This is a genomic window from Flavobacterium yafengii, assembly GCF_030010375.1.
In the GTDB taxonomy this organism is placed as follows: domain Bacteria; phylum Bacteroidota; class Bacteroidia; order Flavobacteriales; family Flavobacteriaceae; genus Flavobacterium; species Flavobacterium yafengii.
This window is the reverse complement of sequence record NZ_JASCRY010000003.1, coordinates 1-230,686: the sequence shown is the minus strand read 5'-3', so window position 1 is coordinate 230,686 and position 230,686 is coordinate 1. Positions and strand designations below refer to the sequence as shown.

The 230,686-nt window shown below is 33.2% G+C and carries 201 protein-coding genes, 3 tRNA genes and 2 pseudogenes (1 of these 206 cut by a window edge); 79 read left to right on the top strand and 127 right to left on the bottom strand.

The annotated features are described in order from the left end of the window. The 11 genes from QLS97_RS11365 to QLS97_RS11315 all read left to right on the top strand — a co-directional run. Positions 1-291: the end of a hypothetical protein gene (locus QLS97_RS11365; RefSeq protein WP_282716774.1), read on the top strand. The gene continues 321 nt to the left of window position 1, outside the view; the window shows 291 of its 612 coding nt (coding positions 322-612); its start codon lies off the left edge, out of view; its stop codon occupies positions 289-291. Further along, positions 288-923, top strand: a complete 636-nt coding sequence (locus QLS97_RS11360; RefSeq protein ID WP_282716773.1) for a TerB family tellurite resistance protein — start codon at positions 288-290, stop codon at positions 921-923. The genes QLS97_RS11365 and QLS97_RS11360 overlap by 4 nt, the downstream gene beginning before the upstream one ends. A gap of 12 nt (positions 924-935) precedes the next feature. Then, positions 936-2,132 (top strand): conjugative transposon protein TraJ, encoded by a 1,197-nt coding sequence (gene traJ, locus QLS97_RS11355; protein ID WP_345956947.1) that lies wholly within the window; start codon positions 936-938, stop codon positions 2,130-2,132. Positions 2,133-2,150: 18 nt separating this feature from the next. After that, positions 2,151-2,771 carry a conjugative transposon protein TraK gene (traK, locus tag QLS97_RS11350; RefSeq protein ID WP_282716771.1) on the top strand — a complete coding sequence of 207 codons (621 nt, stop codon included), beginning with the start codon at positions 2,151-2,153 and terminating at the stop codon, positions 2,769-2,771. A gap of 14 nt (positions 2,772-2,785) precedes the next feature. Beyond that, positions 2,786-3,199: a hypothetical protein gene (locus QLS97_RS11345; protein WP_282716769.1), complete on the top strand. Its 414-nt coding sequence runs from the start codon at positions 2,786-2,788 to the stop codon at positions 3,197-3,199. Between the two features lie 88 nt (positions 3,200-3,287). Then, on the top strand, positions 3,288-4,592 hold the full coding sequence (gene traM / locus QLS97_RS11340; protein WP_282716768.1) for a conjugative transposon protein TraM: 1,305 nt from the start codon (positions 3,288-3,290) through the stop codon (positions 4,590-4,592). A gap of 19 nt (positions 4,593-4,611) precedes the next feature. After that, positions 4,612-5,451, top strand: a complete 840-nt coding sequence (gene traN / locus QLS97_RS11335; RefSeq protein WP_282716766.1) for a conjugative transposon protein TraN — start codon at positions 4,612-4,614, stop codon at positions 5,449-5,451. A 30-nt stretch (positions 5,452-5,481) separates the two neighbouring features. Next, positions 5,482-6,282 (top strand): hypothetical protein, encoded by an 801-nt coding sequence (locus QLS97_RS11330; protein WP_282716764.1) that lies wholly within the window; start codon positions 5,482-5,484, stop codon positions 6,280-6,282. Positions 6,283-6,288: 6 nt separating this feature from the next. Continuing rightward, positions 6,289-6,606, top strand: coding sequence for a hypothetical protein (locus tag QLS97_RS11325; protein WP_282716762.1), 318 nt, complete (start codon positions 6,289-6,291; stop codon positions 6,604-6,606). 7 nt (positions 6,607-6,613) lie between these two features. Further along, positions 6,614-7,051: a hypothetical protein gene (locus QLS97_RS11320; RefSeq protein WP_282716761.1), complete on the top strand. Its 438-nt coding sequence runs from the start codon at positions 6,614-6,616 to the stop codon at positions 7,049-7,051. 65 nt (positions 7,052-7,116) lie between these two features. Continuing rightward, the gene (locus tag QLS97_RS11315) at positions 7,117-7,407 is read left to right on the top strand and encodes a MerR family transcriptional regulator (protein WP_282716759.1); all 291 of its coding nucleotides are present in this window, start codon (positions 7,117-7,119) and stop codon (positions 7,405-7,407) included. Positions 7,408-7,561: 154 nt separating this feature from the next. On the opposite strand, the gene QLS97_RS11310 is transcribed toward QLS97_RS11315, so the two are convergent. The 14 genes from QLS97_RS11310 to QLS97_RS11245 all read right to left on the bottom strand — a co-directional run bounded on the left by QLS97_RS11310 (position 7,562) and on the right by QLS97_RS11245 (position 22,264). Continuing rightward, positions 7,562-8,782 (bottom strand): site-specific integrase, encoded by a 1,221-nt coding sequence (locus QLS97_RS11310; protein WP_282716757.1) that lies wholly within the window; start codon positions 8,780-8,782, stop codon positions 7,562-7,564. A 261-nt stretch (positions 8,783-9,043) separates the two neighbouring features. Further along, positions 9,044-9,131: transfer RNA gene (locus QLS97_RS11305), tRNA-Ser, on the bottom strand. A 167-nt stretch (positions 9,132-9,298) separates the two neighbouring features. Then, positions 9,299-10,432: a 3,4-dihydroxy-2-butanone-4-phosphate synthase gene (gene ribB / locus QLS97_RS11300; RefSeq protein WP_282716755.1), complete on the bottom strand. Its 1,134-nt coding sequence runs from the start codon at positions 10,430-10,432 to the stop codon at positions 9,299-9,301. An 8-nt stretch (positions 10,433-10,440) separates the two neighbouring features. Continuing rightward, positions 10,441-11,874, bottom strand: coding sequence for an LptF/LptG family permease (locus QLS97_RS11295; protein WP_282716753.1), 1,434 nt, complete (start codon positions 11,872-11,874; stop codon positions 10,441-10,443). A gap of 8 nt (positions 11,875-11,882) precedes the next feature. Continuing rightward, complete coding sequence (lolA1, locus tag QLS97_RS11290) at positions 11,883-12,572, bottom strand: outer membrane lipoprotein periplasmic chaperone LolA1 (RefSeq protein ID WP_282716751.1); 690 nt, start codon at positions 12,570-12,572, stop codon at positions 11,883-11,885. A gap of 4 nt (positions 12,573-12,576) precedes the next feature. Beyond that, positions 12,577-15,024 (bottom strand): DNA translocase FtsK, encoded by a 2,448-nt coding sequence (locus QLS97_RS11285; protein WP_282716750.1) that lies wholly within the window; start codon positions 15,022-15,024, stop codon positions 12,577-12,579. Between the two features lie 18 nt (positions 15,025-15,042). Further along, positions 15,043-15,417: a diacylglycerol kinase family protein gene (locus tag QLS97_RS11280; RefSeq protein WP_282716749.1), complete on the bottom strand. Its 375-nt coding sequence runs from the start codon at positions 15,415-15,417 to the stop codon at positions 15,043-15,045. 10 nt (positions 15,418-15,427) lie between these two features. Continuing rightward, a complete protein-coding gene (gene tpx / locus QLS97_RS11275) occupies positions 15,428-15,925 on the bottom strand; it encodes a thiol peroxidase (RefSeq protein WP_099715179.1) in 498 nt (165 codons plus the stop codon). 177 nt (positions 15,926-16,102) lie between these two features. Next, a complete protein-coding gene (locus QLS97_RS11270; protein ID WP_091172168.1) occupies positions 16,103-16,360 on the bottom strand; it encodes a DUF6952 family protein in 258 nt (85 codons plus the stop codon). A gap of 94 nt (positions 16,361-16,454) precedes the next feature. Further along, positions 16,455-16,763, bottom strand: a complete 309-nt coding sequence (locus tag QLS97_RS11265; RefSeq protein ID WP_091172170.1) for a thioredoxin family protein — start codon at positions 16,761-16,763, stop codon at positions 16,455-16,457. A gap of 83 nt (positions 16,764-16,846) precedes the next feature. Further along, positions 16,847-17,485 (bottom strand): peroxiredoxin, encoded by a 639-nt coding sequence (locus tag QLS97_RS11260; RefSeq protein ID WP_282716747.1) that lies wholly within the window; start codon positions 17,483-17,485, stop codon positions 16,847-16,849. Between the two features lie 141 nt (positions 17,486-17,626). Continuing rightward, positions 17,627-19,237: a glycoside hydrolase family 3 protein gene (locus tag QLS97_RS11255; RefSeq protein WP_282716745.1), complete on the bottom strand. Its 1,611-nt coding sequence runs from the start codon at positions 19,235-19,237 to the stop codon at positions 17,627-17,629. Positions 19,238-19,435: 198 nt separating this feature from the next. Then, the gene (locus tag QLS97_RS11250; RefSeq protein ID WP_282716744.1) at positions 19,436-20,704 is read right to left on the bottom strand and encodes an AmpG family muropeptide MFS transporter; all 1,269 of its coding nucleotides are present in this window, start codon (positions 20,702-20,704) and stop codon (positions 19,436-19,438) included. A gap of 27 nt (positions 20,705-20,731) precedes the next feature. Next, positions 20,732-22,264: a glycoside hydrolase family 10-like protein gene (locus QLS97_RS11245; RefSeq protein ID WP_282716743.1), complete on the bottom strand. Its 1,533-nt coding sequence runs from the start codon at positions 22,262-22,264 to the stop codon at positions 20,732-20,734. A 248-nt stretch (positions 22,265-22,512) separates the two neighbouring features. On the opposite strand from QLS97_RS11245, the gene QLS97_RS11240 reads away from it, so the two are divergent. After that, positions 22,513-25,428: an FAD-binding and (Fe-S)-binding domain-containing protein gene (locus QLS97_RS11240; protein WP_282716742.1), complete on the top strand. Its 2,916-nt coding sequence runs from the start codon at positions 22,513-22,515 to the stop codon at positions 25,426-25,428. Positions 25,429-25,702: 274 nt separating this feature from the next. Beyond that, positions 25,703-27,634 carry an amino acid permease gene (locus QLS97_RS11235; RefSeq protein WP_282716741.1) on the top strand — a complete coding sequence of 644 codons (1,932 nt, stop codon included), beginning with the start codon at positions 25,703-25,705 and terminating at the stop codon, positions 27,632-27,634. 217 nt (positions 27,635-27,851) lie between these two features. Here QLS97_RS11235 and QLS97_RS11230 read toward each other — a convergent pair whose 3' ends face one another. The 20 genes from QLS97_RS11230 to QLS97_RS11135 form a co-directional block, all read right to left on the bottom strand. Beyond that, positions 27,852-28,703: an EamA family transporter gene (locus tag QLS97_RS11230; protein WP_282716740.1), complete on the bottom strand. Its 852-nt coding sequence runs from the start codon at positions 28,701-28,703 to the stop codon at positions 27,852-27,854. 458 nt (positions 28,704-29,161) lie between these two features. Further along, complete coding sequence (locus QLS97_RS11225) at positions 29,162-29,896, bottom strand: hypothetical protein (protein WP_282716739.1); 735 nt, start codon at positions 29,894-29,896, stop codon at positions 29,162-29,164. Position 29,897: 1 nt separating this feature from the next. Next, entirely contained in the window at positions 29,898-31,061 is a 1,164-nt protein-coding gene (locus QLS97_RS11220) for a hypothetical protein (protein WP_282716738.1), read from the bottom strand. A gap of 49 nt (positions 31,062-31,110) precedes the next feature. Continuing rightward, a complete protein-coding gene (locus tag QLS97_RS11215) occupies positions 31,111-31,914 on the bottom strand; it encodes a hypothetical protein (protein ID WP_282716737.1) in 804 nt (267 codons plus the stop codon). A 509-nt stretch (positions 31,915-32,423) separates the two neighbouring features. After that, positions 32,424-33,611 (bottom strand): HEPN-associated N-terminal domain-containing protein, encoded by a 1,188-nt coding sequence (locus QLS97_RS11210; protein WP_282716736.1) that lies wholly within the window; start codon positions 33,609-33,611, stop codon positions 32,424-32,426. 4 nt (positions 33,612-33,615) lie between these two features. Next, positions 33,616-34,527, bottom strand: a complete 912-nt coding sequence (locus QLS97_RS11205) for a hypothetical protein (RefSeq protein WP_282716735.1) — start codon at positions 34,525-34,527, stop codon at positions 33,616-33,618. Between the two features lie 26 nt (positions 34,528-34,553). Then, positions 34,554-35,012 (bottom strand): hypothetical protein, encoded by a 459-nt coding sequence (locus tag QLS97_RS11200; protein WP_282716734.1) that lies wholly within the window; start codon positions 35,010-35,012, stop codon positions 34,554-34,556. A 7-nt stretch (positions 35,013-35,019) separates the two neighbouring features. Then, entirely contained in the window at positions 35,020-37,098 is a 2,079-nt protein-coding gene (locus QLS97_RS11195; protein ID WP_282716733.1) for a hypothetical protein, read from the bottom strand. 84 nt (positions 37,099-37,182) lie between these two features. Then, positions 37,183-39,084, bottom strand: coding sequence for a hypothetical protein (locus tag QLS97_RS11190; RefSeq protein ID WP_282716732.1), 1,902 nt, complete (start codon positions 39,082-39,084; stop codon positions 37,183-37,185). Further along, positions 39,081-39,998, bottom strand: a complete 918-nt coding sequence (locus QLS97_RS11185) for a hypothetical protein (protein WP_282716730.1) — start codon at positions 39,996-39,998, stop codon at positions 39,081-39,083. The genes QLS97_RS11190 and QLS97_RS11185 overlap by 4 nt, the downstream gene beginning before the upstream one ends. Before the next feature lie 37 nt (positions 39,999-40,035). Beyond that, positions 40,036-44,679 carry an anti-phage protein ProA gene (gene proA, locus QLS97_RS11180; RefSeq protein ID WP_282716729.1) on the bottom strand — a complete coding sequence of 1,548 codons (4,644 nt, stop codon included), beginning with the start codon at positions 44,677-44,679 and terminating at the stop codon, positions 40,036-40,038. Positions 44,680-44,764: 85 nt separating this feature from the next. Further along, positions 44,765-45,634, bottom strand: a complete 870-nt coding sequence (locus tag QLS97_RS11175) for a hypothetical protein (protein WP_282716728.1) — start codon at positions 45,632-45,634, stop codon at positions 44,765-44,767. Positions 45,635-45,903: 269 nt separating this feature from the next. Then, positions 45,904-46,908 carry a nucleotidyl transferase AbiEii/AbiGii toxin family protein gene (locus QLS97_RS11170; RefSeq protein WP_282716727.1) on the bottom strand — a complete coding sequence of 335 codons (1,005 nt, stop codon included), beginning with the start codon at positions 46,906-46,908 and terminating at the stop codon, positions 45,904-45,906. Further along, on the bottom strand, positions 46,905-47,630 hold the full coding sequence (locus QLS97_RS11165) for a type IV toxin-antitoxin system AbiEi family antitoxin domain-containing protein (RefSeq protein WP_282716726.1): 726 nt from the start codon (positions 47,628-47,630) through the stop codon (positions 46,905-46,907). The genes QLS97_RS11170 and QLS97_RS11165 overlap by 4 nt, the downstream gene beginning before the upstream one ends. 151 nt (positions 47,631-47,781) lie before the next feature. Next, positions 47,782-48,558, bottom strand: a complete 777-nt coding sequence (locus tag QLS97_RS11160) for an HNH endonuclease (RefSeq protein ID WP_282716725.1) — start codon at positions 48,556-48,558, stop codon at positions 47,782-47,784. Positions 48,559-48,614: 56 nt separating this feature from the next. Continuing rightward, positions 48,615-48,920 (bottom strand): hypothetical protein, encoded by a 306-nt coding sequence (locus tag QLS97_RS11155; protein ID WP_282716723.1) that lies wholly within the window; start codon positions 48,918-48,920, stop codon positions 48,615-48,617. Positions 48,921-48,929: 9 nt separating this feature from the next. Continuing rightward, entirely contained in the window at positions 48,930-51,308 is a 2,379-nt protein-coding gene (locus QLS97_RS11150) for a PHP domain-containing protein (RefSeq protein WP_282716721.1), read from the bottom strand. A gap of 18 nt (positions 51,309-51,326) precedes the next feature. Then, entirely contained in the window at positions 51,327-51,992 is a 666-nt protein-coding gene (locus QLS97_RS11145) for a hypothetical protein (RefSeq protein WP_282716719.1), read from the bottom strand. A gap of 1,062 nt (positions 51,993-53,054) precedes the next feature. After that, on the bottom strand, positions 53,055-53,312 hold the full coding sequence (locus tag QLS97_RS11140; RefSeq protein WP_282716717.1) for a hypothetical protein: 258 nt from the start codon (positions 53,310-53,312) through the stop codon (positions 53,055-53,057). A gap of 146 nt (positions 53,313-53,458) precedes the next feature. Continuing rightward, the gene (locus QLS97_RS11135) at positions 53,459-53,863 is read right to left on the bottom strand and encodes an XRE family transcriptional regulator (protein WP_282716716.1); all 405 of its coding nucleotides are present in this window, start codon (positions 53,861-53,863) and stop codon (positions 53,459-53,461) included. 180 nt (positions 53,864-54,043) lie between these two features. Between QLS97_RS11135 and QLS97_RS11130 the strand changes: the two genes are divergently transcribed. The 5 genes from QLS97_RS11130 (at position 54,044) to QLS97_RS11110 (ending at position 58,496) form a co-directional block, all read left to right on the top strand. Further along, complete coding sequence (locus QLS97_RS11130; protein WP_282716715.1) at positions 54,044-54,604, top strand: hypothetical protein; 561 nt, start codon at positions 54,044-54,046, stop codon at positions 54,602-54,604. A 35-nt stretch (positions 54,605-54,639) separates the two neighbouring features. Further along, a complete protein-coding gene (locus QLS97_RS11125) occupies positions 54,640-56,259 on the top strand; it encodes a hypothetical protein (RefSeq protein ID WP_282716714.1) in 1,620 nt (539 codons plus the stop codon). Between the two features lie 32 nt (positions 56,260-56,291). Then, positions 56,292-56,648, top strand: a complete 357-nt coding sequence (locus QLS97_RS11120) for a hypothetical protein (RefSeq protein ID WP_282716713.1) — start codon at positions 56,292-56,294, stop codon at positions 56,646-56,648. Between the two features lie 130 nt (positions 56,649-56,778). After that, positions 56,779-56,955, top strand: a complete 177-nt coding sequence (locus QLS97_RS11115) for a hypothetical protein (RefSeq protein ID WP_282716712.1) — start codon at positions 56,779-56,781, stop codon at positions 56,953-56,955. Beyond that, complete coding sequence (locus tag QLS97_RS11110) at positions 56,952-58,496, top strand: recombinase family protein (RefSeq protein WP_282716711.1); 1,545 nt, start codon at positions 56,952-56,954, stop codon at positions 58,494-58,496. The genes QLS97_RS11115 and QLS97_RS11110 overlap by 4 nt, the downstream gene beginning before the upstream one ends. On the opposite strand, the gene QLS97_RS11105 is transcribed toward QLS97_RS11110, so the two are convergent. Continuing rightward, a tRNA-Arg gene (locus QLS97_RS11105) sits at positions 58,462-58,535 on the bottom strand. The two genes, QLS97_RS11110 and QLS97_RS11105, sit on opposite strands and share 35 nt — an antisense overlap. Positions 58,536-58,605: 70 nt before the next feature. Between QLS97_RS11105 and QLS97_RS11100 the strand changes: the two genes are divergently transcribed. Then, positions 58,606-59,118, top strand: coding sequence for an adenine phosphoribosyltransferase (locus QLS97_RS11100; RefSeq protein WP_282716710.1), 513 nt, complete (start codon positions 58,606-58,608; stop codon positions 59,116-59,118). Here the strand turns inward: QLS97_RS11100 and QLS97_RS11095 are convergent. The 4 genes from QLS97_RS11095 to QLS97_RS11080 form a co-directional block, all read right to left on the bottom strand. Next, positions 59,115-59,255: an SsrA-binding protein gene (locus QLS97_RS11095; RefSeq protein WP_091256335.1), complete on the bottom strand. Its 141-nt coding sequence runs from the start codon at positions 59,253-59,255 to the stop codon at positions 59,115-59,117. The two genes, QLS97_RS11100 and QLS97_RS11095, sit on opposite strands and share 4 nt — an antisense overlap. A gap of 75 nt (positions 59,256-59,330) precedes the next feature. Continuing rightward, positions 59,331-61,214: a M56 family metallopeptidase gene (locus QLS97_RS11090; protein WP_282716709.1), complete on the bottom strand. Its 1,884-nt coding sequence runs from the start codon at positions 61,212-61,214 to the stop codon at positions 59,331-59,333. Between the two features lie 23 nt (positions 61,215-61,237). Next, the gene (locus QLS97_RS11085) at positions 61,238-61,606 is read right to left on the bottom strand and encodes a BlaI/MecI/CopY family transcriptional regulator (RefSeq protein WP_282716707.1); all 369 of its coding nucleotides are present in this window, start codon (positions 61,604-61,606) and stop codon (positions 61,238-61,240) included. A 145-nt stretch (positions 61,607-61,751) separates the two neighbouring features. Continuing rightward, complete coding sequence (locus QLS97_RS11080) at positions 61,752-62,969, bottom strand: MDR family MFS transporter (RefSeq protein WP_282716706.1); 1,218 nt, start codon at positions 62,967-62,969, stop codon at positions 61,752-61,754. A gap of 95 nt (positions 62,970-63,064) precedes the next feature. Between QLS97_RS11080 and QLS97_RS11075 the strand changes: the two genes are divergently transcribed. The 5 genes from QLS97_RS11075 to QLS97_RS11055 all read left to right on the top strand — a co-directional run bounded on the left by QLS97_RS11075 (position 63,065) and on the right by QLS97_RS11055 (position 66,702). Then, the gene (locus QLS97_RS11075) at positions 63,065-63,667 is read left to right on the top strand and encodes a DUF1684 domain-containing protein (protein ID WP_282716705.1); all 603 of its coding nucleotides are present in this window, start codon (positions 63,065-63,067) and stop codon (positions 63,665-63,667) included. Next, positions 63,667-64,323 carry a TatD family hydrolase gene (locus QLS97_RS11070; RefSeq protein ID WP_282716704.1) on the top strand — a complete coding sequence of 219 codons (657 nt, stop codon included), beginning with the start codon at positions 63,667-63,669 and terminating at the stop codon, positions 64,321-64,323. Before QLS97_RS11075 ends, QLS97_RS11070 begins: the two co-directional genes overlap by 1 nt. 25 nt (positions 64,324-64,348) lie before the next feature. Then, on the top strand, positions 64,349-65,062 hold the full coding sequence (locus QLS97_RS11065; RefSeq protein WP_282716702.1) for a tRNA threonylcarbamoyladenosine dehydratase: 714 nt from the start codon (positions 64,349-64,351) through the stop codon (positions 65,060-65,062). Positions 65,063-65,129: 67 nt separating this feature from the next. Next, positions 65,130-65,804 (top strand): HAD family hydrolase, encoded by a 675-nt coding sequence (locus QLS97_RS11060; protein WP_282716700.1) that lies wholly within the window; start codon positions 65,130-65,132, stop codon positions 65,802-65,804. Between the two features lie 52 nt (positions 65,805-65,856). Next, complete coding sequence (locus QLS97_RS11055; RefSeq protein WP_282716698.1) at positions 65,857-66,702, top strand: DUF2911 domain-containing protein; 846 nt, start codon at positions 65,857-65,859, stop codon at positions 66,700-66,702. A 305-nt stretch (positions 66,703-67,007) separates the two neighbouring features. Here the strand turns inward: QLS97_RS11055 and QLS97_RS11050 are convergent, their stop codons facing one another. The 12 genes from QLS97_RS11050 to QLS97_RS10995 form a co-directional block, all read right to left on the bottom strand. Continuing rightward, on the bottom strand, positions 67,008-68,732 hold the full coding sequence (locus QLS97_RS11050; RefSeq protein WP_282716697.1) for a sodium:solute symporter family protein: 1,725 nt from the start codon (positions 68,730-68,732) through the stop codon (positions 67,008-67,010). Between the two features lie 122 nt (positions 68,733-68,854). Further along, positions 68,855-71,386: a PIG-L family deacetylase gene (locus QLS97_RS11045; RefSeq protein WP_282716695.1), complete on the bottom strand. Its 2,532-nt coding sequence runs from the start codon at positions 71,384-71,386 to the stop codon at positions 68,855-68,857. Positions 71,387-71,525: 139 nt separating this feature from the next. Then, complete coding sequence (locus QLS97_RS11040; protein WP_282716694.1) at positions 71,526-72,080, bottom strand: hypothetical protein; 555 nt, start codon at positions 72,078-72,080, stop codon at positions 71,526-71,528. Positions 72,081-72,257: 177 nt separating this feature from the next. Further along, the gene (locus tag QLS97_RS11035) at positions 72,258-72,761 is read right to left on the bottom strand and encodes a hypothetical protein (protein WP_282716692.1); all 504 of its coding nucleotides are present in this window, start codon (positions 72,759-72,761) and stop codon (positions 72,258-72,260) included. Positions 72,762-72,939: 178 nt separating this feature from the next. Further along, positions 72,940-73,257: a hypothetical protein gene (locus tag QLS97_RS11030; RefSeq protein WP_099715266.1), complete on the bottom strand. Its 318-nt coding sequence runs from the start codon at positions 73,255-73,257 to the stop codon at positions 72,940-72,942. 193 nt (positions 73,258-73,450) lie between these two features. Beyond that, a complete protein-coding gene (locus tag QLS97_RS11025; RefSeq protein ID WP_282716690.1) occupies positions 73,451-75,271 on the bottom strand; it encodes a hypothetical protein in 1,821 nt (606 codons plus the stop codon). Positions 75,272-75,384: 113 nt separating this feature from the next. After that, complete coding sequence (locus QLS97_RS11020; RefSeq protein ID WP_282716689.1) at positions 75,385-76,584, bottom strand: AI-2E family transporter; 1,200 nt, start codon at positions 76,582-76,584, stop codon at positions 75,385-75,387. 189 nt (positions 76,585-76,773) lie between these two features. Further along, positions 76,774-77,304, bottom strand: a complete 531-nt coding sequence (locus tag QLS97_RS11015; RefSeq protein ID WP_282717219.1) for a mechanosensitive ion channel domain-containing protein — start codon at positions 77,302-77,304, stop codon at positions 76,774-76,776. A gap of 13 nt (positions 77,305-77,317) precedes the next feature. Beyond that, positions 77,318-77,902, bottom strand: coding sequence for a Maf-like protein (locus QLS97_RS11010; RefSeq protein ID WP_282716688.1), 585 nt, complete (start codon positions 77,900-77,902; stop codon positions 77,318-77,320). After that, positions 77,895-78,818, bottom strand: coding sequence for a geranylgeranylglycerol-phosphate geranylgeranyltransferase (locus QLS97_RS11005; RefSeq protein WP_282716687.1), 924 nt, complete (start codon positions 78,816-78,818; stop codon positions 77,895-77,897). The genes QLS97_RS11010 and QLS97_RS11005 overlap by 8 nt, the downstream gene beginning before the upstream one ends. 41 nt (positions 78,819-78,859) lie before the next feature. After that, complete coding sequence (locus tag QLS97_RS11000; protein WP_131916118.1) at positions 78,860-79,387, bottom strand: KdsC family phosphatase; 528 nt, start codon at positions 79,385-79,387, stop codon at positions 78,860-78,862. Beyond that, positions 79,371-80,144 carry a Rossmann-like and DUF2520 domain-containing protein gene (locus QLS97_RS10995; protein ID WP_282716686.1) on the bottom strand — a complete coding sequence of 258 codons (774 nt, stop codon included), beginning with the start codon at positions 80,142-80,144 and terminating at the stop codon, positions 79,371-79,373. The genes QLS97_RS11000 and QLS97_RS10995 overlap by 17 nt, the downstream gene beginning before the upstream one ends. Before the next feature lie 200 nt (positions 80,145-80,344). On the opposite strand from QLS97_RS10995, the gene QLS97_RS10990 reads away from it, so the two are divergent. After that, positions 80,345-83,551, top strand: coding sequence for a cytochrome c biogenesis protein (locus QLS97_RS10990; protein ID WP_282716684.1), 3,207 nt, complete (start codon positions 80,345-80,347; stop codon positions 83,549-83,551). Positions 83,552-83,604: 53 nt separating this feature from the next. Here QLS97_RS10990 and QLS97_RS10985 read toward each other — a convergent pair whose 3' ends face one another. Further along, positions 83,605-84,345, bottom strand: coding sequence for a helix-turn-helix domain-containing protein (locus tag QLS97_RS10985; RefSeq protein WP_282716682.1), 741 nt, complete (start codon positions 84,343-84,345; stop codon positions 83,605-83,607). A 729-nt stretch (positions 84,346-85,074) separates the two neighbouring features. On the opposite strand from QLS97_RS10985, the gene QLS97_RS10980 reads away from it, so the two are divergent. From QLS97_RS10980 to QLS97_RS10970, 3 genes are all read left to right on the top strand, one after another. Continuing rightward, positions 85,075-85,545, top strand: coding sequence for a T9SS type A sorting domain-containing protein (locus tag QLS97_RS10980; RefSeq protein WP_282716680.1), 471 nt, complete (start codon positions 85,075-85,077; stop codon positions 85,543-85,545). 437 nt (positions 85,546-85,982) lie between these two features. Continuing rightward, positions 85,983-87,911, top strand: coding sequence for a hypothetical protein (locus QLS97_RS10975; protein ID WP_282716678.1), 1,929 nt, complete (start codon positions 85,983-85,985; stop codon positions 87,909-87,911). A gap of 19 nt (positions 87,912-87,930) precedes the next feature. Next, a complete protein-coding gene (locus QLS97_RS10970; protein ID WP_282716676.1) occupies positions 87,931-90,384 on the top strand; it encodes an Ig-like domain-containing protein in 2,454 nt (817 codons plus the stop codon). A 94-nt stretch (positions 90,385-90,478) separates the two neighbouring features. On the opposite strand, the gene QLS97_RS10965 is transcribed toward QLS97_RS10970, so the two are convergent. Together QLS97_RS10965 and QLS97_RS10960 are read right to left on the bottom strand one after the other, a co-directional pair. Then, positions 90,479-91,264, bottom strand: coding sequence for an anti-sigma factor (locus QLS97_RS10965; RefSeq protein WP_282716674.1), 786 nt, complete (start codon positions 91,262-91,264; stop codon positions 90,479-90,481). Next, positions 91,264-91,794, bottom strand: a complete 531-nt coding sequence (locus tag QLS97_RS10960) for an RNA polymerase sigma factor (RefSeq protein WP_282716673.1) — start codon at positions 91,792-91,794, stop codon at positions 91,264-91,266. The genes QLS97_RS10965 and QLS97_RS10960 overlap by 1 nt, the downstream gene beginning before the upstream one ends. A 230-nt stretch (positions 91,795-92,024) precedes the next feature. On the opposite strand from QLS97_RS10960, the gene QLS97_RS10955 reads away from it, so the two are divergent. From QLS97_RS10955 to QLS97_RS10935, 5 genes are all read left to right on the top strand, one after another. After that, positions 92,025-92,678 carry a DUF4331 family protein gene (locus tag QLS97_RS10955; RefSeq protein WP_282716672.1) on the top strand — a complete coding sequence of 218 codons (654 nt, stop codon included), beginning with the start codon at positions 92,025-92,027 and terminating at the stop codon, positions 92,676-92,678. Positions 92,679-92,751: 73 nt separating this feature from the next. Continuing rightward, entirely contained in the window at positions 92,752-93,306 is a 555-nt protein-coding gene (locus tag QLS97_RS10950; RefSeq protein WP_282716671.1) for a DUF4331 family protein, read from the top strand. Between the two features lie 125 nt (positions 93,307-93,431). Beyond that, on the top strand, positions 93,432-94,727 hold the full coding sequence (locus QLS97_RS10945) for a tetratricopeptide repeat protein (protein WP_282716669.1): 1,296 nt from the start codon (positions 93,432-93,434) through the stop codon (positions 94,725-94,727). Between the two features lie 3 nt (positions 94,728-94,730). Beyond that, positions 94,731-96,944, top strand: coding sequence for a TonB-dependent receptor (locus QLS97_RS10940; RefSeq protein ID WP_282716668.1), 2,214 nt, complete (start codon positions 94,731-94,733; stop codon positions 96,942-96,944). A gap of 230 nt (positions 96,945-97,174) precedes the next feature. Further along, complete coding sequence (locus QLS97_RS10935; RefSeq protein WP_428831789.1) at positions 97,175-97,675, top strand: glutathione peroxidase; 501 nt, start codon at positions 97,175-97,177, stop codon at positions 97,673-97,675. A gap of 185 nt (positions 97,676-97,860) precedes the next feature. Here the strand turns inward: QLS97_RS10935 and QLS97_RS10930 are convergent, their stop codons facing one another. Next, positions 97,861-98,811, bottom strand: coding sequence for a tRNA dihydrouridine synthase (locus tag QLS97_RS10930; RefSeq protein WP_282716666.1), 951 nt, complete (start codon positions 98,809-98,811; stop codon positions 97,861-97,863). A 108-nt stretch (positions 98,812-98,919) separates the two neighbouring features. Further along, on the bottom strand, positions 98,920-99,417 hold the full coding sequence (locus QLS97_RS10925; protein WP_282716664.1) for a GNAT family N-acetyltransferase: 498 nt from the start codon (positions 99,415-99,417) through the stop codon (positions 98,920-98,922). A gap of 94 nt (positions 99,418-99,511) precedes the next feature. On the opposite strand from QLS97_RS10925, the gene menD reads away from it, so the two are divergent. Together menD and QLS97_RS10915 are read left to right on the top strand one after the other, a co-directional pair. After that, positions 99,512-101,185 (top strand): 2-succinyl-5-enolpyruvyl-6-hydroxy-3-cyclohexene-1-carboxylic-acid synthase, encoded by a 1,674-nt coding sequence (gene menD / locus QLS97_RS10920; protein WP_282716662.1) that lies wholly within the window; start codon positions 99,512-99,514, stop codon positions 101,183-101,185. 88 nt (positions 101,186-101,273) lie between these two features. Further along, positions 101,274-101,615, top strand: coding sequence for a DUF2853 family protein (locus QLS97_RS10915; protein WP_282716660.1), 342 nt, complete (start codon positions 101,274-101,276; stop codon positions 101,613-101,615). A gap of 79 nt (positions 101,616-101,694) precedes the next feature. Here QLS97_RS10915 and QLS97_RS10910 read toward each other — a convergent pair whose 3' ends face one another. Then, positions 101,695-103,047 carry a M28 family metallopeptidase gene (locus tag QLS97_RS10910; RefSeq protein WP_282716658.1) on the bottom strand — a complete coding sequence of 451 codons (1,353 nt, stop codon included), beginning with the start codon at positions 103,045-103,047 and terminating at the stop codon, positions 101,695-101,697. A 365-nt stretch (positions 103,048-103,412) separates the two neighbouring features. Between QLS97_RS10910 and QLS97_RS10905 the strand changes: the two genes are divergently transcribed. The 8 genes from QLS97_RS10905 (at position 103,413) to QLS97_RS10870 (ending at position 112,245) form a co-directional block, all read left to right on the top strand. After that, positions 103,413-104,267, top strand: a complete 855-nt coding sequence (locus QLS97_RS10905) for a CvfB family protein (RefSeq protein WP_121365211.1) — start codon at positions 103,413-103,415, stop codon at positions 104,265-104,267. A gap of 730 nt (positions 104,268-104,997) precedes the next feature. After that, complete coding sequence (locus tag QLS97_RS10900; RefSeq protein ID WP_091170323.1) at positions 104,998-105,828, top strand: 1,4-dihydroxy-2-naphthoyl-CoA synthase; 831 nt, start codon at positions 104,998-105,000, stop codon at positions 105,826-105,828. 82 nt (positions 105,829-105,910) lie between these two features. Then, complete coding sequence (locus tag QLS97_RS10895; RefSeq protein ID WP_282716653.1) at positions 105,911-106,432, top strand: PH domain-containing protein; 522 nt, start codon at positions 105,911-105,913, stop codon at positions 106,430-106,432. Continuing rightward, positions 106,432-107,946: a PH domain-containing protein gene (locus tag QLS97_RS10890; protein ID WP_282716652.1), complete on the top strand. Its 1,515-nt coding sequence runs from the start codon at positions 106,432-106,434 to the stop codon at positions 107,944-107,946. Before QLS97_RS10895 ends, QLS97_RS10890 begins: the two co-directional genes overlap by 1 nt. 85 nt (positions 107,947-108,031) lie before the next feature. Then, positions 108,032-108,982 (top strand): 1,4-dihydroxy-2-naphthoate octaprenyltransferase, encoded by a 951-nt coding sequence (gene menA, locus QLS97_RS10885; protein ID WP_282716651.1) that lies wholly within the window; start codon positions 108,032-108,034, stop codon positions 108,980-108,982. A gap of 79 nt (positions 108,983-109,061) precedes the next feature. Further along, the gene (locus QLS97_RS10880; protein WP_099715295.1) at positions 109,062-109,739 is read left to right on the top strand and encodes a metal-dependent hydrolase; all 678 of its coding nucleotides are present in this window, start codon (positions 109,062-109,064) and stop codon (positions 109,737-109,739) included. Between the two features lie 190 nt (positions 109,740-109,929). Beyond that, positions 109,930-111,138, top strand: coding sequence for a tetratricopeptide repeat protein (locus tag QLS97_RS10875; RefSeq protein WP_282716650.1), 1,209 nt, complete (start codon positions 109,930-109,932; stop codon positions 111,136-111,138). 60 nt (positions 111,139-111,198) lie between these two features. Then, positions 111,199-112,245, top strand: coding sequence for an o-succinylbenzoate synthase (locus QLS97_RS10870; protein ID WP_282716649.1), 1,047 nt, complete (start codon positions 111,199-111,201; stop codon positions 112,243-112,245). 1 nt (position 112,246) lies between these two features. On the opposite strand, the gene QLS97_RS10865 is transcribed toward QLS97_RS10870, so the two are convergent. The 38 genes and pseudogenes from QLS97_RS10865 to QLS97_RS10680 all read right to left on the bottom strand — a co-directional run bounded on the left by QLS97_RS10865 (position 112,247) and on the right by QLS97_RS10680 (position 151,675). After that, entirely contained in the window at positions 112,247-113,335 is a 1,089-nt protein-coding gene (locus QLS97_RS10865; protein ID WP_282716648.1) for an AI-2E family transporter, read from the bottom strand. 111 nt (positions 113,336-113,446) lie between these two features. Beyond that, entirely contained in the window at positions 113,447-113,893 is a 447-nt protein-coding gene (locus tag QLS97_RS10860) for a DUF1572 family protein (protein WP_282716647.1), read from the bottom strand. Further along, positions 113,883-114,362: a nuclear transport factor 2 family protein gene (locus QLS97_RS10855; RefSeq protein WP_282716646.1), complete on the bottom strand. Its 480-nt coding sequence runs from the start codon at positions 114,360-114,362 to the stop codon at positions 113,883-113,885. The genes QLS97_RS10860 and QLS97_RS10855 overlap by 11 nt, the downstream gene beginning before the upstream one ends. Positions 114,363-114,603: 241 nt before the next feature. Continuing rightward, complete coding sequence (locus QLS97_RS10850; protein ID WP_282716645.1) at positions 114,604-116,637, bottom strand: OmpA family protein; 2,034 nt, start codon at positions 116,635-116,637, stop codon at positions 114,604-114,606. 4 nt (positions 116,638-116,641) lie between these two features. Next, positions 116,642-118,333, bottom strand: a complete 1,692-nt coding sequence (locus QLS97_RS10845; protein ID WP_282716644.1) for an Ig-like domain-containing protein — start codon at positions 118,331-118,333, stop codon at positions 116,642-116,644. A 387-nt stretch (positions 118,334-118,720) separates the two neighbouring features. Continuing rightward, on the bottom strand, positions 118,721-119,854 hold the full coding sequence (locus QLS97_RS10840; RefSeq protein ID WP_282716643.1) for a coiled-coil domain-containing protein: 1,134 nt from the start codon (positions 119,852-119,854) through the stop codon (positions 118,721-118,723). 177 nt (positions 119,855-120,031) lie between these two features. Further along, positions 120,032-120,370 carry a hypothetical protein gene (locus QLS97_RS10835; RefSeq protein ID WP_282716642.1) on the bottom strand — a complete coding sequence of 113 codons (339 nt, stop codon included), beginning with the start codon at positions 120,368-120,370 and terminating at the stop codon, positions 120,032-120,034. 1 nt (position 120,371) lies between these two features. Next, positions 120,372-120,719 carry a hypothetical protein gene (locus tag QLS97_RS10830; RefSeq protein WP_282716641.1) on the bottom strand — a complete coding sequence of 116 codons (348 nt, stop codon included), beginning with the start codon at positions 120,717-120,719 and terminating at the stop codon, positions 120,372-120,374. Between the two features lie 53 nt (positions 120,720-120,772). Continuing rightward, the gene (locus tag QLS97_RS10825; protein WP_282716640.1) at positions 120,773-121,051 is read right to left on the bottom strand and encodes a YtxH domain-containing protein; all 279 of its coding nucleotides are present in this window, start codon (positions 121,049-121,051) and stop codon (positions 120,773-120,775) included. Between the two features lie 31 nt (positions 121,052-121,082). Next, positions 121,083-121,235 (bottom strand): lmo0937 family membrane protein, encoded by a 153-nt coding sequence (locus tag QLS97_RS10820; RefSeq protein WP_282716638.1) that lies wholly within the window; start codon positions 121,233-121,235, stop codon positions 121,083-121,085. 64 nt (positions 121,236-121,299) lie between these two features. Beyond that, positions 121,300-121,452, bottom strand: coding sequence for a lmo0937 family membrane protein (locus tag QLS97_RS10815; RefSeq protein WP_282716637.1), 153 nt, complete (start codon positions 121,450-121,452; stop codon positions 121,300-121,302). 130 nt (positions 121,453-121,582) lie between these two features. Continuing rightward, on the bottom strand, positions 121,583-122,218 hold the full coding sequence (locus tag QLS97_RS10810; protein ID WP_282716635.1) for a porin family protein: 636 nt from the start codon (positions 122,216-122,218) through the stop codon (positions 121,583-121,585). A gap of 142 nt (positions 122,219-122,360) precedes the next feature. After that, the gene (locus tag QLS97_RS10805) at positions 122,361-122,822 is read right to left on the bottom strand and encodes a sll1863 family stress response protein (protein ID WP_282716633.1); all 462 of its coding nucleotides are present in this window, start codon (positions 122,820-122,822) and stop codon (positions 122,361-122,363) included. 176 nt (positions 122,823-122,998) lie between these two features. After that, positions 122,999-123,184 carry a CsbD family protein gene (locus QLS97_RS10800; RefSeq protein ID WP_282716631.1) on the bottom strand — a complete coding sequence of 62 codons (186 nt, stop codon included), beginning with the start codon at positions 123,182-123,184 and terminating at the stop codon, positions 122,999-123,001. 199 nt (positions 123,185-123,383) lie between these two features. Next, the gene (locus QLS97_RS10795) at positions 123,384-123,599 is read right to left on the bottom strand and encodes a hypothetical protein (RefSeq protein ID WP_282716629.1); all 216 of its coding nucleotides are present in this window, start codon (positions 123,597-123,599) and stop codon (positions 123,384-123,386) included. A gap of 166 nt (positions 123,600-123,765) precedes the next feature. Then, positions 123,766-124,530, bottom strand: a complete 765-nt coding sequence (locus tag QLS97_RS10790) for a DUF4382 domain-containing protein (RefSeq protein WP_282716627.1) — start codon at positions 124,528-124,530, stop codon at positions 123,766-123,768. 199 nt (positions 124,531-124,729) lie between these two features. Beyond that, the gene (locus QLS97_RS10785) at positions 124,730-125,614 is read right to left on the bottom strand and encodes an MlaD family protein (protein WP_282716625.1); all 885 of its coding nucleotides are present in this window, start codon (positions 125,612-125,614) and stop codon (positions 124,730-124,732) included. A 17-nt stretch (positions 125,615-125,631) separates the two neighbouring features. Beyond that, positions 125,632-126,408, bottom strand: a complete 777-nt coding sequence (locus tag QLS97_RS10780; RefSeq protein ID WP_282716623.1) for an ABC transporter ATP-binding protein — start codon at positions 126,406-126,408, stop codon at positions 125,632-125,634. Position 126,409: 1 nt separating this feature from the next. Beyond that, entirely contained in the window at positions 126,410-127,168 is a 759-nt protein-coding gene (locus QLS97_RS10775; protein WP_282717217.1) for an MlaE family ABC transporter permease, read from the bottom strand. A 69-nt stretch (positions 127,169-127,237) separates the two neighbouring features. Then, positions 127,238-127,726 carry a PA2169 family four-helix-bundle protein gene (locus tag QLS97_RS10770; RefSeq protein ID WP_282716621.1) on the bottom strand — a complete coding sequence of 163 codons (489 nt, stop codon included), beginning with the start codon at positions 127,724-127,726 and terminating at the stop codon, positions 127,238-127,240. Between the two features lie 166 nt (positions 127,727-127,892). Further along, positions 127,893-128,114, bottom strand: coding sequence for a YidH family protein (locus QLS97_RS10765; protein WP_282716619.1), 222 nt, complete (start codon positions 128,112-128,114; stop codon positions 127,893-127,895). A 43-nt stretch (positions 128,115-128,157) separates the two neighbouring features. Further along, positions 128,158-128,541 (bottom strand): hypothetical protein, encoded by a 384-nt coding sequence (locus QLS97_RS10760; protein WP_282716617.1) that lies wholly within the window; start codon positions 128,539-128,541, stop codon positions 128,158-128,160. A gap of 384 nt (positions 128,542-128,925) precedes the next feature. Further along, positions 128,926-129,399, bottom strand: coding sequence for a Dps family protein (locus QLS97_RS10755; RefSeq protein ID WP_282716616.1), 474 nt, complete (start codon positions 129,397-129,399; stop codon positions 128,926-128,928). A gap of 245 nt (positions 129,400-129,644) precedes the next feature. Next, positions 129,645-130,706: a class I fructose-bisphosphate aldolase gene (locus QLS97_RS10750; RefSeq protein WP_282716615.1), complete on the bottom strand. Its 1,062-nt coding sequence runs from the start codon at positions 130,704-130,706 to the stop codon at positions 129,645-129,647. A 57-nt stretch (positions 130,707-130,763) separates the two neighbouring features. Further along, positions 130,764-131,852, bottom strand: coding sequence for an alkene reductase (locus QLS97_RS10745; RefSeq protein WP_282716613.1), 1,089 nt, complete (start codon positions 131,850-131,852; stop codon positions 130,764-130,766). 362 nt (positions 131,853-132,214) lie between these two features. Then, positions 132,215-132,550, bottom strand: coding sequence for a DUF892 family protein (locus QLS97_RS10740; RefSeq protein WP_282716612.1), 336 nt, complete (start codon positions 132,548-132,550; stop codon positions 132,215-132,217). Positions 132,551-132,882: 332 nt separating this feature from the next. Continuing rightward, complete coding sequence (locus QLS97_RS10735) at positions 132,883-133,077, bottom strand: hypothetical protein (RefSeq protein ID WP_131994329.1); 195 nt, start codon at positions 133,075-133,077, stop codon at positions 132,883-132,885. A gap of 294 nt (positions 133,078-133,371) precedes the next feature. Then, positions 133,372-137,535 (bottom strand): chemotaxis protein CheB, encoded by a 4,164-nt coding sequence (locus QLS97_RS10730; protein ID WP_282716611.1) that lies wholly within the window; start codon positions 137,533-137,535, stop codon positions 133,372-133,374. A 296-nt stretch (positions 137,536-137,831) separates the two neighbouring features. Then, complete coding sequence (locus QLS97_RS10725; RefSeq protein ID WP_282716610.1) at positions 137,832-140,273, bottom strand: response regulator; 2,442 nt, start codon at positions 140,271-140,273, stop codon at positions 137,832-137,834. Between the two features lie 117 nt (positions 140,274-140,390). After that, positions 140,391-144,167: a response regulator gene (locus QLS97_RS10720; RefSeq protein ID WP_282716608.1), complete on the bottom strand. Its 3,777-nt coding sequence runs from the start codon at positions 144,165-144,167 to the stop codon at positions 140,391-140,393. A gap of 26 nt (positions 144,168-144,193) precedes the next feature. Further along, complete coding sequence (locus QLS97_RS10715) at positions 144,194-144,766, bottom strand: chemotaxis protein CheB (RefSeq protein WP_282716606.1); 573 nt, start codon at positions 144,764-144,766, stop codon at positions 144,194-144,196. 2 nt (positions 144,767-144,768) lie between these two features. Beyond that, positions 144,769-145,593, bottom strand: a complete 825-nt coding sequence (locus tag QLS97_RS10710; RefSeq protein ID WP_282716605.1) for a CheR family methyltransferase — start codon at positions 145,591-145,593, stop codon at positions 144,769-144,771. A gap of 98 nt (positions 145,594-145,691) precedes the next feature. Continuing rightward, on the bottom strand, positions 145,692-146,126 hold the full coding sequence (locus QLS97_RS10705) for a response regulator (RefSeq protein WP_282716603.1): 435 nt from the start codon (positions 146,124-146,126) through the stop codon (positions 145,692-145,694). Beyond that, positions 146,126-148,945 (bottom strand): annotated as a pseudogene (locus QLS97_RS10700) (hybrid sensor histidine kinase/response regulator); the annotation flags it as partial. The gene QLS97_RS10705 and the pseudogene QLS97_RS10700, both read right to left, overlap by 1 nt. Positions 148,946-148,999: 54 nt before the next feature. Beyond that, a complete protein-coding gene (locus QLS97_RS10695; RefSeq protein WP_282717215.1) occupies positions 149,000-149,551 on the bottom strand; it encodes a helix-turn-helix domain-containing protein in 552 nt (183 codons plus the stop codon). Positions 149,552-150,088: 537 nt separating this feature from the next. After that, on the bottom strand, positions 150,089-150,565 hold the full coding sequence (locus tag QLS97_RS10690; protein ID WP_282716601.1) for a hypothetical protein: 477 nt from the start codon (positions 150,563-150,565) through the stop codon (positions 150,089-150,091). A gap of 2 nt (positions 150,566-150,567) precedes the next feature. Next, positions 150,568-151,245, bottom strand: coding sequence for a peptidoglycan DD-metalloendopeptidase family protein (locus tag QLS97_RS10685; protein WP_282716599.1), 678 nt, complete (start codon positions 151,243-151,245; stop codon positions 150,568-150,570). Positions 151,246-151,417: 172 nt separating this feature from the next. Then, complete coding sequence (locus tag QLS97_RS10680) at positions 151,418-151,675, bottom strand: hypothetical protein (RefSeq protein WP_282716597.1); 258 nt, start codon at positions 151,673-151,675, stop codon at positions 151,418-151,420. Positions 151,676-152,391: 716 nt separating this feature from the next. On the opposite strand from QLS97_RS10680, the gene QLS97_RS10675 reads away from it, so the two are divergent. Continuing rightward, entirely contained in the window at positions 152,392-152,895 is a 504-nt protein-coding gene (locus tag QLS97_RS10675) for a CAP domain-containing protein (protein ID WP_282716595.1), read from the top strand. Between the two features lie 71 nt (positions 152,896-152,966). Here QLS97_RS10675 and QLS97_RS10670 read toward each other — a convergent pair whose 3' ends face one another. From QLS97_RS10670 to QLS97_RS10645, 6 genes are all read right to left on the bottom strand, one after another. After that, positions 152,967-155,375, bottom strand: coding sequence for an alpha-ketoacid dehydrogenase subunit alpha/beta (locus QLS97_RS10670; protein WP_282716592.1), 2,409 nt, complete (start codon positions 155,373-155,375; stop codon positions 152,967-152,969). A 186-nt stretch (positions 155,376-155,561) separates the two neighbouring features. Next, positions 155,562-158,309 carry a gluzincin family metallopeptidase gene (locus QLS97_RS10665; protein ID WP_282717214.1) on the bottom strand — a complete coding sequence of 916 codons (2,748 nt, stop codon included), beginning with the start codon at positions 158,307-158,309 and terminating at the stop codon, positions 155,562-155,564. 192 nt (positions 158,310-158,501) lie between these two features. Beyond that, positions 158,502-159,230 (bottom strand): LOG family protein, encoded by a 729-nt coding sequence (locus QLS97_RS10660; RefSeq protein ID WP_282716590.1) that lies wholly within the window; start codon positions 159,228-159,230, stop codon positions 158,502-158,504. A 128-nt stretch (positions 159,231-159,358) separates the two neighbouring features. Then, positions 159,359-162,190 carry an excinuclease ABC subunit UvrA gene (uvrA, locus tag QLS97_RS10655; RefSeq protein WP_282716588.1) on the bottom strand — a complete coding sequence of 944 codons (2,832 nt, stop codon included), beginning with the start codon at positions 162,188-162,190 and terminating at the stop codon, positions 159,359-159,361. Positions 162,191-162,324: 134 nt separating this feature from the next. After that, the gene (locus QLS97_RS10650; protein ID WP_282716586.1) at positions 162,325-162,579 is read right to left on the bottom strand and encodes a hypothetical protein; all 255 of its coding nucleotides are present in this window, start codon (positions 162,577-162,579) and stop codon (positions 162,325-162,327) included. Between the two features lie 64 nt (positions 162,580-162,643). After that, on the bottom strand, positions 162,644-162,859 hold the full coding sequence (locus QLS97_RS10645; RefSeq protein WP_282716584.1) for a hypothetical protein: 216 nt from the start codon (positions 162,857-162,859) through the stop codon (positions 162,644-162,646). A 114-nt stretch (positions 162,860-162,973) separates the two neighbouring features. On the opposite strand from QLS97_RS10645, the gene QLS97_RS10640 reads away from it, so the two are divergent. Then, a complete protein-coding gene (locus QLS97_RS10640) occupies positions 162,974-163,900 on the top strand; it encodes a WYL domain-containing protein (protein WP_282716583.1) in 927 nt (308 codons plus the stop codon). A 211-nt stretch (positions 163,901-164,111) separates the two neighbouring features. Here QLS97_RS10640 and QLS97_RS10635 read toward each other — a convergent pair whose 3' ends face one another. The 11 genes from QLS97_RS10635 to QLS97_RS10585 all read right to left on the bottom strand — a co-directional run bounded on the left by QLS97_RS10635 (position 164,112) and on the right by QLS97_RS10585 (position 174,786). Then, positions 164,112-164,858, bottom strand: a complete 747-nt coding sequence (locus QLS97_RS10635; RefSeq protein ID WP_282716582.1) for a hypothetical protein — start codon at positions 164,856-164,858, stop codon at positions 164,112-164,114. Next, positions 164,840-165,286 (bottom strand): hypothetical protein, encoded by a 447-nt coding sequence (locus QLS97_RS10630; RefSeq protein WP_132066588.1) that lies wholly within the window; start codon positions 165,284-165,286, stop codon positions 164,840-164,842. Before QLS97_RS10630 ends, QLS97_RS10635 begins: the two co-directional genes overlap by 19 nt. After that, positions 165,286-166,002, bottom strand: coding sequence for a P-loop NTPase family protein (locus QLS97_RS10625; RefSeq protein ID WP_282716581.1), 717 nt, complete (start codon positions 166,000-166,002; stop codon positions 165,286-165,288). Before QLS97_RS10625 ends, QLS97_RS10630 begins: the two co-directional genes overlap by 1 nt. 137 nt (positions 166,003-166,139) lie before the next feature. Further along, positions 166,140-166,538 (bottom strand): hypothetical protein, encoded by a 399-nt coding sequence (locus QLS97_RS10620; RefSeq protein WP_282716579.1) that lies wholly within the window; start codon positions 166,536-166,538, stop codon positions 166,140-166,142. A 59-nt stretch (positions 166,539-166,597) separates the two neighbouring features. After that, on the bottom strand, positions 166,598-167,041 hold the full coding sequence (locus QLS97_RS10615) for a hypothetical protein (protein WP_282716578.1): 444 nt from the start codon (positions 167,039-167,041) through the stop codon (positions 166,598-166,600). Between the two features lie 196 nt (positions 167,042-167,237). Continuing rightward, positions 167,238-168,191: a Fic family protein gene (locus QLS97_RS10610; RefSeq protein ID WP_282716577.1), complete on the bottom strand. Its 954-nt coding sequence runs from the start codon at positions 168,189-168,191 to the stop codon at positions 167,238-167,240. A 59-nt stretch (positions 168,192-168,250) separates the two neighbouring features. Then, positions 168,251-170,035 (bottom strand): chloride channel protein, encoded by a 1,785-nt coding sequence (locus tag QLS97_RS10605; protein ID WP_282716576.1) that lies wholly within the window; start codon positions 170,033-170,035, stop codon positions 168,251-168,253. A gap of 43 nt (positions 170,036-170,078) precedes the next feature. Next, entirely contained in the window at positions 170,079-170,747 is a 669-nt protein-coding gene (locus QLS97_RS10600; RefSeq protein ID WP_282716575.1) for a DNA alkylation repair protein, read from the bottom strand. 70 nt (positions 170,748-170,817) lie between these two features. Then, positions 170,818-172,503: a gamma-glutamyltransferase gene (ggt, locus tag QLS97_RS10595; RefSeq protein ID WP_282716573.1), complete on the bottom strand. Its 1,686-nt coding sequence runs from the start codon at positions 172,501-172,503 to the stop codon at positions 170,818-170,820. Positions 172,504-172,519: 16 nt separating this feature from the next. Next, the gene (gene ggt, locus QLS97_RS10590; protein ID WP_282716572.1) at positions 172,520-174,205 is read right to left on the bottom strand and encodes a gamma-glutamyltransferase; all 1,686 of its coding nucleotides are present in this window, start codon (positions 174,203-174,205) and stop codon (positions 172,520-172,522) included. Then, a complete protein-coding gene (locus tag QLS97_RS10585) occupies positions 174,202-174,786 on the bottom strand; it encodes an acyl carrier protein phosphodiesterase (RefSeq protein WP_282716570.1) in 585 nt (194 codons plus the stop codon). Before QLS97_RS10585 ends, ggt (QLS97_RS10590) begins: the two co-directional genes overlap by 4 nt. A gap of 119 nt (positions 174,787-174,905) precedes the next feature. Here QLS97_RS10585 and glmM point away from each other — a divergent pair, with 119 nt between their 5' ends. Next, positions 174,906-176,294: a phosphoglucosamine mutase gene (glmM, locus tag QLS97_RS10580; RefSeq protein ID WP_282716569.1), complete on the top strand. Its 1,389-nt coding sequence runs from the start codon at positions 174,906-174,908 to the stop codon at positions 176,292-176,294. Positions 176,295-176,375: 81 nt separating this feature from the next. Here glmM and QLS97_RS10575 read toward each other — a convergent pair whose 3' ends face one another. From QLS97_RS10575 to QLS97_RS10565, 3 genes are read right to left on the bottom strand one after another with little or no spacing between them, the layout of a single operon-like run. Further along, positions 176,376-178,907 carry a TonB-dependent receptor plug domain-containing protein gene (locus tag QLS97_RS10575; RefSeq protein WP_282716567.1) on the bottom strand — a complete coding sequence of 844 codons (2,532 nt, stop codon included), beginning with the start codon at positions 178,905-178,907 and terminating at the stop codon, positions 176,376-176,378. Continuing rightward, entirely contained in the window at positions 178,894-179,808 is a 915-nt protein-coding gene (locus QLS97_RS10570; protein ID WP_282716565.1) for a FecR family protein, read from the bottom strand. Before QLS97_RS10570 ends, QLS97_RS10575 begins: the two co-directional genes overlap by 14 nt. Before the next feature lie 59 nt (positions 179,809-179,867). Next, positions 179,868-180,383: an RNA polymerase sigma factor gene (locus QLS97_RS10565; protein WP_282716563.1), complete on the bottom strand. Its 516-nt coding sequence runs from the start codon at positions 180,381-180,383 to the stop codon at positions 179,868-179,870. Positions 180,384-180,641: 258 nt separating this feature from the next. Between QLS97_RS10565 and QLS97_RS10560 the strand changes: the two genes are divergently transcribed. The 3 genes from QLS97_RS10560 to QLS97_RS10550 all read left to right on the top strand — a co-directional run bounded on the left by QLS97_RS10560 (position 180,642) and on the right by QLS97_RS10550 (position 183,165). Beyond that, a complete protein-coding gene (locus QLS97_RS10560) occupies positions 180,642-181,685 on the top strand; it encodes a hypothetical protein (protein WP_282716561.1) in 1,044 nt (347 codons plus the stop codon). Between the two features lie 88 nt (positions 181,686-181,773). Next, positions 181,774-182,550 (top strand): membrane metalloprotease, encoded by a 777-nt coding sequence (locus QLS97_RS10555; protein ID WP_282716559.1) that lies wholly within the window; start codon positions 181,774-181,776, stop codon positions 182,548-182,550. Positions 182,551-182,583: 33 nt separating this feature from the next. After that, positions 182,584-183,165: a porin family protein gene (locus tag QLS97_RS10550; protein WP_282716557.1), complete on the top strand. Its 582-nt coding sequence runs from the start codon at positions 182,584-182,586 to the stop codon at positions 183,163-183,165. Positions 183,166-183,254: 89 nt separating this feature from the next. Here the strand turns inward: QLS97_RS10550 and QLS97_RS10545 are convergent, their stop codons facing one another. Next, positions 183,255-184,151, bottom strand: coding sequence for a hypothetical protein (locus tag QLS97_RS10545; protein ID WP_282716555.1), 897 nt, complete (start codon positions 184,149-184,151; stop codon positions 183,255-183,257). Positions 184,152-184,161: 10 nt separating this feature from the next. Beyond that, entirely contained in the window at positions 184,162-184,581 is a 420-nt protein-coding gene (locus QLS97_RS10540) for a DM13 domain-containing protein (RefSeq protein WP_282716553.1), read from the bottom strand. A 174-nt stretch (positions 184,582-184,755) separates the two neighbouring features. Between QLS97_RS10540 and QLS97_RS10535 the strand changes: the two genes are divergently transcribed. Next, complete coding sequence (locus QLS97_RS10535; RefSeq protein ID WP_282716551.1) at positions 184,756-186,243, top strand: aminotransferase class V-fold PLP-dependent enzyme; 1,488 nt, start codon at positions 184,756-184,758, stop codon at positions 186,241-186,243. An 80-nt stretch (positions 186,244-186,323) separates the two neighbouring features. On the opposite strand, the gene QLS97_RS10530 is transcribed toward QLS97_RS10535, so the two are convergent. Then, positions 186,324-187,193 carry a lysophospholipid acyltransferase family protein gene (locus QLS97_RS10530; protein WP_282716549.1) on the bottom strand — a complete coding sequence of 290 codons (870 nt, stop codon included), beginning with the start codon at positions 187,191-187,193 and terminating at the stop codon, positions 186,324-186,326. A 115-nt stretch (positions 187,194-187,308) separates the two neighbouring features. Here QLS97_RS10530 and QLS97_RS10525 point away from each other — a divergent pair, with 115 nt between their 5' ends. Both QLS97_RS10525 and QLS97_RS10520 read left to right on the top strand, forming a co-directional pair. After that, on the top strand, positions 187,309-187,947 hold the full coding sequence (locus tag QLS97_RS10525; RefSeq protein WP_282716547.1) for a rhomboid family intramembrane serine protease: 639 nt from the start codon (positions 187,309-187,311) through the stop codon (positions 187,945-187,947). Positions 187,948-187,997: 50 nt separating this feature from the next. Then, entirely contained in the window at positions 187,998-188,687 is a 690-nt protein-coding gene (locus tag QLS97_RS10520; RefSeq protein WP_282716546.1) for an SIMPL domain-containing protein, read from the top strand. 142 nt (positions 188,688-188,829) lie between these two features. On the opposite strand, the gene QLS97_RS10515 is transcribed toward QLS97_RS10520, so the two are convergent. From QLS97_RS10515 to QLS97_RS10495, 5 genes and pseudogenes are all read right to left on the bottom strand, one after another. Continuing rightward, positions 188,830-188,910, bottom strand: a tRNA-Tyr gene (locus QLS97_RS10515). A 175-nt stretch (positions 188,911-189,085) separates the two neighbouring features. Next, positions 189,086-189,472 (bottom strand): annotated as a pseudogene (locus tag QLS97_RS10510) (TlpA family protein disulfide reductase); the annotation flags it as partial. A gap of 18 nt (positions 189,473-189,490) precedes the next feature. Further along, on the bottom strand, positions 189,491-190,258 hold the full coding sequence (locus QLS97_RS10505; protein WP_282716545.1) for a DUF4369 domain-containing protein: 768 nt from the start codon (positions 190,256-190,258) through the stop codon (positions 189,491-189,493). Positions 190,259-190,562: 304 nt separating this feature from the next. Then, positions 190,563-191,003: a KTSC domain-containing protein gene (locus QLS97_RS10500; protein WP_196851061.1), complete on the bottom strand. Its 441-nt coding sequence runs from the start codon at positions 191,001-191,003 to the stop codon at positions 190,563-190,565. A 175-nt stretch (positions 191,004-191,178) separates the two neighbouring features. After that, positions 191,179-191,424 carry a hypothetical protein gene (locus QLS97_RS10495; RefSeq protein ID WP_035672083.1) on the bottom strand — a complete coding sequence of 82 codons (246 nt, stop codon included), beginning with the start codon at positions 191,422-191,424 and terminating at the stop codon, positions 191,179-191,181. 91 nt (positions 191,425-191,515) lie between these two features. Between QLS97_RS10495 and QLS97_RS10490 the strand changes: the two genes are divergently transcribed. Beyond that, a complete protein-coding gene (locus QLS97_RS10490; protein ID WP_282716533.1) occupies positions 191,516-192,061 on the top strand; it encodes a hypothetical protein in 546 nt (181 codons plus the stop codon). Between the two features lie 32 nt (positions 192,062-192,093). Here the strand turns inward: QLS97_RS10490 and QLS97_RS10485 are convergent, their stop codons facing one another. Further along, complete coding sequence (locus tag QLS97_RS10485; RefSeq protein ID WP_282716531.1) at positions 192,094-192,501, bottom strand: response regulator; 408 nt, start codon at positions 192,499-192,501, stop codon at positions 192,094-192,096. Beyond that, entirely contained in the window at positions 192,498-195,338 is a 2,841-nt protein-coding gene (locus tag QLS97_RS10480; protein ID WP_282716529.1) for a PAS domain S-box protein, read from the bottom strand. The genes QLS97_RS10485 and QLS97_RS10480 overlap by 4 nt, the downstream gene beginning before the upstream one ends. A 362-nt stretch (positions 195,339-195,700) precedes the next feature. On the opposite strand from QLS97_RS10480, the gene QLS97_RS10475 reads away from it, so the two are divergent. The 6 genes from QLS97_RS10475 to QLS97_RS10450 all read left to right on the top strand — a co-directional run bounded on the left by QLS97_RS10475 (position 195,701) and on the right by QLS97_RS10450 (position 199,995). Further along, complete coding sequence (locus QLS97_RS10475) at positions 195,701-195,853, top strand: hypothetical protein (RefSeq protein ID WP_282716528.1); 153 nt, start codon at positions 195,701-195,703, stop codon at positions 195,851-195,853. A 2-nt stretch (positions 195,854-195,855) separates the two neighbouring features. Beyond that, complete coding sequence (locus QLS97_RS10470) at positions 195,856-196,086, top strand: hypothetical protein (RefSeq protein ID WP_282716526.1); 231 nt, start codon at positions 195,856-195,858, stop codon at positions 196,084-196,086. A gap of 29 nt (positions 196,087-196,115) precedes the next feature. Then, complete coding sequence (locus QLS97_RS10465) at positions 196,116-196,499, top strand: YchJ family protein (RefSeq protein ID WP_282716525.1); 384 nt, start codon at positions 196,116-196,118, stop codon at positions 196,497-196,499. A 107-nt stretch (positions 196,500-196,606) separates the two neighbouring features. Further along, positions 196,607-197,725, top strand: a complete 1,119-nt coding sequence (locus tag QLS97_RS10460; RefSeq protein WP_282716523.1) for a vWA domain-containing protein — start codon at positions 196,607-196,609, stop codon at positions 197,723-197,725. A gap of 41 nt (positions 197,726-197,766) precedes the next feature. Next, positions 197,767-199,230 carry an AAA family ATPase gene (locus QLS97_RS10455; RefSeq protein ID WP_282717213.1) on the top strand — a complete coding sequence of 488 codons (1,464 nt, stop codon included), beginning with the start codon at positions 197,767-197,769 and terminating at the stop codon, positions 199,228-199,230. Between the two features lie 171 nt (positions 199,231-199,401). After that, the gene (locus QLS97_RS10450; RefSeq protein WP_282716521.1) at positions 199,402-199,995 is read left to right on the top strand and encodes a 2OG-Fe(II) oxygenase; all 594 of its coding nucleotides are present in this window, start codon (positions 199,402-199,404) and stop codon (positions 199,993-199,995) included. A gap of 3 nt (positions 199,996-199,998) precedes the next feature. Here QLS97_RS10450 and QLS97_RS10445 read toward each other — a convergent pair whose 3' ends face one another. Beyond that, on the bottom strand, positions 199,999-200,559 hold the full coding sequence (locus QLS97_RS10445; protein ID WP_282716520.1) for a 2'-5' RNA ligase family protein: 561 nt from the start codon (positions 200,557-200,559) through the stop codon (positions 199,999-200,001). A 134-nt stretch (positions 200,560-200,693) separates the two neighbouring features. Continuing rightward, complete coding sequence (locus QLS97_RS10440; protein ID WP_282716518.1) at positions 200,694-201,836, bottom strand: saccharopine dehydrogenase family protein; 1,143 nt, start codon at positions 201,834-201,836, stop codon at positions 200,694-200,696. A 768-nt stretch (positions 201,837-202,604) separates the two neighbouring features. Here QLS97_RS10440 and QLS97_RS10435 point away from each other — a divergent pair. From QLS97_RS10435 to QLS97_RS10335, 20 genes are all read left to right on the top strand, one after another. Continuing rightward, positions 202,605-203,969: an MFS transporter gene (locus QLS97_RS10435; RefSeq protein ID WP_282716516.1), complete on the top strand. Its 1,365-nt coding sequence runs from the start codon at positions 202,605-202,607 to the stop codon at positions 203,967-203,969. 60 nt (positions 203,970-204,029) lie between these two features. Then, on the top strand, positions 204,030-205,340 hold the full coding sequence (locus tag QLS97_RS10430) for a DcaP family trimeric outer membrane transporter (protein ID WP_282716515.1): 1,311 nt from the start codon (positions 204,030-204,032) through the stop codon (positions 205,338-205,340). A 62-nt stretch (positions 205,341-205,402) separates the two neighbouring features. Next, the gene (locus QLS97_RS10425; protein WP_282716513.1) at positions 205,403-206,788 is read left to right on the top strand and encodes an MFS transporter; all 1,386 of its coding nucleotides are present in this window, start codon (positions 205,403-205,405) and stop codon (positions 206,786-206,788) included. A gap of 116 nt (positions 206,789-206,904) precedes the next feature. Continuing rightward, positions 206,905-207,783, top strand: coding sequence for an AraC family transcriptional regulator (locus QLS97_RS10420; RefSeq protein WP_282716512.1), 879 nt, complete (start codon positions 206,905-206,907; stop codon positions 207,781-207,783). 351 nt (positions 207,784-208,134) lie between these two features. Then, entirely contained in the window at positions 208,135-209,256 is a 1,122-nt protein-coding gene (locus QLS97_RS10415; RefSeq protein WP_282716510.1) for a muconate/chloromuconate family cycloisomerase, read from the top strand. A gap of 11 nt (positions 209,257-209,267) precedes the next feature. Then, positions 209,268-209,543: a muconolactone Delta-isomerase gene (catC, locus tag QLS97_RS10410; RefSeq protein WP_282716509.1), complete on the top strand. Its 276-nt coding sequence runs from the start codon at positions 209,268-209,270 to the stop codon at positions 209,541-209,543. A 68-nt stretch (positions 209,544-209,611) separates the two neighbouring features. Continuing rightward, positions 209,612-210,538: a catechol 1,2-dioxygenase gene (catA, locus tag QLS97_RS10405; protein ID WP_282716507.1), complete on the top strand. Its 927-nt coding sequence runs from the start codon at positions 209,612-209,614 to the stop codon at positions 210,536-210,538. A gap of 164 nt (positions 210,539-210,702) precedes the next feature. Beyond that, positions 210,703-212,052 carry a Rieske 2Fe-2S domain-containing protein gene (locus QLS97_RS10400; RefSeq protein ID WP_282716506.1) on the top strand — a complete coding sequence of 450 codons (1,350 nt, stop codon included), beginning with the start codon at positions 210,703-210,705 and terminating at the stop codon, positions 212,050-212,052. Position 212,053: 1 nt separating this feature from the next. Next, on the top strand, positions 212,054-212,539 hold the full coding sequence (gene benB / locus QLS97_RS10395) for a benzoate 1,2-dioxygenase small subunit (RefSeq protein ID WP_091168616.1): 486 nt from the start codon (positions 212,054-212,056) through the stop codon (positions 212,537-212,539). 10 nt (positions 212,540-212,549) lie between these two features. Further along, positions 212,550-213,569, top strand: a complete 1,020-nt coding sequence (gene benC, locus QLS97_RS10390) for a benzoate 1,2-dioxygenase electron transfer component BenC (RefSeq protein WP_282716504.1) — start codon at positions 212,550-212,552, stop codon at positions 213,567-213,569. Positions 213,570-213,585: 16 nt separating this feature from the next. Beyond that, entirely contained in the window at positions 213,586-214,374 is a 789-nt protein-coding gene (gene benD / locus QLS97_RS10385) for a benzoate diol dehydrogenase BenD (RefSeq protein WP_282716502.1), read from the top strand. A 15-nt stretch (positions 214,375-214,389) separates the two neighbouring features. After that, the gene (gene pcaD, locus QLS97_RS10380) at positions 214,390-215,169 is read left to right on the top strand and encodes a 3-oxoadipate enol-lactonase (protein WP_282716501.1); all 780 of its coding nucleotides are present in this window, start codon (positions 214,390-214,392) and stop codon (positions 215,167-215,169) included. Between the two features lie 3 nt (positions 215,170-215,172). Beyond that, positions 215,173-216,519, top strand: a complete 1,347-nt coding sequence (locus QLS97_RS10375; protein ID WP_282716499.1) for a 3-oxoacid CoA-transferase — start codon at positions 215,173-215,175, stop codon at positions 216,517-216,519. A gap of 63 nt (positions 216,520-216,582) precedes the next feature. Further along, complete coding sequence (locus tag QLS97_RS10370) at positions 216,583-217,101, top strand: FUSC family protein (RefSeq protein WP_282716498.1); 519 nt, start codon at positions 216,583-216,585, stop codon at positions 217,099-217,101. A gap of 16 nt (positions 217,102-217,117) precedes the next feature. Then, positions 217,118-218,326 (top strand): 3-oxoadipyl-CoA thiolase, encoded by a 1,209-nt coding sequence (gene pcaF, locus QLS97_RS10365; RefSeq protein ID WP_282716496.1) that lies wholly within the window; start codon positions 217,118-217,120, stop codon positions 218,324-218,326. 35 nt (positions 218,327-218,361) lie between these two features. Then, complete coding sequence (locus QLS97_RS10360; protein WP_282716494.1) at positions 218,362-218,901, top strand: TetR/AcrR family transcriptional regulator; 540 nt, start codon at positions 218,362-218,364, stop codon at positions 218,899-218,901. 1,735 nt (positions 218,902-220,636) lie between these two features. Next, positions 220,637-222,946, top strand: coding sequence for a PAS domain S-box protein (locus tag QLS97_RS10350; protein ID WP_282716492.1), 2,310 nt, complete (start codon positions 220,637-220,639; stop codon positions 222,944-222,946). Between the two features lie 86 nt (positions 222,947-223,032). Then, the gene (locus QLS97_RS10345; RefSeq protein ID WP_282716491.1) at positions 223,033-224,010 is read left to right on the top strand and encodes a response regulator; all 978 of its coding nucleotides are present in this window, start codon (positions 223,033-223,035) and stop codon (positions 224,008-224,010) included. A gap of 1,040 nt (positions 224,011-225,050) precedes the next feature. Further along, positions 225,051-228,986, top strand: coding sequence for an ice-binding family protein (locus QLS97_RS10340; protein WP_282716489.1), 3,936 nt, complete (start codon positions 225,051-225,053; stop codon positions 228,984-228,986). A gap of 52 nt (positions 228,987-229,038) precedes the next feature. Then, a partial coding sequence (locus tag QLS97_RS10335) for a hypothetical protein (RefSeq protein WP_282716488.1) occupies positions 229,039-230,686 on the top strand: 1,648 nt, incomplete at its 3' end.

Here is a 230,686-nt window from a genome sequence, read left to right as displayed (position 1 = left end):
TTTCACGGTGACGAAGTGGCGTATATTAAGAGAGTAATGAACCGGTTGATTAAAAATGGTGATACTACTTTAGACGAACTGATTGTCGTTTTAACGCAAGGGAACCTGGAAATGAAAGACGACGAGCGCATAAACAAAATTGATTTCCTGTATCAAAATATGCTGGAAAGCTATATTTTTTGCGAGAGCTTCAGCGATCAAACCAGAATGATGTCTTTGTCTAGGAGTACTAATTTTAAGGATGTAAAAACCAGCCGTGTGTTGCAGGGCGTAAAAAATAATGTACCATGAAAAGACACCTGATTTTAATCATTATGATGATGGGATTAGTATTCCCATACAGCGTTTCTGCTCAATCCCAGGAAATGCAACAGTTGATTTTGAATATCGAAAAGTTGGCTCAGTTCAAACAGATACTTACCGATATGAAAAAAGGATATCAAATTCTTAATGGAGGCTATAATACCGTTAAAGATTTATCTCAAGGAAACTTCAGTCTTCATAAAACATTTCTTGATGCGCTGATGCAGGTGAGTCCAACGGTTCGAAAATACAAGAGAGTTGGTGCTATTATTCAATATCAACTGCTTTTGGTAAAAGAGTACAAGGCCGCCTTAAACCGATTCAGGAACAGTGGAAATTTCAATACAGATGAAATCGCTTACCTCGAAAAGGTGTATTCCAAGCTGTTCAAAGAGAGCCTCAGAAATCTGGATGAGTTGACCTCAGTCGTTTCTGCTAATACATTGCGAATGTCTGATGATGAAAGACTTACCGCCATTGACAAGGTCTATGGTGATATGCAAGATAAGCTCTCGTTTCTGCGAAGCTTTAATAACAATACCTCCATATTGGCAATCCAGCGAACAAAAGAGCGCAATGATGTAGAGGCAATGCGCAGCATCTACAAAGTAAATAACTAAATACATAATAACATGATAAAGAGGAGCAAGGCTGCATTATTTGCAGCCGCGGGGATGGTGTTGCCTATCGCCAGCCATGCACAGGGTCTGGCAGATGACATGAACAGTTTGCATAGCGTACTGGATCAATTATACGATGAGATGATGCCATTGTGCAGCAACCTGATGGGAGTTGGTCAGGGAATCGCCGGATTTGGAGCCATCTGGTATATCGCTTCCAGAGTTTGGAGGCATATTGCCAGCGCTGAACCAATCGATTTCTATCCGCTTTTCCGTCCATTTGTGATTGGATTCTGTATTATGATTTTCCCTTCGGTACTGGATATGATCAATGGTGTGATGAAACCTACTGTTACAGCAACCGCCTCGATGGTAGATGGTTCAAACAAGGCTATTGTACTACTGCTGCAACAAAAGGAAGAAGCGATTAAAGAGACCGATCCATGGAAAATGTATGTCGGAACAGCTGGAAGCGGCGACCGAGACAAATGGTACAAATACACGCATGAAGGTGCAGACCCATCTGACGAAGGGATTATGGAAGGAATAGGGAATGATGTCAAGTTTGCGATGTCAAAGGCGTCATTCAATTTTCGTAATTCAGTCAAGGAATGGATGAGTGAAGTATTGATGGTTCTTTTTGAAGCGGCCGCACTCTGTATTGATACGCTTCGGACTTTTCAACTAGTAGTACTTTCTATTTTGGGGCCGCTGGTTTTTGGTATATCCGTTTTTGATGGTTTTCAGCATACAATTACGGTGTGGCTGGCACGCTATATTAATATTTATCTATGGCTTCCGGTAGCCAATATTTTTGGCAGTATCATAGGAAAGATACAAGAAAAGATGCTACGACTTGATATCGGGCAGGTCAATGATTATGGGGACACTTTTTTTAGTAAAACAGATATGGCGTATCTGGTGTTTATGATTATAGGAATCGTTGGGTATTTTACTGTTCCTTCAGTCGCTAATTATATTGTCCACGCAGGCGGAGGTGGGGCTTTAGGTCAAAAAGTGACCAGTATCTTCAGTAATTCTACGAATTCGGCTGTTAATACTGCATCTGCTGGTGCAGGAATGGTCGTGGATGCTATGGGCAATGCTGCAGGGCGTACGTCTCAAAGCATGTCTGGATCCAGCAGTGCATCTCCTTACTTCAAAGACAAGGAGAGTTACATGAGCAATAAATTAAAAGGCAATTCTTAACCGCTAAAAAACCGCATTATGTTTAGCAAAATGAAAAATATTGATACCGCCTTTCGGCATGTTCGCGGCTTTACTATGCTGGTGGTTGGCGGGAGTATTATAATGAGCTGTTTTGCCCTTTATAAGAGTTTCAGTCTGGTATCACAAATGCAAAATAAGGTCTATATACTGGCTAATGGGAAAGCATTAGAAGCGTATGCTTCGGACAGAAAAGACAATATACCAGTTGAGGCAAGGGATCATGTGATGACCTTTCATAAGTTATTCTTTACCCTTGATCCAGATGATAAAGTAATAAGAACCAATGTTACCAAGGCACTTTACCTCGCAGACGACAGTGCAAAACGGATTTATGATGATTTGAAAGAGAACGGGTATTATTCCGGTATAATTTCAGGAAATATCAGTCAGACCATACAAGTGGACAGTGTTACTGTTGACATCAATAAATATCCGTACCATTTTCGATGTTATGCCACTCAAAATATTATCAGAACTACCAGTATTGCATACCGTAGCCTCATAACAGAAGGAAATCTTCGGAATGTTTCGCGAAGTGACAATAACCCGCACGGCTTTTTAGTAGAGCGATGGAGTACTATCGAGAATCGGGATTTGAGTACCGAAAATAGAAAATAATAAATCTACTGATTATGCTATTCTCATTTAAAAGAAACAATGAAAAAGTCTCCGATAAAACGGATTGCTTTAAGGGAAATCTGTTGCAGCAATTTGATGAAGCCAATCTTCGGCTACAATATAAGTGCGCGCACTGGCTGGAACGCAAAACAGCACATTTATCACGTAAAAGTTGGATTGTGATTCTGATCTGTTTTATTGTCTTTACGAGCGGTTGCAGTATTTATGTGATGATAGGCAGTTTTTCCGAAACAACAGCCAGTGTTATACCTATTACACCGTTTGCAAAATCAATAAATACTATGCGAACCGGTGATGAAAGGGACAAGATAAAAGTGTCAATCAGTAAAGCTGAATTTGAAAAAACTGTTCGCTTTCGTAAGTATATGGACAGTTTGGGTCGCAGCCCGACTGGAAAAAAATTGTAGGACAGTATCATGCAATATCGTCCTGGATTATTGGACAGTCTTACAATAGTAGAAAATTATTATCACTCACAATTTAAAAATTAAGATCATGGAAGAAAGAATGAAATCACTAAAAATGCTAAGACAGCGAAAGATACTTTTGGTAATGCCGCTATTGGTGCTGCCCTTTATCACTATTATGTTTTGGGCATTGGGCGGAGGAAAAATGAATGCTGCTAATGGGGCGTTAGTTGAAAAAGAAGGATTTAATATAAAGCTTCCGGATGCGAACCTGAAGGAAAGTATTGCGTTGGATAAAATGAATTACTATGAACAAGCAGCACTTGACTCTACTAAACTAGAGGAACTAATAAAAAAGGATCCAAACTATCTCAGCCAGTCTTTTCAAGGAGATTCAACAGAAACTGCCAATGACACTTCTTATAATCAGAGCAGTTCTAGAAAAGGCAGTAATGGCTTAAATACTTCTATGTATCGTGATCCCAACGAAGAAAAGTTTCATGAAAAGCTTGAAGCGCTTCAAAGAGCTATCAATAAGCCAATTGCGTCTCCAGCACAAAGCCCCGATTTTAATAACTACGCAAAGGGAAGTACTACCGAGGTACATTCAGAGGATGTTAACAAGTTGGAAGAAATGATGCAGTCTATGAATGGTCGGAGCGATGTGCAGGATCCTGAATTGAAGCAGCTCAGCGGGATGCTCGAAAGCATACTGGATATTCAGCATCCCGACAGGGTACAGGAAAAACTGAGAAAGGTTTCCGAAGCGCAGCGAGGACAGGTGTTTACCATCACTACTAAAACAAAGGAAGATATTATTTCTTCGTTGCAAATTACGCCAACAAATCCTGTTGATAGGCAGTCCAAAGGCAATGCCTTTTATTACTTAGAAGATCCAGCAAGTGCAGACTATAATCAAAATGCAGTAGCTGCTGTGATCCATGAAACACAGACTATTGTAAATGGGTCGACAGTAAAACTGAGGCTTGTCCATGCTGTTTTTATTAATGGGGTCAAGATTCCGAAGAATAATTTCTTGTTTGGAATAGCATCCTTAAAGGGAGAAAGACTCATTATGAAGATCAATAGCATCCGATATGACAACTCCTTATTTCCGGTTGACCTATCTGTTTATGATTTAGACGGGCTCAGTGGAATTTATATTCCGGGAGCAATTAACCGGGATGTTGCCAAAGCATCTGCAGACCGCTCCATGCAGACGCTCGGCGTCGCAACTCTTGATGATTCTTGGGGAGCACAAGCAGCCGGGGTAGGTATTGAGGCGGCTAAAACGCTGCTCAGTAAAAAAGTGAAGCTTGTTAAAGTGGTTGTAAAGGCGGGCTATCAGGTGTTACTTCATGATGAAAAGCAAAAACAAAAGGATTCCAATTAAAAACTAAAAATTATTAACTATGAAAAACTTCAATGTATTGGCTATGGTGTATTTACTCTTTACGATAGGCGCATTTGCGCAAACAAGTAAAAATCACCTAACGAAAATTGAACCGGATTCGTTGGCGATTGGGTATTCAAAAACAACAAATATTGTATTCCCATATGCCATTAAAAGTGTAGATCGGGGCAGTCAGGATGTACTTGTCCAGAAAGCGAAAGGACTAGAAAATATATTGCAGATTAAGGCTGCACAACAAGGGTTCATTCAAACGAACCTTACGGTGGTTACTGCCGATGGCAAACTGTATTCCTTTGTTCTCAATTATGATGAGCAATCACCACAATTGAATCTCTCCTTGAATGAGACAAAACAGGGAGGACAGGAAATTTATTTTTCATCCGAAAACAGGAACGAGCAGGAGGTAGAGCAATATTCCAAATTAGCTTTTTATGATAAGGGAAAGATACGAGGTGAAAAGGAAAACAAGTATGATATCAAATTTCAACTAAATGGAATTTTTATTCAAAATGATGTGATGTATTACAGGATATTGGTCGCAAACCACTCGAAAATAAATTATGATGTTGACCAGCTCCGCTTTTTTATTCGGGATAATAAAAAAGTAAAGCGAACCGCTTCACAGGAAATCGAAATTACGCCAATCTATATTCTTAATAATGTAGCTACAGTTGATGATGAATCAGAAAATACATTCGTGTTTGCCCTACCAAAATTTACGATTCCTGAGAAGAAATACCTTGCTATACAGCTCATGGAAAAGAATGGTGGAAGACATGTGGAATTGCAGGTGAAGAACAAAAAGCTTGTAAAGGTTACTGTATTACCCAAACTATAATTAATTATTAATCATTTAAATTAAATAGTCATGAACGATAAAAATTTTGAATACCTGCGCGATCAGGTAAAGTACAACGGTTTCGGTGAAGGATTAGAAAGTGAATTAAAGGAAAAAATGCAAAAGCAAACTCCTAGTTTCACATTGAACTACAACGCTCAATACGGTAAAGATAATGCGGTAGCAACTTTGAATTTTAAAAAATCGGATCAGAGCGATATGTATTTTTTTAATTCTTATAAGGTGGATTTGCATAAAGATAATTCTAAGGTATCATTGGAGCAGACCTTTTATATCAATAAAGGTAGCAATATTACCATGAAGGAAGCCTATAACCTTATGGAGGGAAGAGCAGTAAATAAGGATTTGACCAATAAAGAAGGTCAGGTTTATAATTCGTGGGTACAAATGGATTTTAAAGAAGCGGATAACAATGGAAATTTTAAGTTAAACCAATACCATCAGAATTATGGTTACGATCTGGAAGTGGCACTTTCTAAACATCCAATCAAGGAATTGGAAAATGCTAAATACAAAGAAGATTTGATGGATTCCATGAAAAAAGGAAACCTGCAATCTGCTACATTCTTAAAAGATGGAAATGAGGTGAAGCATTATATTGAAGCTAATCCCCAATTCAAAACAATCAATGTGTATGATGGCAATATGAAACGTATTGACAATCGTCAGACTAAAGATGAAAAAATATCTGAAGGACAAAGTCAGTCAATGAAACAGGATAAAAGACAAAGTCAAAGTGTTGATGACGATGGACCGGCAGTCCCCCAAGAAGCAAAAAAGAGAAAAAAAAAGCAGTCTAATTCAATTTAGGTTCTGATGGAAATATTAAAACCCTTATCCGATTTCTTTAAAGCAATAGAAAATGATTACCGTATTAGTATTACGCATATTGGTATTTATGTTGCACTATTGCAGTTTAGAGTGGATAAGGGTTTTGTTAATCCTATACAAGCGTATAGGTATGAGATTATGGATATAGCCAAAATTTCTTCCCCTAAAACATACTACAAATGTATGCGAGAATTAAACGAGTACGGTTATATCAAGTATGAGTCAACTCGTAAGAGAAATCAGGGGAGTACTATTTATTTTCCTTATTCTCTATCTGATTTAGAAGTTAAATTTCCAAAGTAATAATGCTATGAAAAAGTTAACAAATGAAGAACTTCCCGATGCAGTAGAAGCGTTATTTGGGAAGATGGAATGTATCGAGATATTGTTAAAAGAAAAGAATCACCTCTACAGCCGTAATGATAGGTCTAAAAACTATTTAGTAATAGAAAAATGTAGTTCAAGCTTCAATAAAAGTGATTTGGCACAATTCTTCTACCTTCTCATGGATGAGGCTGTTTTATTTTTTGATACTAAAAGTGAAAATTGCAATAGAAGTAAAATGCAGCAGTTTATTGAAGAAAACTTTACTTATAGTGGAGATGTGGGATTACAAGTTAGTATAGATACAATTAGCAAGCAATTCTCCGAATCCAAGGGATTTACCTATAGAGAAAAGCAGCTAAAATTTCTAGATAAAGTTATTTGTATTTTCCAAAACCGAAGGAAAAAACTAGCCTGTAGATAGTGCTTTTTTACTTCTATTATTCCAAAATAGATATTCAATCTTCATTCATTCTAAAAATTTGTCTCATGTCTAAACAAGGAAAAGAAAATAAATTTTCTTATATAGCGGCAATTAAGCAATTGTTGGATCCCTTATATACCCGATTAGAAAAAATAGATTGTAAGATTAGAGGTGAGAATGTAAAAAACTCACCGCGATATTACAGGAATGAGGATTTAAAGAAGCTATTTGGACTGTCGAATAATACCATCATTAAATACCGTCAGACCGGTATACTACCTTACACCAAACTTGGTGATATTTATTTATATGAGGCTACTAAAATTGAAAAAATACTCATCGAAAATGGACAATAAACAAGGAACTCTGAACCTGTTTCAGTTTAAAAACCAGTAAGCGCTTCTCTATTTATGATGAATGATTCAAAATTTAATAAACACAAAAAGGATTCCAATTGGAATCCTTTTTGTGTTTATTAAATTTTACTTAAGATTATGTGTGAATAGCTGATCAGCTATATTTTTGCTTTAGCTTTGACATATCCTCCATCACATTTACATCTAATACTTTTGCATAATGTTGCGTCTGCTTAATATTGGTATGGCCCATCATAGATGAAACATTTTCTATCCTTACGCCGTTTCCTAAAGTTACGGTGGTAGCAAATGTATGTCTGGCCACGTACCACGTAAGGTTTTTATCTATTCCACACAAATCAGCGATTTCCTTAAGATAAGCATTCATTTTTTGATTGGATATTTGAGGAATCAATCCAATTTGTAGATTTTTATATTTATTAATTATTTTCATAGTTGGAGGTAGGATAGGAACGTTTGCCCTAATTGCTGTTTTAGCCCTGTTAGTCATAATCCAAAAAGCATCATTGCTATCTTGGAATATATTAGTTGAGGTAAGATTTGAGGCGTCTACAGGTGCATATCCCGTATAGCAACTAAAAAGAAAAACATCCTTAACTCGCTCCAGGCGTTCAAATGAAAATTTCTTGTTTTCAATGCGATCTAATTCGTTTTGGGTAAGAAATACAGCATCCTTGATATTCAACTTGCCATCGTAAAGATCAAAAGGATTTTTATCGATCAATCCCATTCTGATACAATAATTACAGGATGTCTTATACATTCTCATATACTTTACCATCGAGTTGTTTTTGATACCAATTTTCCCTTTAAAATCACTTTCATATTTAAGATAAGATTCGAGATTATATATAAAGGCACTGGAAATCTCATTTGTTGGGAGATCTTCGATGCGGTATTGCTGTTTCATGAATTTTACAAGCAATTCTTTAGATCGTTCATATTTTTGGAATGAAGCTTTAGAACGTTCACCTGCATTTACTTTTTTTTCAAAGTACGTATTATGCTTTTCCAAGATTTCTACGATGCTTACTCCTTTGGTTTGAATTTTAGTTTTACCGTTAAACTCATTTTTAACCAATAACAATGAAATATCGGAGCTAACCTTAGCCATTTCATTAAATTTCTTTTCGATATTCAGTTGAAATAAGTCCAAACTATGTTTTAGTACTTTTTCTTTTTCAAGTTTAAGTACATTTCTTAGGTTTTTGGTAAACTGCCATCTTTCTTTTAAGATTGATTTACCGGTGGCCATTGTAATAGATTGTTGATTGTACGAGATACGTGCAAAAATTGGAGATTCTCCCTTCTTGTTAGCTTTTCCAGCTTTGAGATAAAAAATTACTTTTAACATAACTTCTTGTTTTTAAATTAATAATCAAATTGATTTAAAAACTTTGAGAGTTGCTAGTGTTGGTGGGGAATTCCCGGGGAATTCTTCCGATTTAGTGACCCTATTTTCTTTAAAAAGGCAGAAAACAAAATAGGGTCACCAATAGGGTCACTGTTCTTTGATGTTATATGTGTTTTTTGACACATTATAAAAAATGAAAAAGCCTTTAAATACTACTATTTAAAGGCTTTTGACTTTTAAAGTTTCTTTTGAAACCTTATGTGGCGGAGAAAGAGGGATTCGAACCCCCGGACCTGTTACAGTCAACAGTTTTCAAGACTGCCGCATTCGACCGCTCTGCCATTTCTCCAGCATGTCGCTTTCATTATCTGATTGCGAGTGCAAATATAAGAACCTTTTTTGGTTATGCAAATCTATTTTTAGAAAAAAAGCATCTATTTTTAGGACTAATTTTTAAAGGTTTCATTTTCTTTACTTTAGATGAAACTTATTTTTATAAAATAGTAATGAATAGTTTTAATACTTTACATATTCGGTTATTTCTAACCCGTATCCAATCATTCCTACTCGTTTTGTTCCCTCAGTATTGGATACTAATCTGATTTTTGAGATGTCAATATCATGTAATATTTGTGCTCCAATACCAAAATCTTTACTATCGATGATGATTTTTGGTGCTTTCATTACACCCTCACTTTGCAATAATTTGAGTTCAGCGATGCGATTCAATAAGTTTACGGATTGCATGTCCTGATTGATGAAAATAACAGCACCTTTTCCTTCCTCATTAATCACTTGGAACATATCATCTAATTGTTGATCCGCGTTATTGGTCAATGTGCCTAACAAATCATTATTCACCTGTGACGAATTGATTCTGGTTAAAATTGATTCTCCCAAATTCCAAGTTCCTTTGGTCAAAGCGATATGTATTTGTTTATTAGTTGTCTGTTGGTATGCTCTTAGTCTAAAAGTACCAAAACGGGTCTCAATGTTAAAATCGTCTTTTTTAACAATCAAACTATCATGTTGCATTCGATAGGCCACTAAAGCTTCAATGGAAACTAATTTCAAATCGAATTTTTTAGCTACTTCCACTAATTGTGGTAAACGGGCCATAGAACCATCCTCGTTCATAATTTCTACAATCACACCTGCTGATTTAAATCCAGCTAATCTTGCGAAATCTATAGCGGCTTCTGTATGCCCGGTTCTTCTTAATACACCACCTTGTTTTGCAATAAGAGGGAATATGTGTCCTGGACGTGCTAAATCATGCGGTTTAGTTTTAGAATCAACCAACGATAAAATTGTTTTTGCTCTATCTCCAGCTGATATTCCTGTAGTTACTCCATTACCTCTTAAATCTACCGAAACCGTAAAAGCGGTTTCCATAGGATCTGTATTATTAGTTACCATTACATGTAATCCCAATTCTTTGCACCGACTTTCTGTCAGTGGAGCACAAATCAATCCTCTACCGTGTGTAGCCATGAAATTAATCATTTCAGGTGTCACTTTTTCGGCCGCAGCCAAAAAATCTCCTTCATTTTCGCGGTCCTCATCGTCAACAACAATGATTATTTTTCCTTGGCGAATATCTTCTATCGCTTCTTCAATTGTGTTGAGTTGTATGTTATTTGTAACCATTTGTGTTGTTAATTTTGTGATGGTAGTATTTTTTTAATTATTTTTTGGAATGGAGCTAAAACAACATCCATGTTTATTAATCCGATGTCGTTTGTGGCTCTGTATGTTAATAAAACAGCTAATGGAGTCAGGATAAAAGAGGATAACCAAGCTCCCATAAAAGGAGTCATTCCGTTTTCCTGTGCAATTCTTTTTCCAAAAGTATTTATAAAGTGAAATGTAATAAAGATTAAAATTGCAAAAACAATTGGAAGTCCTAGACCACCTTTTCTGATGATTGCTCCCAATGGTGCTCCAATGAAAAACATTAGAAAACAAGCAAATACAATTACAAATTTATCGTAAAAAGCCAATAAATGTTTATTGATATTTTTTTGTTTATTGTCTAGTTCTGCTTTAGTGGTATCGATGGAGTAGGTTGTGCTGGCAAGATTACTGACCGCTATTTTTAAAATATCCGATTTTTGTTCTAAAGTATACAATGACAAAATATCTTTAGGAAGCGGTTTTCTTTTTGGTGCTTTCTCCAGTTTTTTATTTAAAGGAATACCAACTCGCATGTTGCTATTTTCAGAAAATGAAATAATGTCATTTTTTATGTTCTTGTTTAATGAATCCAATGTATATTTTAATTCATTAACAGTCAGCATTGTGTTCGTATTTGCCACACTTTCATCGGTTACATCGGTCTTGTTTAATTCAGATAAATCGATGTTGATGATGTGTTTTTTAAAGGAGCTTTTGGCAAAAGGCATTTTATTGCGATCTTCATATTTTTTTGGAACAATATCCTCGTAGTAATACCCGTCGTTTAGCACTAATTGTAAAATACTGGATTGTTCACTGCTGATTAACTCCCCATCTTTTGCTTTAATAACGGTTTTACTTCCGTCACCAATTCTAGATTTTTTGTGAATTGTTACACCAGTAAGAATGTTACCCTGTTCACCTGATTTCTTATTCACCTTAATATTGTAAAAACCCACATCGTTAAACTGACCTTCGGCTATTGCTAATGCCGGTTTTACCTGTGCAATATTTTTCCTGAAATTGATGAATTTGTATTCCGCATAAGGAATCACATTATTCGAAAAGAAAAAGGCAACAATACTTAATAAAACGATGAATACTGTCAAACTTCTCATGGCTCTTTGCAACGAAATCCCAGAAGATTTCATCGCTGCGAATTCATAATTCTCAGCTAAATTACCAAAGGTCATTATGGAAGCCAATAGTATAGAAAGAGGCAATACCAATGGTACAATTCGAGGCATGGAAAATGCCAGGAATTTAATAATCATTAATAAATCTAAATCTTTACCAGCCAATTCAGAGATGAATAACCAGACTGTTTGAAGTATAAAAATGAAAAATAGGATTACAAATACCGTAGTAAATGTAGTCAAGAATGTTTTTAATAAGTATTTGTCAAGAATTTTCACCGAATAGATTAATCTAATTTGTTGATGTAGTAATTTGGATATTTACTTTCCGCAAATGTAAATTGATTTTTTGACAAAGGTTGGTTGGTTTTGAAAGAATTAACCGTTAATGTTGTTTTTGTACCTTTTTTACCCACTTCTATTAAGTTATAAATGTGTTTTGTTTGGATATCAATCCCTAGTAATACTTCTTTTCTCTGATCTTTAGAATTGGTAGGAACTAATTTTATATACTGAATTTTTCGACCTTTTACGTTCTGTAAAATATCCATATTGTATTTGTAACCCGTATTGAAAAAAGTTAACATTTTTGAAGGTGTAATCGCATTATCGTCTTTTTCATTGACTTTAGAAATCGTAATTTCCTCATCTTCCGGAACAATAGTATATGTTTTTTTACCATCAAAAATTTTAGTCACCCCCATGAAATTCAATACATATTGATTTCCTTTCATAGTTACATTTCCTTTACTGTCCTGATTTATATTTTCTTTAGCATTATTCAAAGAATACTTGAAATCGATTACGATTGTATTGTAGCTTTTTACTTTAGCGGTAACTTGATCTAAAAGATCTTTTGCTTTTTTGTCTTGAGCTTGTATTGAGAAACTAAAAAATAATAATGCTGCAATTAAAAGAAATTTTTTGCCCATACTTTCTGAATTGTTTTTTTTAGATTCTTGAATTTTTGATTTCATGGTATTATTTGTTTTGTTCATTGTTGAAAAATTGATCAAGAGAACTCATGTCCAGAATGTTTACACTACGTGCTTTACTTCCTTCAAAAGGGCCTACAATCCCTGCAGCTTCGAGTTGATCAATCAATCGACCTGCTCTGTTGTAGCCTAATTTTAGTTTTCTTTGTAACAATGAAGCGGAGCCTTGTTGTGCATTTACAATTATTTCGGCAGCTTCTCTAAACAAAGTATCTCTATCGGAGATATCCATATCAAGATTAATGCCACTTTCCTCCCCAACGAACTCAGGAAGTAAATAAGCTGTTGCATATGCTTTTTGTGAACCAATAAAATCAGTAATTTTCTCCACTTCGGGAGTGTCGATAAAGGCACATTGTACCCGTACCACATCATTCCCGTTAGTGTAAAGCATATCACCACGTCCTATCAATTGATCTGCACCCTGAGTATCCAGAATGGTTCTTGAATCAATTTTTGAGGTAACTCTAAAAGCTATTCTCGCTGGGAAATTGGCTTTTATCAAACCTGTAATTACATTCACAGATGGTCTCTGTGTGGCGATAATTAAGTGAATTCCGATGGCTCGCGCCAGTTGTGCTAAACGAGCGATAGGAACTTCGACTTCTTTACCGGCAGTCATAATCAAATCTGCAAACTCATCCACTACAAGAACGATGTATGGTAAAAATCGGTGACCGTTTTCAGGATTCAGTTTTCGAGCTTTAAATTTATCGTTGTATTCTTTGATGTTACGCACCATGGCATCTTTCAATAAAGAATAACGGTTGTCCATTTCCACACAAAGGGAATTCAACGTATTGACCACTTTTGCATTATCCGTAATAATGGCGTCATCCATATCCGGAAGTTTCGCTAAATAATGTCTTTCAATTTTATTAAAAAGGGTCAGCTCTACTTTTTTAGGATCGACCAAAACAAACTTAACTTCGGCTGGATGTTTTTTGTACAAAAGAGAAGTCAGAACGGCATTCAATCCTACCGATTTTCCTTGTCCGGTAGCTCCCGCCATCAATAAGTGAGGCATTTTGGCTAAATCCACGACAAATGTTTCGTTCGAAATTGTTTTTCCAAGAGCGATTGGTAATTCCATTTCGGCTTCCTGAAATTTGGCAGAGCCAATAACACTTTTCATAGAAACCATCGTTGGATTCTTGTTAGGAACCTCGATTCCTATGGTTCCTTTTCCAGGAATAGGAGCAATGATACGAATTCCTAATGCCGAAAGTGATAACGCGATATCATCCTCTAAACTCTTGATTTTTGAAATACGAATTCCCGCTTCCGGTACAATTTCATATAACGTAACTGATGGTCCAACGGTCGCTTTTATCTGTGCAATTTCTATTTTGTAATTGCGAAGCGTATCGACAATTCTGTTTTTATTTTCTTCTAATTCTTCCTGATTGATGGTAATTCCTCCAGTCGAATATTCCTTTAGTAAATCAATCGTAGGGAATTTGTAATTGGATAAATCCAAAGTTGGATCAAATAATCCAAAATCAGCAACCAATCGAGAGGCAAGATTTTCTTCAATAATATCTTCTTCCGGAGCCGTTTCTATTACAAAAGAATCGTCAGCATTCGAAATAACTTCAGGAGCTGCCACTGGCGTAACTTGCATGGCAAGCGGTTTTACAACCGGATCTCTATTAATATCAGATGAATTGCTGATGGTAGGTTTCAACGCTTCTTTGTTAATCTCGAATTGCGATCCATTCGTTTTTAAATGAATATCATCCAGTTCGTCTTCAACAACAGCAAATTCTTCCAGATTATAACCACTTTTTCCATTATTTAATGGATTCGTGATGGGAACTGCTTTTATTTCTTTTTTGGTAGCATCAAAAAAAGACTGAATACTTTCTGGCGAAAGCTTGATTTTAAAAATTATGTAGATGATAAGTCCAAATAACAAGATCAATAATGTCCCTGTTTTCCCGATGTAATCCTGCAGGAATAAATTCAATTCATATCCAATAGTTCCTCCTAATTCAGGTGCTGAAGTGGCAAAAAATCCAAATAAAACCGATAAGATGATAATCACGAATAAATCCCAAAACCAAATATTCTTTAGCTTTCCTAAAGCAATACCAAGAATCATGTATATTCCAGTTAGGAAAAATAAACGCACAAATATAAATGCGGCAATTCCAAAACCTTTATAAACAAGTAAATCAGCTAAAAATGCGCCAAATTTCCCCAACCAATTGTGAACTATTTCGGCTCGATTCGTTAATTCTCCAACAGCGCTTTGATCTTGTTGACCGTATATGAAAAAGGAAATAAACGCAAATAATAAAGCTATTGAAAATAATACCAAAAGAGACCCAAAAACAATTTTGTGTTGTTTGGTGATTCTTAATGGATTATTCCCCTCAGCTTTAGTGTCGTTTTTTTTATCTAAAGGTGCTGTTTTTTTTATTTTTGCCATTCTTTATGCTACTATTATCTAAAGTAATATTGGGATATATATGATTAAACCGATTGCTATTGCTGTTAATGCAGCAAAAAATACTGCTCCTGCGGCAATATCTTTGATGAACCCAATTCTTTCATGATAATTAGGATGAATAAAATCAGCTACTTTTTCAATTGCTGTATTTAAACCTTCGATACTCATGACCAAACCAATGGCTAAAGTTTGAAAAAGCCATTCTGTTTTAGAGATGCCAAAATAAAACCCGGCAATGGTAATCAATATTCCTATTGAAAATTGTACCATAATACTGTGTTCTGTGGTAATCAATTTTACGGCACCCTTAAAAGCATAAGTGACGCTTTTTAATCTTCCGGTAAAGAAAGTATTATCTTTTTGAAATTCCATTCGGATGCTGTTAAAGTACCGCTAATGCAGCTTCGTAGTTTGGTTCATCAGCAATTTCAGCAACTTGTTCCGTATGTGTAATTGTTCCGTTTTCATCAACAACAATAATAACTCTTGAATGTAATCCAGCCAAAGGTCCGTCAGTAATTTCCAAACCATTTGTTTTACCAAAACTTCCTTCTGAAAAATCAGATAAGTTAACTACATTTTCAAGTCCTTCCGCACCACAAAAACGTTTTTGAGCAAATGGCAAATCTCTTGAAATACATAAAACAGTAGTATTCTCTAAAGTACTTGCACTTTCATTAAATCTTCTAACTGATGCTGCACAAGTTCCAGTATCAACACTTGGAAAAATATTTAGAACTAATTTTTTTCCAGCAAAGTCAGCTAGTGAAGTGTATGAAAGATCAGTTTTAACTAATTTAAAATCAGCGATTTTTGTTCCTACTTTTGGTAATTCCCCTGAAGTCTGTACTGGATTTCCCCCTAATGTTATTGAAGCCATAGTGTTTGTTTTTTAATGAGGTTCAAAAGTATGAAAATTATTTAAGAATTTGTCCTCAAATGTCGTGATAAGTTTACCATTTGGGTTCAAATTATCAACCGTAAGATTCCAATGTGTTGAATAAAAAAACGCACTCGTTGAGGAGTGCGTTTTAGAAATATTGAATTAAAAATTCCTTTATTTGTCGATAGAACCCAGAACACGTTTCATGAAAGTGTTTAAAGCTTCTTTTTTATCAGTTCCGGTTTTTACCAGTTTGTTAACTTCCAAAGCGCCGTACATATTAGAAATTAATTCCCCTATAACATCTAATTCTTCATCTTTCAATGACGAAATTTCAGTCATTGCTTCCAGAACTTCGATTGTTTCTATGATGTAATCTTCATCATTTTCTTCTATAAACTGCGTTAAATGCTTAATTACGGGTAATTTCATTTTTTTTGTTGTTTATTGGGTTATTCGTTGATATGTTTATTTGAAAAGGGAATCGTTAATTTTAAACGATTAACCGAATTAACGAATAACCAAATTAAACGATTTCGTTCACTAATTCAATTAACACTTCTTGTTTATTGGTTTGTGTTTCATTTACCAATTTACCATTTACAAAAGTGGCAAAAGTTGGTAAATTACTCACATTAGCTAATTTTCTAGATTCAGGAAAATTTTCAGCATCAACAAGAGCAAAAGTGATTGTTTCGTTTTCTGAAGCTAATTTTTTGAATTTGGGCTTCATAATTCGGCAATTTCCGCACCATGATGCCGAAAATTGAACGACTACTTTTTCGTCTTTTGCAATTAAATCCTGTAACGTATCTTCGGTTAATTCGATTAACATAGTTTTATTTTTTTGAGGTTCTAAGCTACTAAGTATCTAAGTTTTAATCCTTAGAACCTTAGTAGCTTAGTCTCTTTGATTTATTAGTTTAAACTTAAGTATTCAGCAGTACTTTTTCTGTCAGCACTCATAGCTTCTTTTCCAGCTTCCCAGTTTGCAGGACAAACTTCTCCTTTTTCTTGAATGTGTGTATAAGCATCAACCATACGTAAATATTCATTTACATTACGACCTAATGGCATATCGTTTACACTTTCGTGGAAAATTTTTCCAGTTTCATCTATAAGGTAAGTTGCTCTGTAAGTAACATTAGAACCTTCAATAATTATAGAATCAGTATCTTCACTGTAGCTAGTTGATTCAACATCAAGGATTCCTAAAATATTAGATAAGTTTCTGTTTGTGTCAGCAAGAATTGGGTACGTAACACCTTCAATTCCACCATTATTTTTTGCAGTATTTAACCAAGCAAAATGTACTTCGTTAGTATCACAAGAAGCACCTATAACAATTGTATTTCTTTTTTCGAATTCTGGTAAAGCTGCTTGAAAAGCATGCAATTCAGTTGGGCAAACGAATGTAAAATCTTTTGGGTACCAAAACAAAAGTACTTTTTTGTTGTTATTTACAGCTTCTTCGAAAATGTTGATTTTTAAATTATCACCCATTTCAGAGATAGCGTCTACTGCAATACTTGGAAATTTTTTACCTACTAATGACATTTTATTTACTTTTTTAGTTATTTTTTTGATGGTGCAAAAGTAGTTATACTAAAAGTAAATTGAAATAGTATTTGATTATAAATGTTTATTTCAAAATAGGGAATTGCTATACTATGATTTTTAAACGATTTAAACTATTAATTACAAGTAGTTAACCTCTACAGGCAGAGTTCCTTCGCATTTTGTGTTTTCCAAAAGTTGCTCTGCAGCGGCTTCTTGAAATTCTGGAAAATCTTGATAGATTTCTATAATTCCCAATGCATGCTCCAGATTAGGAATAACTTGTAGGGCATACGGATTTCCAAAAACATACAAAACACATTTTTTGATGGTCAATAAGTTGCCTAAAAAGTGAAGTACGGAGTTTTTAATATCAAAATTATTTAAAGGTTTTGCCTTTGGAACAAATAAAGAAATGACTAGCGTGTCAAATCTATTTAATTTTTTTTCTAATTCATTCAGAACGGATTCACCTCCAGTTTCATAACTAAATTCTGGTGATGGCAATGCATTAGTCAAGCTTTTAAAAAACACATTATCAGTGTTTTTGTAAATACTGATTTTGGCTAGATCTTCTCTATTTTTAGCATCAAAAACAGTAATGGTATTGTGAGTGTCTTTTATTTTTGTAATGCAGTTTTGAGCAATTTTCAGGTTTAATTTGGAAGTAGTTTCAAAATTAAAATGGTTTGTTGAAGTATCTGACAGACTAAGGTTTCCGTCAAGAATTCCTGCTTTTTGTTTGCATTTCCAGATGCGTTGAAAACTGGCTTCAATTCGCTCCGGAGTTGCATTTTTTAGGATTTCCTGAATTCCTTCTGGAACATTTTCGGCGAAACATAAGACATCATTTCCAGCATTGAAAGCTTCCCATTCCAGTTGTCCTTTTTTGTCGTACAATTTAGAAACGCTGTGCATGTTCAACGCATCCGAAATTACTAATCCATCATAGCCTAATTGCTTGCGCAAAAGTGTTTCGATCACGGATTTTGATAACGTTGCCGAAGTATCTTTTCCTTCGTTTAAAGCGGGAACGGCCAAATGACCAATCATAATTGAATCGACATTATTCTCGATTCCTTTTATAAATGGAACTAGTTCATTGGCTAGTAATTCTTCCAATGTTTCTTTTAAAACCGGTAATCCTAAATGTGAATCAACATTGGTATTTCCGTGTCCGGGAAAATGTTTGAGGCATCCTAAAATCCCGACATCATTCATTCCTCTGAGATATTCCAGAGCAAAATCAGCTACTTTCTCTTTGTTTTGACCAAAAGAACGGTACCCAATTACCGGATTATTCGGGTTGTTATTGATGTCCGCCAATGGCGCTAAATTATAATGAATCCCAACCGATTTTAAGTCTAGACCTATTTGTTTCCCTACTTCGTAAACCAAATGTTTTTCACTTTCCGGCAAAGCGCCAAGTGTTATGGCATATGGATATTGAGGTGTTTTTTCGACGCGCATGGCTAATCCCCATTCGGCATCAATACTCATTAATAATGGAGTTGTAGCACAATTTTGGTACCTGACGATGAGTTCCTTTAAACGCTGAAAGCTATCATCATTTAAAACTACTTTTTTCTTGGTTTCATAATTGGTTGCTGCGCTGGCTCTACTGTGAAAAAAAGTCAATCCGCCTATGTTGTACTCTTTGATTAATCGTTCGGTAGCCTGAATGTTTTCTTCAGTATCATTGATAAAAACGGCTGGGAAGAAAAATTGTCCTATTTTTTGTTCTAATGTCATTAGTTAGAATTTTATGCTTTTATGGTACGCAGATAAAACGGATTCGCTATCACGAAAACGCGGATAAAAACGGATTTTTTAAAACTGTTTTTATTGGTTTAACGAAAGTACTTTTTGTATTTGTTTAAATTTTAATCTTTAAGTATCTGTTTTTATCCGTGTCTTTACGAAGTAAATCCGTGTTGTCCTGCTATTACATCATTCGGTTTTCTTTCCAAAATCGGCTGGAAAAATCAAAAAGCGAGATAAAATTAATCCTGGAATGGTTGCCAAAAACACCCAAATAAAGAAATTTCCATACCCCAGATATTCTTGGATATAACCACTCAACATTCCTGGAAGCATCATTCCTAAAGCCATAAATCCGGTTGCGATAGAGTAGTGGGACGTTTTAGATTCCCCATCGGCAACATAAATTAAATACATCATGAAAGCGGCAAAACCAAAACCATAACCAAATTGTTCCGCGATTACCGTCGCATAAATATAGAAAACGGAGCCAGGGTGAAAATGAGATAATAAAATGAATCCTATTATGGGCAAGTGCATCGCTAAAATCATGGGTAACATCCATTTTCCTAATCCATCTCTAGAAATGACAATCCCGCCCAAAATCCCGCCAACAGTAAGTGAAATTACTCCAAAAGTTCCATAAATCACACCAACATCTTGTGTGGTTAAACCCATACCGCCTGCAGTTATTGGGTCGATTAAAAAAGGAGTCAGCATTTTTAATAGTTGTGATTCCCCTAATCTGAATAACAGAATGAAAGCCAAAACTAAACCAATTTGTTTCTTTTGAAAAAAAGTAGCGAAAACGGCTCCGAAACTCTTACTTGGAACGGATTCTGTTTTTGTTTCTATGATTTTTGGTTCCATTTTTGGAGTCGAAAAATAATTATAAATTGTAATTACAGTCATAATTATTCCTACAACTACCATCGTATACGACCAAGCTTTTTGTTTATCGCCATATTCTTGTTCCAAATAACCGGCAATAACCACGATTAATCCGTTTCCGGTAAGCATGGAAAGTCTGTAAAAAGTACTTCTGATTCCAAGGAAAAAGGATTGTTGGTCTTTTTCTAAAGCCAACATATAAAATCCATCACTCGCCACGTCATTAGAAGCCGATGCAAATGCGGCAACCCAAAAAACAGCTAAACTGATAACGAAAAAATTACTCAAAGGAATCGTTAAACCCACAATCAAAAAAGCTAGTGAAATGAGCAATTGCATACTTAAGAACCACTTTCTCTTAGTAGAATAAAGATCAATAAACGGACTCCATAACGGTTTAATTACCCAAGGTAAATACAGTAAACTGGTATAAATCCCAATATCCTCATTGTTGATTCCGAGGTTTTTATACATGATTACTGATACCGAAATAATGATGGCATAAGGCAATCCGGAAGTAAAGTTTAAAACGGGAATCCAATACCAAGGGCTATTGTCTGTTTTCATTTTTAGCGTATTAGATTCGATTAAATTTTATAGCGTAAAGTTTACTAAAGTTGGGTCACTTTCATTACCATAAAAATCAATGAATGTAATGGCGCAGGTTGTATTTTTGTCTAATTTATACGTTGGAATTACAACTTCAACCGTATCAATATTGTCTTTAAATGCTATTTTATCAATAATTTGACTTGGATCGTTGACGTCAATTTTTGAATTGAATTTTGCGCCATAGATCATAACATAACGCACTTTGCTATATAAAGGATAAGTAACATTAAATCTTGATGAAATAGGGTTTGTCAAAATATTATTCGCAGTGGGTACGATAGCCATTTTTTTTATGGAATTTGGTACCACAGTAGGAAGAGCCGGATATTTGTATTGGTTTTCTGTTAGTAATTTAGTCACACTTTGATTTTTGTTCAAAAATGATTTAGCACTAAAAAAAGCATTTCCCTGAATGTTTTTGTAGGATCTTGTAATGTCTATTTGATTCGGAATTTCATTTGGATTATTCCATCTTTTATCAGAATCCGTATTGATTTTATACGTTCCGTTTCCAATGTAGACTGCGGTATTTGTTGAATTTTCAGACCACCAACGCAATAGTTTTGAATAGGAAGCTTTAGGATGATCCATGCTCCAGTACAATTGCGGAACAAGGTAATCAATCCATTTGTTTTGCATCCAAGCTAACGGATCAGCGAATAAATCATCATAATTAGTTTGCCCAGCCTCTGTTTCTGAACCTTTTGGATCCACAGATTTATTTCTCCAAACCCCAAACGGGCTGATACCAAATTGTACCCACGGTTTGATGTTTTTAATAGAAACTGAAACATCTTTCACAAAAGTATTCACATTCGAACGTCTCCAATCGGCTATACTCATTCCGTTTCCATATTTTTTGAAAGAATCCGTATCGTTAAATACTTCTCCTTTTATTCTGTACGGATAAAAATAGTCATCAAAATGTATGGCATCAATGTCATAATTTTGAACCACTTCTTCGACAACGGTCAATAAATGTTTTTGAACTTCGGGTAATGCGGGATTGTAATAATATTTCCCCCCGTATTTAATCATCCATTCTGGATACTTAAAATAGTCATGTTCCGGACTTAAAAGTGCTGTATTGTAATCCATTGTAGCACGATATGGATTTAACCAGGCATGAAACTCAAATCCACGGGCATGAGTCTCAGCAATCATCCAAGCTAGTGTATCAAAATAAGGTTTTGGAGCTTGTCCTTCTTTCCCGGTCAAAAAACGAGACCAAGGCGCTAATTTTGTGGGATAAAAAGCATCACCAACACTTCGAATCTGAACAATTACGGCATTATAATTTAGTTTTTTATAGGTGTCTAAAATCTCAATATAATCCGCTTTTTGTTTGGCAACATTATCGGTACTGGTTTTTGGCCAGTCGATATTTACCACGGTAGCAATCCAAACGGCTCTAAATTCATTTTTTGGATTTGTTGCCAATGCTTGTGCGTTACCATTCCAAAAAGAAAATAAAAGTAATGCAATAAGCAAAAGGGTGTGCTTGTAATTTTTCATTAGAGTCTTGTTTATAAAGTATTCAAAAATAGTTTTTTTAGTGAAATTTACCAGTTAAAATGGTTTTAAAATTTGACTTATTTTAGCAGCGCAATTTCTTTGCCAATTTTTTCTAAATCCGTTTGAATGCACTTTCTGACAAACAATAATAAGGATTTGAATATTTTCAATTTTTCTTATTTGATTTTTCAACTTATAATAAGGTATATATTTATATTTGTGAAAATAATAGTAATTTACTCCACTAAATGTCAATCACGCCACAATTACAACAATTATCTCAATCATTAGAAGGAACACTTTTATATGATGATCTCTATAAAACATTGTATGCCACAGATGCTTCCGCGTATCGAATTATGCCAGTTGCTGTAGCGATTCCAAAATCAGAGGAAGATATAGTCAAAATTATTCGCTTTGCAGCAAAAAATAAGATTTCAATCACGCCCAGAACTGCCGGAACTTCCTTAGCTGGTCAAACAGTAGGGAATGGAATAATTGTGGATGTTTCGAAACATTTTACTAAGATTGTCGCTTTTGATTCCATAAAAAAAACGATTACAGTACAGCCGGGAGTAATTCGGGATGAACTGAATTTATATTTAAAAGAACACGGATTGTTTTTTGGTCCCAATACTTCGACCTCAAATCGATGTATGATAGGAGGAATGGTAGGTAATAATTCATCGGGAACTACATCGATACGTTATGGCGTAACCCGAGATAAAATAGTGGAAATTAAAGCGGTTTTGAGTGATGGAAGTTCAGCAGTATTTCAAGAAATGACTTCGGCTGAATTCATTGAAAAAACAAAAGGAAACACGCTCGAAAATTCTATTTATAAGACCATTTATGAGGAACTTTCGAATACAGAAAACCAAAAAGAGATTATAAAGGAATTTCCAAAACCTGAAATCCATAGACGAAATACGGGTTATGCAATTGATTTATTATTAAAATCAGAACTTTTTGGAGGAACAGAAAATACTATAAATCTAGGGAAATTACTTTGCGGAAGCGAAGGAACGCTGGCTTTTACCACGGAAATTACGCTGAAAGTGGACGATTTGCCTCCAATAAATAATGTTATGGTGGTGGCTCATTTTCATACCATTCAGGAAAGTTTAGAAGCTGTAGTTACTGCGATGAAGCATCATTTGTATACCTGTGAAATGATGGATGACACCATTCTGAATTGTACTAAAACCAATAGAGAACAAGCCAAAAACAGATTTTTTATTCAAGGTGAACCAAAAGCGGTTATTATGCTCGAAGTGGCGTCGCATCATAGTATGGAAGATGCCGAATCACAAGCCAACGCTTTGATTGCAGATTTGGAAAGAAATAATTTCGGATATGCTTTACCAAAAATTTATGGAGCTGATATTGATAAAATAAATGAGTTGAGAAAAGCGGGACTTGGGCTTTTAGGAAGTATTGTAGGCGATGATAAAGCAGCTGATTCTATTGAAGATACCGCTGTTGAGTTGAGTGATTTGCCGAATTATATTGCCGAGTTCTCCGCCATGATGGAACGTCATGGGCAGAGCGCCATTTATTATGCACATGCCGGAGCCGGAGAAATTCACTTGCGACCGGTTTTAAATTTGAAAACAAAAGAAGGGCTGCATCAATTTAGAAATATTGCTACCGAAGTGGCTATTTTGGTCAAAAAATATAGAGGTTCGCTGAGCGGGGAACATGGAGATGGAATAGTGCGTGGCGAGTTTTTGCCTTTTATGATAGGAGATCAGAATTATGAATTGTTGAAAAGAATCAAACACGCTTTTGATCCCAACACCATTCTGAACGTGGGAAAAATTGTAAACGCTTTCAAAATGGATGAAAACCTGAGGGTGGAAGCGGGGAGAGTGGAACCGGAAATACAAACGATTCAGGATTTTTCAGATAGTATGGGGATTTTGCGTGCCGCAGAGAAATGCAACGGTTCGGGCGATTGCAGAAAATTACCTTCGGCCGGTGGGACTTTGTGTCCAAGTTACCGCGCTACCCGAAATGAACAAGATACGACTCGTGCCAGAGCTAATGCGCTGAGAGAATATCTGACGCATTCAGAAAAAGACAATAAGTTCGATCATGAAGAATTATATAAGGTATTTGAATTGTGTGTGAGCTGTAAAGCCTGCGCCAGCGAATGTCCTAGTAATGTGGATGTCGCTGCATTGAAATCAGAGTTTTTGTACCACTATCAAAAAGCAAATGGATTTTCATGGCGAAATAAAGTATTTGCTTTCAATGCGAAACTGAATGGACTAGGAAGTATAACTCCAAGGTTTACGAATTTTATGGTGAACTTGCCTTTGGTGAAAAAAAGTATGGGAATTGCTCCAAAAAGAGAAGTGCCACTTTTGGCTCCAAAGACGTTTCGAAAATGGTACGAGAAAAATTGGAATCAGGATCCAAGTGATTCTTTTGTAAACGGAAAAGTATGTTTGTTTTGTGATGAATTTACTAATTTCTATGATGTTTCAGTTGGAATTGATGCGTACGAGTTATTGACAACATTAGGATATGAAGTAATTCTGGTGGATCATGAAGAAAGTGGAAGAGCTTTTATTTCTAAAGGTTTTCTCGAAGAAGCAAAAGCAATTGCAAATATAAATGTAGCCATTTTTGCGAATTATATTACTGCAGATTGTCCGTTGATAGGAATCGAACCTTCGGCAATACTGACATTTAGAGACGAATATATTCGATTGGCTGACGATACAGAAAGTGCCAAAAAATTAGCCAAAAACGTATTTACGATTGAGGAGTTTTTCAAAAATGAGATTACTTTGGGTAAAATTCATTCAGAGCAATTTTCTGAGGAGGAAAAAACAATAAAAATTCACGGACATTGCCACCAAAAGTCATTGAGTACCATTGAAGCGACTTTTGCGATGTTGAATGTATCTAAAAATAGTTCGGTTACGATTTATAATTCGGGATGTTGCGGTATGGCAGGTTCTTTTGGATATGAAAAAGAACATTATGAAATCAGTATGCAAATGGGAGAAGATACGTTATTTCCTAAAATTAGAGCAACTGATGCGACGGTAGCTATTGCTGCAGCAGGAACCAGTTGTCGCCACCAGATTTTTGACGGAACGAGTAGAAAGGCGTTGCATCCGGTGACAATTTTAAGAAGTTGTTTGAAATAATCAGCAAACCAGAATGCGTTTTCAAGGAAACAGAAAATCTTTTTTCTATTTCAATGGATTTTCTTTTTTAAGGTTTAAATTGTTTTATTTGACTTTTTTAATCTAAAAATAAATCATTTTAAACATTTTGAAAAATAATAAAAAAAAATAGTTGGAGAAACGGCATTAGTTCAATTTGTTTTATACTTTTGATTTTTGAAGATTATTTGCATAATATCTAACATAAAAACATATAATTTACAGTATATTAATTTTTAATGATAAAATTTACAATATGGCGTTAAAAGGTTTATTCAGAAAAAAGACAGTACAAGATATTTTAAAACAAGTTGAGAAAAATAATAGTGATGGACATAATGCTTTAGGTAAACATTTGACTGCACGAGATTTGACCGCTTTTGGAATCGCTGCAATTGTAGGAGCAGGTATTTTTAGTACCATTGGAAAAGCAAGTGCCGATGGAGGTCCTGCAGTTATCTTTTTATTCTTATTCACTGCTATCGCGTGTAGTTTTGCTGCTTTTGCTTATGCTGAATTTGCCTCAATGGTTCCCGTTTCCGGAAGTGCTTATACGTATTCGTATGTTGCTTTTGGTGAAATTATAGCCTGGATTATTGGTTGGGCCTTGATTATGGAATATTCTGTGGGTAATATAACGGTCGCTATATCGTGGAGTGATTATTTTACAAGTTTACTCGAAAGTGGAGGTCTTCATTTACCACAATGGGTTCAAATGGATTTTTTATCCGCCTCCAGAGGATTCGATGATGCTACTGCACTGATGCAAGGTGGAAAAGAATATGCGAACTTAAGTCCTGCTTTGCAAGATGCTTATACCGCTTGGACGACTTCACCAGTTATTGGTTCATTTCATTTTGTAGCAGATCTTCCTGCATTATTGATTATCGTTTTAATCACAGCATTGATTTATCGAGGGATGAAAGAGTCCCGAAATGCGAGTAATATCATGGTGGTTGTAAAATTATGTATTGTCCTTTTGGTCATTGCAGTAGGGGTATTTTATGTAGATACCGCTAATTGGGATCCATTTGCACCAAACGGAGTAACAGGAGTTTTAAAAGGAGTATCCGCAGTGTTTTTTGCTTATATTGGGTTTGATGCTATTTCAACAACAGCTGAAGAGTGTAAAGATCCGCAACGTGATTTGCCAAGAGGAATGATGTGGGCTATTATTATATGTACCATTTTATATATTGCTATAGCATTGGTATTAACAGGAATGGTGCGTTATGATCTATTGAATGTAGGTGATCCATTAGCTTTTGTATTTGAAAAATTAGACCTGAAATGGATGTCAGGAATTATAGCTGTAAGTGCAGTAGTGGCTATGGCTAGTGTTTTATTGGTTTTCCAAATGGGACAGCCTCGTATCTGGATGAGTATGAGTCGTGATGGATTGTTGCCAAAACGTTTCTCAAAAGTACACCCAAAATATAAAACTCCTTCTTATGCGACAATTGTTACTGGTTTTGTAGTAGCGGTTCCAGCTTTGTTTTTGAACCTAACATTGGTTACGGACTTGTGTAGTATTGGGACTTTATTCGCATTTGTATTGGTTTGTGCTGGTGTTTTAGTTTTACAAAACAGAACGGATATTCCTCGTGGAAAATTTAAAACCCCATACGTGAATTCAAAATTTATTATGCCAGTTTTACTTCTTATTGGATTGGTATTTGCTTTTGGATACAACAAGAAAGCGACTATGGATTTTATTACCAATGAAACTCAAATCAACAATTCTGCGGATATTATCACATCGTTAAACAAAGAAGAAACCCAAAAAGTATACGACTATTTAGTACGTATCGATGCTAAAAACAGTACAGATGAAACTCCAGATTTAGAACTTTTATTAAGTCAATACCAACAAGATGATGCGAAATATACTTCAGTAATTGCTGGTTTGCCAATTGCGGATACTGTTAAATATGAAAGTGGCTTTGGCTTGTTTAAACATAAAATTCCAATGTGGATTTTTCTAATTGTTTTGGCTGGATTGATGGTTTGGTCTTACAAAGAAAATTTATCTTTAATCCCATTATTAGGTTTGATTTGTTGTTTGTATATGATGGCGGAACTTAGTGTTTGGAACTGGATTTATTTTGGGGTTTGGCTTTTAATTGGTTTAGTAATCTATTTTAGCTTTAGCCGTAAAAACAGTAAGTTGAATAGTATAGAAATTTAAAAAAAAATAAACACTTTATATAAAAACCGTCTCGTTAAAACTGGACGGTTTTTTTGTGCTCTTTAGTCAAGCGCTTAAAAAGGTATTAAAAACAAAAATCATTAAAGTCAATAAACAGACTGTTTTTTCAGCTGTTTGATAAGTTTATAATGGCGTAAGAGAAGAAATATTTAATGAATGAGATTACAGTTTATCAGTAAGCTTGTAAATCTTATTTTCAGTGTTGTGAAAGCACGATTAAGACAATCGCTATTAAAGCTAAAAACAACCCTACAAGATTCATGTTACTCAGTTTTTCTTTAAAGATTAAAATGCCTACAAGACTGCCAATGATAATCACTCCCATATTCATACCCGCAAAAACGGTTGAGGGACTTTTTGAAAATTCCTGATGTGCTTTAAGGTAGAAAAGTATATTTCCAAAGTTGAAAATACCGACTAAACCCCCAAAAAGAATATTACGGATATTTAAAGTTACTTTTTTAAAAATTATTTCATAAGCAACCACAGTTATCATGATAGTCATCGCTATTCCCAAGATGACAAATAATGAAGTGGTGTAAGGGAGACTGGTATATGTGGCAATTTGTTTGAAGAGAATGTCTATCACTCCAAAGCCAATCAAAACTACAGCTGGATAACCCCATTTATTTTTAGTGTTTTCGGTGTTTTTAGTAAGAATAAGCAACAGTGCCGGTATTGCCAATACGAAAGCCAAAATTTTCAGGATATTGAATTCTTCTTTGAATAGTAGCCAAGCCGCAAGAATAGGAATAAATAGGGAGAGTCTTTGGGCAGCGTCGGTTTTTACAATTCCCATGTGTTTAATGGATGCCGCCAAAAAAAGAAAAATGGAAGGCAATAAAATACCAATGGTTATATAGAGCCACCAAGGTGCTGTAGTATCAACGGTGTTTAAATCTGGGATGAATGACAGGTAGCAAAGTATACATGCAAACACATAATTCCAAGTGACTATTTGAGTGTGGCTGATGGTATATTTACGTGCGACTTTAAATATCACGCCCACGGTTACACTGCAAATAATACTTAAGATTAGAAATAACATAGATTTATATATTTATGCTGTAAAATTACTATTTATATGTTTGGATTGCATATCCATCCTCTGAAAAGGAATCATATTTGTTTTTTGATTTACTTTTTTTTAAATTGGCAGTACTAACTGGAGTAAGAGTACTGGGTTATAAACATAAAAAAAACCCCAACTTTTGTTGGGGTTTTGTGACCCTGACGGGACAATTTTCGAACCTTTTTTTAAAAGATTTGAAGCTTTTGAGTATGCAATCATTTGTGTAATAAAGCCAATGAAAAAGTTAAGTTTACTCTTAACGGCATATTCACTTTAACTTAGTATATCCAGGTAGTCAATATCACTAGAATTTGCAGTGATTCTAAAGTACAAGATACAATTTGAATTCCAGTTGCAAAGCACAAAAAATTAAAAAAATTATAAAAATCATAAAAAAAATCCTGCTGTTGATATGAGCAGGATATTTTGATTTATTATTTTAGTTTTTTAAAGTATGTTAAATAACTGTCATAATTCTTAATTTCTACTTCGTTTATTGACATACTAAAAGTAGATTTTGGATATAAAAGTGTGTCATTATTATAACGGCGAGGATTATATAAAAACTCAAACTTAGCTATATCTAACTTGTTTTCTAGTACAAACTCTTTTTCAAAGAGCTGTAATGGTAATTTAGCTCCTTTGTTTGAAAAATAGACTGTTACTGTGTCAGCATAGGATACATCTTTTTTATTTAGAATAATGTATTTCCTAATTAGATTGTATTTTTTTCCATTCTTGATTTTATGTTCAGAAACTAATTTGTAATTATTAAAAACTATAATTGGTTTTAAAGGATACCCACGATTACCTAATAATGTATCAATATGAATTTTTTCATTTAAGATTTGTTTTTTTTTGTCAGAAAAATAACCAAATTCATCTGTCTTTCTAAAAACTCCCAATTGAAAATAAGTATTTTCATTCGGTAAGGAATCATTATACTCACCATCTTGTGGGAACTCATACATAATATTGTCTTTATAGGTAATGACATAATTATATGTTACATAATCAAAATAGCCATTACGATCTTTCATCCTCATTGGCCAATGCTTTGTGATTTTGAATTTTCGAATAGAATCCTTATTGATGTATTTTACAAATGAAAATGACATTAGCACTAATATCACTAAAAGAGCCAATTTGGTTAATTTTCTATTTTTCATTTTATTGATCACCATCTGCATAAGGGCTTTTTACACTAGAACTTGTATTGTTTTCTTCTTTGGTTTTGACAGCAATACCTCCACAATTTAATACTGCTTTTACATTGTAATTTATGGTTATTGTAGCTGTATTTGGACTATTAACAATAGATGAGGCATTATTTACAGTGTGAGTCACTTCAAACAAAGAATTATCGGTTGTTTGGTAAACATATTCATGTGTTAAACTTCCCCACTCCCAGTGATCTCCAACTCTATTGTGAACACCTTTATCTACAGATTGGAGTGTTATACCATAACCTCTATAAAAATTCCATGTATATCTCACAGTTCTTGAAGAACTATCATCAAATGTTACAACTGAATTAATATCTTCAGATATAGATTGTCCATATGATGAATCAAACGTACTTTCAAGATTACTACATTCATTTTCTGGATCTGTTGGATCACCGCCACCACCATCTTGACACCAAGGCCAGCTATTATTAACTGAACAATCGTAGGGATCTTCATCGGGTGGTAATTCTGGATCTGGGTCGTATTCTACCCATATACAATCATAGACCCATCTTGTGCTAGTTATGCATCGTTCTTCTCCAGCTGCTCCTACACAAACTTCATATAGCACTTCATGTTCTGAGCAAACTTCGTATCCCGCTGATTTATTAGTGGTTTTGTTTTTTGTAACGAGTTGTGTTCTTATTAATTTTTTGGCAACGATCCCTTTAGACAAAACCCATACTATACTGTATTTGTCTTTTGGTTTTTTAAAAGATACTTCGCCATCAAATTGCTTTGATTTAAAGTTACCGCTATTTATGTCTTTTATATCGCCCATAAAACTATCAGAAGGAATGTATTCTATAATGGTTTCTCTAATTTTCCCTCTTTCAAAGGTAAGCAACAATCGTTGTCGTCCATTAATTTTTCCATCTTTTGATAATGGCTTATAGGTTTTTTTATCCAAGGTAAAATTAACTTCTACAGCCTCTATATTTTCAAATGTTAATGCCGATTTCCAAATGGGTTTGATTTTGTATCTGCTTAAATCGTGTTTAAGAAAGGTAGGATTTACCTTTTTTGTGGTTTCAAGAGAACCGTTTGCAATTGAAATGGGTTCCAACCCTTCCACTTGACAAGAGTAAGTTGCAAATAATAGCAACAGCACATTTATTAATACTATTTTGGTTTTTTTCATAGTTTATAATGGTTTATTGGTTAAAAAGAGTTAAGTAAGTATTTATAAAATCTATTGAGAAATCAGCAAATGCCAATTTTTTCTTTTTTGAGTTTTTTCCATAAGGAAATACTTTTATGGTTTGATACTTTATTATTGCTTTTTCAGATTGCAAAAATCCATAATTATAAGCTGTGGCATAAAACCTAATTTTCTCATCTCTGTTTTTAAAGACAATATTTTTGTATTTATCATCAAGAACCTGCCAAAATACTTTTAAATACCGTAACTGCCATTGCAGATTTTCTAAACGATTAATTCTTTCTTTTCTAGTTTTCTTTTCATCTTTATACTGAATTACAATGGAATTGTATTTTTCTAAGTTTTCAGAATTAGCAACAAATTTTTCCAAATCTTCCACAAAAGAGGGCTTCATCTGGAAATATCCTATCGAAAAATCAGAAGCTATTTTTCCTCCGTTGATGTATAATATTCTGTTGGAAGAAGTTTCAATCAAATCACTAAACGAGTTATACCGTAAGACCTCTGGAAATGCAATTGCTATTATTACTGCTCTTTCGTTTTTGTTTAACTCCAGATTGATAATTTGTTTTTGAGAAACTAAGAGCGAAACGGCACTTTCAATCTCGTTCCTATAATAGTCAACTGCTTTTTTATCATACTTGGTGTCAGGAATATTTAATTGTGGTATTTCAATATTCTCCTTTGTTTCTGTTGTTTTATCTTTACAATTTGTAAAAATAACAAATAGAAAAAATATGTAAAAACGGTTTTTAATTGTAGCTGTTTTATTATTTACTAAGCTAACATACAACATCTTTCAGATAAATTGTTAATTTTCTTACAATGTGTTGAAATTTATAGTCATTCCAAATAATGAAAGTACATAATTCATAAACAATCATGTCTGTTTTTCTTCATCTTTTTCAATTATGATGAACACAAACAATTTTATATTAATCCTCCAGAAATTCGTTGGATTTTCAAGATTTCCAGCCACTAAGAGAAACCCATCAGCATTTTGATAGTTTTTTTCATTTCTAACACCCTCTTTAGCCTTGGTCATCACTGCAAATAAATCAAAATGGATGTGCTAACAAAAAGCGGATATAAGGCTAAGGGTGATTTTTTAGACTAACTTTTATATATAGTCGAAACAGTGTTCGAATTAAGCAAATGATTCGAAGTTCTTATCGCCCGCCATTTTATTATTGATTTTCGTGGTCCATACGGTACCGTTTACGAATCATTTCCTACATGATTTGAAGAAGTTAAATATTACAACACAAAAGTAAAGACAGCTAAAATCCTATAAAAGTTATCAATCTATTCAAGCTTTTTAGTGAAACTATCTTCAGCATATTTACTCTTAATTTTCTCTTTACTAAGACATTTTAACTTCAATGATTTTTCGCTTTCTTCATTATCCCAAAAGAAAACTATAGCTTTATTCTTGTTGTTTTTTGAAGATGGATAAATTATCCCATCAATTTTATATTTTCGGTTTTTATTAAAAGAATATCTAAAAAACTCTGTTACAATTTGTGTAGGGACATATTCAATATGTTCTTTTCCGTCCTTCTTGATATCTTTTGTAAAATCTCTAACTAAGTCGTGTAAAAAATAAATTAGATAATAATTCTTGATTTGTCCAAAAATGCTTGGGATATTTGGAAGCTTGCAAAAATCAATTACATATTTATCTTCTTCAAGTTCTAATTCGGCAATTGTTACATATTTATTTTTTTTATCTTCTCTGCTAATAGTCTCCAAAATTGCTGTCTCTTTATCAAATGCCGAGTAAAGCATTGAAATGCCTGAAGGACTAAATCTATTAGGATAAATAGCTTTTTCAATCGGAGGAGAAATCATTTCTTTTATTCCGTTAATTATTTTTTTTGAGTCGTGCTGGCGACATCTATAAATTTTTGACTCTTTAAGAACTTTACGGATTAAATTTAAGGAAACTATTAATCTACCAACTTCATTAAGAATTTTGTATATATTTTTATATTCATTATCATCTCCCGGACTAAATAAAAATCTTGATTTATGCTTAACTATGTTTTTAAAATGCGTCCATTGTGACATCAGTTCATCTCCTTCGTTGTCATAGTATAAGTCAGGTTTTGCCCAAGCTATTTCCTCTATAGAATTTACAATGTCTTCAATAAGTTCAAATGGCTCAGCTTCTAATTTTATAAATTCTTGGATTAATTCATCAGCCGTGTAAGTCGATCCTAAGTAACCGCCCTCTTGAGAGTTATAGCCCATAAAGTTTGCGGCATCTTCATAATAATTAGATATGCCTGCCATAATAAAAGTCATTAAATCTTCAAGCTCAATTACTTTTAAATTTTTTTGGCAATAATCGCAAAACCCATTATCATAATTTTGTCTGATAAACTTTTTAATATCTTTATCCTCAAAGTGCTTTACGCATACTTTTTTATCAGGGACATTACCAATGTGTCTATCATTTAGTTCCATCCACCTTTGCTTTGCCTGTCCCATTGTTTTAGCTAAATATTTGCCACAAAATACCTGTGATTGTTACGATTCCTACTATCAGAGCAATAACAACATTAGCTTTAGACCAGTTTGAATCGGTTTGTTGCGTTTCGCCTTTTATAGTTTGCTTCCTAATTTTTGACTTTTTATTAATTATTAGGTTGCCACTATTTACAATAGTTTCCTTTGAGTTTTTTTTCACGTTCACACCTTGTTCTTTTAAATAGTCCATAAAATTGTTTCCTTCATTTTCAAACCATTTTAGAAATTCAGGAATATTGTCCTTGCTAAAATCAGGGATGGTTTGAAAATCTCCATCTTCAATGACAAAGTCTCCATCTTTAATTTGTAAATCAAAATCATGGGATTCATTAAACCACTTTTTGAAATACTTTCTTACAGTTGACTTGTCTAAATTTATAAGACCTTTTTCAATTATCATATCAAGAAAAAAATCTGCTTCGTCTTCTCTTTTTTCAAGACGTTGGTCATAATATTTGCTCCATTCTTTTTCACTCAACAATGGATTATCTTTAATTTCCTTTTCTTGGTCAACAAGAAGAGATACTTCATTGATAAGAGATTTTATTAGGCTCTTTAAATCAAAAATTCCCTTTTTCCAAGCTGATTTTGTATGCTCTCTATCAGTAGTAACAATTTTAAAATTGCCTATTTTAGTATCAAAATCAATTTCATTCCAAGGTTGGATGTAATCTTGCCTACCAGGGAACTTAACATTAATAAAAGCTGCAACCTCTTTTAATATATCATCGAGTTTTTGATAAGTATCTAAAAGCAAATCCTTATCATTCTCGGTTAGGTTGTAACCAATTGGTGCCGCCCTCAAATGGAGTATCTCAGGTAAATTATCTGTACGATTTAAAAGATTGTCAAGTATATCTAAATCTCGTTGTGTCATTATTTTTAAAAATTTTGTAAAACATTTTATTCCAATTCTTTAATTCTTGAGCTTTCAATATCAGAGTAATTTCCCCACTCACCTTGATTTATTGAATATAGATTAGAATCCAATAAATTCTGTGATTCGTCTATAAGTATTTTTTTTACTTCATTGGAATCAAGAATTTCTAAAAAAGAGTCATCAGTAATACTTATATTGCCGAATTGTTTTGCAATCGCTTTTCCATAGGGATAATTAATAGTTTCTTTATCAATAGTTCCTATTACATATTCACCAATATAACCACATTTTTGTAATGAAATTTTTCTTGGTAAAGAATCATCTATCGCCTGTAAAAAGAATTCTTCTACAGATAAAATCGCATCGCTTGAATTTATTATTGAACTTGCACCAAGAAGAAAAGGAATAGTTAATCCGTTTTCAAAATAGTTGTTATCGTCAAAATGACATAAAACTTTGAACCAAAGAGGGTAATCTTCCATAGTCTTTTTATCTAATAAATTCCTCATCTGTACAGAAAAAACCTGCCAACTTAATTTTTTCGATTACCATCGTAACATCATTGTCTAAATATTTAGAAGTGTCGGATGTGAAGTAATCAGAACCTGTTTTAGAGCAAGTAGCTTTTTTTATAATTCCCATATATGAAGGGAAAATGAATTTATCTTTGATTAATTTATCTAATTCTGTATCAGCTTTTGCCTTTATTTCAAAATAACTTTCATCTTCGTCATTTGGGAATGAAATCATTTCATGCGCAATTGCTTTTCGCTTAATATGAAACACACCATCATTTTTTAATAACTGTGTAAAGTCTTTTTCTAAGTAATTATAATTTTCATATATCCATTTTCTTTGCTTAATTAACCACTGTCTAAAATTCTCGTAATCTATTGGGATAATCTGAAATTCATTTAACCACTTAGCAATCTCGGAAGACTTACCAAATACAGATAGCCGAACTTCAAAATCTTCCATTTCCCAAGCTATTGTAAAGGAAATAGTTTTATTTAACGTTCTATTTTGAATTTCAAAAATCGTTTTAAAGGCTTCTATAGTATTTTGTAATAATCTTTCTGTATCTTCAGAAGCGTGTAAAATAGTTGGGTAGTTAGTGTAAAAATCAAATGGTTTTAGGAAATTAATTTCAACAGGGTAATCCATTTTGCTCCCAGTTCTTTTCAGATACTTATCAATTTCAATAATATCATATTCTAGGACATTTATATATTCACCATTTTGAAATTTTATTATGTCAGGATGAATTATTTTTCTCTGAAAAGAACTATACTCAGAACTCTTAGGATGATAAGATGTGAATAGTCTAATGCCATCTTCTGTATTAATTTTATTAGGAATGTATTCTGTTAGCTGATCTTGAACTTTAGCAGAGTTTTTTACACTATCATATTCTTCTTTTGCACCGAAATATTCAAATAATAATGGATTTCCTTTGTAATAAAGGAGACATAACTTTTTCCACTCGGCAAGTCCTAATTTTCCGTCTATTCTAAAAAGTTTTGTGTATTCAGTATTTTTCCCTGCTTTATTAATGTTTGTCTCCCATCTACTCATAATCTGGTCTCCCGAGTACATTCTTACAGCTCCATCAAAATGATTAAATTCCTTTTTGGTACTATCATATATGGAGTGTATATACCTACAGCCATATGAATCCGTATCAATACCTAATGAAGGCTTTTCTCTAATTTCTTCAATCTCCAGAGTTTTTTCATTTTCATCAGTTTTCCACCAGAATTCAGTTCCTAAAACACCATTAAAGAATTTTTGTTCTTCATTACATTCATATCTCGTAACTTGGTCAGGAAGACTTGAAATATCATCATTAAATTTTGGTCCCCACCAATAATCAAATTCCAAAACTCCTTGATAAGTTTTTGATAATCCAATTAAATTACGGTCAATGGCTATTCTTAATCTTATTTCCTTATTGGAATTCATCTGTATAAACTCATCAATAAAATATGTATTATAATTGTTTATTAGAGAAAGATTTCGTTTGAAAAATTGATGACAGAATATACAAAAATCATTACTCTTACTTTTGAAAATTCCTGAACCTACATATTCAAAATCGACTAAAATATCATCCAAAAAAATCAATCCAGATTTGTCTAAATTTTCAAACAATTTCGGAAACTCTTTTTCTGCAATGTTAGAGAGATTATAGGCTACACAACCTTTGTGAATAAACTTCCCTTCATTTGAAAAATTGTCTTTAAGAAGCACTTTGAATTCGTCAATATATTCTTTACAGGCTTCATGATTAATGAATTGCCAATAGTCTTGTATTTTGGGATAAATAATATTTCTATCTTCTTCATTGTCACAAATATGAAAGTTCCCAACAGTTTTACTAATTTTAGGTTCAATGAGTATTCCAAATGGAAATATCCACCCTGCTGGTCTATGAAAATCATGGTCTATTAATGACGGCATCCCCTTAATTGCAGTTTCTCCGATACTCTTTTCAAGAGCTTCAAATGCTATTACATATCCATCTCTATTCAACGAGTCAGAACTTAATATTCCTAAATAACTGTGCATAAACTAAGCTTTTGAATTTTGTTGGGATCAATATGATTTTAATCTATTTAGCGCATGTTTTAGAACTTCATCTAATATCGATGATTATCTCTTTTTGATTGGCTTTTCAACTCCTGAAATACCAACATCTTTTTTGGTATAATAATTCTCTATTTCATCACGATATGAATGAATGAATATTTTTTCGCTGTCTTTTTCGTCCGGCAACGGAAATTTGTTTTCAAGGAAAAAACCTAAAATATCAATTTCGTCTTGGAATTCCACATCATTTCTTTCATAAAGTTTTAATCTGTTATCGATGTAATCTTGAAAGTCATTTTCATTTTCAATTAAATCTGCAAAAATCATTAGGTCATATAATGAAACAATCCAAGCCCATTTATAGTCAGCACTCAATACACCTGTTTCAATTAAATATTTCAGGTTAACAGAGACAGTTGATAAATGCTCGAACATTACCGAAATTTTGATAAACTTGTAATCTTTTGTTTTATCAATACTTAAAATATTTTGTGTTGCATTTGCGATATATCTAAATTCAGGGGACTCATTTTCCTTTATGAATTTTTCAGCTCTATGGCATTGGTATGAGCCTTCATTAACTGTTTCTTCTAATCTATCCTTCAGTCCTAAGATTGCACCTCTTTTATGTTTTTTATTTAACTCTCCAGCCTTAACCTCTATTATGTAAATCGTATCATGTCCAATGCCCAAAATATCCAATTCAGGTTCTTTAGCTAGACCATCTTCAATTATATTATACTTTAACGAATGATAAAATTGAACTGTCGGGAGGAATTTTTCAAAAAGCAATTTTGTTTTTCTTTCAATGTAGTTATCACGTGAATTTGCAAATGAATTTCCTTTAAACGAATGTTCATAATAAACTGGGTCTGCTACTTGCAATAGATTAGCTGTTAGGTTAAAGATATTCCTAAAAGGAAGGCTTAATGAGAAGCAATAAAATTTTTCACCCACTTTAATCAATGGTTTTGTCTGAGTAACTGAATCACCAAGAATAAAACCGCCAAATTTACCTTTCAAGAAATCTGAATTGTCCCCAAAATTATGAGATAATAAATTAAAAATTTTTACTTCTTTCTCAGTTTTCGGAACAACCCAAAACAGTCTATTGTAGCCCTCGACATAATCTAATGGGAGCATTGAGAGGTTTTCAGGATTTCTTTCATCAAATAAGTCGAGATTATCCGATAAGAATTGTTGAATGAAATGTTTTCCAGTTTTTATCATTTCTTCCATTACTGCCTCTTGTCCTTTTTCATCACTCCATTCTGTAAATCTTTGATGTGATAAATAGCCTCCGAATGCGTTCCCAATTTTAGAAGCAACTAATAAATCAAGCCTGCGTATCACATTAAATATATCCGTTGAACCAAAACCATAGTATTGTTGTAAAAATCCATCATGATATGAGAATGTTTCCTCATAAATCTCCAAAACATGAGATTGATAACCATCCCCACGAACATGCATGGCATCTTCCATTACAGCTATTTTTAAACGATGGTCAAATTCGTTACCGTCTTTTGGGTTTTCCGCTGACATTTCATAAAACCCGATGTTAGTTTTTATTTTAGCCAATTGATTTCTTATCTCCATTACATTTTCCTCAGTAGGAATAACACTTGCATTTGAGTTAGGAGACGCAGACGCAATATTCATTGCATATTCTAATATAACTTCAATTTCATCATCCTCAACAATTTTTTCTTGTTCAGCTTGCTCCATGTCGGGTCCTGTGTAGCCTTCCATTATTTGATTATGAATATTAGGGGATGCAGCAAGAAGTTTAGAACCTAATCCACCCAACACATAAATTTTGTCATACTTATTTATTAAAGTAATTGCAATATTTATTTCATCCTTGATCCAATTAAAGTATTTCTCTCTATCAGCTTTTGCTTGTTCCATAGCGTATCTCCATTGTGCTTTAAATTCCTCGTTAAAATAAATTGGCTCGTTCATCGATTATTTTTTTTGGATTTATTCTCTTTCTTTTGTTGCTGTACCTGATAAAAGTGATATGCTGCCTCAGTATATTTTGGCAACTTATATTTTACTTCTGATAAATGAAAAATATCTTCAACAGGAATAATTAACATCGCTCCATTGACAGGTTTATTATTTAGGTAATAGAAATTGTTCAATTCAATAAATAGATATTTATCATTGTTATATACAATAACAGGTTGAGCTTCTGGATTAGTTTCTGCTATTTGATGTACAATTATATCAGTATTTACTAAGTTTTTTGGTAATGCAAAAGAATTTCTAAATGAAGATGCTGTTAGCATAAAGGAAATTACAACAGCCATAAACCAAAGCCAAATAGTATGTCTTAGGATTTTTTTGTAGAACCAAGTTCTAACAATGCTGAGATTGGCAAACATCCAAGCTGCTAAAGCTAAATATAGAATAATTGTAGCGATAGGAAATAGAATAAGTATTGTAAAGAAAGAATCGGGCTTCTTTAAAATATTTGATAAGGTATAAATTTCAAATAGCAGCAATATTATATAAAGTGAAAACAAAGAAATGCATTTAATATAATTTGTTTTTGAAGTAATTTCGAGAGGCTCTTGATTAGAAGGATTATCTACTGATACCGAATTTATGTAACGGCTATAAATTATATAAAGAAATAAAAAAGTACCAATAAAGAAAATTAGTAACGTTAATATAAGTAATCCATCGCCTAATACTTGACTAGGGGAAAAGAATCGTACATAAGAAAATGACATTTGAGAAAGTTCAATAATCTGCCATATTCCGCCTAATAAAGCCGGTATAAGTAAAAGAAGACTAAGATGTTTGGATAGATACCGAATCCCTTGCTTGACTAGATTAAATATGATTTGGAGTTGTTCGAAATCATTCATATGTAAAAAGTTTAAAGTAGATTACAATTAGATATTATTATATCAATTTTATAAATTCTCCATCTTTAATAACAACATTACTTGTAATTGCATCTTCTATAGATTTTAAAATGTGATTTCGCATATCTTCTGTAACTCGCGAAAAGCCAAAAAGCTTGCTAATAAGAACTACGGCATTATCAGGTTGAATAGCAATTGAATTTTCCACTACTTTAGAGATAGCCAAGTTCATTTCTTGAGGCGATATATAGGCTAATTTTCTCGAATTAGGACTTAGGCTACTACGATCTCGTATTACTGGAATATGATCTTCTATGTGCCAAAGAAAATTATTGTACTGTTTTATTAATCCAGCCTTTACAGCATAATCTGCAGAATTGACAATTGCTGATCGAACACGGATTCCAATTTTTGAAATACCATTTGCATCGACAATTCGACGAGCCATCTCTTCAAAGTGAACGGGACTTTCAATTTTGACAACTTCTTGTATCCATAATGCCAATTTTCCTGGTGAGTAAGTATGAAGCTCTTGATGTGCAACATCAAGGGGAAGGGAAGCTGTTGTATAGCGCGGAAGTGAATTATCTATTTCTTCAGGTTCTTCTCGAATAAGATTTTTTAGTTCTTCCATTAATTCTTCCTCAAGAGCATCATTATGTTCAACTTGATTTTTAGTGTTTTCAATAGTTTCTATTAAAAGTCTTAACTCTCCTTCAGGATTGCGGAACCAATCGGTGCTCCAAACCTTAAATAATTTCCACCCCATACCTTCAAGAACTATAGTTCTTAATCTGTCTCGATCCCGAGCTGATTTTGCAGTTTCATAAGACTTACCGTCGCAGCATATTCCAAGAATATAACGTCCAGGATTATCTTTGTCCACTATAGCTAAGTCAATATAAAATCCTGCAGAACCGACTTTTTCTCTCACGGTATAACCATTGTCGCGAAGGCTTTGAACGACAATTTCCTCAAATGGCTGTGGTGTAGTTATAATTTCTTCTTTGTCACTTTCAAATTTTCCATGCTGTGCATAATAAAGAAAACTTTTTAATGCCCGAATACCAAATTTTGCATTTGGTCCAGGATTCATATCACTGGCTGTAATATTTGTAAATACTTCACATCTGCTTTTTGCCCTTGTAATTAAAACATTTAGTCTTCGTTCACCACCTTCATTATTTAGAGGGCCAAAACTCATAGGTACTTTTCCGTCTTCTGTTCTTCCGTAACCAATACTGATAAAAATGACATCTCTTTCATCTCCTTGAACATTTTCAAGATTTTTGATAAAAAGCGGTTCAGTAGGGTGGCTCCTAAAGAAACTTTCAACTTCGGGATTTTTTCTTCTTTTTATTTCAAGTGCATTTTGAATAGCCTGCATTTGAGCAGTGCTAAATGCAATGATACCAAGACTTAACTTTGGATTATTTAGAGCATGGTTAATAATAGCATCAGCGACTCTTTCAGCTTCTTTAGGGTTGGTGCGTGTTTTACCTTTGTCATAAAAAGTATCTGGCAAATGATTAAATGCCAAACCCATTTTGTTCTTAGAACCTGGACTCGGAAAAATTATTAATTTATTTTCGTAAAATTCCTGATTAGACAGGTTGATTAAGGATTCATGTCTGCTTCGGTAATGCCAACGCAACATACGCTGTGGTACTCCTTGAGCATCAAACATGCCGAGAATACTCTGCATATCAGCAGTTACATTTTCTTCGTCTTCAGTATCAGTATTTAACTTGTCAAAAAAACTTGTTGGAGGCATTTGTTTTGTATCACCAACCACCACAACTTGTCTGCCGCGTAAAATAGCCCCCAAAGCATCCACAGGACGCACTTGGCTGGCCTCGTCAAAAATAACCAGGTCGAAATCGATACTGCTTGGAGGAAGGAAATTTGCAATTGACATAGGACTCATCATTATAACAGGTTTAATTGCCTGAATTGCCAATCCTGCTTCTTGCATAAGTTTTCTAATTGGCATATGCCTGGCTTTGCGGTTGAATTCGCTTTTAAGTACATTAATTTGCCCACCACCTTCCTTTTTTGGCAAACTTTCCCAATGTATAAGTGCTACTTTGGCGCGATTATAAAACTGATTAAGTACATCAAGGCGCTTGAATTTTTCAATGACTTCTTCATGACTGGAGCGTTCAAATTTACGAAGTTCCGAACTATTAATCATTGCCTGTTCAATCAAGTATTCATACCATGTTTTTTGTACTGCAGTTTTTAGATGTGATACTGCGTCCGGCCAATTATATACTGCTCGAATTAAATAACCCGCACCTTCTTTTTCAATGTTTTCTTTCAAGACATTCCAAGATACTGCCTGATGGATTTCAGGTAATTTTCCGAGCCATTGTTTTAATGAACTTTGTTGCTTAATTAAACTTGTATCTATTATTTTATTAGCTTTTAAATCCAGTTTTTCTAAAACAGATTTTAATGAAATATTTTGCTTTTCTAAAGCATTTTCTAAGTCAATTAAAGAGTCTGCAGCAATATCAGCTTTCTCATTTTTGTTAAGAAAGGATAGAAACGTATTTGAAATTACGTTGTTCTGAATAAGAAGATGTACATTTTGTAAATATTGCACAGCTTTATTAACAGCCATCCAATCGGTACGTTTCTTTTGATAATTAACATCAAATAATCTTTGTGCTAAAGGTTCAAAAGTTTGGAAGGTTGCAGTAAGACGCTTTCCTTCCATTAAAGCATTTACGTACTCTAATTTTGTATTTAAATCTGAAGGTATTGCTGTAGTGAGCAGTGCTGACAATTTCTTTACACTATTTTTATAATCTCCTATTAAGAACTTATACCATTTACTTCCATGTACAATTAAATTCTGTCTTATTTCAAGTACATCATAATCCCAAGCCTCTGGGATGATTAAGCTATCATATTGTGTATGTAGTTCTTGCAGTCGAATTCCAGTTTCTAATAATTCAGCAATATCTGCTTGATTATTCAGCCATGCGGAATCATTTAGATTCATGGATGTGATTCCTGGATTTTCAGCTGCAGTTCTAATAGTTTTTATTAATCGTTCAACATCATTTAATTCAGTGGATGGCTCAATTTCAACATAAGTAGAAATAGAAGTGATCAGAATTATTACTTCAGTAGTATCTTTTATTGCAATTTCTAATAATTCTTTTGAAATTTCTTCATCAATGGGTAGAAAAATATTTATGCCAGTTCCATAAAACAGTAAGTTCTCCGGCTGTCCAATTTTTTCTAACCTTATCTGTATTTTTTCAGCCAGCAGTTCTACTTCTTTTATACGTGAAGAGTCCCATGAGCTAATATCTTCAATTTGTACTTTCTGAAATTTATAATCTTTATTTTGATTTGTTATTTTTAAAAGAAATCCCATCACTTCTTGTGCTGAGTAACCGCTTCTAGATATTTCAGAGTTTACTGAATTACAATATTCATTAAGCTCATTTATCAGAGGATGTAGAAATCTAATTTCTTCTTCCAAACGAGTCATGGTGGGTCTGCCTAGTTCCAATGTGCGTTTAAGTTCGTTATGCAGTTCTCTTTTGTTGGCTTTATGACTATGTAATTCTAAGCAGGCTTCTCCTAAGTTAACATTATCTAGTCGTCGCTTTACAACTTCCAATGCGGCCATTTTTTCTGCAACAAAAAGTACTTTTTTACCATTTCCAATAGCATTTGCGATAATATTTGTAATAGTCTGTGATTTACCTGTTCCCGGGGGACCTTGTATTACCATATTGCGCCCTTCATGAACTGCAAGCATTGCAATAACCTGTGAGCTATCAGCGTCTACGACTTGCATCAGCTCATCAGCGTTTGTTTCATTGTCAAGATGATGTTCTTCTCCAATTGATGGTTGAGGTTCATTAAATCCAGTATCAAACAATGATTGTAAAATACTATGATTAAAAGGTTTTTTATCATCTGGCCATTTGTCACTGTCGAGATCATGGTAAATCATAAATTTGCCAAAGGAAAAGAAGCCTAGTTCTATAGCATCTTGGTCAACTTTCCAATTTTCAATGTGGCTTATTCGTTCTTTTATAATGTTATAATATGCCTCAAGATCTATTTCTTCTTCCTCGGGAAGATCAGGAATTGTGATGCTGTAATCTACCATCATTTTTGCTTGTAATGATAGATTTGCTCCAATCTCAGTGCCGCTGTATCTTAAACGAAAACGCTCATTTGCACTAGAACGTTCCAGAACTACCGGCAGTAAAATTAATGGTGCTCTTCTTGGATCTTCGGTATTCCCCTTTTCATACCAATTTAGTATTCCTAATGCAAGATACAACATGTTGACACCTTGCTCTTCAATACTTGTTTTAGCAAAATAATAGGTGTTTAAAATTTTTGTCTGAAGCTTGGAGTCTTTTTCATTGGTTTGTAATCTTGTGTCATTATATGCATCTTGTACTTCAGGTTCGGTAAGTTCGGGCAGTTCAAATAACTCATCTTCTTCATCTTTGCCTGGACGGCCTAAAAAAGTCATTGCTTTATTCTGCCTTACTAAAATATCATATATGGATGATGATTGTTCTTGTACAATCTGTAAACCTTTTACTTTAGAAGATTTATAATTAAGTAATGTATTACGCATTCCAAGATCTAAAAGTTCTTTACGAGATGCTTCCAATTTTGGTAGAATTGATTCAGACATATATGAAGTAATTAAGTTTCCTAAGTTAGTAAATAAAACACTACAAAAAAGGGTTTTCTATATTCTTAAACTTTTAAAGCGTAATTTAAGAGATGGAATTATTATTTACTTTTTTATTAATTTGATTTATGGCAACTTTAAGAACTTGCCATGAGATTTTTGAAGTCTGCTGATCAGGAATAAAACGGTTTTTAATCTGCTCATTGGGATGTATGTAATTGCGAAAGTCTCTAAGAGAGTGACTGAATTTCTTAACATCTTCGTTAATATATCCAACTTCACAAGATACTTCTATTAAATTCAGTAGTGTCCACTCATGATGACTTTTTACTCTACCATCTTTTTTTGGAGCGGTGGCAGCTGTATTGTACATTCTAATATTTTGATTCGCTATACCACTTAATAAACCTTCCAAAGTACTTCCGCATAAAAATATAACAGAAAGGGAAGCTTCTGCAATTAAGCATTTTTTTATTTCTAAAAGTCTAATATTCAGTACTTCTGTGAGTGAATTATCAAGCTTCAAAGTGTCCAATCTTATTTCGTCGAATTCTTTTTTCAGAAAATCATCTTCTAATGAGCCTGTTTTTGTGTCCTCAAAGGATATTTTAGCTGCTTTTGCAAAGTTTATGATAGCTCCATCACGGACTACTTTCCAATTATCAAAAGCAATAAATTTATTAAAATCATCAATACATTCATCAAGTTTACTGTATCTTCCAATGAAATTTAATGGATTAAAGAGTTGAATAATACATTTGCTTAATTCTGATGTTCCATTAATTTTAGTTAATTTTTCGTCCGTGAACACCCATCTCGATGGGAAGTCTTCGCTGTATGAATCGTTAAAACCTAAATTATTGAAGAACGCAACTAATTTTGGACCAGTTCTATATTCGGTTTCCTCATTAATTAGGATTCGCAATTTTTCCAATGTTTTCTGTTGTAAAATCATATCGCTTCTTTTAGCTTTTTTTATTGAAATTATTATCTCAAATATGTATAACAGCACTAAGTTCAGAAATAATAATTTCCATTAATCATCAGTATTAGAAGTAGCAATATTAAAAACTATTCTTCTTGAAAGTTAATGAAAAATTGCTTCGATACTTGCTCTATGATTACTTATGAATTCTTTTGTTTGCAAATAACTCCAACTACTATGTGATTTTTTCTTTTATAATTAGTTAACAAAAGCTTCCTATAACTGTGATTAGGTAAATGTCATCCTATTTTCTTTTCTCCTTTTTCGGGAATTTCAATATTCCATTTTATATGCTGTAAACGCTCACTAATTTTGATTAGTGATTTTAAAATCTCTTCACTTGTGGGTTTTACTCCATACACAAGATTAAGAAATTCATTGGTATAGACTTCTTCTAGTTTTTCCCAAGTTGGATTTGTTTGACTAAAGATTATGGCTTTTTTCGGATGATTCTCTAGCCATCTATTGTTATTTTTGAAGCTTGAAACATCATCCTGTCCAACAAGTAAAAGCATTTCTTCAAACGCAGGACTTTCAAAAAAGGCTAAGATTGCAGGAGCTTTTAATAACTGATGTAAGTCGTAAGTATGTCGGATCTTATTTTGTAAATCTGTTATTGGATCTTCGGTATATGAAAAGCGAACCAAACTCATTATTTTTTCGCAAATAGTTCTATTTACATGCAATACTTGAACTTCAAAAGGTAATAAATCATGCTCTTCTGCAATTTGGAGTTGTCCCGCTGATTTCATCATTGTAAAAATATAGGATGAAATAGAGGTAGTGTAGTATGGTTCATAGCGTCCTAGCCAAGTCGCTTCAACGATAATGTTCTCTCTAACTTGTCCAAATTTTCCAGTAAACGTTTTTGGATACTGATAGGCAATTTTCCTAATCATGCCTACTTTGTTTGTAATACCCTCTTCATCAACTTCTGTTAATTTAGCACCAACAGCATTGGTTATCTTCTTCAATTTGTTTTTCAGTTGATTTCCGCTTTCTTCGTCTCTCTTCAAAACTACCAAATCAATATCTTCAGAAAAACGTTCAATTAATCCAAAACATTTTGACAGTGCTGTTCCTCCTTTGAAAATGGTTTCTGCTCCAATTGTATCCTGAAAAATGATACGTAATGCATACGTTACCCAGTAGTCTTTTTCTACATAAATAGGTAGTATTCCCATCTGTTGAGCGGTAAACTCAATTGATTGTCTAAATAGAACTTTGTTTTCGTGTAGCTTCATATTAAGTTCCAGTTTTCGGCATTTTTTAAAACAGTTTGTACTCCCGATAGTTTGTAATTAGTTATGGGATTCAGATTTTTAAGCAATATTTCCTTGAATTGAGAAACTTCCGCTTCATCTAATAGCGCACCAAGTAAAGCCCTTGTTGCAGGTGGGTATTTTTGAGCCAAGCGTACTACTGTTGCTATTTCTTTTTCCGACAACCCTTTCAATAGTGATACTAACCTTAAGCAGGCTGCTGCAATACTGCTATCAGGAATCTTCTTGATATATTTAATAGCATCTAGCAATTGTAACAACGGAATATTCTCTTTGGTGATGGTATTCTTTTGTTTTACAAACTTGATGTTGTAGCGGTCTCTATTTAAGCTTGGACGAATGTCATTTCTAGCAATTTGAATGGTATTGCTTATTTGTGTAGTCAATCCTAATTGGTTGTAGATACTATAACCCGTAAGATAGCCAATTATTCTGCCATCATCTTCTAGTAAATCTTTTACTACTTGATATTGGTTAGGTTCTAAATTTCCAAAAGGAGTGTTCTCAGGCTTGTAATACTTTCCTTTGGCTAGTTTGGCAATCTTGCCCGAAACCACCATACGATTCAATGCTTTTATCACTGCTTCTTTTTTATTCACGACTGTGGTAAAGTCAACATAGGTGAAAACATATCCTTTTGGGAAGCGATCTATGGTAGTAGCTATGTAGTCAGTGGTTTTCATGTAATTCTATTTACTACAAATATATAAAAATGTCCAGTTTGTTATATAAAAAACTGGACATTTTTAATAGTAAAATTAATTTAGGTTTTTACACATAGGTTGCTTAACTTTGAATTAATTCAAAGTTAAGCAACCTATGTTGTTTTATTTTTTAATTGTTCATGATATTCAAACTTATATCAATGTCTGTAAACTTAGATATAATATTTGCTTCTATGAAAAAATCTTTTTTCATTTCGATTGATTTACTTGCATAATTTTCAAACTCTTCTTTTGTAAAAGGAGCTATTGGAAATCCAAAAACATGACCAAGAAATTCAATCTCGGCAAATTGACTATCTAAATACAAATAGTTCATTCTACTAAAATATAAAATAGGCGTTTCGGCTTCGCTTTTAAAGAATATCATAACACCAATTTTCCTTGTAAAATATAAGACTGGTAAATCTCCTAAATTATATCTTGAAAAACTTCTTATAATATCATAACTTGACTCAAAACCTACTTTTTTCTGTCGGTTTAATTCTTCAAAATACATTTTATATAAACCTCGTTTAAAAGCCCTACAAAGTTCTAGTTGTGAAGCAAACATAAACGAAGGCTTGACTCCTAAACGAAACTTACCTTTACGTTCTTTCATTTCAAAAAATTGAGATTTAAACTCTCCAACTTTTCTTTTAGGAATACCTCCTAATAAAAAACGTTTTCTTGAAATTGAAAATGCTTCCTTCAAAGCAACTTCAATAGAGTATTTTCCATTGTGGCTATCTCTATTGCCAAAATAGTAATTGCAATCATCACAGACGTTTCTATTAAAATTTTGACCTCCTAATGATTTAGGAATAGTATGTGCTTTTTTTATAAAAGTAACTTCAGATGTTGACTTTAAGCACCAAATGCATTTTTTTTGATTTATTGAATTAGTCATTAACTTAAATGTTTTATCTTGGTCTCCTTACTTTACATTTGACCTCATGAAGTAACTTAATGTAATTTATCCTCTTCAACGGTAAAGTTTGAATTAAATGAATTATAGATTTCATCTAAAGCACCTTTAACTAATGTGATTTTTGAATCAGTTTTAAGCAATTCAAGTGAATCTTCATAAACCACTTCAACTTTTTTATTTAATTCTATTAACTCAGCAAGTTTAATTACTAGAGGATTTAATTCAATATCCCCAGAAGTCGATAAATCAAGTGAAGTAAGTGAAAGACTCCCGTCTTGAAGATCAAAATTGATAGAAATCTTATCCTCAGCGATTGTATTAGTTATTACTATATTATACATGTTAAGTTTTTATTGAATTAATTTCTTAATGTTATACTTTCTAGCTCTTTGCTCAAAAATGTATTGACCACCATCTAAAACAGTACAAATCTCTTTTTGATGTTCTTTTTCTTCTAAAACATATTGCTCATATTCTATTGTATTTTCATTATTATTACACATAATTATATTCTCAGCATCACCATACACAACTATAGATGGATTATGAGTTATTAAAAATATCTGTTTTTTAAATTTCAAATCTCTTAATAAATCAATAAGCTTATCTGTTATAAATCTATTACCTAGATTATCTTCAGGTTGGTCAATAAAAATTATTTTAGAATTACCGCTTTTTAATATTGTTTGTAAATATTTTTCTGAATTAAATCCGGGTGAGTTATTTTTTGATGTGCTTTCCTCTGAATATTTTAAATATTCTATTGGTTTGTCAAATAAATCTAAAATCCCTTTTACTTGCGTCATCGTTTTTTTTGCCAAATTATCAGATGAATTAGTCGGTAAATTTTTTATTTTTATTTCACCTAATGCTAACTTAATCAATACCTGATATAAACTCAAATTAGTAGATGAAATACTACTTAAACCTTCAATTATCTTTGTTTTTATACTTTCATTTTTTTCAACTTCTAAAACCACTGTGACTTCATCATTAATTTTAATTTCTTGGATCTCTCCATAAGATAATTGTTCAACTAACAAACAATGGTTTTCCACTTGTTTTGCTATTTTAAAAGCATCAGATATATTTTTATTAAGAGTCGTATATCTTGTGTTCGAGGCTTCCTTTTCTCTGCCTTTTAAATCTAAATTTGCATTTTTATCTGTTATGATTTTCTTTACATCTGTTATAAAGTCTATCTTTTTACTGTAATTTTTAGTAACCTCATCAAATAACAAGTTTTTAGCATTTACAAGTTCTATAAAAGTTTCAATTACTTCCAATTCTTCTGGTAAAAATGACCAGTTTTCGTTTGCTTTGAATTTTTCAGTATTATCGGTTAATAGATTCAATATCTCGGCTGAGGTCTGAAATGAGTCAGTATTGTCCTCAATATCTGAAATACTTTTAAAAATGTAACTGGAATCAAGAATAGAAGTTATATCGCGGTCATGAAATGTGAAATTAGAATTTAATACATCGTATAATTCAGAATATAATTCAATTAATTTTTCAACTAATTGGGTTAAGTCTGATTTTTTTGTTTTAAAAGTTTCTAAGGCTGCTTTATAGTTCTCAGTCTCCCCAGATTCAAGTATTAAATCTTTGAGGGAATTATTCTCAAAATAATTTACAATGTCTCCTTGGTTAATGTAAATAATATCATTTGTATTATAATTAATTATTGGTTTATAATCATCATCCAAAAAACTTTTAACTTTTGCATTAGTTATATCTAATCCGTATTTATCGATTTGACTTTTATTATTGTTTATTTTTTTTCCTAAGATATTAAACAATAAACTTTTACCGCTTGACCTCCCTCCAATAATTGTGTTTAAATTAGGACTAAAATATAGAGTTGTGTTCTCTATTACTGGGTTATCTTCAAATTTAACACTGTGTAAGAAATTATCAAACCTCATTAACACTTCTACTTCTGAGAACTTTTTAATTCGAGATTTTGGATCAATAAAGGCAAATCGGATTGATTCGAATGTTGGTTGACCTTTTATGCAATAAAATTCATGATTATCACCATTTTTATTGGTGCACGGATAACTATTACAATTGTGATTATCTGAAAAATTGATATATGGAATATCATCTTTATCCTTAAAATCTAACGTCTTAATTCTATCAAAACCTTCATTATAAGTTTGTCTAACACTTTCTTTTACTTTTTCAAATGCACTTGGCATAAGTAACACCATTTGTTGGCAGAGTTGTATGTCATAGCCTATATAAGGATCTAATATGCTCTTTGTGTTCCCTGCATGAGGAATGAAAAAATAATTATGTTCATTAAATAAATCATATAAATCATCTATTGTTATTTTCCTTTCAGTCTTAGAAACTCCTTTGGTAGCATACAACCTCTCAATTTTATTTGAAATTATTTCTACATCCTCAAAATTATCATTTTCAAAGACTATAACACTATGATAAGTAATTGTCTTATGTGATTTTGGCACTTCAATATCGAATTCACAACCAATTAGTAATTTTGGATCTCCATCGGTGTAGTTTTCATAGTAATTTTTATAAGCATCAACATTGATAATATTATGATCTGTTAAAGAAAATAATTTGACATCATTTTCTATTAATTTCTGTTTCAAAATATTAATATCAAAATGACCTTGATAATCATTTGTTTTTGTTTGTTTACTATAATCGGTATGAATATGTAAATCAACTTTAAACCAATCAGAATATTTTTTCATCTTAAATTTTTCAGATTATTAAAAAATTATTTTATCGCAATATTTAATTACCTCGGGACAATGAATAATTATTCCACTATTAATTTGAACTTCTGAAAACCATAACAATCTATGCTCCTGTTGATGCTCATATTTTTTATGCTTCATAAACATTTCAACACCTAAAGTTATTTGAGAAAGTTCTTCCTTTATCGAAACTGGATTCTTAAAGTCAATATTTTGAAATACTTTATTCTGTTCATTTTCTAATATTTGAACTTTAGAATCACCATAAATACAATCGCCTTCAATACCTGTATTTACAAAAGATAATTTCCTTGCTATTTCTTTGCCAAAGTTTACAGAATCTTTTATTTTTATTGCTCCAACACCTTTAAAATTTTTAATTACATTTTCCTTCAAGGAATTTGTAGTACATAGTACGTAAGCATTAACACCCCCATCATAAGACACGTATTGACTGCTGTCTTTTCCATCAAATCCTCCAACTAAATTATGTCCTTCAGTTTTATCACCTTGCATTTCATCTTCATACTTTTTAAAATTTTTAAAACTTGAAAGATAGATATTTCCAGTTTCAAAAAAATCTTCAACATATTGAATGTCACTCAAAATTCTGTAAATAGGATTTAGTCTACTTAACCACGTTACATGAAAAGCAGATGTACTTTGAATGTAGTTCATAATAACTGTTAAATTTTATTTTTTTCATTTTGCCGATAACCATTCTTTTAATTTAAAAAATGAAAATTTTTTTATTAAAAAAATAATTAATTCTTGATTAACTCAAGGATATCATCTTGGCTAAGATACCTAAAAAAAGAATTTCAATAGTAAGGAACACCGTATTGTAGGATTATTTCTGAATTTTACAATTAATATTGAAGTTAAAGATAACTTAGAGAAGAATATTAATTTATTTTCTATGATTGTTATTATAGACAAAATGACCTAATTTGATCGAAATAACAATCAATTGTGTAATTTTATTAATGTGTGTTGATAATGGTTTTATTTTATGATTCTAAAATCAATTAGAAATATGTTGATATAAATTAGACTCTACAATTCTCTATAATAATTACTTTTTTGGAATCTAAATTTTTCAGTTTCACTGCCCACGAGTTCCGAGTGAAAGGGCAGCAAGATATCGGTTGTGATACAAACGGACATCTTGCCGATTGCAGGAACGTTGCAATCTTTCAGCTCTTTAAAGGTTAACAGCTAATTTAAAGCTAGTGTATGACATAAACAATCATGGGTAATTTTTACCTATGAAATGTCTTAGATAAATAGCAGGAAATGTTAGTTTTTTATTCAATCAGACTGCCAAAAAAATTTTCAAAAGAAAAAGAAAAAAAAGAAAGCAATACAAAATTGGATATGTATCAAACGGAGTGCTATAAGTCCCGAAGGGTGGCACTGCGAAGAATGAGCGGTGACATTATGGGCACGCAGTTGATGAATGTCCAATACCTTAGTTGTACTTTTTGTGATTTTTTATCTAGATATTTTTAAGATCTTTAGGAGATTGTAAAGCTGTAAGAATATTTATTTCAGCGGTCTCTGAAAGTGTACGCTCCCTTATTCCAATACAGAAGAAAATGTCCCTAAATAATTATTAGATCTTGAATAAGGGAGCGTACTTTTTCAGATGAATATATTTTAATTAATGTGCAAAATTCTGACTGTTTTCAGGAAGGTTTTTACACATGATCTGAAAAAATTCTTGCAGTCAAAAATCACTTAATTACTTTCTTGAAGTAACGTAATGGTGTCCGTAAGATTATGGTTTGTGATATAATCCAGAACAAAACATTCTACCTCTTTTTTATTCTCAGGTGAAGTGGAAAATGAGTTAAGATAATACTCTGTATTTTCATCTGCAATGTGAATAATTTCGGTAAAGCCTTTAGTAATTAAAGAACCTTTTAATTTTAATATTTTAAGTTCAATATCTCTGTCGATTTCCCTTTTTATTCGAAGCTTTATAGTTTTATTCATGTGATAGTTTTTGGTAATGTATTAGAGCAAGTAATGTTCCAAAACAAAAAAGAGACTCAAGAGTCTCTTTGTGGAATTAATGTATCTTTTATAAATGATTATTTCGTATTTAGTTTTTGCAAATATGAATATGAATTATTCCGAAATTATTTATTGATTAATTTTTCAAGCCTTGCCATCATTTCATCTTTCTCCCTCAACATCCTCTCATATAAAGCAATCTTTTCTTCGTGAAGTTTTTTTAACTCTTGGATAGAATTGAAGTTGAATGTAGAATTAGGATTTCCAACACAAGCATTATCTCCAAAAGTATTCGAAATAATATTTATTGCTTGTTCCTCATCAAAATTCTGAAATGCTTCAACAGGAATTTTTAATGAATTCGAGATTTGTCTAAGTATATTATCTTCAATTATATCTTTTTGCTCTAGCAAAGAAATTTTCTTTTGATTCCAGTCATTTCCCAGATCAAAAGCCAATGCTTCCTGTTTGATTCCAAGCATTTCTCTGAAGCGTTTTACGTTTCTTCCCTGATGTATTTTCTGTTCCATAATGAGTATTAATTTTCTGAAGGCTCAAAGATAAAGCCATTCGGATTAAAAATCCTGAATTTCAAAGATAAAAAAATATCCTGTAAAATATCCCTTTTATCAGATATTATATCCGCTTTTCGAATAGATTATCCTTTTGAAAGAGTGGAACTTCGCTTTTCAATTTTAAATCTCCCCACTATGAAAAAGAATAAAATATCCTTCGAAACAAGGTTTTGGGCAGGGTTCGTGACAGGAAATCCATTTGAGGCATTTGACGCTATTTTTGACTTTGCACATCTTGATTATTATAAACAGAATTTAAGTGAAGCGGTACTTCACTGTTATAAGGGAAAAGTCTACAAGCAAGAAACCCCCTGTAATGTTTTCGTTTTTTATACTGCTGTCTCCTCTTTTCTCAAAGTCTGTTACTACCTGAAAGAAAAAAGTAAAAAATGGAAAGTAAAACAGTCATCCCGCACTGAAACGGTATTTCATCTTTCTTCCCTGACCAAAGAAGAGTTCGACAATCCTTTTTTGGTGCTTCAAAATGCATTTGAAGAGAGAACACTGCAAGAGTTTGAATTTTTCTTATCTGAAATCACTGAACTTTCATTGTCTCCCTATTATGTAGATCCTGACTCCGACCTTACGACACCTTATATTCATTTAATCAAAATGCTCGATGCAGGGGAACTGATGAGAGAAAGAGGCGTTGAGAAAATCAAGAAAAATGAACAGGTTGAACCTTCAGCGGAATAAAATATCCTTTATCTAATCTTCAAAAACACAGTGTTATGAAAACTCTAGAAAAACTTTCATTTCCAAAACTCGAAAATGAGTTTTTAGAAAATATCCTGAGACAATTGGCTAATCAACATAATATCATTCAGATGTTTTTTACCAGACAGCCCTCTTTCGTGTTCTCACATCTTATTATCCATATCGAAAAAAATATGGATGCACAACAGCTACAACAGAACAAATGGGTAAAAAAAGTTAGAAAACTCTCTCAGATCGATGTCTATTTCATTTACTCTGAAAGGCTTCATCATAGATTCTCTTTAGGACATCCGTTTATTGAATTTTACTGCCAGCCTCCGGCTATTATCTACCAAAATAAAGAGTCTGGAGATTCGCTTATCATCACAAGGAATTGGACGAAATACAAGGAAAAGTTTAATGTTTTTCAAGAGCGTTTTTATAACGATCACGATCTTCATAAGTCACAAATTCAAAATCTCATTTCAGAAGGTTCTTCAAACAGTGTTTTTACATCGTATGCAAGATTGATTGAATATGATCTTGAATATTTGGAAGAACTGTATTCAGGAAATAGGTCTGCTTCGTTAAATTTAGATGAAAGGATCACTAACCTTATAGAGTACATTCCTGATATTCAAAAATACTTCGTAAGAAACAGCCACAGCAAATATTATCTTATTGATCTGTTTGTTAAAGCAAAAGAAGCTTCCATCAATGATGATGAGGCAATATATAAAAATGAAATGTATGAAGCAGTTGGAATTGCCGAACAAAGCCTCTATCGTCTTATCGAAGAACGGTTTGACCAATTAAAGAAACTGATAAAAAAAAAATTATTTGAAAAGCAGGAAGCTTCATGTCAAATTGATAACGAACTGAAAGATGAAACTCTCGATATTGCTGTCGAAACCATATTGAAATCATTGGAAGTCGAACAGATCTATTTGTATCATCAAATCACCTACGGTGAAAAAACGACCTATTATCTGATGCTTATAGCTATCGGTTCGGGTAATGAAAAATTAAGATTAATAAACCAATCCCTAAAAAGAAAAACTGGCGGGAAATATGATTTTGTTTTGATAAGCCACCATCGTAATTGGATACAAACGAATCTGTATCAGTATCAAAGTTTCTTTGCCAACATTGTTCAAGGGAAGCATCTGATATATTCATCCAGTCAATATCATCCAGAATTTCATTGGGAGGTGCCTCACAATCCTTATCATGCTGATTTGTATTTTTATTATAAGCCCACCAAAGATATTGCTTTGCAATTTTTCACGATAGCCAACAATGCCGAAGCAAACTATCAAGGTATAGATTACTTTTTTTCATTATTTTTTCTGTCCTTTTGCAGGACATACATTTTTGTAAAAACCTATTACCTGCCTAATTATCTGTCAAATGAAGCATTGTGGCAATTATGTATGTATGCCGATCCCGACATACATAAATACAATTATATGATAGAACAGTTCTGGACGGATTTCTTTCCGTATTTAGATAAGCATATGACCCTTAACCATAAGTTATCAAAACTCTGCAAAGAAGAGGTTGATCAGATGAATGTTATTGTTGAAAAACTGATGCGTGAATTACATAATTTGGTTATTGAAGACGGGTTATTATTAAGCTTTGAGCAGGACTGATACATTAATTAATCGATTTAAAAATAAAGATTATGGAAAAAGATGAAATTGAAAAGCTAGAGACTATTAAAAGATTAACCACCAACTGTCTGAGTGCTTTGAAGCCAGTTGAAGATAAAAGCGGGATTCATACCGCAAAAATAAGAGTGTATGATTATTATGAGCTCGCAGCGGTTATTAGAAATCTGCTGAAATTATGTATTGTGGCTCTTGATGAAGATGGCGCTGAAGTTCCCATTACGATAAAAAATCAGTCAATTGATGTCGGGCTTATATTGGGAATTGCCCTGCAGTTATTCCCAATTGATGAATTTGAACTGCTAAATGAGATCAGCATCTTGTTTCCTGTGGATTCTAGAAATGATGATGAAAATAATATCAATAAGTAACAATCCACAGCCATCATAGATATATTTTACTTATGATCATTAGAAATCAAGACCTTATCTTTATATCGATAAATGATTGTTGAACAAAAAAGACCATATTGGTCTTTTTTTAATGGAGAGGATTTTAAAAATGAGAAATGAAGATGAAAATGAAAGAAGAAGAATCACTCCAGAGAAAGCTTTGGAAATGTTAAAGACAGAGGGACTGGATTTAACGCTCGAACAAGCTAGGGATATCTTAGTTTTTTTGAGGAAATTGGCAAATAGTGCCGTATGTAAATATTTAAGGAAAGGAGAATTGAAATGATAGCAGACTTATATGTACGTGTTAGTACCGATGAACAGGCGGATAGAGGCTATTCTCAGAGAAATCAAGAGGAAGTGCTCAGAAAGTATTGTGCGATTAATTCTATTGCAATACGAGACGTGATTTACGAAGACCATTCTGCAAAGACTTTTAATAGACCGCAGTGGAAGAAACTTTTGCAAAATCTAAAAAAGTATAAGAACAAAACGGATTTAGTTCTATTTACTAAATGGGATAGATTTAGTCGTAACGCGGGTGATGCTTATCAGATGATCAACATTCTCAGAAAACTTGGAGTAGAGCCTCAAGGCATAGAGCAACCACTTGATTTGGAGATTCCGGAAAACAAGATGATGCTTGCTTTTTATCTTGCTGCACCCGAGGTGGAAAATGATAGAAGGGCACTAAATACTTTTCACGGCATGCGCAGGGCAAAGAAGGAGGGGAGATATATGGGGCTTGCCCCTTCAGGTTATATAAATAGGGTTAAAGAAGATGGTGCAAAATATATTGCATTTGATCAGCCCGAGGCATCAATACTAAAGTGGGCTTTTGAAGAGCTTTCTAAGGGAATTTTTAATACCGAGCAGGTATATCGTCTGGCGAAGAACAAAGGTCTTAAAGCAAGTAAAAATAATTTTTGGAGAATTATTCGGAATCCTCTTTATTGTGGAAAAATAGTAATTCCTAAATATAAAGATGAAGAAGCTAGAAGTGTAATGGGACAACATGAACCTTTAATTTCGCATGCATTATATTATACGGTTCAAGATGTTTTGGATGGAAGAGGAAAGAATTTTCGACCTAAAGCAATTACTACAGAGCCATTTCCTCTTCGTGGATTTTTTAAATGTCCAGAATGTGAAAAGCTATTGACGGCAAGTATCTCCAAAGGTAGAAGTAAATATTATTCTTACTATCATTGTTCTTCAGGTTGTAAGTATAGAATTAATTCAGAAGTAGCTAATGAGATATTTTTAAATAACTTGAAGCAATATGTTCCTAGAGCCGAAATAAAAAAACTGTACATTGCAATTATAATTGAGTGCTTTAAAGATAATACTAAAGAAATTCAAGATGAAAAATATAAGCTTATAGTTCAACTTAAAGATTATGAAAAGAGGCTGTCTCATGTGAGAGATTTGTTAGCGACTCAACAGATAGATGCTAAAGATTATGGGGAGATGAGATCATCATATAGTGAGATTATAAGTAAACTGGAATCGAAATTATCAGTTATAAATGAAGACAAGGATAATATTGATGACTTGTTGAATTCCGGTATAGAAAATCTCCTAAAGCTTCATGAATACTACATTAACGGGGAATGGGTAGATTCGCGAGATTTGATTGGTTCGATTTACCCTGAAAATTTCACTATTTTAAAAAATGAGTTTCGAACCACTAGGATCAACGAAGTTGTGGGGATTATATATTTGATTAACAGTCGAATACCCTTAAATAAAAATGGGACAAGGAAGGATTTTTCTTCTTTGTCCCATAAAGTGACCTTGACTGGATTCAAACCAGTAACCTCTTGAGCCGTAATCAAGTGCGCTATTCAGTTGCGCCACAAGGCCTTATTGCGGGTGCAAATATAGGAATAAATATGTAAATTGCAAGACTAATTTTAGATAAAAATAAAAAAATATGCCACTAGAAAAGTATATACGTGATATTCAAGGATTTCCCAAAGAAGGAATTTTGTTTAAAGACATTACTCCCTTATTAATTGACCCCGAAGCAAGGAAAAAATGCTTGAATATATTGGTTTCTTCACTTGCTGATAAAAAAATTGACAAGGTGATAGGAGTGGAAAGTCGAGGATTTTTCTTTGGGATGTTGATTGCTCAGGAATTGAATGTTGGTTTTATTCCCGTCCGAAAACCGAATAAGTTGCCTTACGAAACCATTTCTGCAACGTATGATTTGGAATATGGAACGGATACTTTAGAAATTCACACCGATGCGATTCAAAAAGGAGACCGTATTCTGATTCACGATGATGTTTTGGCAACTGGAGGAACGGCGAAAGCAGTTTGTGAATTGGTAGAACGATTGGGTGGCGAAATCGTGCAATGCAATTTCCTGATGGAATTAGCTTTCTTGAATGGAAGAGCAAAAATCAAAGGAAATGAAATTTTTGCCGCAATTACATATTAATCCAGCGCACGTGTGGTTACGTAATATCTAAAACCAATAATTGCCATCTGCCATTTCTTGGCTTTTGCCAAATCCAATCGCTGTTTGGTGAAACTAGGTAAAATGATTTTGTTGATTTGTGCCAGGATTTTATACATACGGTTTTATTTTAGACAAAGATATAAAAAAAGACGGTCTTGATTAGGACCGTCTTTTTGGGTTTTATGAGGATATTATTTTTTTCTTTCGCGTTCCAAGTTAGAATGGTATTCTTCCATTTGTTGTTCGTACACTTTCATTTTTTTCTCAAAAGCTTCCATTTCTTTATTGAATGGTTCCATTTTCTTATCAAATTCTTCCATTTGCTTATCGAAAGCTTCCATTTGAGGCTCCAATTTTTTCATTTTAGCCTCGTAGTCTTCCATTTTCTTTTCAAACTCTTTCCAAGCTTTTTTATCTCCTTTAATTGGGTCACCTTTTGGTGCTTTTGGTGCTTTTGGAAATGCTGGAGGAGCAGGAGTTTTAATCTTAAAAACTGGCGGTGTTGGAGGCGTTGGAGGAACTGGTAAATTTCTCTCTTGAGAATATTGAATTCCATTTTTGGTTATAATTCGGATTGTTTTACCATCTTTATTTACATCCATTCTCTCAATTGTACTTTGATCTAAACGGTCTAATTCATTTTGAGACACTTTTTCGTTATTGATATAAATATCATTCTCGTTAATCATTTTCCTATGATTATTAGTAATGATTCGGATTTCCTGTTTGTCATCATTCTTATTGACATTCATAGTCGCAATTTCATTAGGATCTATTTTATCCAAATCATCTTGACTTACTTTTTTGCCGTTGATAAAAATTTCTTTTTCAGTTACTGACGGTGCATTTGGAGCAATAACAATACTTTTTTGATTGATAATTGTTTCATCTGAACCAAAATTTACAGTAAGCATTCCATTATCGTCTTTAGATACTATAATTCCAAATTCATTTATTGCCTCAGTTCCTTTTGTTTCCATTTTCTGTGCAATTTCTTTTCCCTTTTTCAAATCAACTTTTATTGCGGTCAATTCGTTTTTAGAATTTCTTTTGATTCCGGAAAAAGTAGCGATTATGGCATAGTTTTCTTTTAAATTGCTAGATTTTTCTTTTAATTCCTCATCAGTAGTATTTTTATCTATTTTGTAAACATCTACTGATTTTTCATTTGCTTTTATGATTTTTGTTGTTGCTTGGACAGCTATTTTCTCCTGCGCAATTACATTTACTTGGAAAAGTATCACAAATGCCACTAAAGCGGGAATTATTAATACATACTTCCAGGAATTCGATTTTTTTGATTGATTTTTGTTTAACATAACGATTCGTTTTTTGATTAATGATTGATAAAAATGATTGGTAATGGCAACACAATTCTCGTGTGTTGTTATTTTTAAAAGCGTAAACTGATACGCTTTTTTGTCTGATGTTTTTTTGGTAGCTTCACTATCGGCAATAAATTCTAAGTTTTGTAAGATGGCTTTTTTGTACAGCCACATGAATGGGTTGAACCAAAAAATAGCACAAAAAACTCTTTCAATTAAAACATCTGCAGTATGATTTTGCTCACAATGTACTTTTTCGTGTTCCAAGATATTTTCTAGCTCGGCAGTAGTGTATAAGGAAGAATTGTAAACGATAGTATTAAAAAAAGAGAACGGAGCGAGGTTGTCTTGTAAGTCAATAAATTTAAAATCGGCTTGACGTTTTATTATTTTTCCTTTAAATACTTTTTGTAAACTGTAAAAATCAAAACCAAATTTAGTTAGTAGATACAATGCACCCATACAGTACAGCATTGCTAATCCCAAATAAATATATTCTTCTGTATGGTCTTCATTTACTGTTGTAGTTATGGGCAATGATGACCAATCATAATTTACAGGAGTAGGTTCGACCCAAATTATTTTCGTAAAAACGACTAACGGCAAAAGAACAGAAGTAAATAAACCCAGTAACAGAAACCAACGATTGCTTGTAAAAAAGGTTTCTTTTCGCAACATAAAATGATACGCCAAATAAAACAGCGCAATTAATCCACTGGATTTGATAAGATAAATATAGAATGCTTCCATAAATACTGTTGTTACTATAAAGTTTATATTTCCTCTTTTTGACTTTCAATCATTGCCAAAATCTCACGTAATTCAGCTGCTGAAATTTTTTCTTCTTTGGCAAAATGGGAGACCATATTTTTATAAGAACTATTAAAGTAATTATCAATAGCGGTATTCATGAAGCGTTTTCTATAATCTTCTAAACTCACGATAGGATAGTATTGGTGCGTGTTTCCAAAAGCATTGTGAGACACAAAACCTTTTTCTTCCAGATTACGCACAATAGTAGAAAGCGTGTTATAATGGGGTTGTTCTTCCGTTATTTCTGCCATGACTTCTTTAACGAATGCTTTTTTGAGCTTCCATAAAATGTGCATGATTTCTTCTTCTTTATTCGTCAGTTTTTGCATGATTTTTTTATTTGAATCAAACATACAACTATAGTTGCAGTTGTGCAACTAAAAATATAGTTAATTAACTAAAAGAACAGTTTTTGTGCTGAAATCAAATTTATTCTAGCGAAAAAACATCACAATCAAATAAGTAATAAGGGAACTATTTGTTTTCCAGCTTAATTAATTTTTGCAGCCAAATACAACCGCCTACCGAAAGAATTCCTAAACTTCCCATGACAAACCAATTGGTTTGGTAGCCAAATGCAGCAATGATTTCCAGTCCGGTTTTGGAACTTGCAATGTGCGCTAAGCTGAAACTCATTGTAAACAAAGCCATATAACGACCTTCATGGCCTTTTGGCGCTCGGCTTAAAGCGAAAGAATTGGAAAAAGGAAAGATGAACATTTCTCCAAAAGTGATAAAAAGAATACTGACGATTAATATTCCAGCCCACATATTAATCATTAAAACATAGAAACTAAGGGACATTAGCAGCGAACCCCAAAGAATAATTTTGAGTTTATTGATGTTTTTTCTTTGGCTAATACTCACAATTGGCATTTCCAAAAAGAAAATTAACAGTCCGTTTAATGATAATAAAAGTCCGCTTTGAAATTCAGTTAGCCCAAATTTTTCATTATGATACAAGGGTAAAGTGGTAAAAAGTTGAAAGAAAAGCATCGCCGTTATAAAACAGATAAAGAGAAAAATCCAGAATATTTTGTCTTTGAAAACGGAAGCAGGTATTTCGGTTTCGCTATCTGCCGTATTCAAATCAGCTGGTTTTTTGCGTTCTTTTACCAATAAGGTGAAAATCAAAATAGATACAATACAAGAGCTTCCATCTACCCAAAATAATCCGCTGTAGCCTAAATTCATAATAATCAAACCTCCTAAAGCCGGTCCCGCAGTAAATCCTAAATTCACCGCTAATCGAACTAAAGTCAATGCTCTAGTGCGATTTTCAGGTTTTGCATACGTGCCCAGAGATACAAACATGGCGGGACGAAACATATCGGCAACGGTCATGATGAAGAACATTGCAAAACACAATCCCCAAAAAGTTCGGATGTATTGTACTAAAAACAGTAGTATTCCGCTGGTGAATAAACTGAAAACCATGATTCTGTAAAAACCTATTTTATCGGATAATTTGCCACCAAGCCAAGATCCCAACATAGAACCGAAACCAAAAGCAACCATAATCCATCCTACTTGAGCATAGGAAAAACTTAAATCTTCTTTTAAATATTTGGATAAAAAAGGCAAAACCATCGTACCGGCACGGTTGATAAAAGTAATCAGTGTAAGAATCCAAACTTCTCTTGTAAATCCTCTGAAATTATTTATGTAGCGTTGAAAAGCAGTTTTGAGCATATCTAAAGTTATAATTTCACAAAGGTAGAAAACTTTGTACCGATGCGTCTTTGTGTCCTCGTAACTTTTAAACTATTTTTGCATAAAATAAGAACATGAGAACGCTATTCACTTTGTTGCTTTTGGTACAATTGAATTTTGGCTTTGGCCAAGATAAATTTGATGTTTCGGCTGTAGCCAAATTTCAAAAGGAATTAAATACAGAATATGCAGAGGCAAAGACAAGTCCTTTAACTGCAGAAGATTTAGCGGAATTCAAAACACTTGATTTTTATCCTGTTGACGAAAAGTTTTTTGTGACTGCTTCTTTTGTCAGAACAGAAAACGAGAAACCTTTTGAAATGAAAACGTCAACAGACAGAAAACCATTGTATGTAAAATATGGGGAGCTTTCTTTTACAATTGACGGTCAGGATTTGAAACTGAATGTGTACAAGAATATTGAGCTTTCCAAAAAAGAAGAATATAAAGATTATTTATTTCTGCCGTTTTCAGATTTGACTTCAGGAAAAGAAAGTTACATTGGCGGGAAATATATCGATTTAAGGATTCCAAAAGCAGATACGATTGTGATTGATTTTAATACATCATACAATCCGTATTGCGCTTATAATCCTAAGTATTCCTGTCCAAAAGTTCCATTGGAAAACGATTTAAATATCGAGATAAAAGCTGGGGTTAAAAAATTTCACGACTAATGGAATTCTTTAATCTGCATACGCATAAATGGACCAATCAGCCCAATGTGTTGGAATTAGTGAATCAATATCCACAGGAATTTGATGCCACAATTCCGTATTATTCCGTCGGGATTCATCCGTGGTTTATCGTTGAAGAACGAATAGAAGCTGATTTGGCGATAATCGAAAGTAAATTACAAGAGGGGAATTGTCTCGCTGTAGGCGAATGTGGATTGGACAAACGCATCGAAATTCCAATGGAATTACAACAAATGGTTTTCGAAAAGCAATTGCTTTTGGCACAGCAATATCAAAAACCAGTGGTAATACATTGTGTCGCGGCTTTTCAGGAACTGATTGCAATTAAGAAAAAATTGAATATTACTGTTCCAATGCTGATTCATGGGTTTTCCAAAAATGCTCAAGTCGCTAAACAATTATTGGACAATGGATTTTATGTTTCGTTCGGAAAATATTTATTGCTAAATAAGGAATTAGAAGAAGTTTTTAAAAGCGTTCCTGATAATCGATTTTTTTTGGAAACAGATACAGTTAAAGAAGGAATTGAAGCTGTTTATGAATTGGCAGCAAAATACAAAGGAATTTCAGTCAAAGAAATACAAGAACTGGTGAATAATAATTTTAATACTGTTTTTAATCAAATAAACAGATAACCAAATTAACAAATAAACTTTTATTATGGCAGAGTGGACAGAAAGAGCCGAACTTTTATTCAAAAAAGAAGGTTTAGATAATTTGAAAAATGCAAATGTATTGGTCGTAGGATTGGGTGGTGTTGGTTCTTTTGCAGCTGAATTTTTGGCTAGAGCAGGAGTGGGAACCATGACTATTGTAGATGGCGATGTAGTTGATATTACCAATATAAACCGACAATTGCCCGCTTTACATTCGACCGTAGGGCAACCCAAAGTAACTATTGTAGGTGATCGATTAATGGACATCAATCCAGAGTTGAAATTGACTCGCGTGCAGGAATTTCTTTCGCCGGAACGTGCTTTCGAAATTGTTTCAGAGGAATTTGATTATGTTTTGGATTGCATTGATAGTGTGACTCCAAAACTGAATTTAATTATTGGTGCCAAACGAAAAAGAGTAAAAATTATCAGCAGTATGGGCGCTGGCGGAAAAATGGAAGCTTCTAAAGTAAAAGTGACGGATATTTCCAATACTGTGAATTGTTACTTTGCTAAAACCATCAGAAGACGATTGAAAGAAGTGAAAATTGATAAATTGAAAGTGGTTTTTTCTTCTGAAATTCAAGACGAAACGAGTTTAAAAATGACTGATGGATCCAATTTCAAAAAATCATTTTATGGAACCAATAGTTACATGCCAGGATTATTTGGTCTGTATGCCGCAGAAACCGTGATTCGCTATTTACTTAAAAAATAGTGTTCAGTGTTCCGTTTTTTAGTATTCAGTTCTAAAAATCTAAAAAGTCTAATAATCTAAAAAAAAAATGATACAAACCGTAATTTTTGACATGGATGGTGTAATTGTCGATACAGAACCCGTACACCGTTATGCTTATTTCAAACAATTCGATGAATTAAATATTGTTGTTACTGAGGAAATGTACACTTCATTTACTGGTTTTTCTACTCGAAATACGTTTCAGAAATTGAAAGAGGTTTTTGTGATTGAACACGAAGTTGAAGATTTGATTCAAAGGAAACGGAACATCTTTAATGATGCTTTTGATAGTAAAGCAGATTTAGAATTACTGGAAGGTGTTGAAAATCTTATTAAAGAATTACACCAAAACGGAATGCAGTTGATTTTGGCTTCTTCGGCATCCAAAGTTACAATTGAACGTGTGTTTTCCAGGTTTAAGTTGCATGACTATTTTACACATGTGGTAAGCGGGGAAGATTTTCCTAAATCGAAACCACATCCTGCTATTTTTGAACATGCAGCAAGTTTATCAATTGCACCAAAAGAAAGCTGTATCGTCATTGAAGACAGCACGAACGGAATAAAAGCGGCGAAAGCTGCCGGAATTTTGTGCCTGGGGTACAACAGTATTCACTCTGAGGCGCAAGATTTATCAGAAGCAGATTTTGTGATTAATCATTTTAACGAATTAGGTTTTGATGCCGTTAAGAATATTGATTCTAAATTAAGGAATAATTAACATTTGAAAGCCACTGAATTTGTAAATTTGGAAATCATAAAAAAATTATAACATGAAAAAAATAATCATTGTATTTGCCATTATTATAGCAAATTTCACCATTGAGGCACAAGTAAAAACACCTCAGTCAAGTCCAAAATCGACAATCATGCAAGCCGTAGGTTTGACAGATGTAGAGATTAATTATTCAAGACCAAGTGCAAGAGGAAGAGCTGTTTTTGGTAATTTGATCCCTTTTGGAAAAGTATGGAGAACTGGAGCTAATGAAAATACAACCGTATCTTTTAGCGACGATGTTGTTATTGATGGTAAAACCTTGAAAAAAGGAAAATATTCGTTATATACTATTCCAAAAATTGAAAGCTGGGAAATAATATTTTATAAAACTACTGATAACTGGGGGAATCCAGAAGAGTGGAAAGAAGAAAATGTGGCGCTTAGAGCTACTGTTAAAACGGAAACATTAAATAGAAGTGTTGAAACATTTACTATTGGAGTTAGTGGTTTAGATAATAATTTTGCCTTTTTAGAAATGTATTGGGAGAATTCGTATGCAGCTGTAAAATTTGAAGTGCCTACACAACAAAAAGCAACAGCTAATATCGAGAAAGCATTAGCGGGACCAACTGCCGCAGATTATTTTTCTGCTGCTCAATTTTTGTTTCAATCGAATGGTGACAATGCAAAAGCATTGGTTTATGTAAACAAAGCGTTGGATATGTCTAAAGACCAACCATTTTGGTATAACAGATTGAAGTCGTTGATTCAAGCAAAACTTGGAGATAAAAAAGGAGCAATCGAAACGGCTAAATTATCTCTTACCGCAGCTGAAATTGCTAAAAACCAAGACTACGTAAAAATGAATAAAGACAGTATTGCAGAGTGGAGTAAAAACTAATTATTCCAGATGTTTTGCAAAAAAAATCCCGTCTTGATTATCAAGACGGGATTTTTTTTTGAAATTTTGGACTGTGTAATTTATAAATGTTTGCGTATAAATCATCCATAGAATTATCATTGCTTTGCCAGTTCGCTATTGCTCGTGTACGAAGTAGGAGAGATTTTCTCAATAGAAGTTACATAAGTAACATTCAGAAGTTAAAACAACAACCGCAGATTCACAGATTATCAATATAAAAATCTGTGAATCTGCGGTTAATATTTTTTAAAAACTAAAACAATAATTTGTTTTACTATTTTTATTTAGGCTGTAATCGCTCTCTGTTTTCTGAAGATGGTCCATTGCAGCAACAACGAAATAACAATCGTTAACATCGCTCCAATGAAATTAAGCCATAAATAGCCCAGTTTTTCTTCTCCGCTTGGGAAAATATAAATGGCGTAATAGTATATGATGAAAATAGTAATCTGACTTACTACGGCGCTGTAAAAAATAGCTTTGGATTGGACCTTGTGTATATAAAAACCAACTAAAAAGATTCCCAATACAGTTCCGTAAAATATGGATCCAATGATGTTTACCAATTGAATTAAATTTTCAAACAGCGTTCCAATACAAGCAAAAAGTATTGCAATAACTCCCCACAATAAGGTAAAGAATTTTGTGGCATACAGATAATGTCTTTCTGATTTTTCTTCTTTCAGATTACGTTTGTAAATATCAATTGCTGTTGTAGATGCCAATGCATTCAGTCCAGAAGCGGTAGAAGACATGGCGGCTGAAATGATAACGGCCAACAATAAACCGATAAGTCCTTTGGGTAAATAATTGAGTATAAAGTGAAAAAACACATAATCTTTGTCGTTGGTTTCACTGTTGCTATCGGCTTTCAGGATTATTTCTTTGGCTCGATCTCTTAAATCTTTTTCTTTATTGGACAAAGCCACTAATTCTTTTCGAAGGATTGGATTGTCATAATCTTGATTGAGCTGATCGATGTACAAAAGATTAATTACTTTTTTATCTTCGGATAAATCGTCTAATTTTTTCTCCAAAGCATTGTATTCGCCTTTGTAAGCTGATTTTTCAATCATGGCTTTGTTGTTTGGATTAAAATTTAACGGAACAGGATTGAATTGAAAAAAAACAAAAACCATAACTCCGGTAAGTAAAATGAAGAACTGCATAGGTACTTTTAAAAGACCGTTCATAATCAGTCCCATTTGACTTTCCCGAACTGATTTTCCCGATAAATAACGCCCTACCTGAGATTGATCGGTTCCAAAATAAGCCAATGCAAGGAAAAAACCTCCTGTGATTCCACTCCAAAAAGTATATTTTTCCTCTGGATCTAAAGAGAAATTGACAATATCCATTTTGTCATTTGCACCGGCAATATGCAACGCACTGGTAAATGTCATATCATTAGGTAAATAATGCAATATCAGAAAAAAGGTGATTAGCATTCCGGACATAATCACAAACATTTGCTGTTTTTGAGTTACATTCACAGCTTTTGTTCCGCCCGAAAAGGTATAAATGATAACCAATACACCAATAATAATATTCATGTACGTTAGGTTCCAACCCAATATTGCCGACAAAATAATCGCTGGCGCATAAATGGTCAATCCAGTTCCTAAACCTCTTTGGAACAAGAAAAGAATGGCTGCAAGGGAACGGGTTTTTAAATCAAATCTTTTTTCGAGGTATTCATAAGCCGTATACACTTTGTATTTGTGGTACAAAGGGATAAATGTGACGCAAATTACCACCATGGCAATTGGCAATCCAAAATAGAATTGTACAAAACCCATTCCGTCATGATAGGCTTGTCCTGGAGTGGAAAGAAATGTAATCGCACTGGCTTGTGTAGCCATAACAGAAAGCCCAACAATGTGCCAAGGCGTTTCATTACTACCCAGAATAAAGTCTTCAACATTTTTACTTCCTTTGGTTTTCCATGCACCGTAAATTACGATGAACAGTAATGTAACTATAAGTATAACCCAATCAAATAATTGCATAATTTAAGAGTATAATTTCATGATGAGACAAAAGATCAAGATGTATATAGCATTGGCTACAAGCACCCAAGTATAGTTCTTCTTCCAGGTTTTCATTTTTTTTGTTTCCATTTTAGATTGGGTTAGGGCTTGATTTTTTGAACAGGAATTTTTTCGGATGATTTCAGCGAAATGATATTGGAAATTAATTTATACGCACCGGTAACGCCTTCAGGTAATTCTCTAAAAAAGCTTAAGCCGGTATAAATATAGTGTCCTTTTCCGTAGGGAGCAATTAGCAAAGCACCATTTTTAGGACTTTCCCCTTTATCATTTGAAGATAGAATAGGAGTGAAGGCTTTGTCGTATTCGCTTGGGTAATACAATCCTTGCTCTTGTTTCCAACCTTGAAAATCTTTAGCGGTAATTTTGTTTGGGAAATTCAAAACGGGATGGTTTGGTGCTAAAAATCGAACTTCAGCATCTTCTTCGGTTACACGGTCGCGGGACAGTTTTAATGGATAAGGTGCAATGTTTTCGGTTATAAGATCACCTGCAGTATTGTACTGAACGAGCATTGTTTTTCCGCCTTTTACAAAGTCAAAAAGTATCGTTTGTTTATTTGCTAATGCTGTAACGGTATTGTAAGCACGAACACCAGTCATCACTACATCAAAATTTTCTAATTTCTCGGGTGTTATTTCTTCGGGTTTAAGCAGTGTAACAGTGTATCCTAGTTGACTCAGACTGCTAGGAACTTCATCTCCAGCACCCATAATGTATGCAATTCTCTCTTCATTCGTTTTTAAATCTGTTTTGATGCATTTGGCTTCAGCCGATTTTAAAACTTGCTGTTTTGTGATGTGGTCATAATTAATGATAATTTGCTCTTTGTCAAATCGTTTATTGTCAATTATCGCCACACTTTTGGCTACAGCTTCATCAGATTTATTTGGTGCAGTTACCTCAAAATAAACAATTTGTTCTGTTCCCTTTTTTTGGATGTTAAAAGGAATCGATTTTGGAGAAACACCCCAGTTTTGAGGGAGTTCAAGTTGGAGATTTCCTTTTACGGCATCTTTACCAGCTTTGATTTTTACACCTACATACTTGATTTTTGTGTCTTTAAAAAGCAATACTTTGTCTAAAATTGAAGTGGTAACCTCAGGAACGATGTCGAGATAATTATATACTTCACCTTTTACATCATCATTGTATTTATAAACAACCGTTCGCTCAAACGGGATTTCGATTCCGTTGATTTGAACGTTAAATACCACTTTAGCTTCCCGAATAATATCCGGAATCCCTATGTTTTGCTGCTGATTTACGGCGTACATGCCAATGGTTCCATTTTCTCTTAACCAATACGGTTGTGTGTAGTTAATTGATTCGGGTAATTTTAAATCTAAATTGATGTTATTTAGAATATTGTTTTTTAAATCTCGATTTTGAGGTGTAGTAATTTGATTGGGTAAAGCGGTTACACTCATTAATTGTATGGGTGCAGAGCTTCTATTAATGGCTTCGAGTTTCAATTTAATAGTGCTTCCGGGAGTTGCTTCTTGATTTTGGGCAACGGCTTCGAGATACAAACCGGAACAAGCCGCTATAATTTCTTTTATGGCTTCGGATTTCAGTGGTGCCCAATGATTTTCGTCCAAAGCTTTCATCATGGAGTAGGCTTTCGCCAAATTTGGAATGCTTGCTGAAGGATTATTATGGTCGAATTCAGTGGCAATAGTAGACAATAAATCTCCGATGGCTTTTCCTCCTTTTACTCGGTTCCAAGAAGTATCAATTCCTTCAAAAAGAGATTTTTTTTCTTTTAAAGCATCTCCATTTATAAACTCTAAATATTCCGTTTCTTCGCCACGTGCACCGGTGCTTCCAAAACCTTGCGATTGATGACGGCTGCGACTTAATGCTGCTATTTCCTGATTTGATTTTCCTAATCCGGCATAATAAACTCCTGTTTGCAGCGCAATTAAATTCTTTTTATCAGCTGCATTAAATTTTTCTATAGTTCCATAAAACCACCAAGACGTATTGAAAAACTGGCGTTTGGTTTGCCAAGGTTTTACATATTTTAATTGTTCCGGAAAAATAGTTGGATTGTTAGCCAGTTGAAAACTTTCTACACTCAACATTGCCGATGAAGTGTGATGACCGTGAGTAGTTCCTGGAGAGCGATGATCAAATCGGTTGACAACTACATCGGGTTGAAATTTTCTGATTGCCCAAACAACGTCAGCCAATACTTTTTCTTTATCCCAAATTTCTAAGGTTTCTGTTGGATTTTTGGAAAACCCAAAATCATTGGCACGGGAGAAAAGCTGTTCTCCTCCATCAATTTTTCGGGCTTCGATAAGTTCTTGTGTTCGTATCACTCCCAATAATTCGCGCAATTGTGTACCTATTAAGTTTTGACCACCATCACCGCGTGTCAAAGATAAATAGCCAGTTCTTGCTTTTTGTTCATTGGACAAATAAGAGATTAATCGGGTATTTTCATCATCTGGATGCGCTGCTATATAAAGTACAGAACCTAAAAAATTTAGCTTTTGAATTTGATTGTAAATTTCAACAGAATTTGGTTTTTGAGGTTGTTGCGCAAATGTTATTTGGCAACATAAAAGAAATAGTAGAATAGCTGATCCGTATTTTTTTTGCATTTTTTTAAATTTAATTTGCAGTAACTTCAAATGTAGGAATTAAATAATTTTTTCTGAAATGTTTTTGGTTTTCTTTAATAATAAAAAAAGAGAGAGAAAACCAATTTTGGCTCTCTCTCTCTTGTAAATAAACGTGTGATTAATCTCTATCACGTCCGTTTCCGTTACCACGACCATTTCCATTTCCCCGTCCGTTTCCATGTCCATTTCCGTTATTTCGGTTATCCTGTTTTTTATATTCTCGGCGGTTATCATTATCATATCTTCTATGATTGTCATTCCCTCTTTGTTTAACATATACTCTACGGTTATTGTTATGCCCTATATTTCTTTGTTCTCTTCCATGATATCCTCTGTAATATTTTACTTTATGATTCTTAAAGTGGCTATACGGTCTTGAACCATGATAATCGTTTAATACTACTTTGTATCCACCATATAAATCATAGTTTCTATATTGATTTGGTAAATGTCTTGAACGTATCCATCTTCCTCCACCAAAATAAATGAACTGAGTGGCTCTTACATCATAATAAGCTTCTACATCCGGTAAATAATAATATTCAGCTTCTGCATATCCTACAGGTCCCCAAGATGGAGCCGTACCTATGTTTAAACTTACTGAGACTTGTGCATGTATTGTACTTGATGCAAAAAGTATAATTCCTACGGCGATTAATTTTAATGTTCTCATTTTTCAAATATTTAATTAGTAATAATTTTTTTATAATAGCTCGTTAACACGATACTTTTTGAGTAATTCCAACAACTGTGCCAAAACAAAAAAGTTAACATTTAATTAAGGATTAATGCGCTAAAAAAAAAGAGCCTCATTGCTGAGACTCTCCTTATAAATTATATGAAATCAGTATTAATGTTTTCCATTCCCATTTCCATGGCCATTATTTCCTTTTCCACCTTTATTTCCATTTCCTTTATTCGAATTCCCATTATTCCCATTACTTTTGTATACTTTGTTGTTATTACTACGATTGGAACCTATTGATTTTTGAGGTTTACCTTTGTATCCTTTGTAATATTTTACTTTATGGTTATTAAAGTTACTGTATGGTCTTGAACCATGGTAATCGTTTAGTACTACTTTATAACCATTGTATAAGTTATAGTTTCTGTATTGATTAGGCAGGTTTCTTGAACGAATCCATTTTCCTCCACCAAAATAAATAAACTGTGTAGCTCTGATATCATAATAAGCCTGAATATCCGGTAAATAATAATAATCTACAGCTGAGTAACCAGCGGGACCCCATGCTGGAGGACTACCTATATTTACATTTACTGAAACTTGTGCCTGCATCGTATTTGCGGATGCAAAAAGTATAATTCCTGCGATGATTAATTTTAATGTTTTCATTTTTCAAAATTTTAATTAGTAATTAATAGAAAGTAATTTTAAGTTACTATTTTATATCTTTTTGTGGTAAAACCAACAATTGTGCCAATGTCAAATAATTAACATTTAATTGTGTTATTTTACTTCATAAAAAAAGGAAACGAATACTCGTTTCCTTTTTCTATAGTTATAAATTTATTTACAATAAAAGTATCAATAAAAGGATAACTATTATAATTGCACCTACAGATAAGTATACACCATTTCCTGTAGATTTTAATTCTGCTTTAATAGCACGTACTTCTTTACGTAATTCTTTTTTCTCTGAAGAATTCAAAGAAGATTTATCCATTGCTTTTATTTCGTCAAGACGATTAAGCAATACTTTAACTTCTGCAGGAACTTCTTTTGGGTTGTTTGAAACCGAAGTTGGGTTTTTTTCAGCAGCTAACATTTGGGTTGGAACAACACTTAATGACAATACCATCATCATTAAATAAAAGGTAACTTTTTTCATTTCTTTTAGGGTTTTAGTTATTAACTTAATTATACTATAAAAGTAAGCAATATTAACAGATCTAATCTTATATAATTATAATATTAAATTATATAATTTACACTATTGGATTATGAATGCTGTTGTAATGTTTTTAAAATTAGAGGTTTAAATTGGTTTTGTTCCAAGTAGAGATTACTGGATGTAGCCTTTGTTATTTAAAAACCACAGTACGTGGCTTGCCTAATTCAAAATCCTGAAAACCAAAATCAGTGGTTTCAAAAGAGTTGGTTTTGAAAATATTTTCGCCATTACCCGGTATGGATGGATAATAGGAAAGTGAAATCTGGAAAGAACTAAATACTAAAAAATCATTGTTTATTATTAATCCAATCCCAATTTTAGAATATGCTTTATTTTCCAATAATCCTTTTTCAGGATTTCCCAGCATCGCAACTGAATAGTTAAAATAGGGATTCAATCGAAATCCCCAAAGATTCCAGGGCGCATACGCTTGAGTTTGTAAAGTCAGTATTGCTTTTTCGGTACCATAATAAGCACTATTAAATCCTTGAATACCGTAATTTTCATTAATATTAAGCTGATCGCCGATAACGTTTACGCGATTAGAACCAATAATTAGTTGTGGTTTGATAAACTGTCGCAATTTCCATTTTCCAACACTAATCAAGTTCGTAAAGTAATTGGCTTGAAAAGAAAAAGCATTCTGTTTCGTATTTGATTTTTCAAAAAAAGTACCCAACTCAAAATTGGCACTTAGAAATCCCCATTTATAAAAATTGCCAAAAGCTGCCTGTGCTCCTAAATAGTAACGACCTTGGTTGTTTTTATATTGATAACCCGAAGTTATTCCAAATATTTTTCCAATAGGTACATCTTCAATAATTCCATTCTTGAAAATGTAACTGTCTTGAACGAACTTACGGGAGGTGATACCAATTCCTATAAGTGAAAATTTTTCATCAGAATAAAAATCATTGGGGTCGTAATCAATTATTGGACTCTCCAAGTATTTTACATTCAAAAACCGGCCAGCAACTACTAAATTTGTTGTTCTGTGACTCTCTGTATTGCTTTTAAAAATCCTAAAAGCACGACCAAACCATAAATCCTGCGAATTGTATTTGAAATTTTGGTAAGCAAATGCTGCATTACTATCCGGAAGTGTATCTTTTCTAAACTGTTTGTCAAAATAGATTCCGCCAGCCCATTTTGTAAATGGAGAATAAAATAATCGTTCAATATTGATGCTTTTACCATAATAATCATCTAAATCAATACGATAATTTACAGTAGTTTTAATGAATGTATTTTTGAAGTTGGGAATAGTGTACGCTACGCGATACGCATTTTTACCATCACTGAATCTGCTTCTGAATTCATTATTAAATTCATGGCCAGAACCTAGAATATTACGATCGTTCAGTTCAAAATTACTTCCTGAACTGGATATGGAACCCTTAGGAATAATACTCCAGGAATCTAAAACCCGAATGTAAATATCTACGGAATCTTTATTGTTTTTAATCAATTGCGGACTTACATCAACGCGACTGATATAGCGTTGTGTTCGTATTAAACGTTCAGATTCTTTTACTAATAGGGAATCTAAAGGTTTGTTTTTTTTGATGAGCAATAAATTCCTAATGGCAAGCCTGTTTGTTTTAATGTGAACTCTGTTTCCGGTTCGCTCAGCCCAATTTCTAGGTTTTTTTGTAGTATCAATTTCTGAATAACCAAATGGATCTAAAGTAACAATATTGATGTTCCGGATAATCTTTCCTTCAAAGTTTTTGAATTTTTTTTGGACTACTTTTTTCTTTTTGGTTTTTACATTAACAGGTCTAAAAACTAATTTATGAAGAAGTTTGGTGAATTTATTTTTTTTGGAATAAGTCTGGATTTGTTTGTACACTTCTGAAGAATCTTTTTCCTTTTTGTCTACTTGAGAAAAAGAAATCTGATAGCAGCAGAAGATCAAAATAGTTAGAACCAGTCTTTGTTTTTTAAACATGATAAAAAAATAATTTTAAACATTGTTAACGAAACAAAAGAAATAATCTTTTAAATACCAGTTCGAATTAACAAAATTCAGAATTTGAATAGTCGAATATACTATTTTAAAAACTATTCAGTAGTTTTATTAGTGTCGTTTTCAGTTGTGGTTTCAGTAAATACAGGAACTACAATATCTGTTTTAATGATCGTTTTCTTTGGTGTAGATTCAGAATCAAACAATGGTAATTTAATATTGCGCCAAGTATATGTTTTTGGTAAATGGTCTCCCATCAGATATCCCCAAGGTTCTAAAGATTCAACTCTGTCAAAAATTACTTTGAGTACTGCCAGAATAGGAAGTGCTAAAAACATACCGGAAACTCCTGCGATTGCGCCACCTATGATAATTCCAATAATCGATACAAAGGCGTTTATTTCTACTTTAGAACTTACAATCAAAGGAACCAAAATGTTATTATCAATTAACTGAACAATTATGGTAATAACGATTACACCAACAATTATGGAGAAATCAGGAGAACCGGTAAGCGAAGCTACAATACTCAGCACTCCTGCAAAAAGTATTCCTATGTAAGGAATCAGATTTAAAATTCCGGTGATAATTCCCAACAAAATAGCATATTTTACTCCAATAAGCATAAATCCAAGTGTTGTCATTGTTGACACTAAAATCATCTCAATGATTAGACCCACGATGTAACTGTTGATGGCCACTCTTATATTTGTCAATATATCTTTTAACTGCTCATGGTTCTCTTTTTTGAATAACTTGGATAAAAACAGTAAAAAATGAGTTCTATATAAAAGAATTAAAAAAGTATAAATAGGTATTAATGTCAAATTTATTAAAGTATCCGTAAATGACATTAGTGTAGTACCAATCAACTCTTTTCCTTTTTCCATGGAATCTTCAGTGGCGGTATCAATATATTGTTTCTGCTCCCAAGAACTTAAATGAAAATTGTCTCTGACAAATCCTTGAATGTTGCGGAGATGAATGTTGATGTTTTTTTCGATTTTATCAAAATCAGCTGCAAAATCACTAATTTGAAAAGACAGAAAAACAAAAAGTCCAATGAAGATCAATACGAATAAAATTACCGCTAGCATCACCGCCAGAACATGTGGAAAATAGAGTTTTGATTTAAAAAACTGAACAATGGGATACAATAAAATAGCAAATAAAAACGACATCATTATTGGTACCAAAATATCTTGACCAATATAAAAAATAAAAATTAGAGCGATTAAGCCCAATAAAACCAGGGTTAGTTTGGCGTAAAACGGAAATTTTAAGATGTCATTCATATTCTATTATTTTTTAAATAACGTATTTACTATTCAATTATGAATCGTATGTTTCTAATTGACAAATATGAAAAATTAAAGAAATTAAAGTATTATATATTTCTCATCAATAGTTGTAAAATTATCACTTTTAATCAGTTGATTTGCAAAATAGAATGAATTGACAATTAATTTTTTATAAAATCCTGATTAATCCACGAATTCTTTATCGTCAAAATGGTCTTTCAGTATCGAAATTCCTTTTTGCAAAAGCAGGTTATTAGGATAAATAATTTTTTCTCCGTCAATGGTTTTCAGATACACATGAAAAGCACCAATGTCCTCAATCTCTGCTTCAATAGGGAAATCTTTATCATGAATTTTTATAACATCACCAATTTTAAACGGAAAAGAAAAAAACAAAATAACACCTGATGTGATGTTACTCAAAATAGACCATTGGGCAAACATAGCAACGCCCACAACAGTTGTGATAGAAGAAAGTGCAATAAAAATGTCTTTGGTCTGAACACCCCAAATTATTATTAATGCAATAACTACCAAAATATTGATGAATAAGTGAATGTATTTAATCACTAAGTTGGTTCTGTGCTCCAGAGTTTGGTTTGATTTTGCGTAGCGTCGTACCAGTTTTGTTGAAAGAATACGAAATAATATCAGCAAAATTCCCAGAATTCCGGTTGCAATTAGTTCTCTTGTGTATTCTTGAAAAAACGTCATGTCCATAATTTAATTACGCTAATTTACTCAAATATTCGTACACTTTGTCCGTAGGCATTCCCATCACATTTGCATACGAACCTTCAATTTTTGAAACACCTATAAAACCAATCCATTCTTGGATACCATAAGCGCCAGCTTTATCATAAGGTTTGTAATTTTCTAAATAATAACGAATCGATTCGTCGCTTAATTCGTTGAAAGTAACTTTGGTAACTTCGTGCATTACATCCGCTTTTTCATTGGTTTTAAAACAAACAGAAGTTATTACTTCATGCGTTGTATTTGATAATGATTTCAAGATTTCAAAAGCATCTTGCTCATCTTTTGGTTTACCCAAAGCCGTATTGTTATGCCAAACGATGGTGTCGCTGGTAACTAGAATTTCATTCGGTTTTAATTCTCCTTCAAAAGCGCTGGCTTTCAAAAAAGCTAGATAATTAGTAATTTCTTCGGCTTTTAATTCTGGAGGATAAACTTCTTCAATTTCTTTTAATCGAATTTCAAAATCCAGGTCTAAATCCTTGAAGAATTGCTGGCGTCTTGGTGAACCCGAAGCCAGAATTAAAGTGTACTTTTTTAATTTATTTTTAAGCATTGTATTTTATATTTAAACTAATAACAACAATAGATAGAATTCCAAATAGCAAAATCCATTTTAACAGCTGACTCATCGTATGGAACTCTTTTTTAGATTTTGCACTCCAAATTTTTACGGTAAAATAAAATAATGGCCCCACAACAAAAAGCAATAAATATACCGTTGTAAATACTAACTCAAGTAGGTATTTATTGATGTAATAGAGCATAAAAATAATAGGAATAAAGCTCAGTCCAAAAACTATTTTTGCGGTCCTCGATTTCCCTATTGCAATTGGCAAAGTATTCATTCCTTGGTTATAATCACCATCAACATCTTCAATATCTTTAATTATTTCCCTCATAAAATTAAGAAAGAAAGTAAATAGTGCGTAATCTAAAAGAATAGAAAAAATAACTCCCATTTGTTGTTGATTTCCTTCATGAATCGTTGGAAATAAATCAAAAATCCCAATGATAACAACACTAAAAGAAAGCAACAATGCCACGATAATATTACCAATGACCATCATTTGTTTAAGGCTTGTAGCGTACAAATAAAGTGTTGCTGCAATCAAAATAAAAATAGATGCAAAGCCTGGTTTCGATATAACATTTGACAAATAAAAGCCAATGGCTACACCAGTAACAGTAAGTCCAATGTATAGATTATAAGCATTGGTTTCAGAAATGGTTTTGCCTACAATTACATTGTTAGGTTTATTTATGGTATCCGTACTTTGGTCAAAAACATTATTGATAACATATCCTCCAGCAGCAATTAAAATAGTTGATAGCACCAATAATCCATATTGCCAATCAGCTAATGCCAAAGGAATATCCTGAAATTTAAAAAAAACATACCTGAAAATAAGTTGCATAAAAGCAAGCATAAGTAGATTCTCGTATCTGATTAGTTTTAAAAATGGAAACATTGATGTTATTTAAAATTTATAATTTAACATTTAAAATAGTACTAATCATGTTTCCCATCAAAATACGCCATCCATTTTCCTTGTGCTTTCATTACTTGTTCAATAACATCTCGTGCAGCTCCTTTTCCTCCATTTTTATGTGAAATATATCTGGAAATAGCTTTAATTTCAGGACTTGCATCTTGAGGACAAGCTGGTAATCCCACTAATTTCATCACGTGATAATCCGGAATATCATCGCCCATGTACAAAACGTGTTCCGGATTGATATTGTAAACATCAGTATATTCATCAAATGTTTCTACTTTGTTTGGTGTGCCCAAATGAATATCTGTAATTCCCAGATTTCGTAATCTAACGCGAACACCTTCATTGCTTCCTCCCGAAATAATACAAACGTTATAACCGCTTTCTACCGCGGCTTTCATGGCATAACCATCACGAATATTCATGGTGCGAAGAATTTCTCCTTCATTGGTTACAAAAACAGAACTGTCAGTAAGTACGCCGTCTACGTCAAATATAAACGTAGTAATATCATTCATTATTTCTTTATAACTTTTTGCCATTATGCTGTATAGATTGTGTTAGTGTTTTATAAATTTTAAGGTGATTTTCATTGGATAAAAAAGCCTCATGTGCCTCAATTGTTGCGGTGTCATTGCGTTTAGCCGGTCCGGTTTGAGCTTCTGATGGCGAAAGTAACATTATTTTTTGAGCTGTTTCTGTAATTAAAGGAGTTAAAATTTCAAAAGGAACCTGATGCTCCTGACAAATTTCCTGACCTATTTGGTACAAATGATTCGTGAAATTATTGACAAAAACTGCCGCAACATGCAATGCTTTTCTCTGTTCAGAGTTGATAGCGAATATTTTATCAGAAATTGATTTAGCTACTTTATCCAATAATTGATAATCCGTTGCATTTTCGCTTTCTAAACAGATAGGAATTGTTCTGAAATCAACTGCTTTATTTTTAGTAAAAGTCTGCAGGGGATAGAAAACTCCTTTTCTGTTATTGTCATCCAAAGCATTCAAAGAAACACTTCCTGAGGTATGAACCACCAAGCGATTTTTGAAAGGAAGTTGCGAAGATATGCTGGCAATTGCATCATCAGAAACGGCAATAATATACAAGTCTGCTTCAGCTAAAGTATCTAAATCATTTGTAATCTGACTTGAATCGAGTAGTTGAGATACGCTTCCTGTTTGTCTTGAGAAAACTTGAACTAATTCAATTTCAGCTCCCAGATTTTGGGAATTTTGAAATGCTGCAATCAGATGTTGTGCTACATTTCCTGAACCAATAATAATTACTTTAGTCATGGGACAAAATTAGCAAAAAAATATTAAGAGTTTTATTCAATTTTGGATTGGCTAATAAACTGTAACTCCAATTAAAATATACTTTTATTCCAAAAAATGAAGCTACTTAATTTTAGATTAAATTAACAAATGTGCGAATATAGAAGTCAACATTTTTAAGTACTTTTGTGGCACTTTTATAAAAACATAATCCCTTAAAAATGGATAAAAAAATATTTTCTTTTTTGTTTTCTACTCGATTAATGGCTTTTTTATTTATTGTATATGCGGTTTCCATGGCTACAGGAACTTTTATCGAAAGCAAGTACAATACCGACACAGCAAAAATTTTAATTTATAATGCATGGTGGTTTGAGGCCATACATGTATTTTTCATGATTAATTTCATTGGAAATATTAAGCGTTATCAGTTATTAAAAAAAGAAAAATGGGCTACTTTATTACTCCATTTGTCTTTTATCTTCATTATTGCCGGTGCTTTTGTAACACGTTACATCAGTTATGAAGGCATGATGCCTATTCGCGAAGGCGCTGCTGAAAATCAAATTTTTTCAGATAAAACGTTCCTGACTGTTTTTGCAGATGGCGAATATAAAGGGGAAATGAAACGCAGGGTTTTTGAAAAACAAGTATTGCTTTCTCCAGCTACTAATAATAATTTCAGTATTTCCGAAAAGTTTGCTGATACGCCATTTGAAGTAGAATATGAAAATTTTATTATGGGAGCCAAAGAATATATTAAACCTGATCCGAAGGGAATTGTATATTTAAAAATTGTAGAAGCAGGAGATGGCGGTCGTCACGAACATTTTTTACAAGAGGGCGAAGTCCAAAATATTCATAATGTATTATTTGCTTTAAATAAATATACGGACGGTGCCATAAATATTAATACTACAGGAAGTGGCTATACGATTCAAACGCCTTTTGAAGGAAACTTTATGCGAATGGCGGATAAATTAGAAGGAAAAGTAACTAAGGATGCTGCACAACCATTGATGATGCGCTCTTTATACAGTATTGGTGAAATGCGATTTGTGTTTCCGGATCCTGCGGTAAAAGGTGTTATTGATTATGAATCGGAAAATGATTTTAAAGCAAAGAACCATGAAGATGCATTATCCATAAAAATCTCTGCCGAAGGTCAAGAAAAAATAGTTACAGTATTAGGTTCCAAAGGTAAATTAGGAGATTCTAAAACAGTGAAAATTGGTAAAATAGATTATACTTTTTTCTACGGAAGTAAAGCGTATGTATTGCCTTTCAAGATAAAATTGAATGATTTTATTGCGCAGAAATATCCGGGAACAGAGAAAAGTTATTCTTCATTTGAGAGTAAAGTTACCGTTCAAGACGAAGAACCTTTTGATGCTAGAATATTTATGAATAATGTTTTGGATCATGACGGATATCGCTTTTTTCAATCTGGTTTTGATCCTGACGAAAAGGGAACGATTTTATCAGTAAACCACGATTTCTGGGGAACTGCAATTACGTATAGCGGTTATTTTATGTTATATTTTGCAATGATGGCGATTATGTTTACTAAATATTCCCGTTTTGCGGATATTAAACGCAAATTAGAAGTTGTAAAAATGAAGAAATCTAAACTCTTGACGATTTTGATTTTGTTGTTCAGTTTCAATAGTTTCGCGCAAGAACAAGAACACAATCACGCAGATCATGAAGGGCACGCTCATACAGAAGCCGAAGCTGCGCCTGCAACACATGCCAATCACACTAAAAAAGTATTGAGTCAAGATGAACTAAATGCTTTGATTACTAAATATAAAGTTCCAGAAGTACATGCTGCAAAATTTGGAAGATTAGTTATTCAGGATGCGGGTGGTAGAATGAAACCTATCAATACGTTTTCTTCGGAATTATTGCGTAAAGTAAGCCATGATGATTCTTATAACGGAATGAATTCTGATCAGGTATTTTTGTCCATGACGCAATACGCGAGTTATTGGATTGAAATTCCAATTATCTACATCAAAAGCGGGAACGACAGCATTCGTAAAATAATTGGAATTGATAAAGCGGCAGAATTTGCTCCTTTCGTATCTTTCTTTGATGCAAAAGGAAATTACAAGCTTTCTAAATACTTAGAAGAAGCGTTCAAATCAGCGAATCCAAATCAGTTCGAAAAAGACTTTATCGAAACTGATAAAAAAGTAAACTTGATGGAATCTGCGCTAAGCGGACGAATATTGAAAATTTTCCCTATTCCGGAGGATAAAAACAATAAATGGATTTCATACTTAGAATTGAATGAATCAGGTTTGAAAGGAATGGAAGCTACGTATACTAAAAGTGTATTGCCATTGTATTTTGGTTCTTTGGCTAATGCTTCTGTTTCTAATGATTACAAAACTGCCGATGAGTTATTGGAAAGCATGAATGGTTTCCAAAAAAGATTTGGTAGTAAAGTGAGACCAAGTGAAGAAAAAATAACCTCTGAAGTATTGTATAACAAGTATGATGTTTTCAAGAAACTTCCGTATTGGTACATTTTTGCGTCGATTTTGATGTTATTCTTCACGATTTTACAAATCTTCAAAGAAAGAAAGGCATTGAATTATTTAGTTAATTTCATGCACATTGTTGTAATTGGATTATTTGCATTACACACTTTGGGATTAATCGCAAGATGGTATATTTCTGGTCACGCGCCTTGGAGTAATGCGTATGAATCTATTATATATGTAGCTTGGGCGACCATGTTTTTTGGTCTTGCTTTTGATAGAAAATCAAAACTTACTGTTGCTTCATCAGCCTTCGTTACAGCTATGATTTTGGCAGCAGCCTACATGAACTGGATTGATCCTGAAATTGCAAATTTACAACCTGTTCTAAATTCGTATTGGTTAATGATTCACGTTGCGGTAATTGTAGCGAGCTATGGACCATTTGCATTAGGAATGATTTTGGGAGCTGTTTCGTTGTTATTGATTTTGTTTACCAATGAAAAAAACAAAGCCAAAATGGATTTGAATATTCAGGAAATCACCTATATCAACGAGTTAGCGCTAACAATAGGTTTGATTATGTTGACTATTGGAAATTTCTTAGGAGGACAATGGGCCAATGAAAGCTGGGGACGTTACTGGGGATGGGATCCAAAAGAGACTTGGGCCTTAATTAGTATTATGGTGTATGCATTTGTAATTCATGCTCGATTTGTGCCTTCTTTACGCGGAAAATGGGTTTTTAATTTAATGAGTATGTTTGCTTTTATATCTATCCTGTTCACGTATTATGGTGTAAATTTTCACTTGGTAGGATTGCATTCGTACGCAAGTGGAGAAGCGCATTCATTGAATTGGATCTGGTATTCATTAGGAGGAATAACTTTATTTGGAGCTGTTTCGTATCCAAAATACAAGAAGTATTATAAGAAATAAGAATTGGTTATTTTTCATAAAAAAAGGTTCAACTCATAAAGTTGAACCTTTTTTTATTTCTCAAATTCTGTTCTATTCATTTTATAATATTCTAATGGCGATACGCCTGCAATTTCTTTAAAACTTGTAAAAAACGGGTTGTATGAAGTAAATCCAACCTTTTTTGATAATGAATCTAAAGTGTTATTTTTTAAATAGTTGATTTCTATTTGTTTGATGGCATCGTGTATTCGAATTACTTTTTTATATTCAGAAAAAGAAATTGTCGAGTGGTATTTAAATAAATATGAAATATGGCTTTTTGGAATTTGTAGGCTGTTAGCTAAATCAGTTATTGTCAAATTTGAATTTCTAAACAATTCAAATTTCAACGATATGGTCTCAATTTCCTTGATGTAGTCAATAATATTTTGATCTATTTTTTCTTTAAGAACTAAATGTTGGCTATTATTCAATTCAATATCAGGAGTTATTTTCCAAATATCATTCAAAACTAAACTATTGTTTTTATTCTCATTGATCTTTTGGTGTAAAACATTATATCCATACAGAATTTCAGGAGAAATTAATATTTTAAATAAAATGGTTAACCAAATTATTGCGGATATCCATTGATAACTGTGTCCTTTAATGCTTTCATCAAAATATATTTCTATGATGATTGATATGAAAAGCCTGGATATAGTAAGTACAAGTGCAATAAATAAAAATAGTGTCCACTTCTTAATTAATTTATTTTGCTTTTGAATTACTTTGATTTCACCTTTTCTGGTCCAAATTTTAGTCTTTAACATTCGAAAGCATAAAATAAGATAAACTATAGCAAAAATAAAAAATAGCCCGTATAAAATCATTTCTACCCTTTCAGAATCAAAATAGAAATGATTGCGATTAATTATAAATAGAAAAAAAGACACGGGAAAGATAAAATGCAATAGCTCCTTTGAATTGGTTTTATTTTTATTCTCAGACAAATTTTTAAAGTACAGATAGCAAATAGGGATAACAACTAATGAGATGTTTGAATATTTAAAATAAGTATTTCTAAAGGATGGATCGAAAATGAAATACGTTAAACCAGATAAGAAGAAACGGAATGAAATTATAAGTATTAATAGAATGATGTATAGGTTCATTATTCTATTGGATTTATAATTTGTAAAAATTAAAAAAGTCGTTATTAAACCGATAATACCTGTTGCAATGAAAAGTAAATTTGAAAGCATTTTTGTTTAATTTTTACAAGTTTAAAATTACAAATTTTTTTAAAAACTGAATTATTTAGTTACTAAAAACTGAAAAATAATGCACTTCTATTTAAGAATGGAGTTGTTGTTGAAAATTATTTAGTGGAAAATAGCATTCGTTTATTGACCCATTAAAGGCTTTTCTTTTCTTATTATTACCTTTTTAGAGTTACTAATAACTGAAAAGTTCTTACTAATTACTTGTATTTTCGTTTAACGGTATTTTTTATCGATGAAATACATTAATTTAGTTTAATATTGTTTAAAATAAACTTTATGAGGTACTTACTTATATTTTTCACCGTCACCTTTCACGGACAAGTTTTACACCATCAAATGCTATCTTCACAGGGTACTTCTAGAAAATTACCAGAGGGAATAGTAATAACACAGACTATTGGTCAACAAAGTCTAACAGGTACTTCCAGTAATAATTATGTTGTGATGCAGGGATTTCAACAAAGCTTTTGGGGAAAATATATTGCTTCAAATCCAACTGAAGTTATCAAAGGAACAACTTTTCCTAATCCATTTGTTCAAACGGTGAATTTTGAATTTTCAAAAGCCATTACCGAAGAAATAAATATCAACGTATTTGATTTAAGCGGACGCTTGGTATTTGAACAAAAGAAAAAAGCAGACAACATGATTCTGACTATTGTACTTCCTTTATTACCAAGCTCAGAATATCTGGTCCGAATAAATACTCCAACCTTTAGTTACTTCACTAAAATTATAAAACTATGATAAAAAAATACTTTTTATTTATTACTCTTATCGCAACATGTCAAGTTTTTTCTAAAGAAGTGTACCGCAAAATAGAAAAGAACTTTAACCCATATGTTTGTGAAACTAAATTTGGGAAATCAAATTTAAGTCCTTTTAATTTTTTCATTAATTCGTATTATCGGGGTCTGACGTATTCATTTAATGATGTTAGATGTTATTCTCTTTTTCCTTGTTGTAATAATTCCTCAAATAGTCTTGATTATTTAATTCAATCAGGATTTATAGGGTCTACCACATATTTAAGGAAAGGAAGAACAGCATAATAATTCTTTAGGTTTTAAGTATTGGTTTTAATTTTTTACAAATAACACATTTCTAATACTGCCGAAAAAAGTTATCATTCAATACTAATCAAACCGGATTTTGAATTCATTTTACTATAAATTAATTTAATTATGAAAAAAATAATTTTACTTTTTATATTTTTTTTAGGAGCCAAGAGTTTTGCGCAAACCAATGGGATAACCTATCAAGCAGTAATTTTAAACCCTAATGGAGTTAAAACATCAGACTTAAACAATTCAAATTTGCCACTAGCCAGCAAGGATATTTGCATGTTGTTTAAATTTGTTGATGAATATTCAAATGTCGAATATCAAGAAGTTGTTAAAACTAAAACAGATCCATACGGTATGGTTAATCTTGTTATAGGAACTGGCACTCAAACTTCAGGATATGCCATTTCTTTTGATGAAATTTCATGGGATTCACTTAATAAGAGTTTAGTAGTTGGTATAAATGTTACAGGAGATTGTACGTCATTTACAGAGATTAGTAATCAGCCTTTCAGTTCTGTTCCTTTTGCGTATTCTTCTATAAAGGCTTTTAATGTTACTGGAGTGGTAGCAATTGAAAACGGAGGTACAAATGCAACAACAGTTCTTGGGGCTAAAACTAATTTAGGATTAGCGAATGTGGATAATACCACAGATTTGAATAAACCTATTAGCGATGCTTCAAAATTAGCATTGAATTTAAAAGAAGATGCTATAAATAAAAGTACGGATGGAAGTTTTGCTTCGAATTCAGATGTTAAATTTCCAACCGAAAAAGCGACTAAAACGTATGTGGATGCGAGTACTTCTCCAAATTCTTTGGCTTTGAACAATGAGATTTCAAGAGCAACTACTGCTGAAAATACTATTGCTACAAATTTGGTTTCAGAAAGCGAAAGAGCAACTTTAGCCGAAACTACTTTGACAACGAACCTAACTGCTGAAGTAAATCGAGCCACAACTGCTGAAGTGACTAAAGAAGATGCAGTAAATAAAAGTACAGATGGAACTTTAATTTCAAATTCAGATGTGAAATTCCCAACCGAAAAAGCGACAAAAATGTATGTGGATGCAAATATTGCAACTTCGAATTCCATAACGCAAACATTATTAGATGCAAAAGCACCTTTGGAATCACCAACATTCACGGGAACACCTTTCGCTCCAACTCCTACAGCTGGAACTGCTACAACACAAATTGCTACAACGAATTTTGTTACAAGTGCTATTGCCGATATGAGTGCAAATACAAGTACAAATTTTGTTGATTTAACAACGAATCAAACCATTGCGGGAACTAAAATTTTCACTTCAGATGCAACTATTAATGGAGTTACGGTAGGAAGAGGGAAATTTAACGAAAACTCTAATACTGCAGTTGGATTAGGAGCTTTGGAGACTAATGCTGGTTACGCAAATACGGGAATTGGTAGAGGAACTTTAGCATTAAATGATAGTGGAAATGGAAATACTACACTTGGCTATATAGCATTGTCCAAAAATGTATCTGGTGGCGATAATGTTTCCATAGGAGGTTCAAGTTTGTTAAATAATATTACCGGTTCTCAAAATACTGCAATTGGTAATCGTGCAGATGTAAGTTTTGATGGTATTACAAATTCTGTAGCAATTGGTGCTAATGCCATTGTTACTGCATCTAATACAATTCAATTAGGTTCTGATGGAAGCGGTTCTTATACCGCTGTAACCAATGTAAATACAAGTGCAATAATTACGGCTACTGGATACAAAATACCAAGTGGAACTGCTGGACAGTATTTGATGGCTAATGGAAGTGTTTCAGCAGGAGCAGCTGTAGTAATGGAAATAGCCGATGAATTTAATCTCACTGAATCTGTAGTGACTTTTTCTTTATCTCAAACTCCATCAGCTAATAGTAAAGTGAAAATGTATGTGAATGGTATTCGGATTAGTAACTCAGCATACAGCTGGACTGAAACTACATTAACTTATATTCCTGCTAATAATGGTTCTTATTCCTTGTCAGCAAATGACAGAATTCAATTTGATTATTTTATTAATGAATAGCTTTCAATACAGGTATATCATGGGATTTTATAAAAAAATAGTTCTCTTTTTTTTGATTGTTGCTGGTTTTGATGGGTATTCTCAAAATACGTTGGACAATTTAGGGCTTACGAGTGCTACACCTGCCGCCGGAGCTTATAGTTTAAGGAAATTAAGCAGCTCTTACGTTGGTAGTGCCATACAGGTAAGACGCAGTACTGACAATACTACTCAAAATATCGGTTTTGATAGCAATGGAAATTTAGATGCGAATTCACTAACATCATTTGTTGGTTCAGGAGATGGGTTTTTGACGATTTGGTATGACCAAAGTGGGACTGGAAACAATGCAATTCAAAATACACTTTTAAATCAACCAAAAATTGTAACTACAGGAGTTATTGAAAGATCAAATGGATTACCAACGGTAATTTTTTCAGGATTGCAATTTTTAGTAGTTACATCCACTGTATTTAATAATGATTTAACGGGTTGTCTTGTTTATAATGCCTCCAGTTTAAATACAAGAAGTGGCGGTGCTGGAAGCTGGTTTACCATGAACGGTATATTTGGTTCTGAGCAGCCCGGTCGTACTACAGACTTCGCATATGGTATTTACAATAATAAATTCACTGCAGGAAACGGTCCGTCGGATAATTCTGTAGCAGGAAATACAACCGTAAACGATAATGCTATAAGGTTACATTCCTGGACTAGAAATAGAACAACTGGGCAAATAAATTTATATTCTAATGGAACTATTGAGGGCACTGCAAATCTTAACACCGGGACTTTTTCTGCGGTGACATCGGTAGCAATTGGTGCCAATCAGACTTTTAGTGGAGGACAAGTATTTTATAATGGTAATGTGAGTGAGTTAATCTTATTTCCAACGGTATTAACCAATCCACGCCAGACAATTGAATACAAACAAGGACTTTACTACAGTGTTTGTGCATTGGCAACTCAACCTAGCTCCAACAACCAGTCTGTTATATTGGGAGGTACGCCTACCAGTCTTGGTGTTTTGTCTAGCGATCCTGATGCAACATACCAGTGGTATAGCAATACTGTAAAGTCAAATACTGGTGGGACAATTCTTCCAGGGGAAACGAATACGAGTTATACACCAAGTACGGCTGCAGAAGGAACTTTATATTACTATGCAGTTATTTCTTCCGCTACAACCACTTGCGCTAGCAATGTTTCTGGCTATGTTCGTGTAGGTATTGAAATTACTTCTCAGCCTTCCAATAGTAATCAAACAGTAATTCAAAATAGTTCAGTAAATAGTTTAAACGTTATAGCCACTGGAAGTAGTATTACTTACCAATGGTACAAAAACTTAAATAATAGCAATACTGACGGAACACTAATTAGTGGTGCTACCACCAATTCTTATACACCTCTAAGTACTGATTTAGGGACTAGTTATTACTACGTTGTAGTTTCTGGAAACAACACCATTTTAGTAAGTAATCCATCAGGAGCAATTAAAATAACCACAACTCCCGTAATTTGGAATGGGCCAACAATAACTTTTAGTAAAGCGAATTATGCTGATTATACTCTTGTTCAGAATCAGGATGTTCTGACTAATACTGTAAAGTTAACTAGGGCAAATGATCAAGGCTTATTTAACATTGCTGCAGAAAGTAGGTTTGGTGGAGTTTCTCCTTCAAATACGGAATGGGCAGAGGGTTTATTGACAAACTATACGAACTTAACTTATACAACTTGGCAAGAAGCAGTTAATTATAGTGCTGCAAATAGTGTAAATAAAACATATGTGGTCCATTTAATTAATGAGAATGTTTTCTTAGAATTAAAAGTACTTTCATGGACTGCGGGAGGGAATGGTGGTGGATTTTCGTATTCCAGAACTACTTGCATACCACCATCAGAACCTACAGCTAGTAATCAAAGTTTTAATTCGCCAGCAACCGTTGCAGATTTGGTTGCAACAGGAACCAATATAAAATGGTATTTAGGAAGTTCAGGAGGAACTTCTTTACTATCTTCAACCAGTTTAACTTCGGCAACTTACTATGTAACGCAAACAGTAAATAACTGTGAAAGTGCTAGGAAACCAATTTCTGTAACTATTATTAGCTGTTCGGCACCAACTATAAGTAGTTTTAATAATACTACTAAGACTTATTTTGATACCAATTATACTATTGTTCCACCTTTAAGTAACAGTTCCGGAGTCTTTACTTATACGAGTAGCAATCTATCAGTAGCAACAATAAGTGGAACAACAGTAAATATTATTGGCCCAGGAAGTACAATAATCACTGCTAATCAGGATGCAGACGGAAGTTTTTGTATTGGAAGTATTACGTCTATTTTAATTGTAAATAATGTTTCAGTTGTAACTAAGAACGGTCAGATAACCACCAGTAATCCAAATTATGTAAATAAAAATGGTGCTGCAGGAAGCGGTAGTGGGGTGAGTGAGAACGGTCAAGCAAAAGTCACTAAATCTAATTAAAATTTTAATTATCTGAAAAGAGTTAAATTCATTCCATAAAAAAAGGTTCAACTTCAAAGTTGAACCTTTTTGGTATTATAGAAAAAGAATTTTTTTATACTTTTCCTAACGTATATAATTGTTCCATTGTAGGAGTTAAACTTCCACCTTTAGGTTCAAGTGTAATACCAAAAGCTTCTGCTTCATTGGCATTATTCACTGCAAATAATTTTTGTTCATTTACATCAAAGTCTTCTAATAAACCAATGCTGGTAGGAGTCAACGGGCTTAATTTCAATGCCCAAACCTGATACACCATTCCTTCAGGTGGTTCTGGTAAACCGGCAGCATCAATGTAAACTACTTTAGTATCTTGATTCCAATATACTTTTGCAAAAGATTCTGGAGCAACTGCTTGTCCACCAAGTGCTACAACAGTATTTTTAACATCTCTTACAACCGCTAAACTGGTTTCGTTAGCTGTATTTTTTAATTTTAAGACGTTAAACTCTTTTTCTAATTTAGTTTTCTCAATTTCAGAATTGGCAACTTGGGTAGTAGTTTGATCCAGTTGATTGTACTGATATCCAATACCAACTAATAATAGAATTGCTGCAGCCCAACCTATGTATTGTGACCAATTGCTGGTAGGTTCCAATTCGATTACTTTAGCATGTTTAAGCTCTAGTTTTTCTTTTATTTTTTCATAATTAGCCACAGAATGAAACGGTGAAAAGCTGGAAGACAAGGCAACAATTGCTTTTTCAATAGCTATAATTTCGTCGTTAATTTCCTGATTATTTTTCGCCATGGTGCTTACCTCTTCGTTTTCGGATTCACTTAGTAAACCGTAAACATAAAGCTCCAGGATTCCTGATTCTATATATTCTTTTATTTCCATTATACTTTCAAATAATTTCTTAGGTCATTAATACAATTTCTATTTTGTGTTTTTACTGTTCCCAAAGGAATTGCCAATTCATCCGAAGCTTCCTGTTGGGTATAGCCTTTAAAAAACAGTAAATCTATTATTTGAATACATTTTGGTTTTAGTCTTTTTACAAAATCTTGTAAACCAATTGTATCCATTTTGTCAACCAGTTTAGAACTGTCTTCAAAGTGATTTACGAAATTATCTGTAGAAAGGTTTTTTTGACTGTTATTAAAGTTTTTTGAACGCAGTTTATCTATAGATGTATTTCTGGCAATATTAAGAATCCAAGTGTAGAATCTTCCTTTGCTTTCATGATAGGAATCAATGTTCTTCCAAATTTTTACAAATACATCCTGAAGCACGTCTTCTGCTTCTTCTCTATTTTTTACAAGAATATTTATAACCGAAAATAAACTTTTGGAATACATATCATATAGATGTGTAAATGCCCTTTCGTCTTTCTTATAAATTAATACCAATAACTCTTCTTGACTCATATCTTACTATTTTACTTATACAAACTTATACAATCTTATTTAAAAATGATTGATTTAATGATTGTTAAGATAATAAAAAAATTAAAATAAAAATAATTGTATTTTATTTAAGTATTTAAAATATTGATAATCAATTACTTAAAAATTAAATTGATTTTTTATTACCATTTTTAAAACCAAAAGAAACACTTTCCCGTAAATGCTTCTATAACCTTTTAACTTATAACAAAATGAAAAAAACAAAAATGATTTTAGGTCTATCGCTAGTGGCGGTTTCGGGCTTAATATTAGTAGCTGCGGATCACATAGATGCTCCAGCAACAATGTCAGGTGATGCAGGTGATATTACTGATGTGTATGCTTTTCAAGGTCAAAATACTAGTAATTTAGTATTTGCAGTAAACACACAAGGTCTGTTAAGCCCTAATGCAACAGGTGCTGCTACATTTAAAGAAAATGTAATGGTTGAAATCAATATTGATAACACAGGTGACAATGTTGAAGACTTAGTGATTCAAGCAATCAAGAGAGATGACAAGATGTATTTCTTTGGACCAGTTGCTCCAGGAACTACAGGAACATCAAGTACAGTTAAAACTACTGCTGCTACAGGAAATGTTACAATATCTTCTTATGGTGCAACGGCTTTAACAGCTGAGCAAAACGGAATGAAATTTTTCGCAGGACCAAGAGATGATCCATTCTTCTTTGATTTAGGTCAGTTTAAAGCAATCCTTGGAGGAACAGCTACAGGATTTAATAATCCGGGTACAGATACATTTGCAGGAACTAATGTAATGTCAATAGTAGTAGAAGTTCCAAAAACAATGTTAGGCTCATCAAGTACAATCAATGTTTGGGCTGAAACTAAGAAAAAACAATAATTAATTTTATTTAAAAAAGTAAAAACATGAAATCGAAGATTTACGATTTCCAAAAAACTTAAATATAAAGATCATGAGTAAAACAAATAAATTCAAAATTATAACAATCGCACTAGTAGCTGCAGTTGTTTCAGTAAATTGTGATAATGACGATTCAAACGGTGATTCTACTGTAAGCCTTGATTTTTCAGGAACTTATGTTCAGCAAGATCAAATGGCAAGACCGGCAATCAATACTGTATTCGTTGCTGCAGGGCAACCTAAAGATGATTTTAATGCTGCAATTCCTTCGGCAATGGGAGCAAAGTACCAACCTATTTTTCAATCTAGACTATTAGCTTTGAATCCGGCGTATACTACAAATGCTTTAGGACAAACGGCTGCTCAGCTTACAGGTCTTTTGGCTACAGATGTATTAGGAGTGTCTAAAACAGCAAAAACGACTTTCTTTGACGGAACTAATATATTGACAGGTAGGGCATTGGCAGATGATGTAATTGATGTTGAATTATTATTGATTTTTGGTGGTTCAGCTGGTACTTCTAATCCAGGTCTTACTAAAGATAATGTGAATGCAAATGATAAAGCATTTGGTACAACTTTCCCTTACTTAGCTGCTGCTTGGTAATATTTCTAAAAAAAAAACAGAGCGCTTGCAACAATTTTCGCTCTGTTTTTTTTTAAAACAAACAAACAAACAAACAAACAAACAAACAAACAAACAAACAAACAAACAAACAAAACAATTAGAGTATGAAAACTTTAAAAACAATATCATTTTTAGTTTTCACAATCCTATTTATATTCGGTTGCGAGACTAAATCAGAACAAATTACAAATACGGAAGACTATAATAAATATTTGACTTTAAAGGACAACAAATCATTGAATTTTGCACATAAAGAAATTGACTTTTGGCAGAAAAAATTTGATGATGCTCCAAATCAAATTAGTTATTTAAGTCAATTAGCATCAAACTACAACACACTTTTTGAATATACAGGCGATATTAGTAACCTATATAAAACAGAAGAATTATTGACAAAATCAAACGAAGCGTATGATTATTCCAGAGTTTCAACTATTCGATCTTTGGCTAGAAATTATATTTCGCAACATCGTTTCAAAGAAGCATTGCTGTTAGCAAATAAAGCATTGGCAATAGGCGAAGGAAAAAAAGAAACTCAAAAATTACTTTTCGACGTTCAAATGGAATTGGGAAATTATCCTGAAGCAGTTAAAAACTTGAATGCGATAAGAGACATGAATAGTTTTGATTATTTGATTCGTTTGGCAAAATGGAACGATCACAAAGGTGATTTGAATACAGCCATAACTTTCATGGAAAAGGCCCGAGATATTGCTGAAAAAGAAGATAATAAAGGACTTAAAATTTGGTCTTATTCTAATCTAGGAGATTTTTATGGTCATGCCGGAAGAATTCAGGAATCATATAACAGTTTCCTAAAAACATTAGCCTTAGATCCTAATTATTCCTATGCTTTAAAAGGAATTGCTTGGATAGTTTTTTCTAAAGAAAGAAATATAAATGAAGCAAATAGAATTATTGATGCTATAGCTTTAACACACAATACACCTGATTTTTATTTATTGAAATCTCAAATCGCACAATTTAAAGGAGATGAAATCAATGAAATAAGAAACAGAAACGCTTATTTTTCTATGATGGAGAAAAATAATTATGGTGCGATGTACAACAAATACAATGCTTTGATTTATGCAGACGACAAAAAAACAGCTTCAAAAGCATTAGAAATTGCCAAAATAGAAGTAGAGCACAGACCCACTGCTGATTCCTATGATTTATTGGCTTGGGCGTACTTAAATGTGGGTGAAAATAAAAAAGCATTAGAAATTGCTCAGAATCATGTGGTTGGAAAATCCTTTGAACCTAAAGTACAATACCACTTGGCAATGATTTACAAATCAAATAATTTAGCGCTTAAAGCGAAACCTATTAAGGAAGAATTACTGTCCAGTTTGTATGAATTGGGTCCAAATTTTGACAAAAAGGTAAATCAATTGTAGCGGATGAAAAATATTATTTTACTGATGATTGCCCTTTTTGGGTTGTCTTCTTATGGCCAAGTCCAAAAAGGAAAAGTGTTGGATAGTGATGGAAATCCTGTTGAAAATGCCTATTTGATGAATACAAATTCTGAAAGTCATGCCCATACAAATGAATTTGGATTGTTTAGCTTAGATAAAACGGTTTTGGGAAATGTGATCAAGATAACGGCGTTAGGCTATAAAAAGTCAAACTTCACCATTGTTTCTTCGGATGACACAATCATTCTGGAAGATGATATTTTTAGATTGAATGAGATAGTAATCCAACCGAAACTTTCGGCGATGAATGTAATTTCAAAAATAGATTTGCAAACCACTCCGGTAAATTCTTCTCAGGAAATTTTGCGAAAAGTACCCGGATTGTTCATCGGACAACATGCAGGTGGTGGAAAAGCAGAGCAAATATTTTTGAGAGGTTTTGATATCGATCACGGAACAGATATTGCCATTTCAGTAGACGGAATGCCAGTAAACATGGTTTCTCATGCACATGGTCAAGGCTATGCCGATTTGCATTTTGTAATTCCGGAAACAGTAGAAAAAATAGATTTTGGAAAAGGAACGTATTATGCTAACAAAGGGGATTTTGCAACAGCAGGATACGTTGCTTTCCAAACTAAAGATAAAATCGAAAAAAGCAGTATTGGTCTTGAAATAGGACAATTCAACACGATGAGAACAGTAGGTTTGTTTAACCTTTTGGGCAACCAAAAAACACAAAGTGCCTATATTGCCACAGAATATATTCTAACAGATGGTCCATTTGATTCTCCCCAGAATTTTAACCGTATTAATTTATTGGGGAAATATTCCGCTATCTTAAGCGACAATAGTAAGTTTTCAATCTTGGCTTCTCGCTTTTCCAGCAAATGGGATGCTTCGGGACAAATTCCGCAACGTTTGATTGATAATGGAACGATTTCTAGATTTGGTTCCGTTGATGATACCGAAGGAGGAAATACGTCCAGAACGAATTTCAGTGCTAGTTTGAGCAAACCAATTGATGAAAATACGTTCTTGAAAGCCAATGCTTTTTATTCAAATTATCAATTTGAATTGTATTCGAATTTTACTTTCTTCCTGGAAGATCCAATAAACGGAGACCAAATTAAACAGAAAGAAAACAGGGATATTTATGGAATGAATGCCGAGTTGAATAAGAAAACGAAATTAAATGATATAGATGTTTTGTTACAGTTTGGTGGAGGTTTTCGTGCAGACGCTACAAAAGATACGGAGCTTTCTCATACTTTGAACAGAAGAACAGTTTTAGAAAATATAAAATTAGGAGATATTGATGAATCTAATTTGTTTTCGTACTTGAATTCAGAATTCAATTTTGGAAAATTGATGATTAATCCGGCCATTCGATTGGATTATTTCAAATTCAATTACCAAGATAAGTTGACTACGGATTACAAAACACAATCGGAATCCAAAGTTAAGTTTTCTCCAAAACTGAATTTTATTTATTCGCAGAATAACAATTTGCAGTTTTTTATAAAATCAGGAATGGGTTTTCATTCGAATGATGCCCGAGTGGTGGTTCAAAACAGTGGAAAACAAATTTTACCAACCGCAATAGGAACGGATATTGGTACCATTTGGAAACCATTTCCTAAGTTAATTGTGAATTCTGCTTTGTGGTATTTATTTTTGGAGCAAGAATTTGTATACGTGGGAGATGCTGGAATCATTGAGCCAAGCGGAAAATCAAAACGTATGGGAGCTGAATTAGGATTGCGCTATCAACTGAACGACTGGTTGTATTTTGATGCTGATGCAAATTATACTTATGCCAGGAGTATTGATGAACCAAAAGGTCAGGATTACATCCCGTTAGCGCCAGATTTCACCACGACTGGAGGATTAAGTTTTCAGAAAGTGAATGGTTTTTCAGGAGGAATTAGGTATCGTTATTTAAAAAATCGTCCGGCAAATGAAGATAATTCTATTGTAGCCAAAGGCTATTTTATTTCGGATTTAAATATTAATTATCAATATAAGAATATCAATTTCGGAATTGCAGTAGAGAATATTTTTGATACCGAATGGAATGAAACCCAGTTTGCAACAGAATCCAGGTTGCAAAATGAACCAGAGAGTGTAGAAGAGATTCATTTTACTCCCGGAACACCTTTTTTTATGAAAGGAAAAATAACCTATACCTTTTAATACGCATTGAAGATTTGTTGTTTATTTGTTTGGAAGTCTGGCATTTGCATAGTGTCAGGCTTCTTTTGTTTTTTAACTTGTGTTTAACGAAAATAAATTTTAATCAGACAAATAATTGTCTATTTTTATAAAAAATTTTAAATATGAAAAATCTAGTATTTATTGCCACATTTGCTTTAATCTTATTTAGCTGTCAAAATCAGGCACAACCTAAAAAATCTGAAACCAATATGAGTACGCCATCTATAGCTAAAGAAACAATTTATCAGTTCAAAGTAGAAGATTTATCAGGGAAAAGTTTTGATTTTGCTTCTTTGAAAGGTAAAAAAATCATGATTGTGAATACCGCTTCAAAATGTGGATTGACACCACAATACAAAGATCTTGAAGCTACATATAAAGAATACAAAGATAAAGGATTGGTGATTGTAGGTTTTCCTGCAAATAACTTTGCTTCACAAGAGCCAGGAACAAATGAAGAAATTGCTACTTTCTGTCAACTAAATTACGGAGTAACTTTCCCTATGATGGATAAAGTCTCTGTAAAAGGGGATGATATGGCTGCTATTTATCAGTTTTTGACTCAAGAATCTAAAAATGGATTACAAGATTCAACTGTAGAATGGAATTTTCAAAAATATCTAATCAACGAAAAAGGAGAATTAGAAAAAGTGATTTCTCCAAAAACTTTGGTAACAGATCCTGAAGTATTGAATTGGATCAAAGCATAATTTTCTACCGCTAATTTGCTAATTTTTATTAAGTAAATAATCAAAAGAGATTTTCAGTCAAATGAAAATCTCTTTTTTTTGCGGTTTGAGTAAGTGTCGAATATTTTCTAAAATTTGAACCATTAAGAAATTAAGTTACATTAAGAATCAGAGCTTAATTTTTCTTAATTTCTTAATGGTTTAATTTAAATTTTTTCATTTTTGAAAATTTCCGCAACAGCAGCTTCGTAATTTCGGATGCTTTGTGCTTTTTTTATTTTCTTTAAAACCTTATGCGGATTTGAAAACGTAGCCGAAAAGTATTCCCATAAATGGTACATTTTCAGTAAAATATGTGTTGAACCCGAAAGCGATTCACTATAAATAGCATACAGAGTATCGTGAAACGCACTGAACAATTCCATTTTGTTTGCAGGATATTCTGAAGTATTGTTTTTTATCATACTAGGTAAAAATGGATCCGAAATTAATCCTCGGCCAATCATCCAATGGTCAATGGTTGGAAATCGTTGCTGCATTTCATGAAACTTAGTCACGGAGGTTATATCTCCATTATAATACAGTTTATGTTTCGTATTGTCAATACAATGCTGGAATGCATCTAAGTTTACACCACCTTTGTACAGTTGTTTCCCAATACGCGCATGAATCGCAATATTCTTAATAGGATACGTATCTAAAATAGGTAAAACGTCAAGAATTTCTTCACTGTTTTCATACCCCAAACGCATTTTCATAGATACAATAATGTCAGATTCAGTATGTGCTCTGTGAAGTATATTGTTGATTTTTTCTGGATTGCTAATCAAACCGGAACCCATACCGGACTTGGTAACCATAGGATAAGGACATCCTAAATTCCAGTTTAACTCTTTATAACCCAATTCTCGAACATATTTGGCTACAAATAAAAATTCATCGGCATCGTTTGTTATCACTTGCGGAATTACCTCTAAATCAAGATTGTTCTCCGGAAGCAGGTCGCGTTCGTAAGACGGTTTGATAACCATTTTTCCGTTTAAGCGAATGTAAGGTGAGTAAAAAGTATCAATTCCTCCAAATAATTTGTTTTGGGCATTTCTAAAACGAAAGTCGGTAAATCCCTGTAAAGGCGATGAAAGTAAGGTATAGTCCATGAAATTTTTAGTTGTGCAAATATACTATAAAGTCTCAAGTCTTAAAGTCATAAAATTTTTAAAGCTAAATATGTTGAATAAACGAACTATATTCTAGTACAAATTCAATTATTCTAAAATCAATTGCATGAAAACGGAACTCAACCAACGATCAAATTTATAGCCGGATTCTTTAATAACGCCAACGGTTTCAAAACCATATTTTTTATGAAAAGCAATACTTCCTTTGTTTTCGGAGTCAATAACGCCAATCATAGTGTGGTATTTTTGTTTTTTTGCCAATTGAATAAGTTCAGCTAATAATAATTTCCCAACACCTTTTCCTAAAAATTCTTCCGCAACATAAACAGAATGTTCCACTGTAAAACGATAGCCTATTTTATGACGAAAAGTGCCATAAGTAGCATATCCAATTGTTCCGTTTTCAGTTTCAGCAACAATAACAGGCAAGTCATGATTCATTTTGTCTTCAAACCACAATTTATGGGTTTCAAAATCACGTGGCTCATAATCATAAATCGAAGTACTATTCAGTATTTGGTGATTGATGATTTCCAATATTGTATCTAAATCGGTAAAAACAGCCGGTCTTATTTTGATTTCCATATAGAATTTATTTTCCTTCAAATTTAAGAAAACTATTTAAGATTAGAGAAAAACCTTTACATCTTTGTATCTTTGTTTCTTTGAAACTAAAACAATGATTTACCCCAAAATACCTTTAGCACAAAGCATTATTGAAATTTGTTTGGCCAAAGGAATCACCACCATAATTATTTCCCCGGGTTCTCGAAATGCCCCGCTTACAATTGGTTTTGTAAATAATCCCGCTTTTCAATGTTACAGCATTGCTGACGAGCGTTCTGCTGCTTTTTTTGCATTGGGTATAGCACAACAAACCAAGCAACCAGTGGCTTTGGTGTGTACTTCCGGTTCTGCTTTGTTAAATTATTATCCGGCTTTTGCAGAAGCATTTTACAGCCAGATTCCTATGATTGTGATTTCGGCAGACAGACCACAAAGCAAAATTGATATTGGCGACGGACAAACGATTCGGCAGGAAAATGTATTCGAAAACCATTCCTTATACAATGCTAATTTACATGAGGATGTTTCGACCGAAAATGATTTAAAAATCAACGAGGCGATCAATACGGCAATCACTCAAAAAGGTCCCGTTCACATCAATGCGCCTTTTGAAGAACCTTTGTACGAAACCGTTTCGGAACTTTCAGTCGAAGTGAAAACTATCGCTTCCGCAAATGCTACTCAGGCAATTTCCATTGAAGACGTTTCAGAATTTGCAACGATTTGGAACAATTCCACCAAAAAAATGATTTTGGTTGGTGTGAATGAGCCGAATGCCATCAATACAAATATAATAGAGGCTTTCGCCAAAGAGGAGTCGGTTGTCGTGCTGACTGAAACGACTTCTAACGTGCATCACGATACTTTTATCAATAATATAGACACGATAATTACACCTTTTACGAATGAAGATTTTGAAAATTTTCGTCCGGATATTTTAGTCACTTTCGGCGGAATGGTCGTGTCAAAACGAATCAAGGCTTTTTTAAGAAAATACAAACCAAAACACCATTGGCATGTTGATTCTTGGAGGGCTTATGACACTTTTGGCGCTTTGACCAAACATTTTGAAGTAGACCCAAATGTGTTTTTTGACACTTTCCTGCCGCTTGCAAACGCAATAGAAAGTAATTATTTCGAGCAATTAGATACTGTAAAAGCGTTGCGAAAGTTAAAAAGCGACGTGTATCTTTCTAAAATTCCTTTTTCGGATTTTAAAGTTTTCGAAAAAGTGATTCAATGTTTACCAATCAATAGTCAGTTGCAAATAAGCAATAGTTCAGCAATTCGATATGCACAATTAATTGATGTTCATCCTTCGATTGAAGTATATTGCAATCGCGGTACCAGCGGAATCGACGGAAGTACTTCTACGGCTATTGGCGCGGCTGTCTCGTCATTTGGACGTTATGAAAAACAGACTGTTTTCATAACGGGAGATGTTGGTTTTTTGTACGATAGTAATGCGTTATGGAACAATTATATCCCGAAAAACTTCAAGATTATTCTAATCAATAACGGAGGTGGCGGAATATTCAGGATTTTACCAGGACATGAAGAAAGTCCCGTTTTTAATACATTCTTTGAAACTTCTCATTGTTTAACTGCGGAACATTTGGCTAAAATGTATGGTTTTGAATATAGTATTGCCAGCGATGAAGCGAGTTTAGAGACAAGTTTGACTGCTTTGTATGCTCAAAATGAAAAACCAAGTATTTTAGAAATTTTCACACCTACTTTGGAAAACGACAGCATTTTACTGCAATATTTTAAAGAATTGGTTTAATTATTTTGAGATGTCCGTTAAAAGGCATGATTAAATGTTTAAATTTGAGAGTGTAAAAATCTATTAATCAAATATTAAACTTTTATTTATGAGTGCAAGAGACGAATTAATTGTAAAGTATGCTGCCGATTTGAAAGACAAATGTGGTGTAAATCCAGACATGGATTTGTTAACAAAAGTAACTATTGGTTGTGGTCCGTCAATTTATAATGATGATTCAGCAACGGTAGCCGGAACCCAACAAGCCGAATTAGATACTGTGAAAAACAATTTTCTAATCAAGAAATTAGGGCTTGCAGATGGGCCGGAATTAGATACAGCAATAGATGCCGTTATGGAAAAATACGGTCGTTCCAATAAAAATAAATACAGAGTGGTCGTTTATTATTTATTGACTATTCACTTCAAAAAAGAGAGTGTTTACAATTAATACTTAATTTTAAAATGTTTTACTATAAAAAAAGCGTTTGCCTTGGCAAACGCTTTTTTTGTTTATTATTGAACGATTTTTAACGAATTGGCACTGGGAAAACCGGTAAACTGGAATGTCCTAATGCATCAACTGTTTGAACAGCGAAGAAAAAATTGTCTTTAGAATACGGGATTTCAGCTTTTGTGTCTTTTACAAAAATTGCTTTTTCCCAATGTTGTGATGACGTTTCTCTGATAAGAATGTTATATCCATAAACTGATTTTCCCTCAGGAGCAGTCCATGCTAAAGTAGAAAAATTAGTCAAATCCTTTACTTCAATACCTACGTTTGTTGGTGCTTTTGGAGACCAAGCCAAATTACTGAACGTAGCCAAGTTAGAACACGTTACTTTCTTCATATATTCAAAGTCCATAAACTCGGCAAGATCGCCGTACTGGATGTTATTTTCTTTTCGAACATTTTGATGTTGGTGATCGTAGTTTTCGTTCATTTCACAAAAACGAATGGCTGTAAATCCATTTTGACTAAAAGGAGTGTGGTCACCACCTCGCAAGAAACGGTCGTTGCGATAGACTAAATTAATATCCAGTTGCTCTACATATTGATTGGTAACCGTTTTGATGTATCGGGCTAATTGTCTGGATGGACTGTCATTATCTCGATTGGTCGATTTACGCATTTTTGATTCGGCTTCTGTTTCTAAAAATGGAATTGTTTCACTGAAAACGCGAACTTTAGTATTGTCTCGCAATAATGTACCGCTGGACAAACTGTTTCCAATCATATCATTATTAATCATCGCAATAACGTTCCATTTTCCATCTTTGGCAACATCCGCTAAATGCTTGGCTCCGTACAATCCTTGCTCTTCACCAACAACAGCTACAAAAATTAATGTAAAAGGAAATTCTCTTTGACTCATTATTCGGGCCAGTTCCATCATGGCAGCTACTCCAGAAGCATCGTCATTAGCACCTGGTGCATCTGATTTAGCATCCATTACATCTGAAGCACGGGAATCTAAATGGCCGCTTATAATTAATACACGATCATCTGTAGGATCAGTTCCTTTTAAGGTTGCCATAACATTACCCAACTGGCTGTCGGTGGTAATACGTCTTCCGTCTGCTTTGATGGTAAAAAAATCAATAACTGAAGTTAGTCTTCCGCTAGATGCCAAAGCATATTTATCAAACTCTGATTTTACCCAGCGTTGCGCCGCACCAATACCGCGGGTGTTGCTTTTAGTGTCGCTCAACGTATGTCGGGTTCCAAAAGATACGAGTTTTCGAACCGTAGCTTCCATGTTTTCGGATTTTACTTCGGCAACCATTTTTTTTATTTCGGGATCATCGACTGTGGTTTGTGCGTAATTAGTATGAGAAATGAATAGTAGTAGGAACAAACAGAGAATTGAGGTTGGTTTCATTAATTGGTTTTTTTTTAGTTTCCTCAAAGTTAGTAAAAAAGAAAAAGAAAGTATAAGCGAAATACGATTTTAGGATTTGTTTACTCTTATAATGTTCGAAATTATGAAAAACAAAACTTTCTAATCTAGCCCCGATGGAAGCAAGTATCCTTTTTCTCGTCAGTTCGAGTTCGCTTGAAAAGCGAGTATCGAGAACTAGAGAAAAAGATACTGCGGACAGCGGGACAACTCGCGATGAAACAACGTAAATTTATGCTCCTAAAAAAGAAAATAATCGTCGGATTCTGGCTTTGTTTTTTTGTAGACAGTTTCTTAATTTACTATTTTCAAACTTCGTACCTTTGCGCTTTAGAAATTGAAAGAAAATGATTGAAATAGGAAAATACAATACGCTTACCATATTACGCGATACCAAAGTGGGTTTGTTTCTGGGGAATCCAGAAAAAGATCCCGAAGGAATTCATGACATTCTGTTGCCTAACAAATATGTACCAAACGAATTTGAAATAGGTGAGGAGTTGATTGTTTTTGTGTACTTGGACCACGAAGAAAGACCCGTTGCCACAACATTAGAACCGTATATATTATTGAATGAATTTGCACTTTTGCGTGTGAATTATACCAATCAGATTGGTGCTTTTATGGATTGGGGAATGGAAAAGGATATTTTGGTTCCGTTTAAAGAGCAGGCGCGTCCTATGGAAAAAGGGAAACGCTACTTGGTGTACCTTTATATGGACGAGAAAACCAATCGTTTGGTGGCTTCCAGTAAATTGAATCAGTTTTTAAAAAATGATCACCTAACGGTTGAAAAAGGGGAAGAAGTCGATTTAATCGTTTCCCATATCACTGAATTAGGAATCAATGTTATTATCAACGAAAAGTACAAAGGTTTGATGTACAAAGATGAAGTGTATGATGATGCGATTCGCACGGGAGACCGCATGCGAGGATATATCAAGACAATTCGTCCGGATAATAAAATTGATGTGGCATTGCAAGTTCAAGGATATCAAAGTATCGAACCAAATGCAGAAAAAATCCTGGATGAGTTAAGAGCCAGCAGAGGTTTCTTGCGTTTGACTGATAATTCACATCCGGAAGACATTAAAACGGTTTTGAAGATGAGTAAGAAAACCTTCAAGAAAGCTATTGGTGCTTTGTACCGAGAGAAATTAATAGAAATCAAGGAAGACGGAATTTACTTGGTTAAGGAATAAAAAAAAGAAAGACTAATCATAACGGTTAGTCTTTCTCTTTTTAATGCTGTTTTAGAATATTAAATTCTAGCAGCACTAAAATAAATTTGAAGTTTAAAGTAGCTTTATCCGCCTTTAAGAATAATAGTATGCTCTATACTATTTTAAAAATATTAACTTAAGCGTAAAGTACTTTAAAGAATAGTTTGTCTTTAAATGTCCAATCACTTGCTTAGGAGTTAAGAAATAATTTCACGATAAAGCCGTTGGTTTTGTATATATTGGAAGATAATTTTCTAAAACAATTGTTTATTAATGTCTCACTTTTGCAAGAACAAGAAAAATAGCTCTTTAGTTAACCGTAGGTGTTACTTTTTATTTTTTACTGCTGGGGCAAATGGTTGTATCATTAACTCGTTAATCGGGGCTTTTGAAATATTTTTATAAGTTATTACCGTAGAAAAAGGAGCGACAACATTTTTAATGGTATTCAATATATTCTTTTTTTAGGTTAATAAATCAGTGAAGAATCAATAATTAATCAAGACAAACAATTTGTATTCATCTGATTAGCATTATTTAAATTTAGAAATAATTTGAATTGCTGACTGTTAAAATGATCTTTTTTTGTTGTTTTTTAACATTATAAAGCCTTTAATCAGAGAAGGATTACCATAAGCTTGTCTAAATAGAATAGATAAAATGTAAAAAATGATTTATTTTTACACTAAAATAATTTAAATCAATTGTAATGGATTGGATCACTGCTAAAGAATACGAAGATATCACTTATAAGAAATGCAATGGCGTTGCCAGAATTGCTTTCAACAGGCCGGATGTGCGCAATGCATTCCGTCCAAAAACGACCGCTGAGCTATATAATGCCTTTTATGATGCGCAGGAAGATACGTCTATCGGTGTCGTTTTACTTTCTGCCGAAGGGCCGTCTTCCAAAGATGGCGTGTATTCTTTTTGCAGCGGTGGCGATCAAAACGCACGCGGACATCAAGGATATGTGGGCGATGACGGACAACATCGTTTGAACATTTTGGAAGTGCAACGTTTAATACGATTCATGCCAAAAGTAGTTATCGCTGTAGTTCCAGGTTGGGCTGTTGGCGGAGGGCATAGTTTGCATGTGGTTTGCGATTTGACTTTGGCAAGTAAAGAACATGCGATTTTCAAACAAACAGATGCCGATGTAACGAGTTTTGACGGTGGATACGGTTCAGCGTATTTAGCTAAAATGGTGGGACAGAAAAAAGCGCGCGAGATTTTCTTCTTGGGGCGTAATTATTCAGCTCAGGACGCTATGGATATGGGAATGGTAAATGCTGTAATTCCACATGCTGAATTAGAAGATACGGCTTACGAATGGGCGCAGGAAATTTTGCAAAAATCTCCAATGGCGATTAAAATGTTGAAATTTGCCATGAATCTAACGGATGATGGAATGGTAGGACAACAAGTTTTTGCTGGTGAAGCAACAAGGCTTGCGTATATGACCGAAGAAGCCAAAGAAGGTCGAAATGCATTCCTCGAGAAAAGAAAACCGAATTTTGAAAAAAAATGGTTGCCATAAAAAGTTTGATGTTTAAAGTTTAAAGTTGTTTTGAAAAGTAACTTTAAACTTTAGACCTTACGCTTTAAACTAAATTTTATAAATGGAAAATTTTACAAACGAAACAATTGATATTAATCAACTTCCTAAATTTGAGGAAGTCACTTTTACGAATTTGCATCCTAAATACATAAGAGTGGTTTTAATCAATGTTGCCATAATAATAGGAATACTTATTCTTGTTCCGGTATTAATTTCTGTTTTTAAGCCAGAACTATTTTCTGGAAGAGTCTGGCTGATTTTGGGAATTGTAATTCCTTTATTCTCGATTTTGTTAGTAGTATTTTCTATTATTGGATTCAAGAAAAAAGGATTTGCATTTAGGGAACACGATGTGCTTTTTAGACACGGAATTATCGCTACAAATACTATCGTAATTCCTTATAACAGAGTACAACATGTGGCATTGCATGAAGGATTAATTTCACGTTATTTTGGTCTGGCCAAAATAGAAATTTTTACTGCCGGCGGAAGTTCAAGTGATATTGAAATTCCTGGAATCGAGAAAGAAAAAGCCGAAAATATCAAACAATTGTTGATGGGGAAAATACAAAAGCAATTGTAATGGGAGCCGATTTTAGTCAGCCACAAAGGCAATCTTCAATAGGAATTTTGGTGATGTTTTTTTACACGCTTCAGCAATACGCCAGAGCGTTGTGGCCCATGATTGTGATTTGGATTTTCAAGTTTGACGAGGTTAATAAATTGTATTTTTTCCTTGGAATAATTGTCGTTTTTGTGAGTATTGGAGTTGTTTCCTATTTGAAATATCTGAATTTTACTTTCTTTTTGGATGCTGAAAACGAGGAATTTATCATTACAGATGGCGTTTTCAATAAAACCAAAACTGCAATTCAATTTCGTAAAATTCAACAAGTAAATATCAATCAGTCTTTTATTCAAAAGTTAATTGGGGTTTATGAATTGGACGTGGATACAGCCGGAAGCAATAAAAAAGAAGGCGCCATCAAAGCGATTTCGCATGAATTGGCTTTGGAGTTGAAATTCCGTTTGTTGGAAAATGAAGAAACACAGCGTGCAATTGGAACTGAAGAAACTTCATTGGAGGAAACCGAGCAAAAACTATTTGAAGCGACACATCCTTTCATTAAAATATCTTTCTTGAGTTTGCTAAAAGTTGGAATTACGTCTAATTATGGAAGAAGTATTGCTTTATTGCTGATTTTCTTTAGTACAATTTACGAGAATTTTCAAAATTTTGGAGACGAAAGTAATGTTTACAAAGAAAAAGTAGGGTCTTACATCGATAAAAACTTAGTGTTGCAAACTATTTTAATATCGATACTGTTGTTGTTTGGTGTTGTTCTGGTTATAAATATAATACGAATCGTTTTCAAATATTATGATTACAAAATAGCCCGACAAAAAGGGTCTCTGTTATTGTCTTTTGGCTTGTTGAATACTAAAAGTACCATCATCAAACCTGAAAAAGTTCAGATTACAACCATTAAAAGGAATTATTTCCAAAAGAAAATGGGAATTTTAGAACTGAAAATCAAACAAGCGACCAGCGGTGAAAAAGAAGAAAGCAAGTCGGTAATAGAAATTCCGGGATGCAGTGAAGCGGAGAGAGATTCTATATTGAAGTTGTTGTTTCATAAAATTCCTGAAAAGGGATTGATGCTTCAGCCTAATTTTCGTAAACTTGTTTTTTCGATTTTCTTGACAATAGGATTACCTTTGTTAGGATTTATGACGGTTGGCTATTTGCTTGAACCTATAGTTTTTGAATATAATTATGTGGTGCCAATTTATGTGATTTTTATTGGATTAATCCAGTATTTTAAATTCAAAAATAACCGATTGTTTATCCATAAGAATTTTATAATAAAACAAAGTGGCGCTTGGGATGTGAGCAGTGATATTATTGAACCTAGTAAAATACAAGCGATTACAACGTCGCAGCTTTTTTGGCATAAAAAGTTGGATATTGGTTCGATAACATTGCATACCGCAGGAGGAGATGTCGCTTTTCAATTAGGGAATTATTCAATATTAAAACAACAAGTCAACCTTTGGTTGTATGAAATAGAAACTTCCGATAGTAATTGGATGTAAATAAAATGGTTTAAAGTTTAAGGTTTAAAGTTGTTTTTTACAATAAAGCTTAAGTTTTAAACTTCAAACTTTTAAATAAAAAAATATGAAACATTGGATTGAAGCCGCACGTTTACGCACATTACCCTTATCGGTTTCTGGAATAATAGTTGGGAGTATGTATGCTTTGGCGCACCCAACAGATAACATATTAACGCCAACAGAAGTCTTTAATTGGCGTTTATTTGGCTTTGCTATTTTAACAACATTAGGATTGCAAATACTGTCTAATTTTGCCAATGATTACGGTGACGGCATGAAAGGAACAGATAATGCCGATCGTGTAGGTCCGAAACGAGCCATACAAAGCGGTGTAATTACTCCGCAAGCCATGAAGCGCGCGATTATAATTACATCTGCATTGACGTTGCTTTCAGCGATGTTATTGATTTATTATGCGTTTACCGATACTAATTTATGGTATTCCTTGTTTTATTTAGTGTTGGGAATTCTTTCAATTGTCTCTGCAATTCGCTATACGGTTGGAAATACGGCGTATGGCTACAGAGGATTTGGTGATGTCTTTGTCTTTGTGTTTTTTGGGTTGGTGAGTACTTTAGGTGTGAATTTTTTATACTCCAAACAATTGGATTTCGAATTGGTTTTACCTGCAATAGCCATTGGATTATTGAGCGTAGGTGTTTTAAATTTGAATAATATGCGTGACGAAGCCTCGGATAGAAAATCTAATAAAAATACGATTGTCGTAAAAATTGGCGGAGCCAAAGCTAAAATATACCATTATATTCTGATTGTAACGGCGATGGTTTTGGTGTTGATTTTTGCAATTATAGATGATTTTCACTTTGATCAATACTTGTTTTTATTGGCTTATATTCCTTTAACTAAACATTTAATTACCGTCTATAAAAATCCAAACCCTAAGGAATTAGATCCTGAATTAAAAAAACTGGCATTGAGTACTTTTGCACTTTCAGTATTGTTAGCGTTGTGTATGATTTTCTTCTTTTCGGATTTGATTGTGAATAATTATTAAACTCAAAGGTCAATAGCAATGACAATTTCAAAAATCAATTTTAATCTTTAAGTTTTTCAATTTCAAAAATTAATTTCAAATGAAAATAACATTTTACGGTCACGCATCATTAGGGATTGAAGTTGGTGGCAAACATATCATTGTAGATCCTTATATTTCTGCTAATCCAAATGCAGCGCATATTGACATTGATACCTTAAAAGCAGATTATATTTTGGTAACGCATGCACACGGAGATCATATTCTGGATGTCGAGGCAATTGCCAAAAGAACCAACGCGGTAATTGTTTCCAATGCTGAAATTGCAGGTTATTATTCTCAAAAAGGCTTTCAGTCGCATCCGATGAATCACGGTGGAAGTTGGAATTTCGATTTTGGTAAACTGAAATATGTAAATGCCATTCATTCCAGTTCCTTTCCTGACGGCAGTTACGGAGGAAATCCAGGTGGTTTTGTTATCGAAGGCGAACATAAAAACGTATATATTGCAGGCGATACGGCACTTTCTATGGATATGAAACTCATTCCCATGCGTACCAAACTCGACTTGGCAATTCTGCCGATAGGCGATAATTTTACCATGGATGTCGAAGATGCCATTATTGCTTCTGATTTCTTGGATTGCGATAAAATTCTGGGCTATCATTACGATACTTTCGGTTATATCGAAATCGACCATGAGGAATCCATTCGTAAATTCTTCAATAAAGGAAAAGATTTGATGTTGTTGGAAATAGGAAGTTCCATCGAATTGTAATTTTTTTTAAGCTAATCCAGCTATTTGTTGCAATCTTTTATCACCTTTTCAGGGTTTGTAACCCTGAAAAGGTGATAAAAGGATTTTCACTTCTATCTGGGCTAGGGTTATCGTTGACATAGCACTTTGTGAACCTTGCGAAAAACTTTGTGGACTTCGTGTTTAAATTTTAAAGAATTCTAAAATAATTATGCAAAAAAAGAATTTCATCGTTTTATTTCTGTTTCTATTTACTGCAAATACCGTTTTCTCTCAAAAAGACGGCTATTGGGATAAAACCCGCGCTACAACGGAAGAAATAACGGTTTCTGCAAGAGACAGAATCATTGTTAAAACCCAAGATTTCCCGGAAGGAACCACTGAAGTCGTTTACAGAATAACGCTTTTGGATAAAAATCAGCAAATGGCCGGCAGTTTGGTTTCGGTTTTAAAAGCTATTCCAGATCCTACGGGAATTAGTCAGGGTTCAGCAGGAGCGGTTTTTATCTTGTCTAAAATCTCTGGAGATGACAAATGCAAGTATGCAGTTTTTTCTAGCGCCTACTTGGCCGCAAAATACAAAGAAAACGGAAAAACGGATGACGCGTGTTTGGTAAAAGATACGCCGGTTAGTAAAGATGCCAAGCGACTTTCTGCTGAGAAATCAGCTTGTATGCAATCGAATTCTGGGAATTTATGGTTTGGTTTCGAAAGTAAAAACTGGATCATGAACCAAAAAATTATTCTGGAAGTTGTACCGTGGGTTGACAATAAACTCAGTCGTGGCTGGACGCTTGAAAACAGAAAAGCAATCATTGATCAATGCAAAACTTCTAATTTGGCTCAAAAAATGACCAATTCAGATGATTTTTGCGTTTGTATTCTCGATAAAATCCAATCCAAGTACAAGTTCAAGGAATTCCAAAAATTATTAGCTGTAGAGCGTGCTAAAGCGTTCAAGGATTTTGGAAATAGTTGTTTTGGTGAAAGCAGCCTTTCTAAAAGTGTGTATGACGATTTGCGTAAGCAAGCCGCTGTATTTGTAAAACAAGGAAAACAAGGCGAAGCCATCCTGAAACTGACAACAATTATCAATGATGGCAAGGCGACCGCTTTGGATTACAATGCAATAGGAAATAGTTATGTGTTGACGAAGCAATACGGTAAAGCTATTAAATTCCTGAAAGAAGGCGAGAAGCTCGATAATACGGAGTTATTGATACAACTCAATTTGGCGCACGCTTATTTATTGAATGATAATTATGCTTCGGCAAAAGCCATTTATAAAGAGTATCAGCCTCAAAACGTAACGGATAGCTTGAGTTGGATTCAAAAAGTAAAACAAGATTTTGCTGCGTTCAAAAAAGCGGGAATAGTTTCCAATGACTTTGAAAGAGTTTTGAAGTTGATGGATAAATAGATTAAGTTTTTATAAAATTTGCCACATACAAGATTAAAATAACTCATAATTCATAATTTCTTGAAAGCAACCTGTCATAAATACATTCTGGATTTCAAACGACCATCAGGAACTTCGCGCGGTGTTATGACCAAAAAAGAAACTTGGTTTATTGTCCTGGAGCAAGATGGTAAAAAAGGAATAGGAGAGTGCGGAATCCTTCGCGGATTGAGTATTGATGATCGTTCGGATTATGAAGAAAAATTACAATGGACTTGCGATACTATTCACTTAGGAAAAGACCAACTTTGGGAAGCTTTAATGGAGTTTCCTTCGATACAGTTTGGAGTGGAAATGGCTTTCCAATCTTTGGAAAGTGAAAACCCTTTTTTGTTGTTTCCTTCGGACTTTACGAATGGTACAAAATCCATCTTGATAAACGGTTTAGTTTGGATGGGCGAGGAGTCGTTTATGAAGCAGCAAATCGAAGAAAAACTAGCGCAGGGTTTTCGATGCATTAAACTCAAAATTGGAGCGATAGATTTCGATAAAGAACTACAGTTATTACGCTTTATTCGGGAACATTTCACTCCGGAACAAGTCGAAATCCGGGTGGATGCTAATGGCGCTTTTGATTCAATTTTAGCTTTAAATAAATTAATACAACTATCTGAATTTAAATTACATAGTATTGAGCAACCGATACAAAAAAACCATGCTGACAGTATGGCAGAACTATGTAAGGCTACTCCTTTTCCTATTGCTTTAGATGAAGAGCTGATAGGTCTGTTTACTTTGGCAGAAAAAGAGCAATTGTTGGTGAAAATCAAGCCGCAATACATCATTTTGAAGCCTAGTTTTGTGGGTGGTTTTCGAGGTACGCAAGAATGGATTTCATTGGCTGAAAAGCATAAAATTGGATGGTGGATTACCTCAGCTTTGGAGAGTAATATTGGACTCAATGCTATTGCGCAATGGACCTTTTTACAGCACAATTTGATGCCTCAAGGATTAGGAACCGGAGCACTTTATACCAATAATTTTGACTGTCCACTGGAAGTTTCACAGGGGCAATTGTGGTATAAGAAAGACTTGGATTGGAAGTTTGATTTTGCTCTTTTGAAATAGATTATTTCGAAGTTTTCTTTTGTTCACCATCTCCCAATAAAACAGATAGTGTCTTTAAACTTGGTGTACGGTCCGCAATCAATTTTATGATACTGATGAACGGAATGAAGAGAATCATTCCTGCAGCGCCCCATAAAATGCCTCCTACAATTACCACAATTATAATGACCAGTGTATTTATTTTTAAACGGCTTCCCACTGCAAAAGGAAATATAATATAGGCTTCGAGTGCTTGAACAACAGAAAAAACTGCAATGACGGCTAATGGATACCAAATCGAATTGTACGTTATCCATGAAACTGCAATGGGCAAGAGCGACGATATCAAGATTCCTACATATGGAATAAAAGTAAGGATTGAGGCTATAAAACCAAACAGAAATGGGTGTGGTACTCCGATAATCAATAGTCCGATACTGTTTAATAATCCAACTATTAAATAGACCACTAACATTCCTTTGATAAAATTGTAATAGGCATGAATGGTTTCAACAAGGATTTCGTGAATGGTTTTTTTTCTTTCGGGAGGGAAAAGTTCATATAGGGCATTCGATAACATCTGACGGTGGAAAAGTATTAATGCCGAGAAAACAGGAATCATTAATAGGAAAAATACAGATTCAGACAGGGAATAAGCGGTATTTCGGACTATTGAAAAAGCTTGAGAACCGGAGTTGTTGATTGTATTATTGATGAATTCCGTTTGTTTTTCCAAACTAATATCAAATCGTTCCGAAATAAAAATACTCAATTGGTTTACTGTTTCGGTTAGTTTGGTTCTCAAAGATTGCCACTCCTGAAGAAACTCCGAAAACTGTGCGAATAATAGATAAATTATAGCTCCTACCAAAAGTGTTACCCCTAAAATACAAATAACAATTGCAATTCCTTTATTAATCCCTTTTGTTTCCATCCATTTACAAACAGGATATAGAATAAAACCAATGAGTAACGAAAAGCTTAGCGGAATAAATAGTGTTTTGCCAAAGTACAGAATCAAAGAGGCCAAGACTATAAACTGGAGTATTTCTAAAATAGAAAATCTCTTGTTGGATTGAAAAGGAACGGGTGATTTAGAAGATTGTAACATACAAATTTGTATTATAACCGTTATTTCTTACTCTTCTTTACTTTTATTTGCGATGAAAGTATAAAGTTAAAACGTGTAACAAGATACTAAATTGCTTGTTATTACAATGTTTTAGGATTCCAATAATCGCCTATGGTAATCAATTTGACCTAAATGATAGGCTAGGTGTGTGGTCAAATGGATGAGCATAAACTCGGTTGAAGTTTTGTCTTTAAAAACTAAAAGGGGATATTCCTTTTTTAGTTCAACTTCTGAGATGGAATTAAGTGCATTATCAACGACAACAATAGTTTCTTCGATTTTTGATAATAATTCTGCTCTTGGAATATCTTTCAACGAAAATTCTAATGGTCTGTTTCTTATATATCCGGTTTTTCCAAATTCGGCACCAATGTATGTATTTAGATTTCCCACTAAATGCAAGCATAGATTTCCGGCTGAATTAGCGATGCCTTTTTGGATTGTCCAAATATCACTTTCATTTTGGTACGACTCAATTTCATTTTTTAGCTTAATTAAATCTCGGTTGAACAGTGTCTTTAAACTTTCAATTAGCATTTTTAGTTTGTTTGTGTTTTTTCAATGATAATAGTGCTTGTTGTTGTATTTTTTGTTGAAAAAAACCGGTCCAGCCTAATAAATATCCAGTAATTCCAAAGGCTTGTTTGGACCATTTCCAAATGTCGAAATCATCTGTGTGTTTCTTTATTAATCCATCTTTAAACTGAAATTGTGCACGAATCACATTTACTACTTTTCTATTGGTTTTGCTAAAGTTGTAGGTAGCAGTCCATTGTGCGGAACCAACGTATTCATCTGCTTTTATATCTGAAAATTCAATTTTTATATTTCCTTTACTTTTTTCAATAAGCATTTTCCACATTTGGCAAACATCATTTCCTTTTAATAAACCAAAGGCAGGATCACGAAACTCAATTTTAGAATGATAGCATTCACACATTGTTGAAGCATCGGCATTGTCAAAAGCAGTATAGAACTTAATAAGGGTTTTTTCGTTTGCAGTCATATCTACATAAAGTAAGTAGTAAAAATACTAATTTTTTTGTTAAAATTTAGATTTTAAAATTTATATAGAAAAATTTGACATGGATTATTCTTAATATTAAAACACCAAGAATAATTCAGGATTGATTATCATTAGATTACATTCGGAAATGTTTTCTCATTTTTAGACAAAAAAAAGAGGATAGACTTTTAAGTTTCTATCCTCTTTTATAATTTATCAAAGTGTATTCTGTTATTTCGACTTATTTAACGGCGGGAATAATATCAATTATTACGGTACGATTGTAAAAACGTTCTTCTGGGGTTTTATTTTCAAAAGGTGATTTGTTTTCATTCTCACCCTTTCCCGTTACTTCAAATTTAACATCATTTCTACCCGTTTTAGATAAGCTACTTTCAAGGATGTTTTTAACATCGTTAGCACGAGCTAGAGACAAATCCTGATTGTGGACTTCTTCACCAATAATATCAGTATGGCCATGAATAAGGACTGTTGCTCCTACAGGAATCTTTGGTGTAACCACTTCGGTAAGGTATTTTTCATAAATAGAAATCGCTTTTGATTTATTAAATTCATAAATAATGCTATATCTAATCCCTTCTTCCATTTTTGCAGGTGTCCAAAGTACCATGTGTACAGGAGTTTCTTTTTCTACAATTTTACCGCTTTTAGTCTGGCCAATCATCTTTACTTTGTAATCTCCTTCAGGACGGCTACCTAAAATTGTTTTTCCAGGAATGCTTACCTCATCTTGAGTATAAGGTCCAAAAGACTGTGCTTTTCCTTGTTCGTCAGTTATTTGTAATGACCAAGATGATAATGCTTCACCAGCTCCTTTATTATTGAAAGTAACATAACTTTCCAAAGGCGCTTCTTGTGAAGCTATGATTTGAACAGGTTTCAATGGTGCATCAGGACCACTTTGAAACTCCATCAACAAATCAGCAGAATTACTTTCGATAGAAACTCTGCGATCTCCTTCACGAAGCAAAACTAACTCTAATGTTCCACCGGGTTGTTCTGATGGGATATTTGGTTTATCTTGACCTTTAGTGGTAATTCTAGATGGATTTATTGCAAATACATTTACCAAATACGTCTTAATAGACTCAGACATAACAAGACCGTCAGCAGGACCTTTCTCAGATGAACCCACCAAAGTAATAGTTGCAGAAGGGTTTTTTTGCATACGATCTCCAAGGATGTTCAGTACGTTATAATAAACAGTCATTTGACGTTTAGAACGATCTGATAAATTTTTTGGAGCAAATGTTTCCAATTGATCTTCTTTGAAGTCTTTTACTTGATTTTTTGTCAATAAAACATAACGATTTGGAATCTCCGTTGATCCTTCATTAAAGAAAACATAGTTTCTAAGTGGAAAGACTTCAGTCATTCTTCTTTCTCCTGGAACATTACTAGGAGAATTTACTGAGAACTGTACTTCACGGTCTTTAGCCAAATCAGTTGCTTCTTGAATATCTTTTCCTTGTCCAAATTTTAGTGCAACACCCGCTCTAACGGTTGTTATATTCCAAGTTTCTGTAGCACGTGGATTTTGACCAAAATAAGGTTGGAAAGAAACAAAAGGAGATAATACAAATTGTGTTTTGTTACTATCTGAAGAAAGCGGAATATCATATCCTGCCCCAATTTGCATTGATAAAATAGTTTTCTCAATTTTATCAAATTCGCCGGTTACTGCAGGAGTAGGTTCTTGATCAGGGAAAGCCGGATTAATACCTAATTGATACGTAAATGATTTGTCCATGTTGAAAGCCAATCGCGGACCTCCATAAAGATAAAAATTAGATTTAAATGGAGCAAAACGTACGCTTGGTTCCACCGTAATGTAACTTAGATCAGTAGATAAATCAGCAGGACAGTCACACGCTGTTTTTATTTGGTCAAAAGAACCTTTACGGCTATCGTATCCCGCTTGAAGCATAACACCCCATCTTGAATCTGCAGGACGGTATTCTAAAAGTGGTGCAATAAAAAGTCCTGTACCGTTTCCATCATGAAACGCAGCTGGAGCTGTAAAACCAGCATTTAATTGTTGAGTAGAACCGCGATAGAAATTAAAATTGGCTCCACCTGCTACTCCAAAGTACCAAGAAGGTTTCGCATATTTAATTGCTGGAACTTCTTGAGCTTGAACGGGAGTTTGATTACTTAACCATGCTAAAGCAATTATTGCAACACTTTTAATGGACAGTTTATTAGAGGACCATGCAACGCATGATCCACTTTTAAGATTAGTTTTAGTTTTCATTTTTTTAAGGCTTAGTGATTATGTTAGTATGAGTCATTACTACGGCTCCATTTCTGGCAAGCATTCTACCTTGTGCGGTTGAATGAGATCCCATTGTAATAGATTGTAGGGCCAATACATTACCTACAAATGAAGTATAATCTCCAATAGTTGCTGAACTTCCCGTTTGCCAAAAAACGTTTTTAGCAAGAGCTCCTCCAGTAAGTTTTATATTTCCACCAGCTCCGCCCACAGTGGTAAACGCAGATGCTACTTGGAAAATCCAAACGTCAGTTGCACTACCACTAAGAGTTAAATCACCATTTTGTACTAAAAGTGTCGATGTTGATTTATAAATACCGGCAACAAGTGTTTTTCCACCTTGATCACCTGATACAGTTATTGGCGCGCTATAAGAAGCTCCTTCGGCAAAAAGATAAGCATTGGTAAGATCTAGTTTTGCTTGCGTTAGCATGGCAGCAATCCCTACAGGAGCAATATCGTCAGAAGCATAAATTGCACCATTCACTATAACTGCAGGAGGAAATCCTGTAATTGAAGAACGAACTCCAGGACTTATACCAACATCCATATTATTAATTATACTGAAACCAGCGTTATTGCTTACTCCTACACCTGCTATAATTCCAAATCTTTCAGCTGATCCTAGGTTTACGGTATTTCCAACTACAGCTGAATTAGTACTAAAGTTCCAAACGTAATCATTAGCTAAAGAAACACCAGCTACGTTTTTAGCAGTTGTATTAATTGCAGCAGTATAAGTAGTTCCAGGTAATAAATCACTATCTGGATTAAATGTGGCTGTTGTGCCTAAATAAGAAACAGTTCCTGTAATTATTGCTGAACCATTTTTTAAAGTAAAAGTCGTATTGCTAATAGTCAAAGGATCCATTGCCATACTAAAAGTAGCTGTAATGTTTTTATTAAGGGCAACTCCCGAGGCATTGTCAGCAGGGTCAGTGGCAGTTACATTAGGAGCCGTAACAGATCCTGTAGTAAATGTCCATGTATAGCTACTGGCTATTGTTGTTCCTTGAACATTTTTTACTCCAGTTGTAATAGTCCCCGTATAAATAGTATTGGTTGCTAGAGGAGCAGTAGGGGCAAAATTGGCAGTTGTTCCATTGTAGGAAACTGATCCTGTAACTGTTGTTGTTCCTTGTTTTAATGTAAAAGTTGTTGCGTTTATAGTTGCCTGATTCATTGGCATATTAAAATTAGCAGTAACTATTTTATTAAGGAATACATTAGTAGCATTATTTGCTGGATCTGTGGAAATCACCATAGGTGTTACAGTTGAACCAGTACTAAATGTCCAAACATAATCGGCTTGTAAAGCATTACCCATTATATCTTTAACCGATGTTTTAATTACGCCAGTATAAGTAGTATTTGCAGCAAGCGGGCTTGTTGGGTCAAACGAAGCAGTTGTTCCGCTAAATGAAACTGTTCCTGCAACTGCCGTTGTCCCTTGTAAAGTAAAAGAGGATTGGTTAAAAGTCGCAGCATTCATTTCTTCATTGAAGATTACTGTAATAGTTTTGTCTAGTGGAACATTAATAGTTCCATTGTCAGGATCTGTGGATAACACAACTGGACATACGCCTTCAATTTCTTCAAAATCGTCTTTTGCGCAACCAGAAATTAATGCAATAAATAGTATTGCAAAGGTAAACAGTAAATTTTTAGTTTTCATTTTTTTGATTTAGGGGGATTAAGTATTTTATACAGCAAAGATTGTTTAGTTATTGGCTAGAAGTGTTACATAATTAAAAATGGAAGTTGTAAGATTTACTTATTTAAAATGTTAAATTTTTCTATATATTTATATATCAGTTAGTTATTGTTTTTGGGTATGTTGTAGTACTTAATTTTTTTTGTATAATTAAGGTGAGGAATGTCTAAGAAATTTAATCTGAAACAGATTGTAGTAGAAATGTTTTTGAAGAAAAAGACGCCTATAAATACTTAAAAAACATAAAACAGGGTTTAACTTTAATAAAAAAGTTAAACCCTGTTATTTTTAAACTAACATGCTTTTATGGCTAGTGGCTATTATTAAATTTAAATGGCCGAAATGTTTTTATTTAAACACAATTTTCCCTTTTTCTCCCAAATTAAAAATGAATTGAGTAAGTTCTTTTGTAAAAGTATCAAGACTCAAAGCGGATTCTTTGATGTAATCTAAAGATTCTTTTAGCTCATCGGGTGAATTTATAGATTGATTATCTAGTAAATAAGATAAACCTAAAATATTAGCAATGGGCTGCCTGACTTTATGAGAAGTCATAAACATCATTTTCTCCAGTCCATTTATGTATTCTTGTTGGTATTCTTCGGCTCTTTTAAGTTCTTGATTAGTAATAATTAATTCAGCTGATCGCTTTTCTTTTTCTTCATTTTGAAAAAGAAGTTCTCTGTTAGCAATGTTTAGTTCTGCTGTTTGAATTCTTCTTTCTTGGTTTTTAAACGCAAGTTTTTTGTTTGCTAGATCTAGCTCTTTAGCGCGCTCTTCTTTCTCCTGGTTCTGAAAAGCTAGTTCTCGATTAGCAATAATCAATTCAATTGCTCGTTTTTCTTTTTCATCATTTTGAAAAGCTAATTCGGTGTTAGCAATAATCAATTCATCAGATCGCTTTTCTTTCTCTTGATTTTGAAACGCAAGTTCTTTGTTGGCAATAATCAATTCAGCGGCACGTTTTTCTTTTTCATCATTTTGAAAAGCTAATTCGGTGTTAGCAATAATCAATTCATCAGATCGCTTTTCTTTCTCTTGATTTTGAAACGCAAGTTCTTTGTTAGCAATAATCAATTCAGCGGCACGTTTTTCTTTTTCATCATTTTGAAAAGCTAATTCTTTGTTGGCAATAATCAATTCAGCAGCACGTTTTTCTTTTTCTTGATTTTGAAACGCAAGTTCTTTATTAGCAATAATCAATTCAGCGGCACGTTTTTCCTTTTCTTGATTTTGAAACGCAAGTTCTTTATTAGCAATAATCAATTCAGCGGCACGTTTTTCCTTTTCTAAGTTTTGAAAAGCAAGTTCTTTATTAGCAATTATTAATTCAGCGGCACGTTTTTCTTTTTCTTGATTTTGAAACGCAAGCTCTTTATTTGCAATAATTAATTCCGCTGCACGTTTTTCCTTTTCTAAGTTTTGAAAAGCAAGTTCATTATTTACTATTATTAGCGCTTCTTTTTTTAATCTTTTTTCCATGCTCTTTTCAAATTAGTTTTCAAAAGATTTTATCCTAAATAAAATAAATCACCAAGTTATAACTTTTGTTTTTGAGCTTATTTAAAAAGAACAAACAAATGGTTTATAACGGATTTATCAATTTTTTGAGAATATTGTATTCGAATAAATCAATTCAAAACTAAAATATAAGTGGAGTTATGATTTTGAAGTATCTGAATGTTTTGTAACAAGATTAGTTATTACGAATTGTAGTAGTGTTCCCAGAATTCTTTTGATTGGATTATGGGTTGATCCCAGCAAAACTTTTTTAGTCAAATAACCAGTTGATATACCAATAGCATTACTAAGTATATTTCCTTTAAAATCAGATGAGGTAGCCATTTGACCAAAAACATTTTTGATTATATTTAAAGGTTTTAAACTTTCATACGTATGATAATACTGGTCTTTAAGATGTACTAACTCGTTAGCTTGTTTTAATTTAAGCAATAATATTGTTTCCTTAAGAGTATCTGTCTCATTAATGGTTTTCATATTAGTTTTTTTTAAGCATTTTGACAATGATAAAATTGCTGATTGGTATTTTAAGCCATTGATCTTTATAAATATATAGGATTGTTGAAATCAAAAAATAAGCACTGGATACTATAAAAAAACCATAATATACTTTACCTAATAATTCGCCTATCCATAAGGAAAGACCAATATTGACAAGAAAGGCAAACATAACAAAAACAATAGAAACAGTTAATCGAGAAAGAAGTGAGGACAGTACATCAGCAGTTTTATCTACTGTATTTAACTTGACCAATTCTACTGTTGTTCGAGTATAATCCTCTGCTTTCTCAAAAAGCATTTCTATTGTTGTTGCGTTGTTTTCCATGGTATAAATTGTAAACGTATTTACTTGTGAAATTTTAATATCGAAGTTTCGTTTTAGATACTTGTATTTTTAATTTCATGTTTTGCATCATCAAATTTTGATTTTCCTTCAGCGATTAAATTTTCGCCTTCGCTCCAAATTTTCTCATACTTTTTATTGATTGTTCCCAATAAAGTATCTAATTTGTCTTTTAATTCATCAGCATAATCGTTGCTCTTGTCCATAATTTTTTTTCTTGTTTTATCTCCTTTTTCAGGTGCAAACAATACTCCTAATAATGCTCCAACGGCTACGCCTCCTAAAACTCCTAATATTATTTTATCTGCTTTCATAATTATGTATTTTATTATTTTTATTATTTGATTAGATACTTCGACCTTGTATAAGTCTAAATAGTATTGCAATTACCGCAATAACAAGAAGTACGTGAATGATTGATCCTAGGCTGAAAGCAAAGAATCCAATTGCCCAAAAAATGACTAAAATTACTGCGATTGTGTAAAGAAGATTGCTCATGATTTCTAGTTTTTAATGATTTATATTTTATTTGCTTTTTGTCGTTTAATGATAGGTAGAAGTATTAGATTTTTCTTCCTTGAATAATTCTCAATATAACTGCAATAACTGCAATAACGAGAAGTATATGAATAATTGATCCTACACTGTAAGCAAAGAAGCCAATTGCCCAAAAAATAACTAATATTACTGCGATTGTGTAAAGAAGATTGCTCATGATTTTTAGTTTTTAATGATTAATTTAGATTAAATCCAGTAAAGTTACGTATAAAATAAATGTTTAGTGTTCTGTTTTACAGTGTTTTACGCGCATTTATGATAAAATTAAGATTGCCTTTTGTAATTAATTAAAATGCAAAAGCAGCATAGAAACTCAAAACACTATTTTTAGCATCTGGAGAGCTAAAGCTAGTTGATGAGTCCTCTTTTCCAATCTTAGTTAATCCATAATTGTAACGTACTCCAAAACTAACTGGTTCTAAATCAATCCCAACACCACCGGCAAGACCTGCATCAAACTTGTTAAAATCATCCGTATCAATATTGTCTTCAAAATTATAGCTGCCACTATCTGATTTATTAGTCGTTTTGGCACTAACCATATAAGCAGCATAAGGACCTGCGTGAATATTAAAATTCTTGGTAACATTGACCACTAATAAAAGAGGCACTTCAATATAATCTAATTTAAACTGAGCAGTTCCACTTACAAAAGCGTTATTGTAAACTAGTTCTGCTCCTTTTCCAGTATAAGAGATTTCAGGTTGTAAGGCAATATTATTCGCAATAGGTAATTTAGCAAAAAAACCAACATTAAATCCTGTTAACATATTATTGTCGTCAACATCATCAGTATATAAATTAGAGAAGTTTACACCCCCTTTTACACCAAATTTTGAAACGTTTTCTTGAGCATTAGCATTAGTTAAAGTCATGAACGTTATGACTAATGAGGTAAAAATTAGTTTTTTTGAATTTTTCATTTTATTTGTTTTTATGAATTACTATACTACAAATATCAACATCATACTCTCAAATTTTGTTACAATACTTTTGGTTAAGTTTACATTATTCACACTTAAAATGATTTATTATAAAATATTTTTAGTTGTTTTTTTTAATTTACTATTTGTTGTCTACTGTGAGGTTTTTCAATGCCTGGCCAAGTTCATCCATATCGCGATTGTATTCCTGTTTAAAAGCTTCCCAATCACTGCTGGCATCATTTTTATAAGTTTCAATCTTAGCTTTTATATCATTATTTTTTTGTTCTAAAATGTCAATTTTTTGAGCATATTCATCATCGATTGATTTTCCGGTTTTTTTCATACTGGCTTTCATCTCTGCTATTCTCATTTCATTTTCAGCAATTGTAGCATTAGTACTTGCTTTGAATGCATTCCATTCTTCTTCAGTTGCTACTTTTCTTGCATCTGACAATTCTTCTTTTGCTTCATCAAGATTTTCTCTAGCGTCTTCTACATTATCCAGAGCAACTTCTTCTTTTTTGGAAGAATTTTGACAACCTGTTAAAATGGTTCCAGCCATGAAGGTTGTTATTGCAAGGGTAAAAAGTGTCTTTTTCATTTTATATAGCTTTAATGTTAAATTTTTTGATGGTATTAAAATGATTTTTGGAATACCGTTTTTATAATTCAAACTAGCAGCATAAAATTCTACTAGTTTGAATTATGAAGCGGTATTAACCAAAATGAACAATGTAGTAATAGGGGCAAACAAGGTTTTTTTTTGAAATTAAATTATTAGATGGATTCAATAATCTTAAGTAATTCTTCTTTTGTTATGCTTAATTTGGATTGAAGTTTACCAATCATTTCCTCTTTCTTACCTTCTGTGAAAAGTAAATCATTCTCGGTTAAAGCGGCAAATTTTTGTTTTAATTTTCCTTTTTGCTCTTCCCAATTTCCTTTTAGTTCTGTTGAATTCATTTTTTGTATGTATTGTATGCGAAATAGTTTTCACTTTACAAAGTTCGCGCGTTTAAGCATTAAATCAGTTATATAACTTTTGGAATAACTTGTTTTATTCACTGATTTTATAAAAATTAACAGGATTCCTGTAAAAAAGACTAGTAGAATAAAAGAATATTTTTATGGCATTGAAAATCAATAATTAATTGCGGATTAATTAGGAAGTCTTGTTATGATTTGAAATATATTTTTTCAGCATATTTTCTAATGATTCGTAATAATCCGTTAGTGTTTTACTGTTTATTTCAGGATTTGAAATGTCCGGAATAGTTACGGGCATCTCTAATAAATATTTAGATAATTCAGGATAGTCATTCCGTATTTTCATTGTAATTTTAAGAATAGCTTCATTGAGTTCTTTTTCGGTTTTCATGTTGAATTAAATTTGAGATTATTTAGATTGGTATTTTTATTTGAACCTAAAAAAATAAAATCATTAAAAACATCGTAATATTGAATGATGTTTTTAATGATTTTAGATTTATCGGGTTGTATGTAATGCTGTTTTGTAGTTAAAACCAGCATTTTAAACAATCCTCTTATAATATGATGAAAGCTCCTATGTCAGTTGTGATGCCAGCTGTAACTACTATGTCAGTTTTTGTTACTGGTAATAACGGTAGAGCAGGAGTGATGGTAATGGTGTAGGTTCCCGGAGGAAGTCCCATTACTAAAAAATCACCGTTTTCATTAACATTACTCGTGTAACTTACAGCTGTTGATGAGGTTGCTTCAACTACCGCCATTGTTCCTATTGGAGTAATTTTCCCTTTTATAGAACCGCTAATTGCTTTTTCTATTGTTCTAATAACCGGTTTCAATTGATATCCGCCATTTCCTAATTTCACCACTGATTTATTGGCATCAAAATCCAAAAGAACAGTATACAAAAAACCTTCTTGAAGTGTTTGGTTAACTTGAAGTTTTAATCCGCTTTGTTCCGCACTTGGCGTACTCAAAGGATAACTCACACCATCAAGAACTACTGTATTATCGGCACCTAGAATAAGTCTTATTTGTTTTACTGAAGAAATTTCCAGTGAATCAGTTGCAATTAATGTATCGACACCATTAGAAAATTCAAGTAAATTATAAATTCCTTTTTCTACATTAAGTGCTATAGTTTTGCCATCTTCACCAATAACTTCCACACCTTGTATGTCTACATTCACTTCATCATATGGTCCTGGAGCATCAGTCAATCTTACTGCATACGGATAACTCGCATTGGTATCATCATTGTTGCATGAATAAATTAATAATCCAAGCATGATGAAAGACAGAATAATTTTCATTTTTTTCATTTTCATTTTAATTTAGGGGTTCAAAATATTTATAGTTTTGTAAAGGTACTACGTGCTTTAAAATCAAATGTTATATAACTTTATTATAAAGTTGTAGTATTCTCACTTTTAGGTATTTAAAAATAAGTATTTTCTTAATTTACTATACTTTAGAATAAATATTTTACGATATCACTATCCAAAGGTATTTGTCAAAAAGCTATTTTATAGTATCAAATTTGGCACCTATGTTTAATTCCTTTTTCATTTCTATTTCTTCCTGATCTTCGAGGTCATCCAGTTTTTTATCTTCTGCTTTTTTCTTTTTATTGAAATAGCCTCTTAATAGGAAATTATGTTTTGCAGCTTCTATAACTTCATTAAGACCTTCTGTTCCTGTTTTTATATTTGTTAAAGTAGAATCAATCATTCGACCCATTTTTTCATCACTCACTAATTTTGATAGCGCACCTTTACCATCATTCATTTTGACAGTAAATTTTTTAAATTCATTAGAACTATTTTCAAGATTAGCAACCATTTTTTTTATACTATTACCAAATTCCTCATCGGAAACTAATTTAGATAAAGCACCATTTCCATTGTTCATGCTATAACTGAATTGAGCGAGTTGAGCGGTAATAACACCTGCATTATCAACACTTTTTTTTACACTAACCATTAAATCATCCATTTCTATAGCTTGCTTTGAAGCAATATTATCATTGTCTTCTACAATGATATTAGAGTTTTTTCCAGAGGATATTGTGAGTACTTTATCGCCCATCAAACCATCTGAATTGATACTTGCAATAGCGTCTTTTTTAATGTATTTACGGACTTCTTCTTTTATGACTAATTTGATAACTACTGAGGTGTCTGTAAGAAATTCAATTTCTTCCACTGTACCGATATTGATACCGGAAAAACGAACATTATTACCTACTTCAAGTCCGTTCACCGAATTAAATTTTGAATTTAATTCAAATGTAGCACCAAATAGATTTTTCTGTTTTCCAACAAAATAAATTGTTGCAACAAAAAGTACCAATCCTATAATTACAAACATTCCTAACTTCCATTGGTATCCAGATTCTTTATTCATTTTTTATTTTTTTATTTTTATATGAAAAAAGAGCGAACCCATTCGTCATCACTTTTTTCTAATTCTTTGTACGTTCCTTCGGCATGTATCACACCATCTTTTAAAATCACCAGTCGATCAGCGGTGTGTTTTGCACAAGCCATGTCATGAGTGATAATAATGGAAGATGTTTTATTTTTTTTTTGGATTTCTAACAGTAACTCGCTGATTTCTCTTGACGTTATAGTGTCTAATCCAGTGGTAGGTTCATCATATAATACTATTTCGGGTTTCAGAATAAGAGTTCTTGCAAGTCCTATCCTTTTTCGCATTCCTCCTGATAATTCCGAAGGCATTTTATCAATTACTTCACTTAAACCGACACTTTCTAAAACCTCTTTAATTTGATTTTCTACCTCTTCAGCAGATAAATCTTTAGCATGTCTTTTCAAGGTAAATCCAAGGTTTTCTCGAACACTCATGGAATCATACAAAGCTGCATTTTGAAAAAGAAACCCAATTCTAACTCTAATTTCATTAAGTTCATTGGTATCAATTTTTGTGATATCTGTGCCAAATACATTTATTTCACCTTTGTCAGCAACGACTAAACCTACTAAACATTTTATAGCTATTGATTTTCCAGAACCTGATTTTCCTAATACCACTAAATTTTCGCCTTTATTTACAGAGAATGTAACTCCTTTTAAAACCTCATTATTCCCAAAGGATTTATAAAGTTCTTTTATTTCTATAACTGGAGTATTAGTTTTAGAAATATGGGCAGGAGCTATTATTGTTTTTTCTTGTATCATTTTAGAAAAATAAATCAGTTATTTGTACTGCAAGCATGTCAATAATAAATATTGTAAGTGATGCAGTAACTACGGCAGAGTTAGCGGCTTTTCCAACACTTTCGGTTCCGTTAACAGCATTGAAACCTTTGTAACAACCAATCATACCAATAAAAAAACCAAAGAAAAAAGTTTTCAGAGTCGCCGGAAAAATATCTAAGAATGTAATGGATTCTAAAACTTGCGAGAGGTAACGATACAAATTAACATCACTATGGATATTTATACCTACATATCCTCCGATAATACCAATACCATCAGCATAAATCACTAACAGCGGAATCATAAGCGTTGTAGCCAAAACTCTTGTGACAACTAAATATTTATATGGATTTATAGCCGATACCTCCATCGCATCTATTTGTTCTGTCACTTTCATGGAACCTAATTCTGCGCCAATACCGGATGAAACTTTACCAGCACAAATCAAAGCGGTAATTACGGGAGCAATTTCTCTGATTAATGAAAGAGCAACCATACTTGGCAGCCAGGATTCTGCACCAAACTTGGCCAATGTAGGTCTTGATTGCAGCGTAAGCACTAATCCCATTATAAAACCTGTGATGGTTACCAAGGGTAAAGATTTATATCCAATTACATAACATTGTTTAATGAATTCCTTTATTTCATAAGGAGACCTAATCACTTCTTTAAAAAAACGTATTGAAAATAATGTAATATTGCCTACATCATTAAAAGTTTCTTTCAAATAGATGATTATACTTTCTTTTTTGGCTATTACTATATTATTCATTTATTATTGTGTTTTTTATGGATGCGGAATAATCATTTACTTAAAGTAAATTAGTGAAAAAATATTTTTATTAAGACAACATAAATCACCTAACTTTTTCACTTCATCATGATGAGCAGTTAATAAAATTTGTTGGGATTTAAGCATAATAATAAGCTCAGCGGTAAGGTGGTCAAAATTATTAGCCAAAGTGTCTTTATAGTTTTCTATAGCTACGAATTCTTTGTATTTAAGAGTATTTAAAATGTCTTCTCGTTCTTTATCGATAATACTTGCTTTGAAATTAATCCAAAGCTTCACAAAAAAACTGTTTTGTTTAATTACATCAATAGCAACACCACCCATTTTTTGAACTTCTTTTACCAGTTCTGATTTAAAAATTTTGCTTGTTTTTTGGAATTCAGAAAACAAATTTTTCAAATCACTTTCTTCTGTTACTATTGTTGCAGTTTCATAAACCTGAATTCTATCATTATTGATTTCAATAAGATTATTTAATACAACAATTGATTTATCTTTATTCATCTTATTATATTTTAACAGTAACTAAACTAGGTTATACTTTAATACATTTTATTTAAAACTAGCTCCTTTACAAAATTCATTATAATTGGAGGTAAATGTGTTATATAACTATTATTTAATGTTGCATTATTCACACATTCAGTAAATTAAAACTTTAAAGAGAGAATTAAGCTTCTTTTTTATTACTTACTACTATTAGAACGATACCTCCCACAGCAAGTACAATTCCTATAACTGGAGACCATTTTATGGGATGATTAACTTCCTTGTTGATTTGAATTGGTCCTATGTCAACCACTTTTTCAGTTGTTACATAATTAAAACTATTATACAACAACATAATTATGCCCAAAATAATCATAACGATTCCTATAGTTCTTATTTTCATTTTTAATTTTTTTAAGTGGATATATTATTTTATAAAGTTTGAATTATGCTCTTGAAAAGTATTCTTTAACAAAAGTATGTTGCTGATTTTTGGTCATTTTATCAGTGTTTTTAATCTCGAATTTAATTTTTAAAAAACGGGTGTCTTCACTCAAAAGATCAAAGAGTTCTATTTTTGCATCCGTAGGTCCAAAGAGGATTACGCGTTTATAATTTTTTATGGCTTCTCCAATTTTTTTATAGTAATCAAGGAGTTGCTTTTTCTCTTTACTAAAACTTGAGTTTTCAGATTTTGCTAATCTTGTAATTTTTTCCTGGTTGCTAAGTTTTGATTCAATCGTTTCAATTTCAAAATGCTTAGAGGTAAATTCCATTAGATGGGCCATGGAATGATCCATCCAAACACCTAATTTTTTTGTTGTTTTCATAGCTGTTTTTTTAGTGTTGTACGATGTAACTGTTTTTACAATTAATGAATTACAATTATTTAAATTTCAGTTATTTAATCTAAAAAAACATTACATTACTTTAGGTAAATGTTATATAATTTACATGTTTTAAATTGAATAGTCAATGTGATTAATTTAAATAAAGATTGGAATAATTATAATACCAAAAAGGGCTATTGTAAAAACAATAGCCCTTAACCAAACCAAAAAAAACCAACCTAACTTTACTATTTTTATGAATCTATTTTTGTTACAGATTTATCTTCTTCAATTTTTTTAGGAGTTATTTTACCAACTCTACAATGACTATTAGAAGCTGAATAAACTTCGTTTTCTGAATTTTCCATTTTTTTATGTTTTTTATTATTCTAAATATCTTCTTAGTGTCCAAGCCATTGTTTCGTGTGCTTCCATCAAACCTGTAAGGAAATCAGCCGTTCCAGCATCTTTATTTTCTTCGGCACTTATGTCAACATCTTTTCGAAGATGAACAATAACTGTTTCATGATCTTCTAATAATTCTTTAACCATGTCTTTTTGGGATGGGTAATGATTAGGCGATTCTTTTATTATAGTTAAATCTGAAAATTCTTTCATTGTTCCAATAGTTTTCCCTCCTAATTTGCTGATGCGTTCTGCAATTTCATCTATTGAAGCTTCCAATTGTGTATATTGGCTTTCAAATAGTTTGTGAAATTCCATAAAACTTTCGCCGGAAACATTCCAATGAAATTTTCGTAATTTAACATACAGTGTCATTTCATTCGCTAAAATTGACGACAGGATAGAAATGCTATTTTTTAAATGCTCTTGTGAAATTCCAATTTGTAGTTTCATATTTTCTATATTTTATTATTTAATTGATTGCTACTTTTTTAATGACTTCATACAAGTTCTTTTTTAAATTATATGCAAGAAGTAAGAAAGTATACTATAATACAAAGGTCATTTTATTCCTTTCTAAAAGTATTATAAAATTGTAAAAATAAGTTACATGATTCACACCTAGAATTTAAGGAAAAGCTTGTAATCAGTATTTTAATTTATTTGCGTGGCTTTTTATTAATTTGTAAATCAATGATTTAAGCAATATAAACTTCTTTAGCAAGATAAATTTCCTGAACAGAATTTATGAGTTTTACGCCTTCGCCAAAGGGACGCTGGAAAGCTTTTCGACCCATAATCATTCCAGCTCCACCTGCTCGTTTATTTATAACGGCAGTTTTTATGGCTTCGGCCAAATCAGTTTCGCCTTTTGATTCACCTCCTGAATTAATCATGCTGATACGGCCAGAAAAACAATTCATTACCTGATAGCGGCATAAGTCTATGGGATGATTACTGGCTAATTTGGAATACATATCTGGATTTGTTTTTGCAAATTGGATCGTGGTAAAACCGCCGTTATTCGTTGGTAACTTTTGTTTAATGATATCAGCCTGAATAGAAACACCTAAGTAATTGGCTTGACCAGTGATATCAGCAGCGGTATTGTAATCGACACCGTCTTTTATGAATCCATCATTTCTTGAATAACACCAAAGAATGGTTGCCATACCTAAATTATGCGCTTCTTCAAATGCTTTTGCGACTGCTATAATTTGTCTGTTAGATTCGGCTGAGCCAAAGTAAACTGTTGCACCTACAGCTACAGCTCCCATATTCCAAGCGTCTCGAACACTTCCAAACATGATTTGATCGTATTTATTGGGATAGGTTAGGAGTTCATTGTGATTGATTTTTACCACAAACGGAATTTTATGCGCATATTTTCTGGATAACAGTGCAAGTCCTCCCATTGTAGAGGCCACTGCGTTACAACCTGCCTCAATCGCTAATTTTACAATATTTTCAGGGTCAAAATAAATAGGGTTTGGAGAAAATGAACTTCCTGCAGTATGTTCAATTCCTTGATCTACGGGTAAAATAGAAATATAGCCAGTATCCGAAAGTCGCCCATGATGGTATAATTGTGTCAAACTGCGAAGAGTTTGTCCGTTTCGATTGCTTTGTAAAAAAACGGTATCTATATGAGAAGGATTGGGTAAATGAATTTGATCTTTCGAAATTGTTTTACAGACATGATTTAATAAAGAGTCTTTTTCATCGCCTAATAAAGCTAATAATTGCGCTATATCTTTCATTTGCTTTTGATTTAAAATGATTTAAAACAATGTTTTAGCATTCAACATATTCTTTTATCAACTTTTATATACGGGATAATCAGTATATCCTTTTTCATCAGCAGTATAAAATAAATCCATATTAAGGTCTTGAGATAAAGGCCAATTGTTTTCAAATCGTTCTACTAAATCAGGATTGTTTATAAACGGACGACCAAAAGCGACCAAATCTGTAAGTCCGCTTTCAATAGCTTCTTCGGCACTTTCTTTGGTATTGCCACCACAAAGGATTAGTGTATTTTTAAAATTATGCCGGATCAATTTTTTAATTTCCAAAGGAACTTCTGGAGCTCCCATAGCAGAATGATCCACAAGATGAATGTATGCAATTTCCAGTTTGTTGAGTTCTTTAGATAAATAATCATAAGTAGCATCTATTTCAGGATAATGCGGCATATCACTTGCTACGCCATAAGGCGATAAACGAATACCCGTTTTTTCTTTTCCAATAGCTAGTGCAACTGCAGCTACAACTTCAATAACAAAACGACATCGATTTTCAATGCTTCCACCATAACCGTCTGTTCTGATATTACTGACAGGCGAAAGAAATTCTTCCAGTAAATATCCATTTGCCCCATGCAGTTCTACACCATCAAAACCTGCTGATAAAGCATTTTTTGCTGCGGTCACATATTCTTCTTTTGCATTCAAAATGTCTTGAGCAGTCATTTCTTTTGGGACTATAAAATCTTGAAGGCCTTTTGAATCAGTCCACATTTGCCCCGCTGCTTTTACTTGGGAAGGTGCTAATATCTCAGATTCTTTAGACATATTAAGCAGATGGCTGATTCTTCCGGAGTGCATTAATTGAATGATTATTTTACCACCTTTTTCATGAACTGCATTGGTGATTTTTTTCCAACCTTCAATTTGTTGCGTATTAAAAACTCCGGGAATTCGAGCATATCCAAGACCATTAGGTGACGGTGAGGTTCCTTCGGTTATGATCAATCCGGCACTTGCGCGTTGTTGATAATATTTAGCCATTAATTCATTAGGAATGTTTCCAATTGCTCTACATCGAGTCATGGGTGCCATAACAATTCGATTTTTTAAATCAATAGAACCTACTTTTTTTGGTGTAAATAATGTATCTGCTTTCATGTTTATTTAACTTAAAATATTGATATAAAGATAATTATATTTAATGACTTGTCTCTTGGATAATGAAGTAAATTAAACTATATGGTGCTTTAAATGAGTTTGTTACAATTTAAAAGCAATTTTAGTTATGCGGTTTATATTGCATAATAAAATTGCTCTCAAAAATTAAGTCAGATTTTTATGCCTTTTAAAATATTCTGATTAACAGGTATCAAGCTCGTGTACCAATTCGTTGGTCATAGGCGGAAGGTTGGAAAACTCCTATGTTCTTGATGCTGTTTCGCCAACCTGGCAAACCAGAAAACAGACTATCTAACAAAATAGCAGTATTGTTTTATGCATCTGGACTATTACTGATTTATTTATCCTTTTGGCGTAATTGATCCATACATTGCATCATATTTTAGCATAATATCTGTTTCGCCAATTGAACAAAAAAAGTCTTCTAAGCGTTTTAGGTGATCTAGTGTAAATTGCAAATGTACTTTGAGCGCATCTACTAATTCATTAGTAGTTGCATTCTTAATCATTACAGGAATGGATAGCATTAATGCTTTTTCGTTAAAATAGATTTCTTTTAACTCTTCTACAAAAATATTACGACAATTTTCCTTAGTTTCAGGTATAGTATTTTCTGAATTTCCTTTACCTTCTTGCAACTTTACTTTTTTGATAGTTTTGGTGGCTGTACTTTTCATCTGTTTCTATTTAATAGTTTAGTAAAGTTCTGTATTTAGATCTAAAATCCATTACATAATTTTTAGAATGAGTTGTAATATTCACACTCGATTCTAATAGAAAAAGGAGGATTTAATTAACAAAATGAAGTATTTTGCATTGTATAAATAACTTCTCTCGACTATTTAAAAAAGCAGAGAGAAGTTATTGTATTGTAAATTGTAACGATTTTAGTTTAAATTCGTTTTAGGAATTTTCAGGAGAATAAAGATTAAAAGGTAATCTAAATTATTTTGTTTTCCAATTTAAATGGGTTAAGCATCAAAATATTGGCAAAGACAGAATTATAATTTTATGATTCGTCTTTTGTTGTACGAACCAAGCTGATTCCTGAAACGAAGAAAATAATGCCAAGTACACCGTAAATAATTAATGATTTAACATCTGTCATGTCGCCAGATGTTCCAGCAAATAATACTGCAGTATAAATAAGGCCACCTATTCCAAGTGCAGTAAGTAATGCTCCAAAGATTCTTTTAAGATTCATAATTTTATTTTTTTAAAGATTGATTTTGTAATTTATTTTTATGTTTAACTTTCGAAGTATCTACTTGATCAAAAGAGAAATGCTTAGAGTTTTTATTAATTCAAACATTTGTGTTTGAATTAATTACAAAGCAAATATATTTCGTTTAGACTTTAAAAGTATTACATAATTGTCAATAAAAGTTACATCATTCACACACTTAAAAAAAGGGAAATCTAATATTTATAACCAAATGTTACATTAAAAATAATCGAGAGCTGTTAAAGGTCTTTTGAGGTTCAGTGAAATAGAGCTTTATTTTGTTAGCTCAACAATTTTGGTGAATAGTAATTTTTCATCGATGGGTTTAGCTATATAATCATTCATTCCTACTGCTTTACATTTTTTCAAATCAACTGTAGTAACATCAGCTGTCAAAGCAATGATTGGGATTTTTAAGTTCAGAGTGTTACGAATGTATTCGGTAGTTTCAAACCCATTCATCACTGGCATTTGTAAGTCCATTAAAATAATATCATACGATTTTACCAGAAGCTTTTCAATGGCAATTTTTCCATTGTCAGCAATATCACGTTCAAATCCAAAATCATCCAATATTGTTTTCATCAATAGTTGATTGAGTGTTATATCTTCTACAACCAATATTTTTATATTTTTTACTACTGTATCTAATCCTTTTAGGGTAGTTTCTAATTCAGTATCTATTTTTGTTTTTAGAAAAGGCAAAGTAAAACTAAATGTAGAACCTTCATTAATTTTACTTTTGACACGAATACTTCCTCCTTGTGACATTACCAGCTGCTTAACAATGGCAAGCCCTAAACCTGTCCCTCCATATAGACTCGAAGTTCCGTTGGTAGCCTGTTGAAAGTTTTCAAATATTAAATCAATATTATCCTGTGGAATACCAATTCCACTATCGGTAATTGCAAATTCAATAATTACTTTTTCTTCATCTTCAAACAATAAACTGGTGCTAACCATAATTTTGCCTTGAGAAGTAAATTTCACAGCATTGCTAACTAAATTTAAAATAATCTGGTGCAATCTAATTGGATCTCCTAGAAGAACAGCAGGTATTTTTTTGTCATAATTTGTAACTAATTCTAAATTTTTTTCTTGAATTTTGGTCTCAAATAATTGAAGCATTGAAGTTATAGAAACTTCCATTTTGAATGGTTTTTGTTCAAAAGTCATTTTACCGGCATCGACTTTTGCTAAATCAAGGATATCATTAATCAATGCTATTAATGTATCACCACTCATTTTTATAGCATTTAAATATTCTTTTTGTTTATCAGATAAATCGGTTTTTAAGATCACTCTAGTAAATCCAATGATGGCATTCATTGGAGTCCGGATTTCATGACTCATATTTGACAAAAATTGTTGTTTTGCTTTCATCGCATCTTCAGCAATTTGTGTGGCCTGTTCCGCTTTACTTTTAGCTTCTTCTGCTATCAAAGTTGCCAATTCTGCAAATACTTTTGATTCTATTAATTCGGATTCAATTCTTTTTTGATCGGTTACGTCTCGGGCAACAATAACCACACCAAGAACATTTCCGCTATCATCTTTGTAAACTGATCCGTTTAATAATACGTCAGTAAGTTTGCCTTCTTTGTGAAGTAGCTTGAGAGGAGAATTGGTAATAAGACCTTTAGAAAATACTTCTTGATAAATAGCTCGTGCCTTTTCAGGTTCAGTAAAATATCCAAAGAAATCTGATCCTTTTAATTTTTCACGGGATATACCTGTAATATTTACCGTAGCTCGATTCATATCTGTAATCTTACCTTCATTACTTATTGTCATTAAAGGATCGAGACTAGCTTCGATAAGATTAAGAAAATATTTTTCTTTGAGATAATAACGGGAACGGTCCGTAATATCTTCTATAGCAAGAAGAATTAATTGTTCACTATTTGTTTTTTGAATAATTAAATGAGCATTGAGCAGCATTATTCTTTCTCCAATTCCAGAAAAAGTGTGTGTTACTTCAAAATTTTCGAAACTACTATTTTTGGAAAATATATCATTTAGAACTTCACGGAGTTTTGTAATATTCCATTGCTTATTTCCTAAATCAAATAATAATTTCCCTTCGGTTTCGTCTTTATCAACTTGAAATTTTTTGTAAAAAGATTTATTAGCTGATATTACATGGAAATTTTTATTCAAAATAAGCATTGGTTCATGTATGGTCGCAATAATAGCTTCAGAATACTCATGTGATTCTATTAATAAATCATGTCGCATTTGTAATTCTTGATTGGTCGAAATAAGCTCTTCATTAGTGGCTTCAATTTCTTCTTTTGAGGTCTCAAGTTCTTCATTCAAGGTTTGAAATTCTTCATTTGAGGAAACTATCTCTTCATTTGCAGCTTGTAGTTCTTCATAAATAGTTTCTTGAGATTCAATGATAGTAATCATTTCTGTACGGGTAGTATTTAACTCCTCTGTCAGTTTTTTTATTTTTAAGTCTTTTAGTGTTGCATTGTTTTTTTTGTCAGAATCACTATCGATAAATTTTTCTATCAGTTCCTGAGGTTTAAAAACTATAAGTAGTAAGGGTTCGTCCCACTCAATTTTAAGTGGACAAACTTCAAAAGACATCAATCTTAAAACGGAGTCTATTTTTATTTCAATACCTGATTTGTATACGCATTGTTTCGTTTCTATTGCTTTATTAATCGCATTACGAAGTTCAAAAGCAAATTCAGGACGTGCCATTTTTAAAATATTAAGACTGGCTTTACCTGAAGCATGTTCAAGGTAGGAAGAAACGGGGCCTCTAAACTGCAAAATTTCCATGTCTTTATTAACTACTGCACATGCGGGCATATAATTAGAAAGAAGCGTAGAATCAATAGCGTTTTCTAAACTTTCTTGATTCACACTTATATTTTTAGAGGTAATATTTGTTTTTTTACTAGACATATTAATACGCGTAAAACGAGGTGTTAATTCAAGTATTTTTCTCACTCCCAAATTATTTTTTCGAGAATAGATTTTAAACTTATTATTTATTAGAGTAAAAAGTAGAGACGATGTTCCTATACTTTCTGCTTTACCAAGCATTAAAAACCCGCCATCGTTCAATGCAAAATGAAGGGATGCAAAAACTTTTTTTTGTGCAGCTGAATCGAAATAAATGAGAAGATTACAGCAACTAACAAAATCCATACGTGAAAAAGGAGGATCTCGTAAAATATTGTGAGGTGCAAATATGCACATTTCACGAAGTTCTTTTATAATACGATAATTGTCACCTTCTTTAGTAAAAAAACGGGATAAATACTTTTTAGGAATAGCATCGATATCACTTTGAGAATATTCTCCTATTCGAGCATCCCTTATTGCTTCCTCGCTTAAATCAGTTGCAAAAATTTGCACAGGTATTTTATTGGTTTTATTCTCTTGCAATTCGGCAATAATCATTGCGATAGAATAAGCTTCTTGCCCTGTGGAGCAGGCAGGAACCCATATTCTCAGTGTTTCTTCAGAAGATTTACTATTTAAAAGTTTTGGAAAAAGATCCGTTTTTAAAAACTTGAAAGTTTCAGTTTCTCTAAAAAAACTAGTTACATTAATTAGTAAGTCAGTATAAAGAATTTCAATTTCATTATTTTTTTTAAGTAAAAGTTTCACATATTCTTCTATTGTTTTTATTCCATATTGCTGCATTTTATGATTTACCCGTCTCTTAATGGTTGGCATCTTATAGTGGCTAAAATCTACACCAGTTTGTTTGAGTAAAAGTTCAAAAATGGTATTTAGATCATAGTTGTTATTTAGAACAGCAATTTCTTTTTTATTGTTTTTTTGTTTAGCAAAACCATTTTTACTAATGTGAACTAATTCTAACGCAATTTCTTCAGGCGATAAAATAAAGTCTACCACTCCAGATGCAATTGCAGATTTAGGCATGCTGCTGGCTTGTGCGGTTTCATCTTGTGCAAATGTTATTCCTCCAGCATCTTTAATAGCTTTGAGTCCAATCATACCGTCATTGGCATAACCTGAAAGTACTATACCAATAACATTTTCTTTGTGTGTTTCAGCTAGTGAGGAAAAAAGAAAGTCTATGGTAAGGTTAGGGATGTTTTTTTTAATAAATGGAAGCAATTGAATATGCCCGTTAATTACTTCTATTACTTTATTAGGAGGAATTATATATACATTATTGGGTTCCATTTTTTCCATGTTATCAATTTCCTGCACTTTCATTTTAGTAATCTTAGAAAGAATTGTAGTCAGTAAACTTTTATGGTTAGGACTTAGGTGTTGGACATAAATATATGCCATGCCGGTATCTGAAGGTAATTTTTTTAATAATAGACTAAAAGCTTCCAGTCCTCCTGCTGATGCACCTATGGCTACTACCGTAAAGGATTTTGCTTTGACTTCTTCCTTTGGTATCAATTTTTTAGGTGATGACTTTTTGCCTGGTTCCATTAGTATTAAATTTACAGTTTTAATTCATAGTTTTATTGATTGACTATGAATTTTGTTAAAATTATTTCTGAACCTATTGGTACAATATCGTTCTAAAATATATAAAATACTACAAGATGTTTGTGTTATTGTATATTTTGCTACTCATTTTCTAATGTAAAGATATACTTTATCTTTTTATATAAATAGGGTTTTTAATTATTGAAACTTAAATTTAGGCCTTTATAGATCAAGTTATTTTGTTCTTTATAATTTGAAAATGGGAAATAATTTTTTAAGATATCAGATATATTATTTTATTTTTCAGCATTTTTAATTGTTTTAAGTTCCTCCTGTAATTCAATACAAGTTTGCATACAAACTTTTTCAAGTTGCAACACTAAGTCGTGTATTCCTTCTAATTTTCCTTGCGCTGTCGCTAATTCCTGAATTTTTTTTGCCATATTTTCAAAATTTGAACTGATTCCCATTATTGAAAAGGAAGGGATCATTTTATGTACGGAGGCACCTAACAATTGCCAATTTTGCTCAGCTAAACTTTGTTTCATTGTGTTTATTAATGGAGGAGTTTGTGCTAAATATAATGATATCATTTCCATCATTAATATTGGATTTGATTTAGTTCTATGATGTAAATATTCTAAATTAATGTATTTTATTTTTTCAATTTGAACAGTACTAATTTCTTCTTTTTTATCAAGTTTAGATTTTTTTAATGTCCCTATAATTTTATTATATAACACTGTTTCATCAACTGGTTTAGCAATGTAATCATTCATTCCCACAGCTTTACATTTATCCAAGTCAACGGTTGTAACATCAGCGGTTAATGCAATAATAGGAATTGTTGAATGCATTGTATTTCTAATATATATTGTAGCTTCAAATCCATTCATTTCTGGCATTTGTAAGTCCATCAGTATGATGTCATAGTCTTTTTCTTGGAGTTTTTCAATCGCTATTTTACCATTTTCAGCAATGTCAAGCTCAAATCCAAAATCATCTAAAAGTGTTTTCATTAGCAATTGATTTAGAGCAATATCTTCTACTACTAATACTTTTATATTCTTCATTTCTGAATCTATTTCTGCCAATTCATTTTCCAATTCTACATTGGAATTTGTTTTTTGAAAAGGTAATGTGAAACTAAATGTTGAACCTTTATGAATAGTGCTATTTACACGAATAGTACCACTTTGAGGTTCTATTAATTGTTTTACAATAGCAAGACCTAGCCCAGTTCCGCCATACAACCTGGAAGTTCCGCTGCTTGCCTGTTGAAAATTTTCAAATATTGTTCCTATTTTTTCCTCGGAGATACCAATTCCTGTATCAGTTACAGCAAATTTGAGTATTACTTTATCATCATCTTCATGTAATAAATCTACGCTAACAGTGATTTTTCCTTTAGATGTAAATTTAACGGCATTACTGACTAAATTTAAAATAATTTGATGCAAACGAATCGGATCTCCCACCAGAACATCGGGGATTTTATTGTCGTATTCCTTAATTAATTTTAAGTTTTTTTCCTGAATTTTTGTTTCAAATAAATGAAGCATAGCAGCAATGGAAGATTTCATTTTGAAAGGTGTTTTCTCGAATGTCATCTTACCCGCGTCTACTTTTGCCAAATCGAGTATGTCGTTAATGAGCACGATTAAAGCATCACCACTTATTTTTATTGCGTTTAAATACTCTTTTTGCTTATCTGTAATATCTGTTCGGAGTAACACTTTTGTAAATCCGATGATTGCATTCATTGGTGTACGAATTTCGTGACTCATATTCGACAAGAATTGCTGTTTTGCTTTTACGGCATTTTCAGCTATGATAGTGGCATTTTCCGCATTTATTTTTGCTTCTTCTGCAATTTCTGTGGCTAATTCCGCAAAAACTTTAGCTTCAATTAATTCTGTTTCAATTCTTTTTTGATCGGTTACATCCCTGGCAACGATTGCTGCTCCAAGCACATTTTTTTTGTCGTCTTTATATACTGATCCATTGAATAACACATGAATCAATTTACCATTTTTATGGCGAAGGATTAGAGGAGAGTCAGCAACAAATCCTTTTTCAAACACTTTTTGATATACTTCACGAGCCTTTTGTGGTTCAGTGAAATAATCAAAAAAATCGGTTCCAATTAATTTCAGACGTGTTATACCAGTTACTTTTACCGATGCATTATTCATATCGGTTATTTTCCCTTCTGGACTAATTGCAAATAAAGGGTCATGACTTGCTTCTATAAGACTAAGAGAATATTTAGAAAGTAATTTTTGGGCTGTAAGATCAGTATTAAGTTTTTTTAGCTGTTCTGCCTGAACTAATAATTCCTGATTTTTAGTATGCAAATCTACAAAAACAGCCACTTTTGCTTTTAATATTTCAGGCGAAAGCGGTTTAATCATATAATCTACAGCACCAGCCTGATAGCCTTTGAAAATTTGTTGAGAATTATCCATGCTGGCCGTTAAAAAAATAATCGGGACATGTTTAAGTTTTTCGATTTGGCGAATTAATTCTACAGTTTCAAATCCATCCATCATTGGCATTTGCACATCGATTAATATGATGGCAAAATCTTGTTGGTGGAGCAGAATTTTTAAGGCTTCATTACCTGAATTTGCTTTAACACATAAATAATTTTCATTAGAAAGGATTACTTCTAAGGCAAACAAATTTTCGGGTAAATCATCGACCAATAAAATTTTAACAGGGCTATTTATTTTCATTTTTAATTCTAAAATAAAAGTTTGAATGCTGAGTATTAATTAACGAATAGTAAAATACCAACAAAAAATGTAACTTAAATGACATTGGGGATATACCGCCTTTGTGATGTTGTTTTATTATTTACTTAACCATACTCGCATCAATGATAATAGGCGTTCTACATCAATAGGTTTTGTGATGTAATCGTTTGCACCTGCATCAATACATTTTTGTTTATCGTCTTTCATGGCTTTTGCTGTAAGGGCAATTATTGGTAAGTTTCTGAATTTTATCTGAGATCGTATTCGTTTCATTGCTTCGTAACCGTCCATTTCCGGCATCATAATATCCATTAATACAAGATCAATGTCAGTATGTTCCTCCAGCTTATTCAATGCATTCTTACCGTCTTCTGATTTTATGACTTCCATTCCACGTTCTTGTAATATTTTGGATAATGCAAAAACATTTCGCATGTCATCATCAACTAATAATATTTTTTTGGAATGAAATATAGCTTCTTTATCATGCAAATTATGAATCATCATTTGTTTTGATTTCGGTAAATTGCTGATTGTTCGGTGAAGGAAAAGAGCAGTTTCATCTAGCAATCGTTCTTCGGATTTTATACCTTTTATAATGATACTCTCTGCATATTTGTGAAGAAGATTGTTTTCTTCTTTTGTAAGTTCTTTTCCGGTATAAACAATAATAGGGGGTAAGTTATGACCTTCTATATCCTCCAGTTTATGGATAAGTTCAAAGCCAGTCATATCAGGCAATCCAATGTCCAGAATAATACAATCAATGTGATTTTGTTCAAACAATTCCAAAGCTTCTTTTCCCGTTGCGGCTTCATAACATTTTACATCACCATTGCCAATGAGTACTTTCATTGCTTTTCTGGAATTTTCACTGTCTTCAATAATCAAAAGGTTTTTTATTTTTCTATTCACAAAATTTTCAATTCTGTTAAAAGCTTCTTCCAGACCATCTTTAGATATCGGTTTCATCAGGTATTCTACCGCACCTTCTCTGATTGGTTCCAGCGAACGGTCATTTGCCGAAATAATATGTACCGGTATATGTCTTACGGAAGGATTTACTTTTAATTCATGCAATACTTGTTTCCCCTTGATTCCTGGTAAACCCATATCAAGAATGATTGCTTGAGGTCTGTATTTTGCAGCAAGCAACAGACCATCTTCTCCAGAAGCAGCGGACAAGCATTTGAATCCTTTTTTATTGGCTTGTTTTAAAAGTATAGCAGCAAAATTTTGATCATCTTCAATAATGAGCACTATTTTATCATCTGTGTTTATTGTGTCTCTATCGTCTTTTATGGTTGGATAATTTAAATAGTTGATGTCATTTTCAGAGCGAGGTACATACGCAATAGGTCTCAACGGAATTTCATTGACAGACTCTAGTGTAGGATGTATTTCCAATGGGATAATAAGTGAAAAAGTAGATCCTTTGTCTAAATTACTTTTTACTTTTATTTCTCCTTCCAGTAATTTTGCAAGCTCCCGTGAAATAGAAAGTCCTAATCCTGTACCGCCATATTTTCTGGAAGTACCGCCTTCGGCCTGCTGAAAAGCTTCAAATATGGCTGTTTGTTTGTCTTCTGATATTCCAATTCCTGTATCCCTAACAGAAATGTTCAAAGTAGTGTCTGTATTTTGATCAATACTTATAATTACACTTCCTTTTTCAGTGAATTTTATAGCATTGGATAAAAGATTTTTCAGTATCTGATTCAACCGTTGTGAATCAGTGTGGATAAATTCGGGTAAACCAGCTGCCAATTTGCAAAGTATTGTTAGTCCTTTTTGTTCTGCCTGATGTTTAAAATCACGAAGAAGATTATCAGTAAAATTTTTCAATGATACTTTTTCAATATTTATAGCCATTTTTCCTGCTTCAATCTTGGAGAGGTCTAATACTTCATTAATCAGCACAAGCAGGTCATGACCACTTTTATAAATTATTTCCGCGCTTTCAACCTGAACATCATCTAAATTTTTCTTTCTGTTTTCTGATAAATCTTTGGATAGAATAAGCAAACTATTAAGCGGTGTTCTTAACTCATGCGACATGTTTGCAAGGAATTCCGATTTATACTTGCTGCTAATTTCAAGTTGTTTCGTTTTTTGTTCAATGTTATATTTTGATGCTTCAACTTCTTTGTTTTTCTCTTCTAATGACTGAGTTTGCTCTTCCAATTCTTCATTGGTCATTTGAAGTTCTTCCTGCTGCTGTTTAAGATTTTGAGCTTGTTGTTCTAATTCTTCATTCAGCTGCCTAAGTTCTTCCTGCTGTATTTGAAGTTCTTCTGCTTGATTTGAAAGCTCTTTGTTAGCAAAACTTAACTCTACCGCTCTTTTTTCTTTTTCGTCATTTTGATAAGCAAGTTCTTTGTTAGCAATTCCTAATTCTGATGCTCTTTTTTCTTTTTCCTCATTTTGATAGGCAAGTTCTTTGTTAGCAATTCCTAACTCTGCTGCTCTTTTTTCTTTCTCGTCGTTTTGATAGGCAAGTTCTTTATTGGCAATACCTAACTCTGCTGCTCTTTTTTCTTTTTCGTCGTTTTGATAGGCAAGTTCCTTATTGGCAATACCTAACTCTGCGGCTCTTTTTTCTTTTTCATCATTTTGATAGGCTAATTCTTTGTTAGCAATGGCTAATTCTGCTGCTCTTTTTTCTTTTTCGTCATTTTGATAGGCAAGTTCTTTATTAGCAATGGCTAACTCTGCAGCTCTTTTTTCTTTTTCCTCAGCTTGTTGAACAGTATTAACGCTGATAGCTATGCTGTTCATAGAAACATTGATAAATTCTTTTTCTGTTTCGTTGAAATCCGTAAGCTTGCCTATTTCTATTACGCCTATCGTTTTACCTTCAAGTAAAAAAGGAGTTATGAGCAAATTTTTTGGTTTTGCATCCAGAACGGATGAAGTGATGCGTATTTGATTTTCAGTTATATCCGTTAAAGAAATCTGTTTCTGTTCCCATGCAGCTTGACCAATTAATCCCTCATTTAATTTAAAATTTTCTTTAGTGTCTTTAGCAGTCGAAAAGGCAAATTTACCGTTGAGTATCAGGTTGTTTTCTTTATCATTTAATAGATAAACAGCTCCTATATTGGCTTTCAGATACGTACATAAAAAACTTATGGTGCTGTTCGCTAACTGTGCTATACTCTGATCTCCTATTAATTTTTCATTGAGTTGTGAGTTACCTGTAAGCAACCAGTTTTTATTAGCATTTTCTGACTCGGAGCTTTTAAGGGCTTTTAAATTTTCAGCAACTATACTGTATACAACGATAAGAATCAGAACAATAACTAATAATAAAATTGCAAAAACAATATTAAATTTAATGGCATCGTCAGCACTGTCTTGTATCCTTTGAGTAAGTAATGTACGTTCTAATTCCTGTGCTTTATCAATTATTTTTCTTATTTCATCTTGTATTTCTTTGCCCTCTCCTGAAGCAACAAATACTCTGGCTTTTTCAAAATCTTTTTTGCGAAGATTAACACATGTATTTAAATTATCAAAACGCATTTTAATTTCTTTCGCAAGTTCCTCAATATTGTTTTGCTGATTGGGATTGTCTTTTGTTAATTCCTTTACTTTTTCAAGTTTCTCAATTGCTTTTGTATTGGCAGTTGTAAAAGGTTTCAAAAAATTATCATCGTCCGTAATTACATAACCTCGTACACCTGTTTCTGCATCAACGGAAGTCATCAGTATTTGTTCGAATTCATATAATACTTTATTAGAATTATTCACCAAGGCATTTGAAACGACAAATTTCTCACTGTTTTTAAAAGAAAAAATAGCAACTCCTATAAGTACAAAGGCACAAGCAATAAATCCTAATACTATTTTTCTTCCTAGGGTCATTTTCATTTTGTTATTTGTAAAGTTTATTGTGATTATCTTTTTTGTTGATTTATTTGTATTAGTAACGCGACTATATCCTCCAATGACAAAATATAATCTGGGACAATAGCAGCAATTGCTGACTTTGGCATGTATTCAGAGTCTGCTGTTTTTGGGTCTTGAATAATGGCCAGACCTCCACAATCCTTTATTCGTTTAATTCCTTTTGTCCCGTCACTATTAGATCCTGTGAGCACGATTCCAATTAATTTATTTGTATAGGCTTCGGCTGCTGATTCAAATAATACATCGATTGATGGCCTTGCAAAATTTACTCGTTCGTCTATAGTAAGGGAAAATGTTTTATCTTTTTCAATCAGCAAATGATAATTAGGAGGAGCAATATAGATGTTGCCTTTTTCAATTTTCTCTTTTTCATCCGCTTCTTTTACATCCAGATGACTTTTTTCATTTAGAAGGTTTATCCAATGGCTATCGGAATGAGCGCTTAAATGCTGTACTATGATAATTGGTATATTAAAATCTCCCGGTAAGGCTGAGGATATAATTTTCAAAGCATTCATACCTCCGGAAGAAACGCCTATTACAATTGCTTCATAATGCATTTTCAATATTTCTTTTTAAATATTCGTTGTTTAGTGTCTAACTCAATATATTGCTCATACAAATCTGAAAAACGTAAACTTTCTTTAGATCCTAAACATAAAACACCACCATTAATGAGACTATTATAAAAAAGAGTCTGGACTTTATTTTGTAAATTTTTATCAAAATAAATCAGCACATTTCGACATAATATCAAGTTTACTTCTGCAAAAACACTATCAGTCACCAAATTATGATTGGCCCAAACAATATTTTTTTTCAATGATTGATTCATAATGACGTTGTCATAATTTGAAGTGTAATAACAGGAAAAAGATTCTTTTCCTCCTGATAATTGATAATTAGAAGTGTATTCTTTTATCATTTTATTCGAAAAAATTCCATCTTTTGCACGATTCAAAGCCATTTGGTTAAAATCAGTAGCATAAATAGTTGTTCTATCATACAAGCCTTCTTCTTGCAAAAGAATAGCCATCGAATAGGCTTCTTCGCCTGTAGCACATCCTGCGTGCCATATTTTTATAAAGGGATATGTTTTCAAAACAGGGATAACATTTTCTCGTAATGACCTATAAAAAACTGGATCACGAAACATTTCGGTTACAGTAATTGATAAATTCTGTAAGAGTTCAGAGGCGAATGCTTCATCATTCAAAACCTTAGATTGCATTTGAGAAACATCTTCAAATCCAGATGCCGACATTCTGTTCATAATTCTGCGCCTGATATGGGCTTGGGAATACTCTCTGAAATCATACCCATATTTCCGATAAATAGCTTCCAATAACAATGAAATTTCCAAATCTGACGTGTCTTTATACCGCATTTTTTTTAAACAATTTTGGTTTTAATTTTTGACCAAATCAGGAATGATTAATCTAAATCTATTAATTAATTTTAGATAAAATTATACTGTAAAAAACATTACATCCTGTCCATGTACCAATTTAATTCCTTTTCCATTTTTTGATATTTAAAAACAGAAGTAATTATTTTTTGCAGGCGAACAAAAGCGGTTTCGCTTTTCACCACATAGTCTACAGCTTTATGATGCATACAGTTTATGGCAACTTCAATTTTATCTTGAGAGGACAACATTACTACTGGAATTTCTGGATTGAAAGCTTTTATTTTATCTAATGTTTCAATTCCGTTCATAGCGTTTGCAACAATACCATCAAGTTGATAATCTAAAATTACGACATCTGGATTATTATCTATATTAGCGATGCAAAGCTCTCCCGTAGAATAAGTCTCTACTATAAAATCAGCATTTTCTAAAAATTCAAGTTCTAAAGATTTTAAAAATAATGCATCATCATCTACTAGGAAAATCTTTATTTTAGTATCATTTTTCATTATATGGTATTTTTGATTATGTTAAATTCTTCTTGTAATTCTTGGCATGCTTGTAAACAAATTTCTTCAAGTTGCATAACTAAGTCCTCTATTCCTTCTGATTTTTCTTGTGTAATTGCAAATTCCTGAATTTTTTTTGCAATATTTTCAAAATTAGTACTGATACCCATTATTGAAAAGGATGGAATCATTTTATGTGCGGCAGCTCCTAATAAGTCCCAATTTTTCTCCTCTAAACTTTGTTTTATTGTATTGATTAAAGGCGGCGTTTGTGCTAAATAAAGTGATATCATTTCCATCATTAATTTTGGATTCGATTTTGTTCTTTGATTTAAATAAACCAAATCAATACATTTTATTTTTTTATCCTCTATATTCTCATTCAACTTTGCAGTAAGTTTTGCGAGTTTAGGTTTCTTTAATATTCCAACAATTTTACTGTATAAGAGCCTTTCGTCAATTGGTTTTGCTATATAATCATTCATTCCTACTGCTTTGCATTTAGCTAAATCAACAGTTGTGACATCAGCAGTTAAAGCAATAATTGGAATTTTTGATTTCATTGTATTACGAATATATTCTGTAGCTTCAAATCCATTCATTTCTGGCATTTGTAAGTCCATCAAAATAATATCATAATCGTTTTCTTTTAGTTTTTCGATTGCTATTTTACCATTTTCGGCAATGTCTCTGGCAAATCCAAAATCATCTAACAATGTTTTCATTAGCAATTGATTAAGAGGAATATCCTCGACAACCAATACTTTAATATTTTTTATTTCAGTATCTAATTCCATGATTTCATTTTCTAATTCAGCATCTGCGCTAGTTTTTTGAAAACTCAATGTAAAACTAAATGTAGATCCTTCATTAACGGTACTTCTCACCCGAATGCTACCTCCTTGAGGTTCCACTAATTGTTTTACTATGGCAAGACCTAATCCTGTTCCTCCATATAATCTTGAAGTACCACTAGATGCTTGTTGAAAATTTTCAAATATCTTCCCTGTTTTTTCTTTTGGGATACCAATTCCTGTATCTGTTACGGCAAATTCAATAATCACTTTATCTTCATCCTCATGTAATAAATGAACACTGACTGTAATTTTTCCTTTTGAGGTAAATTTTACAGCATTACTGATTAGGTTTAAAATAATTTGATGTAAACGAACCGGATCTCCTACTAGAACATCAGGAATTTTATTATCATATTCCTTAATTAATTTTAAATTTTTCTCTTGAATTTTTGTTTCAAACAAGTGAAGCATAGCAGCTATGGAAGATTTCATTTTGAAAGGTGTTTTTTCAAATGTCATTTTTCCGGCATCAACTTTTGCTAAATCAAGTATGTCATTTATAAGTACGATTAATGCATCGCCACTCATTTTAATTGCGTTTAAATATTCTTTTTGTTTGGTTGTCAATTCTGTTTTTAAAACCACTTTAGTAAATCCGATAATTGCATTCATCGGCGTACGAATTTCATGGCTCATATTAGACAAAAATTGTTGTTTTGCTTTTACTGCGTTTTCAGCTATTATGGTAGCACTTTCTGCATTTATTTTAGCTTCTTCTGCAATTTCCGTGGCTAATTCAGCAAATATTCTAGCTTCTATCAACTCCGAAGCAATTCTCTTTTGGTCAGTTACATCTCGAGCAACAATTACAACTCCAACTACGTTTCCTTTGTCATCCTTATAAACGGAACCATTAAATAATACATCCGTTAGTTTACCTTCTTTGTGGCGAAGTGTAAGCGGAGAATCAGCAACGGAACCTTTTTCGAATACTTCTTGATATACTTCACGAGCTTTTTGTTGCTCAGTAAAATAATCGAAAAAATCAGAATGTGTAAGTTCGTTACGCGTCATTCCCGTAATGTTTACCAATGCCTCATTCATATCAGTAATCTTACCGTTGGTGTTTATAGTGACCAATGGATCCCTACTTGCTTCAATAAGACTAAGAGAATATTGTGAAGCTAATTTTGCTGCGTAACTAAGTTCTTCTAGTTCTTTAGTAGCAATTTGCTGTTTTGCCTTTTCTTTGTTTTGAAATTGAAGTTCCTTGTTAGCAATGATTAATTCATCAGCTCGTTTTTCTTTTTCATTATTCTGATACGCTAATTCTTCGTTAGCAATGACTAATTCTGCCGCTCGTTTTTCTTTCACTTTATTTTGAAAAGCAAGCTCTTCATTAGCTACAACTAATTCTGCCGCTCGTTTTTCTTTTTCATCATTTTGAAAAGCAAGTTCTTTATTGGCAACAACTAATTCAGCTGCGCGTTTTTCTTTTTCATCATTTTGAAATAGAAGCTCTTTATTAGCAATTATTAATTCATCAGCTCGTTTTTCTTTTTCATCGTTTTGAAAAGCAAGCTCTTTATTAGCAATTACTAATTCAGCTGCCCGTTTTTCTTTTTCATCGTTTTGATGCGCTAATTCTTTATTGGCAACTCCTAAATTTAATGCCCATTTTTGCTCAGCAATATCTCTGGCAACAATTACGACTCCTAATACACATCCCAAATCATCTTTATAAACAGAACCGTTGAACAATACATCTGTCAATTTACCATCTTTGTGCTTAAGTGTAAGTGGAAAATCTGAAACAGATCCTTTTTCAAATACTTCCTGATACACTTCACGTGCTTTTTGTTTTTCGGTAAAATAATTGAAAAAATCAGAATTTATTAAGCCATCTCGATTCAGCCCAGTAATATTTACTGTAGCTTCATTTATATCCGTAATTTTTCCTTCAGGATTTATTGTAATTAAAGGATCCAAACTAGCTTCAATAAGACTTCTGGCGTATTGTGATTCTTGAGTTTTTATGCTTTCTAGGTGTATTTACAAAATTGATATTACTTCTTTTTATTTTGAATTACCAATTTCTTCAATTGGATTACGCCTCTTGTCTTTCAATTGTTTAAAATGGGAGGGAGAAAGACCAGTAACTTTTTTAAATTGACTGGATAGATGGGCAACACTGCTGTAATTCATTTTCCAGGCAATTTCAGTAATGTTTAATTCACCATAAATAATCAATTCCTTTATGCGTTCTGTTTTATGGGAAATTATAAATTGTTCAATTGTAGTTCCTTGCACTTCCGAAAACAAGTTAGACAGATACGTATAATCGTGATTTAATTGTTGACTCAGATAATCAGAAAAATTAATTTTTATATTTTCTGTTGAATGGTGGACCATCTGAATAATTACATTTTTTATCTTTTCGATTAGCATGGATTTTTTATCGTCCATCAATTCAAGTCCGGAGTCAAAAAGCGCTGTTTTTAATCGTTGTCTTTGGTCCATTGAGATATTTTCCATGATTTCAACTTCGCCTAAATCTACAACCATGAAGTGTAGTCCAAGTTTTTTTAATTCCTCTTTTACCGCCATTTTACAGCGATTACTGACCATGTATTTTATATATAGTTTCAAATTATTTTTTTTAACAGATTATGTAAAAGTCGAATAAACTTTATCAAAAAAACTTATATAACTTAAAAAAAAAATTATATAATTCACACATTATTAATTGTAATACATCTTTAGTAATGTAATGTTCGAAGAAAAAATAAGCAATTAAAAAGAACTATTTTTAAAGCAGATTTATCCAAATACTATTATTGATAGAGTATAAATTTACGAATAAACAGTGAGAAAAAGAGGTGATTTGAGTTTTAATAAAAATAGTAGTATTTTGTAATTGTTATAATCTTTAAATATGAATAATAAATTACTACATACAAAACATTATAAAAACGAGTTGTTTGGATACAATATTTTACGAAAATTATTCCGTGAATTGGTTTTCTTTTGAATCGCTATTTGGTAACTGGATAGGGCTAGAATCTTTTAAAGTATAGGACTTGCTGACTCATTACTCAAATAGTTATGTTGAACTGTAAAAAAATAATGCTTTTTGATTTATAAATTCAGTTCTGTTATTTGAAATTATTTCATCGAGAAAGGAGTGACCCAATCCAATGATTTAATCGATGAAACTTTGTTTTCTTGATTCATTGAAACACGAAGTTCCTTATTAGCTACTTTCTTTGTATACAATGCTTTGTAACGAAAAATAGTTGTTCCGTCAAAATTATTTTTATAAATTTCAACTAATTGAAGATCAATAAAAGTTCCGTAATATTGGCGAAATCGGGTACAAGTTTTGGTCAATCTTTCCTCAGTTGTATTCTTGATAACAGATTCTGTTGCTTCACTCTGGTTGAAAGGTTTAAATTTAGAGGTATTACAAGTCATTAAAACTCTTTTTCCTAATTCATACGCTTTATTCTTTTGACTTTCATTAACTTCGGATAAACCAAGTTTTTCAATTTTAGCTTTTTCAGGTTCAGTAGTTGTAACAACATTTTTTGATTTGCATCCAATGAGTATCAGAATACTAAAGACAATAATTACTTTTTTCATATTTATATAATTTTTAATAAGATATTCGGATCTGGGCAGTTCTTTAAATAATGATCCAAGCTATTTTCGCTACAAACTCCTGGATAATCACCAAATGTTTGTGAAATTTCTTCTATGATCTGAAAATGCAAATGAGGTGCATAATCTCCATTCACGGAAGCATTTCCTAAAGTTGCTATTTGTTGTCCTTTTTCGAAAATATCACCAATTGCAATATCACTGATACTTTCTAACGAAAGATGCCCGTATAAAGTATAAAATCGCTGATTTTCTATTTTATGTTCTAAGATAATAGTTGGACCATAATCGCCTACGCCTGTATTGTAATTAAAACTGTGTACAAATCCATCAAGTGCTGCTAATACTGGAGTTCCGGCTTTAATCCATAAATCTAAACCAATATGGATATTTCGCTCCTCAGTTTTTGAATCGTTGAAAATATCACTTCGTTTGTACAAATTTCGAATTTCATTATAGCCACCAAAAGCTACTTTTGCATTGTTTTCTTCTAGATAGTTTTCGATATATTTCTCAAAATCATTTGCATTATCAATAGCATGTTTTGTAAAGGCTTCATTTTTTATGGATAAATCCAATGGAATATATTGGCTGTAATCAATTGATTTATCTATCACTTTTACATTTTTGATGTCTTTTAAGATAGTTTCCAGTGCGGTCATATTTCTTGTAAATTTTTATAATTCTTAAATTTAAAATAAAAAATGCCAACATAAAAATTTAGGTAGCATTATAACTTTTAATTATGAAAAATGGATTTAAAAATTAAAAGAAAGAATGCCAATATGAAATTTCATATTGGCATTCTTTCTTAGTTAGGATAATAACGGGTTATTACTTCTTGATCTCAACTTTTGCTTCTCCACCGGAAAGTTCCACACTGGTTTTAGTTTTTCCATCTTTTGTGGTCACACTTACACCATCGGTAGCTACTTTTATTGACGTGCTATCTTTCGCTTCAGTAGTAACAGTCGTGGTTGCGTCACTTGAAGTTTCAGTTTGTGTTGCTGGAACAGGAGTTTCTTCTTTTTTCTTGCAGGAAACAATCGCAAGTAGTGATAGTATTCCTAAAAACAATGATACTTTTTTCATATTTTTTTTATAATGGATTGATTCACAAGATACTCTTTTATTTGTTTGAAAAATAGTTGAAATTGAATTTATAAATATAATGACGACTCTTTCAATTGGAGTATGAACTAAGTCAGTATTTTTTTATTAACACAAACAAAAAATAATTTAAAACATTGATTTACAGTTAACTATAGTTAAAGTTGAATGTGTTATTTTTGTTTTTTTGTAACTTCAATGTGTTTTTTATAAGTAACTCATTGAAAACAGTTTTTTAATGAAGCTTCCTTAAAAAAGATATAGTAAAATGTATCGTTTTACTATAATGAAAATCAACCGCCTCATCTACCACATTTTTAATTAATTGAGATCGTAAAGATTAACTTCGAATCAGTTTTAACTGGCTCTTTCTTTACTGATTTTGTAACATTAATTTAAAACAGGGCGTCTATGGAAAATAACAACTTTTTTAGTATCCCATAAAGGACAAAACTGTTCCCCAATTTTTTATAGTATGAATTTAGAGAAATTAACTTAGGTTTTTCTTGCGCTATTCTTGTCTTTTATTGAAACCTAATTTCAATTGGGAATATACAGAAATTCAATTTTTTTGCTTTCACTTTCCAATAGTTATGGAGAAGAGAAAAATGGGATGAATTTATTAATAGTATAATTCCAATTTTTTAATTGAAAATCAACTTTAGTAAACAATCTTGTAAACATCGATAGCTTTTATTATGAAATCAAATGTGTTTCCTGTACTGTTACTTGTAGTGATAGTGCATGCCACAGCTTCTTGTTCCTCTGATAATTTAGAATTGCAAGATGATAAAACATCATCTACTCAGGAGATTAACTATACTTATATTTCATCAGAATTAGAGACTATGGAATTGATAAATGCTTACAGAGTGAGCATGGGCTTAAATGCGTTGGAGAAAATTAATTACCTCTCCTATAAATCGGAAGAACATAACAAGTATATGATTGCCAATAATTCAGTCAGCCATAATAATTTTGTTGTACGCTCTCAAAACATAATAAATGTTTTGAGAGCCAAGAAAGTAGGGGAGAATATAGCTTATAATTACAATTCTCCTCAGGCTGTTTTTGATGCGTGGATGAATAGTCCAAGACATAAAGAAAATATAATTGGTGATTATACCCATTTTGGAATTTCCATAAGGGAAAATTCTGCTAACGGAAAAAAATATTATACCAATATTTTTGCTAAAATATAATTTTGGTTTTAAAAAAATAAAGCCAGACAAAAAGTAAATTTTGTCTGGCTTTTTATTGTTTATTGATGTTTTTAATACAAATTCGGATATTTCGAAGGATTTACTTCATTCATCATTGCATATACTTTTTCAAAAATATCTTCTGCAGAAGGTTTTGAGAAGTAGTCACCGTCCGTTCCATAAGCTGGTCTGTGCGCTTTTGCAGTTAAGGTTTGCGGTTTGCTGTCTAAATAATTATAGGCGTCTTGTTGCTCAATAATTTGTTGCAAAATATAAGCTGAAGCCCCACCAGGAACATCTTCGTCAATAACTAATAGGCGATTTGTTTTTGCAATACTTTTTACTACATCTTGATTCACATCAAATGGGAGTAAAGATTGTAAATCGATGATCTCACAATCAATGCCTACTTCAAGAAGCTCATTTGCGGCTTGTTGAACTAATCGCAATGTTGAACCGTATGAAACAAGAGTAATATCAGTTCCTTCTTTCAACGTTTCCACAACCCCAATTGGAGTTTTGAATTCACCATAATTCAAAGGCATTTTTTCTTTCAATCGGTAACCATTCAAGCATTCAATCACTAAAGCGGGCTCGTCACATTCTAACAAACTGTTATAAAATCCGGCTGCTTGAGTCATATTTCTTGGAACTAACACATGAATTCCGCGTATAGCGTTTATGATCATTCCCATAGGAGAACCTGAATGCCAGATTCCTTCTAAACGATGTCCACGTGTTCGTATAATTAATGGCGCTTTTTGTTTTCCAACGGTACGGTATCGCAGTGTCGCTAAATCATCACTCATGATTTGGATAGCGTACAGTAAATAATCTAAATATTGAATTTCGGCAATAGGGCGTAAGCCTCTTAATGCCATTCCTATACCTTGACCTAATATGGTAGCTTCACGAATTCCCACATCGGCAACACGTAATTCTCCATATTTTTCCTGCATTCCTTCTAAACCTTGGTTTACGTCACCAATAGCTCCAGCATCTTCACCAAAAATTAATGTTTCAGGATATTTTGTAAAAATAGCATCAAAGTTATCGCGTAAAATCATGCGACCATCCGTATCTTCTTTAGCATCTTCAGGATATACCGGTAAAACTTTTTCTACAGAAAATACATTTAAATCTGTTTCTGAAAATAAGTTGCTGCTAAAATTTTTTTGAGTTTTAGTCGTATAAGAACGAATCCATTGTGATAATTCGTCTTTGCCATTTTCGTTCAAGATTAAGCGTAAAACTTTACGAGCTGTAACCAGAATTTCTTTTTTCAAAGGAGATTTAATACTGCTTAATTCTGATGTGAATTGTAAAATTCTACCTTTGTTTTTACTGGTTTCAGCAATTTTTTGTAATAAAGTGACAAGTTCTTTTTGCTCTTCAACGATAGGTTCAATAAATGCATTCCAAGCAGCTTTTTTACCTTCTAAAACATCTTTTTTGGCTTGAGCATCTATCGCATCAATTTCTTCAGGTGAAGCAATGTTGATTGCAATCATCCATAATTTCATTTGACGGATACAATCAAAATCTCTTTCCCATGCCAATCGGTCTGCGTTTTTATATCTTTCATGAGAACCTGAACTGGAATGCCCTTGAGGTTGCGTCAATTCATTTACGTGAATCAAAACTGGAATATGATTTTCTCGGGCAATATCAGCAGCTTTCTCATACGTAGCAACTAAGTCGGCATAATCCCAACCTTTTACTCTTAGTATTTCATAGCCATTAGTTCCTTTTTCTCTTTGGTAACCTTTTAAAATCTCCGAAATATTTTCTTTGGTAGTTTGGTGTTTTGCATGTACTGAAATTCCATACTCATCATCCCAAACACTCATAACCATAGGAACTTGTAATACTCCTGCAGCATTTATGGTTTCAAAAAATAACCCTTCAGAGGTACTTGCATTTCCTATTGTTCCCCATGCAATCTCATTTCCTTCATTAGAAAAATTAGCTGCATTTGGTATTCCAGAAACTTGTCTGTATATTTTTGAAGCTTGAGCAAGTCCTAATAATCTTGGCATTTGTCCAGCCGTTGGGGAAATATCAGCACTTGAGTTTTTTTGTTTTGTTAAGTTTTTCCAACTTCCATCTTCATTTAAACTATGAGTGGCAAAGTGACCGCCCATTTGTCTTCCTGCTGACATTGGTTCTTGTTCAATATCGGTATGGCCATATAAACCTGCAAAAAATTGTTGTACAGTTAATTCTCCAATAGCCATCATAAAAGTCTGATCGCGATAATATCCAGAACGGAAGTCACCATTTTTGAAGGCTTTCGCCATGGCTAGTTGTGGTACTTCTTTTCCATCACCAAAAATGCCAAATTTAGCTTTTCCAGTCAATACTTCTTTACGTCCTAAAAGACTGCATTCTCTGCTGATTATAGCTAATTTATAATCATTCAGCACCTCGATTTTAAAATCTTCAAATGTCAATGTAGTATTGGTTTTTTCTTTTATCATAATTGAAAAGTATAACTTTGTGGTGCAAATTTACTTAAAAACTAGCTATTTTCATAATTCATTAAAAAAAATATAATTTAATTATTGCAATTTATTCTAATAAAAAGAACTTTATTTTTTTGTTATGTGTAATTTTAAATTCATTTTAATGAGAATAGTTTAATAAATAATGAAAATTATATTGGATTAGAACCATTTTCGATTAAAAAGATTGATTAATGTTTTAGGCGAAAAAGTAACAATAAATCGTACTTTCTCATTATAATTATTTTGTGCTATTTCCCATCCATTGTTAGAATATACTGGAAAATACAATTCAAAGTAGTCTGTGACCAAGTTGAGGCGAATACCGCTGTCGTATAAAAATTTTTCATTTTGGTTTTTATTTTTAATAAAACCAATATCTCCATAAATTTCTATCCAGTTCCATACACTAACACTAGCATTTAAGCTGGTAATCCATCTATTAGCATATGGTGTGTCCATTTTTGATTTAAAACCACCTTCTGCCATTATGAATTGTTGGCTATAAAAACCGGTGCTTTCTGAACGTCCAAAATAGTTGTAATCAAACAAGTAATCAGTAGGTCTGTCTGATGCGAAACTAAAAAAATCAGATTCAGTTTTGTTGTATAAAAAACTCCCTGCATAGAATCGCAAATTAATTTGGCGATTGTTTTCAAAAAGCTTTCTATATTCTATTTCGCCGTTTACTTTTCCAAATTTCCCTGAGATTTGAATATCTGAACTAAAATTGAAATGATTTGTTACTTCTGTTTTTGTATTTACATAGCGTGCATCAAAAATGGAGTAACTGGATGGAGCATTGTCCATTGCAAAAGCACTTTTTTCCCTGTTTACAATAACTTGGCGCAATAGAATCAGTTGTTTTCTGTTGTCTCTGAAATTTGGCTCCCGAATTCGCAATTGCACCATAGGATTTAATCTAAGGTATGAAGCGTCCTGCGCATAATGAAAGTAAGAGCTACTAACAGAATATTTTACATTGTAAAGTGTGCTGTTTCGATAATTTTGATTGACTACTAATGAAGCTGATCCAGATAAATTATTGGATTTAGTAGAGTAGGATGGATTGATGTCAAAAGTAAAAGGCTTGTCTAAAATAGTTTTATTATGCAATCGCAACCCGGGAGTTATTCCGTCGTATAAATTATAATATATAGATGGAACGTATAAAACCTGATTGTAATAAGGATCTTCTAAATCTTTCAAAAAAACGAACTTAACCGGACGATTATTCGGAAAAAAGCCGTCTAGTTTTTTCCAGTTATTTCTTAAATTATATTCAGGAACTTCATTCTTTAAATTTAAAATAATTTTATCGGCACCATTTCTTTGAATCGTAAAAGTACTGTCACATTCTTCAATATCCAGCCATTGTTTAAAAACAACTGCACCTTTTTTTGTACCATAAACTGGAATTGGAATAGGAGTTCCAGTTCTGTTTATTACTGAAAAAGTGATACTGTCATTGGTTTTCTTAACACTGGAAAATTTATAATCAATAATAGCTCTGGAATTAATAATGGTATTAAAAAACCAGTTAATGTCTTTATTGGTATTTGATTTTAGGATGGTCTCAAAATCAGTTCTGGAAACTTGTTGTATCTGATTTTGATTGTAAAATTGTTTTATACTGGAAGGAACGGCATCATTTTGTAAATAATTATCCAAAAATCGAATACTTAATCCGGAACGATATTTACTGGCTATTTGTTCATTGAATTTTATTAAAGTATTTTTAGAATTGCCAAGCGGTTGGTCTAGATTTTTTCTTGCCATTAGCATATAGAAATAACTATACTGATCATTAAAACCAATATTGGCAATATTAAAACTTTTTAATAGTCGGATATTAGAGGCACTGCCCATCATTTTAGTGTTGGGGTGATTTTCATCTATATATTTCATCATGGCATAAACCTGCAAACCATCATATATCCAGTTGTCTTTTCTGGGATCTAATTGTAAACTTGTTTTTAGATATTCATTCAGATAGGTTTTCAGAAATTTAATTTCAAAAAGAAATTCATCCGAAAAGGGACTTATAAAAGAAGGAAGCTGATTCAAACCATAAAAAGGATTTCTCTCGTAATCCGTTTGAGAAACAATAATCTTTTCATGTGGATATTTTCCAATTAAATCGTTTGCAAAATTCACAATTCGATCGATTACAATCGCTTTTTGAATATTATCTAATTTATTGTTTCTTAAATCTGTCAGTACTTCAACAGCACTGTTTGTATAACTTTCAAAATGGGTTTTTGGCTCTATAATAAGACTGAAATTGGTTCTGTTATTTCCAGATAATTTATAATTTATAAAAGGGTCATTAATAGTTGATTTACTGCTTTTTAAATCAGAAATAGCTTCGAATTTTTTAGATATTTTTAAATCAATTTCAAAACTTGAATAAGCATTGGCGATATCATCTAAATTGGTATTGCTGTAGCGTATAAAATCATGGTTTTCATAACGGGCTGGCGTAAGAAACCAGTTTTTAAGGTGTATAATTCCGTTATTATTGTATCCGTATTTTGTGAATTTATCGCTGGGAATTTTAGTTAGATAAGTCAGCTGTAAAACAATTTTTTGATTCGGAAGTAAATTTTCGACTAGTTTAACTTCAATTAAATCAGGGTTTTTATCTGTTCTTTCCCATGATAAAACTAATTTATTTGCATCTAAAATAGAGACGTTTTTCGTGCTTCCACGTTCTTCTTCTTTGGCTAAATGGAAACCTCTAAAAAATTCATCAGAAAATCGTTTGGCTAAAGGAGTGTTTTTAGTAGAAAAAGCATTATTCCAATCATTTAAAACAATCGAGGTTAACGTATCATTTGACTGATTGAAAAAAGTAATTTGTTGTTGAATGTTCAACGTTTTATTCTCCGTATTTAACTCAGCTGTTATATCAGAATGATGTTGACCATATTGTTTTATTGAAAGTAATAAAACAAGAGTGTAAAACGTAATTTTAAAGAATGAGTTCAAATTCCGATATTGATTTTATTAAAAAAATAAATATACTTTTTTTTTAGAATAAAACACTACAAGCACTGCCTAATTAACATAAAAAAAGCCGTCGGTTAGACAGCTTTTTCATTAAAAATTTGGAGTTAAATCATATTTTTTATAGAACTTATCTAACACATCAACTACCTCATCTTCGGTATCAACGATTTTAAATAAATTCAAATCTTCAGCACTTACCGTATGTTCTTTCTCTACTAAAACCGTTTTAATCCAATCGATTAATCCGGACCAAAAACTGGAACCAACAAGGATAATAGGGAATTTTGCTATTTTTTTTGTCTGAATCAAAGTCATTGCTTCAAACAATTCATCCATCGTTCCAAAACCACCCGGCATCACTACAAAACCTTGGGAATATTTGACAAACATCACTTTTCGAACAAAGAAATAATCAAAATTCAGGTTTTTATCGCTGTCAATATACGGGTTGAAATGCTGCTCAAAAGGCAGTTCAATATTCAATCCCACTGATGTTCCTCCACCCAGATGTGCGCCTTTATTTCCAGCTTCCATAATTCCGGGACCACCACCAGTAATCACACCATAACCGGCTTTACTGATTTTATAGGCAATTTTTTCTGCTAATAAATAATATTTATCTTCGGGTTTCGTTCTAGCTGACCCAAAAATGGTCACACACGGACCAATGCGTCCCATACTTTCATAACCGTTTACAAATTCGGCCATAATTTTAAAAATCGCCCAACTGTCATTGGTTCTAATCTCGTTCCAAGTCTTTCTTTTTAGTCTATCTTGGATTACTTTATCCTCGTCATTATCAAAATCTTCTAATCTCATATTCTCTATTTTAAATCTTATTTTTTGAAGCTATTTCCTGCTGTCTGCTGTATCTTTTTCTTGTCTCGTTCTAAAAAACGAGACAAGAAAAAGGATGCCGCTTCCATCAGGGCTAGGGCTCTCAATTACTAAAGTAATTCTTTTTTCAAAAACTGCGCCGTATAACTCTTCTTAATTTTTATAATTTCTTCTGGCGTTCCTTTCGCAATAAGTTGTCCGCCGCCTTTTCCTCCTTCAGGTCCAATATCTATAATGTAATCGGCTAGTTTAATCACATCCATATTATGCTCGATAATCAAAATGGTATTTCCTTTGTCAACCAGTTTATTAATTACTTCCATCAACACTCTGATGTCTTCAAAATGCAATCCTGTTGTGGGTTCGTCCAGAATATAAAACGTATTTCCGGTATCTTTTTTAGATAATTCTCCTGCCAGTTTGATTCGTTGCGCTTCACCGCCTGAAAGTGTGGTACTTTGTTGACCCAAGGTAATATAACCCAAACCAACATCCTGAATGGTTTTTACTTTTCTGTAAATCTTAGGAATCATTTCAAAAAATGGTACCGCTTCATCCACGGTCATATTTAACACATCCGAAATGGATTTTCCTTTGTATCGAATTTCCAATGTTTCTCTGTTAAATCGTTTTCCTTGACAGGTTTCACATTCCACATAAACGTCTGGTAAAAAGTTCATTTCAATTGTTCGCACACCGGAACCTTCACAGGTTTCACAGCGTCCGCCTTTTACATTAAAACTAAATCGACCTGCTTTATATCCTCGAATCATGCTTTCAGAAGTCATCGTAAACAGGTTTCTGATCTCGGTGAAAACTTCCGTATAAGTTGCCGGATTACTTCGTGGCGTTCTACCAATTGGGCTTTGGTCAATATCAATAACTTTATCAATATGTTCTAATCCTTCAATTTTTTTATACGGTTGCGGTTTTTTGACACCATTAAAATAATAGGCATTCAAAATAGGGTAGAGCGTTTCATTAATCAAAGTCGATTTTCCACTTCCGGAAACTCCGGTCACGCAAATCATTTTACCCAAAGGCAATTCTATCGAAACATTTTTTAAATTATTTCCTGTAGCTCCGGTCAGTTTTAAGAATTTTCCATTTCCCTCACGGCGCTTTGTAGGAACTTCAATTTTCATTTGGCCATTCATGTACATCGCTGTAATAGTATGATGTTTCAAGATTTCGGCTGGAGTTCCTTTGCTGATAATTTCACCTCCGTATTTTCCTGCTTTTGGTCCAATGTCAATCACATAATCCGCACGTTCAATCATGTCTTTATCGTGTTCTACCACAATTACCGAGTTTCCAATATCGCGTAATTGTTCGAGAGAATGAATCAATTTATCATTGTCCCTTTGGTGTAAACCAATGCTCGGCTCATCAAGAATATACAAAACACCAACTAACTGCGAACCAATTTGTGTTGCCAATCGGATGCGTTGTGCCTCACCACCCGAAAGTGATTTTGAACTTCGGCTTAAAGCCAAATAATCCAAACCTACATTCATCAAAAAGTTTAATCGATCTTTAATCTCTTTGATTACTTCAGTAGCGATACGCTTTTGTTTGTCAGAGAGATGATTATCTAAATCATTAAACCAAGCGGTCAAATCCGAAATGTCCATATCGCACAATTCGGTAATGTTTTTTTCATTGATTTTAAAGAACATCGCTTCTTTTTTCAAACGAGAACCTTCACAAACCGGACATTTTATTTCGTCCATGAATTCCTTTGCCCAACGTTTTATGGATGTTGAACCGCTTTCGTCATGTTGATTTTTTATGAAATGTGAAATCCCTTCAAAATCAATTTTGTATTCTCGTGCAACGCCTAAATCTTTGGAATTGATGGTAAATTTTTCTTTCCCGCCATTCAAAATCATTTCCATTGCTTCCGCTGGAATGGTTTCTATGGCATCCGTCAATTTGAAACCATATTTTTCTCCTATGATTTCTAATTGCTTAAAAATCCAAGAGGATTTGTATTCGCCCAAAGGAGCAAAACCACCCGCTTTTATCGATAATTTCGGGTTTGGAATAATCTTTTTGGTGTTGATTTCGTTTACCGTTCCTAAACCGTTGCAATGATCACAAGCCCCTTTTGGTGAGTTGAAAGAAAATAAATTGGGTTCTGGATTCTGGTATGAAATTCCAGTAGTTGGACACATCAAATTCCTGCTGAAAAAACGCACTTCATTTGAATCTTGGTCCAAAACCATCAACACATTCTCACCGTGATGCATGGCCGTATTAATGCTTTCAGTCAAACGTTTTTCATTATCAGGAGTGTGTTCAATCACCATTCGATCCACAACAATTTCTATATCGTGTGTTTTATAACGGTCTAGTTTCATTCCCAAAGTAATATCCAGCACATCGCCGTTTACGCGAACTTTAAGGAAACCTTGCTTGGCAATTTGTTGAAAAAGTTCTGCATAATGTCCTTTACGAGCACGAATAACCGGAGCCAAAATATTGATTCGTTTTCCAGTAAAATCTTGAATTATTAAATCCTTAATTTGATCATCAGAATAAGAAACCATTTTCTCGCCGGTATTGTAGCTATACGCATCAGCGCCACGAGCGTACAACAAACGTAGGAAATCGTATATTTCAGTAATCGTTCCCACTGTGGAACGCGGGCTTTTACTGGTCGTTTTTTGTTCAATGGCAATTACAGGAGAAAGTCCGTCGATTTTATCAACATCAGGACGTTCTAAACCGCCCAGAAATTGACGCGCATAAGCAGAAAAAGTTTCTACATAACGGCGTTGCCCTTCGGCATAAATCGTATCAAAAGCTAAGGAGGATTTCCCAGAACCCGAAAGTCCGGTAATTACGACCAGTTTTTCACGAGGAATGGAAACATCTATGTTTTTTAAGTTGTGAACGCGAGCGCCTTGAACTTCAATGGTATTGTCTTTATCTAACATAATTTTTGCAAAAAAGCAAAGTTACCATTTTGATTTATTCTTTCGATAGAACACTTTAGAAGTTTATGTTAAAAAGGGGCATAAAAAAACGCTAACTGCGGGTTAGCGTTTTTTAGTTTTAAAAATTTGTTTTATTATTCCATCCCCAATCCTAGCGTCTGTAAAACTCCCACGATCCACACTATAGGTTTCCAAAGCACGATAAAACCTATAATTGATAAAATAGAGAAAAGTGACCAAAACCAAAAACCTCCGTCATGGGTGAAAATGGGAAACATATCGTTGAGTAACATATAAATACCAAATGGAATGGCAGCTAATACAAATAGAACCCAAACGATACATTTTATAATAAAAACGATACAATTTAACAATACTTGAAATAACATAATTTTGAATGTGTTGTGACTTTCGTCTGATTAAAAATGATTTAATTATTTAATTATAAGTAGTTTATCTTTTGGAATCAGTATAAGAAATTTCATCTTCTAAAGCGGTCATTAAGCCTGTAACTAACAACGAAAGTCCAACACCAATAATGCCTCCTGTTTGTGGGTTTTTACCAAGATGATTTGCAATTGCCATTCCTGCAGCAGCTCCTGAGGTCAAAATGGTACTTAAACTACTAAAGTCCATTTCGGTGTTTTGTTTTTTGAATAGATTTTTCATGATATATGTTTTAAAATTCGGGGTGAAATTAAAACTCGATAATGCCATTTTATGTCAGTTGAAAATAAATCTAAAATGACATCAATTGTCAGTTTGGTTTTCTATTTTTGAATTATGAAAAAAGATAGCAAAGAGCAAAAACATCTCAACAAACCGCAGGTATATCTCACGAAACAATTAGTCGAAATTCTCAAGAAATCCCCTTTTGAGAGTATGGAAAATATAATTAAATACATAAGTACCAATAGAGAAAATAAAATTTGCGAACGCACTTTTCATAGAATAAAAGCGACTTTACGGGATGATTATGGTATTATAATTAAGCATTCCAGAACCAATAATGGTTTTTATTTAGATGAAGAAAAATCGATGAATATTGACTCTTTTTTAAGTCATATTGAAATTCTAGCCACTGCCGAACAGATTTCCAACAATTTAAATGCGAATAACAATTCGTTATCATTTATAGAGTTCGAAAACAAAGCCGCAATAGAAACTATCCCTAATTTCAAAACCATTTTAGATACCATTCAACAAAACGTACCAATAAGCTTTAAACATTATAGTTTTTATCATTTAAAAGAGGGAGAATACACCTTAAAACCTTATTTCCTGAAACAGTACCAAAACCGTTGGTATGTGATTGGCGAAACCGAAAAAGGCTACCGCACTTTTGGCATTGACAGAATAGAAAACATCACTATTGGCACTGAAAAGTTCAAAGCCAAAACCGAAGAAGCCAAAGAAAAATTCAGTCACGTTATTGGTTTAAATTATGTAGATCATAAAATAGAAAAGATACAATTGTCTTTTCACATTTCACAAAAACCATACATTGTCTCGCTTCCTTTGCATCATTCGCAAAAGGAAATCAAAACGAATAATGAAACCACTTTTGATATTGAACTACGCATTCATCCCAATTTTGAGTTTAGACAACAGGTTTTGAAATATTGCAGTTTGGTTAGGGTGGTAGAGCCGAAATGGTTGGCGGAGGAGATTAAAGAGGAATTGAGGAAAGGGTTTGAAGGGTATTTATAAGCATAAAAAAACCTCTTAACTTTGAAATTAAGAAGTTTTTTGAATTTACTTAAAAAGGGTAGTAAAACAATGTTTTTCCTTTTCTACCTGAAGATGCTGGTCCAAGTTTTAAATAAATTCCTGTTTTTCCAATAAAATAATGTGTTTTCATTTTTTTTAGATTAAATTATTAATTGCCCGTAAGGATTTAATATTTAAGTCGCTGTTGTATTCATTTAAAATAAATCTTCATATCAAGATTAACCTTTTTTATTGATTCAAATTTTTCAGAAAAACTCATATTTAATTTAAAAACCTCTTTCATAACTTCCAAACCTGCGGAAATTTCTAAAAGTTCATTGTATTCGCTTGTCAGTTCTATTTTTATAGTTTGCTCTTGAGTAACGGAACCATTATCTGGATTTCTAGACTCTAAAAGACTATTTAAACTTGGATCAGAAGTAAAATTATTGCTTTTTAAAAACTCACAAGCCTTATTATAACTGCTGTTTTTGTCAAAATGAGGCTCTATTGTGATTTTTCTGTTTAGTTGTAAACTTTGAATAATTTTCTTAGTTTGCTCTTCCTTGCGATCTCCTTCAATTTTGACGACTTGATATTGTATATCTCCATTTACAACTTTTATCTTTTTTTCTTGACTATCTAAAACTACTGTAGCTTCAAAACCAGTAGCTCCTAATAATTGTGCAATCTTTCCATAAACCTCAATTTTTTCTTGCATAAAAAAATATTCTCCCAAACTACTATTTACATAACAATTAGGTTTGCTCGGATGTTTATAATAAACCGAACCTATTTCAGGTTTTTGCCCCACTATTTCGTAATCATTTAAAAATTTATCTAGATCATATTCCAATGATAAAATCTCTGTTGAATTTAATCTATCTGAAAATTTTTCAAATTTGTAATTTAAAGACCTTTCGTCCTCTTCAAACAATACTATTTTACTATTTCCCATACTATAAAACTTATTACTATTGCGGCAATAATTCCAATTAATATTTTCTTGAGACCCGCGTTTTTATTTAATTTATCAATTAATTTTTCTGTTTCAAAAGCTAATTCTTTATTGATTTTTAAAGAATCTTCTTTTAAAAGATTTATCATAAGACTAATGTCATTGGTTTCTACATAATAAATATAAAAAATAAACCTGTCCGATTCATCCTTATTTATATAATGTGATTTGATACTTAAAAATTCTCCTTTTTTTCTAATTTCTAACTCGGTGTCTTTATAAATAACTTTCCAATTTTCAACATCATTAATAATTTGAAATGCTTTTAAAGATAAATTCGAAACATTATCTAATTCAACAACCCCATCAATAACAAAATAGTCATCTTTTATTGCGCTTTCGTTTTGTGAAAATAAAATCCTTTTCATTAGCTAAATATTTTTTCAATTAATATTTTGAATTCATTTTTGTCTGTCAAATTAACAACGTATAAATTATCATTGAATAATTTTGAATAATCTTTATTACTAACTTGATTTAGAATTTCTTCCTCAAGTTTGCTTTTTAAAAGATTTGATCGATCAGGGTGTGATGCAATTAAAGCAAACTTTTTATCTTTTATATGAGAATGAATACTGTGGAGGCGACTATTACACTCACGTCTATAGTCATCTTCTGTTAGGTACAGGTGAATATTAAAAAAATAAAATATAACATTATTATTTTCAATGATTTCTTTATAATTAGCCATTAAAGGTTTGTTACCTCCTATATCCTTTCCTTTGTCAATAAATATTTTTTTATCGGTACTTATTGTATAAACAAAACTTTCATAATCATCTTTATATGTGTTTATTTTTACTTCCTTGACACCTCCTAAATTTTTCAACAACGTAGTTTTACCTGATGATTTCATACCTATCATACCGAGTTTACAATCTATCTTTTCTCCCGAAAAATAACTTACAATACCTCCTCCGGCTGCGCCTGCAACTACAGCACCAACTACAGCAGCTGTGGTTCCTAATCCAAGTGCAGCTGCACCCGCTAAAAGAGAACCACCTCCCGTGAAAGGTGCCGCAGCAACTGCACCTACACCAATTGCAACTCCTCCTAAAATTTTACCAACTTTTTTTATATTCATTATTTTTAATTATTTAAATTTATTATCAAAATTAATATTCCTAACTGTCAATTCCTGTCACTATTTTTTTATTACACAAAAACTCCTAACCATCCTTTCAATTCCCTGATCCGCTTTTTTTTAAATTAGTTGATGAATCAACAAACTTTTAAGCCGATATTAATACTATTATTAGCGAGATACATTTCAGAAATTGATAAGATATTCAACACTTCTTTAAGTTTGTCAACATTCCTTAAATCGATCAATATTTCCGAATTAATTTTATCAAATTGAAGCATTGGACTATTTATTTTCCCTATCATTTCATCTACTTTGCTACTAAAAAGCCAGATTTTTGCCTCCGAGAACACACTGCCAGCTTTATACTTGAGTACTACTTCATGTCTGTTAACTTCTTTTATATCTAAAATTAATAGTACGTATGGAATGTCTATTAAAACTTGACTTCGATTTTTTTGTTTTAAACCTATTTCTGTATTGAACTTGTTTTTTAAAAAACTTTGAATTTCACTTAAGGTAATTTCTAAATTCATTTTCTATTTTTAATTTTTTCAAAAGTAACGGTCAAAAATGACAATTTATGCTACTCCTTTTATTTCACTAAACTTTTAACCATCCTTTCAATTCCATCATCCGCTTTCTTTAAATTCGTCAAAGTCAATTGTAAGTCAATGCCATTAACAACAATGTTGGCAGGATTAGCCAACCAATCTTCCATTTTTCGTTTACCTTTGGATTTATTGATAAAAGTAAGGGTTACCGCAATATTTTCAGGACAGTTAACAACCAAAGCTATTTGGTCATCGGTTAATATCGATTTATAGGTATTGTAGATAGATTCTGAAGATCTAATGTGTTCATAATCGTAAGGATCACCGCCTATTAATTCCTTACCAGTATAAATGTCTTGGTAAAGTGCTTTATCTAATCCCTTAGCCTTACCTCTTAACAAAGCTGCGGTTTGCATTCCAGCTTTCACTTTCGTGAAAACCTTATCAATTTCTATTCTTCTATAAGGTCGGTCAATATCTATCATTCCTTTTGATTATCATTCGTTTTTTTTTTTTGTAAAAAAGTAATATTTGGTTTTTATAAATATCTTATTTGTAAATTATTTAATTTCAAAATAAGAAAAGATCTACAAAAACAAAGTTACCTTTTTGATTTATTCTTTCGATACAATTATTTAGAAATTTGTATTAGAATACATCATAAAAAAACGCCAACCTAAGTTAGCGTTTTCTTTTTCTAGTTGCCATATAATTTTCGACGGCTTCTCTGGTAGTTAACCAGTTACGACCTTCTTTGTAGGCATCAATTTTTCCTGTTCTTGCCAATAAACTGATGTATTCTTGGCCATAAGGCATATTAGGTTCTTGAACTAAATTAGAAATTGCTACATATTCTTTGTCATTTCCAGGCAATGCATTAATGTAAATATTCAAAGTGCGTTCCAATGATTGGCACATCAACAAGGTCAATTTTTGATAATTACCACCATTAGCTTGATTCAGTGCTTCGTAGTATTTCTTCCGGTCGTTTTTTAAGATTATGGCAGGCGGAAAACCAGAACGCATCAGTAATAAATTCATTGCCAACCGGACTGTACGACCATTTCCGTCAAAGAAAGGATGTATCCAAATCAATTTATGGTGAAAAACGGTTGCTAACTCAATATCATTAAGCTGCAATGGATTTGTATTTATGAAATCAATTAATTCATCCAATAAATCTAGAACTTTATTTGCATTTGGCGGGGTAAAATTAGCGCCGGTAATGCGAACACCTCCATTACGAATGCGTCCAGCAAAGTCATCTTCGATAGAGCGTAAAACCAATCCGTGCAAAGATAAAATATCGATACTCCTTAAATTATAATCATCATTTACAATAGAATATAAATAATCAATTGCTTTATCGTGATTGTGGGTTTCAAAATGTTCTCTAAGTGATTTACCTTTAATTGTAATACCTTCTTGAATTACCATTTGTGTCTCCCTAAGGCTCATTGTATTTCCTTCAATACTATTAGAGTTGTAGGTCCATTCAATGGAGAGGCTTTCCCTTATTTTATGCAAAGCGATATTTGGCAATGGTCTGCTGGTTTGCAGAACTTGCTTTTTTTCATACAATCTTTCAAAAGTTGTTTGAAATTCTTCTCGGTAGTTTAGGTCTATCTTCCACATAACCACAAATGTACTCCTTAATATCGGATAATAAAAATTTAAATCTATCCGATGTTAATTTATTCAATAGTCATTGATTTTAGTTTTGTTCTATAGGCTTCAAGCGCAACAGATTTGGAAATAAAACCGTAATATTTCCCTTCTTTGAGAACGGGTAAGAAGGCTTTTTTTGATTTTTCAAACTTATTCATGACCATTTCCATACTGTCATCAGGAGAAATGATTTCTGTTGGTTCAATCATTATTTCTCTAACCAAAGTATATTTTACTCGGTACGTATTGAATATTATTTCTCGAATATCATTAAAATGAACAATGCCTAATAAGTTTTTTTCAGTATCTACCACTGCAAAAATCACTTGATTGGAATGCGAAATTAAATCTACCAGTCTTTCTAAATTTTCATCAGGTGAAACTGTTAAATAGTCAGTTTGAATTATAGAAGTGGTCTCTAAAGTCGAAAGAATATTGGTGTCTTTATTGCTGGTAAAAGCATGTCCTTTTTTGGCTAAATTCTTAACATCCATTGAATGTTTTTCAAATCGTTTTGAAATCGCAAAACTAATTGAAGCCACAATCATCAAAGGAATCATCAAGTTATACCCTCCGGTAATTTCAGCAATTAAGAATATCGCAGTCAAGGGTGCATGAAACAAACCACTTAAAATTCCTGCCATTCCAACCAATGTGAAATTACTAACAGGTAATTTAGTAAGTCCTGTCAGATTTAAAAATTTAGAGAAAAAGAAACCAACATAAGATCCCAAAAATAAGGAAGGAGCAAAGTTTCCTCCATTTCCGCCACTGCCTAAAGTAATTCCAGTTGCAAAAACTTTTACCATCATAGTCAAGCCTACAAATACCAATAAAGCCCAACTATTGTCTCGAAAACCTCTAAATAATGTGTTTTCCAATAATTTCCCGGGATCATTATCAGATAATGTTTTAATGCTTTCATATCCTTCGCCAAAAAGCGTCGGAAAAATAAAAATAAGAATGGCTAAAATCGAAGAACCAAACAAGGCTTTTTTATAAGGTGATAATTTAAGTCTTGCAAAAAAATGCTCTACTCTCTGAAAATTACGGGAATAATAAACTGAAATAAATCCGGTAAACATCCCTAAAAGGATATAGAAAGCAATGTTATGATAATCAAAACTTTGTTGTTGTTTGAACGAAAGCAAAATTTCTTCATCTAATGCAATTACAGAAACCAAAGCACCTGTGGCAGCTGCAATCATAATGGGTGTAAATGCAGCAATACTCACATCCACCAACAGTACTTCGACAGCAAATAAAACTCCGGCAATTGGCGCATTAAAAGCAGCGGCAATTCCTGCAGCAACTCCACAACCTATAAGTAGGGTTCGGTCTTTATAACTTAATTTATATTTTTGGGCATAATTAGAACCAAAAGCAGCACCGGTAATTACAATCGGGCTTTCTAAACCTGCAGAACCTCCTAATCCAACAGTTAACGAACTGGTTACAATTTGGGCATACATTTGTTTTTTGGGAATAATACTCGCTTTTTTGGCAACAGCATATAAAATTTGCGAAGTCCCTTTTTGGATTGTTCCACCCAAAACTCTTTTGACAACAAAAACAGTAAGCAATATACCAATTATGGGCAAAATACTATTAATGAAGCCCAATTTTAAAATTCCACTGACATACGTTGCAAAAGTAAAAACCCAGTGTGCAAAAGATTTTAATACAATTACAGCAAAAGCGGAAGAAATACCAACCAAGACCGCCGATAAAAATATAAACTGCTTTGGCGTCAACATGGATTGCGCAAAAGCTATTATGGTTTCTAATTTCGAAATATATTTTTTGAACATTATAATTTTTTAAAGGGGGTGCAAAACTACTATTATTTTAATTTCAACAAATATTTTTCAACGCTTCTTTTGTGCTTAATGGTTTTAAATTACTGTTCTCTACAAACTCTTTCACTATTTTGGGATTTGATTTTGCATATTCTCTTAACGCCCAGCCAATTGCTTTTTGAATAAAAAATTCTTTAGAATGAGCTTGTTTTAAGCATTCGGAGAATAAAAAATCAGTATTCGTTTTTTGTTTGTAACCCAATTGAAATAAAATAACACTTCGGTTCAACCACATATTTTCTGAATTTGAAAATCGTTCTATTACATTTTTGGTTTCTAATGGAAATTCCAATAAGTATTCACCCAAAATGTACTTAGCAATCGTATCAATGCTGTCCCACCAAGAGTTATTTAGTATCAGTTTTTCAATCAGTTGAATGTCTTCTTTTTTATAATTTCCCTTGAGTTCTTTTATCAAAATTTCAATCGCGCAATAATGAAATTCCCGTTCTCGTTTTGAATATAAATCTAGTGCAATTGCTCTTGTGTTTTCAGAAACTTCGTTTTTGTTTTCTTTCCAAATTTCCTTGAAAATACGTCTTCGGTCCTCCGTTTTTATTCCAAAAAACGGAAAATTATTTTTCATGTATTTTGCCATCGCAAATGCATTTTCCGGATTTTTATTTGCTGTAAAAGCGGTTTCTAAGGCATGTATAAAGTTCATAAGTAGTAAATTTCAATGGCAAAATTAAATAACAATATTAAAATGCTTAACATAGTCGATAACTCATAATCTAAAATCCAATCGCTTTATCATCTCCTCTAAAATCAGCGCCACCTTCGATTTTTTTATTTGGTAAAACCAAAATAGCATCTACTTTTCCTATTACGGGTGTTGTTTTTTCATTGATAAGATATCCTTTTGATTTCAAGGTTTCAAAGGTTTTTGTATCGAAAGTATTGGGTTCAAAAGTGATTAAATCCGGTAACCATTGATGATGAAAACGTGGTGCATTTACCGCTTCTTGCATACTCAAACGATACTCGTAAACATTTAATATCGTTTGCAATACCGATGTAATAATTGTAGAACCGCCCGGAGAACCCACAACCATAAATAATTCTCCGTTTTTCTCAACAATTGTTGGCGTCATGGAACTCAACATTCGTTTTTGTGGCGCAATACTGTTGGCTTCATTTCCCACTAATCCAAACATATTCGGTTCACCCGGTTTGGCACTGAAATCATCCATTTCGTTGTTGAGGAAAAAACCTAATTCATCACAGTAATATTTAGAACCATAACCGTCGTTTAATGTTGTAGTTGATGAAACGGCATTCCCAAATTGATCCACAATTGAATAATGGGTAGTCTCCGTACTTTCATTATAATTTACTTTTCCTTCTTTTATATCCGATGATAAAGTGGCTTTTTCAAAACTAAAATTCGACATTCTTTGTTTCAAATAATCATCATCCATTAAGGCTTTCAAAGGAATTTTTACAAAATCAGGATCGCCCAGATAATAACTTCTGTCTGCATAGGCTCTTCTTTCGGCTTCTACAATAACTTGAATGGCTTCGGTTGAATTGTGTCCCATTTTAGCCAAGTCGAAAGGCGCTATCATTTTGAATATTTCAGCGATACATATCCCGCCACTGCTAGGTGGAGGCATAGAAATCACCTTTAAATCTTTGTAATCAAAAGTGAGTGGTGTTCTCCATTTAGCTTCGTATTTAGCTAAATCTTCCAAGGTGATTATTGCTCCTTTTTCTTGAAGATATTTGACTAATATTTCAGCAGTTTTCCCTTTGTAAAATTCATCTCTGCCATTTTTGGAAATCCTTTTCAATGTAGCTGCCAGCGCAGGATATTTTATTATATCATTTTCTTTGAAAGCAGTTGCAAATAATGTTTTATCGCCATTTACTTTTATGATTTTGGCTCGATAAGCAGCCAATCGGTCTTCTTGTTTTTTGGTAACAATGACACCTCTTTCTGCTAACTCAATTACAGGTTTTAGAATCTCTTCAATCGGTAATGAACCCAATTTTTCATGAACTGCAAAAACGCCTGCAATCGTTCCGGGAACTCCAATGGCAAGAGGAGATTCAGTACTTTTTCCTTTTATTACATTTCCTTTTTCGTCCAGAAACATATCTTTAGTAGCAGCTAATGGTGCTTTTTCTCGGTAATCCAAAGAACCAATTTCGCCGTTTGCTTTTCGATACACCATAAAACCGCCACCGCCAAGATTTCCCGCATAAGGATACGCTACTGCCAAAGCCAATTCGGTTACCACCATCGCATCAAAAGCATTCCCGCCTTTTTTCATTATTTCAACTCCAATTTTGGAAGCTTCTTCGCGTGCAGAAACAACCATTGCTTCATTAGCAACAAGTCCTGTGGGTTGAACCACTACATTTTGGGTTTTGCAACCAATAGAAAGAACACTCAATAGAATAACAATTTTTTTCATTCGAATACTATAAAATTTAAAAACCAACGGCTTTATTATCACCTCTTTTGTCTGCGCCACCTTCCAATTTCCCATTTGGAAGAACCAAAACAGCATCAACTTCACCAATGATTTCTTTATTTTTTTCATTGATTATGTATCCTTTTTTCTTCAAATTGGTTAATAATTCTGTATCGAAAGAATTGGGTTCAAAAGTAATTTCATCCGGCAGCCATTGATGGTGAAAACGGGGTGCATTTACGGCTTCTTGCATGCTCATATCAAATTCAAACACATTTAATATCGTTTGTAAAACCGATGTGATAATGGTGGAACCTCCCGGCGTTCCTACAACCATGAAAAGTTTATCGTCTTTCTCTACAATCGTTGGCGTCATGGAACTCAACATTCTTTTTCCAGGAGCAATGCCGTTGGCTTCACTTCCAGTTAATCCGTATAAATTTGGAACTCCCGGTTTGGCACTGAAATCATCCATTTGATTATTCAAAAAGAAACCCAATTCATCGCAATATATTTTAGAACCATAATTATCATTTAAAGTAGTTGTTGCCGAAACAGCATTTCCTTTTGAATCTACAATAGAATAATGCGTAGTTTGGTTGCTTTCATATCCTTTGATTGCTCCGTGGGCAATATCCGAAGACTTAGAAGCAGTATCGAATGAAAAATCACTCATTCTTTTTTCTAAATAGGATGGACTTAGTAATTCTTTTATAGGAAGTTTTACAAAATCTGGATCACCTAAAAAGTAATTCCTGTCAGCATAGGCTCTTCGTTCTGCTTCTGTAATTACTTGAATCGTTTTTATGTTGTTGTGTCCCATTTGTGAAAGGTTGAAAGGCTCAATCATTTTCATGATTTGATTCAAGCAAATTCCGCCACTGCTTGGTGGAGACATCGAAGTGATTTTTAAATTTTTATACTGAAAAGTAATTGGAGTTCTCCATTTGGCATTATAACTGTTTAAATCTTCTAATGTTGCATTTCCGCCTTTTTTAGCAAGAAAAGCAACTAATTTTTGAGCAGTTTCCCCTTTATAAAACTCATCCTGTCCGTTTTCCGCAATTCGTTTTAATGTTGCTGCTAATGCGGTATATTTTATGGTATCATTTTCTTTATATGCTTTAGAAAACAAACTGTTCTTACCATTGCTTTTTATAAAGGAAGCTCTGTAATAAGCCAAACTTTCGGCTTGAAATTTAGTGACAACAACACCTCTTTCGGCCAAGGCAATTACAGGTTTCAGAATTTCGCTTATGGGTAAAGAGCCATATTTTTTATGCACTTCAAATATTCCTGCAATGGTACCCGGAATTCCTGAAGCCAATGCGGTTTCTCTACTTTTTCCTTCTATAACATTTCCTTTTTCGTCCAGAAACATATCTTTAGACGCTGCCAAAGGTGCTTTTTCTCTATAATCGATTGCTCCAGTTTCGCCATTGGCTTTTCTGAAAACCATGAAACCGCCACCGCCAATATTTCCTGCCTGTGGATGTGAAACCGCTAATGCCAGTTCCGTGGCAACCATGGCATCAAAAGCGTTTCCGCCTTTTTTCATGATTTCAACTCCAATTTGCGAAGCTTCTTCACGAGCAGAAACGACCATAGCTTTTGAAGTTACTAAACCAGTTGGTTCAACAGTTTTTTCATTCGATTTGCAACCCAAAACGGCAAAGGCAAGCAGAAAAAGTATTTTTTTCATAAAGTGATTATTTTAGTATTCGAAAATAGGATTAATTCTTGAAAGAAATTGGTGAATTCCTCTTCAAATTGGAGATAAAATTCAGAAAGTTCATTAGTGGCAAATCGCATTTTAGATTCGTTTTTGGTACGTTGATCCATTTGCGTCAAAATCCGATTAATTCCGTCCACCGTTTGATAACTCACCAGCCAATTGTGTTCAATCATGTAGGGCATCATTCCTTTGGTTCTATCGGATAAAATATCAGGATTATTATGCAAAGATTGATAAAAGCGTTCTACAAATTCTTCCAGTTTTTCATCGGAATACGTGTTCCAGTTTTTAGCCAAAAAATGATCATAAAAAACATCTACAATTACACCTGCATAATGATGGTATTTTTCATGTAGTTTTTTGGTGCTTTGTCTAAAAATGGGATGCGCGTCGGTAAAAGTGTCAATGGCGCGGTGCAGAATGATTCCTTTTTGAATTTCTAAAGGATAACTTTCAAAATGTTTCCCCCGAATTCCATCGGCCATGAAATTGCCAATTTTGATTAAATCATTGTCACCGGAAAGATAGATGTGTGCTAAAAAATTCATTCGCCTAATTTAGGAATTTAAATGATGAATTTTGATTTCTAAATGACTTTTATAAACCGTCAATTATTATATTTGTGAGCAATTTAAAATTTATAATTCAAAATTTAAAATAATAATCAATGACTTTAATAAAATCAATATCGGGAATTCGTGGAACAATAGGAGGTAAAGTAGGGGATAACCTGACACCTGTTGATGCAGTTAAATTTGCTTCGGCGTATGGAACTTGGTTGAAAAAATATATTGGAAAAGAAAAAATCACTGTTGTTGTAGGTCGTGATGCCCGTATTTCGGGACCAATGATTCACAATTTGGTGGTAAATACTTTAATTGGTTTAGGAATTGATGTGATTGATTTAGGTCTTTCAACAACACCAACTGTTGAAGTTGCTGTTCCGTTAGAAAAAGCCGAAGGTGGAATTATCCTTACTGCTTCTCACAATCCAAAACAATGGAATGCCTTGAAATTATTGAACGAAAAAGGAGAATTCTTGAATGGCGAAGAAGGACTTAAAATTCTTGAAATTGCAGAAGCGGAAGCTTTCGATTTCTCGGATGTGGATGATTTAGGTGCCATTATGATTAACGATGCGTACATGGATATTCATATTGACGAAGTATTAAATTTACCTTTGGTAGATGTTGATGCAGTAAAAGCAGCTAAATTTAAAGTGGTAGTGGATGGTGTAAATTCTTCGGGTGGAATTATTATCCCAAGATTGTTGGAATTAATGGGCGTTGAAGTAGTAGAATTATATTGTGAACCAAACGGACATTTTCCTCATAATCCGGAACCGTTGAAAGAACATTTGACTGATATATCCGAATTGGTTGTTAAAGAAAAAGCCGATTTAGGAATCGTTGTGGATCCAGATGTGGATCGTTTGGCTTTCATTTGCGAAGACGGTGAAATGTTTGGTGAAGAATATACTTTGGTGGCTTGCGCCGATTATGTATTGAGTAAAACACCGGGGAATACGGTTTCGAATATGTCGTCTTCTCGTGCGTTGCGTGATGTGACTAATGCACATAACGGAAGCTACGAAGCAAGTGCCGTGGGCGAGGTGAATGTAGTCGAGTTGATGAAAAAGAATAATGCTGTAATAGGTGGAGAAGGAAACGGTGGAATCATTTATCCTGAATTGCATTACGGTCGTGATAGTTTGGTGGGAGTGGCGTTGTTTTTAACCCATTTGGCCAACAAAAAAATGACAGTTTCTGCTTTGCGTGCTTCGTATCCTGAATATTATATGAGCAAAAACAAAATCGAATTGACGCCGCAAATTGATGTGGATGCGATTCTTGTTGCCATGACAGAGAAATACAAAAATGAAGATATTACCACTATTGACGGTGTGAAAATTGATTTTGCAGAAAATTGGGTTCACCTAAGAAAATCAAATACGGAGCCAATTATTCGTATTTATACGGAAGCGGCTTCACAAGAAAAAGCAGATGCTTTGGCACTTAGAATTATTGATGAAATAAAAGCAGTGGCTGGATTGTAATTCCGCATTTATATATAAAAATAACCCTTTCAAATTCTATTTTGAAAGGGTTTTATTTTTTAGAATATAGTAAAATTGGAATTAAAAATTCACTCTAAAGCTTACATTTGGCGTTAAGCCCAGCGATTTATTATCTACTTGAACGGCATCATTCGAGTCATTTGGATTGACTTTGTAATAGCGATTGATATCATTATCTTGATTGGTAGCATTAATTACACCTGCAGTAAACGAAGCTTTAATAGATTCCGACAGATTGAAATTATAATTCAAAGAAGCATCCAATCGCATGAAATTATCCAGGTTTTGACTGTTTGGTGAATCATAATTTACCATAGTATTATTTCCATTTTGAACGGTTTCATTCCCATCAATTGGTTTTGTATACGGCTGACCATTTCTCCAAATACCACCAACAGCTATTTTTAGGTTTTTAAGAATGTCATAATAAAAACCAAGCGATACAGAATGTCTTATGTCTACATTATTTGAAAATGTTGAAGGTGTAAAAGTATCAAATTCATAGTCGTTTGTACTAAACGTGTAACTCACCCAAACGCTATATTGACGCGCTGTTTTATTGGCCAAAAATTCTAAACCTTTAGCGGTGTAACTTCCATTCGCATTATTAAACTGAAAGCTGTTATAAAAACCTTGATTAGAAGCCGTGATGCCGTCAACTATCTTATAAAACCCTGTAGCTTCTACATTTAGTTTGTTTTTATTGAATTCCACACCAAAAGAGCCTTGTTTACTCGTTGCAATTGGAATGTCTTTATCGGTTACTAAAACCCAACGTCTTTTCTCGACACCTAAAAAATCATCTTCAAAATCTACAATTTGAGTAGTAGATTGATTTTTAAATTCCGCTTCTAATTTTAAAGCAAATTGATCTGATAATTTTTGTCGAATGTTTATTCTTGGCTCGACCAAAAGCTTTTCGAATTTTTGAAAATAATTCAAACGCAATCCAACTCTCAAATAGGTATTGTTTTTATTGTATTCCACTTCAGAAAATAAGGCGTGGTTCAATAAAACATCTTTTTTGGTACTAGAGTAAAACGGAGCACTAACGGTAGTTTGATTTAACATCCCCGTTTCATTGAATTGGTACCCAAACAAGAAATTTAAGTTGTCATTAGTTTTGTAATAGGTATTTAATTTCACTCCGGTTTCCAGCACTTCATTAGCTTCGGTTAAGCGCTGATTCGTTTCCACTCTGTAATCGTTAGCATCAATATTATATCTGGAAAAGTAAGTGATGAAGTTTGAGCTTAATTTTAAATTCCATTGTGCTTTCCAATTTCCTCCGTAACCAATATTTTTCTGAGATAAAGTACTGGTTTTAGATTGGGTTTCGTTTGAATTTGTAAGACGTTCTGAATAATCCAAAGCGTTATTGATACCAATAATATTCGCTCTGAATTGATGTTTTTCGTTTAAATCAAAAAGTAATTTAGCTGTATAATCATAAAAATAAAAATCAGAAGACGTATCGTGCTGGTCGCTATCGGCATTGATTTCAGTGTCCTGAAAACTTCGGTCAAAGTATTTAGTGTACGTAGGAGATCTAAACAAATCAGTAATAGAACGACGTCCTGAAATATGTAACTCTAATTTTTTAGTTATTGGAATTTCTAAAAAGGCATCGGCGCTAATGGAGTTAATTCCTGCGCCACCGGAAAAGGTATTGGTTACCAAATCTTTCGTGTACATATTAATCGTACTGGAAACGCCATCACTGTATTCAGCACTTGTTCCGTTTTTACTGACAATAACTTTGTTGGTAAGATTTGGATTATAAGCTGATATTAACCCGAAGAAATGACCGGAATGATACATTTTGATATTGTCCCAAAGCACTAAATTCTGATCGTTAGTTCCGCCGCGCACGTTGATGTTAGCAATACTTTCATTAGTACTTTCAACACCGGGAAGCGCTTGAATGGATTGCAAAATGTCAGGGTCTATTAATCCGGGAAGAATACCGAATTTTTTAGTATTTAAAACGGTGCTTCCATCTAGGTATTTTTGTAATCCGGGCGTTAAGTAAACATTTATTAAAACCTGATTCAACTCTTCATTTTTTGTGGAAAGAACAATTTCCTTGCAATTGTTTTGTGCCGAAAACAATTCGTTAGCCGAAAACTGTCTGGATTCAAAACCCACATAGGAAATGGTCAGCGTTGCATTTATAGGAATATTCTGCAATTTAAATGTACCGTTTTCATCTGTTATTGTGCTTCTTCCAACATCGTTTACAAAAACCGATGCGCCAACTAAGCGAGATTTTTTTTCATCGGAAACAAATCCGCAAACTGATATTGTTTTGTTTAGCACTGAAACGGTAACATACCGATCGTCTAAAGCTTTAAAGTTTAAAAGTGTTTTCGAGTTTAGATAATCAATAGTTTCTTGCAATGTAAAAGAAGCATTTGGTTTGTCAATTTTAATGGTGACTACATCTTCAACGGCATACGAAAACTTAATATTAAATTGTTTTTCGAGGGAAATAATAACCTCACTTAAAGGTATTTTTTTAGTTGTATTTTGTCCGTAACAAATACTGCCAATGCAAAGTAGTAGAGAAATCAGCCATTTATTTAACACCATAGTTGTAAAATATAATAGTTTTACCTTCAATCTTGTAACTTAATTTAAGCGGAATTGTAACCGCCTGAAGCGCTATTTTTTTGTCAGTATGTGTAAAACTTCCTGTAAAGAGTTTTGAAGTATCGATACCTTCCACTTTAATTTTTATATCGTATTGACGCTCTAATTCTGCAATAACCTGATCTAATGGAATCTTATTAAAGCTAGATTCTTGCTGAATCCACGAAGGATTTTGGGCATTGAAATCTTCAATATTTTCGATTGTGCCATTGATAACTCGGAAGGTTTTTCCAGGAGGTAATTTAATAGTTTCATTATTATATGTTACACTCACTAAACCTTCGTAACAATTCACTTCAAAATAGTTTTTGCGTTCTTTTACGTTAAATTGTGTTCCTAAAACGGTAACGACTCCCGCAGTTGTGTTTACACTAAAAGTTTGCCCTTTTTGTACCTTAAAATAAGCTTCTCCTTCTAACGTTAAAGCTCTTTTATCAGCCCATTTTTTTTGGTTAAAACTTAATTTCGAAGCGGAGTTTAATATCACTTCAGAGTTATCCGGAAGCGTGACTGATTTTGTTTGTGCTATTTGAGTTTCGAAAGAGGTAATGTTATTAAAAAATAAGAAATAAGCAGAGGTTAACATAACGACCAAAATAGCGGCAACCCTATAGAATGCTTTGAAGTTTAAAGTTCTGACTTTTGTTTTCTTTTTTGAATGGTTTCTGGCTTTAAAAGCTTCCAAAGCAGCATGGGCATCTACTTTTGGAGTTTCCAATTGTGATGCATAATGAGCAATCTTTTCAAGTGTTTTCAAATCTTCAGATTGTTTTAAATCTTTAATTTCTTTACTTGAAAGCTCATTATTTAACCATTTTAATATCTCTTTTTCGTTTTTCATTTTATATCTCTATGTTTATAAGACAACTAACTTTTAAATTACCCTACAGCTAAATGTAATTATATATTTTCTATTTGGGCTTTTAAAATTTGTAGTGCTCCAGACATTCTTTTTTCTACGGTTTTTTGAGAGATATCGAGTAACTCAGCTATTTCTCTGTATTTTTTTCCATCTATTCGATTCAATAAAAATACTTCTCGCTGCGCTTCGCTTAATGATGCGATAGCTTTTGTGAGTTTAAGTTTGAATTCTTCTTCTTCGAATAAATATTCGGGACTTTGATTATTGGTGTCTAAGTTAGGCGCATCTTTGGCGTACCTCAATACCACTTTTTGATGCTTTATGTTATTTAGAAATAAATTATTAATGCTGGTAAACAAATACGTTTTGACTTTACTAAAGTCAATTTTGGAACAATTTTCCCAAATTTTGGTAAACGCATCTTGGACCAGATCTAATGCAGCTTCATCATCACCACATTTGTAATACGCAAAATTATTTGCTGATTGCACGTGCTTTAAGTAAAAGTCTCTAAAGTGATTTTCTTCGCAAAGTGTACTTTTTTCGTCGCTCATTGAGTATTAATTCATTTTTTGTAGGCTGTAAATGTAAATTATTTTTTCAAAAAGCAATTGTGTTAATTACAATTGCTTTTTTATGAAAAAGAGTTTAAAATTTAATTAGTTGATTTGTAGTATTTTATGAATTTATTTGTAAAATTTTATATTTTTTTTAAAATTTTGGTAGGGTAAAAATAAGCGTAGTTGTCTTACTAATAGAAAGGCGCTAAAAACATCGCTTGTAAATATAAAAATACATTAAATTTGAAAATTATGAAAAAATTAAAAATTGTTACAGGAATTGCATTGATGGCTATCTTAGGATTTACATCATGCCAAAGTGAAATTGATGATGTAGAAGGAGAAAATCCAAATACAAATTCGGCTAATTCAACTACAACAAGTAATCTAAAACGTACTTCGATGTACGATGGTTCATTTGATGATTTCTTAGACGGAGCATCATGTTCTTCAATTTTGTTACCGGTTACCGCTAAAGTAAATGGAGTTCAGGTTTCTATTCTAAGTCAATTAGACTACCAACAAGTTATTTCTATTTTTGGACAGTTTAACAATGACCAAGATACTGTTGTGTTACAATTTCCTTTAAAAATTAGATTAAGTAATTATACGGAGGCCACCGTTACCAATCAAACCGAGTATAATGCTATTCTTAATGCATGTACATCAGCGGAAGCTTCTGGTCAAGATGCTATTTCTTCGGTAAATATCACCTTCCCAATTACAATTTTAACGTATAATTTAAGTTTACAACAAACAGGAAGTATTGCGATCACATCCGAACAACAATTATATACGTATATGTCTAATGTAAGTAGCACGGAATTATTTTCAGTAAAGTACCCAATTTCAGTGGCAATTGCCGATGGAACAAAAATGACGGTTTCTAGTGATGCTGAATTGCAAGCAGCTATTACTGCATCTTTAAAAACAGAAGCAGCAATGGCAGTAGCAGTTGAAAATTCAAAAAAATTAGAAACAATCTTGGTTAACGGAAAGTTTAAAGTTGATTCATACGTAAGTGCAGGAGTAAATTCAGCAACGAATTATAAAGATTTTACAATAGATTTTGCAAATAATTTATCGGTAACCGCTATAAATCTAGTGAATACAACTGTGAATGGAACTTATGCGGTAAGCTCAGAATTGGATGTTTTACTAAAACTAAATTTCTCAGGGAATGCTTCGTTTACTTTATTGAATAATACTTGGAAAGTAACAAGTTTTACTGCTTCGACAATCACATTGCAAAGTTCTACTAATGCAGCGGTAACATTAGTATTGAAACAAATATAGCTGGATTTAAGTTGGTAGTTTAGTAAGAACAGCTGCCTAAAATAGTGTAGCTGTTCTTATATAAATTAAATTAATAATAAAGATAATAATGAAAAAAGTACTTACTCTGCTGACTATAGGTTTATTCCTCTCAGTAGCATCCTGTTCAAAAGAAGATGATCCCATAGATAACACAGTTGCAGTAAATCCTAATACGAATAAACAGCAAACAGGAAGTTCTTCTAACGATTTATTATCTGATAAAAAGTTCAAGAGCATGGTTATTGAAGTGGTATATGTAGTCGGTTTTGAACCAAGCAGTACTGCAATTAATAATTTTGTAAACTTTCTTACAGCGAGAACATATAAACCAAATGGCATAAATGTTATAAAACGTTCTATACCATCTCCCGGAAATTCGCCTTATACCAATGAAGAGATTGTAAGTATTGAAGATGCTAACAGAACAAAATACAACACTTCTGATGAAATTGCGGTTTGGGCATTTTTTGCAGATGGAAAATCTTCGAAAGACACTGATACATCAGTTATTCTTGGAACGGCTTACAGGAATACTTCTTTTGTGATTTTCGAACAAACTATTCAAGGTTTAAGTGACAGTCCATTTGAACCCAACAGAAGTTTATTAGAAACAACAGTAATTACTCATGAATTTGGACATATATTAGGATTGACAAATCTTGGTACAGCCTTGCAAAGCAATCACGAAGATGCAGAACATCCAAAACATTGTATTGAAAAAACGTGTTTAATGTATTGGTCTTCAGAAACTGGTGGTGGTATTTCAAATATGGTTTCAGGTGGTACCGCTCCACAATTAGATGCGCAATGTATTGCAGACCTTCGTGCCAATGGAGGGAAATAAAAGTATAATTTGAATAATTAAAACATGAAACAGATGAAAATAAAACAGATAACAATAGCTTTATTCTTTGGTGTAATAGCAACAATGAATGCACAGGACAACACTATTCCTAAATCGAATGGAGGAATAAAAGGAGGTTATAATTTAGCAGCCGTAAGTTTTGACGGAGATGGAGAAACGGAACAACGACACGGTTTTCATATAGGAGTTTATGGCGAGTCCTTTATTAGCGAAAGCTTTTCTATTCAACCTGAATTAATGTATTCTCAACAAGGGTACGAAATAACAAATAGCAGTGGGACTTTTACCCAAAAATTAGATTACATAAACTTGCCATTAATGCTTAAAGCATATCCTTCTAAAAATTTCTTTTTGGAAGCGGGTCCACAAATTGGATTAGCAGTTTCACACAAAGAAGAATACGATGGACTTTTTAGCGGTTCACAAGAATATGATCCTAATAATTTTGATTGGGGAATGAATTTTGGAGGAGGCTTTAAAACGGATTCCGGTATTAGTTTAGGAGTGCGTTATCATTTAGGTTTAGGAGATTTATACGATGAAGGCAAAGCACAAAACAGAGTATTGCAGTTCTCATTAGGGTTTGATTTATAATCCTAAATAGTTTTAAAAATAGAATGCCCAAGAAAATTTCTTGGGCATTTTTTTATGTATTTTCGAAAGTAAAAAATCTAATTTATCTTTTAAAAAGAAACTTTGTAAATTATTCCTGCGGTGAATTTTCTAGTTAATCCGTCTGGGCGAACTTCTCGAACTACAAACGGTGTGGCTAAAGATAATTCGATACTGTTTTTAGTATTAATGGCATACGCACCAATTATATTTCCGTTAATGGTCAATCCATCAGAGTTTTGTATCGTTTCTCTATTTCCAAAAGCATTTTCAAAACTATCCTCTCCTAAATGGTAAATGAATAATACATTGGGTTTAAAAGTGAATTTTTTATTATGAGTTTGAAACGTATATGTTGTTCGAAACAAAGCATCTGATTTTCTTTCGAATAAATTAGTGGAAGGAAAATCATCCGTATCAGAAAACTCCTTGAAATACGAATTTTTATTGTTATTGAAAACGGGAATTTGGACTGCCGTATTAAAATCCCATTTTTTATAGTTAAGATTCAATCCTGCAATCAAATCAAAAGTTCCCAAACTAGATTGATAGTCCAAAGGAAGAGAAAACTCATTTATTTTAAGATTTGAACTCGTAAAAGGTATTTTAAAACCCAAAAGAGAACTCCATTGCGTATTTGTTTTTGGTTTCCAATTGTAATTTCCTATCAAATAGGCATCACCAAAAGAACCTCGTTGACCAAAACTTCCATTTGCAACGGAATACGTGATTTTAGAACTTAGCGACAATCGTTCGTTAATAGTTCTGGTATAGGTGATATATGGTGAAATATAAGTGACATCAGCTTCGCCGGCACCAAAAATAGTCCCTACTTCAATTCCGTTTTTTAATTCCTTATCTGTAGTTTGAAAACCGTTTCCTATGGAACAAATTCCGGCATCGCTGCAGCCTTGCGCAAAGGAGTTAGAGCATATTCCAATAGCGATAATTAGCAGTAGTTTTTTCATAAATCAGATTTTAATTTTGAGATAATTGTGCCACTGCAAAAAGATGACTGTATTGTTGGCAGTGAATCAGTACATATTTATAGGCTGAAACATTAACCTGAGTTGGAATTGCATACACTGTAGAAGATGTCAAATTTCCCAAATTTACAAAATCTGTAGGGGTGGCATTTTTAGACAGATATACTTTCAAATCGGGACCACTGGAAACACTGAAATCTTCCAATCGAACTTCATTTTGATTTCCATTCAAATAAATTTTAGCAGAACCGGTAACTTTAATTCCTGAGGTTGGCATGAAATTACCGGTAGCCACAGGAGGAGTATTTTCAGGAATTGGGGTGCTTAACTCAGCATCACGGGTCAAATCGCCTTCAACTTCACAAGAAATAAAAAGCAAGAAAATCGGTAGTAGAAAAACAATTTTTTTCATGGCTAAAATGTTTTTTAATTCGTTAATCAAATATAAACCGAATGAAAATCACAGTTTGTCAGCTACTTTACATTTGGACCATGTTTATAAATTTATTTAAAAATCAGTATTAACAAAATTTGAAAAAGACTATTTAGTAAAAATCAATATCTTTGAACTCAAATTAGACATACAATGATTACCAAAGAAGCGCCAACACAATTAGAGCAATACTTTCAGCAGTTTCGCAATAACATAATCGGAATAGATCAAGGGTTTGAATCTCCTTACGGTCATAAACAAATTATTTACACGGATTGGACAGCCAGTGGTCGTTTGTATCGTCCTATTGAAGAAAAATTAATGAATCAATTTGGTCCTTTTGTGGCCAATACCCATACTGAAACTACAGTTTCTGGTACTGCAATGACTAAAGCGTATCATCAGGCGCGTCACATTATTAAACATCATGTGAATGCAAGTGCTGACGATGTTTTAATTACCGATGGTACTGGAATGACCGGAGTTGTCAATAAATTTCAACGAATCTTAGGCTTAAAAGTACCCGAAAACTTAAAAAATTTCATCACTATTCCAGCCGAAAAGAAACCAATTGTTTTTATTTCGCACATGGAACACCATTCTAATCAAACTTCTTGGCTAGAAACTATTGCCGATGTTGAGGTTATTCCTTCTTCTGAAGACGGATTGTTCAGCATAGAAAATCTGGAATTATTATTGGAAAAATATAAAGAAAGACCTTTTAAAATTGCTTCGATTACATCGTGTTCAAATGTTACGGGAATTAGAACTCCGTATCATGAAGTGGCAAAAATAATGCATCAAAACAACGGACTTTGTTTCGTAGACTTTGCTTGTTCAGGTCCTTATGTAAAAATTGATATGCATCCTGAAGATTCCGAAAGTTATTTGGATGCCATTTTCTTTTCACCGCATAAATTCCTTGGCGGACCCGGGACTTGTGGCGTTTTGGTTTTTAATAAAAAATTATATCAAAATTTAGTTCCTGATAATCCGGGTGGAGGAACGGTAAGTTGGACGAATCCTTGGGGAGAACATAAATACATTGATAATATTGAAGATAGGGAAGATGGAGGTACTCCGGGTTTTCTTCAGGTAATTAAAACAGCATTGGCGATTCAGTTGAAAGAGCAAATGGGAATTGAAAATATCTTGAAAAGAGAGCACGAAATAGTGGATTATATTTTCTCAGAATTAGGAACTATTTCCAATATTAAAATTCTTGCCGGACAGCATCATGATAGGTTAGGAGTGATTTCTTTCTTTGTGGAAGATTTGCATTTTAACTTAGGCGTGAAATTACTGAATGATAAATTCGGAATTCAAACTCGTGGGGGTTGCAGTTGTGCTGGAACTTACGGTCACTTTTTGTTGCACGTAGATCAAGAAACATCCCATAAATTAATTGATGAAATTAGTCTTGGAGATTTAATCAGAAAACCGGGTTGGATTAGAATGTCTATCCATCCTACAACTACAAATGCTGAAATTGAATTTGTTTGTAATGGAATAAAAGCATTGGCTGAAAACCATAAAACTTGGGCTTTGGATTATGATTATAATTCAACTACCAATGAGTTTATAAATAAGAATGCACAACCTTTAGAAGATGAATTGGTAAAAAACTGGTTCTCTTTATAAGAGTTGCCGTTTTAAGAAACTAAAAAAATCACATATTATAAACAATAGCGTTTATAATATGTGATTTTTTTTACTGAACACTATCTTTTGTGTTTCCATCTTTTATGCGTCCAGAAATAATATTCAGGAGCTTCCATAATTTGTTTTTCTACTTCTCGTAAAAAGGTATTGGTAATTTCAAAATCAGGAATTGATCTGGGATTATCTGTAATGGGTACAAAGGTAGCTTCATAAAAACCTCTTTTTACTTTTTTTACTTTTACAAAAAGAACATTCAAATCATATTTTTTGGCTAGCATTTCGGCACCGGTATGAACAGGAACTTCAACGCCCATGAATTTATCCCAATGAAAAGCTCTGTTTAATTTTGGAGATTGATCACTAGCTAATCCATACATACTAAGAATTCCATTTTTTTGGTTTTCTGCCATCAATGGAATCGCTTTTTTAGTTTCCACTAGCTCAGCATTGTATTTGGATCGGATGTCTCGTATTAGTTTATCAAAGTATTTATTGGCAATTTTTTTATAAACACCTATCCCTTTAAATTTTGTTTTCTGGTTAATAGACAATAACCACTCCCAACTCGCGTAATGAGAGGCTAATAAAACAGTGCTCTTGCCTTTGTTTTCATACTCTTTTACCAATTCGATATTGGTAACAACAAATCTTTTATTCATTTCATCCGCTGAAATTGTCATCGTTTTTATCATTTCTAAAAACATATCGCACAAATGGTGGTATGATTTTTTCTCGATTACAAGACGCTCCTTGTCACTAAGATGAGGTAATGCCAAAGCTAAATTTTCCTTTACAGTTTTTTTGCGGTAGCCAATGATATAATAAACAATTAGATAAATGAAGTCAGAAAACCAATAGAAAATCCGGAATGGAAGAATGGAAATAACCCATAAAAACGGAAAAGTTAAGATAAAAACAAGAAATTGCATGCCGTTATTTTTCTTGCAAATATAAGCCAAAAATATAGACTGATATAAATTTTGACAGCTTACTGTATCGGTATTTGAGAATGACTATCTTTACAATTCACAATAAATATACTTTATGAATACCGTTTTAATAGCAATAATTGTAGTAAATGTTTTAATTAGTTACAAAGGGTTTAATGACCTTTCTTTTTTTAGAAAATATGAATTCCATGTTGGAAGTATTCGTTCAGGAGAACAAATTAGGATGTTATCCTCTGGTTTTCTGCATGCTGACATGACCCATTTGATTTTTAACATGTTGACACTTTGGTTTTTTGCGCCGGTAGTGATTAGTTATTTGGGTGATTTTTCCTTTATATTGGTTTATTTCGGAAGTTTAATTTTTGGAAGTTTGTTGACAATGGTTTTTCATAAAAATGATTATGGATACAGAGCTGTAGGAGCATCTGGAGCGGTAACGGGGGTTTTATATTCGGCAATATTATTGCAGCCAGACATGATGTTGGGAATCTTTTTTGTTATTCCAATGCCTGCGTACATTTTTGGAATCCTTTATTTGTTGTATTCTATTTATGGTATGAAGGCTAAGAATGATAACATTGGTCATACGGCCCATTTTGGAGGTGCTGTAGGAGGTTATTTGATTACTTTACTAAAAGAGCCTAATTTATTAGTAGATCATACTTTGATGGTGATATTATTGGCTATTCCAATAGTCATTCTTTTCGTGATGGAAAAAATGGGGAAACTATAATGGCATAACTTTTGAAAAGGAATTAGTACAAACAATTAAATTATATAAAAATGAAAAAAGCACTATTGATTCTGTCTGTTCTATTTATTTCAATGTCTTATGGACAAGAAGTTAAACAAGTTCCTCAAATAAATGTAAGCGGAGAAGGAAAAGTAAAGGTTATTCCGGATCAAGCTACTATAGCAGTAACTGTCGAAACAAAAGGGAATAATGCCAAAGATGTAAAAAAACAAAATGATGAAAAGATAGAGGCTGTTCTAAAGTTTATAAAAAAAATGAACTTGGCGCCGGCAGATTATAAAATGCAGCGTGTTTCATTGAATCCACAATACGATTATGAAAAAAAGAAACACAGTTATAATGCCACTCAAACAATCGAAATTCTATTGAGAGATTTATCAAAATATGATGAATTGATGGAAGGGTTAGTAGACCAAGGAATTAATAGAATTGATAATGTTACTTTTCAATCTTCAAAATTAGCCCAATATCAATCTGAAGCTAGAAAATTAGCGATGAAGGATGCAAAATTGAAAGCCGAAGATTATGTTTCCGTATTAGGACAAAAAGTAGGGCGTGCCATGACCATATCTGATAATTCACAAACGTATTTTCCACAGCCAATGTATTCAGCAATGAAAACTATGGAAATGAGTGATGCTAGTGCTCCAAGACAAACGTTAGCAGTAGGAGAAATCAATATTACGGCTAATGTGACAGTGAGTTTTATTTTAGAATAAAGAAGCTGAAAATTATATTTTAAAAATCCTATCTCAGATAAAATGAGATGGGATTTTTTTTTAAATCAACTATATCCTAAATGTAATAAAAGTATCAATTAGGGTAAATAAAAAAACTCTTCAATTACTTGAAGAGTTTTTGTGGGGAGAGCAGGATTCGAACCTGCGAAGTTTACACAGCAGATTTACAGTCTACTCTCGTTGGCCGCTTGAGTATCTCCCCGAAGCCTTTGAGTACAACACTTATTTGTTGTAAGCGGTTGCAAATATAGAAACAGTTTTGGTTTCTGCAAACTAATTTTACACTTAATTTTACTATTATTTTTAATGCATTGGTATTGAATAAAATAAAAAAATCTCCACTAGGGAGATTTTTTATTTTATAGGTATAAATGCAATTATTTTGCTAGAAGTTCAATAACTTTTGCTCTAAGCGCATCACCTCTTAAATCTTTTGCGACTACATTTCCTGACGCATCCAGAATAAAAGTAGCCGGTATTGATTCTACTTTATATTGAGCAGCTATTGGTTCGTCCCAAAATTTTAAATTTGAAACATGATTCCAAGTTAGCTTATCTTTTGCAATAGCATCTTTCCAAGCTTTGGCATCCTTATCTAAAGATACGCCAATTATGTTAAGACCTTTGCTGTGTAACTCTTTGTAAATTGCTACAACATTTGGATTTTCTTGTCTACAAGGTCCACACCATGAAGCCCAAAAATCAACGATTGTAACCTTTCCTAAATTTTCTTTCAGAGAAATTGTTTTCCCTTGAGGATTAGGACCAGAAAAATCTGTTCTTCATTTACCTTCAGCAGCTGGTGCTGGCGCAACTGGAGCAGCTCCTACAGCTGGCATTTTCAATTCAGCAAGTTTAGCTTTGATAGCAATACCCGGTTTTGTTTTTTTCAATGACTCTTCTAAGCTGTTGTATAATTTTTCAGATTTTGCAACATCAGCAGTTGGATCATTTAACATACCTTGGATAATCAAAGCAGAAATGAATGCTTTAGGATGTGTTTCAGCATAAGTTACGTATTTAGCTTTTGAAGCTACACCAACTTCTTCTTGAATTTTAGAAAATTCTTGCATCAACTTATTGATAACAACTGTATCTTTAGTTTGTTGAGCAGTTTCCATAGCTTTCATGTTCTTGTTTTGGAAATCCATAAGTTTCTTTTGAACTTTAGTGATTTCTTCGTTGAATGCTACGTATTCGTCATTATTATAAGTTCCCGAAACTTTAGATTTTTGGATACTGTCTTTGTTAATGGCGATAGTTACTTCTGCATTTTCTAATATGAAAGGTATTTTAACTTGTGCTCCTTCTAATTGAATCGTGTAAAAAGCAGGTTCAGTGATTGTTCCTTTCATTTCAAATTTACCGTTTTCAACTTTCACAGTATCTTTAGCAATCAATCCCATGTTAGCATCTTGCGTTTCCAAGATAATTGTTTTACCATTTTCAATTCCTGTTGCAGTCCCTGAAATGATGTATTCATCTTTGCCAACTTTGCTACAAGAAATTAAAACAACAGCAGCCGAAAGTAATAAAATTATTTTTTTCATTATTAATTTAGTTAATTAAGTTAAGGTTGCAAAAGTATTTAAAAAATATAAAATACAAATTATTTTGCAACCTAAATTTTTGTTATAATTTTTCATTCTTAATTAGGGTGTATTGTGTATTTTATTTATGTGTATTTTTTAAATTAAACAATCGTTTTTTTATTTTTAAATTTTGATTAAAAATTTACGATTTAGTATTGTAATCATTTGTTTTAAAAATAGTTAGAAAAAATAATGTGAAGTTATAAAATAAAAAAAGCATCCGGATAAAGGATGCTTAGATATTTTTTTGATTTTGTAAAAACTAGTCTTGGTTGATTGTTTTTCTCCAAGTAAAAGAATTTAAGATATGTCTTTTTGCAAATCTTCCAGGAGAATCAGCATTTACCATTTTTACATAAGTTGCTTTAGGCACACTAATGTATTCGTAAACACTACCATTTGAAAAATTAATAATCAATCTTCCTTCAACAAACTTATAGTCTGAAATTGTAGCAGTTGCTATAGTTTCAGTATATTCAGGTAAGTTTTGTTTAAGAGTTTCAGGATTGATGCTTACCAAAAAATGATATGCTTCAATGATTTTTTTACTATTTTCTTCTGCAGCTTTCAATCCAGCTTCATCGCCCTGAAATTTGTCAGGATGCGCTTCTTTCATCGCGTTACGATAAATCGTTTTCAAATCTTTCAGCTCTGCAGTTTTATCTACATTTAGCAGTTTGCGGTATTCAACTATTTTTTTCATAAATAAGGTAACTACTTGTCTTTTACTATTAAATCAATGTAATTTGATTTCAAAATCGACAAATTTTTTGCAAAGGTACACTTTTTTTTAAATTTTTAGTTTCTGACAAAAAAATATTCAAAAAAAATAATTTGGATTCTATTTTTTTTCTTAAAAAAGGTAAGATTAAAAAATATTATTGTTGTGGTTTATTATTGGCTTTATCGAAGTTCTTTGATTTTTTTGGATATTTATTATAACTGATATCGCTTGGATTTTCAATTATAGATTTTATTGTAATCCAATCACCAACAGTATGTTTTTGGGCCATTTTATAGTCTAAAAGATATTCACCACAAAAAAAGTTGTTGTTCTCGTCTTTTTCCATAATTCCGGTGTAAACACCTTTTTGTAACATTCTTTCTTCAGAAGCTTTGGTCATAATCAATTTATTTAAAATAATTCTAGTTGGCAAAGTTAATCAAATATTACTTGTCTTGTTCTATTTTAGACTTTCTGATTACCTTTGTTTAATGGAAAAAATATTTCGTCCCAACCCTAATTCCTTCAAAAATACTTTTTGTATTTTTCATGAGGAGTCTTTGGACAGTATAAATGGATTAGAACTTCAATATGACAGCAAATCAGGGAGTAAATATTATTATACTAAACTAGGAATGTATCGATTGTCGAATCATTGGGGACGATTGGCTAACAGTAAATGGCGTTTAGAGCCATTGGAACCGGAAACAGATTCTAAAATAAAATTAGGTTTTGCACCTTGGATTAATTTTTATCCGGATAATGCTCACGAGGAATTATATTATTTAGAAGCTAATTATCTGAAGAAAACGGTTAATTATCAACATAAAAAGAATCCAAATTATGATAATAAAGCCATCCTTAGAACCAGTTTTGAAACTATAAAAAGAATCAAGCAAGTTCGAAATTTATTTAATCTGACTTCATGGGCAAACTATTTTGATTATGATGATTTAGATGTTTTGAGAAAAAAAATCATAGATGAATTAATCTTTACCAATAAATCATTGGAAGAAATTAAAAGAGAATTCAAATAAATCTAAAAGATGATTTTTGTTTGAATTCTCTTTTAATCATTCGAAGCAATCAATTCTAAATCATTCATAGTAACTGGTTTAGATAAATAACCTAATATATCTGAATACGTTTTTGATTTATTTTTGTCCTCAGTGGCAATAGAAGAACTTACAATATATACGTTGATGTTTTTGCTGAATTTAGATTTTAGCAGTCCCATTTTTTCCATAAATTCCCATCCATCCATAATTGGCATATTAATATCCAACAGGATTATGTCTGGAATTATGTCATTATTATCCAGTCTGTTATTTACGGTATCATGTAAAGTATCTATTGCTTCTTTTCCATTTTTGAAAGAAGTAATGGTTGAAAACATTTCAGATCTTTGAATAATTTTATTGACGATGATTTGATAAATTGCATCATCATCGATTACCCAGATTGCTTTTTTTGTCATTGGATATAGATTTTAAATGTTGTTCCTATATTGGGTTCACTCTCAACAGTGATATTTCCGCCCATGGCATCAATTTGATTTTTTGTAATAAATAATCCAATTCCTTTTGAATCAGCATTATTAGTGAATGTTTTATACATTCCAAAAATTTTATCAGCGTTCTTAACAAGGTCAATCCCAACCCCATTGTCTGAAATCTGAAGAATTTTGTTTTCGTCATCATTTATCCACTTAATTATGATTATTGGTTTACGTTCCGGATGACTGTATCTGATGGAGTTCGAAATGATGTTGTAAAGAATACTTTCAAGGTATGCCGGATTATAATTTATCATCACATCATCAGGCATTATAGTGGAAATAGAAACATCTTTTGAGTTTATTTGTTCAGAAAGAACACTTTGAACAGTTTCTAAATATTGCTGCAAGTTTAATGATTCTGACACCAGACCAATATTGGTCCTTATATTGATGACTTCGTTTAAGTGAATCATTGTTTCGTTTAATGAATTCGAAACCGATTTTAATAATTGGATCATTTCATCTTTCTCTTCCTCAGATTCAGAAGATTCTATTAAAGACATAATAGATGCGATGTTACTGGTATGTGATCTTAAATTGTGTGAAACTATATAGGAAAAGTTAAGTAGCCTTTTGTTTTGTTCAGTCACTAAATTGAAAGAGTCATTTAAGTCTTTCTCAGCTTCTTTGGTTGTTGTGATATCGATCATTATGCCACGTAAACTTAAAGCTTGGTCATTTTCGGAAATTACATTTACAATATCTCTTAACCAGACAACAGCTCCATTTTTAGCTATCATTCTATACTCAAAATCATGATTTAAATTTTCCTTTGTTTTCAAAGTACAATAATCGATCGTCCATTGTCTATCTTCCGGATGAATGTGATCTGACCAAAAAGTTTTACTTGCCAACCATTCTTGGGAAGTATATCCCAATATTTTTTCTGCTTTTTGACTGATAAAATTAAAAGCAAAAGTTTTAGCATCACATTCCCAAACGATTCCATCAATAGTATTAATTAAGGATTCAATTCTTTGTTGTGATTGAAGAATTATATTTTCGGAGATTTTTCGTTCCGTGATATCTTCAGTGGAAACAATAATTCTTTCCAGTGATTTTTCATAACCCCGAATTACATTCCACCTTAAATTTACGTCTCGGTATTCACCTTCTTTATTTTTTATTTTAGTATCAACAATTAATTGTTTTTCACCTTGCGTTATGGCAATTAGTTGTTTTGTGAAATCGGGAATTGAGCTGGTATCGATTATTTGTGAAAGATCAGAAATTAATTCTTCTTTAGTTTTAACTTTATGAAGGTGCAGGCACATTGTATTAACATCAATAATTTTTACTAAAGCAATACATTCATGAACTACATCAGGATGCATTTTTAAATATAGAGAAACGGTCTCTGGAGTTTCATTGATAAGATTTAATTTTTGAAGATACTTTTTAACTTCAGAGAAATCTTCTTCCCATAAAGGAATAGGAGAATCTTCGAATAGACTTTGGAATCGGGTTTCGCTTTTTTTAATTAATTTTTGAACCTCTTTTTTTAATGAAATATCTTCAACAATAGAGATATGGGTTGTCACTTTTTTGTCTTTTTTAAAGAGTGGTGATACAGTAAGATTTATCCAGATAATTGCACCAGCTTTTGTGTAATATCTTTTTTCCATAGAATACGCTGTGATTTTTCCATCCCTAAGTTTTTCTAAATTCATTAAATCTTCTTCTAAATCTTCAGGGTGCGTTATCGATTGAAAATTTCGCTCTTTCATTTCTTGTTGTGAATACCCTAATAATTTACAATATTGATTATTGATCTCTATAAAATTGCCTGTAAATGAATCTATGTGAGCTATTCCTACAGCTGCCTGGTCAAAAATTGCCTCAAATTTTATCTCAGAATTTAAAAGTTTTGTTGCTTGTATATTTACTAAAGACTGTAGCTCTCCAGGAATTTTTAACAAAGTGTAGATAAGAACACCAAAAAGCGCCGCTAAAATCAGTCCTATAATTCCTGGAATCAGAATCTGTGCGTAAAAATAATTTTGATATTTTGATATTAGATATAATTTCCAATCACCATCAGGGATTGTTCTAAAGATATTGTATTTTTTAGAAAAATCACTTTTATTGGGTAAGTAAAAAGTTTCCTTTTTGGTAGTTGTATTTTCCTTTGAAAACTGAAAATAATATTTTGAATCATCAACAGTATTGATTCCGGAAGATTTTAATAAATTATCTAATTTAATAATAACAGCTGAAAATCCCCAAAATTTATTATTGCGAAAAACAGGGAATCTTCCTACTATTCCCATTCCGCCTTGTTTTAGTTTTAAAGGACCTGCAAAATACATTTTTTGGGATGTAACGGACTTTAAAGCTTCCCTTTTTAAATGAGGAGCCTTCAAAATATTTAAATCTAAAGCAGCTTCATTCCCTTTTAATGGATAGATATACTTAATCACTCCATTTGGAACCAATTGAACGGCACTGATACTATTGTTTGATTCCATCAGCTTTTTACCTACATAATCAAAGTTTTCGGGAACACCTTGATCATTGATGGTTAATGCTAATGTTAATGTGGTTGTGTAACAATTTTTAAGCGATTGCTCTAAATTTTGATTGACAATTCGCAGTATACTATTCATTTCTCGTTGCTCATCTTCCTTTATTAGCTGATATTGCTGAGAGACAATAAATCCTGCAATATAACTAAGGAATAAGAAAGTGATGAAACCCGTTGTTTTCGGTTTGCTCAAGAACCAACTGATAAATTTAGGGTATTTTTTATTGTCCATTTGTGCCATTTGGAAGGATTGAGAAAACTCAATTTTTTATTAAATAAATGTATATAAAAATAACATAACTGCATAATATTTTAGAATTATAGTTAAATTATTAATTTTTAGCCTGTTAAAATATTTTATATGATTAATCATATTCATTGAAGCCTCAATAATTATATAAAAACTAAAATTTGTAAAAAAAAGTATAAAAACGTGTTGAAAAAAATAGAAATAATCAGGGTAAATACGGTTGAGAATTAAATCGACTATTTTTAAAATGTTAAACTCTCCAATTAAAAATAATTTAAATTTGAATAAATAACCCGAACTTTGCAGGAGTTCTCAAATAAGGTAGTTGATTAAAAATAAATGACATGGGTAGAAATAACGAAAGGAATATTAAAAAGCACAACGACAAGTTGCACAAAGCTCAGGATAAAGTAAAACAAGCTGAAATACTGCGTAAAGAAAAATTAAAACAAATTACCCAAAAGTTTAACGAGAGTAAGGATTTAGAAAATAATTAAAGATGGAAAACAATAAATTTACGGATCTAAAAAAAGGTGTTCAGGAAATAATTGATTTGATTGCCAGTAAGAATGGTAAAGAGGCAAATAATAAATTAGTTGAAGTTAGCGAAGATTTAGATGAATTGCTTGACTTTGCAGAAGAAGATGACGATCTAGTCGAAATTAGTAAGTATCAAGTATTATTGAATCAATTGCAACAAAAAATAATTGCATTAGACGGACAATTGTAATGTGTAGACTTCAATAGTTTTTATATAAAATGACAAAAATAAAATGCCATTGTGGTTCTCAAAAAAACTTTAATGAATGTTGCGAACCATTTATTAAAGGAACTGAAAATCCAGCAACAGCCTTAGAATTAATGCGTTCCCGTTATTCAGCTTATGTGACTCATTCCGCGGAATATTTATTGGCAACAACCCATATTTCAGAGAGAAAATACTATTCGAAATCTGAAATTCTAGATTGGGCGACTTCAAATCAATGGCTTAAATTAGAAATTGTAACCGCTACAGAGAATACTGTAGAGTTCAAAGCCTATTTTTTAGACAATAAACTTCAAAAACAAATTCATCATGAACGATCTACTTTCAAACTCGAAAATGGAAGTTGGTTTTACGTCGATGGACAATTTTTTAATTAGCTTATCTTCGGATTAAGGACTTCCTTTTTATCCTTTCAATGTTTTTAACTAAAAATTAGTAAACGTTTGTATAGACAACATTTTAAAATGATGTAATTTTAAAGTCTATGAAAAATGACAATAAAAAAGGATTTTATTTCAAGCAATATGAAGCGCCATTTCAGTCTCCGTTTGATAAGCTCTTTGGTATTTTCAAAGAATTAATTACACATACTTCAGGAGATTTTGATGAAGCAATCGATTGGTTGCGAGAATTAGATAAAGAATATAAACTCACCGATGAACACTATACAATCGATGATTTTATAGAAGATTTAAAGAAAAAAGGCTACATCCGCGATGAACTCAAGGACGATGGAACTTCAGGAATTGGAATTACTGCCAAAACAGAACGCGCCATTCGACAACAAGCTTTAGACAATATTTTTGGTAATCTAAAACGTTCCGGAAGCGGGAATCACAAAACCAAACATTCCGGAAATGGAGATGAACATACCGGGGAATTTCGGGAATTTCATTTTGGTGACGGACTCGAACGAATCTCTTTGACCGAAAGCTTGCGCAACGCCCAAATCAATAATGGTGTTGATGCTTTTATGCTGACCGAAAATGATTTGGTTGTTGAAGAAACACAGTATAAATCCCAAATGAGTACGGTTTTGATGATTGACATCAGCCACAGTATGATTTTGTATGGTGAAGACCGAATTACACCAGCTAAAAAAGTAGCAATGGCTCTTGCTGAATTGATTACGACACGTTACCCAAAAGATACTTTAGATATTCTGGTTTTTGGAAATGATGCCTGGACGATTGCAATCCGGGATTTGCCGTATCTAAAAGTCGGGCCTTTTCATACCAATACGGTTGCAGGTTTACAATTAGCCATGGATATTCTGCGCAGAAAACGAAATACCAACAAACAAATTTTCATGATAACCGATGGAAAACCAAGTTGTGTTCGGGAAAAAGACGGTTCCTATTATATGAACAGTAATGGTCTCGATGAATATATTGTTGATAAATGCTACAACCAGGCACAACAGGCTCGAAAATTACATATTCCAATAACCACTTTTATGATTGCCAATGATCCGTATTTACAGCAATTTGTCAATCGTTTTACCGAAGCCAATCAAGGAAAAGCATTTTACACTGGATTAAAAGGTTTGGGCGAAATGATTTTTGAAGATTATGAAACCAATCGTAAGAAGAGAATAAAATAAAAGGATTAGAGAAAAGAAACAAGATGAAAGACAATTCACACATGAAAATAGGAAATATAAAAACACTAGGAGAATTAAAAAAATCAGGTTACGAAAGCAAAAGCATTAAAGATGAGTTGCGTTCTAATCTTAGAGAAAAAATTAAATCGGGAAAGCCAACATTTGAGGGGGTTCATGGTTTTGAAAATACCGTAATTCCTGAATTGGAACGAGCAATTTTATCTAGACATAATATTAATTTATTAGGTCTTCGTGGTCAAGCCAAAACCAGATTAGCGCGTAAAATGATCGAATTGTTAGATGAATACATTCCGTTTGTGACTGGTTCAGAAATTAATGACGATCCTTTGCAACCGATTTCCCGTTTTGCCAAAGACATCATTGAAACTAAAGGCGACGAAACTCCAATTTCATGGTTGCACAGAAGCGACCGTTTTTTCGAAAAACTGGCCACACCAGATGTTACCGTTGCTGATTTGATTGGAGATGTCGATCCAATAAAAGCAGCCAATCTAAAACTTTCCTATGCAGATGATCGCGTGATACATTTTGGGATGATTCCAAGAGCGAATCGTTGTATTTTTGTTATTAACGAATTACCTGATTTACAAGCGAGAATTCAAGTAGCATTGTTTAATATTCTACAGGAAGGCGATATTCAAATTCGTGGATTTAAGTTGCGAATGCCACTCGATATGCAATTTGTTTTCACGGCAAACCCAGAGGATTATACGAATCGTGGCAGTATTGTAACACCATTAAAAGATAGAATTGGTTCTCAAATCTTGACGCATTACCCGGAAACCATTAAAATTGCTAGAACCATTACAGAACAGGAAGCAAAATTGGATACAGCACAAAGCGATATGGTTTATGTGCCTTCTTTGGCAAGGGATTTATTAGAACAAATCAGTTTTGAAGCAAGAGAAAGCGAATATATTGATAATAAAAGTGGTGTGAGTGCCAGATTGAGTATTACCGCATTAGAGAATTTATTAAGTACAGCAGAAAGAAGGGCATTGAAGTCTGGAGAAGATAAAACAACTTTACGTCTTTCCGATTTTATGGGAATTATTCCAGCAATTACCGGAAAAGTCGAATTAGTTTATGAAGGAGAGCAGGAGGGAGCTGCTGCTGTGGCGCAGCATTTACTAGGTGATGCAATTCATACTTTCTTTCCGGCTTATTTTCCAAAAATTGAAAAACTGGAAAAACAAGACGAGAAAACGCCTTATACGGATATCATTGAATGGTTTTTTGCCGAAAGTGGTTTCGAATTATTAGATGATTGTTCCGATGGAGAATATGAAAGAATCCTGGGAAGTATTGTGCCTCTTGAAGTTTTAATCAAGAAATACCAACCGCAACTGGAAAAAGAAGATAAATTTTTCATGAAAGAATTTATTCTTTGGGGATTGGTAGAATACAAAAAACTGAGCAAAGACCGATTCTCTGAGGGTTATCAGTTCAAGGATATTTACGGTAGCTTTATCAGTAAATTATAAATAACAAAAAGGGTTTAGATTGATTTCTAAACCCTTTTTTCTTGTTGATTATTGCAATAAAAATGGGGAATTATAAATTAATAATTTTATTTATTTTATAATCAGTCTCTAACGGTTTTTATTAGTCTACCTTGTCCCGTTGGCTGTCTAAGCAGTCAACAAAAAACTGACATGGAAAATAGCTTTGAGGCTTTGATTGCTACTTATATTGAAAATAAGGTAGGCATATCCGAACATTTTTTGAGTACCGATTTGGCCAATAATCTAAAACAAAATTTGATTTCTTTGAATCAAAAAAGCCTTTTGATGGAAGCTGGAATTGGTAACTCAGAGAAAGTTTCTTATGATGGCGCGATACGAAGCGATTCCATTTATTGGTTGGATAAAAAACACAACAATGCATTCGAAAATGAATTCTTTGCTCAAATAGAAGCATTTATTCTTTATCTGAATCAAAGTTGTTATACCGGAATAACAGGTTATGAATTTCATTATTCGCTGTATGAATCGGGTGATTTTTATCTAAAACATTTGGATCAGTTCAAAAATAATCCCAGTCGAAAATACTCCATGATTAGTTATTTAAACAGCAATTGGCAAGAAAGTGACGGTGGCGAATTACTCATTCATCAATTGGATAATAATCAGAAAATTTCGCCCACTCAGGGTAAAACTGTTTTCTTCAAGAGTGATGAATTAGTTCACGAGGTTTTGGTAACCCAAAATACCAGAATGAGCATTACCGGATGGCTGAAGAGTGATTAATTCCTAAAAAAGGGTTCCCTGTATGCCTTCTGTTTTTGGATTGTTGTTGAATTTAAAGGAATCAGTTACAACAAACTGTTTTATAGTATCATCAAATTTTCGCAAAACTATACTGTCACACAAAAAAGCTACGTCTATTGAAGCAAATAAAGCTTTAGCTCTTTCGAGATTTTCCGGAGTTAATCTTCGTGCAATAGAAAGATGCGGATCATTACTTTTTTTCATATTTTGAATATGAAGCGATTCATGAATTCGTTTCATTATGGGTTTTAAACGGTTTTTAGAATCCTCGTTTGGCGAAATAAAAAAAGCTCCATTGGGATAGGAACCAAATTTATTTAAACAAATTTCTACAGGTTCCAATGTATCACATAATTTACTCAATTGATTTTTAATGATTTCAATTTGTTTAGCACTCGCTTCGAATTCACAAATGGTAATATGTCCTGTCGAATTTTTACTGTGAAACCAATCCACTTCCTGCGCTAATTGATCTTTCATCGACTTAACTAAAGCAATAATTGCCTCCGAAGGATATATCGCAACAGAATATTGTTTTTCCATAGGTTCTATTTATGCTTTATGCTGGCAGTTTGAAGTTTAGTAAGTCTAAACTTAGTTTGAATTGCTAAGTATATTACGAATCTTGGGCTTTGAGAGGAGTAACTTTAATACTCAAGATATTATTAATACCGTGTTTATATTTTCCCGTAAACGTTTAATATATAATTCCCATTTAAAAATTGTATTGGATCAATTTGGCTTTGTAATACAACTCCGCTAAGCGGTGTTTCGAGTAATAGTTGAGCTGCTTGTGCCAGTGGTGCTGCGGTAGTTGTTTGGATAGCTCTTAATTGATGTTTTCCCACTTTTTGAGGAAGTATACATTTTGCAATCTCTCGTCTGCGCAAAATACCTGTAGCATCTTTTCCTTCTACAGCTGCATATAAAATAATTTTGTCGTCTTCAATGTGAGGGATAATGGCTTCCATTTTTTCTTGTAAGCCTTTAATTGCGTCAGTTGTATGTTCTAAATTAGCAACTTGCTCTTGTATCCAAGTATAATGCCCAGGATGACGTAAGGTTTTGTAATCAAGGGAACGCACCTTTCCTAATAATGCGTCAGGCAAATCTGCTGCACCGCCTGAAGTAAGATCCTCTTCATAAGCAATACCATCAATAATAATAGTCGTTCTTTCTGACAGTGATGGTAGAGTCGTTTTTTTAAAATCCCTTAATACTATAGTTTCTTCCAGATATTCTGTAGCTACACCCACAGGGCTCCAGGTAAATCCGTAATAATGTGGAGCAACTGCATGATTGGTCAATGCTCCAACTTTAAATTCCAGTTTATCTACTTTATCTACTTCAAAATCTATGCAAAACTGTTGAAAAAGTCCATTGGCGAGTAAATCAATATACCCTGGAGCTAAACCCGTTTGAAGTATAAAACCCGTTTTGGCTTCTTTTGCCAATGTTATTATTTCTTCAGTCTCTACAACATATTCTGTAAGATTTGCGTAATGCAGATTGAAATCTTTAGCAAACTGGGCTATTCTGGGTGCTTGGCTACCCGGTAGGCAATCTAAAATGATATCTCCTTGAAGCAATATTGCTTTCATTTCATCTGTTAATCCATTTTCAGCAAGATGAAAATCTTGAATAAATCCTGATTTCGTAGTTCCTTCTTGAATCCAATGGGCTACTTTTTTTGCTTTTGAATGGGTTCTGTCACCAATAAAAAGAGTAGGAGCAACTTCGCTCCATTCCATCAGTAATAAACCAACAGCTTCTGCGATTCCACCGGCTCCTGCAATAATAATAGTGTGATGCTTTTTCATATTTTAAAGATACTATTTTTTATTGGTTGAGCATTTGAGTTGTGTAGTAATTTGATTGTTATGGAATGCAGGTTCTCTGTCAAGGATAGTAAAGAAAAGCCCGCAAAGGAAGAAGGCTTTTTATAAAACAAACCCTAAAACAGCGACCATAGGAAGCTCGTTTTAGGGTTTGTTTTATGGACTGATTCCTGTGGACTTGTATTGAATAGCCTGCCCGGACAGTATCCATAAAAATCAATATACCAGTTGGGTATACTTAAATTATTAATCATTCTGTCAAAAATAAATTTATTTGCATTCAGTAGTAAGACTATACTTATAAGTCTGATTTACAAACTTCTATTTTAGTATCAGTTTCTATGAAACAGTTGATTTGTCCTGTTTTTGATTTAAAAGAACAATTTTTCATCTCGAATAATTTTAATATTTGCATATCAATATAAAAAAGAGTTAATAATTATGTTTTGTGTAATTAAAATTTGTTTTTATTAATGATAATATCATAAATAATATAAATGTGTTGCAAAATAAGTATTGTGTTTAGTCAATAAATTTTTGATGATTAGCAATTGGGTTATTCTTAAAATGACAAACGGCATCCAAAAATGATGCATTAAATATAATGGACGAATCCAAAATAAACTTGGCAAGAATCCAATTAAATCATACAAATTTTTATATGGAAAAATTTGTAAAAACAGGCTTAACCATAATAACAGCCTAGTATTTATAATGCCTAATTAACCAATAACCAATAACTAAAAAAAAATGCGAAAAATAGATATTCATAATTTAATCGATAACGCCAAGTTTAATCGATTTCACTGGACCGTATTGTTCTGGTGTTCCTTAATCATCATTTTTGATGGGTACGACCTTGTTATTTATGGCGTAGTGTTACCATTACTTATGGAAAAGTGGAATTTATCACCTCTTGAAGCAGGAACTTTGGGGAGTTACGCGCTCTTTGGGATGATGTTTGGCGCTTTGATATTTGGGACGCTTTCGGATCGAATTGGACGAAAAAAAGCAATCATCATGTGCGTGTCCATTTTCAGTGGATTCACTTTTATAAATGGATTTGTAGAAACTCCTTTGCAATTTGGGATTTGTCGCTTTATTGCCGGATTAGGAATTGGGGGAGTGATGCCCAATGTTGTGGCTTTAATGACCGAATATTCGCCAAAGAAAATCAGAAGCACGCTGGTAACACTCATGTTTAGCGGCTATTCAGTAGGAGGAATGCTTTCGGCTGGATTAGGAATCTTTTTGATACCAAATTTCGGATGGCAATCGGTTTTTTATGTTGGATTATTGCCAATACTTTTATTGCCCTTGATTATTAAATTTTTACCGGATTCTGTAGGCTTTTTGGCAAAACAAAAAAGAACTGAAGAGGCAAAAAAAATACTTTCTCTTATTGAGCCAACGTATCTTCCTGCCACAGGGGATGTTTTGGATTCTGGAGAAGCGAAAGCTGCCGGAGCGAGTGTTTCCCAACTTTTTAAACATAACAGAACAACGAGTACCATCATGTTTTGGATTGCTTTTTTCACGTGTCTTTTGATGGTTTACGGTCTGAATTCCTGGTTGCCAAAATTAATGAACAAAGCAGGATATGAGTTAGGATCTAGTCTTACCTTTTTGTTAGTGCTGAATTTTGGAGCGATGATAGGAGCAATAGGTGGCGGATGGCTTGGCGATAAATTTAATTTAAAAACCGTTTTGATTTCCTTTTTTGCCGTTGCTGCAATTTCATTAAGCTTGCTTGGTTTCAAAAATTCAACGCTGGTATTATACATTTTAATTGCAATAGCGGGGGCAACAACTATTGGAACCCAAATACTTTGTTATGCTTATGTGGCGCAATTTTATCCTATAAACATTAGATCTTCCGGTATTGGCTGGGCATCAGGAGTAGGTAGAACAGGTGCTATTTTAGGACCAATTTTAGGAGGCGCTTTATTGAGTTTGGGATTGCCTTTTGAATTGAATTTTGTTGCATTTGCTGTTCCCGGAGCTATAGGCGCTTTGGCCGTTTGTTTTATCAATGTAAAACACAGTCATGACAGTAAAGTGGCATTTCAAAAAGAGGAATCAATTCAATTAGATCCTATTGTAGCTGACGAATAGCCTTAAAACAGGAGTGTTTATCAGCCGTAATTTAGGATTTTTAAAATAAAATATACAGAAATGAAGTTAAAAAAAATAGTTGCAGTAACTGGTTTGTTACTCACGGCAGTGCTACTTAATGCGCAGGAAACCATTAAAAAAAAGGACAGTATAGTTGCTGTCAAACCGGAAAAAAAAGAACCACTTTTTGAGGTTAAATTTTCTGGTTTTATTCGACATGATGCGGTGTTTGATTCCCGTCAGACTGTTGATGTAAGAGAAGCTGCAGTGGTGCTTTGGGGAAAAGATGTTGACTTTGATGCCAATGGGAAAGATAGAAACTCCGCTTCTAAGTTTCAAATGCTGAATGTACTATCCAGAGCGGGAGTCAAAGTGAATGCACCCGATGTTTTAGGCGCAAAAACTGCCGGATTCCTTGAAGGTGATTTTTTTGGTAATGCCGAAGGTGGAATCAATGAATTTCGTTTGAGACATGCCTATATTACATTGGACTGGAAAAAAAGCCAGTTGGGAATAGGACAATTTTGGCATCCGCTGACCATTCCGGAAATGTTTCCCGGGGTAGTTAATTTCAGTGGAGGTGCGCCTTACATGCCGTACAACAGAAATCCTCAGATTCGGTTTACCCAAAAGTTGAATACTCATTTTAATCTGATGATAGCTGCCGTTTCACAAAGGGATTTTACTTCGAATACGGCACCCTACAGAAACAGTTCACTTCCTTCGGGACATGTTCAGGTAAATTATAAAAGTAAAAATGTTCTCGTAGGTTTAGCAGGGCATTTTGAGCAAATTCGTCCCAAAACAGGTTCTGGATTGACCAATGATTTTTCAAATGAAAGAGTCAACAGTGTTTCCGTTATGGCGTATGGCCGTTTTGAAACGAAACCCATGACTATAAAAGCAGAAGCAATGTATGGCGAAAACGCCACTTCATTCATTATGCTTGGAGGCTATGTAGGATATACACCCACTTCAGGTCCGGGTTTAGAAACCTATTCGACTATGGCAACACAATCTTTTTGGATTGATTTAACCGGAAAAACTAAAAAAATAATTCCTGGATTCTTTGCTGGCTTTAGCCAAAATGATGGTGCTACTAATCCAATTTCTGGAAAAGCAGTAGCTTATGGATTTTCAAACATGGTAGGAGGTATAGCGGCTTCAGGAAATACAACTACCAGAACCATTAATTATATTTATCGATTGGCACCACGAATTGAAGTGCCTATTAAAAATTTAAAATTTGGTTTGGAAGCAGAATATTCAGCTGCCGAATGGGGGAATGCGGATAATAGTGGAAGAGCGGTAAGCAATCTGAATTTGATAGGAACTTGGAGAGTTGTATTTGCTACAGTGCTAAAATTTTAATTTTTTATTAACGCGTTGGGTGTGATTCAAAAGGAATTGCATCCAACGTTTTTTTTGTGATTATGAAAGAAACCAATAAATGGCTAGCATTAATTATTGTACTTGTAGCTCCCTTACTTTCAGTAATTGATGTCTATATCGTGAATATGGCTTTGCCGGAAATCAAACAACAGTATTTGACATCAGACAGTAATACCGAATTAGTCATAAGTTCTTATCTGTTGGGATATTGTGTCTTTTTAGTTACCGGAGGAAGAGCCGGAGATTTTTTTGGTCGAAAGAAAATATTCATAATTGGGATGCTGTCTTTTACTATTACTTCTGCTTTATGTGGATATGCGGACACTATTTTCCAATTGATACTTTTTAGATTTTTTCAGGGTGTGGCCGCTGCCTTTATGATTCCTCAAACCTTGACGATAATACAAGTTACTTTTCGAGAAGCCAAAGAACGAAACTTGGCCTTTGGCTTTTTCGGAATTACATTGGGTATTGCTTCTATTTTAGGACAATTTTTAGGTGGCTATTTTGTAGCACACCATTATATTGAAGAAAGTTGGCGATTGATATTCTTGATAAATGTTCCGTTTGGTTTAGTAACCGTTGTACTTTCATTCTTCTTTTTACAGGAAACAACTCTGCACAGAGGGGGTAAATTTGACATGCTAGGGGTTTTATTATTGACCATTGCTTTGGGAAGTTTAATTTACGGACTCACTTTAGTGCCAGAGGAAGGATTTTCAATTTTAGTTTTGCTTTTGCTGTTTTTATCCGGGATTCTATTATTTATATTTTGGAAGAACCAAAAACGAAAAACCCAACAGCAAAGCAGTCCTTTGATGAACACTAATCTTTTTAAAATAAAAAGCTTCAATTTGGTTTTACTGGTAGCGTTATTTTTTTTCGGAGCACACAATTCTTATTTATTGATATGTGCGGTTCAATTCCAAAACACATTACATCTGGATCCTTATGTTGCCAGTCAGTATTTTACTTTTAATGGCATTGGTTTTTTGATGTCTTCATTTATTGCTTTAAAATTATTGCATAAATATGGAATCAAATTATTAATTATAGGTTGTTTTCTAATGATTATTTCTTTGGTTTTACAGGCTTTTACTCTTGGAGATCCGGCAAATGTGAATTATATTCCTTGGTTTCTTTTATTGTATGGATTGGGACAAGGGACACTTTTACCGTCCATTTTGAATTATGCGCTTAAAAAAATTCCAACCGATTATGCCGCATTAGCCGGAGGTGTATATTCAACCGTACAACAATTTTCATCCGCTTTTGGAATCAGTATTATTGGCAGCGTGTTTTTTTATAGTTTGAAACAAGGTTTAGATGGCTATAGCATTGCGATGAGTATGGCAATTGTTTATTTGGTTTTTGTGGCACTGTTTTTATACCGACTTTCAAAATTGAATACTGCCAATCCATCTTAGAATATCACAAAGTATTTTTCTTTTATATAAAAAATGTCAAATAGTTCTCAAACGATATAGTTGTATTTGTAGTATCTTTGAAAGGTTTCAAAATAGCTTTTGAGTTAAAATAATGCATGGGAAATAAATTATTCTTTAAAGGAATTTATGGTGATAACTCTATCGATATGGTTAGGGATATTATTCATATTACACCTATGGAAATAACCGGTAAACGCCACGAATGGTTTATAAAACCTCATGTACACAGTGACCTTTTTCAAATTTTTGTTGTAGAAAGCGGCTCTTTGGAATTAATAATTAATGGCGAAAGTCAACTTGTCGAAAGTGTTTCTTTTTTTTCTATTCCAAAGAATATCAGCCATGGTTTACGCATGAATGCCGATACTAAAGGATGGGTTATTTCACTTTATGATAAGTCATTGGAGAATATGTTAAAACTCGATACGGATATTATCAATACGATAGACGAAATTCATATTTCAAAACTGAACGAAGATGATAAAATAATCAACGACGCTTTGATAACGATTCGTAAATGTATCGAGGAATATTATTCGGAATTACCGGGAAAGCAACACGCTTTGCAGTATTTGGTAGGAATGATGCTGTTGCGTTTGTATCGGATATTTGTCACTTCATCCGCAGTTCATCTTTCCGATAACAAGAATAAAATATATTACCGACGCTTTGTTCAATTAATAAAGGAAATGAAATCTTTTAAAATAAGTGTAGAAGATTATGCTTCCCGTTTAGCAATTTCAAGCGGACATCTCAACCGAATTTGTAAAGATGTTTCCGGCTTGTCGCCAAAAGATGTAGTCATTAATTTTTTTATTGATGAAGCTAAAATTTACCTGCGCAATTTTGATATGTCAATTGCCGAAATCTCGTATGAATTAGATATCGAAGATCCCGCTTATTTTACGCGTTTGTTCAAGAAAAAAACCGAACTCACTCCCAAAGAATTCAGAAGCCAATTAGGACGTAAGTAATCACTCCATTCTTCTTTTACCACTTTAATTATTATAATGAGATAGTTGTAAATCCTATGAGTTAGGCGTTTATAATAATCTCGTTTCCAATCTTTCTGTATAAAATTGTTTTGTCCTGTTTTTTAAAGGAAATCAAATTTTTTCTTCTGTTTTTTCTATTTAAAGATATTATAAACAAATAGTTATGTTTTTTGTCTATTTGTTTGATTTGTCTCATTAATAGCAAATTAATCCAATTTTACACCCTGCTTTTAGTTCTAAATTTGTGATAATCAAACAGTAAGTAAGCGCTTAATTATTTATGAGTAAGTACTCACTTCTGTCGAATCAAACAAATTTAGATACTAAGAAATGAATAATCCTATTATTGAAAAAATCGAAGCCATTCTGGTTGATTTGCCAACAATTCGTCCGCATCATCTCTCGATGACCGTAATGAAAAAACAAACTATGGTTATCATTCGTTTGTTATGCAGTGATGGAATTGAAGGAATTGGAGAAGCGACAACAATTGGCGGATTGAGTTACGGAGAGGAATCTCCGGAAAGTATGAAACTCAATATTGATACTTATTTTGCTCCTTTATTAGTGGGGCAGGATGCGACCAATATTCACAAAGCCATGTTTTGGGTTGAAAAAAACATCAAAGGCAACCGAATTGCAAAATCCGGAATTGAAACAGCACTTCTAGATGCGCATGGAAAACGATTGGGTGTTTCTGTCGCTACATTATTAGGAGGAGCAATTACCGAAACTTTGCCTGTTTTATGGACATTGGCCAGCGGAAATACACAACAGGATATTGAAGAAGCCCAACATCTTTTGGCCATCGGAAGACACACTATTTTCAAATTAAAAATAGGTTGGCAAGCGCCGGAAATTTCAATCGCTCACGTTGCCGCTATCAAAAAAGCGTTGGGAGACCGAGCAAAAGTAACGGTAGATGTAAATCAGGCTTGGGACGAAAGTACCGCAAAAATTAGCATTGCAAAACTTCAAGAAGCAGGAATTGATTTGATTGAACAGCCCATAGTTAAAGAAAATTTTGAAGGTTTGGCTCGTTTGACCAAAATGTTTACCGTGCCGATTATGGCAGATGAAGCCTTAAACGATAGTACGGATGCTTACAAATTGGCGAAAATAAGAGGAAGCGATGTTTTTGCATTAAAAATAGGAAAATCAGGCGGATTGCATAATGTTTTAAAAGTGGCTGCCATTGCAGAAGCTGCCGATATCAGTTTGTATGGAGGAACTTTATTGGAAGGAACAATTGGTTCTGTGGCTTCGGCGCATGCTTTTAGTACGTTGAAAACAATGTCATGGGGAACGGAACTTTTCGGTCCATTATTATTAACGGATGATATTGTTAAAACCAAAGTGGAATTTTCGAATGCTTCGATGAAAATCCCACAAGGTCCGGGCTTAGGCTTGGAATTAGATTTAGAAAAACTCAACCAATATAAACGCAAATAAAAAGTAGCATTATGTTATTCCACGTAGAAATGACCGTAAAAATTCCACATGATTCCGATGTGAATTTTGTAAACGAATTAAAAGCAAAAGAAAAAGCAATGTCACAAGATTTGCAACGCAGCGGAAAATGGGTAGCCATTTGGAGAATAGTCGGGAAGTATTCGAACATCAGTATTTTCAATGTAGAAAGTCCGGTTGAACTTCATGAGATTCTGAGCAATTTACCCCTTTTTCCTTTTATGGAAATCGAAGTAAAATCATTATGCAAACATTATTCTTCCATTTAAAGAAGGAGAATTGTAACCCTTTTAAATAATCAAAAAAAAACTATAATAAATTTATAAAAATCAATATCATGACTAGAGCACAAATAGACGGATTACTTCAAAAAATTGAAAGTACTGAAAAAATAGAAGCTGGAAGCGAAAGAGCAAAAGCAATTTTAAACAGAATCCTTCGCGATTTGTTTTACACCATCGAAGATTTAGATATCCAACCGGACGAAGTTTGGACAGCAGTAAATTTCTTGACTCAAGCAGGTCAAAATGGAGAATATGGTTTAATCGCTGCAGGTTTAGGAATAGAGCATTTCTTAGACTTACGTATGGATGAAGAAGAAGCAAAAGCAGGAATGACAGGTGGAACGCCAAGAACGATTGAAGGACCACTTTATGTTGCCGGTGCGCCAAAATCAAAGTTTTTTGCACGTATAGACGATGGAACTGAAGTAGAAGAAGGCGAAGTTTTGTTTATGCAAGGAGCCGTTTTAGACGATAAAAACAATCCAATTCCAAATGCAATTGTAGAGGTTTGGCATGCGAATTTAAAAGGGAATTATTCTTATTTTGATCAGTCAATGAGTGATTTCAATTTACGTGGAACGATAGAAACGGATGAAAAAGGGAATTATCAGTTCCGTAGCATTCTTCCTTGTGGATATGCTGTACCTCCAGGAGGATCAACGGAAACACTTTTAAGTGCTATTGGTCGTCACGGAAATCGCCCGTCACACATTCATTTCTTCGTTTCGGCACCTGGTTTCAGAAAATTAACAACACAAATTAATTTTGAGGATGATCCTTATTTATGGGATGATTTCGCTTTTGCAACTCGTGAAGGTTTGGTTCCGGATCTTACCGTAATTACTGATGCGGAAAAAATTAAAGAAAAAGGATTAGACCAGCCTTTTTCCTCAATCGATTTCGACTTCACTTTGCACAAAGAAATTGAAGGAATTCACGATGCAGAAGTAGAGCGATTGAGAGCTGAAGCTGTAGCATAATAAAAAAAGAAACGGTCTATTGCCATTTTCCGAATCTTTTTTGGACTTGTAGAATCCCCGTGAGAAGGAACAAATCGTATTGATTTTTTGAGTCATTCTCATGGTGGTTTTACCCCAAAATAACTCCGGAGTGGGTAGGTTATGACTACTAAACAACAACACAAATGGAAAAATTAAATAAAGAATATGTAGAAAGCCTATTGGAACACAACGTTTCTGAAGGTCTTTATCGTCATAACAGAGAATCCTTTACCAATCCGGAGTTGTTCGAATTGGAAATGAAATATATTTTCGAAAACAATTGGGTGTATTTGGCTCATGAAAGTCAGATAACAGAATTGAATGATTATTTCACGACTCATATTGGCAGACAACCCATCTTTATCGCCCGCAACAAAGAAGGAGAATTGAATGCTTTTATTAATGCCTGCAGCCATAGAGGAGCGCAGCTTTGTCGCTATAAAAAAGGGAATAAATCAACGTATACATGTCCGTTTCACGGTTGGACTTTTAATAATTCAGGAAAATTATTAAAAGTAAAAGATGTTAAAGGCGCAGGATATCCGGAACAGTTCAACACAGAAGGTTCACATGATTTGAAAAAAGTAGCACGATTTGAATCGTACAAAGGATTTTTATTTGGCAGCCTAAATCCAGATTCTTCTTCATTGGAAGACTATCTCGGTGATACCAAAAAGATTATAGATCAAATGGTAGATCAGGCAGAATTTGGATTGGAAGTAGTACGAGGAGCTTCTTCGTACACTTACGATGCAAACTGGAAAATGCAAATGGAAAATGGTGCTGATGGCTACCATGTAAGCTCGGTGCATTGGAACTATGTGGCTACGATGGGAAACCGTAAAGAAGATGGTGTAAAAGCGGTAGACCCTAACGGATGGTCAAAAAGTATTGGCGGTGTTTATGGTTTTGAAAATGGTCACATGCTACTTTGGACCAAAATGCTGAATCCGGAAGTACGTCCTCTTTATAGTCAATTGGATCGATTGAATGCGGAACTTGGTGAAGAAAGAACCAATTTTATTGTCAACGAAACGCGCAACTTGGCTCTTTATCCAAATGTGTATTTGATGGATCAGTTTTCGACTCAAATTCGTGTGGTTAGACCAATTTCTGTGGATAAATCGGAAGTGACTATTTATTGCATGGCACCCAAAAATGAACCTGTGGCCGACCGTGCGTTGCGTATTCGCCAATACGAAGATTTCTTCAATGTGACCGGAATGGGAACTCCTGATGATTTGGAAGAATTCAGATCCTGTCAGGAAAGTTATTTGGCAAAAGCCATGCCTTGGAACGATGTCAGCCGTGGGGCGGAACATTGGGTTTATGGTCCGGACGAACATGCTACCGCTATGGGAATCAATCCAAAATTAAGCGGAATTAGAACCGAAGACGAAGGATTGTTCCTGATGCAGCACCAGTATTGGGCAGAAACCTTGGCAGCAGCTTTGGCAAAAGAGGAATTGATTAATCTAGAAAACAATTTGTAAGATGACTAATTACGATAAAATACAAGCATTTGTTTATCAGGAAGCGAGACATTTAGACGACAAACAATGGGATGAATGGCTTCAGTTATACGATGAAAAAGTAACGTTTTGGATGCCATCTTGGGACGACGAGGATAATCTAACGACAAATCACGAAACCGAAATTTCCTTGATTTATTATCCAAACAGAAATGGTTTGGAAGATCGTGTTTTTAGAATTAGAACCGAACGTTCGAGCGCTACTTTACCGGACACCAGAACAAGTCATAATTGCACCAATCTTGAAATTCTGGAAGAAAACAACGATGAAGTTAAAATACGTTTTAACTGGAATACATTAAGCTTTCGATACAATAAATTGGATCAGTTTTTTGGTGTTTCCTTTTACACTTTGAAAAAAGTGGGAGATTCATTTTTAATCACTAATAAAAAAGTCATCCTTAAGAACGATTACATTCGACAAGTGCTTGACATATATCATATTTAATACAAAAGTAATGGCAAAAATAGCATTAAACTTTGAGGACGGAGTAACCCGATTTATAGATAGTTTACCCAATGAAACGGTAGCAGAAACTGCGTATCGTGTTGGGATAAACATTCCGTTAGATTGCGCTGATGGCGCTTGTGGTACTTGTAAATGTAAAATGAGATCAGGAAATTTTGATGCGGGAGACTACATCGAAGAAGCCTTATCAGATGAAGAAGCAGCGGCAGGTTTTGCGCTTGCTTGTCAAGTGAGACCAAAATCAGACCTTGTGGTTGATATTTTGGTCAGTTCTGCTGCCTGTAAAGTTAAATCTACGGCTGTCGCTACTGAAATCAAGGAATTAAACAGATTATCTTCTGAAATCTACCAATTAAAATTGCGTGCTGCTGATGGGAGTTCTTTTCAATTTCTTCCGGGACAATATGTAAATATTGAGGTTCCGGGAACTTCACAAACCAGATCGTATTCGTACAGTTCACAACCTGATATAGCTGAAGGGGAGTTTTTAATCAAATTAGTTCCTGGAGGATTGATGAGTACGTATCTAAAAGAGGAGGCAACTGTAGGCGGGGAACTAAACATTGTAACTCCTTTGGGAAGTTTTTATTTAAGAGAGGCGCAACGTGATTTAATCTTTATTGCTGGCGGTACAGGTATTGCACCTTTTATGGCAATGCTTGAAAAGCTAAAAGTAGAAAAAAATACTACTCCTATTCATTTGTTTTACGGAGCTACGACAGGGGAGAATGTAGTGGAATTGGAACGTTTGAAAGCGTTTAGTGAAATTATGCCATTGCAACTATTCACTTGTACCTCTGATGAACAAGCGGAAGGTCATGATAAAGGATTCGTTACCCAATGGATTAATAAAGAGCTTCTGGGCGATAAAGCCTATGATATTTATATCTGTGGACCAAATGCGATGGTAGAAGCGGTAAAAACAACGCTTGACAAAGAGGCAATTCAACATGTTAATTTTTACATGGAAAAATTTGTTCCAACGGGTCAGGAAAATGTACAATTATAATTTTTAAACAGTAAAAATGCTTCACCCCAATAGATTTTCAGGAAAAGTGGCGCTTGTTACCGGTGCCGCGCAAGGAATAGGAAAAACGGTTGCATTGCAACTTTTAGCCGAAGGTGGTTCGGTTGTATTAATTGATCGTTCTCCAATAGTAAATGAAATAGCTTCACAATTGAGTGAAGACCAAAAAAATAAAGCACTTCCTGTTATAGCTGATTTGGAACAATTTTCAGGCTTTCAGTCGGTAGTGGAACAAGCTGTTGCAAAGTTTGGAAGAATAGATATTTTGATTAACAACGTGGGAGGAACAATCTGGATGAAACCTTTTGCAACCTATGAAGAAGATCAAATAGAAAAAGAAATTCGACGTTCCCTTTTTCCAACTTTATGGGGCTGTCGTGCAGTTCTTCCGGTGATGTTGGATCAAAAAGGAGGTGTAATCGTGAATGTTTCTTCGGTTGCTACCAGAGGAATTAATCGTGTTCCTTATGCTGCTGCAAAAGGAGGAGTCAATGCCCTCACGGCTGCTATGGCTTTCGAATATGCTGAAAAAAACATTCGTGTGAATGCGGTTGCGCCAGGTGGAACCGAAGCTCCGGAACGCTTGATTCCGCGTAATGAAACTCCAGATTCTGAACAGGAAAAAATATGGAGACAAGAAGTGGCTGATCAAACCACCGAATCGAGTTTAATGAAACGCTACGGAACCATTGAAGAACAAACTTCGGCGATACTTTTTCTAGCATCTGATGAAGCGTCTTATATCACAGGAATAACAATTCCCGTTGCTGGCGGTGATTTGGGTTAATATAAAAATGAAATAATGTCAAAAATAAAAATGCAGCATACAACATTGAATTATGTGTTTGATGATTTCAAGAAGGAGCAAACTATTGTTTTTTCTAATTCACTAGGAACTGATTTGACGATGTGGGATAAACAAATAGAGTTGCTTGGTACAGAATTTAATATTCTGCGGTACGATACTCGCGGTCATGGAAAAAGCGAAGCTACCGAAGGAGAATATTCTATTGAAATGCTAGGGAATGATGTTTTGGATTTATTGGATCATTTAAAAATCGAAAAAGTAAATTTCTGCGGATTGTCTATTGGCGGATTGACCGGACAATGGTTGGGAATTCATGCGCCGGAACGGTTGAACAAACTGATACTTTGTAATACTGCCGTAAAAATTGGAAACAAAGAAGGCTGGAATACCCGAATTGAAACGGTTCAAAAAAATGGTTTGGACAGTATCGTTTCAGGAACGCAGGAACGCTGGTTTACATCTGAATACCTTACCGAAAATAAAACGGAAGTTGATTCGGTTTTAGCAAAGTTTGTGCAAACGCCGGTAGCAGGATATAGTTCTTGTTGTGCTGCCGTTCGGGATGCTGATTTTACAGATGAAGTTTCCAAAATTTCAGCGCCAACCTTAATTATTTCCGGTACAGAGGATTTGGTGACAACCGTAAAAGATGGTGATTTTCTAATGGAAAAAATTCCAAATTCTATTTTGGCCGCTTTAAAAACGGCCCATATTTCAAATATTGAAAAGGCTGATGATTTTACAAGACTACTTATTGAATTTATTAAAAATTAAATTATGAAAACAGTTCCACAAATAACAACCGAACAAGCCGCAGCCATGGTCAAAGATGGTGATACCTTATTGCAAGGAGGTTTTGGGATGACGGGAAATCCAGTCCATTTAATGGATGCTTTATCGAAAACCGAAACTAAAAACATCACTTTTATTGGAAACAATGTAGGCGAAGCGGGAATTGGGGGCGGACGTTTGTTACGAAACGGACAATTGAAAAAAATGATTGGTTCTTTTTTTACCAGTAATCCCGAAGCGGTGAAAGCGGCTCAGGATGGAATTGTGGAATATGAATTGATACCGCAAGGAACTTTGGCGGAAGCCTTAAGAGCCGGAGGAGCAGGAATAGGAGGCTTTTATACGCCAACTGCAGCCGGAACGCCTATTGCAGAAGGGAAAGAGACTAAAATAATTGATGGTCTTGAACAGGTTTTTGTGAAAGGAATTCGTGGAAACGTAGCTTTTATCAGAGCCTGGAAAGCGGATACGGCAGGAAATTTAATCTATCGTATGACAGAGCAAAATTTCAATCGTGCTATGGCAACAGCAGCTGATTTAGTTATCGCTGAAGTAGAAGAAATAGTACCGGAAGGCACTTTAGATCCTAATTACATTCACACACCAGGATGTTACATTGATTACTTGGTTCAGGCAACACTTACTTTGGAAGATTTGGGTTCGTCGGCATCGGTGAGCAAAGGGAAAAAAGTGAGCGAGGACCGTCTGAATATGGCCAAACGCGCATTACAGGAATTGAAAAAAGGAGATGTAGTCAATTTGGGAATCGGAATTCCAACTTTAGTTGCCGATTTAATTACACCAAAACACGGTGTTATTTTACATACTGAAAACGGAATGCTAGGCGTTGGTCCAGAACCTGTAGATGGAGGAGGAGCAATGAATTATCCGGTTAATGCGGGAAAAATACCAGTTACGGCAGTACCGGGAAGCAGTTATTTTGATAGTGCTGAATCCTTTGCCATGATTCGTGGAAAGCATGTTGATATTGCGGTAATGGGCGGTTTAGAAGTGGATGAGCATGCCAATCTGGCGAATTGGGCTGTGCCGGGTCAACCTTTATTGGGTGTTGGCGGAGCAATGGATTTGGCTTCGGGTGCCAAAACGCTGATTATTACAATGAATCATAATAATAGAGACGGAAGTTCTAAAATAGTACCCACTTGCATTTTGCCTTTGACTACTTTAGGGGCTGTTGATATGGTGATTACGGAACTGGCTGTTTTCAAATATATTAATGGAAAATTGACTTTAATAGAATTAATGCCGGGAGCAACTTTAGAAGAAGTGCGAGAAAAAACGGAAGCAAAATTCGTAGAACAATTAGCATAAAAACAAGGATAGAATAGAATTACCTTTAAGTTTTTCAATTCTAATGCATCTAATACTAATCGAATGGTGAACAAATTAATACGATACAGTATTGGATCTGATTTAATTATTTATGGGTTCAAATGCATTATTGGTTTTCTAATTGGCTATCAATTGTATTTGGGTTTCCCCGAATATGAACTGTATTGGACGATGCTTTCTATTATTTTGGTTATTTCGCCCGAGGCAAAAGATGCGCGTCGTTTATCGATTGAACGGTTTAAATCGAACCTAATTGGCTCCGGAATAGGGTTATTTTGTTTTTTTATTCATGCGCCAAATGTCTATATGCTATTGTTGGGTATTGTTCTTTCCATTGCCACTTGTTATTTATTTAATTTGATGAATGTGGCGCGAACCGCAATTGTAGCGCTCATCATTGTATTGATTCATGAACAGACGCAAATGTCATGGATAGGAGCGGTAGAACGTTTTATATCAGTGACTACCGGATGTTTCATTGGATTATCGATTACCATTATTACATCGGCGGTAATTAATTATTGGAGAAAAAAAGCAGACCTTCCACAAGAAGAATTATAATTTAAAAGAAATAAAAATGAATACAGAAGCGTATATAATTGATGGAATCAGAACGCCAATAGGAAGTTTTGGCGGAACACTTTCTGGGGTCAGAGCAGATGATTTAGCAGCAATTGTTATTAAGGAATTAGTAAATAGAAATCCAAATATTCCACCCGCTGCGATTGATGATGTCATCTTAGGCTGTCACAATCAAGCTGGAGAAGACAATCGTAACGTGGCTCGAATGGCGTCATTGCTGGCGGGACTTCCGGTTACAGTTCCCGGAGAAACGGTTAATAGATTGTGTGCTTCAGGAATGTCTGCAATTATTGGAGCATCACGAGCAATTAAAGCTGGAGATGGCGATATTTTTATTGCCGGTGGAGTAGAACACATGACTCACGGTCCATTGGTGATTTCAAAAGCATCAAAAGCCTATGGAACGGATTCTAAAATGGAGGATTCCAGTTTTGGATGGCGTTTTGTAAACCCAAAAATGAAACAAATGTACGGTGTGGATCCTATGGGAATTACTGCTGAAAATTTAGTGGATTTGTATGATATCAGTCGGGAAGACCAAGATTTTTTCGCTTATAATTCACAAATGAAAGCGGCAAAAGCGCAAGAAAATGGAGTATTGGCGCAAGAAATTATTCCTGTTAGCATTCCGCAGCGAAAAGGCGAACCAATTGTTTTTTCTGAAGATGAATTCGTCAGAGCCAGTACAACAGTTGAAACATTGGCTAAATTAAAACCGGCTTTCAAAGCAGATGGAACGGTAACTGCAGGAAATGCTTCGGGATTGAATGACGGTGCTGCAGCTACTTTTATTGCATCAGGCGATGCCGTAAAAAAGTACAATTTAAAACCGTTAGCCCGAATCGTAAGTTCGGCAGTTGTTGGGGTTGAACCTCGAATTATGGGAATTGGACCCGTTACGGCAACGCAACAAGCTTTGGCGAAAGCCGGATTAACATTGAATGATATCGACATTATTGAATTGAACGAAGCCTTCGCAGCCCAGAGTTTGGCCTGTACAAGAGCTTTAGGTCTTCAAGACAATGACGCCAGAGTTAACGTAAATGGAGGAGCAATTGCCTTGGGACATCCACTGGGAATGTCAGGAACCAGAATTATATACAGCGCTGCTTTATCCTTGCAACGTTTAGAAAAACGATATGCTTTGGCAACCATGTGTATTGGTGTTGGGCAAGGGTATGCCGTAATCATTGAAAGAGTTTAAATTATAAAAATGCTCGCACTTTAATTAATTTCCAGATGAGCAAAAAAAAGGATATACTTGACGCTGCTCTCAAACTGTTTACAGAAAATGGAGAGCGAGCCACTTCTACAAAATCGATTGCTTCTGAGGCGGAAACTTCAGAAGCATTGATTTTTAGACATTTTGGTACGAAAGAAAAATTATTGGAGGAGATTATCAAACATGGTTATCAAGGGGCAGCAAAAATAATTTCCAATTATTTGAATGACGAAAGCGGATTGCAATATATTTTAAAAATCGTTGAGGTTCCCCAAATTTTAGTAGATTCGCATCCCGATTTTTGGAAAATGCAACATAAAATCATTGCGTTAAATTCTCTTTCTCAAAGATACCACGACATTTTTATGAAGCCTTGTTATGAAAAACTAACAGTAGCTTTTTCAAAATTGAATTATGAAAATCCAACTTTGGAAGCTGAATTGTTACTGATTTATATCGATGGAATGTGGAAACATTTTGCCTCGCAACAATTGGATTCCAAAACCGAAAGTGCCTTGACAAAATTACTACAACAGAAATATAAAGATGTGAATTAAAGGATTGAAAAAGAGAAAACTACTTGGTGCAAAATGCGAACCTTTCATCGCCGACCAAAAATTATAAACCTCCAAAGTCATTTGATTTTAGAGGTTTTTTGGTTCTAAAAATGGGGTATTATAATGTAAAATCTCTAAATAGCTCTATTTACTAGTAATAAGCGATTTAAGTCGCGCAAGTTTTTTTATAACAATTGTTAGAATAATTTTAACTCTCGTCAATGAAATCAGTAAAGACATTAATGCATTAAGTCATCATTAACTTTTCTTCAAAGCCTCGATTAATTCTACCAAATCAACTACATCATAAGTAGATGAATAGTCTGATACGGCATAAGGCAATATGAGGCTGTCGTTGTGAATAATCGAACCGCATGAATATACTACGTTAGGTACATAACCTTTACGTTCATCTTCCAGAGGGGAGGGAAAGGGCTCTTAAGGTCTTCCAATTTCCTTTGAAGGATTATCAAGATCAAACAGTGAAGCACCTATACAATATCGTCTCGTGGCACCTACACCATGAGTAATAACCAACCAGCCTTCTTCGGTCCGAAGTGGCGATCCATAGTTTCCAATTTGTGTAAATTCCCACGTATAACTAGAATCTTGGAGGATAACGGGATTATTCTTCCAAACTAATATTAAACCAATTGATATATCTCCTTAATACGATGTTTTCAATTAGACTCTTCTATTTTTTGCACAATCCAAAACAGTCTTATTACTCACTATTGGTTTCTTTTTGCTAAATCGTATAGCTTCAATTTAGCTTCGGTGATTCCTTTACCACTAGTCGGTTCTTCTTTATGACAGATCTAACTGTAAGCATCAGAACCATTATAGTCTGTATGTCCTTCAATAAGTCTAAAAACAGGTCGAATTGACTACCAATTTCCAGTTCAAATTAACGATCTCCATTTTTTATTTAAAACTACTTTCGGTATTTTTAGATGATTTAAAGAAATTAGTAATGTCGAATTTAATATAAATTTTTTGGAGGACATTATTTAACCATATACTAATTCTTTATGTAAAATATTATCGGATTTAACCATCCTTTTAATTAAATTATTGAAGATAATATTAACACCTTTCTAGCTTGCTCTTTAGTATGCAATAGATTAGAGAGCTAGTTTTTAACGATGATTTTTGTTCCTATTTCTGTTTCGTTAATTGTAACTAGTTTAACAATGAAAATCCCATCGTTTAGATTTGATGTGGAGAACATAGAAGTTGAACCAACTTTTATTCTCATCTTTAAATTAGATATAGATAATTGAAATTACTAATACTTAGCACCTATTTTTCAAACTCATAAAGCAAAATTATTTTTTAAATTATTTTAAATAAATAACACTAATTTTTTTTTAATAAAAAAGTGAAATTAATTAATTTTTCGTAATTTCACGAAGAGCAAAACACGCACTTAATCTGACATAAGACTCTTTTAAACAGATTGTTTTTTTTATTCGACTGAACTCATATTTTTTAACATATGTTTACCAAAATCAAAATCAAAAATTAATGCGCAAAAAACACTCCTGATTGTAAAAAGGATCATACAAATAATCGCTCGTCAGCCCAAAGTGGCATGTTTTGCATAAAAACAAATAGCCATCCATTTTAATTAAAATATTAAATTCAGAAAGAGAAAATAAAAGACCATAAAATTTAATATTCTAAAGCAAGGAGCTACGGAAATACTAACAAAATAGGATACCTAAAACGAGCTATGGTCGAATCCAAACCCCAGAATTTGATCGAGGAATTAAAAGCCCGTAATATTGAGCTTACAATACAAAATCAAGAGTTACAATTAGCAAAAGATAAAGCAGAAATAGCTGCTCAAAAGCTAAATTTATTGTGTGATCTTTCCCTGGTAGGGTATTTTATTATTGATTGCAGAGGCAAAATAGTAAAATTCAATAACAGCGGTTTAGCTCTTTTGGGTAAAACAGGTGATGACTTACTCAATTTCACTTTCAGTCAATTTATTACTAAAAAAAACCTTCCTAATTTCAATACCTTTTTACTAAAAGTAAAAGAAACTAATGTCGAAAATTTTTGCGTTACTGAGCTAACTATAAATCAAGAAAAACAGGTATTAGTTTACTTAACTGTTAGGTTTTTAGAAAAGGAGCAACAATACCTTATAGCTGCTCTTGATAGAACCGAAAAAAAGCTTCTAAAAAATATTTTACCGGAAAAGGAGTCTATTTTTAAAGAAATTCAAAGAATTGGAAACATTGGCTCCTTTCAATTTAATATATCTACTAATTTTTTAGAATTTTCTCAAGAATTACGATTTATTCTTGGATTTCACGATAGCATACCTTTAAATATTATAGAAAAATGGTTAGATATTATTCATCCTCAGGACAGAGAAATGATGGAGCTGTATTTACAAGAATGTATTCTAAATCAAAACTTGTTTCGCAAGGAATACAGAATTATTCGTAAGAATGACGGTGAGATTCGATGGGTAGATGGATGGGGAGAAATTATTTTTGATGACGAAGCTAATGAACTTTCCATGATTGGAGTAATCCAAGACATCACTGATCGCAAATTAGCTGTGGAAAAAGTACAAAATGCTGAAACACGTTCGCACCGAATATTTGAATCATCCAAAGAAGGAATTTTAATTCTTGATGCGATCACAGGTCAGATTACTGATGCAAATCCTTTTCTGATTGATTTGATTGGATTTAATTACGATGAGTTGGTAGGAAAAGAACTTTGGGAAATTGGAGTTTTTAAAAATATTGCGGCTTCTAAGGAGGCTTTTATAGAATTACAAAACAAAGAATACATTCGATTTGAAGATATGCCATTGGAAACAAAAGCAGGATATTCAATCGATGTTGAGTTTGTAAGTAACGTATACATTGTAGATGAAAACAAAGTTATTCTATGCCACATCCGAGATATTTCCGATCGTAAGAAAGTAGATCTTGCATTAAAAGAAAGGAGTCAGCTGTATTTTGCCATGTTCGAAAAAAATCAGACTCCTCAACTCCTGATAGATCCAATGAGCGGTAACATCATCGATGTTAATTCGGCCGCCGCACAATTTTATGGTTATTCCTTAGAAGAATTTAAACTAATGACCCTATCAGATATTAGTACTTTTCCATCAGAACAAATATTGGAAGAGATGAAAAAATTCACGATCACTGGGCCATCCTATTTCCAATTTATTCATAAGCTAGCTTCTGGTAAAACTTGCGATATTGAAATGTATACTAGTCCACTGTCCATTAGTGGACAAGCCTTATTAATCTCTACAATAAACGACATCTCAAAAAGGAAACTTGAAGAAGAACGACTGGTCCAATTAAATAACAAACTGAAAGAAGTCAATGTCTTAAAGTCTCAATTTATATCCACCGTTTCCCATGAATTCAGAACCCCTTTAGCAGGAATTCTTTCCAGTGTTCAATTATTGCAAATATACAATGATACTTGGGACAAGGAAAAAAAAGAAAAACTGTTTAAACAGATATTTGATGCTGTACAACATACCACAGCATTACTCGACGATGTTTCTCTGATTGATGAAGAGCAAACTAGCAAATCTTTTTTTAGACCTACAAATATTCAACTTCTTCCCCTCATAAATGAGATTATTGAAGAAAACATATGCGTATCGGAAACCAATCAAAAAGTAATACTGAAATCGAACTTAGATATTAAAAACTATTATATGGATTCAATTATGATTCGTCACATTTTTAATAATATCATCTCTAACGCCATAAAATACAGTAGTAAAAATATTACCATCGATTTAAATGAAATAGACAATAAAAAAATAGAATTCATAATCAAGGATCGAGGAATAGGAATACCTGATGATGAAATAAAGTATTTATTAGACCCTTTTTACCGTGCTTCTAACAGAGGAGCTGTGCAAGGAACTGGTTTTGGTTTGTCTATTGTAAAAAGATTCGTTGATCTTCATAAAGGCCAAATGTTAATTGAATCAGTTGTAGATAAAGGAACTGCAGTAACTATTACATTACCATACTTACAGCAGTAAAATGTTTAATTTAATCTAAAAGAACAGACACCGACTCCGTTTCTTTCAATCAATAATAAAATACTGATCATTCTAATTTTTTTTAAATGAAAAAGATTCTTATAATAGAAGACGATACTGTCTTAAGAGAAAATACAGCTGAATTTATTAAAGGACAAAACTTCGAAGTCTTTATTGCCGAGGATGGACTTGTGGGAATCCAACAAACTTTAAAGCATTTACCAGACCTTATCCTTTGCGACATATCTATGCCTAATATGAATGGATATGATTTTTATAAAACAATAAAGCAGATTAAGGCCACTTCAACTATTCCTTTAGTGTTTTTTTCAGCTCGAACTGAAAATGAAGATGTTAGAGCAGGAATGCAATTAGGTGCGGATGATTATATCACAAAACCTTTCAGTCTTTATGAGTTATTGAGAGTTATCAATACACGTCTCGCTAAATATGATACGCTTGAACAAATTCATGACGAAAAATTTCATACTATTATAAACCATCCAAAAATAGGTATTTATATTTATCAAAATGGCAAATTTCTATTTTATAATACCTCATTAGCAAACATTTTCGGTTATGACTATGATGATTTTTCTTCAATAAATTTTGAGGAACTCCTCAATGACAAATATAGTAATAAAACAAAAATTTTAAACGATTTTGATCGTTGTTTAAAAGATTCGGAAAGTTCTATATCTCTGAAATTTGAAGCTATCCATAAAACTTCAGATACAGTATTTGTTGAATTATTTGGATCTGTAATTACATATAAAGGCCGCCCAAGTATTGTAGGCAATATCACTAAATTATATCCTGAAAATCCAGCTCCATTTATATTTAAACACACAAAAGAAATTCCCGCCAAACTAACTAATCGCGAACTTGAAGTGCTAGAATTGATTTGTAAAGGTAAATCTACTTTGGAAACATCTCAAACCCTTTGTCTGGGGCAACGAACTATTGAAACATACAGGGCCAGTCTTTTGGAAAAAACAGACAGCAAAAACATTGCTGAACTTATCATGTATGCTATCCGTTATAGATTGATAATAATAGAATAACAAATAGGTTTTAAACCCTATTTAACTTATTTGACTATTAACTGAATAGATTTTAATGAAAATTTCCATTCCAATTCTCAAGCATACTCACTTGATTTCTGTTCAATTTGTCTTTATAAAAATAGGCTGAATTGAAAAAAATAAATATTCCACCTACTTTTAAAACTAATCAATACTGCCTCCAAATACCAATCATAACAGACTTCAAGTTTGGCTACCCACTGATATTTACCTCAAAACAGCTACGTATTTATACTAGTTTTTACTTTTATCAGAAAAAGGCGTATATCTACTGAGCCATTTAGTCTAATAAAAGCGGCACTTAATCTGATAACTAAATAATTACTCATAAGGATTTACAATTAAATGTTAAGGTTGTACAAGTCTTATCGGTAATATAAAACATTTAGATATTAAAAACCCTGCCCCGTCTAAACTTTAAAGACACAATAGATTATCACCCCAAACTTAGCAATCACCAACTCACAGTACTGGAATTCATGTGCAAATGCAATCCTATTTTAGAAACATCTAAAACCCTTTTCCTAGAGCAGCGAAAATATTGATAAACTTATGGAGTATCCTGTGTGTAATACATTGATAGTCAAATAATAAAAACTATAATTTAAACTCTACGCAATTCATTTGATTATTAATTGAATAGCTCTTGATACAAATTATTGCGACAATCCTCTAGTATATTCTCTTGGTTCTTGTCCAATTTGTTTTTAACAAAAACAGGCTAAATTGGAAAAAAACAAACAGGCCTCCTACTTTTAAAACTACTTAGTTAGCCTCTAAATGCCAATAATGATAGACCTGAAATTTGGTACCTAATACTATTTACAACAACACCTCTCCGTATTTTTACCGATTGTTGTTTTTGTTTTAAAAATAAAAGGGTATATCTACTGACCCTCTTGGTTTTTATAAAGGGGTAATTTGCATGATAACTACATCATTACATAATTTATTATTAATTACAGCCCATTAGTTGCAATTAGTTTTTTGTTATGATGTTCTCAATTAAATTATTTATTATGAAAAAACATTTACTCTTCAGTATAATAACCATTTCGCTATTGCTTTTCTCAAATACAAGTTTTAGTCAAACAGTTAATTTAGGAATACTTGAATCTTTTGAAGGTTATACCGGAGCGGGGGCTGTTACAAATGGAGCGGGAGCCACTTGGACAGGTGATGTTGGTACAAATATGGGAATAATTAGCGGTTTTGGTGCGCCACCATTTTTTAATGGTAATACATACAATGCCAATGCTGTAACAGCTCAGTGCAGATTCGATTTATTTAGGCTGTATATTCATCTTAACGATCTTTTTGTGGACTATCCAGCCACCCATGCTCCTGCTTTTGGAGGTGGCGAAACGCTTACACCTGGAGTTTATTCCGTACCTGGTGCGGGATCTATAGGGGCAGCTCTTACTCTTGATGGAGGAGGGAATCCTAATGCCTTTTTTGTAATTAAATTTTATGGTGCAATGACAGTAGGAGCTGGTGCAACTATTAATTTAATTAATGGAACAAAATCTAGTAATGTTTTTTTTATTGCTGATGGAGCTATTTCTGTTGCGGCAAGTGCTAACCTAAAAGGAACCTTATTTTCAAAGTTAGGAGCTGTTGGTCTTGGTGCTAATGCTGTTCTTGAAGGAAGAATGCTTACCTTAGAAGGAGCACTAGTTACTGGAGTTGGTGCTACCGTAAGTCCGCCTCCTGATGCTTGTACAATTCCAATATTCTGTGAAGATAACTGTAGTGCGGCTCCTGCTGTTGATGTTTTGGGAGTTCTCTCAAATTATGCCCTTTATACTAATTTAGGTGCTGTGCCAAATACTGGCACATCTGGTATTGATGGCAATATTGGTACAAATGCTGGCTCTGTAAGTGGTTTTGAGTCTTCAGTTGTTATTGGGGATATTCATACTGCTGATGCTAGTACAGCACAAGCGAATACAGATTTAGATAACGCTTATAATTCGCTTATGGCTCTCCCAAATACAGTGCCTTCGGATGTGGGTGTTTTTCCTGTAGTACTTCTTGCACACGCGGCAGCTTTTGGAAGTGTTGCTCCAGGCGGGGAAACAATAAATGCTGGGGTTTATTTCATAAACGGTGCTGGATCTTTAGGAGGTACTCTCGTCTTAGACGGTCAAAATAATCCCAATGCAATATTTGTTTTTAAGTTTGCTGGGGCATTTTCAGTAGCAGCACAAGCAAAAATGATTTTAATTAATGGAGCACGTCGATGTAATGTTTTTTTTATTGGAGGAGCCGGAGTTGCTACTGGTGCTATTAGTATAGGTGCAGGTGCTGTTTTAAAAGGAACATTTCTTGCACATGGTGGAGCTTGTGGCTCAGGAGCTTCTGTGTTTCTCGCCGGCCGACAACTTTCTACAGGCGGAGCAGTTGTTACTTATTCAGGCATAATTTATAATAATCCAGTATGTGTAACTTCTAAATCTTTAAACGCACCAACATTGCCAGTAATAGCAGCATTAACAGATAGTCCAAGTGTATTACCAGGAACCAACACACCAAGTGTAATTGGGAATGATACCTTAAATGGAGCACAAGCAGTAATCGGAACTTCTCCAGGACAGGTAACTTTGACTTCTACACCAAACGGACCATTAACAATGAATGCTGATGGAACAATCACTGTTGCATCAAACACCCCAGTAGGAAGTTATCCAATAACATATACCATCTGTGAGGTTTCAAATCCAACAAATTGTAGTACAGTAACAAGTAATGTAACGGTAACTGCACCAGTAATAGCAGCAGTAACAGATAGTCCAAGTGTATTACCAGGTACAAACACACCAAGTGTAATTGGGAATGATACCTTAAATGGAGTACAAGCAGTAATCGGAACTGCCCCAGGACAGGTAACTTTGACATCTACACCAAACGGACCATTAACGATGAATGCTGATGGAACAATCACTGTTGCATCAAACACACCGGCAGGAATTTATCCAATAACATATACGATCTGTGAGGTTTCAAATCCAACAAATTGTAGTACAGTAACAAGTAATGTAACGGTAACTGCACCAGTAATAGCAGCATTAACAGATAGTCCAAGTGTATTACCAGGAACCAACACACCAAGTGTAATTGGGAATGATACCTTAAATGGAGCACAAGCAGTAATTGGAACTGCCCCAGAACAAGTAACTTTAACTTCTACACCAAACGGACCATTAACAATGAATGCTGATGGAACGATCACTGTTGCATCAAACACCCCAGTAGGAAGTTATCCAATAACATATACGATCTGTGAGGTTTCAAATCCAACAAATTGTAGTACAGTAACAAGTAATGTAACGGTAACTGCACCAGTAATAGCAGCATTAACAGATAGTCCAAGTGTATTACCAGGAACCAACACACCAAGTGTAATTGGGAATGACACCTTAAATGGAGCACAAGCAGTAATCGGAACTGCTCCAGGACAAGTAACTTTAACTTCTACACCAAACGGACCATTAACAATGAATGCTGATGGAACAATCACTGTTTCATCAAACACACCAGTAGGAAGTTATCCAATAACATATACGATCTGTGAGGTTTCAAATCCAACAAATTGTAGTACAGTAACAAGTAATGTAACTGTAATTGCACCAGGAATAGATGCATTAACAGATAGTCCAAGTGTATTACCAGGAACCAATACACCAAGTGTAATTGGGAATGACACCTTAAATGGAGCACAAGCAGTAATCGGAACTTCTCCAGGACAAGTAACTTTGACTTCTACACCAAACGGACCATTAACAATGAATGCTGATGGAACGATCACTGTTGCATTAAACACACCAGTAGGAAGTTATCCAATAACATATACGATCTGTGAGGTATCAAATCCAACAAATTGTAGTACAGTAACAAGTAATGTAACGGTAACTGCACCAGTAATTGCAGCAGTAACAGAAACTACTGCTGCAATTAACGGAAACACAGGAGGTTCAACACCGGCTTTAACAACTAATGACACTTTAAATGGTAATCTAGTGACCATCGGAACTGCTCCAGGAAATGTAACGATGACAACAGGAACACTTCCAGCAGGTATCACAGTAGATACAGCAACTGGAATTGTAACAGTAGCCGCTAACACAGCAGCAGGAAGCCATCCAATTACGTATACAATTTGTGAGGTAAACAATTCAACTAATTGTAGTACAGTAAGTTCGAATATTGTAGTGAGTTCAGCGACAATTATAGTTGCCAATCAAGATACAGGAGGTCCTATTAATGGAACGACAGGAGGAACTAACGTAGTTAATGTATTAACAAATGATACTGTAAATGGTTCAGCTGTTAGTCTAAATCAAATTAATTTGACAACTGTTACTCCTAACGGTAATTTGACATTAAATGCTGATGGTTCTATAGATGTAGTTCCAAATACTCCATCAGGAACTTATACCTTGACTTACCAAATTTGTGAAAAATCAAATCCAACTAATTGTAACCAAGCAGAAGTTTCAATAGAAGTTGTCAAAGAATTACCAGACTTTACTACAACAATAGATATCGATGCTTTAGTCTTCGTATCTGCAGGTGATAAAAAAGATTTTGTTGTAAACATATCTGAAATCAAAGGTGCACCATCAGACGGACAAGTAGTTGTTAAAATCGTAAAACAATCTGCATTCCTAATTACTTATGGAGCCGCTACTAACACTTCTAATGTGAATGGTGGTGTTTCAGTTAATAATAATGATTGGGAAATAACTGAAAATGTATCATTAATAACAATGGCATTAAAAACAGGTGTTATAATTGGAACAAATACATTTTCAGCTATTGGTTTTACTATAGAGCGTAAATCAGGTGTGCCAGCTCAAACTTCGCAACCAATTACAGTTACAATTGTAAATGGATCAGGATTAGATAGTCAGAATTATAACAACACCTATAACACTGTTGTTAAAGCTCAATAATTATGATTATAGTTAATCACGTAAAAAAATGTTATCGCTAAACAATAAGAATATGAATACTCTATATAAATTAATATTATTGTTTTTTACTGTATTTATGTTTATCCCAAAAGGATATTCACAAAACAACGCAGATCCTGGGATTGGAATTTTAATGAGTCCCGCAAGTGTGACGCAGGGTTCTACAGGAATTTTGAGTGCCACTGTTGGTAATTATGGGAACGGAACTATAGTTAAAAATTCATTACGAGTTACTATTAGTGTTGGTGCCAATGCTGAAATCATAGGGATTGCTTCAGGAAGCGATACCCGTTGGAATCAATTGAGTTTAACAACTGGTTCTGCAAACACAATAAAATTAACAAATTCAGGTGGTGAATTTAATTCATTTGATATTTCAGATATTTTACTTACTGTAAGAGGTAATGTGGTGAGTGGTGTGAATGGAATTGTAGGAAACATTGTATATATTACAACTTACAATCCTTTATTATGCGGAGGTTGTTCTTCACCTCCACTAAATGTTTCCCAAGGAAATGCGAGCAATTCAAATGATAATTCAGAAACAAGTTTGGCTGTATCCTGCTATAAACCTACAGAACCAGCGAAAGTGAACTGTTGGGATTCGTATACTTTCAACACAACAACATGTGCTTGGGTGAATAATGGTACAGCGAAACCTGCAGAACCAGCTAAAGTAAACTGTTGGGACACGTATACTTTCAACACAACAACATGTGCATGGGTGAATAATGATACAGCACAACCTGCAGAACCAGCGAAAGTAAACTGTTGGGACACGTATACTTTCAACACAACAACATGTGCTTGGGTGAATAATGGTACAGCGAAACCTGCAGAACCAGCAAAAGTAAACTGTTGGGACACGTATACTTTCAACACAACAACATGTGCATGGGTGAATAATGGTACAGCACAACCTACAGAACCAGCGAAAGTGAACTGTTGGGATTCGTATACTTTCAACACAACAACATGTGCTTGGGTGAATAACAATACGCCAAAACCTGCAGAACCAGCTAAAGTAAACTGTTGGGACACGTATACTTTCAACACAACAACATGTGCATGGGTGAATAATGATACAGCACAACCTGCAGAACCAGCGAAAGTAAACTGTTGGGACACGTATACTTTCAACACAACAACATGTGCTTGGGTGAATAATGGTACAGCGAAACCTGCAGAACCAGCAAAAGTAAACTGTTGGGACACGTATACTTTCAACACAGCAACATGTGCTTGGGTGAATAATGATACAGCACAACCTGCAGAACCAGCGAAAGTAAACTGTTGGGATTCGTATACTTTCAACACAGCAACATGTGCTTGGGTGAATAATGGTACAGCGAAACCTACGGAACCAGCGAAAGTGAACTGTTGGGATTCGTATACTTTCAACACAACAACATGTGCTTGGGTGAATAACAATACGCCAAAACCTACAGAACCAGCGAAAGTAAACTGTTGGGACACGTATACTTTCAACACAACAACATGTGCATGGGTGAATAATGATACAGCACAACCTACAGAACCAGCGAAAGTAAACTGTTGGGACACGTATACTTTCAACACAACAACATGTGCTTGGGTGAATAATGGTACAGCGAAACCTGCAGAACCAGCAAAAGTAAACTGTTGGGACACGTATACTTTCAACACAACAACATGTGCTT

Coding starts and splice junctions, on each gene's coding strand:
- QLS97_RS11360 (WP_282716773.1), top strand. CDS start 288: ATGAAAAGACACCTGATTTTAATCATTATGATGATGGGATTAGTATTC.
- traJ (WP_345956947.1), top strand. CDS start 936: ATGATAAAGAGGAGCAAGGCTGCATTATTTGCAGCCGCGGGGATGGTG.
- traK (WP_282716771.1), top strand. CDS start 2,151: ATGTTTAGCAAAATGAAAAATATTGATACCGCCTTTCGGCATGTTCGC.
- QLS97_RS11345 (WP_282716769.1), top strand. CDS start 2,786: ATGCTATTCTCATTTAAAAGAAACAATGAAAAAGTCTCCGATAAAACG.
- traM (WP_282716768.1), top strand. CDS start 3,288: ATGGAAGAAAGAATGAAATCACTAAAAATGCTAAGACAGCGAAAGATA.
- traN (WP_282716766.1), top strand. CDS start 4,612: ATGAAAAACTTCAATGTATTGGCTATGGTGTATTTACTCTTTACGATA.
- QLS97_RS11330 (WP_282716764.1), top strand. CDS start 5,482: ATGAACGATAAAAATTTTGAATACCTGCGCGATCAGGTAAAGTACAAC.
- QLS97_RS11325 (WP_282716762.1), top strand. CDS start 6,289: ATGGAAATATTAAAACCCTTATCCGATTTCTTTAAAGCAATAGAAAAT.
- QLS97_RS11320 (WP_282716761.1), top strand. CDS start 6,614: ATGAAAAAGTTAACAAATGAAGAACTTCCCGATGCAGTAGAAGCGTTA.
- QLS97_RS11315 (WP_282716759.1), top strand. CDS start 7,117: ATGTCTAAACAAGGAAAAGAAAATAAATTTTCTTATATAGCGGCAATT.
- QLS97_RS11310 (WP_282716757.1), bottom strand. CDS start 8,782: ATGTTAAAAGTAATTTTTTATCTCAAAGCTGGAAAAGCTAACAAGAAG.
- ribB (WP_282716755.1), bottom strand. CDS start 10,432: ATGGTTACAAATAACATACAACTCAACACAATTGAAGAAGCGATAGAA.
- lolA1 (WP_282716751.1), bottom strand. CDS start 12,572: ATGAAATCAAAAATTCAAGAATCTAAAAAAAACAATTCAGAAAGTATG.
- QLS97_RS11285 (WP_282716750.1), bottom strand. CDS start 15,024: ATGGCAAAAATAAAAAAAACAGCACCTTTAGATAAAAAAAACGACACT.
- QLS97_RS11280 (WP_282716749.1), bottom strand. CDS start 15,417: ATGGAATTTCAAAAAGATAATACTTTCTTTACCGGAAGATTAAAAAGC.
- tpx (WP_099715179.1), bottom strand. CDS start 15,925: ATGGCTTCAATAACATTAGGGGGAAATCCAGTACAGACTTCAGGGGAA.
- QLS97_RS11270 (WP_091172168.1), bottom strand. CDS start 16,360: ATGAAATTACCCGTAATTAAGCATTTAACGCAGTTTATAGAAGAAAAT.
- QLS97_RS11265 (WP_091172170.1), bottom strand. CDS start 16,763: ATGTTAATCGAATTAACCGAAGATACGTTACAGGATTTAATTGCAAAA.
- QLS97_RS11260 (WP_282716747.1), bottom strand. CDS start 17,485: ATGTCATTAGTAGGTAAAAAATTTCCAAGTATTGCAGTAGACGCTATC.
- QLS97_RS11255 (WP_282716745.1), bottom strand. CDS start 19,237: ATGACATTAGAACAAAAAATAGGACAATTTTTCTTCCCAGCCGTTTTT.
- QLS97_RS11250 (WP_282716744.1), bottom strand. CDS start 20,704: ATGAAAACAGACAATAGCCCTTGGTATTGGATTCCCGTTTTAAACTTT.
- QLS97_RS11245 (WP_282716743.1), bottom strand. CDS start 22,264: ATGAAAAATTACAAGCACACCCTTTTGCTTATTGCATTACTTTTATTT.
- QLS97_RS11240 (WP_282716742.1), top strand. CDS start 22,513: ATGTCAATCACGCCACAATTACAACAATTATCTCAATCATTAGAAGGA.
- QLS97_RS11235 (WP_282716741.1), top strand. CDS start 25,703: ATGGCGTTAAAAGGTTTATTCAGAAAAAAGACAGTACAAGATATTTTA.
- QLS97_RS11230 (WP_282716740.1), bottom strand. CDS start 28,703: ATGTTATTTCTAATCTTAAGTATTATTTGCAGTGTAACCGTGGGCGTG.
- QLS97_RS11225 (WP_282716739.1), bottom strand. CDS start 29,896: ATGAAAAATAGAAAATTAACCAAATTGGCTCTTTTAGTGATATTAGTG.
- QLS97_RS11215 (WP_282716737.1), bottom strand. CDS start 31,914: ATGTTGTATGTTAGCTTAGTAAATAATAAAACAGCTACAATTAAAAAC.
- QLS97_RS11210 (WP_282716736.1), bottom strand. CDS start 33,611: ATGGGACAGGCAAAGCAAAGGTGGATGGAACTAAATGATAGACACATT.
- QLS97_RS11205 (WP_282716735.1), bottom strand. CDS start 34,527: ATGACACAACGAGATTTAGATATACTTGACAATCTTTTAAATCGTACA.
- QLS97_RS11200 (WP_282716734.1), bottom strand. CDS start 35,012: ATGGAAGATTACCCTCTTTGGTTCAAAGTTTTATGTCATTTTGACGAT.
- QLS97_RS11195 (WP_282716733.1), bottom strand. CDS start 37,098: ATGCACAGTTATTTAGGAATATTAAGTTCTGACTCGTTGAATAGAGAT.
- QLS97_RS11190 (WP_282716732.1), bottom strand. CDS start 39,084: ATGAACGAGCCAATTTATTTTAACGAGGAATTTAAAGCACAATGGAGA.
- QLS97_RS11185 (WP_282716730.1), bottom strand. CDS start 39,998: ATGAATGATTTCGAACAACTCCAAATCATATTTAATCTAGTCAAGCAA.
- proA (WP_282716729.1), bottom strand. CDS start 44,679: ATGTCTGAATCAATTCTACCAAAATTGGAAGCATCTCGTAAAGAACTT.
- QLS97_RS11175 (WP_282716728.1), bottom strand. CDS start 45,634: ATGATTTTACAACAGAAAACATTGGAAAAATTGCGAATCCTAATTAAT.
- QLS97_RS11170 (WP_282716727.1), bottom strand. CDS start 46,908: ATGAAGCTACACGAAAACAAAGTTCTATTTAGACAATCAATTGAGTTT.
- QLS97_RS11165 (WP_282716726.1), bottom strand. CDS start 47,630: ATGAAAACCACTGACTACATAGCTACTACCATAGATCGCTTCCCAAAA.
- QLS97_RS11160 (WP_282716725.1), bottom strand. CDS start 48,558: ATGACTAATTCAATAAATCAAAAAAAATGCATTTGGTGCTTAAAGTCA.
- QLS97_RS11155 (WP_282716723.1), bottom strand. CDS start 48,920: ATGTATAATATAGTAATAACTAATACAATCGCTGAGGATAAGATTTCT.
- QLS97_RS11150 (WP_282716721.1), bottom strand. CDS start 51,308: ATGAAAAAATATTCTGATTGGTTTAAAGTTGATTTACATATTCATACC.
- QLS97_RS11145 (WP_282716719.1), bottom strand. CDS start 51,992: ATGAACTACATTCAAAGTACATCTGCTTTTCATGTAACGTGGTTAAGT.
- QLS97_RS11140 (WP_282716717.1), bottom strand. CDS start 53,312: ATGAATAAAACTATAAAGCTTCGAATAAAAAGGGAAATCGACAGAGAT.
- QLS97_RS11135 (WP_282716716.1), bottom strand. CDS start 53,863: ATGGAACAGAAAATACATCAGGGAAGAAACGTAAAACGCTTCAGAGAA.
- QLS97_RS11130 (WP_282716715.1), top strand. CDS start 54,044: ATGAAAAAGAATAAAATATCCTTCGAAACAAGGTTTTGGGCAGGGTTC.
- QLS97_RS11125 (WP_282716714.1), top strand. CDS start 54,640: ATGAAAACTCTAGAAAAACTTTCATTTCCAAAACTCGAAAATGAGTTT.
- QLS97_RS11120 (WP_282716713.1), top strand. CDS start 56,292: ATGGAAAAAGATGAAATTGAAAAGCTAGAGACTATTAAAAGATTAACC.
- QLS97_RS11115 (WP_282716712.1), top strand. CDS start 56,779: ATGAGAAATGAAGATGAAAATGAAAGAAGAAGAATCACTCCAGAGAAA.
- QLS97_RS11110 (WP_282716711.1), top strand. CDS start 56,952: ATGATAGCAGACTTATATGTACGTGTTAGTACCGATGAACAGGCGGAT.
- QLS97_RS11100 (WP_282716710.1), top strand. CDS start 58,606: ATGCCACTAGAAAAGTATATACGTGATATTCAAGGATTTCCCAAAGAA.
- QLS97_RS11095 (WP_091256335.1), bottom strand. CDS start 59,255: ATGTATAAAATCCTGGCACAAATCAACAAAATCATTTTACCTAGTTTC.
- QLS97_RS11090 (WP_282716709.1), bottom strand. CDS start 61,214: ATGGAAGCATTCTATATTTATCTTATCAAATCCAGTGGATTAATTGCG.
- QLS97_RS11085 (WP_282716707.1), bottom strand. CDS start 61,606: ATGCAAAAACTGACGAATAAAGAAGAAGAAATCATGCACATTTTATGG.
- QLS97_RS11080 (WP_282716706.1), bottom strand. CDS start 62,969: ATGCTCAAAACTGCTTTTCAACGCTACATAAATAATTTCAGAGGATTT.
- QLS97_RS11075 (WP_282716705.1), top strand. CDS start 63,065: ATGAGAACGCTATTCACTTTGTTGCTTTTGGTACAATTGAATTTTGGC.
- QLS97_RS11070 (WP_282716704.1), top strand. CDS start 63,667: ATGGAATTCTTTAATCTGCATACGCATAAATGGACCAATCAGCCCAAT.
- QLS97_RS11065 (WP_282716702.1), top strand. CDS start 64,349: ATGGCAGAGTGGACAGAAAGAGCCGAACTTTTATTCAAAAAAGAAGGT.
- QLS97_RS11060 (WP_282716700.1), top strand. CDS start 65,130: ATGATACAAACCGTAATTTTTGACATGGATGGTGTAATTGTCGATACA.
- QLS97_RS11055 (WP_282716698.1), top strand. CDS start 65,857: ATGAAAAAAATAATCATTGTATTTGCCATTATTATAGCAAATTTCACC.
- QLS97_RS11050 (WP_282716697.1), bottom strand. CDS start 68,732: ATGCAATTATTTGATTGGGTTATACTTATAGTTACATTACTGTTCATC.
- QLS97_RS11045 (WP_282716695.1), bottom strand. CDS start 71,386: ATGCAAAAAAAATACGGATCAGCTATTCTACTATTTCTTTTATGTTGC.
- QLS97_RS11040 (WP_282716694.1), bottom strand. CDS start 72,080: ATGAGAACATTAAAATTAATCGCCGTAGGAATTATACTTTTTGCATCA.
- QLS97_RS11035 (WP_282716692.1), bottom strand. CDS start 72,761: ATGAAAACATTAAAATTAATCATCGCAGGAATTATACTTTTTGCATCC.
- QLS97_RS11030 (WP_099715266.1), bottom strand. CDS start 73,257: ATGAAAAAAGTTACCTTTTATTTAATGATGATGGTATTGTCATTAAGT.
- QLS97_RS11025 (WP_282716690.1), bottom strand. CDS start 75,271: ATGTTTAAAAAACAAAGACTGGTTCTAACTATTTTGATCTTCTGCTGC.
- QLS97_RS11020 (WP_282716689.1), bottom strand. CDS start 76,584: ATGAATGACATCTTAAAATTTCCGTTTTACGCCAAACTAACCCTGGTT.
- QLS97_RS11015 (WP_282717219.1), bottom strand. CDS start 77,304: ATGACGTTTTTTCAAGAATACACAAGAGAACTAATTGCAACCGGAATT.
- QLS97_RS11010 (WP_282716688.1), bottom strand. CDS start 77,902: ATGCTTAAAAATAAATTAAAAAAGTACACTTTAATTCTGGCTTCGGGT.
- QLS97_RS11005 (WP_282716687.1), bottom strand. CDS start 78,818: ATGTTTCCATTTTTAAAACTAATCAGATACGAGAATCTACTTATGCTT.
- QLS97_RS11000 (WP_131916118.1), bottom strand. CDS start 79,387: ATGGCAAAAAGTTATAAAGAAATAATGAATGATATTACTACGTTTATA.
- QLS97_RS10995 (WP_282716686.1), bottom strand. CDS start 80,144: ATGACTAAAGTAATTATTATTGGTTCAGGAAATGTAGCACAACATCTG.
- QLS97_RS10990 (WP_282716684.1), top strand. CDS start 80,345: ATGGATAAAAAAATATTTTCTTTTTTGTTTTCTACTCGATTAATGGCT.
- QLS97_RS10985 (WP_282716682.1), bottom strand. CDS start 84,345: ATGTTAAAGACTAAAATTTGGACCAGAAAAGGTGAAATCAAAGTAATT.
- QLS97_RS10980 (WP_282716680.1), top strand. CDS start 85,075: ATGAGGTACTTACTTATATTTTTCACCGTCACCTTTCACGGACAAGTT.
- QLS97_RS10975 (WP_282716678.1), top strand. CDS start 85,983: ATGAAAAAAATAATTTTACTTTTTATATTTTTTTTAGGAGCCAAGAGT.
- QLS97_RS10970 (WP_282716676.1), top strand. CDS start 87,931: ATGGGATTTTATAAAAAAATAGTTCTCTTTTTTTTGATTGTTGCTGGT.
- QLS97_RS10965 (WP_282716674.1), bottom strand. CDS start 91,264: ATGGAAATAAAAGAATATATAGAATCAGGAATCCTGGAGCTTTATGTT.
- QLS97_RS10960 (WP_282716673.1), bottom strand. CDS start 91,794: ATGAGTCAAGAAGAGTTATTGGTATTAATTTATAAGAAAGACGAAAGG.
- QLS97_RS10955 (WP_282716672.1), top strand. CDS start 92,025: ATGAAAAAAACAAAAATGATTTTAGGTCTATCGCTAGTGGCGGTTTCG.
- QLS97_RS10950 (WP_282716671.1), top strand. CDS start 92,752: ATGAGTAAAACAAATAAATTCAAAATTATAACAATCGCACTAGTAGCT.
- QLS97_RS10945 (WP_282716669.1), top strand. CDS start 93,432: ATGAAAACTTTAAAAACAATATCATTTTTAGTTTTCACAATCCTATTT.
- QLS97_RS10940 (WP_282716668.1), top strand. CDS start 94,731: ATGAAAAATATTATTTTACTGATGATTGCCCTTTTTGGGTTGTCTTCT.
- QLS97_RS10935 (WP_428831789.1), top strand. CDS start 97,175: ATGAGTACGCCATCTATAGCTAAAGAAACAATTTATCAGTTCAAAGTA.
- QLS97_RS10930 (WP_282716666.1), bottom strand. CDS start 98,811: ATGGACTATACCTTACTTTCATCGCCTTTACAGGGATTTACCGACTTT.
- QLS97_RS10925 (WP_282716664.1), bottom strand. CDS start 99,417: ATGGAAATCAAAATAAGACCGGCTGTTTTTACCGATTTAGATACAATA.
- menD (WP_282716662.1), top strand. CDS start 99,512: ATGATTTACCCCAAAATACCTTTAGCACAAAGCATTATTGAAATTTGT.
- QLS97_RS10915 (WP_282716660.1), top strand. CDS start 101,274: ATGAGTGCAAGAGACGAATTAATTGTAAAGTATGCTGCCGATTTGAAA.
- QLS97_RS10910 (WP_282716658.1), bottom strand. CDS start 103,047: ATGAAACCAACCTCAATTCTCTGTTTGTTCCTACTACTATTCATTTCT.
- QLS97_RS10905 (WP_121365211.1), top strand. CDS start 103,413: ATGATTGAAATAGGAAAATACAATACGCTTACCATATTACGCGATACC.
- QLS97_RS10900 (WP_091170323.1), top strand. CDS start 104,998: ATGGATTGGATCACTGCTAAAGAATACGAAGATATCACTTATAAGAAA.
- QLS97_RS10895 (WP_282716653.1), top strand. CDS start 105,911: ATGGAAAATTTTACAAACGAAACAATTGATATTAATCAACTTCCTAAA.
- QLS97_RS10890 (WP_282716652.1), top strand. CDS start 106,432: ATGGGAGCCGATTTTAGTCAGCCACAAAGGCAATCTTCAATAGGAATT.
- menA (WP_282716651.1), top strand. CDS start 108,032: ATGAAACATTGGATTGAAGCCGCACGTTTACGCACATTACCCTTATCG.
- QLS97_RS10880 (WP_099715295.1), top strand. CDS start 109,062: ATGAAAATAACATTTTACGGTCACGCATCATTAGGGATTGAAGTTGGT.
- QLS97_RS10875 (WP_282716650.1), top strand. CDS start 109,930: ATGCAAAAAAAGAATTTCATCGTTTTATTTCTGTTTCTATTTACTGCA.
- QLS97_RS10865 (WP_282716648.1), bottom strand. CDS start 113,335: ATGTTACAATCTTCTAAATCACCCGTTCCTTTTCAATCCAACAAGAGA.
- QLS97_RS10860 (WP_282716647.1), bottom strand. CDS start 113,893: ATGCTAATTGAAAGTTTAAAGACACTGTTCAACCGAGATTTAATTAAG.
- QLS97_RS10855 (WP_282716646.1), bottom strand. CDS start 114,362: ATGACTGCAAACGAAAAAACCCTTATTAAGTTCTATACTGCTTTTGAC.
- QLS97_RS10850 (WP_282716645.1), bottom strand. CDS start 116,637: ATGAAAACTAAAACTAATCTTAAAAGTGGATCATGCGTTGCATGGTCC.
- QLS97_RS10845 (WP_282716644.1), bottom strand. CDS start 118,333: ATGAAAACTAAAAATTTACTGTTTACCTTTGCAATACTATTTATTGCA.
- QLS97_RS10840 (WP_282716643.1), bottom strand. CDS start 119,854: ATGGAAAAAAGATTAAAAAAAGAAGCGCTAATAATAGTAAATAATGAA.
- QLS97_RS10835 (WP_282716642.1), bottom strand. CDS start 120,370: ATGAAAACCATTAATGAGACAGATACTCTTAAGGAAACAATATTATTG.
- QLS97_RS10830 (WP_282716641.1), bottom strand. CDS start 120,719: ATGGAAAACAACGCAACAACAATAGAAATGCTTTTTGAGAAAGCAGAG.
- QLS97_RS10825 (WP_282716640.1), bottom strand. CDS start 121,051: ATGAAAGCAGATAAAATAATATTAGGAGTTTTAGGAGGCGTAGCCGTT.
- QLS97_RS10820 (WP_282716638.1), bottom strand. CDS start 121,235: ATGAGCAATCTTCTTTACACAATCGCAGTAATTTTAGTCATTTTTTGG.
- QLS97_RS10815 (WP_282716637.1), bottom strand. CDS start 121,452: ATGAGCAATCTTCTTTACACAATCGCAGTAATATTAGTTATTTTTTGG.
- QLS97_RS10810 (WP_282716635.1), bottom strand. CDS start 122,218: ATGAAAAATTCAAAAAAACTAATTTTTACCTCATTAGTCATAACGTTC.
- QLS97_RS10805 (WP_282716633.1), bottom strand. CDS start 122,822: ATGAAAAAGACACTTTTTACCCTTGCAATAACAACCTTCATGGCTGGA.
- QLS97_RS10800 (WP_282716631.1), bottom strand. CDS start 123,184: ATGAATTCAACAGAACTAAAAGGAAATTGGGAAGAGCAAAAAGGAAAA.
- QLS97_RS10795 (WP_282716629.1), bottom strand. CDS start 123,599: ATGAAAACCGAAAAAGAACTCAATGAAGCTATTCTTAAAATTACAATG.
- QLS97_RS10790 (WP_282716627.1), bottom strand. CDS start 124,530: ATGAAAAAAATGAAAATTATTCTGTCTTTCATCATGCTTGGATTATTA.
- QLS97_RS10785 (WP_282716625.1), bottom strand. CDS start 125,614: ATGAATAAAGAATCTGGATACCAATGGAAGTTAGGAATGTTTGTAATT.
- QLS97_RS10780 (WP_282716623.1), bottom strand. CDS start 126,408: ATGATACAAGAAAAAACAATAATAGCTCCTGCCCATATTTCTAAAACT.
- QLS97_RS10770 (WP_282716621.1), bottom strand. CDS start 127,726: ATGAATAAAGATAAATCAATTGTTGTATTAAATAATCTTATTGAAATC.
- QLS97_RS10765 (WP_282716619.1), bottom strand. CDS start 128,114: ATGAAAATAAGAACTATAGGAATCGTTATGATTATTTTGGGCATAATT.
- QLS97_RS10760 (WP_282716617.1), bottom strand. CDS start 128,541: ATGAAAACAACAAAAAAATTAGGTGTTTGGATGGATCATTCCATGGCC.
- QLS97_RS10755 (WP_282716616.1), bottom strand. CDS start 129,399: ATGAAACTACAAATTGGAATTTCACAAGAGCATTTAAAAAATAGCATT.
- QLS97_RS10750 (WP_282716615.1), bottom strand. CDS start 130,706: ATGAAAGATATAGCGCAATTATTAGCTTTATTAGGCGATGAAAAAGAC.
- QLS97_RS10745 (WP_282716613.1), bottom strand. CDS start 131,852: ATGAAAGCAGATACATTATTTACACCAAAAAAAGTAGGTTCTATTGAT.
- QLS97_RS10740 (WP_282716612.1), bottom strand. CDS start 132,550: ATGAAAAGTACAGCCACCAAAACTATCAAAAAAGTAAAGTTGCAAGAA.
- QLS97_RS10735 (WP_131994329.1), bottom strand. CDS start 133,077: ATGAATCTTAAAAGAATCTTTGGAGCATTACTTACTGCACTTGGAATA.
- QLS97_RS10730 (WP_282716611.1), bottom strand. CDS start 137,535: ATGGAACCAGGCAAAAAGTCATCACCTAAAAAATTGATACCAAAGGAA.
- QLS97_RS10725 (WP_282716610.1), bottom strand. CDS start 140,273: ATGAAAATAAATAGCCCTGTTAAAATTTTATTGGTCGATGATTTACCC.
- QLS97_RS10720 (WP_282716608.1), bottom strand. CDS start 144,167: ATGAAAATGACCCTAGGAAGAAAAATAGTATTAGGATTTATTGCTTGT.
- QLS97_RS10715 (WP_282716606.1), bottom strand. CDS start 144,766: ATGCATTATGAAGCAATTGTAATAGGCGTTTCTTCCGGAGGTATGAAT.
- QLS97_RS10710 (WP_282716605.1), bottom strand. CDS start 145,593: ATGCGGTATAAAGACACGTCAGATTTGGAAATTTCATTGTTATTGGAA.
- QLS97_RS10705 (WP_282716603.1), bottom strand. CDS start 146,126: ATGAAAAATGATACTAAAATAAAGATTTTCCTAGTAGATGATGATGCA.
- QLS97_RS10695 (WP_282717215.1), bottom strand. CDS start 149,551: ATGGTCAGTAATCGCTGTAAAATGGCGGTAAAAGAGGAATTAAAAAAA.
- QLS97_RS10690 (WP_282716601.1), bottom strand. CDS start 150,565: ATGAAAAAAGTAATTATTGTCTTTAGTATTCTGATACTCATTGGATGC.
- QLS97_RS10685 (WP_282716599.1), bottom strand. CDS start 151,245: ATGACCGCACTGGAAACTATCTTAAAAGACATCAAAAATGTAAAAGTG.
- QLS97_RS10680 (WP_282716597.1), bottom strand. CDS start 151,675: ATGAAAAAAGTATCATTGTTTTTAGGAATACTATCACTACTTGCGATT.
- QLS97_RS10675 (WP_282716595.1), top strand. CDS start 152,392: ATGAAATCAAATGTGTTTCCTGTACTGTTACTTGTAGTGATAGTGCAT.
- QLS97_RS10670 (WP_282716592.1), bottom strand. CDS start 155,375: ATGATAAAAGAAAAAACCAATACTACATTGACATTTGAAGATTTTAAA.
- QLS97_RS10660 (WP_282716590.1), bottom strand. CDS start 159,230: ATGAGATTAGAAGATTTTGATAATGACGAGGATAAAGTAATCCAAGAT.
- uvrA (WP_282716588.1), bottom strand. CDS start 162,190: ATGTTAGATAAAGACAATACCATTGAAGTTCAAGGCGCTCGCGTTCAC.
- QLS97_RS10650 (WP_282716586.1), bottom strand. CDS start 162,579: ATGTTATTTCAAGTATTGTTAAATTGTATCGTTTTTATTATAAAATGT.
- QLS97_RS10645 (WP_282716584.1), bottom strand. CDS start 162,859: ATGAAAAATCTATTCAAAAAACAAAACACCGAAATGGACTTTAGTAGT.
- QLS97_RS10640 (WP_282716583.1), top strand. CDS start 162,974: ATGAAAAAAGATAGCAAAGAGCAAAAACATCTCAACAAACCGCAGGTA.
- QLS97_RS10635 (WP_282716582.1), bottom strand. CDS start 164,858: ATGGGAAATAGTAAAATAGTATTGTTTGAAGAGGACGAAAGGTCTTTA.
- QLS97_RS10630 (WP_132066588.1), bottom strand. CDS start 165,286: ATGAAAAGGATTTTATTTTCACAAAACGAAAGCGCAATAAAAGATGAC.
- QLS97_RS10625 (WP_282716581.1), bottom strand. CDS start 166,002: ATGAATATAAAAAAAGTTGGTAAAATTTTAGGAGGAGTTGCAATTGGT.
- QLS97_RS10620 (WP_282716579.1), bottom strand. CDS start 166,538: ATGAATTTAGAAATTACCTTAAGTGAAATTCAAAGTTTTTTAAAAAAC.
- QLS97_RS10615 (WP_282716578.1), bottom strand. CDS start 167,041: ATGATAGATATTGACCGACCTTATAGAAGAATAGAAATTGATAAGGTT.
- QLS97_RS10610 (WP_282716577.1), bottom strand. CDS start 168,191: ATGTGGAAGATAGACCTAAACTACCGAGAAGAATTTCAAACAACTTTT.
- QLS97_RS10605 (WP_282716576.1), bottom strand. CDS start 170,035: ATGTTCAAAAAATATATTTCGAAATTAGAAACCATAATAGCTTTTGCG.
- QLS97_RS10600 (WP_282716575.1), bottom strand. CDS start 170,747: ATGAACTTTATACATGCCTTAGAAACCGCTTTTACAGCAAATAAAAAT.
- ggt (WP_282716573.1), bottom strand. CDS start 172,503: ATGAAAAAAATTGTTATTCTATTGAGTGTTCTTTCTATTGGTTGCAAA.
- ggt (WP_282716572.1), bottom strand. CDS start 174,205: ATGAAAAAAATACTTTTTCTGCTTGCCTTTGCCGTTTTGGGTTGCAAA.
- QLS97_RS10585 (WP_282716570.1), bottom strand. CDS start 174,786: ATGAATTTTTTAGCACACATCTATCTTTCCGGTGACAATGATTTAATC.
- glmM (WP_282716569.1), top strand. CDS start 174,906: ATGACTTTAATAAAATCAATATCGGGAATTCGTGGAACAATAGGAGGT.
- QLS97_RS10575 (WP_282716567.1), bottom strand. CDS start 178,907: ATGGTGTTAAATAAATGGCTGATTTCTCTACTACTTTGCATTGGCAGT.
- QLS97_RS10570 (WP_282716565.1), bottom strand. CDS start 179,808: ATGAAAAACGAAAAAGAGATATTAAAATGGTTAAATAATGAGCTTTCA.
- QLS97_RS10565 (WP_282716563.1), bottom strand. CDS start 180,383: ATGAGCGACGAAAAAAGTACACTTTGCGAAGAAAATCACTTTAGAGAC.
- QLS97_RS10560 (WP_282716561.1), top strand. CDS start 180,642: ATGAAAAAATTAAAAATTGTTACAGGAATTGCATTGATGGCTATCTTA.
- QLS97_RS10555 (WP_282716559.1), top strand. CDS start 181,774: ATGAAAAAAGTACTTACTCTGCTGACTATAGGTTTATTCCTCTCAGTA.
- QLS97_RS10550 (WP_282716557.1), top strand. CDS start 182,584: ATGAAAATAAAACAGATAACAATAGCTTTATTCTTTGGTGTAATAGCA.
- QLS97_RS10545 (WP_282716555.1), bottom strand. CDS start 184,151: ATGAAAAAACTACTGCTAATTATCGCTATTGGAATATGCTCTAACTCC.
- QLS97_RS10540 (WP_282716553.1), bottom strand. CDS start 184,581: ATGAAAAAAATTGTTTTTCTACTACCGATTTTCTTGCTTTTTATTTCT.
- QLS97_RS10535 (WP_282716551.1), top strand. CDS start 184,756: ATGATTACCAAAGAAGCGCCAACACAATTAGAGCAATACTTTCAGCAG.
- QLS97_RS10530 (WP_282716549.1), bottom strand. CDS start 187,193: ATGCAATTTCTTGTTTTTATCTTAACTTTTCCGTTTTTATGGGTTATT.
- QLS97_RS10525 (WP_282716547.1), top strand. CDS start 187,309: ATGAATACCGTTTTAATAGCAATAATTGTAGTAAATGTTTTAATTAGT.
- QLS97_RS10520 (WP_282716546.1), top strand. CDS start 187,998: ATGAAAAAAGCACTATTGATTCTGTCTGTTCTATTTATTTCAATGTCT.
- QLS97_RS10505 (WP_282716545.1), bottom strand. CDS start 190,258: ATGAAAAAAATAATTTTATTACTTTCGGCTGCTGTTGTTTTAATTTCT.
- QLS97_RS10500 (WP_196851061.1), bottom strand. CDS start 191,003: ATGAAAAAAATAGTTGAATACCGCAAACTGCTAAATGTAGATAAAACT.
- QLS97_RS10495 (WP_035672083.1), bottom strand. CDS start 191,424: ATGACCAAAGCTTCTGAAGAAAGAATGTTACAAAAAGGTGTTTACACC.
- QLS97_RS10490 (WP_282716533.1), top strand. CDS start 191,516: ATGGAAAAAATATTTCGTCCCAACCCTAATTCCTTCAAAAATACTTTT.
- QLS97_RS10485 (WP_282716531.1), bottom strand. CDS start 192,501: ATGACAAAAAAAGCAATCTGGGTAATCGATGATGATGCAATTTATCAA.
- QLS97_RS10480 (WP_282716529.1), bottom strand. CDS start 195,338: ATGGACAATAAAAAATACCCTAAATTTATCAGTTGGTTCTTGAGCAAA.
- QLS97_RS10475 (WP_282716528.1), top strand. CDS start 195,701: ATGGGTAGAAATAACGAAAGGAATATTAAAAAGCACAACGACAAGTTG.
- QLS97_RS10470 (WP_282716526.1), top strand. CDS start 195,856: ATGGAAAACAATAAATTTACGGATCTAAAAAAAGGTGTTCAGGAAATA.
- QLS97_RS10465 (WP_282716525.1), top strand. CDS start 196,116: ATGACAAAAATAAAATGCCATTGTGGTTCTCAAAAAAACTTTAATGAA.
- QLS97_RS10460 (WP_282716523.1), top strand. CDS start 196,607: ATGAAAAATGACAATAAAAAAGGATTTTATTTCAAGCAATATGAAGCG.
- QLS97_RS10455 (WP_282717213.1), top strand. CDS start 197,767: ATGAAAATAGGAAATATAAAAACACTAGGAGAATTAAAAAAATCAGGT.
- QLS97_RS10450 (WP_282716521.1), top strand. CDS start 199,402: ATGGAAAATAGCTTTGAGGCTTTGATTGCTACTTATATTGAAAATAAG.
- QLS97_RS10445 (WP_282716520.1), bottom strand. CDS start 200,559: ATGGAAAAACAATATTCTGTTGCGATATATCCTTCGGAGGCAATTATT.
- QLS97_RS10440 (WP_282716518.1), bottom strand. CDS start 201,836: ATGAAAAAGCATCACACTATTATTATTGCAGGAGCCGGTGGAATCGCA.
- QLS97_RS10435 (WP_282716516.1), top strand. CDS start 202,605: ATGCGAAAAATAGATATTCATAATTTAATCGATAACGCCAAGTTTAAT.
- QLS97_RS10430 (WP_282716515.1), top strand. CDS start 204,030: ATGAAGTTAAAAAAAATAGTTGCAGTAACTGGTTTGTTACTCACGGCA.
- QLS97_RS10425 (WP_282716513.1), top strand. CDS start 205,403: ATGAAAGAAACCAATAAATGGCTAGCATTAATTATTGTACTTGTAGCT.
- QLS97_RS10420 (WP_282716512.1), top strand. CDS start 206,905: ATGGGAAATAAATTATTCTTTAAAGGAATTTATGGTGATAACTCTATC.
- QLS97_RS10415 (WP_282716510.1), top strand. CDS start 208,135: ATGAATAATCCTATTATTGAAAAAATCGAAGCCATTCTGGTTGATTTG.
- catC (WP_282716509.1), top strand. CDS start 209,268: ATGTTATTCCACGTAGAAATGACCGTAAAAATTCCACATGATTCCGAT.
- catA (WP_282716507.1), top strand. CDS start 209,612: ATGACTAGAGCACAAATAGACGGATTACTTCAAAAAATTGAAAGTACT.
- QLS97_RS10400 (WP_282716506.1), top strand. CDS start 210,703: ATGGAAAAATTAAATAAAGAATATGTAGAAAGCCTATTGGAACACAAC.
- benB (WP_091168616.1), top strand. CDS start 212,054: ATGACTAATTACGATAAAATACAAGCATTTGTTTATCAGGAAGCGAGA.
- benC (WP_282716504.1), top strand. CDS start 212,550: ATGGCAAAAATAGCATTAAACTTTGAGGACGGAGTAACCCGATTTATA.
- benD (WP_282716502.1), top strand. CDS start 213,586: ATGCTTCACCCCAATAGATTTTCAGGAAAAGTGGCGCTTGTTACCGGT.
- pcaD (WP_282716501.1), top strand. CDS start 214,390: ATGTCAAAAATAAAAATGCAGCATACAACATTGAATTATGTGTTTGAT.
- QLS97_RS10375 (WP_282716499.1), top strand. CDS start 215,173: ATGAAAACAGTTCCACAAATAACAACCGAACAAGCCGCAGCCATGGTC.
- QLS97_RS10370 (WP_282716498.1), top strand. CDS start 216,583: ATGGTGAACAAATTAATACGATACAGTATTGGATCTGATTTAATTATT.
- pcaF (WP_282716496.1), top strand. CDS start 217,118: ATGAATACAGAAGCGTATATAATTGATGGAATCAGAACGCCAATAGGA.
- QLS97_RS10360 (WP_282716494.1), top strand. CDS start 218,362: ATGAGCAAAAAAAAGGATATACTTGACGCTGCTCTCAAACTGTTTACA.
- QLS97_RS10350 (WP_282716492.1), top strand. CDS start 220,637: ATGGTCGAATCCAAACCCCAGAATTTGATCGAGGAATTAAAAGCCCGT.
- QLS97_RS10345 (WP_282716491.1), top strand. CDS start 223,033: ATGAAAAAGATTCTTATAATAGAAGACGATACTGTCTTAAGAGAAAAT.
- QLS97_RS10340 (WP_282716489.1), top strand. CDS start 225,051: ATGAAAAAACATTTACTCTTCAGTATAATAACCATTTCGCTATTGCTT.